Genomic DNA, 206,000 nt, shown 5'->3' with positions numbered 1-206,000 from the left:
AACAGGCATCTCCCACCCAGCAAAATCAACCATCTTGCCACCCAACTCAACATGCAATGAGTACAACGGCGTGCGCTTAATATCGGTCATGGGTCCAACCTTTCTTAGGTCATAATCTTTGAATGCCGCAACTGCCCGTTCTGCGCCAAGGCTATTTGCTGCCCAACTTCCCACGACTGTGTCGCAAGTCAACAGTCATGGAACTTTGATCTGTGTCAGAGCAGTCCCCTTGCGAGCCGGTAAAGAGTATACGCCCGTATGCTGCACCCGTGTTTCTGTTAGGAAACTTTTCCCCCTTAAGCAACACCAAAATGACAATCACCGACAGCTCATCCAAGCATGCGCCACAAGCCGCTGAGATTTTTGCCGGATGCCCACGCAACACCACTGGTCCCTGCCTACAACCTGCCCTAAGACTCCGCCCGAGAGGGACCGCCATGTCACATATAACACTGGTTCGCCACGGCCAGGCCAACACCGTTGCGCGCGATGAAAAGAGCTATGACAAGCTCAGCGATCTGGGTCACCAGCAGGCGCGCTGGCTGGGTGATCATCTGCAATTCACGCGGACCAACTATACGCGGGTCTATTGCGGCACCCTGACCCGGCACATCGAGACCGCCGCCAGCATGGGACTGACCGAACCCGTCCGTGACCCCCGGCTGAACGAGATCGAATACTTCACCATAGCCAGGCTGTTCGAAGAGCAGCACGGCGTGGTGATCCCGACGGACCGGGAAGGGTTTGTAGATCATCTGCCTCGCACCTTCGCCGCCTGGGCGAACGGGGAAATCAAAGATGCGCCCGAAACATTCGACGCGTTCGAGGCCCGCGTCTCAGGCGCTCTGCGTGAAATCGGCACTGAGGGTGGCCCGGCGATTGTGGTAACCTCCGGCGGGTTGATCTCGATGGTGGTGCGGCAGGCCATGGGGCTGGACATTCCGTCCATGGCGCGCGTGGCCCTTGCCATCATGAACACGTCAATGCATCGTCTGCACCCGATTGGCTCGCAGCTGAGCCCGGTCCTGTTCAACGCTGTTCCGCATCTGGAAGCGCCGGATCGGCAATACGCCCAGACCCATCTGTAACCCCGGAGGTCCCTGATGCAGCTTTACTATGCCCCCCGGACGATCTCGGTCGCCGTTGCCATCGCCTTGGAAGAGGCCGGACTGGAGTACGAAGCGATCCGGCTGGACTTTGCCGAAGGTGAGCAAACAAAACCGGCCTACAAGCAGATCAACCCCAAGGGCCGCGTCCCGGCGTTGGTCGTAGAGGGCGGCATCCTGACCGAAACCGGGGCTCTGCTGGAATATATCGCAGCGAAGGCCCCCGAGGCCGGGCTGGTGCCCGCTGATCCGGTCTTGGCTGCCCGCATGCGTGAAGTGATGTTTTACCTCGCCTCGACCATGCATGTGAACCACGCGCACAAGCTGCGTGGGCCGCGTTGGGCCGACAAGAAATCCAGCTGGAAGGACATGAAAGACAAAGTTCCCCAAACGATGACCGCGTCGTGTGGCTATATCTCGTCCAACGGGTTGCGCGGGCCGTTTGTGCTGGGCGGTGCGATCTCGCTGGCCGATGCCTATCTGTACGTGGTCTGCAGTTGGCTGGAAGGTGACGGCGTTGACGTATCGGCCTTTCCAAAGATTCTCGCCTTCCGTGAGGCGATGGAGGCCCGGCCTTCGGTTCAGGCGGTGCGCGCCGCGGGAATGCTCTGACAAAAGGAAATACGATGACACATCTCTGGGTCCGGGCAGAACAGCGCCCGAACGAGGAACGGGTCGGGCTGACCCCCGAAGGTGCCGCCGCGCTAATCGCTGCGGGCATCCGCGTGACGGTCGAGGAAAGCTCGGTCCGTGCGATCCCGATTGACGGCTACAAGGACGCCGGTTGCGAGATCGCGGCTGAGAATTCGTGGCCCGAAGCCCCACAGGACGCGATCATCTTCGGGCTCAAGGAGCTGCCCGAGGACGGCACGCCCCTGCCCCACCGCCACATCATGTTCGGACACGCCTATAAGGGCCAGCATTCCGGCCGGGCACTGCTGGAACGGTTCAAGGCAGGAGGCGGCACGCTCTATGATCTGGAATATCTGGTCGATGAAGACGGTCGCCGGGTCGCCGCCTTTGGCTATTGGGCCGGGTACGCGGGCGCTGCCGTGACGCTCAAGACCTGGGCCGCGCAGCAACGGGGGCAGGAATGCCCGCCGGTTGGTGTCTATCCCAGCAAGGACGCGCTGAATGCCGAATTGCTGGCTGAGCTGGACGCCACCGGTACCGACCGTCCCCGCGCCATCGTTATCGGGGCCTTGGGTCGTGTCGGCACCGGCGCCGCAGACCTGTGCGAAGCGATGGGCGTCAGCGTCACCAAATGGGACATGGCCGAAACCGCCAGCGGCGGTCCGTTCCCCGAAATCCTCGACCACGACCTGTTCCTGAACTGCATCTTTGCCCGCCCCGGCACCCCGGTCTTTGTTCCGCAAGAGGCGTTGACCGCCCCGCGCAACCTGACCGCCATCGGTGATGTCGCCTGTGACCCGGACAGCGATTACAATCCCGTACCGGTCTATGACCGCGCCACAACATGGGACGCCCCCGCCCTGCGGGTTGCGACCGACCCGTTTATGGACGTCATGGCAATAGACAACCTGCCTTCGATGCTACCGGTCGAAAGCTCCGAAGATTATGCCGCGCAACTGCTGCCCTCACTGCTGACCCTGACCGATTTGGACAACGGCGTCTGGGGCCGGGCGTCGGCAACTTACAAAACTCATATGAGAGGGATCTGAACGATGACGATTCACTGGTGTGGCACCGGCCTGTCGGCCATACCCGGCCTGCGCCGCCTGATCGAAGGCGGACGCAAGGTCACCATCTGGAACCGCACCATCGACAAGGCCAAGGCCGAGGTCGGAGACCTGACCGACGACATCCGCGCCTTTGACATCGACGCATTAGGCGCGGTGCTGGAAAAGGGCGACGTGATCGTCTCGATGCTGCCGGGCGACTGGCACGTGCCGCTGGCGGAGCTGGCCATTTCGAAAGAGGCCAATTTTGTCTCTTCCTCCTACATCGCGCCCGAGATGCGCGCGCTGGACGACAAGGCGCGTGAGGCCGGCGTCGCGCTGGTCAACGAGGTCGGGCTGGACCCGGGCATCGACCACCTGATGGCCCACGCGCTGGTCGCCGACTACCGCGCCTCGGGCGCATTCGATGCGCAGAATCACCTGAGCTTTATTTCGTATTGCGGCGGCATCCCCAAGAACCCGAACCCGTTCCGCTACAAATTCAGCTGGTCGCCTTTGGGTGTGCTCAAGGCGCTGCGGTCGCCATCGAAATCGATCCGCGATTACGCTCCGCTGGATGTCACCCGCCCCTGGGATGCGATCACCAGCTATATCGCGCCGCTGCCGACGCCCGAGAGTTTCGAGGTCTATCCGAACCGCGACTCGATCCCCTTCATGGCCGAGTACCAGTTCGAGAAACACTGGCCTGTCAAGGAATTCGTCCGCGGCACCCTGCGGCTGAACGGCTGGGCCGATGCATGGTCAGACGTGTTCACCGAGATCGAGACACTTTCAGGCCCCGAAGGTGATGCGCGACTGAAAGAGATGTCGGATCAGTTCTGGGCCGAGAACGCCTATGACGAGGGCGAGCCGGACCGCGTGGTTCTGTGCGTGGGCCTGAAGGCGGAAAAGGACGGCGTCCCGGTCTGGAACAAGACCTATGTGATGGACGCCTGGGGCGACGCGCGCGGCACGGCAATGGCGCGTCTGGTGTCGGTTCCGGTCTCGCTGGCTGTCGAGGCGGTTCTGAACCGCGCCATCCCAGCCGGTGTCCACGCCGCCCCCAGCGACCCGAAACTGGTGCAGGGCTGGATGGGTGAGATCGATAAACTGGCCCAGCACCTGCAGGTGGTGGATCACTTGAGTTGAACGATTGGCACCGGCCTGACTGAGGCAGGGCGGTGCCTTCAATTCATAGTATCATACGCCAGATCAACAAAATTGCGACGTACTTGCGGGCTGTAGAGGTGCTCATTTACGTATATCCAGCCCGCTTCGTTTTGCTCTTTAAACCCTTCGTAATACTCAACCTTGCCGTCGTTCACGCATTCGAAAGCGCGGTGAAGGATAAGGTACCGAGCCGCGCTTTCCGTAGATTGGTCCGGCGAGAGTGCCCCCATATAGGCCGACTGAAACTCTCGTCTGGATTTCCAATTCCCCAGCTGAACTAGGTCAGTGAGAGTATAAACGCCTGTGTCTTGCAAAGCCCTATCGAGTCGTTCCGGGTTCAACTCTACCCACTCTTTCAACGCCTCATCACAGGTCAACACCGGATAGCCTGACCGACGTTCGGGAAATAAGGGTGGGCAGTCAGGTCCTGCAAGAGCACATGCTTCAAAGAAACCTTCCGCCGTCTTTCCGTGCGTCAAATCCAACCGATACGCTTCCTTGAATGCTTCAGCAGCTGGCCCGTACTGCTTTAACTCAAGCCGCATATGCCCAAGTTCGCGCGGCATCCACAGCAAGCGCTCATCTTCCGCAGTCGGGTATTTCTTCATCAACCGAACATAATATGCGTCGGCCTCTTCGTACCGCTCCAGCTTCTTCAAAAGGAGAAAACGCTGTTGCATCGTGTAGGTATTCGCGGGGCCCAGACGATGTGCCTTTTCGATTGCATCAAATGCAATCTCATCCTCACCCAATTTGCCCAGAACATAACTGACCCACTGCCAAGCCTGGTGTTCATTTGCATTAAAAGCCGCAGCATCCTCGAAGTCCTGCAAAGCACGCTGCAGGTCCTCCTGTTTCACATATGCCCGGCCGCGATAGATGTGGAGGACCGCCAGTTCCTCAGGCGTGTATTTTGCGGTTGCCAATAGCCTGCTGCAGCCCTGAACAGCCACCTCTGGTGCAGTTTCCGGGTTATGGCAACCCTCCGCAAACATATCTGCAGCCAGATCATTTCGCTGATTCTGTTGATACAAAACAAACGCGGCTGCCAGAATCAGGCACGCCGCCGCCAGCCTCACAAATCGGAAATTCAAAAAAACCTGCCCCTGCAACACGTCAATCAACTTAAACGCGTTCTTTCTGGCATGACTTCTTGCGAATGACCATCTGCGTCTTCGGATATCGGCCGAAATAAAGCCACCCCGATTTATCGGAGTGGCTTTATCTCGAACCGCTACCGGTCAGATATAGCGCTCAATCACGTCTTCGATATTACTGCGATTGATGCCAATCTCTGCCAGATCCTGATCGGACAACCGGTTCAGCTCCTGCGCGGCACACACGATATCCGATCTGATCCCCTGCAGCCGCATCGCCCGGTCAAAAAGCAACACAGAACTGGCACTTACCGGGGGTTTGCAGTTGGGTTTGAAATCCAGCATTCTCTCCTCCATGTTTGATGCCCGACAGGGCGCCTGAATCACTGCGCGGGGCGGTGATAGGGCTGCTTGTGGTAGATGCTTTCATAGGCGCGCCGATTGATGTCACTGCGTGGGATGCCGATGTCTTCCAATTGCCGGTCAGTCAGCTTTTCCAGTGACCGGACGGTTTTGGCGTAAATCCCGCGGCGGAAATGTTCGACCCGGGCTTCGGCGTAATTCGAGAACAGACCGAAGAAGAGCCCCTTCTGCGGGGTAACTGTTTGTGCGTATCCCATGACTTTCTCCTTTAACTCTGAATTGCATGTTTTGTTGCTGAAACAGATAAAAGAAGCCCGCGTTAACGCAGCCAGAGGATTGGATTAAGACTGGTTAATGTGTTGGGTCAGGGCGCGCTGTCGGGTTCTTTCAGGTAAAAATGCGCCAGATCGACAAGGTTTCTGCGCAGTTCGGGGGCGTAGAAATGTGCATTTACCATCGTGGCGTCATCGCCTTGAGGGCCGACATATCGGAGGGGATAGATGTACTTTTCGGGGAAGACACAGTCGAACACGGCACTAACCAAGATAAAGCGTTCCGCCGCTCTTGAAGTATCTCCACCCGTTAATGCTATGGATTGGCCTGCGTATATCGCTCGAATCTGGTATTTGCTCCATCTGATCTCTTGCGCAAAAAGATCATTCACGGTCTGCACCTCGAACTCCCGAAGGTTTTCGCTAAAGTCGAGGTCCTCGCCCAACTGCGCAATCGCATCAGGGCACGTTAACTCGGGATAGGTTTTCCGTCGTTCGGTAAAAAGTGGCGGGCAGTGAGGCCCAAGACCAAGACATGCCACGTAGTAATAGCCAATGAGGCCGTTGTTCTGCGGATCGCGTTTGATCCCTTCGACCGTCATATCGAGCAGTTGATCGTAGAGCTTGTCCTCAATTAGGTGACTTCCCCACGTCTTTTTAATCCATCTGCGGTCGGGGTAAGTCTTTTCTAGATTCGCGAAATAGGCATGCAGTTGGTCGTCCGCACCCATCGCGCGAAGCAATTTCCCTTTCATTTCTAGCGAGTAGTCACTAGCAGGTGCGCGTTCCAACACCGTCTCAATAGTCACCAATGCGTCGGCGTAGTCCTTGGTGCGCATCAACACTAGTGCTTTCCACTGCAGCGGCACCTCGCTTTCGGGGTCGGCTGCAATCGCCAGATCGGCCTCACGTTTTGCGGCCTCCCAATCCTTCACCCCCATGTAAAGCCGCATTTTGTTGCGATACGCCAAAGATCGCTCAGACGGGTCGAAGACGGCCCAGTCCAACAGCAGATCGCAAGCGTCGAGGGTAGTCTGCAGGTCGCCCTTGTCAGAACTGCAGATATCAACCAACGCGTCGTGTTTTTTGCGCAAAATCGGCAGAGCCACGATGCACAGCACGACCAGAACAATGGCCACGCGGACAAAGGTCAGTTTGCGTTTCGGGGGATCAACAGGAGTATCAGCGTTCATTCAATCAACCAAAAGTATATCCGGCTGGACTGAATCAAACCTGTACGGATTTGTAAATTGCCTTGAAAACAATGCCCGCAAAAAGTGCGGGCATTCTGTCTACATCAGATCGTTTTCCACGTCCTCGGCTGAAATCCCCAGCGCATCCAGGCCGTTCTCAAGGTGATCCGACAGGTGCGGCGTGCCGATCAGATAGTCGGCACAAGGGGTCGAGGCCTCGGATTTGGCGGTTGCTATCGCCTCGGCCAGATCCTCGGCGAAAAAGCTCTCGCGCCCGATCCACATGACAGCGACCAGTTCGGCCTGCTCATCTTCGCCCATACGGTCGATAAAGGCGCGCAACTCACCCTCGGCGCGGTTCAGTTCGCGCCCCATCATGGCGACCTGAGCGATTTTTCTTGCCGAGATTTCCAACATGACCCAACTCCTCGTGTTCGCGGTTTCCATCCTAGCACAACCACTCGGTGGCTGCTGAGTCTTTGATCTTACGCAAACAAAGTGACCTTATGGCTCGCGAATGCGGGAAACCGGGTGATCGGGAACAGGGGCGCTGCGAAACGGGCGGAACCGGGCTTTTTTGACCCACAGTTTCAAGGCCTGCCACAGGATCAGGACAAATGCGCGACGGGCACCGAACGGGCGACGCAGCAGCGACCACAGGATTTTGCCATCACTCAGCGGTGCACGCGGCCCGGTCAGCGTTGCAATCAGCCCGCCGCCCTCGCGCCCGTAGTCGATCCAGACACCCACCCGGTCGGGGCGATAGTCGAACCGGAACGTATAGGTCCCTTCGATCTTCTGAAACGGCGAGACATGCATCAACTTGTCCGCCATGATCCGATCCGAAGGCTGGATCGGCGCAAAATTAGGGTTGTGGCACAAGTAACTGTGGCGCGTGCCGTAGGTGTTGGTGACCTCGGCCACCACCGCATAAAGCTGTTCCTCACCGTCGAAGCAAAACCAGAAGCTGACCGGGTTGAACACATGGCCGAACACGCGCGGCTGGGTCAGCAGAGTGATATGTGCAGGTTGGGTGACACCCATCTGGTCGAACTGCTTGCGCAGCCAGATGGCACCGTGCCCTTGCCCTGGCTCTCCGCCGTGATCGCGATCCCGCCAGTTGGTGACATTGACCCGGTTCATGGAAAACAGCAGCGGAGTAACCGGGTGACCTTCGGGATCCAGCAGAATGTAGTCGACGGAATAGCGAAAGGCGTTCTGAACGGCGCCCTTCCGCCCGTGAAAGGTATGGCCTGCGATATGGTCAATCCTGTTCACGTCGAATTCCTCGTTCCGCCTGCAAACCGTTCAAACGGCATTCTTTTCCTAATCTGTTTGTATCAGATACTACGGAAGTTAGCCCGACACGGATCAAAAACCGCAAACAAAGTGATCCGCCTTGGGCTGCCCCGCGTAATGTGGTTATGTTTACCGAGATCGATACCGTGACCTTGGATGAACCGGTGGCCGAGGGGCCAGCACTCAGGCCTTGGCGCGCGAAGAAACGCATCAGGGGCAAGCCGGTGAACAAAGCGGATGGCAGTTGCGACACCAGAGCTGAGTGGGTGAGCCACGTCAGACGCATTCGAGATGCTCAGGATCAGGCAGCTTTTGCCGAGCTGTTCCAGCATTTCGCACCGCGGATCAAGGCGTTCCTGATCAAGTCGGGATCAGACGCGACGCTGGCCGAGGAATGCGCGCAAGAGGTGATGGCGACCTTGTGGCACAAGGCCCATCTATTCGATCCGACCCGCGCGACCGTTGCCACCTGGGTATTTACGATCGCGAGGAACAAGCGCATCGACGTCCTGCGCAAACAACGCCGCCCCGAGCCCGAAGATCTGGGATGGGGTCCCGAGGCGGAACCGGAGCAGGACGACGTGATCGCGCTGCAACAGGAAACCGCGCAACTGCGGGGCGCCATGGCGGCGTTGCCCGAGGCGCAACGAGAACTGATCGAAAAGGCCTATTTCGGCGATCTGAGCCACCGCGAGATTGCATCGCAGACCGGATTGCCGCTGGGCACGATCAAATCACGCATACGACTGGCGCTGGACCGCTTGCGCCACGCGATGAACTGAGATGATGACGATGAGCAACGAGATCAAACATCACCTGACAGACGACCTTCTGATGGCCTATGCAGCGGGATCCTTGCCCGAGGCCTTCGACCTGATGGTCGCCACGCATCTGTCCCTGTGCGACCACTGCCGCGCCCGGGCGGAAAGCTATGACGCCGTTGGCGGCTGTGTCCTGCAGGATCAGGGCAGCCCGGCCAGCATGAGCGATGGTGCTTTGGCCGCGACCATGGCGCTGATTGCCCAGGGCGCGCCTATTGCGAAACCAGCCCGTCCGGGGTGTTCGGTTCTGCCCGCACCTCTGCAGGATTACGTGGGCGGTGATGTGAACGCCATCAAATGGCGCTCTATCGGCATGGGTGTGAAACAGGCGATCCTTCCGACCACACGCGAGGCCAGCGCGCGCCTGCTGTTCATTCCCGCTGGTGCAGCCGTGCCGGACCACAGCCACAATGGCATCGAACTGACGATGGTACTGCAGGGCGCGTTTTCGGACGAGATCGACCATTTCGGTCGTGGGGATGTCGAGATTGCTGACGAAAGCCTGCACCACACGCCGACCGCTGATATCTCAGAGGACTGCATCTGCCTGGCCGTTACCGACGCGCCTTTGAAGTTTACTAAGTTGATGCCGCGTCTGTTCCAACCATTCTTGCGTATCTGAAGCGCTGGGCGGCTCTTGCACACTGACCTTTCATTCGGTTCGGGAGACATTTCATGAAACATCCATTGATTATGGCTGGATTGATCGCGAGCCTTGCCAGCGCGGCCTGGGCGCAGCGCGCGGCGGAGGTGAAATTCGAACCCGGCAATTTCGGTACAATGGTAAACGGGACGATCACCGGCAATGAGTATTTCGATTACAAGCTGGGCGCGCAGGCGGGTCAGGAAATGTTCGCTGATCTCAAGGTCAGCGATACCAATGGCAATGGCGTGATTTACTTCAACATTCTGCCACCCGGAAGCGATGGCGAGGCAATCTATAACGGCTCGATCGATGGCAACACCGCCCGTATCAACCTGCCCGAGGACGGAGATTATACGATCCGCGTCTACCTGATGGGCAATGATCGCGATACAGACAAGACAGTCGGCTATAACCTCGACCTGTCGATCCAGTAAAGTTCAGCCTTCGGATTTGCCCAGCGGCACCACATTGTTGTGATCATCCGGGGCAAGTTCTTCGAAATCGAAGTTGTCCAATCGCTGAGCCCGGCGCCCGGCTTTTTCGGCGCTGATTTTGATGTCGGATATGTCCTTGGCCGCCTGCCCGAAATGGCGGTCCAGATTTGACACACGGTCCCCCAGCCGCTCGACATCCTTGTGAAGCAAACCCAGTTCCTTGCGGATCGCGCCCGCCTGCTCGCGCATCCGTGCGTCCTTGAGAATTGCGCGCATGGTGTTCAGCGTCGCCATGCAGGTGGTCGGCGAGACAATCCAGACACGTTTCGAAAAACTCTCCTGTACCAGTTCGGGGAACTTGGCGTGTAGTTCCGCATAAACCGCCTCGGACGGAAGGAACATCAGCGCGCCGTCAGCGGTTTCACCGTCCAGAATGTACTTCTCGGAAATGTCGTTGATATGTTTCCGCACCGTGCTGCGAAACATCTGAACGGCGGCTTTCAACTCAGCATCATTGGTGGAGCCAATCAGCGCCTCATAGGCCTCAAGCGGGAATTTGCTGTCGATCACGATCGGCCCTGGCGGGTTCGGCAGGTGGATCAGGCAATCCGCCCGACGCCCGTTTGACAGGGTCGCCTGCAGTTGGAAACTGTCCGACGGCAGTGCCTTGGAGACGATATCGTTCAGTTGGATTTCCCCAAACGCGCCGCGGGTCTGCTTGTTGGACAGGATATCCTGCAGCGACAGCACATCGCCAGACAGTTTGGTGATATTGTCCTGCGCCTTGTCGATGGCGGCCAGGCGCTCCTGCAGTTGCGTCAGTGAGGTCGCGGTCTGCTTGGATGAGCCATGCAGAGATTCCTTCATCCGCTCCTGCATCTCGGCCAGCGCGCGCGCTGATTTCATCGCGTTGTCCGCCAGCCGGTCATTCATCTGCTGCTGCACCGAGGAAAGGCGCGATTCAACTGTCTGGATCACCTGAACCTGCGCATTGGCCTGCGTGTCCGAGACATGTTGCAACCCGCCCCGTAACTGCTCCTGCCCCTGTCCCAGTTGCTGCACGTTCTGGCCCAGATGGGCCATCTGCCGCGCCAATGGTTCTGCCAACCGGGCAGACCGCTGCGCCGCCCGCATGGACATCAACAGCAGCAACAGGATCAGCGCCACCACTCCGCCGCCGATCAGGATCACGGGGTCGTTCAATGCAACTTGGGTGCCAGCAATCTCGATCATGTCGCCTCGGATGTTCTTGTTTTATTCTTCATAACCCGGCAACGCTGCCGGATCAACTGCGGCCGAACAGACGCTCGATATCGCTCAGCTTCAGCTCCACATATGTCGGCCGCCCGTGGTTGCACTGACCAGAATGCGGCGTCGCTTCCATCTCGCGCAGCAGGGCGTTCATCTCTTCGGCCCGCATCCGGCGGCCCGACCGGACCGAGCCATGACAGGCCACCCGGCTGAGGATCGCTTCGATCCGCGCCTGCACCGTCTGGCTTTCGCCCTGATCGGCCAGTTCATCGAGAATATCCAGGATCATCGCGCGGGCGTCGACCTCGCCCAGAATGGCAGGCGTTTCGCGCACGGCGATGGCGCCGCCGCCAAAGGGTTCCAGCGTCAGCCCAAGGCGCGACAGGTCAGCCGCAACCGCCATCAAACGCGCGCAGTCGCCTTCGGACAGTTCGACGATTTCGGGGATCAGCAACGCCTGCGCGGCGACGCCATTCTCAGCCATCTGGGTTTTCAGCTTTTCATAAACCAGCCGTTCATGCGCCGCGTGTTGGTCGACGATCACCATGCCATCGGCGGTCTGGGCGATGATGTAGTTCTCATGCACCTGCCCCCGCGCCGCGCCCAAAGGCAGGTCGGCCACTGGCGTTTCTTCAGAAACGGGCGAAACAGACGTCGGTTCTACAACATTGCCACTATAGTCCTGCGATAGTTCCGCAAAGCCCGGAGCTTGCGCCCTGTAGGCAGCCTGACGCGCTGCGGGCGATGGCCGGTCCATCTGATACACGCGTGCAGGTGCAGGTTGAGCAGGGAGCGCCGGTTCGGGCCGCATCGCCCCCAATGTGGCATTGGCAACGGTGGTCGAAGCCCGGTGCCCCGCCTCGGCCAGTGCATGCCGTAGGGCTGAGACGATCAGCCCGCGCGCAACGCCCGGATCGCGGAACCGCACCTCGGACTTGGCGGGATGGACGTTCACATCCACCAGCGTCGGATCGCAGTCGATGAACAGCGCCGCCGCTGGGTGCCGGTCACGGCTGAGGAAATCGAAGTAAGCTGCCCGCAGCGCGCCGGTCAGCATCTTGTCACGCACCGGTCGGCCGTTGACGAACAGGTACTGTGCCACCGCCGCGCCGCGGGAATAGGTCGGCAAGGCGGCGTAACCGTACAGCCGGATACCTTCGCGCGTCGCGTCGATCTGCAGGGCGTTCTCGGCAAACTCTCTCCCGATCACGCGGGCCAGACGGGCGTGCAGCGCGTCGAACAGGTCGCCATTCTCGCGGTCGGCCCGGAAGGTCACACGACCCTCACCCCCGCCCGAGACATCACGCAGGGTGAAAGTGATGGCGGGCTCAGCCATGGCAAGGCGTTTGACCGTGTCATTTATCGCCTGCGCCTCGGCCCGATCGGTACGCATGAACTTCAACCGGGCGGGTGTGGCAAAGAACAGGTCGCGCAGTTCGACCACTGTACCGGCACGCAGGGCGGCAGGTTTGACCGCTTCCATCTTGCCACCAGATACATGGATTTGCGCCGCGTCGCCCCCCGGCACCCGGCTGGTTATGGTCAGCCGCCCGACGGCACCAAGTGAGGGCAACGCCTCACCGCGAAACCCGAACGTTTGGATGTTCAGAAGATCCGAGCCGTCAATCTTCGAAGTCGCATGGCGCGACAGCGCCAGCGGCAGGTCGCGCGTCGAAATCCCACAGCCATCATCGGTGACGCGAATCAACGTCTTGCCGCCATCAGCGATATCAATGGCGATCCGTGCCGCACCGGCATCGATGGCGTTTTCCACCAGCTCCTTGACCGCCGAAGCAGGACGTTCCACCACCTCGCCCGCAGCAATACGGTTGATGGCGGCATCATCAAGCTGCCGGATAATGGGGGGCGTTTCGCTGATATTGGGGTGTGTCTGCGCCATACCACCAGACCTAGCACAGACGCGCACGATTCTGCCACCGGTTTGGAAGCTTGAGTTTTGGGGAGGGGGCGTTCGAACAATCGCGCCCTATCTGTTTCAACAAACGGCAAACTGGGTCGCGATTGTCCGAACGATCCTAAGTGAGTGGTGGTCATTCAGAAAAATTCTGGATCGGGCTTAGCACGAATGACGCGTTGCAAATCATTAACTCTGCATGCCCTTGCAGTCTGAGCAGATTTCAGCCGACCGGTCGCAGACAGAGGTGGCAGGAACACGCCGTGTCAAGAGGCCTGGGGCGCTCCGGCGCGGGTACGGCATGGTCCCCACAATGCGGCAGAGGCCAAGATCAGGCCCGACATGGTGGCAATCATGCCCGCCGCGCTGACAGCGTCTGCTCTGCCCAGCCACAGCGGCCCGTAGCCCGCCAGTACATAGCCCGAAACCGCCGAGACACTGGCGAAGACAACGCTCCACGCAATCTGGGTTTCCAGCCGGTTGGTCATCATGCGCGCAGCAGCTGGCGGGCAGATGAACATGGCGATCACGATGATCGACCCCACTGCGTCAAAGGCCGCCACGGCAGATATCGCCGCAACGATCACCAGCGCCATGCCCAGTGCGCCGGTGCGAATTCCGATGGTGCGGGCAAAACCTTCGTCAAATGTGGAAATCTTCAGCGGTCGCCAGAACAACCAGATGAACAAGATGACGCCCACCAACGTCAGCGCGATGCGCGGCAGTTCCGGCGGCAACCCGGCCAAAGCCGTCAGATCAAGCAGCGACGACCAGCCCACCGCATCCAGCCAGATCAGGCTTTCCAGATTGCCATAGAGCGCATGTTCCACATCCAGATGCACGGTCGAGGTGTCGGTTTGCTCCAGCAACAGAACACCGCCCGCGAACATGGTTGTGAACACAACGCCCATCGCGGCACCAGGCTCGATCTGGCCCAGTCGCCGGATCGCCTCGATCATCACCACGGCCACAATCGAAGCCCCCGCCGCGCCCAGCATCATCGGCCAGGTCGAGATCGCCCCGGTCAGGATAAACGCCACCACGATTCCTGGCAGCACCACATGGCTGATCGCGTCCCCGATCAGGGCCTGCTTGCGCAACACCAGAAAGTTGCCGGGCAGCGCGCAGGCAATCGCAGCGAAGGTGCCAATCAGAAGAGGTGTCAACGACAGGGGGACGAACTCTTCACCGCTCATGAGGGCACTCCTTGCGGGCCGCCGATCTGGCGGTCGATCTCGGTGATCTGGTCGCGTGTCAACACCGTCTCGATATCGCGCAGCCCGTCATAAAGCGCCGCCGTCGCCTCGTGTGCCTGATCGGTGCGGACTAACTCCCAGCGTTTTTCGTCGCGCAGGGCTTTTGCCGCGCGGGCCTTGCCGGCTTCGGTGGCGACACCATCGGCACGGGCCAGCCCGGCGCGTTTCAACAGGCGCAGGGTGAGTGGCTCATAGATTTTCTGATCCTGCGCCAGCGCCAGCAGACCCTGCCGGATATGTACCCTGCGTTGAAATCGCATGTGTTTCAGTACCGCCGCCAGGACACCCCGGACCGGCGCCAACAGCAGGGACAGCGCAAAGAAAGCAAAGCTGACCAGAACGATAATCGGACCCGTTGGCAGGTTCGGGGCCGAGGCCGAAAGCGCCGCGCCCAGATACCCGGCCAGACCACCCGCGAGACCGGCCAGCAGCACCACGCGATCCGAGCGTTCGGTCCAGAACCGTGCCGTAACGGCCGGGATAATCAGCAGTGCCACGATCAGGATCAGCCCGACGATTTTTAGGCCGACTACGGTGACGGCCATCACCAGACCCATCATCGCCAGATCGATGCGATGCACTGGCAAGCCCCGCGCCGCGGCGTATTCCGGATCGAAGGCCACCATCGTCATTGGGCGCCGGATGATCATCACCAGCGCCAATGTCGCCGCCCCGCCAATCGCGATGATCAGCGCATCGGCCCACAGCATCCCGGCGGTCGAGCCCAGCAGGAACCCCTCCAGCCCGGCCTGCCGCCCGACGCCCATGGTCTGAATGACGGTCAGCAACACGACACCAAAGCCAAAAAACACCGATAGCACCGCCCCAATGGCTGCATCCTCGGCCAGGCGCGTCCGGCGGGTCAGCCAGTTCATGCAGAGCAGACCCACCCAGGCCGAGATCGCCGATCCGGCCAGCAGGCCGATCAGATTGCGCCCATCACCGCCAAAGGCGACCAGCACCATGAAAGCCAGACACACACCCGGCAGGGTCGCATGGCTGATCGCATCGCTGACCAATGCCCGTTTGCGCAGAAACAGAAACGTACCGGTGACCCCGGCGGACACACCCAGCAAGGTCGCACCAATGGCGACCAGCGTGGCATTATAGCCAAGCTGCAGAGTCAGAGCTTCCCAAAGCATGGATTACCCCAGCGCGCGTGAAATCTGGTCGATCTGGGCGGTGGCCAGACGGCCCCCGTAAGCCGATTGCAGGGTTTCGGCGGTGAAGGCCTCGGCCACCGGACCCTCGACCACTTTGCGGGTGTTGATCAGGAAGACATGGTCGAAGTATTCGGTGACGGTGGCCAGATCGTGATGCACGACGACAACGGTCTTGCCCGCCTCTCTCAGCGATTTCAGAACCGCAATGATGGCCTTTTCCGTCGCCGCATCAACCCCGGCAAAGGGTTCGTCCAGCAGGTAAAGGTCAGCCTCTTGCGCCAATGCGCGGGCCAGAAACACGCGCTGCTGCTGGCCGCCGGAAAGCTGGCCAATCTGACGATCCGCGAAATCGCGCATGCCGACCCTGCTCAGGCAATCCATGGCACGTGACATGTGCCGGGCACGAATACGGCCAAGCAGACCGAGCTGCCGCGACAGCCCCATCAGCACCACGTCGATCACGCGGGTCGGGAAATCCCAATCCACACTGGCGCGCTGCGGCACATAGGCGATGCGGGCGCGTTGCTGTTCCAGCGGTTTTCCATAGACAGTGACCTGCCCAGACAAGGGCGACACAATCCCCAAAGCAGCCTTTAGCAGGGTCGACTTCCCCGCGCCATTAGGTCCGATGATCGCTGTCATCGCGCCGGGCTGCACGGTCATGTCCACCGAGAACACCGCAGGTTTCTGGCCGTAGGAAACCGTCAGGCCGCGAATGGCCAGAGGGCTATCGCCCAGGCCGTGCTCTGCAACCGAAACACCCTGATTTGTGGCCAGCTCCAGCATGACTTAAAACCCCGCGGACAGTTTGCCGTACATGCCGCGATCGGGCACATCCGCACCCAGCGCGCCTGCGATGACGGTGATGTTATGGTCCAGCATGCCGATATAAGTGCCCTCATAGGTCCCCGGTTCGCCCATGGCGTCGGAATACAGCTCACCGCCCACACTCACATCATGACCTTTGGCCGCAGCGCCTTCGATCAGCGCGCGCATCGACCGGTCAGACACCGAGCTTTCCACGAACACCGCTTTCAGCTGCTTGTCGACCAGCGTGTCCACCAGTTCTCCGATCCGGTTCAGACCAGCTTCGGACTGGGTCGAGATGCCCTGGATGCCCATCACCTCGTAGCCGTATTCAGCCCCGAAATAGCCAAAAGCATCATGCGCCGTGACCAGTACGCGGTTGGTTTCGGGGACAGACGCAAGCGCCCGACCGGCATAGGTCTCCAACTGGTCGATCTCGGCCAGATGCGCCTGCGCATTTGCGGCAAAGATGTCGGCCGCGTCGGGGCGCGCTTCGGTCAGTGCTTTCTGCACTTCGACGACCACATCACGCCATAACGCTGGGCTCATCCACACATGCGGGTCGTATTTATCCGCATAATCATCATGCGCACGCAGTTTCGACGTGTCGATCCCTTCGGCCACGGCAACCACGTTACGCTTGCGGCCCAGGTCGTGAAAGAAATCCTCCATCTGCGCCTCAAGATACAGGCCGTGCCACAGGATCAGGTCGGCACGGGTCATGGCAACGATGTCGCTGCGGGTCTGGCGATAGGCGTGCGGATCCACGCCGGGACCCATCAGGCCCTTCACCTCGACCTGATTGCCACCCACTTGACGCGCGGCGTCGGCAATCATGCCTGTGGTGGCAACCACCTTCAGCGGCACCTCGGCCCAGGCCGTCAATGGCAATGCAGCGGCAAATACTAAGGCTGCAAGAAAGCTGCGACGAATCATGTCGGACCCCGATTTGGAACTCAGTTGCAAATGAATATGCGAACCATTCGCAAGTAAGTCAACGCCATTGCGAATTATTCGCAAGAAAATGCCAATTTTGTCCATTTGGTCAAAAATATACCATTCCCGCTCCTGTATGCCTTTCATTTATCCGCAACCCGTGCGATTTTGGCGCAAACCTCCCAAAGGATGTGAAGATGGATACGCAGAGCTCAGAAAGCCCCGTGCGCACAGCGCATCTGCCGCAAGTGACCGAGCCCAGAAACCCCGGTATGGATCTTGATCTTGACTGGGTGCGCGCCGTGCAGGCCAACACCTCGGCGATTGAGCGCCGTGCGGCGACCTTGTCCGGTCGTCGGTCGGTTAAAAAAGAGTATCAGGCCGCATGGCTTCTGAAGGCGATCACCATGATCGACCTGACCACATTGTCCGGCGATGACACCGTGGGCCGCGTGCGCCGCCTATGCGCCAAGGCGCGTCAGCCAGTGGCACCTTCTGTACTGCAGGCGCTGGACATGCCGCCGATCACCACCGGCGCGGTTTGTGTCTATCACGACATGATCGAAACGGCAGTTGAGGCATTGAAAGGCACCGGCATCCCCGTCGCGGCCGTGTCGACCGGCTTCCCGGCTGGCCTGTCTCCGTTCCACCTGCGCGTGGCAGAGATCGAAGAAAGCGTGAAGGCCGGAGCCGAAGAGATCGACATCGTGATCTCACGCCGCCACGTGCTGTCGGGCGATTGGCAAGCGCTGTATGACGAAATGAAAGCCTTCCGCGTGGCCTGCGGCGATGCCCATGTCAAAGCCATTCTGGCAACCGGAGAGCTGGGCAGCCTGCGCAACGTCGCCCGCGCCTCGCTGGTCTGCATGATGGCAGGCGCCGATTTCATCAAAACCTCGACCGGGAAGGAAAGCGTCAACGCCACCCTGCCCGTGTCGCTGGTGATGATCCGCGCGATCCGCGACTACTATGACCGCACCGGGTACCGGGTCGGGTACAAACCTGCGGGCGGCATCTCCAAGGCCAAGGACGCACTGGTCTACCTGTCGCTGATCAAGGATGAGCTGGGCGACCGCTGGCTGGAGCCGCACCTGTTCCGCTTTGGCGCGTCGTCGCTGCTGGGCGATATTGAACGGCAGTTGGAACACTATGTAACGGGCGCGTACTCCGCCGGCTACCGTCACTCCATGGGCTGAGGACAAGAACAATGACAGTCAAAGAAATCTTCGAGACCATGGAATACGGCCCTGCCCCCGAAAGCGCCGCCGAGGCGCTGGCCTGGCTGGTCGATCAGGGCGACAAGTTCGGCCACTATATCGACGGGGCCTTCACCAAACCCGGCAAAGGGTTCGACAGCCGCAACCCCGCAACGGGTGAGGTTCTGGCCAAGCTGACACAGGCGAAACAGGCCGATGTGGATGCCGCCGTCGCCGCAGCTCGTAAGGCCCAGCCGAAATGGGAGAAGCTGGGCGGCGCAGGCCGCGCACGGTATCTCTATGCCATTGCGCGACTGCTGCAGAAACACGCGCGGCTGTTTGCGGTGCTGGAAAGCCTCGACAACGGCAAACCGATCCGGGAATCGCGCGATATCGATATCCCGCTGGCGCAGCGGCATTTTTACTATCACGCGGGTATGGCCCAGCTGATGGAGAGTGAACTGCCCGACGCTGAGGCGCTGGGTGTTTGCGGCCAGATCATCCCGTGGAACTTCCCGCTGCTGATGTTGGCGTGGAAAATCGCGCCGGCGCTGGCAATGGGCAATACTGTGGTTCTGAAACCGGCCGAGTACACTTCGCTGACCGCGCTGCTGTTTGCCGATATCTGCTCGCAGGCCGGTCTGCCCAAGGGCGTGGTCAACATCGTCACCGGCGATGGCGCAGTGGGCGAGATGATCGTGAACGCGGACGTGGACAAGATCGCCTTTACCGGGTCGACCGTTGTCGGTCGTCGTATCCGCGAGGCGACCGCAGGATCGGGCAAGGAACTGACCTTGGAACTGGGTGGCAAATCCGCCTACATCGTGTTCGACGACGCCGATATCGACAGCGCTATTGAAGGGCTGGTCGATGCGATCTGGTTCAATCAGGGTCAGGTCTGCTGTGCAGGCTCTCGCCTGCTGGTGCAGGAGGGCATCGCGGACCGCTTCCACGAGAAGCTGCGCGCGCGGATGGACAAGCTGCGCGTCGGTGATCCGCTGGACAAATGCATCGACGTGGGCGCGGTTGTGGACCCGGTCCAGTTGCAAACCATCAAAGGCATGGTCGAAAGCAACACCGCAGGTCATATCCATCAGGCCGCATGCGAGCTGCCTGAAAACGGCTGCTACTACCCGCCGACTCTGATCTCGGGCCTCGAAACCTCCGACCCGCTGATGCAGGAGGAGATTTTCGGCCCGGTTCTTGTGTCTTCGACCTTCCGTACCCCGGAAGAGGCGGTGGAACTGGCCAACAATACCCGATACGGGCTGGCCGCGACGGTCTGGACCGAGAATGTGAACCTTGCGCTGGATATTGCACCCAAACTGGTTGCAGGCGTGGTCTGGGTGAACGCCACCAACCTGTTCGATGCCGCTGCCGGGTTCGGCGGCGTGCGCGAAAGCGGTTTTGGCCGTGAAGGCGGCTGGGAAGGGCTGAGCGCCTACACAAAACCCAAAGGCAAGGCCAAGCCGCTGACCAAGGTCGAGGCGACCATGGGCGAGGGCGCTCCGGTCGATCCCATTGACCGCACCGCCAAGATGTATGTCGGCGGCAAGCAGGCACGACCCGACAGCGGTTATTCGAAACCTGTTTGGGGCAAGCCCGGCCTGCTGGGCCATGTAGGGATTGCCAACCGCAAGGACGTGCGCAACGCGGTTGAGGCTGCGGCGGGCGCCAAGGGCTGGTTCAAGACCACCGGTCACCTGCGGGCGCAGATTCTGTATTACATCGGCGAGAACCTTTCGGCCCGTGCGGACGAATTCGCTGCGCGCATTGACGCCATGACCGGTGGGAAAACCGGCGCGAAAGAGGTAGACGCCTCAATCCAGCGCCTGTTCACCGCCGCCGCCTGGGCTGACAAGTATGACGGTCAGGTTCACGGCGTGCCGATCCGGGGCGTTGCCATTGCGATGAAGGAACCGGTGGGCGTAATCGGCGCGCTCTGCGCGGATGAGGTGCCGCTTCTGGGTCTGGTCTCGGTCATGGCACCGGCAATTGCGATGGGCAACCGGGTTGTGCTGGCGGCAAGCGAGCCCTATCCGCTGGCAGCGACGGATTTCTACCAGATCCTCGAGACGTCCGACGTTCCTGCAGGCGTGGTCAACATCCTGACCGGCAGCCATGCAGAGCTGGCGAAACCTCTGGCTTCACACCTGAACGTGGATGCGGTCTGGTCGTTCTCGTCCACCGATCTGTCGAAAGAGATCGAGGCCGTCTCGGCCGGAAACCTGAAACGGACCTGGGTCAATAACGCGACGGCATTTGATTGGGGCGTGGACCATTCGCGCCGCTTCCTGCAGGCTGCGACCGAAGTAAAAAACATCTGGGTGCCCTACGGCGAGTAGGGCTCCCGCCAAGGGAGGCCTAAATGGATTTTTCAGGACAAACCGTCATCGTCATAGGTGGCACCAGCGGTATCAATCGCGGCATTGCCGAGGCCTTTGCGGCCTCGGGTGCCAAACTGGCCGTCGCCAGCCGTTCCCAGGAAAAGGTGGATGAAACGGTCGCCGCGCTGAGGGCTACGGGCGCGGCTGACGCCATTGGTGCTGCCTTTGATGTGCGCGACCCCGAGGCGGTGGCAGCGGGCCTGAAACAGTTCCACGACGCGTTCGGTGATTTCGACGTGCTGGTTTCCGGTGCGGCGGGCAACTTCCCCGCACTTGCGGCCGAGATGTCGGTCAATGCGTTCAAGACCGTGATCGATATCGACCTGATGGGCACGGTCCACGTGATGAAAGGGGCCTACCCCTATCTCAAACGCCCCGGCGCCAGCATCATCAACATCTCGGCCCCGCAGTCCTATCTGCCGTACGAGGGCCAGGCCCATGTCTGCGCCGCCAAGGCAGGCGTTGATCAAATAACCCGCACCCTGTCGATGGAATGGGGCGTTGAAGGCATCCGGGTGAACTCGGTTGTTCCGGGCTTCATCGAAGGGACCGAAGGCGCAAAACGTCTGGCACCCACCGAAAACGCCCATGAAGAACTGCGCCGCGATGTGCCTCTGGGCCGTTGGGGTCAGCCGCAGGATGTGGCCAATGCCTGCCTGTTCCTCAGCTCCGATCTGGCCAGCTATATCAGCGGCACGGTACTGGCCGTGGACGGGGCGCTGTATCAGCGCGGCTCGGGCAAATTTGGTCAGATGATGGGGCAGATGCTGCGCAGCGCGGCAGGGAAAAAGGGCTGAGGCGTACTCAGCCCCCTTTTCATCAATTCGTGGTTTCCAGCCCTTCGGGCTTACCGACGACTGTAAAGTGCAGTCCTTCGGGGTCCAGCAACTCGCGGGCCATGCGGTTTACCTCGTCCAGAGTAACAGCGTTCACCTTGTCGTTGCGGGTGGCGATGTAATCGATGGGCAAGTTCTCCATCTGCATCCCGACCATGATCCCGGCGATCCGGCCATTGCCATCGAACCGCAGCGGATAGGCACCAGTCAGATAGGTCTTGGCCTCGTCCAGTTCGGTCTGGGTCACACCCTCAGTCGCAGCGCGCGCCCATTCGTCGCGGATCACCTCGACCGCTTCGGCGATGCGGTCATTGCCCGAGGACACGGACCCCATATAGACCGAGGCCAAATCCTTGGGTACCAGATAGGTCGCCACGCCATAGGTCAGGCCGCGTTTTTCGCGCACTTCCTGCATCAGGCGGCTTTCGAACCCACCACCACCCAGAATGTGGTTCATGATATAGGCGGCAAAGAAATCGGGATCGTCGCGGTCGATACCCGCATGGCCGAACAAGGCCACCGATTGCGGGGTGTCAAACTCAACCACGCTGATCCCGCCGGGGATGCTCACATCGGCACGGTCCGGAATCGGCTTGCCGGTTTCAGGCAGATCAGCCAGCAACTTGTCCAGCAACACACCCAGTTCGTCAGGGGTGATGTCACCCACGGCACCGACATAAAGCCGATCCTTGGCAAAGACATTGTCATAGGCGGTCACGACATCGGCGCGGGTCAGCGCGCTGACGCTTTCAATCGTGCCCTTGCCCTCGGTGCCATAGGGGTGATCGCCATAGGCCACCTGCGCGAAATTACGGCTGGCTATATCGTTGGGATCGGTCTGATCGGACCGCAGGCCGGACAGAACCTGCGCCTTCACCCGCTCTACTGCATCCTCGTCAAAACGCGGCTCGTGAATGGTGGTACGCAGCAGGTCGGTCACTTCATCGCGGTTCTCGGTCAGAAATTGTGCCGAGATCGAGACCGAGTCATCAGACGCATTGTAACTGAACGAGGCCGCCAGCGATTCCAGTTCGCGCGCATAAGTACGGGCATCCATGTCACCTGCGCCTTCCTCGATCAGCCCGCTCATCAAGTATATGGCGCCACGTTTTCCGGGCTCGTCCAGCGAGGTGCCGCCGCGAAAGCGCATCTCCAGAGCGGTGAAAGGGATCGAGTGATCCTCGACCAACCAGGCTTTGATACCACCGGGCGAGGTGACCTCTTCGATCTTGATCTCGGCCCATGCGGGCAACGCGATGACAAAGGCGATCAGGGTTGCGAAAATCCGTTTCATTGCGTCACCTCATCGTCGCGCATCAGCCAGCCCGTGACCGATGCTTCGGATTGCAGTACCTCGCGGGCCGCGGCGATGATCTCATCCCCCGTCACGGCCTGCAGAACATCGGGCCAGGCCTTCACATCCTCGACCGTTAGACCGCTGGTCAGGGCGCGGCCATATCGGTTGCCGATCCCGTCCACATTGTCGCGCGCAAAAGTTTGGGCCGCACGCAGTTGCATCTTGATGCGGTCGAGATCTTCTTCGTTGACACCATCGGCGATAAAATCAGCCACAGCCTGGTCCATCGCGTCCTCGGCTTCTTGCAGGGACACGCCCTGCGCCGGAACAACCAGCAGATCGAAGGTTGTGTCGTCCAACGACACACCTCGGTAAAAGGCCCCGGCATAAACGACCATTTGCTGTTCAAATTGCAGCTTTTCGTTCAGATATGACGTGGTACTGCCGCCCAGCAACTCGGCCAGCAGGAACAACGCCGCGGCTTTCTCCTGCTCACCCGGATCACGCTCGGGCGCCAGATAGCTGCGCTGCACATAGGGCTGCGACACCCGCGCATCCTTGAAGGTCAGGCGACGTTCGGAAGTCTGCGGCGGCTCTTGCGAGCGGAATCGTTCGGGCAGGTCAGGATTGGCTGGGATGACACCATAATACTGCTCGGCCAACGCTTTGACCGCATCGGGCTCCACATCGCCGGTCACCACCAGAATGGCGTTATTGGGCGCATAATGGGTCTGGTAGAAGGATAACGCATCCTCCATGTCCAGTGTCTCCATCTCGTGCCGCCAGCCAATAATCGGCACACCATAGCGATGGTTGAGGTACTGCGCCGCGCTCATCTGCTCGCCGAACAGAGCGCGCGGACTGTTGTCGGTGCGCTGATTGCGTTCCTCGAGTATCACGTCGCGCTCGGTGACGATGTCCTCTTCACTGAGGCGCAGGTTGCGCATCCGATCCGCCTCCATCCGCATCATCAATTCCAGCCGGTCTGCGGCGACGCGTTGGTAATAAGCGGTGTAATCATAAGACGTAAACGCATTGTCATTACCGCCATTGGCTGCAACGGTAGCCGAGAACTCACCCGGCGCCAGCGTATCGGTGCCTTTGAACAGAAGGTGTTCCAGGAAATGCGCCACACCGGACGAGCCGACCGGCTCATCCGCAGATCCGGCACGATACCAGACCATGTGCTGTACGATGGGCGCACGGTGATCTTCGACCACGACGACATCCATGCCGTTGTCCAGCGTGAAGGTTGTGACCGCCTCGTGCCCCTCTTTGGCAATCAAAGGGGTGGCGGCGAAAAGGGCGGCAGACAAGGCCAGAGCCCGAACCATGGGGCGTCCTCCGTTTCGTTTAATGATGTTCAAACTACGGTGGTGCGGCGCAGGTTCAAGGCCGATGACGGAAAGTTAAGGTTTATTCATCAGCCGGGGGTGCAGAAGGGGTCTCGATCCCCGCACGGCGCGCCGCTTCGTTTTGCGCGTCGGCATCGAGTGCCTGACGCTGGTAGACCTGCGTATAGCGGTCCACCTTGAACAGGCGCAGGCGGGTCAGGCGGCCCTGCTTTCTGCGGAATTCGGCATCTTCGGTATCGACAACCTGCCGCGTGTTGGACGGAACACCATAGCGGCTAGAGGCCGTCACCAGCGCTGCATCGGTGGACGGGATGGCGGCATTGGCATTCAATGCTGCCTCGCTGCCGCCCAGTGCCACGACTGCGTCCGCCTTCGGGTTCGGGTCGGTCAGGTTTGTCCCACCCGGCGTGGGCGCAGGCAGGAACTTGTGGTCCTTGGGCTGGGTCAGCGGTTCCACCGGCATGACCGAGAATTCATCCGGCCCCTGTCCCGGTGCCTCAAGATGGCGCAAACCGATATCGGCACATCCCGCTACCGCAAGAATCAGTGTCACAGCAAAAATGGATCGCGACAACCGCATCAGAGTCTCCAGCCAGTTTCAGGCGCTTTTATCGCATATCACCCGGCGCGTCACGAGGGCTTTTTGCCCTCGAACAACACAAGCCCGATGGCACCTGCAAAGATGAACACATCGGCCAGATTGAACACGAACGGGTTGTTGATGCCGCAGCAGGACATGTTCAGGAAATCCAGAACATAGCCATAGATCACCCGGTCCAGCACATTCGCCAGCGCCCCGCCGATCAGCAACCCGCCACAGAACAGCATCAGTTTCGACGGGGTCGTGCGCATCAGCCAGATCAGCACACCGACCGAGATGACCAGCGAGACGCCGATCAACACCCAGCGGGCAGTGTCGGTATCACCTTGGAAAAGGCCAAAGTTGATGCCCCGATTCTCGCCGTATTTGAATACCAGCAAAGGTGGTAGCACGTCGATATTACCCTCGGCCACGCGCATAACGTGAACGACCAGATACTTGCTGACCTGGTCGATCAGAAACGCGGCCAGCGCGGCCCAGAACAGAAGGCGATAGCGCATCAGTGACGGAAATGGCGCATGCCGGTAAAGACCATGGCCAGACCGGCCTCGTCCGCAGCTGCGATCACCTCATCGTCGCGCATCGAGCCGCCGGGTTGGATGACGCAGGTGGCACCCGCCTCGGCGGCCTCCATCAGACCGTCAGGGAAGGGGAAGAACGCGTCCGAGGCCACAGCTGAGCCAATGGTCAGCGGCTGCGGCAGGCCCAGCGCGTCGGCCATGCGTTCGGCTTTCTTTGCGGCAATCATAGCCGAGTCCAGGCGGCTCATCTGTCCTGCACCTACGCCCACGGTCGCGCCGTCCTTGACGTAAACGATGGCATTGGACTTGACGTGTTTGGCGACCTTCCAGGCAAACAGCAGGTCACGCATCTGCTCATCGGTCGGGACCTTTTTGGTGACCACCTTCAGGTCGTCCATGCCGACAAAACCGTTATCCTTGTCCTGCACCAGCAGGCCACCGGCCACTTGACGCACGGTTTTGCCGCCTGCGGTCACATCCGGCAAACCTTCGGTGGTCAGCAGGCGCAGGTTCTTCTTGGCGGCAAAGATCGCTTTGGCCTCGTCCGATGCGCCCGGAGCAATCACAACCTCGGTGAAAATCCCGGTGATTTCCTGCGCGGTTTCGGCGTCAAGCGGCTGGTTAAGTGCCACGATCCCGCCAAAGGCCGATGTGCGGTCGCAATCGAAGGCCGACTTATAAGCATCCAGCAAGGTCGCACCTGTGGCTACACCACAAGGGTTGGCGTGTTTGATAATGGCACAGGCTGCGCCTTGTGCCGGGTCGAACTCGGCCACCAGCTCAAATGCCGCATCGGTGTCGTTGATGTTGTTGTAGCTCAGTTCCTTGCCCTGATGCTGCACGGCTGTCGCAACGCCGGGACGGTTAGTGCCATCAGTATAGAAAGCCGCCTGCTGGTGGCTGTTCTCGCCATAGCGCAGAGTCTGTTTCAGCTCACCGGCAAAGGCACGGCGTTTGGGGGCTTCAAGCTCCAGCGCGTCGGCCAGCCAGTTGGACACGGCAGTGTCATAGGCGGCGGTACGGGCATAGGCCTTTTGCGCCAGCTTGCGGCGGAATTTCGGGCAGGTCGCGCCACTGTGCTGATCCATGTCGCCCAGCAGTTTTTCATAATCCTCGACGTCTACTACAACGTTGACGAAAGCATGGTTCTTGGCCGCCGCACGGATCATCGCAGGGCCGCCAATGTCGATATTCTCGACACATTCATCGTAGTCGGCGCCTTTGGCGACAGTGGCTTCAAACGGATAGAGGTTAACCACCAGCAGATCGATCGCGCCGATGCCGTGTTCGTTCATCGCGGCCACGTGAGTGTCATTGTCCCGCAGGGCCAGCAGGCCGCCATGCACCATCGGGTGCAGGGTTTTCACGCGGCCATCCATCATCTCGGGGAAACCGGTGACCTCGCTCACATCCTTCACTGCAAGCCCCGCATCGCGCAGCGCCTTTGCGGTGCCGCCGGTCGACAGCAGCTCGACCCCGCGCTCGGACAGCGCCTGTCCCAGTTCGATCAATCCGGTCTTATCGGATACGGAAAGCAACGCGCGGCGCACGGGGTGAAGGTCGGTCATGGGTCCAAAGGTCCTTTTGGCGTCAGTCAAACTCGGGCTCGTCCCGGTGCAGGTCGCGCACGGCATAGGCTGTATCCTGCGCCTTGCTCAACGTCCACTGGATGCGGGTCGCATACTCCATTGCGCGCCCGGATAGAACGATCTGTTTTGTCGCGCGTGGCTTTAATCGACCTTTTTCAAGATAAACGCTTGGTTCGACGGCTAATTTTGCAACACCGTCATGGCGGAAAACCCAGATCTCACCGCTTTTGAGCGCCATCGACACCGCCGCGCCGCCCAAATCGATGGCCGCGTCCACATCCGGATGCAGGTGAAACCGGACGTCATAGCGAACGCCCTTGAGGCCCGAGGCATCCATCGCCTTGTCGAACTGCCGCTTGGCCTTGTCGGTGGCAGTCAGCAGAATATCCTCGCCGGTCAATTGGCGCCCGTCAAACCGCAGCTCAAAAGTACGGGCATGGGTCAGGCCGAAGGTTTTGGTGTAGCCATCATGTCCGACCATAAAGCGCGTGCCTTCGAATGCCTCTTCAGCATCCACCGGTACCTCTTGCGGCGCATCGATCAGCGCCTCGCTCTCGTCGCCATTCCCCGCAGGAGCCAGCCGGGCGCTGGAATAACCATCCAGACACAGGGTTGAATGCGACGGTGTCGCACGCCCGGCCCGCCGCCATTCAGACCCGAAGCTTCCGCCCGAGCCGCAATTCACAATCAGAGGCCGCCGCCCCGAGGTCAGTTCGAACGCAAGGGTCGAAGCATGGGCATTCAAGGATGCGGCCCCCTTGGGCGGCGCGCTGGCATCTACGATCACGCTGGTCCGAGCTGCATAGAGACGGGCAAACCCCATTGCCAAACCACGCGCGTGCTGCGGTCGAACCCCGCTTTGGGCCAGCGCCTGATCCAGACGGCCTTCAACCCCGCGCCCGCCGCCGTGAAACCGGGCCAGCGCACCATCGGAATGGCGCAGGCTGCGCAACGTGGGCGCCATCCGCTTAATCGCATCGGCCTGAGCGGCAGGCGTCCCCCGCCCCAGATCACCCAGCGCGGCCGAAGTCCACGACAGCAGGGTGAAGACATCCAACAGTTCTTCGGGATTGCGGGTTGGAATGCCGCCCTTTGCATCGATCTGTTTTTCGCATTCCTTCGCCAATGCGCGCAGGGCCGGATCGGCCATCTGTTCAAGCCCCTTCAACGCCAGTCCAGCCTGAACAAGCCCGGCCAATGCTTCGAACCGAGGAAGCCCCGGCGTGGCGGCCTGCCAGCGTTTGGATAGGAACCATGTCTGCTGCGCCAGCGCGTGGAAGAAAAGTTTGACCTGTTTCTCATCCATACCCCGCAACAGGAACACTGCATGGTTGATCCACCGCGTCACCCGCCGTCCGGTCAATTCGGGTGCCCATCCGTACCCCTGCCCGCGCCCGTGCGTCTCGATCCAGCCCCAGACCCAGCGCTGCGCCTTATCCCGCGCCCGCATGTCCCCGACAGCGGCCAGATCATCCAACCAGGAAAAGCCGTGGCGCTCATCGTCGAAACCAGTGCTTGGGGCGGTGACGTCCCACAGGTTGGTATCCTGTGCCTCAACCAGAAAACCGGCAAACAGCAGATTACCTGCAACCAGCTGCCGCCCACGCGCAAACGATCCCACAGTGCGCGGCTCAGGCTCGGACACAAACCCGGTGACCGCCTTGCGCCGCTGGCTCAACCGCGCATAGAGACGGTTCTGAAACCGTGCCCACCGGTTGGTCATGGTATCTGAGTTCGACATGACGCTCGTTACTCTGCCCCTTGCGCTCTGCTGGCGCTTGAGACCCAACGATAGACCGCACGGATCGTCAAGTCACCGAAAAGCGTCGCGTCAGGCGGATTTGTTCAGACAGGCGATATAGAACCCGTCCATCCCGCCGCGATCCGCCCAATAATCGGGTCGCAGGCGCAGGCCGCCCTCTTCGGTGATCCAGCCCGGCTCGATCCCGGCGATGTTCAACGCATCGCGATCCACCGCCATGTCCGGATACTGTTCCAGGGCCTCTTCGACCTGAACCTCGCCCTCATCCGGCAGCAGGGAGCAGGTGCAATAGACCAGCCGTCCGCCGGGTTTCAGCAGGGTCCAGGCATGGACCAGCATCTGAGCCTGCAACTCGATCAGCCCACCAAATTCCGAGCCGTCCTTGGCAAAAGGCAAATCCGGGTGCCGGCGAATGGTGCCTGTGGCCGAACAGGGGGCGTCCAGCAGGATGGCATCGTACTGGCCCTGATGCTCCAGTGCATCGCCCGCGATGACGTTGGCTTTCAGGCCGATGCGTTTGAGGTTTTCGCGCACCCGCTCCAGCCGCGAGTCCGAGATATCCAGCGCAGTGACCTTGGCCCCGGCTGCGGCCAGTTGCAGCGTCTTGCCCCCCGGCGCGGCGCAGAGGTCCAGCACGGTTTCACCGGTTTTGGGTGCCAGCACCTGCACCGGCAACGCCGCCGCCGCGTCCTGCACCCACCAGTCGCCTGCGTTGAACCCCGGCAGGGTCGAGACCTGCCCCGCATCCTGCACCCGCAGTGACCCGGTCGGCAGCGTGTCTCCGGGGCCGGTTGCGCCCGGCTTTAAGGTAATATCCAGCGGTGCACCGGTAAAATGGGCATGCTCCATGCCTGCGACGGCCTCGGCGCCCCAAGCCATGATCAAAGGCTCGCGCAGCCATTCGGGCAAGCGCGGCACCCGCATCTTGGGCCATGCATCGGGCCCTTCGGCGGCCACTTTACGCAGAACCGCGTTGGCCAGGCCTTTGAGGCGGCCATGCTTGCGCGACCGTCCCACGATCTCGACCATGGAATTGACCACACCATGAGCGGCCTCTCCGTGGCACAGCTCGACCGCGCCGAGGCGCAGCGCGTTGTGGACCGTCAGCGCAGGCGTCCGGTTCAGGTGGTTGTCCAGCAGACGGTCGGCGCGTTCGAGCCCGCGCAGGGTTTCCAACGTCAGGCGTTGCGCCCGCGCGCGATCTTCCGGTTCCAGCCGATCCAACGCGCCTGCTGCCACACACTCGGACAGCAACCGGCCTTCCCCCAGAATCTGATCCAGCAGATAGATCGCGCTGCGTCGCGCCGCTGTAGCGTTGTCGGACATGGAACCGCCTCTGATGTGACCCTCGCCCGCATTGCCAAACGCGGACGGGGGCGTATATCAAGACCCTGCACGGAAAGGAACCCGATGTCATGAGCGACGACCGCAAAGACCTGCCCCCTGCCGCCCAGCGCGCGCTGGCCGAGGCCGAGGAGCGCCGCAAAAAGGCCGAGGCTGAGGCAAAAGAGATGCCCAAGGAACTGGGTGGGCGCGATGGTCCCGACCCGGCCCGTTACGGCGATTGGGAAAAGAAAGGCATCGCGATCGACTTCTGATCGCTCAGCCCCGCAGCGCCTGCAGAAAATCGTCAATCAACGCGCGCTGCTTCTTCGACCGCACCCGATCCTCGGGCCAGGTCAGCCAATAGCCTTCGCGCGTTTCCAGCTTCGGCAGCTCCAGCCTGCACAATTGCCCGCTGCGCAATTGTCCCGACGCCAACGGCACCGAGCCCAGAACCACCCCCATCCCCTGCCGGGCCGCCGCAATCGCGTGACCCATTGAATCGAAGCTGGCCCGAGCGTGTGGTAAATCATCCATTCCCGCAACCGTAGCCCACTCGCGCCAGCCTGGTCGCTCGCCGCGCTGATCGACCAGCGGCGCTCCCCACGCGACTCCAGGCGCGGCCATCGGCACCAGAACCTCCTGCGCGATCAGGGCGGCCTCGCGCCCCGGCCACGCGCCACGACCATAGCGGATTTGCAGCCATGTCTTTTCCTCATCCAGCGAAGATCGGCGCGCCACGGAATCCGTCAGGACCTGCACCTTGGGCCGCATCTCAAGGAACTCGGGAAGGCACGGCAGAACCAGCGCATCAATATGGGAGGACAGGCCCGCGACGCGCAGCTCACGCGGGGACTTGCCAAAAAGATCCTCGGTGTTGCGCTCCAACGCCTGCAAACTATCCTGAACAAGTGGCAGATAGCTTTCGCCTTCAACCGTCAGCGACACACCCCGCGCCTCGCGCACGAACAGCGTCCGACCCAGCCACGCTTCAAGATTTGCGATCCTCTGGCTGACGGCTGCCTGAGTCAGCCCGAACTCTTTGGCGGCGGCGGAAAACCCACCCAATCGACCGGCCGCTTCGAACACGCGCAACCAGTCCAAAGGCGGCAATCCGATCTTTTTCTTAGCCATAAGTTTTTCCAAGCCTCAGCAGCAATAAGGATTAATTGTCGTAATGCCATGGGGCGCGTATTTCCTCAAGCAAAGCCGCGCCGAACAGGAGACCCCCATGCTGCGCACCGCCACCCATGATGCCTCGGTCGTGACCGTCGAGTTTGACACCGGCACCCAGGCCCGTTTCCACGCCATCTGGCTGCGCGACAACGCGCTGGACCCCGAGACCCGCGCACCGGGCAACGGCCAACGTCTGATCACAATCGGCGACATTCCTGCCGATACCGCGATCAGCGTTGCCGAGGTTCTGAACGGCGATCTGAGCGTCACCTTCCAGCCGGAAGACAAAACCGTGACCTTCCCCGCCGCTTGGTTGGTCGATCACATCTATGACCGTGACGCGGTGCAAGACACTGGCCGAATCGCCCCCGGTGTCACCACATGGGAACGTGGCATCGATGCGCCCAGCGCGGGTTGGGACGCGGTGCATACCAGCCCCACCGCCAAGCGGGACTGGCTGGCCGCCGTGGCAGAATTCGGCTTTGCCAAGCTGACCAACGGCCCAACCGAACCGGAATCGCTGCTGAAAGTGGCCGATCTGTTCGGCTATGTCCGTCAGACCAATTACGGCCCCTATTTCGAGGTCCGGACCGAGGTGAACCCGACCAACCTCGCCTATACCGGGCTGGGCTTGCAGGCCCATACCGACAACCCCTATCGCGACCCGGTGCCGACGCTGCAGATCCTGTATTGTCTGGAAAACAGCGCCGAGGGCGGCGACTCGATCGTGGTCGACGGTTTCCGCGCCTCCGAGAAACTGCGCGCGCAGAACCCCGAGGGCTTTGCCCTACTGGCGGGCTACCCGGCGCGGTTCGAATACAAGGGCTCGGATGGCGTTTGCCTGCGCTCGCGCCGCCCGATGATCGAGTTGTCGCCGGACGGAGAACTGATCGGCATTCGCTTCAACAACCGCTCGACCGCGCCGCTGGTCGATATCCCGTTTGACCGGATGGAGGCCTATTACGCCGCCTACCGTCAACTGGGCGAGATCATCGATGACCCGGCCATGGGCGTGTCGTTCAAGCTGGAACCGGGTGAGAGCTTCATCGTCGACAACACCCGCGTTCTGCATGCGCGGTTGGGCTATTCCGGCGCAGGCTCACGTTGGTTGCAAGGCTGCTACGCTGACAAGGACGGGCTGCTGTCGACACTGGCGGCAATGGATATGGCCCAACCGGAGGCAGCGGAATGAAACCGGATTTTTCGACCCTGCACCGGGACAATATCGTCGATTTCATCGGAGACATCTTCACCCGCCGCGGCAGCGAGGAATATCTGGGCGAGCCCGTCACCATGGCCGAACACATGCTGCAAGGCGCCACCATCGCCGAGCAGAACGGGATGCCCGAGGAAATCATCGTCGGCGCGTTGCTGCATGATATCGGCCATTTCACCTCCGAGTTCGGCACCTATCACCCCGACGACACCGAAGACCGCCATCACGAGGATGCGGGGGCCGAGGTGCTGGAGCAGTTCTTCCCCTCGGTCATCACCGATTGCTGCCGCTATCACGTGGCGGCCAAACGCTATCTCTGCGCCACCAAGCCCGAGTATTTCAACCGCCTCTCCGCCGCCTCGGTCCATACGCTGGAATTGCAGGGCGGCCCGATGAGCGCCGAGGAAGTCGCCGCATTCGAGGCCAACCCGAACCTGAAGGAAATCATTCAGGTCCGCTATCTGGACGAAGCGGGCAAGCGCCCGGACATGGAAACCCCCGACTTTGGCCATTTCGCACCGATGGTGCAACGCATGGTCGACAAACATTTGGTTACGTCATGAACGCGCCGGAATACATCTTTGAGGCCAGCACCAAACCCTCGCTGCCGTGGCACGAGGTTCCGCTGATCCGCGCCACCGACGAGTCGGTCAAAGGCTATGGCTGTCTGGTCGATGACCCCGAAGGGTTCGAGATCGAGATCACCCGCTGGCCGCAGCAAGGCTGGCGCCCCATCGACGAGGGCACCGGTGACGAAGGCGGCTGGGTCGAGGGCACGTTCCACGGTGAATGGAAGGGCGATGTGCTCTATGGCCGGAACGAAGCGGTGAACGGTCACTATGTGCTGGGCTGGTCGACAGATCCGCAGCAGGCGCAGGCGGAACGCCAAACCGCGCCGCGCGATCAGGTGTTGCTGTGGCACATGAATTACCACCCCGATGGCGGACAGATGTTCTGGCCGCTGGACAACAAGCCTTTCATCATCCCCGCCGCTTTGCCCGGAGACAACCTGACGCCCGACAAGGTGGTGGCCTTCTGGTGCGACGGCTCGCGCGGGCTCTATATCCATCCCGGCATTTGGCATGAGGGGATTTTCCCCGCTGAGGACAACCAACGTTTCCTTGACAGACAAGGCGCGGTTCACGCACGGGTCAGCGCGGATATCGGCAAGGAATTCGGCGTCTACCTCGCCTGCCCGTTGCGTGCGGACCAGGTTCGGGATCTCTAAAAAATCGCTTTCTGAAACCCTTAACCCTTGCCACCAACATCTGTGATACGCTCGCCCCACGTCCAACGGGCATGGGAGGCATCAAATGGGACTGAACAGACGTAGGGTCGTCCAGTTGGGAACCGCGGCAACAGTCGGAACGCTGCTGCCGCATGTAACGCTTGCTGCAGCCGACAAAAATGAGGCGTTTGAACAGGGCTTCAGCCATACGCTCACGCGCCTGAAAACGTTATTCGCAGAGCTTGGCTTCGCCGAGTCCGATCCGCTTTCGATTGTATCCGGGGACGCGGATTATAACGGTGGCTTGCGGCACGATTTTGATCAGTCCGCACTGCCGTCCAACGCCTTTGTCATTCAACCCTTGGCACGGGTGGCGGATGTAGACGAGAAACACCGCCCAGACGTGCTGCCCCTGTTCCATGAGGTCGGCTGTCACCCTAAGGACGCCGATGGTCAGGCTGCGACCCGCCTGATGATGCGCCTATTGACCGAGGGGTTCGGTCTCGACCCGTCCCGCATCGCCTTTGTCAGCGTGCCGCAATCCGAAGACATGCGCCCGGTGCTGGACGAGATGGGCCTGCCTTTTGCGGAAAAAGTCCTGCTGCGTGACGAGGCCGAAGCCCTGGCAGCACGCGATGCCTCGGGCTTTTTCTTCCCCGATCCGTTTGGCGAAGACTACATCGTAACCATGGGCGTTTATTACCGCGTGGGGGAAACGGATGAACCCGCCCCCGGCACCTATCCGCCATCGGCCAACTGGACCGAAATCGGTGAGATCGTCATCAGCGGAGAGGCCGCGCCGCTGGGGATCTCCATCGGAGCCGAGCGCCTGACCTATGCGGTCACTGGCCAGTTCCCAACCTGGGATCAGCGGCTGGGCGCCTTGTTCGCACAGGTCGAACTGGACGGCACCGAGCCGCCCGGACTGACCTCGTTTCGCTAATTTGAGCTGCGTGATTGCGAGGGTTTAGGGTTGCTGACTTTGATTCTCATTTTAGTCGGGTACGTGGTCGTCATCGTTCTTACATCATGGGGCGCAATGATTTTTCTCACGTCGGCCTTCCCAATTTTCAAGTTTCGGGAAGAGTTTGTTGAGTTCTGGATCAGAACACGGGGCTTTCCGCCGACACGCAAACAATTGCTTCTGAATGCCCACGGGGCATGCAATAAAACGATCTGAACGTACCCAATGGGATTCGGATCGTCCCGAATAGCAATTACTTTCACTTTGCCATGCTACAGTTCGCATCGCTTTTTGTTGCAGTGTTGTTTTGGATTCTAGCGTTCTTTGTTTTTGTTGTCGTGAGCGCGTATTATTAATTTACAACCCCAGCACATCCACCATGTCATATTGACCGGGCGCTTTACCTTGCCCCCACAGCGCTGCCTTCAGCGCGCCGCGGGCAAAGATGGCGCGGTCGGTGGCCAGATGGCGCAGGACGATACGTTCACCGGGGGCAGCGAACAGGACATCGTGTTCGCCGACGATGTCTCCGCCGCGAATGGCGTGAAAACCGATATTGCCGCGTTGACGCGCACCGGTGATGCCGTCGCGACCCCGGTCGGACACGTCCACCAGATTGACCCCGCGCCCCTCGGCCGCGGCCTCGCCCAGCATCAAGGCGGTACCAGAGGGCGCGTCGACCTTGTGGTGGTGGTGGCCTTCGATCACCTCGATATCGAAATCCTCATCCAGCGCAGCGGCGACCTTTTTGGTCAGTTGCACCAGCAGATTGACACCGAGGCTCATGTTCCCGGCCCGCACGATCACCGCATGGCGCGCTGCCGGTTCCAGCGCCGCGATCTGATCATCGCTCATGCCGGTGGTGCCGATCACATGGACGCATCGCGCCTGCGCGGCCAGGGCGGCAAATTCCAGCGTTGCCTCGGGCGCGGTGAAATCGATTACTGCCTGCGCCTGCGCAAACGCCTCCAGAGGGTCGTCGGTCACGATGACGCCCTGCGCCTGTCCGCCCATCGCCGTGCCTACGTCCTGACCGATCCAGTCGTGACCTGCGCGTTCGACCACACCGACCAGACGCGCCTGATCGCTGTCGGTCACGGTCTTGATCAGCATCTGCCCCATACGGCCCGAAGCCCCTGTGATGACGATACCCGGAATATGGGTCATTTCGCTGGTCCCTTTCATAAAGTCGGCTCAAAGCCTCCTACCCCGTTCGCGCCCGCTTGGCAAAGCCCCGCTTTGCGCTTAGATCGGGGTGTATGGCAAAGAACAAATTCCACGATGGCCCCGGCCCGTCCCAACGACAGCTGCGCGTCGGCGAACTGATCCGCCGCACCCTGTCCGAGGTTCTGGCGCGCGGAGATGTCCACGACCCCGACCTGAACCGAATGTCGATCACCGTAGGCGAGGTGCGAACCTCGCCCGATCTGAAGATCGCCACCGCTTATGTGCTGCCGCTGGGCGGCAAGGGCCAAGAGGACGTGATCGACCTGCTTGCCCGCAACAAGGGTGAGCTGCGGCGCATGGTTGGGAAGAAGGTTGGTCTGAAGTTTTCACCCGATCTGCGGTTCCGTCTGGATGACACGTTCGACCGTCTGGACGACACCCGCCGGATGTTCGAACAGGACGCGGTACGCCGCGATCTGGACGAGTGATCCGCAGTCTGGTCACTTTGGGCGCAGTCCTCTGGGCGGCGCAGGCCTCTGCGGTCACCTGTGAAAAGCTGACCCACGAGGACAAGCGGTACACCATCTGCGAAGTGGATGCCGCATCCGAAGACCTTCGCCTGTTTCTGAACGATGAAGACGGCGATCTACTGGGGCATTTCTCATCGGTGAACGAGGCGCTGGCCCCCAGCGGCAAACGGCTGGCCTTTGCGATGAACGCGGGCATGTATCACGACGACCGCTCGCCGGTCGGCCATTATGTCGAAGAGGGTCAGGAGCAAATGCGCGTGATCCCCAATGCCGGCCCCGGCAATTTCGGCCTGCTGCCCAACGGCGTGTTCTGCATCCGTGACGGTCGCGCCGATGTGTTCGAAACGCTGGACTATCTGGACCAGACGCCCGGGTGCCGTTTTGCCACCCAATCCGGCCCAATGCTGGTGATTGACGGCGAGTTGCACCCGCGTTTCCTGTCCGATTCGACCTCGCGCTACGTGCGCAACGGGGTCGGCACTAGCACCGATGGTACGCGCGCGGTGTTTGCGATCTCGGAAGACTACGTCACCTTCCACGAATTCGGCAGCCTGTTTCGGGATGTGTTGAAAACACCGAATGCGCTGTTCCTGGATGGCAATATCTCGCGGATGTATGAACGGGTTGGCAACCGGTCTGATGTCGGCTTCTCACTGGGGCCGATCGTGGGTGTGGTCGAAGACGTCCCCACAAATTGACAGCGACAGAGTGATCCGCTAACCCGCGCGCCTCAGCAAGATTCTAGGTGAAGCATGGGACGCAAACGCAAGGGCCGCGACATTTCCGGTTGGCTGGTGGTGGACAAGCCTGCGGGCATGACCTCGACCGCAGTGGTCAACAAGGTACGTTGGGCGATGGACGCCAAGAAAGCGGGCCATGCGGGCACGCTGGACCCGGAGGCAACCGGCGTATTGGCCGTGGCCTTGGGTGAGGCAACCAAGACCGTTCCCTATATCACCGACGCTTTGAAGGCTTACACCTTCACCGTTCGTCTGGGTCAGGCCACCAATACGGACGATGCCGAGGGCGAGGTGATCGCGGAAAGCGATGCGCGCCCCTCGGATGATGCTATCAAACAGGCGCTGGCCCCGTTTCTGGGTGACATCATGCAGGTGCCGCCCAAGTTCTCGGCCGTGAAAATCGACGGGCAGCGCGCCTATAAATTGGCTCGCGATGGCGAGGATGTTGAACTGAACGCCCGGCCACTGTGGGTTGAGGAACTGATTCTGGTCGACCGCCCCGACGAAGATCACATCGTTTTGGAAATGACCTGTGGCAAGGGCGGTTACGTCCGCTCGATCGCGCGCGATCTGGGCGAGGCACTGGGCTGCCACGGCCACGTCAGGGAACTACGCCGAATCTGGTCCGGCCCGTTCGAAGTTGAAGACGGCTTGAGCATCGAACAGATTGACGAAATGGCCAAAACCACGGCGCTGGACGACCACCTGCACCCGCTGGAAATCGGCCTTTCAGACCTGCCCGAGTTGAAATGCACCCCCGAAGGCGCCACGCGCCTGCGCAATGGAAACCCGGGTCTGGTACTGGCTTCGGACGTGGAATACGGCGACGAGGCCTGGGCCTCGCTGGACGGCAAAGCTGTAGCGGTAGGCATTTTCAAATCCGGTGAATTGCACCCAAGCCGGGTGTTCATTTGACCGATCTGATAAAACGAGAGCAAACGCCTATAAGTCTCTTGAGCTTTGCACGACCGAATCAAGGAACAGGGCTGTATCGGGCGAAATTGGACGAAAAGCCTAAATTTTGATATGCTCAGCATTATCGCCTGGATTTTTCGGAGTTTGGTTATGTTGAGTTTCTCAAGTGACAATTTGTTCAAAGCAATTGCTGTTTCACTGACGTCGGCCCTTTTTGCCGTTCCGGCGGCAACCGCCATGACGCTGCAATACCAAATCGAAATCGACGGTGCGATTGGCTCGTTTGAAGCCCCGGATACCGGTGGTCTTCTTTTGAGTTTTGAGATCACCATTGATGGCGTTACTTTTGACACCCTTGGCGTCGGAAACGCCGCGCCTGTATACGATGCGGTGGCTAATGACATCCGCGGAAATCCGGGTACGGAAGGGTTTATTTCGAATTCCGTGGCCGGCGGAACTTGTCTGGCAATGGAGTGCATCTTGTCGCTGGAGGATTCGGGCAATCCGGGGGTTGAACCGCCTCTTTTTGCAATCTTCCCCCTCGTTGGCGGATTTCCAGATACTGTAACAAACTCAGGCGAGTACTCGATATCACAGGGACCGCCGATGAGTCCCGTTCCGCTGCCTGCGCCTTTCGCTCTGTTGGCCGCGACACTTATGTTCTTCTTTGCGCTTGGCAGAAGGGTTCGGCGCCCCCAACCATGTCATTGAGGTAATCTGGTCAAGTTGGCCGGTAAATTACTCAGGACTGACATATCGGGTTTTTTCGCACATAGGCGTTGGCCGTGGTTGATCTAGCGTGTTAGGCCAGCGGGATGATCACCCGAACGCACACCAAGGGCGATGCGCCCTCGACCGCCATCTACTCCGATTGCGAGAAATACCGTTACAGCCTAACCCGCGTTTGGGACGCGGGCGGACGCAAGGCGCTGTTTGTGATGCTGAACCCCTCAACCGCGACCGAGGTGCAGAACGACCCCACGGTAGAGCGCTGCGAACGGCGCGCGCGTGCTTTGGGGTTCGGAGCGTTTCAGGTCACCAATATCTTTGCGTGGCGCGACACCGACCCGCGCAAGATGCGCGCCGCCACCGATCCGGTGGGCCCCGAGAATGACACGGCGATTCTGGACGGCGTGAATTGGGCTGATCAGGTGATTGCCGCCTGGGGTACCCACGGCGCGCATCTGGCGCGTGGCCCGGCGGTCGAAACCCTGCTACGCGGGACCGGACAGCCGCTGTTCCATCTGGGGCTGACCAAGGACGGACACCCGAAACATCCGCTCTATATCGCCTATACGCAGCAGCCCGAAGCGTGGTGACAAAAGGTTAACCACAAGGTCAGTCTAGCTTTGACCAAGTGACTGATCACATGAGACATTTACCCTCGGACCAGCGCGTTCACGGAGGGTTCTCATGTTTTTGGTCGGATTGCTTGGACTGGCCGCCGTCGGTGGCGCTGCCTACGCCATGAGCGACGCTTTCATGCCCGAAGATGAGCCCGAAGAGGACGACATCACGGAAGATCAGGTCGACGAAGTGACCGAAGGCAATTTCCTCGAGATTGATGACAGCGTTGAAGGCGCCTCGCCCCCTGATGAAATCGGTGAAGTGGACGAAACCGCCAAGCCCGAAGAGCCCGACCCGTCGACCGGCACCATCATCTCGGAATTCCAGGGCGATCTGATCATTGCCGGGACCGAAGATGCTGATGTCCTGACCGGGCAGGACGGCGTCGATCAGATTAACGGTTTCGGCGCGGATGACGTGATCTACGGCGGTGCCGGCAATGACGTACTGTACGGGGGTGAAGGTGCGGACAACATCTCAGGCGGAGACGATGACGACATTCTCCACGGTGAGGGCGGCGATGACCTGCTGAACGGGGATGAGGGGGACGACCAACTCTATGGCCATTTCGGCGCCGACCAGTTGGAGGGCGGTGAGGGCGACGATACTCTGCATGGCGGTCAGGACGATGACACGCTGGACGGTGGCGAAGGCGATGACGCGCTGCATGGCGGCTATGGCAACGACACGCTGCACGGAGGCGCGGGTGAGGATGTTCTGTTCGGCGGGGACGGTGATGACATCCTGACCGGCGACGATGCTGAGGGCGAACAGGCCACTGACTTTCTGAATGGCGGCGCCGGAGAGGACACGATCCTGGCCGATAGCGGGGATATCGTCACCGGCGGCGAGGATGCCGATGACATCATCCTTACCCCCGAACCCGAAGATGAAGCCGTGACTGTGATGGATTTCCAACCCGGTCAGGACAAGTTGTTTGTGTCATGGAATGGCGTGGACGATCCTGACGTCCAGATCGAGCAGGACGCCGAGAACGAAAACCTGACCCATGTGCTGATCGACGGTCAGGATGTGGCGCAACTGCTGGGGGCCAAGGGGATGACGGCGGATGACATCCAGCTGATCACCGAGGCCGAGTTGGCGCAGCTGACCGCGCTGGGCTGACCCGTCAGAATCCCTTTGCCATTTGCCGAAAATGCGCTTATACGCGCGCATCCGCATCGGAATCGGTGCGGTTTTCTCCATGGGCCTGTGCTGGACGACATCCCGGCCTGCGCCATTAACTCTAACCTTCAAAGGAGACCCCGATGTCGATTACTGCCGCTGAAAAAGCACGAGTCATGAAAGAATTTGGCACCAAAGAAGGCGACACCGGTTCGCCTGAAGTACAGGTTGCCATCCTGACCTCGCGCATCACCACCCTGACCGAGCACTTCAAGACCCACAAGAAAGACAACCACGGTCGTCGCGGTCTGCTGAAAATGGTCGCCCAGCGCCGTAAGCTGTTGGACTACCTGAAAGGCAAGGAAGAAGCGCGCTATCAGGACCTGATCAAAAAGCTGGGTATCCGCCGCTAAGCACAGTGTGTATGGGCGTCAAACCCGGTTTATCTGAATTCAACGCCCGCCATTTTGGCGGGCGTTTTTTTTGGTCCTCCGCTAACCGGCTACTACCGGCCAAATCTGCAGTGAAGGCCGAAATGCGGTCCTTCTTTTTACGCGCAAGACTTTTCGGCCGCCAAGTGTTTCTGACGGCAGTAGCAGGACGCGCGCACCGGCACTTCTGCGCGCGCGGCGGCTTTGTCGAGTTGCAGCTTGATATGTGCGGCCTCTACGCTTTCACCCCGGCGGGTCAGACATTCGTGCAATCCGTGCAGGCTCCAGACATTTCCCGGGTGTTGGCAGGCACGGCTCAGCGTTGCATCAAGCCCCAGATCGGCGCGATAGACGGCCTCGGCCTCTTCGACCTGCCCCTGTTCAAGCAACAGGGCACCCAAGGCGTGGCGGGTCGGCTGCATCCAGCCCCAAGGCTCATCATAAGGAAGGTTATCGTCAATTTCGACCGACTTCCTCAGATGTACGAACGCAACCTCATACTGGTTTTTGTGATACGCCAGTTCGCCCAGCATCATTTGTTCAGCCACTTTCAGGATATCGCAGCATGTGTTGTTGAACAGCATGCGGCTTTCAGGAACCTTCTCATAGGCCTGATAGAACAGGTCACGCTCGGCTTCGGCCTCGGCAATCCGCTGCTGATTGGCCAGCGCTACTGTGCGGGCATAGCGCATCATTGCCAGTGTGACGCAGTACAGGTCCTCATCTGCGGGCAATGCCTGATCAAGGATATCCTGCCAACGCCCAAACCGGATCAGAACATGCTGCTTCATCGGAATGAAGCCTTCGAACCAATCCGCCATTGGCCGCAGGGTTTCCGTAGGCAAGGTCGCGTTCAATTCTTCAGCAGCCTCCAGCGCAGCAGTCGGCTGCCCCAGGAACATCGCGCCATAGATTTTGAAATGAAAATTGTGACAACGATAGACCGAGTAGAAATTGTCCGGTCCCTCACGGTCCAGAAATTTCCGATCCGCGACAATAGCAGTGTGGTTGCGCAGAACCACATTCATGTAATCGCCGCACAGAACGTCGATATGGGTTGGCATATGCAACAGATGCCCGGCTTCGGGGACCAGTGTGCTAAGCGCGTCACCCTGACGCAGCGCCCTTTCGGGGTGCGGCGACATTTCCATGAGGTGAATATACATGTGCAACAGCCCCGCGTGCTGCCATGCCCCGGGCAGGCTGTCAAAAGCCGTATCGAGGACCGAGATGGCCTCGAGCGTGTCCGCGCCTTCCGCCGGCTCGCCGGTTGGCAAATCCCAAAGCTGCCATGGCGTGCGGTTCATCAGAGACTCGGCAAACAGGGCGCAAACATCAAGATCGTCGCTAAAAGCCGCATGCACCTTGCGCATAGCGTCGGCAAAAGCATCATTCCACGGGCTGAAATCCTCGACATCCGAAGAGGTGGGATAGCGCGATGGTAACGCGTCGATCAGCGCACGCTCGACCGCCGATAGCTGATCCCGCAGTCGGCTAGCTGCGTCGATTGAGGCCTTTGCCAGCGCAACGCAGTCCGGCTTTTCCTCATCTTCGAAGGTTTCCCAAGGCTTGTTGTAATTGGGGCCGATGCAATATGCGATGCCCCAATGGGCCATGGCGCAATTCGGATCGGCTGCCAGCGTTTTCCGAAAACACTCGATCGCTTCTTCGTGGTTATAGGCATAGGTCCACGCCAAGCCGCGATCGAACCATAGCTGTGCGTCTTTGGAAGATGTTGAGATCGGTCGCGAATAAGTTCCCAGATCAAAATAGCTCATTACCTTAGACCCCCCTTGCTTCCAGAAAACCCCTTCACAGGTTTGGAACCGCTATCGGCCATATGAAAACGCCCGCCTAAGCGGCGGGCGTTTCGCGTTTCTTAACGTCCCTACATCTTTGCCCGTTCGGATTTCAGTGCCAGCCACAGGCAGTAGCACATTATCAGAACCACCAGCGTAAACGGAATTCCGGTCGAGACCGCGGCGCCTTGCAGGGCCGACAGGCCGCCTCCGAGCAGCAGGGCGATAGCGACCAGACCTTCAAGCGTGCACCAGAACACGCGCTGGATCACCGGTGCGTCCATCTTGCCGCCTGCGGTGATCGTGTCGATCACCAGCGAGCCCGAATCCGACGAGGTGACAAAGAACACCACGATCAGGATCAGCGCGATGGGGGCGATGATACCGTAAAGCGGCAGCTCTTTCAGGAAACCGAACAGCGCGCCTTCGGGGGCATAGCTGTCGATAACCGTGGCACGAACACCTTCGGCTCCGCCCGCGTTCAGCATGTCAATGGCAGCACCGCCAAAGGTCGACATCCAAAGAGCGCAAACCGCCGTAGGCGCCAGCAGGGCGCAGATCACGAATTCACGCACCGTGCGGCCTTTCGAGATGCGAGCGATGAACATGCCCACAAACGGCGACCATGCAATCCACCATGCCCAGTAGAAGGTTGTCCAGCCGTGGAAATAACTGGTGTCTTCTCGCCCGAACGGGTTCGACAATGCGGGCAGGTGGAACACATAATCCACCATCACGTTGAAATACCGCGCAATGGCTGTGCCGACACCCGTCACCACGATCACAAAAATGAACAGGCCCACGGCCATGATCATGTTGATCTCACTCAGCCGTTTGACACCCGCATCCATACCCAGCAGGACCGAGCCCAGGGCGATCATGGTGATACCAATGATCAACAAAACAACGACGGTCGGGCTGGGTTCTATGCCGAACACCTCGTTCAATCCTGCCGCCACTTGCTGTGCGCCAAGGCCCAGCGAAGTGGTCAGACCGAACAATGTGGCAAAGACCGCCAGAGTATCGATGATATGACCCCACCAACCCCAGACACGTTCGCCCAGAATCGGGTAAAACGCAGATCTGAGCGTCAGCGGCAGACCCAGATTGTAACTGAAAATCGCCAAGGCCAGGCCGACGGCGGCATAAACTGCCCAACCTTCCAGACCCCAGTGGTGGATGGTACCCACGATACCGGCATATTCATTGCCGGGTACCGCGATATCTATGCCAAGCGGGACCGCGTTACCGTCCTCAGCAAAGTTGTAGTAGACGGGTTCCATTACACCAAAGAACAGCAGCCCGATACCGATACCGGCGGCGAACATCATCGCGATCCAACCGGCATAGGAATAGTCGGGCTTGGCATCCTTGCCACCAATCCGAACCTTGCCGACGGGCAGGACGATCAGCACCAGACAGAACAGGGTGATTGCATCAACCGACAAAACCAGGAACCAGTCAAACGTGCTGGTCAGCCAAGGCCGGAGCCAGCCGAAAAACGTTGCCGCAGCTTCCTGATTTGCCAATGCGATCAGAACGAAGGCAAAAATCAGGATACTGGATATCAGGAAGACCGGATTGTGGATGTCCAGACCGAACGGGCGGACGTTATCCTGCCCCAGTTCGTACTCTGTTTCGAAATCATAGATCCGTGGATCCGGATCCAGCATTTTCTTGCTTTGAGCCATTCGATGCCCCTCTGTTCGCAGATGCAAACGCCAAGGTATTCGGGCGGCCGACGGAAATGAGTGTTCTATCCCCTGGCGAGTTTCCGTCCTTTCGACCGCGGGTTCAGTGGTAACAGCCTACACTGCAACCACTTTTTCACAAAACGCATTCACATGCCGGAATATAAGCGACGGAATTAGCCATTTCCGCGAGGTGTGGACCGTAGCTTTATTGGTACGCTTGACTGATAGGTAAACCGACCCTGGACCCCATATCCCGGGTTCGCGCCTTTGGTTACTGATACCCGGAAACTCATTCATCGCGTGCCCCTTTTTCTCTTGCAAGCAACTCAACTTTGGGTAGTTCTCTGCTCCATAGTCATTCGTTGTTAGTGGCGTTTGCACGACGGAAATGCCCCGCCAGAAACCTCCTCGAACGCCCCAGAACAACCGGATTTACAGTTCGCACCCATGATGCTCATCCTCAACTCTCTTCTGCTTTCGTTCCGCGTAACACTGCGCATGATCGTCCCCGTACTTTTGATCAGCCTTGCATCAACGCTTGTCTGGACTGTTCTGGGGATCTTCACCCTCGGGATGGCCGGGTATATCAGCGAGCCGGTCACAACTGCCTTTTTCACCCTGTTCGGGATACGTACAGCCCTGGAACTGAAAGGGAAGAAACGACACACGGATTACCGAGCCATGGCCCTGTATTCGGTGTTGTATGGGTTGTTCTGTGCTGCGGTAATTACTGTACTGGCCGTTTTGGTCAAACTATCCGCAATGGCTTTTGCCATGTGGCAAGTGGGAGAGCCTCTCTCATGGACCGCCCTTCAGGATGCCGCGGAATCCACACAGATTGCATTTGCATTCCTCTCCGTAGGTAGCAGTCTGATCGTGATGTCCTTCGTACTGGCCGCGTTCTACGCGGCCATGGCCGTGCCTATGGCCAGCGCTGCACATTCCGCTGGTCACCGTGCTCCAAGTCACGCGTTTTTCAACGGGTTCGGACGCAGCTTTGTTCCACTGTTCTGCGTGTTTTTTGCCTCGCTCTTCTTGCAGCTCTATTTCGGTTTTTTCACGGCGTTATACGCCCTGTTGCCGATCCTTGTGTCGGTTGTCTCGATCGTTACGGCGCAGAGTTTGCCAAATTTCGACCTTGAGATCATTCTACGAGGGGTCGCCGCAAGCGGGGCGTTGCTGTGGCTGTATTCCTGGCTCTGGTCGATCTCGGCACTGGCGTTTCTGAAGTACGAGGACTTCGACGCGGAAAACCCGGCACAAACGCCAGACGCAGAACCCGCGCAAGACATCCGTGCGTTGCGTAAATCGCGGGAGCGGTCTCTTTAAGGCACGAACGCGCCGTTCCGAGGCTTATCGGCGTTATATGCCACGCGGTTTCCCTTTCCTTTGACCGCAATCTCATGTATGCGCGCGGTATCTGAGACGTTGTGCCCTGATCCCGGCACTCAGACGAAAGTAAAATGGGGTCGGCGGCAATGGGGCCGCCAAGCAAACGGGAGACCCGCAGGGGCGGGAGTGCTCCCATCTAGGATACGCACATGTTTGATGTAACGAAGAAATCTATGCAGTGGGGCGAAGAGACGCTCACACTGGAAACCGGCAAGGTTGCCCGTCAGGCCGACGGCAGCGTGATCGCGACACTGGGCGAAACCAGCGTCATGGCGAACGTGACCTTTGCACGGCAGCAAAAACCGGGTCAGGACTTTTTCCCGCTGACCGTCCACTATCAGGAAAAATACTATGCCGCCGGTAAGGTGCCGGGTGGCTTCTTCAAGCGCGAGGCGCGCCCGACCGAAAAAGAGACTCTGACCGCGCGTCTGATCGACCGTCCGATCCGCCCGCTGTTCGTTGACGGCTTCAAGAACGAAGTTCTGGTGATGTGCACCGTATTGAGCCACGATCTGGTCAACGACCCCGACATCGTTGCGATGATCGCTGCTTCGGCCGCTTTGACCATATCCGGCGCGCCGTTCATGGGTCCGATCGCCGGTGCCCGCGTTGGTTTCGAAGACGGTGAATACGTTCTGAACCCGACCGTCGACGACATGCAGGACCTGCGCCTGAACCCTGAACAGCGTTTGGATCTGGTTGTCGCCGGCACCAAAGACGCCGTGATGATGGTGGAATCGGAGGCTTATGAGCTGTCCGAGGCGGAAATGCTGGGCGCTGTGAATTTTGCCCACGAGCAGATCCAGCCGGTCATCGACCTGATCATCTCGCTGGCCGAAGACGCCGCGAAAGAGCCGTTTGAATTCGAAGCGCCGGATTACTCGGATCTGTATGCTGCTGTTAAGGCTGCAGGTGAAGAGCAGATGCGCGCCGCCTTCGCGATCACCGACAAGCAAGAACGCACCGCCGCTGTTGCCGCTGCCCGTGAAGCGATCAAAGAAGCGCTGACAGAAGAGCAGCTGGAAGACGGCAACCTCGGTTCCGCGATGAAGAAGCTGGAAGCTGGCATTCTGCGCGGCGACGTCGTTAAGGGCGGCAAGCGGATCGACGGTCGCTCGACTACCGATATCCGTTCGATCGTTGCAGAAACCTCGATGCTGCCCCGGACCCATGGCTCCGCCCTGTTCACCCGTGGTGAAACGCAGGCGCTGGCTGTGACCACGCTGGGCACCGGTGACGATGAACAGTTCATCGACGCGCTGCATGGCAACTTCAAATCGAACTTCCTGCTGCACTACAACTTCCCTCCGTATTCGGTTGGTGAAGTTGGCCGCGTTGGTGGCCCGGGCCGTCGTGAGATTGGCCACGGCAAGCTGGCATGGCGCGCCCTGCAGGCGGTTCTGCCTGCGGCGACCGACTTCCCCTACACGATCCGTATCGTGTCGGAGATCACGGAATCCAACGGCTCCAGCTCGATGGCATCGGTTTGCGGTGGTTCGCTGTCGATGATGGATGCGGGCGTCCCGCTGAAAGCGCCGGTTGCCGGTGTGGCCATGGGCCTGATCCTGGAAGATGACGGTAACTATGCCATCCTGTCGGACATTCTGGGTGACGAAGACCACCTGGGCGACATGGACTTCAAAGTGGCTGGCACCGAAAACGGCATCACCTCGCTGCAGATGGACATCAAGGTTGCGGGCATCACGCCCGAGATCATGGAGAAAGCCCTGGCGCAAGCCAAGGACGGCCGGATGCACATCCTGGGTGAGATGGGCAAAGCCCTGTCCGAGACCAACGAATTCTCGGTCCACGCCCCGCGCATCGAAACCATGAACATCCCGACCGACAAGATCCGTGAAGTCATCGGTTCGGGCGGTAAGGTCATCCGCGAAATCGTCGAGGTTTCGGGCGCCAAGGTCGACATCAATGACGACGGCGTCATCAAGATCGCCTCGCCTGACGGTGAATCGATCAAGAAGGCCTATGAGATGATCCACTCGATCGTTGCTGAGCCGGAAGAAGGCCAGATCTACACCGGTAAAGTGGTCAAGATCGTCGACTTCGGCGCCTTCGTGAACTTCTTTGGCAAGCGCGACGGTCTGGTCCACGTGTCCCAGATCGAAAACCGCCGCCTGAACCATCCTTCGGACGTTCTGAAAGAAGGTCAGGAAGTAAAGGTCAAGCTGCTGGGCTTCGACGATCGCGGCAAGGTGCGCCTGTCGATGAAAGTCGTCGATCAGGAATCCGGCGAAGAGATCGTTCCCGAGAAGAAAGAGAAGAAAGAGGAAAGCGCAGAGTAATCTGCCCTTTCATCGCAAACACGAAAGACCCCGGTGAAAACGCCGGGGTCTTTTTTTGTGGCACGGTACCCTAGCCGGGAGGACTTCGCCAAAGCCTGATTTCCCGCATAAACCTTTGTTCAAATCCCGCCATTTCAACCAAAAGCCAATCGCAACACTGTCGCATCACCCCCAGCTCACTCGCATCGCCACAACGTAAAAAAGGAGATGCGATATGGAAACGTTGAAACTGCTGACTCTAACCGGATTGATCGCAACCGCGCCCGTTCTTGCACTTGCCAATGTCGGGCTGGGTGACAAACTGGGCACCACCGAGGCTGACATCCGCACGGCCCTTGAGGCACAGGGATACCAGATCGAAGAAATCGAGTTCGAAGACGGCGAGATCGAGGTTGAACTTCTCAAAGATGGCGTGGAAACTGAACTGGTCCTGTCCAAGACCGACGGCGTGGTTACTGCCATCGAACTCGAAAAGGACGATGACTGATCGGGTGATTTCACAGGGGCCGCATGAAGCCAACTCAAACGTCATTGCTTTGGCTCCTTCTGGTGGTGCAGGCTGTCTGCGCCGCCTTTTTCATGACCGACGCGATACTGGACTGGACCGGAGGGGAAAGCGCGGGCTTTCGTCACCTGCACAGTTTTGAGCTGGTTTTGGCACTGGCCCTGATAGGAGGCCTAGCCGCGACCATTGCACTGATCCGATCCCAGAACAGGCGTGTGCGCCAGATGCAACGGCAGTTGAGCATAGCGCAGGGCGCGTTGGCACAGATCATCGATACCCAATTCAGCGACTGGAACCTCAGCGACGCAGAACGCGACGTAGCCTTGCTGTCGATCAAGGGGCTTTCAATCGCGGAAATCGCCCAATTGCGGCAGACCAAAGAGGGCACGATCAAGGCCCAAAGCGCCGCTGTTTATCGCAAGGCGGGCGTCGCCGGGCGCCTGCAATTGCTCAGCTTTTTCATCGATGAGTTGCTGTCCGAACCTTTGGTCAAACAGGGGGCTGACCGGTCAAATTCAGCACACTGACCTGTTCATCCAACGCTCCGCTCAAGGGGCGCATTTATTCACTCACACAGTCCCAAAATCCTGTGAATCGAAGTGATGGCCGCGCGCCTTTCCTTCCCACCTGCTTCGCCCACATGTGCGCCATACCAAACTCGGATCAAAGGACATGGTTATGGTTACGCGTCTCATTTTGGCCTCGGCAGCCCTGACGATCAGCGCATCGGGACTGACCGCGCAGAGCTTGTCTGAGGGCCTGTATATTCAGGGCTTTGCCGGCTACAGCCAGCTGCAGGACAGCGACTTCAGCGGCACCGTCAACGGGTCGTCGCAATCTGTGGACACGGATTTCGACGCCGGCTACGGGCTGGGTGTCGCGATTGGCACCGAAATTCCACGATGGTCCAGCGATACAATTGGTACAAGGATCGAACTGGAACTGTCTTACCGTGACGGCGACGTGGATGGCGTGGGCTTTTCGGGCAATGGGCCGGGTGCCGAAGGCAACATCTCTGGCGATGTCACGCAGACCTCGTTGTTTGCCAATGTTCTGGTTGATTTCAAACAGGCAGGCGCTTTCACCCCCTATGTCGGGCTGGGTCTGGGCGCCACCTATTCCGATGTGGATTTCGTCTATGGTCCGGGCGTGGCACTGGATGACAGTGATACGACCTTTGCGGCACAAGTCATTGCCGGTGTCGCCTATGAGATCAATTCAACCACGGCTCTGACACTGGACACCCGCTATTCCCGCGCGTTCGACGTGTCATCCGAGCGGCTGGCCCCCAATGGTGCCTCCACCGGCACGGTCGAAGACGATATCGACGCCTTCAGCGTCAATGTCGGCCTGCGCTACAGCTTCTGAGCGCTAAGGGGCAGAGTTTCTCTCCGGTTTCTCTTCCCCCCCATGGTCCCGTGTTCTATGCACGGGATCATGCGATCGTTTGTCATCCATATGTCCTCCAGCACGGCCCGTCGGCTCAATGCCGACCAGCTATGCGCCGACCTGCCCAATGCCGAACTGTTCGAAGCCGTGAACGGCCGCGACCCGGACCAGATCGCCGGGATCCAACCGCATCCGGGCAACCTGCACCGCCCCCACTACCCCTTTACTCTGCGCCCGGCCGAGATCGGCGTCTTCGAAAGCCACCGTCGCATCTGGCGCAAACTGGTCGAGGAAAAGATCGACTTGGCCGTCATCACCGAGGATGACCTGCGCATCGACCCGGGCCGCATGGCTAAGGCGTTGGACCTGCTGGCCTCGATCGCCACGCCAGATCACTATATCCGCATCCCGGTGAAGCAACGCGAGGTGCCCGCCCAAACCCTGGCCGAGCAGAACGGGTTGCGCCTGATCCTGCCCAAGGTGATCGGCCTGCAATGTGTGTGTCAGCTGGTGGGACGGCGCGCCGCCGAACGCCTGCTGGCCGCCACCAACCAGATCGACCGGCCTGTGGACACATTCCTGCAGATGCACTGGCTGACCGGCCAGCCGATCCATGCCCTGCAAGGCAGCGGTAATCAGGAGGTTGCGGGCGAAATCGGCGGCTCGACCATCCAGACCAAACCGCCGCTGTCAGACAAGCTGACCCGCGAAGTCAAACGCGCGATTTATCGGGCGCAGCTCCACCTGCACCCGCAGCGCCCGCCTGCATTATCTGACTGAAAACACCTTCGGGGAAATCGCGCGCCATGGCGCGATGGGGGGCAGACAGCCCCCCTGACCCGGCTGCGTCTTACGACGGCGCCTTGGTCTTGCGCAGGTAGGGGAAGATCGTCTCGAACTCGCCGAACTTCTCTTTCGCTTCGTCGTTCGATACCGCAGGTGGGATGATTACATCCTCACCCGGCATCCAGTTGGCAGGAGTCGCCACGCCTTTGGCCGACATCTGCAGCCCGTCCAGCGCGCGCAGGATCTCGGCAAAGTTCCGCCCCACGGTCATCGGATAGGTCATCGACAACTTCAGCTGCTTGTCCGGCCCGATGATAAAGACCGACCGCACTGTGGCGCTGTCCGCAGGAGTACGGCCATCGGGCAGGTAAGCCTCGGCGGGCAGCATGTCGAAGGCCTTGGACACGGCCAGCCCGTCATCAGCGATGATCGGGAAGCCCGGATTGACCTTGCCGTATTCTTCGATGTCTTTCTTCCACTTCTTGTGGTCCTCGACATTGTCCACCGATACACCAATCACCTTGGTGCCCCGTGCCGCCCATTCGTCGTTCAGCTGCGCCACAGCCGAGAATTCGGTGGTGCAGACAGGGGTAAAATCCTTGGGGTGAGAGAACAGGATGGCCCAGCTGTCACCGATCCAGTCATGGAACTGAATGGTGCCCTGATCCGTTTCTGCGGTGAAATTCGGAACCGTGTCGTTGATGCGCAAACCCATGGTAGATCTCCTCTCCTGTGAAAAACCCGAGTCGGTTGCCGTCAACCTAAACACTTTGTGCGATTGTTAAACCGTTTTGGGTTGGGAAATAATTTGATCAAATTGCTGCTTGCCGTACCCCGGCCCGGGTGCAAGAGTGGCCGCGAAACCCGGCTGCGGGCTATTGGCACAGGAGGATGCGCCATGATCGAAAAACGCGATTTCTATATCAACGGTCAGTGGGTCGCCCCATCGGCGACCAATGACTTTCACGTGATCAACCCCTCGACCGAGGAGCCCTGTGCAGTGATTTCACTGGGTGCGCAGGCAGACACGGATGCCGCTGTCGCCGCCGCCAAGGCCGCCCTGCCCGGCTGGATGGCGAAACCGGTCGCGGACCGGCTCGCGCTGGTCGAGAAGCTGGTCGAGGTTTACCAGACCCGTTCCGAGGATCTGGCGCAGGCGATGTCGCTTGAGATGGGCGCGCCACTGGACCTGTCGCGCAGCGCGCAGTCGGGCGCCGGGATGTATCATCTGAAGAACTTCATCCGCGCCGCCAAAGCGTTTCAGTTCGACCGCCCGCTGGGCGACCACACCCCCAATGACCGTATCATCTATGAGGCCGTCGGCGTTGCCGCGCTGATCACGCCCTGGAACTGGCCGATGAACCAGATCACGCTCAAGGTCGGAGCGGCGGCGATTGCAGGTTGCACCATGGTCCTGAAACCGTCGGAACAAAGCCCGCTGAATGCGATGATCTTTGCCGAGATGATGGACGAGGCCGGCTTCCCGCCCGGTGTTTTCAATCTGGTCAATGGCGATGGTGTCGGCGTCGGATCGCAACTGTCGGCGCACCTGGATGTGGATATGGTCAGTTTTACCGGCTCGACCCGCGCGGGTACGGCGATTTCCAAGGCGGCTGCGGATACGCTCAAGAAGGTGCATCTGGAACTTGGCGGCAAGGGCGCGAATGTGATCTTTGCGGATGCGGATGAAAAGGCCGTCAAACGCGGCGTACTGCACATGATGCAGAACACCGGCCAAAGCTGTAACGCCCCCAGCCGGATGCTGGTGCAGCGGCCGATCTATGATCAGGCGGTGGAAACCGCAGCCGAGGTGGCAAACATGGTCAAGGTCGGATCGGCACTGGAAGAAGGTCGCCATATCGGACCAGTGGTCAATGAGGTCCAGTGGACCAAGATTCAGGACCTGATCCAGATGGGTATCGATGAAGGCGCCCGTCTGGTCGCAGGCGGCACCGGCCGGCCCGAGGGGTTGAACAAGGGATACTACGTGCGGCCTACGGTTTTTGCCGATGCCAACAACCAGATGACCATCGCGCGCGAGGAGATCTTTGGCCCGGTCCTGACCATGATCCCCTTCGACACCGAAGAAGAGGCGATCGAGATCGCCAATGACACGCCCTATGGCCTGACCAACTATGTCCAGACTCAGGACGGTGCGCGGGCCAACCGCATGGCCCGCGTGTTGCGGTCCGGTATGGTGGAAATGAACGGTCAGTCGCGCAGCGCGGGCTCTCCGTTTGGGGGGATGAAACAGTCCGGGAACGGGCGCGAAGGCGGCGTCTGGGGGTTGGAAGATTTTCTGGAAGTCAAAGCTGTCGGCGGCTGGGCAGCGGAGTAGGCCAAACCCAAATTTCTGAAAAATCGGGCGAGGCCTTGTGCCTCGCCCTTTCTTACTCCGGACGCACCACAAGTTGCGGTTCGCCGTCCGATGTTTTCCGTGCAGATCGGCCATCCCAACCTACTTCACCCGTCACTCGCTGCCGAAAAGACGAAAAACTGTCGAACCGGACAACATCAACCGGTTCGTCAAATTGCAGCGTTAGACGGCGGTGGGAACCATCGCTCAATATAGTCATCCCACGGATTTCGGCAGAAAAAGACTGACCCAGGTAACGACCGGAAACGCGATCACCGACGCGCATATCCATCCGGTTCCCAACCTGCGCATGAAGGGTATTCCAGTCGCGTGCACCATATTGATGTGCGATCAGTTCCAGAGCTTTGCTGTGGGATATCTGGACGCCTTCACCCAAAAGCTTTTGGCGCAAGCGTTTAGCCTGCGCTTTAAGCTCCTGCAGCGGAGCAATTGTAGTAGGTTCATTCATCATCTGCCTCGTTTCCTTTAACGGGCGCGAGAAATGGACGGGGTTCGCATTGCCATCCGCGCGCCGTGAAAGGGCAACAGATGGTTTTGACAGGGTTTCACCAAAGCCTTTGGCCGCGAACGGCAGGGGACCCAAACCTGTCGCGATCTTTGGCACCGGCCAAGCCATCTGTCAATCAGGCATCCGCCTGCGCAGCCTCAAAAGCCAGCATCGCTCGTTTGACCGGCAGACCCCAATGATAGCCACCCAATCCACCGGATTTGCGCAGCGCGCGGTGGCACGGGATCAACCAGCTGACCGGGTTGCGCCCGACCGCCGTACCCACGGCCCGCACCGCCTGCGGCGAGCCCACCCGTTCCGCGATCTCAGAATAGGTCGTGACCAGGCCGGAGGGGATATGCATCAGCGCTTCCCACACTTTGATCTGCAGGGGTGAGCCGATCAGGTACAGCGGCGTCGGTTCCAACCGGTCGCTGACCGAACCAAAGGCGCTCAGCACCCAAGGACGCAGGCGCATCGGGTCCTCGACAAACTCCGCCTGCGGCCAGCGACCGAGCATGTCCTCCATCGCCTCCTCCTCACCGGTTTCGGCGCTGAAAGCCATGCCGCAGATGCCCTTGTCGGTGCCCATGACCAGCGCCGGGCCAAAGGGGCTTTCGAACCAGCCCCAATAGATCGTCAGGCCCGCGCCCTTGCGAGCGTATTCGCCGGGGCTCATGGATTCCCATTTCAGGAACAGATCGTGCAAACGACCACTGCCGGAAAGCCCCACGTTATGGGCGGTTTCCAATGTGGTGAACCGTTCGCGCAGCAGCGCCTTGGCATGGCCCAATGTCAGATATTGCTGATACCGTTTCGGCGACACGCCGGTCCAGCGTGAGAACAGGCGTTGGAAATGCGCCGGGCTCATGTCCATCTGGCGGGCCAGTTCCTCAAGGCTCAAGCCCTCGCCGCCCTGATCAATCAAATCGATCGCGCGCCGCATGACGTTGTAGTGATAGCCGCTTTCGGGGGTCTGGACATTCATGTCTCTCACCTCATTGTCTGGGATAAAGCATAGCGCGCGGGACATGCCCTCGCGACCCGGAACATGCGCATTGGCTTTGGGCTTGTGTCAAACGCCCCTGATCGGCATTAAGGGCCGGATGGCAAAACAACTCGGATATCACAAGATCCGCGAGATCTTTACCCGCTTTCACGAGGCTGACCCCGAACCCAAGGGAGAGCTGGACCATGTAAACGTCTATACGCTGGTCGTGGCCGTGGCGCTGTCGGCGCAGGCGACCGATGCGGGGGTGAACAAGGCCACCAAAGAACTGTTCAAGATCGCCGACACGCCACAAAAGATGTTGGACCTGGGCGAAGAGGGTCTGATCGAGCATATCAAGACAATCGGGCTGTTTCGGCAGAAAGCCAAGAATGTCATCAAGCTCAGCCGCATTCTGGTCGAAGATTACGATGGTGAAGTGCCCAATTCCCGCGCCGCGCTGCAATCGCTGCCAGGCGTCGGGCGCAAGACGGCCAACGTGGTGCTGAACATGTGGTGGCGGTACCCGGCGCAGGCGGTGGATACGCATATCTTCCGCGTCGGCAACCGTACCGGCATTTGCCCCGGCAAGCATGTGGACGCGGTCGAACGCGCCATCGAGGACAATATCCCGACCGATTTCCAGCTCCATGCACATCACTGGCTGATTTTGCACGGCCGCTATCACTGCAAAGCCCGCAAACCCATGTGCGGGACCTGTATCATCCGCGATCTCTGCGAATTTGAGGAAAAAAATCTATGAAAACCTACCAGCTTGTTGGCATCGGCAATGCCGTTGTGGACGTGATTTCCCAGGCCGATGACAGTTTCCTAGAACTTATGGGCATCGAAAAAGGCATTATGCAGCTGATCGAGCAGGAACGCGGCGAAGTTCTGTATGCCTCGATGGAAGGCCGGGTGCAGACGCCAGGTGGGTCCGTGGCCAACACCATCGCCGGAGCCGGTGCGCTGGGTCTGGATGCGGCGTTCATCGGCCGGGTACATGACGACGCCCTGGGCCGGTTCTATGCGGATGCGATGAACGAGGATGGCGTGGACTTCGTGAACCCTCCGGTCCCGGGCGGGGAACTGCCGACCTCGCGTTCGATGATCTTTGTCTCACCCGATGGCGAGCGGTCGATGAACACCTATCTGGGGATTTCGTCCGAGCTATCCTCGGCAGACGTCTCCAGTGACGTGGCGGGCAAAAGCCAGATCATGTTCCTTGAGGGTTATCTGTTTGACAAGGAAAAGGGCAAAGCGGCATTTCTTGAGGCCGCGCGCGATTGCCATAAGGGCGGCGGCAAGACCGGCATCGCCATTTCGGACCCGTTCTGTGTTGAACGCCACCGGGTCGATTTCCTGCTGCTGATCGAGAATGAATTGGATTTCGTAATCGGTAACGAGGCCGAGATCAAATCGCTGTTCGAAACCGACGATCTGGAGGAGGCGTTGGCGAAAACAGCCGAGATTTGCCCTCTGGTTGTCTGCACGCGCTCGGGCGATGGCGTAACGGTTCTGCATGACGGTCAGCGCATCGATGTGCCGGTGCAAAAAGTGGTGCCGGTAGACGCAACCGGTGCAGGCGATCAATTTGCTGCCGGATTCCTGTTCGGCATGGCCACGGGCCGCGATTACGAGACCTGCGCGAAGATCGGCAATGTCTGCGCCCGCGAGGTGATCAGCCATATCGGCCCGCGCCCCGAGGCAAACATGCAGGAACTGCTGCGCGCCGAAGAGTTGCTGTAAGTTCGCAGAAACCAAGATGGACCTCGGGTACAAGACCCTTCGCAACTTGCCACTTAAAAAATAAGGAAACGTGTTAGCCCAACCGGTTGGTTGGGCTGAATTTTGAGCATCACGTCAAGACCGTTCGGAGGGAACAGATCGCCCTTAGAACTTGCCTTCCAAAAATGAAACGAGCGGCTCACAGTTAATGGTGAACCGCTGCGTAGGTTGTTAAGGTGTGAAAAATCACGCGGGTGAGGCAGATGACCTCTTCCGGCGCATGCGCACTAAACCAAGTCCGCCGATACCACCTAAAAGCAGCAGAAATGGCGCTGGCAGCGGAACCGGTGAGACTTCCAAAGTCACGTCCGCATAGATTGTTTTGGATTTGCCCAACACAAATCCGATGCCCTCTTCGAGCGCGACGCTGTACAAACCTCCGTTTCCAAAGGCAACATTAAACGCGCTCTGCGTCCAATCCAAACTGCCGAGAGTAATGAAGCCAAAAAAGCTAATAAAATCGGCATCACCCGAACTACTGATTGATCCACCCGGGATATCAAATGCTAAGGTGGTATCCACCTCAAACTCACCGCCCGAGAAAAGGCCAGCGTCGCTCAAAAGGACATCAAACAAAGCCACACGCTCTGTTTCCCCTACGCCGAGCGAGAATGCCGTACCAACCAACGATGCGTTTGGAGTTATGGTCAAATTACAATTGGTACAACTTGACGTGGAAGTTGTGCCTGATCCCGCACCAACCAAGAAATTAACGGTTGAGGCATAAGCGGATCCAGCCGTTAAACAGACTGCTACCGTGGCAACCTTACATAGTCCCAGAAAACTCACTACGTTTCCCCCGTTTCAAAACATCATACGAAAACAAAGTACACCTCAGCGCACCGTGCCACATTTTGGACACTTTTGCAGTAAAAATTTTGTGTTTAGAGGACTTTAACGTTTTTTAAGCTGATAAAGCAGCCTTCAGTAACCACTTCTGAAGCCTGCTGCACCTCATTTGCGGACTCTGTTCGTGTATTTCTGGGCCAACGCGCATCGAAAAAATCTCTTCAAGAATCGCTTCGAATCACTGTTATTCCGTGAAAGTTGCGTCGTTTAGCGCCCAATTGTACTCATATGCAGCCACGCGCGAAGTTTCATTTAGCCGTGCCTGCAGGTTCAAATCTGCCGCTTCTGTGATATTGGCGATCACTGCGCGTTCATCGCGTCCGAAATCCTCTCTGAACCAGATGTAGATCTTCGACAGGATCAGTCCTCCGCGTTCGTCAAACCGGACCCCGCGCGGATCGTTGATATAGGCGCGCTCGGCAGCGACAAAGTCACGCTCCAGCGTCTCGGCCTGCCAGGGGCGGTCCATCAGGTTTGGGCACCCTACAGCGGCGCAGTTCAATGCGTAGTGAATGCGCGGCTCATTGAAAGTGGGCCGGATGATACGGTGCTCGATATCGTTCAGGCTCAGGGTCTGCCCCGCAACCTGCACCAGCGGGCGGTTCCAGGGGCCGATGGAAAGGGGGCCATCCTTGATGACGCGGATTGAGGCGACGGGGTAGTTCTCAAGGATCACGTCCACCGTCACCGCATTATACAGGTTGATCCAATATGCCAGTTGCTGATCACGGGTCAGCCGTGTTGGGTCCACGGCTTGCAGTTCTGTCAGATACTCGTCCAGCCGTGCCCGATCCGCCAGGGTTACTTGCCCATAGGCCACTCGATTCACACCCATCGCATCCGGGGCGACATAGCGGGCCAGAAAGGCGCTCCAGTCCCGGTGGTCGAGCCGCTGACCCGGCGCAGAGGCAAAACGGGTCAGCGTTTGCCCCGGAAGCACCTCGGGTGCCGGCAATGCCAAACGTTCGACGCTGGCGCAGGCGGCCAACAGGGGCAGCAACATCACGATCAGCAGCTTTTTCATGAGGCGTCCTTCCGGGCCTGGCGCAAGGCCCGCATCTGGCCCTTCAACTGTTTGAGCGGCGCCGATCCCGGATCGCTCAGATCGGGCAAGTCCGAACGCGCAGACAAACCGGGCACAGCCGCGTTCCACCAGCTTGGGCCGGTGGGTCCGTCGATCTGGTCCGGGCTGGCCAGATGGTGATCGCGTTGGGCATTATGCACGCACATCGACAAGGGGCCATTCGCTGTCGCTACCATGAACACGCACGAGGCACAGCGGTCGTCATCCAACGCATCCGCCGCCATGAAGTTGTGAATGAACACCGCCTGCCGCCGTACCGGACCGCGAAACAACCCCGGCCCCAGACGGGCCACGCTAACTGCCAAGTGTGCCAGAGCACGCAACGCCAGCAAAGGGTGACGCCGGATCGCGCGCAGCAGTTTGGGACGAATACGCATATGGGCATCCTGCTGGTCGTCCGCTCCTTCCAATGCAGCGATCACCCGATGCACCAGACGCCTGTTCGACAACAACGACTCCGCGCGGCCTCCGGCGGTGACGACACTGGCATAGCGGTTGCATTTGGAATGCCCTACCGCAGCTGTGCCGAAATGCAGCGGCGCCTCATAACCCGCCTCGACCGCACGTGCGACGCTGTCCTGTGTGATCGCATCAGGTCGCGCACGCAGGACGCCGCGCCCGGTGTCGGCTTGCATCTGGAACGAGACAAAGGCAACCTCGGGACGATCCCGCAGGAACCGCGCCAGGGCCGTGAGGTCATCGAAATTGCCGCTGAAAACGGTCGTATTGAAAAGAATCCGCAATCCCAGCCCGCGTGCCCGGCGGATGTAAGCGCGGCGGACGGTGTTCAGCTCAACCTCGTTGCGGAACCCTTTGCGTTCCTGCGTCATGTCCACGTGAAAGGCCACATCGTCCAGCCCCGCTGCTGCCAGCCGCGTCAGAAACGCCCGGCTGGCACGGATACCGTTGGTCATCAGACAGGACCGCATCCCCAACCGCCGGATTTCGCGGCACAGCGTTGCAAGGTCCTCGACCTTTCGCAGGGTCGGGTCACCCCCGGTCAGCTGCACCGAAACCCCGGCGCCGTAGTGGCTTCGGATCGTTGCCAGCCGCGCAAACAGGACCGCGAGCGGCGGATCATAGGTCAACTCGGCCCGGTCCGAGAGGTAACACAGCGTACAATCCAGATTGCAGCGCTGCGTGACCTCAAGTGCGACGCATGCGATCGGATAAAACCGCCCCGCCGTCTGGCCCGAACCGTATTCACCGCAGCTTTGCAGCCTACGGCGCAATGGTGCGCGCTGGTCCGTGCCGTTAAATGTCCGCCCGGCGGGATCGGTGACGGGTTGGGGGTGGGCAGTGTCTTTCATGCCCTCCAAGCTAGAGATGTGCCGCAACCCGAACCACGCCCCTTCACGGCAAGTTGTCGCGGGGTGATCAGCAGGATGTGATGCCGCCCTTAGCCCAGATAGCTGTCAAACGCGTCCACCACTTGCGCGTACACTTCGCGCTTGAACGGCACGATCTCATCAATCAGCTTGCTGGGTTCCTGCCATTTCCAGCGGGTGAATTCCGGGTGATCGGTTTCGATATTGATCTGATCGTCGCTGCCGGTGAAGCGCAGCAGAAACCATTTCTGTTCCTGCCCGCGATAGCGACCTTTCCATATCTTTGGCACAATGTCGTGAGGCAAATCGTAGGGCAGCCAACCGTCGGTCTCGGCCACGACCTCGACCAGAGCAGCGGTGACGCCGGTTTCTTCCCACAACTCGCGCAGGGCCGCATCGCGGGGGGCCTCGCCCTTGTCCACGCCACCCTGAGGCATTTGCCATGCATCCACGTGGCGGTCATTGCGCTGGCCGACGAAGATCTTACCCTCGGCATTCATCAGCATCAGCCCGACGCAGGGGCGATAGGGCAGTTTGGCGATCTCTTCTGGGGTCATGCGCGGCCTCGTACATTGGTCTGGCAACTCTGTATCAAGCGCTTCAGGAACAGCAAAGGGTGTGACGTTAGGTTCTGCGTGACAAAGGTGACGTGAACGTCAATCTATCGCAGAAGAATCGGGAGGGAGAGTTCGCCATGACTGCGTACCCAAACATGCTGGCCCCGCTGGATCTGGGCTTTACCACGTTGAAGAACCGCGTCTTGATGGGCTCGATGCACACGGGATTGGAAGAGACCGGCGACTGGAACCGAGTGGCCGAGTTTTATGCCGACCGGGCCCGTGGCGGCGTTGGACTGATGGTGACGGGTGGAATTGGCCCGAACCTCGAAGGCTCGGTTCTGCCCGGCGCGTCGATGATGACCAACGACAAAGAGGTGGCGAACCACTCGATCATCACGCGGCGAGTGCATGAGGCGGGCGGCAAGATCGCCATGCAGATCCTGCATGCGGGGCGCTATGCCTATGGTCCCAAATGCGTGGCACCCAGCCCGGTGAAGTCTCCGATCTCGCCCTTCCCGCCGAATGAACTGGACGAGGAAGGCATCGAGAAACAGATCAGCGACATCGTGAACGCCGCCGTTCTGGCCCAGAAGGCCGGATATGACGGTGCCGAGATCATGGGGTCCGAGGGGTACTTCCTGAACCAGTTCCTTGTGACCCACACCAACAAGCGTGAGGATCGCTGGGGTGGGTCCTATGAGAACCGGATGCGCCTGCCCATCGAAGTGGTGCGCCGCACGCGTGAGGCCGTAGGCACCGATTTCATCATCATCTACCGCTTGTCGATGATTGACCTGATCCCCAATGGCTCGACCCATGAAGAGGTGGTGGAACTGGCCCAGCGGATCGAGCAGGCCGGGGCCACGATCATCAACACCGGCATCGGCTGGCACGAGGCGCGGATTCCCACCATCGCGACCAGCGTTCCGCGCGCGGCCTTTGCCTGGGTGACCAAAAAGCTGATGGGCAAGGTCGGTATCCCGGTGATTACTTCGAACCGGATCAACACACCTGAAGTGGCCGAAGAGGTTCTGTCCACCGGCTGCGCCGACATGGTGTCACTGGCGCGCCCGATGCTGGCGGATGCTGAGTTCGTGAACAAGGCGATGGCCGGTCAGTCCGCCCAGATCGCGCCCTGTATCGCCTGCAACCAGGCCTGTCTGGATCACACCTTCAGCGGCAAGCTGACCTCGTGCCTGGTCAACCCGCGCGCCTGCCACGAAACTGAGCTGGAGATTGGCCAGGCCGAGACGCCGAAGACCGTTGCGATCGTCGGTGCCGGTCCGGCCGGGCTGTCCACCGCCATGACCGCCGCCCAGCGCGGCCATGACGTGACCCTGTTCGACCGCGCTGCCGAGATCGGCGGTCAGCTGAACATGGCCAAACAGGTGCCGGGCAAGGAAGAATTCTGGGGGCTGGTCGATTGGTACCGCACCATGATGGCAGATTTGGACGTCAAGGTGGAGCTGAACCGTGAGGTCGGCGCCGACGACCTGACCGGCTTTGACGAGGTAATCATCGCCACCGGCGTCACGCCGCGCGACCCTCAAATTCCAGGGCAGGACCGTGACAACGTCGTCAACTATATCGACGTGCTGCGCGACAAGGCCGAGGTTGGAAAATCCGTCGCCGTGATCGGCGCAGGCGGTATCGGGTTCGACGTGTCGGAATTCCTGCTGGAGAACGGCCACAGCATCACCACCGATCTGCCCGCCTGGATGAAGGAATGGGGCGTGACCGACCCGGAACAGCACCGCTCGGGGCTGGCGCCGGAAGGCCCGCAACCCGAAGCCCCTGCGCGCGACGTCACTCTGCTGCAACGCAAGAAACAGGCGCATGGCAAAGGGCTGGGCAAGACGACCGGCTGGATTCACCGCGCAACGCTGAAGATGAAGGACGTCGATTTCGTCGGCGGCGTAAATTACGAGCGCATTGACGCGGATGGCCTGCATATCAGTTTTGGCGAAGAACGCGCCGACCCCAACGTGATTGCGGCGGATACAATTGTCCTGTGCTCTGGGCAGGTGTCCGAGCGCAGCCTTGCAGATGCGCTGATCGACCGCGGCATCACCCCGCATGTGATTGGCGGTGCGGATGTCGCGGCAGAGCTGGACGCCAAACGGGCGATCAATCAGGGAACACGGCTGGCTGCGGCTCTCTGATTACTCAGAGAGCGCCAGCTTGACGCCCAACGCACCGAACGCTGTCGCGAAACACCGTTTGATCCAGGCCATCACGGATGGTTTGCGAATGACGTAATCCCGTGCAAGGGCAGCGCAGGCACCGTATCCGACAAAGACCACAAAGGTCATCGCCATAAAGGCGGTGGCCAGCTTGGCCAGTTCCATACCGGCATTCGCCGTGCCGGCTGGCAGAAACTGAGGCAGGAAGGCCAGAAAAAACAGGGACAGTTTGGGATTAAGTACGTTGATCAACGTCCCGGTCACCGCGATCTTGAGGTGACCTGCCGAGGATTTCTCGGCATTTACCTCCATTGCTCCGCCTTCTTTGACGATACCCCAAGCCATATAAAACAGGTAGAGGACACCCAGATACTTGATGATCTGAAAGGCCAGCGCGCTGGTATGCAAAAGGGCCGCAAGCCCGATGATACTGGCCAGAGCTGCCGGTACGATGCCTATCGTGCATCCCGCCGCCGCCGCAAGGCTGGCGCGAAACCCACGCCCAAGGCCAACAGCCAGCGTGTAAATCACTCCGGTTCCGGGCAACAACACCACAATCAAGGATGTCAGAAAGAACTCCAGCGACATTTAGGCCTCCTGTTTTGGCCGACAGAGTTTCCGACATCCAGATTATTGTAAACCGGGTTCATGGCCGATCCCGGTAATTATTCCACCGTAATCGTAATCACCTCGGACACAATCGGCGTGGCGTGCGGCACGTGACCCGCATCGCCCAGCACCAGTTGCAGCGTGTGCTCACCTGGGGCGAGGTCCAATGTCACCTCAGTCTGGCCGCCGCCGAAATGCAGGTGGTTGTCGTCCGAGGGCAGACCGTTGGCCAGTTCATCCGCGCCGTCTTCGCCCTCACCCAGCGGTGGGCGGTCGATCAGCAGGTGATGATGGCCGGTGTTTTCCTTCTCGGTCCCGGCGGGGGCCACGCCCATGCCGCTGAGGCCAAAGACCACAGTTACCGGGGATTGAACGGTGTCCCCATCGGCCAGATTCACGAAATAGACTTTAGCTTCGGGGTTGGATGCGGTTTCCCCTCCGGCCGTCGCAAGGGTTGCGAACAGGCACAAGGCAGCTGGGGCAAGCAAGGCTTTCATGATCTCCTCCGTGGTCACAAATTTGCCATTCTCATCTTAACACATTCGGACATAAACGCCGAAAATCCTTGTCTTGCAGGCTCTGTAGCGGCACCGGAAACCATTGTTTCCGCGTTTCCCATCTGCAAACGATCTGATTCAAATCCCTGATATTATCCCATGTCTGCCCTGTTTCCGCCCAGATTGAAGGCGACAGTCAGGCAAAGATTTTGCACCCGGGGAACGAGAATGGATCGACTTACCGAAATGGAAGCCTTTGCCAATGTGGTGGACCAGGGTGGCTTCACCGATGCGGCCAAGAAGATGGGCATCTCCAAATCGGCAGTGTCAAAGCACGTGTCCAGCCTTGAGGCCCGACTGGGCGCACGGCTGCTCAACCGTACGACACGCCGCGTGTCCCCCACCGAGATCGGGCTGGCCTATTACGACCGTGCCCGCCGCGTGCTGAACGACGCGGGCGAGGCGGATGCGCTGGTGACCTCGATGCAGTCGGCCCCCTCGGGCCTGCTAAGGATCAGCGTGGCGACGGATTTCGGCGTGAATCACCTGTCGCCGGTTCTTTCGGATTTCCTCGCAGCCTATCCGGATATCACCGTGAACATGGTGCTGAACAACCGCTATGTGGAGCTGATCTCGGAAGGGTTCGACGTTGCCGTGCGCATTGGTGAGCTGGAAGACAGCACTCTGCGCGCCCGCAAGCTGACGGAAACTGTCAAACGGATGGTCGCCGCGCCCAGCTATATCGAGAAATTCGGGCGTCCGCAGAAGATCGACGACCTGAACGAACACAAGTTGCTGCACTACTCCAGCCAATCCTCAGGCAATGTGTGGAAACTGACGGCACCTTCGGGTGAAAAACGGCAGGTGCGCACCGCAGGCTGGCTGAGCGTCAATGACGGGCAATCGCTGTTGAATGCGGCCATCTCCGGGCTGGGGATCGCATACCTGCCCAGCTACCTGTACGCGGACGCGCTGAAATCCGGTGCGGTTCTGGATGCGATGCCGTCGTTGCCCGACGAAGTGCAGGGCGTCTATGCCGTCTACCCGCCCGGCCGCTTTACCCAGCCAAAGGTGCGGGCATTTATTGATTTTCTTGTCGAGTCCTTCAACGAAAAGGGCCCGATGGACTGGTAATATCTCCCCCGGTGAACCTCGACGGCCCGTGCATCTGCGCGGGCCTTTTTTTGTCCGCTCAGAACCGTTCAACCCACGGGCGCAGGGTCAACTCATCGCTCCAGGCCGAGCGGTCCTGATGGATCAGATGCATGTATTCCCGTGCGATGGCATCCGGGTCCAGCATCGAGTCGGGCGTGTCAGCCCCTGCAACCCGGTCCGGATTGCGGATACCGCCGTCGATATTGACCCAGGCAACATGGATGCCTCGGGGGTGCAGTTCGCGTGCCATGGACTGCGCCAGCCCCCGTTGCGCAAACTTGCCCATGGCAAAAGGTGCCGAAAGCGGGAAACCTTTGACCCCTGCCGAGGCGCCGGTGAACAGGATCGTGCCACGTCGGTTGTCGCGCATCGGCTGATCCAACATCCGGCGGGCGGCGGCCTGACCCAGCAGAAACGCCCCATGTGCGGTGACTTCTACCGCCTTGCGTACCGTTTCCGGATCAAGCTCGGTGATCGGGCCACGCTGCCGGGCCGAAGGGTTATAACACGCAACCCGCAGCTCTCCCGGCAGACCGGCAACCAGTGCCGCCACGCCTTGGGCATCCGTGCCATCCAACTGATGCAGCCTCGCCCCTGTCTCGGTGGCCAAGGGTGCCAGATCGGACACGTCGCGGGCCGTCAGATGCACGGCATATCCGCCCTGTGCCAATGCCCGCGCGAACGAGGCCGACAGACCGGTCCCCGCGCCAATGATCAATGCCTGCGGCGTTGGTGTCTGGTCAGTCATGTGGGCTCCTTTCGTATTCGATCGGCTCGCCTGTCAGACCTGTGTCACCGGGGTCAATTGACCAGCAGAACCGCCTCGACCCGGCGGTTCAGGTCGCGGCCTTCGGGCGTGGCATTCGAGGTCAGGGGGGCCAGATATCCAATGCCACGGGCTTCAACCCGGTCGGCAGCAACCCCATGCGACTCGATCAGGCGAGCCCGGACCGCCTGCGCCCGACCCGTGCTGACCGAGATATTGGCATCCAGCGCGCCGGTATCGTCCGTGTGACCGACCAGCGCCAGCCGCGTACCGGGGTTGTCGGCCAGATAGGCCGCGATCCGGTTTAGTGAGGCAAATGGGCCATCGCCCAGCGTGATCTCTCCGGTGCGGAAATGCAGATCGTCCAGAATCACATGCCCGTTCTGTTCCAACGCGGCCAGTAACCCGCCGGATACATCGGCCGTTTCCTCGATCACCAGAGGTGGTGGGGTCTCGGCGTCAACCGGAGAGACCCGGATCAACTGAACGTACCCGCTGGGCGGGTTACGACTGACCAGCAGGCTTAGCACATCGTCGTAGCGCGTGGCCGACAGAAAGCGGTAATCCTGTATCGCCACATACATGTCCGGGGTCGGAACAACCTCGGTTCCGAAGCGGAAATCGAACCCACCACAGGTGCGGGCCTCGCATTCGAACAGCACGTCATAGCCCTGCGCGACGATCTGATCGCGCAGCGGGGCCAGCAATTGCAGCGTCGTACTGGAGCCCGATTGCAAGCGCCATGTGATCCGTTCAACCCGCCCCTCAACCTGCCGCGTCGGCAAGGTGCCATCGGCAAACGGGCCGGTTGGCAGGTCATAGCTGTCAAGCGGGCTGATCCGGTCGCTGATCTGGCGTGCGCCCGAAGGCAGCGTCAGGTCCTGCGCGATACCCGGCCCGACCAACAGCAACAGGATCAGTGAGGCAAAGCGGATCATCGGGTCTGCGCGTGGTATTGGTCGTTCGGAGTCATCGCCGTGGCACTGGCAACCCGGTTCGACATGTTGAAAAAGCCGGTTACGTTGGCGATGTCCCAGATGTCGCGATCCGTGAACCCCACGTCCCGCAGGCGCTGGCGGTCGGGTTCCTCGACCTCGGTGCTTGCCGAGGTCATCTTGGCGGCAAAGTCCAGCATCGCCCGTTGGCGCGTGTCCAGAGGCGCGACACGGTAATTCATCACCAGCATTTCGCCCAACTGCGGATCACCCGACAATTGCCGCACCGCCGCGCCATGCGCCACAAGGCAGTAGAAGCACTTGTTGATCGCCGATACGACCACCGCGATCATCTCACGTTCCAGCTTGCTGAGGCCGCTATCGCCCAGCATCAGGTCGTTATACATCGCGGTGAAGGCGTTCAGCTTGTCGATGTCAAACGCATAGGCCCGCAGCACGTTCGGCACAAAGCCCAGCTTATCCACGCAGATATCAAAGTATTTCTGCGTCTCGGGTGGCAGCGGGTCCACCATCGGCAGGTCCAGCGCAGTAGGAGCGGTTTGGTCGGTCACGTCGGGCTTTCTCCTCAAATAAGCTGACGGTAGTGGTATTCGCCGGCAATCTCCATCCCGAGCGCGTGATAAAGCCCGTTTGCCCCGGCGTTTGCCCTGGTGCAGATCACGCTGAGCGTATCTGACCCATTTTCCCGTGCCCAATAGGCGGCGGCGCGCATGGCCCAGCCGCCAAGGCCCTGACGGCGATGATCGGGTAGGATTTCCAGCGCGTGAACCATCGCGACCCCGCCGTGAACAGCAACAAAACCGGTCCCGGCAGGATGATCACTGTGGCGCAGAAGCAGGCTGGTTTTCGGACCCTGCGCGCGTTCCATCACGGCAAGCCTCTCGGGACCGATGCAGCCCTTCGCCCAGATTTCGCGCATGATCGCCAGCGGCTCGGGCGTGAGGAACACCGTGACACGGGGGATCGGCGTACCCGTCAGGTGATCGGTCGGGCAGGCATAGATGTTGACCGGATCCAGAACCTGATACCCGCGCGCGGCCAGTTGGTTATCCAGCGCCTCATCCCCCGGGCGCAGGCAGAAGATGCGCTTTTGCCCCATCGCCTGCATCGCAGCCTCGGCGGCATCGATATCAGCCTCGCTTGCCGGACCCAGCGCATTGGCTGCAGATACGCGCGACCCACCGCCTTGCCCCTGACGCAGTTGAAACGGCCCCAGCCGATCATACCGCGCAGCAGGCCATGTGCCATCGACGATGTCCGCCCAGTTGACGTTCACAATTCAAGCTCTTTCGCAAGCCGGGTCGTGGCGGCATCGATGCGCGCGCCATCGGTGCCACGCAACACCACGTTCGCCCCGAAAACACCGTTGATCTGGAACGGATAACACCCGATGGACAGGTCTGAAAACTCCTCGGCCAGCGCGGAAAGAGTGGCCGCAATATCACCTTCGCCCCTGTTCACACGCAGAGTCTGGGAAAACAACGGGCTGCCCCCGGTCAGGCCGGGCAACACACTGGCCACCATCGCCTGAAACACCGACGGCACCCCTGCCATCACATGCACGTTGCCGATAGTGAACCCCGGCGCAGTCGAGACCGGATTGTCGATCAATTCCGCTCCGTCCGGGATGCGTGCCATGCGCAGGCGGGCCTCGTTAAACTCCAATCCCGACTTGTCATAATGCGCCTGCAACAGGGCGCGCGCATCGTCGCGAATGTCGATATGCACCCCGAAGGCGCGGGCGATACAATCGGCGGTAATGTCGTCATGGGTCGGGCCAATCCCGCCACTGGTGAAAACATGGTCGTGGCCGTCGGACAAAGCCTTGACCGCCGCCTCGATCGCAGGGGCATCGTCGCTGACGATCCGCACCTCTTTGAGGTCGATGCCATGTTTGGTCAGTTCCCCAGCGAGATAGTGCATATTCGCATCGCGGGTCCGGCCCGAGAGTATCTCATCCCCGATCACCAGCATTGCGGCGGTTGGATTGGCCATGGTGCGTGCCCCCCTCTTGATCGACCGTTAGGGCAGGTATAGGCCCTGAGACATGCGATTTGAAACCCCCCTTGTCCCCGCCCGCCTGATCTGCCGCTACAAACGCTTTCTGGCGGATTGCACATTGGAGGACGGGCGCGAGGTCACCGCCCACTGCGCCAATCCGGGTTCAATGATGGGGCTGGCCGAGCCGGGTGAGAAAATCTGGCTGGAGCCCAATGACGACCCGAAGAAAAAGCTGAAATACGGCTGGCGGCTGGTCGATCATGAAAATGGCCATTTCACCGGGGTCGACACGTCGGTCCCGAACAAGGCCCTGCGCGCCGCGTTGGAGGCACGTGAAATCCCCGAACTGGCCGCTTATGAAACTGTCCGCCCCGAGGTGAAGTACGGTGAAAACAGCCGCATCGACTTTCTGCTGACCCAGCCGGGCCTGCCGGACGCTTACGTCGAAGTCAAAAGCGTCACCCTGTCGCGCCAGCCGGGTCTGGCCGAGTTCCCCGACAGCGTCACCGCCCGCGGCACAAAACATCTGGGTGAGCTGGCGGCGATGGTGGCACCGGGACACCGGGCGACCATGCTGTATCTGGTGCAGCGCACCGATTGCGACCGTCTGGCGCTGGCCACAGATATCGACCCGGCCTATGCGGCAGCGTTCGAGGTCGCACAGGCACAGGGGGTGGAGCGGTTGGTTTATGGGACTGAGATTTCGCCAGAAGGTGTTTGGGTCGGAAACCGCATAGGATAGCTTGCAATTAACGTATTGATGAAATTCTACGCAATTACCGCACTTTGAGGAAGCAGTGGCACATAAGAAAGTTTGGGAATCCCTCCTTCTGTACGGCACCCGCAATGTCCAGCCCGTCGAGGTCCATCTGGATGCTCCACGACCGTCCGGGTATGTGGCGTTTCGAAAAAGATACGAAGATGCGCAGGACATAGATGTGTCCGAGTATCCGGACTACATTTATTTCGAATTTCGCGATCTCCCCAAGAAAAAGAAGGAAAATCTGCCGGATATTTTTACGGGCCATTTGGGTTTGATTTTTGTGTCGGAGTCGATGCGTGATCTGCTGAAGCAGTTTGGGCTCGGCCGAACCCGGTTTCATGAGGTAGAGTTGCGCGAATACGACCAAGAAACGCCCTATCCTGGGCGGCGATGGTTTTTCATGCATATTTTGGAGAACCGAAAAACACTCGTCCCGGATCAATCTATTGGGCTTAGACCGGTTGGAACCAAGGGATTAGCGTGGAGGTCAATCCCTGAAGACAAAAACAAGCTTGCGGTCGACCCGTCGTCCGCCTGTGATCTAGACTTCTGGATGGATCGCAGCATCAGAAGCCGCGTATTTTTCTCGGATCGTTTGAAAGTTGCGATCAAGGACTCAGGGCTCAGCGCCCGTTGGCTTGGATTCCCACCGTGTAAAGCTCTTGTATTAGACTAAGCTTTAGATTGCCGATCAAAAACCTGCGGCCACAGATCCGTGTCCAAACCTTGCACAAACGGCTCCAACTGATCCGCCACCGCTTGCCAGCCTCCGACAGAGGCTGTGTTAACCGGCTGCCGGGCCTGCAAGTTACTGGCCGTTTTGATCGCATTCGCGGATTGGTCCGGCGTCAGCATGGCGTCCTCGAAAGGCAGATCACAAATCCGCGCCAGTTCTTCGGCTGTGCCCTTTAGGTTGCCCACCAAAGTCTCATACCGGATATCGTGGATGCGGCCCGGCATAAGCTGATGCCAGTGGCGCATGTAACGCTGATACCGGTTGGCCTCGGCCGCCATCCAGTTCAGGTCATGGGTGTAGTACAGCCCACCCGCTCCGAAATTCGCGCGCCACATGGACAGGGCGACATCGCGCGGATCGCGCAACACGTTGAGGATCACGGCGTTGGGGAACGCCTGCGCGATCTCACCCAGAAAGGCATAGTTGCCGGGGGCTTTATCCACAAAGGCCTTGGCATTCCCGGACAGCGCGGGCAGCTTTGCCATGTAGTGATCTGTCAGCCCATTGATTTCACGCCATTCCGGCGGCTGCGCTTCGGCCTGCCGGGCCCATTGATGGACCGAGGGCAGCTCTCCGAGACCCTGAACGGTGGAATGGCGGGCAAGAATACGCTCGACCAGCGTGGTGCCGGACCGGGGCAGGCCGACCACGAAAATCGGCCGGGGGATGCCTGCGGATGGTTCAGACCCGGCAGCGGGCAAAGGGGCGGCCAGCCGTTTGGCGCAGTCTTTGGCGCTGCGTTCTTCCCAGGCTTCGAACCCGTTGCGCTGCAGTTTGTGGGCCTCAGCCAGGTGCTGCATTTCCTGCGCAGTGTTCTTTTGCCGGCGCGCCAGATTGGCCGCAGCAAAACGCAGTTTCACCTCGTCCTCAGGGTTGGCTGCCAGGCCGCGTTCCAGCGTATTGGAAATCCGGGCCTGCAGCGTGGCTATGTCGTCAAAAGTGAGGTTCGGCAGTCCGGCCATCATTTCCAGCGCGTCCGGATGTTCTGGCGCCAAAGCAAGGGTTGCGCGGGTATTTTTCAGAACGTCGCCCAATTGACCCAGGCCCAGTTGCGATCTGGCCAGCCGCAGCAAGCCGGGAAAGAATCTCGGCTGTTTTTTGACCAGCGCCGTCAGCACCTCGACAGCGTCGCCCCAGCGGTGCATCGAATCCAGAATGTCCGCCTTCAGGATCTGTGCGTTCGGATTGGCAGGCTCGCGACTCAAGACCTGCTCGACATCGGCCAGCGCCTGTTCCGGCTGCTGCTCTTGCAGCAGGGCCAGCGCGCGGGTGAACTGCAGGGCAGGGCTTAGAGGGCCGCGCGCAGCGACCTTATCCAGAAACGTCAGCGCATCGGCGGGATCGCCCCCCTGAACCAGGCTGAGCGCATAGTTCTGGGTCAACTCGGCGTTTTCGGGATCCAGTCGCCAGGCCTGATGGAAATGGGTCTGGGCCAGTTTGGGTTTTTGCTGCTGCACCGCGCTGATGCCCGCAAGTCTTGGCAAGGCCGCAGCTTTTGGCCATTTCTTGGCAGCCTTGGTGGCCCGCTTGAACGCGCGATCCGGTCGCCCGGCCTTGAGAAGCTCACTGATGCTGGCAATCTCGGCCCTCAACTGGTCAGCTTTTCTTTGCATCGGCCTGCCCTTCTCTGTTTCGTGTGCCCGCCCGGACTTGCCTTGTGCTAGTTCATTATTACCTGATGGTCTACATGCGATCGGGCGGGTGGTTCTGACATTGCGTCCCGACACCCTCTGGTACTTTCTGCACAAGCAGCGTAAAAGAAATGCCGCGCGAAACATTTGGAGCCTCGCATCCATGAAGGAACATCGTGGCCGTCTGACCAAAGACGGTATCCGCATCTATGAACAGGGTGACTTTGCCGGCATGCACGCGGCAGGAGCCCTGGCCGCGCGGATTCTGGATGACATTGCCGAGCACGTCTTTCCCGGCCAGACCACCGGCGTGATCGACGGTCTGATCACGCAAATGGTCGAGGACGCGGGAGCAACCTCGGCCACCATCGGCTACAAGGGCTATCAGCACGCCAGCTGCATCAGTGTGAATCACGTGGTTTGTCACGGAATTCCTGGCGACAAGCGGCTGAAGGATGGTGATATCCTGAATATCGACGTCACGGTCATCGTTGACGGCTGGTTCGGCGATACGTCCCGCATGTATGTGGCGGGCAAATTGCCGCGCAAGGCCGAGCGCCTGATCCAGGTGACCCATGACGCCCTGTTCAAGGGGATAGAGATGGTCAAGCCGGGCAATACGTTCGGTGATATCGGCCACGCCATTCAGGCTTATGTCGAGGCGCACCGGATGAGCGTTGTGCGCGATTTCTGCGGTCACGGGCTGGGCCGGGTATTCCACGCACCACCCAACGTGCTGCACTATGGCCGTCCGGGCACCGGTGCCGTTCTGGAAGAGGGCATGTTCTTCACCATCGAACCAATGGTGAATCTGGGCCGCCCCGAGACCAAGACGCTGGCCGACGACTGGACCGCGGTGACCAGAGACAAGTCGCTGTCGGCGCAGTTCGAACATTCGGTGGGCGTGACGGCAGATGGGGTTGATATCTTTACCCTGTCACCGGGCGACAAATTTCACCCGACCTACTCCTCCTGATCGGCGGCCTGATCGCGCATCAGTTTCAGCAACAGGGTTTCCTGCCCCCATGGCGTCACCGCGTCGTGGATGAACACCGGCGCGCGGGTGGGTTTCCGCTCGGGTCCGGTGGTTGCGTCGGTTTCCTGCGGAACAGTCCAGATCGGAGGTGTCAGGGCGCGGTCCATGCTTGAATTCTAGCACGTCCCGGTCAAATCCCCAAAAGCACCGGAACCTCGGCCATATCGGTGATCACTTCAGCGCCGAGCCTGGCCAACTTTTCACCGCCCCCCTGCGGTGCATAGGCCAGACAGCGCATATTGGCGCGGATTGCGGCGGTCACACCGCTGGCGCTGTCTTCGATGACCACCGGCCGCAAGGCGCCGAACTGTTCCGCCGCAGTCAGGAACATTGTCGGGTCGGGTTTCGCCGTGCCCAACACATGTGCCGAGAACATCACGCCCTGAAAACGATCCCACAGTCCGTTCTGCCCCAGCGTGATTTTCATCTTGTCCGGGCTGCCGTTTGAGGCAACACAATAGGGGACGCCGCATGAGTCCAGCGTGGTCAGCAAATCCGAAACACCCGGCATCAAGCCCACGCCCTGCTGTAGGCGGTCATAGGTTTCGGCATAGACCTCATCGACCCAGTCATCCGGCAAATCCGCGCCCAGCTCCCGGGCCTTGTCCCGAACACCGATCATGGTGCCACCAACAAAAAAACCTACGCTGTCCTCAAGGGTCAGATCAAGACCATAGCGCCCGAGATTGTCGACCAGCACCTGATTAGACAGCGGCTCACTATCGACCAGAACGCCGTCGCAGTCGAAAATGACCAGATCATGCATTCGGGGTATCGCTCCACATCAGAGTGATATGCGTGTCACCGTATTTTCGGCTGTCTTGCAGGGCGAACCCCTCGGGCGGTTGCATCGGGGCGTTTTCCTCCCACACGATCAGGGCATCGTCGGCAATCCACCCCTGCGACAGGGCAGCGAAAGCCTTCTGCCCCATGGACTTGCCGTAAGGTGGGTCCAGAAAGACCAGATCATAGGGCGCGCCGGGGTTTTGGCCCAGCCGCGTGACATCCCGGCGGATCAGATCGGTGCGGTCGGCGCTGCGGGTCAGGTCGATATTCTTGCGGATCAGGCCCTGCGCCACGCGCCCATCATCTACAAATGTCACATGCGCCGCGCCACGTGACAGAGCCTCGAGCCCCAGCGCGCCAGTGCCCGCAAACAGGTCCAGCACGCGCAGCCCGTCAAAGTCGATCTGGTGGCTAAGCACGTTAAACAGGCTCTCGCGCACGCGATCGGTGGTCGGGCGCAGATGTGCGCCCGCATCCCCTTTGCCAACCGAGGCCAAGGCGCGGCCCCGGAACTCTCCGGCGATGATCCTCACGCCTTGAGCAGCGGCTTCAGGTCCGCGCTCGCGTCGGCCACGATAGCAGGATCGGCGGTCTTGCCCGATTCAATCAGACGTTTGCCGACCATATAGGCGCGTGGATCATTCATCGCGTCCACGGCAATAAGCTGGTCGCCCTTGTAATACCAGAAGGAGACGGTCTGGCCGTTTCCCTGCCGCGTCACCACGCGGTCATATCCGGTGTTCAGGCCAGCGATCTGCAGCTTGACGTCATACTGATCCGACCAGAACCACGGCGTTGCAACGTAGTCCTTGGTCGCGCCCAGCATGTTCTGAGCCACGATTTCGGCCTGATCGATCGCGTTTGGGACGCTTTCCAGACGGATACGGGCACCGCCATGCGGGAATGAGGCACAATCGCCCGCCGCCCAGATCGACGGGTCGGACGTGCGGCCATGGGCGTCGGTCTTGATACCGTTGTCCAGTTCCAGCCCAGCCATCTCGGCCAGCTGGGTCGAGGGGGCAATGCCAACGCCGACGACGACAAAATCGACCTGCAACTCAGTGCCATCTGTCAGAACCGCGCCCACCACCTTGCCGTTTTCACCGAGCAGACGCTCCAACCCGACGCCTTCGCGGATATCGGCGCCGTATTCGGTATGCAGCGCGCGGAAATAATCGCTGGTCTCGGGCGCGGCCACCCGTTGCAGAATACGGTCGGCCATCTCAACCAAGGTCACCTTGACCCCGCGCTTGGCACAGACCGCTGCGGCCTCGAGCCCGATATAGCCGCCACCGACAATCAGTGCACGCGCACCGTCGGTCACGCGGGGCTCCATCTCGTCGATATGGGCCAGATCGCGCACCACGTGGACACCCTCTAGATCGCCGCCAATCGCGGCCGGCAGGTAACGCGGGTCCGACCCGGTGGTCAACGCTAGGTCGTCGTAAGAGATGACCTCATCCCCTACGGTCACAGTCTTGGCCTGCGGGTCAATCGCGGTGACACGCTGGCCCAGACGCAGGGTGATATTGTTCTCGACGTAAAAACTCTCGGGACGCAGGAACAGGCGTTCCAGTTCCATCTCGCCCAGCAGATAGGCCTTGGACAGCGGCGGGCGCTGATAGGGCAAATGCGGCTCGGCTCCGATCAGGGTGATGTCCCCGTCAAACCCGTCCTTGCGCAGCCTGGCGACAAGCGAAGACCCCGCCTGCCCCGCACCGATCACGACAATATGGCTCATGTTCCTCCCGCCCTGTCGAATTCACGTGGTCTCATCCACACGACCACCTATATTGCGGCTGAGCCCGACTCTGCAAATCCAAACGACAGGAGCTTAAAATGATTTCAACAGGTGACATGCTGCCCGACGCCACGCTGACCCAACTGGGCGCGGACGGCCCCGAAGAGGTGCGGATTTCAGACAAGACCAAAGGGCGCAAAGTTGTGATCTTTGCGGTGCCCGGCGCCTTTACGCCGACCTGCCATTCGGCCCATGTGCCCAGCTTCATGCGCACCAAGGACCAGTTCGATGCCAAGGGCGTGGACGAGATCATCTGCGTCTCGGTCAACGACCCCTTCGTGATGAAAGCCTGGGGTGAGGCCACCGGCGCCACCGAGGCCGGTCTGACAATGCTGGGCGACGCAGCTTCCGAGTTCACCAAGGCCATCGGCATGGATTTCGACGCCCCGCCCGCCGGGCTGATCGCCCGGTCCAAGCGCTATGCCATGCTGGTCGAGGACGGCAAGGTGGTGGCGTTGAATGTAGAAGAGAACCCCGGTGCCTGCGAAATTTCGGCGGGCGAGGGTCTGCTGGACGTCATCTGATACCAGTTGGCCCCGGGGGCACCCGGGGCCATGACTGCCATTTAACTTGATGCAACGCCCTGATCTGCCAATATTCGAACAATACAATCAGGGAGTTTTTCGATGAAGCTGAAAATCATTACACTCTTGCTCGGTTCTGCGGGGGCGCTGGCCGCCTGCGGTCCAGCCCCGACCCCGCAACAACAGGCGGCGCGCCAGCACGAAATCGCTTGTCTGAGCGGCTCGCTGGGCGGTGCGCTGATTGGCGGCGCCATCGGCAACCAGTTCGGCGGCGGATCAGGCAAATCCATCCTGACAGCGGCAGGTGCTGCCGCCGGTGCCATTGAAGGCAACAGATACGCATGTTGAGGAGAACCGGAATGACACGTGGATTTATCATCGCCGCGGCCGTTTTGCTGGCCGGTGCCGCCTCGGCAGAAACCGTGAGCGAGTTGCATGAAAACGAGTTGAAAGCCATCGACGCGAACAATGACGGGTTCCTGTCCCGGGACGAGTTCGACGCCTTTTCCGATTATGCATTCCAGGAGATGGATGAGGACAAGAACGGTTCGTTGGGATTGCAGGAGGCCAAACCGTTTCTGGACATCAAACAGTTTCAGGAGGTTGACCGGAACAACGATGACTTTATCTCAAGGGCGGAATACGACGCGCAGATGAACGATGATTTCCTGTCGGCTGACAAGAACCAGAACGGCCAGCTGGATTAAACTGGATGACCTCGCGCTCAGCGAGGTCATCCACACGAGGGCGTATCATGCAAAAATGGCGACTTCTCGGCTTTCTGAGCCTGTTGGCGGCCTGTGACGTTCCACAGGCGCCGGTGGTAACCGGGCCGGACGGGCAGACGCGCATTCAGATCAATACGTCCGGGCTGACCTGCTACAACAATCGCTGTCTGGATATCAATCCGGCCGCACGCAGCGTGCGCCAGATCGGCAACCGGACAACGCGTATTCCGGGCGACATCGATGTCAGCAACGGCACCGTTACCCCTGCTGAATTCGGCCAAATGGGTGTGACCGCCGCATTGGCGGGTGGCGTCGGTGAGGGTAACCGCTAGCAGAGACTGTCCATTTTGCGCGCCAGCTTTGCGTCTAACGCGGAAAGACCGCCCACGTCATGAGTGGCCAACGTCACCTCGACCGTGCGGTAGACATTGGACCATTCAGGATGGTGGTTCCATTTCTCGGCAAATATCGCCACCTGCGTCATCCAGCCGAAGGCGTGTACAAAATCCTCGAAGATAAAGGTCTTGGTGATCGCATCCCGGCCTTCGACCATGGTCCAGCCATTCTTGAACAGCGGGTCCAGCAGCGGCCCGCGGGTCTCGATCGACAATAGTTCGGTCATTGCTGTTCCTCCGGGTTCAATTTCCTGAACGGGCCGTATTCCGTCAGGATCTCGATCTCTTCTCCCACTGCTGCGGCCTCGGCGTCCAGATATTTTCGGATCGCATCGGCAAAACCGGGGTCACCGACCCAATGCAAGCTATGCGTGCGCGCGGGCATATAGCCTCGTGCCAGCTTGTGTTCACCCTGCGCCCCGGCTTCAACCCGGGCCAGACCATGGGCAATGGCAAAATCAATCGCCCTATAGTAGCACAATTCGAAATGCAGGCAGGGGTGATGTTCGACGCAGCCCCAATAGCGGCCAAAGAGCGTTTCGCGCCCGATGAAATTCAGCGCCCCGGCAATCGGATAGCCGTCGCGCTCCGCCAGCACCAAGGCTATGTCATCCGCCATGGTTTCATGCACTATATCAAAGAATTGACGGGTCAGGTACGGTGCGCCCCATTTGCGTGATCCGGTGTCCTGATAGAAGCGCCAGAAGGCATCCCAATGTTCCGGTCGCAGCTCATCGCCGGTCAAAGTGCGAATCTGACCTCCGAACCCACAGGCTTGCGTCCGTTCCTTGCGGATATTCTTGCGTTTGCGCGAGGACAACGCCCGCAGAAACCCGTCGAAATCCGCAAATGCATCGTTGAGCCAGTGGAACTGCTGCGAAGTGCGCAGCATCAGACCCATCTGCTCACCGGCAATGGCCTCATCCTCGGTGCAGAATGTGGCGTGCAGTGACGACACCCGATTGTCGGCGGCCAGTTGCACCGCGCCTTGCACCAGCGCCGACATTCCCACCACCTCGTATCCCGGCCGTACCAGAAAGCGCCGCCCGGTTGCTGGGGTGAAGGGCACGGCAATCTGCAGCTTGGGGTAATACCGACCACCTGCGTTTTCGTAGGCATGCGCCCAGTTGTGATCGAAGATATATTCGCCCTGGCTGTGCGATTTGGCATACATCGGGGCCGCGCCAATCATTATCCCGTCCAGATAGGCAGTCAGGTATTGCGGTTGCCAGCCGGTACCACGCCCAACCGACCCGCTGTTTTCCAACGCCAAGAGAAACCGGTGGGTGGTAAACGGGTCCAGCGGTCGCCCGCCATCGGCAGCCTCGGGACAGGCGCAACTGTCCCAATCCTCAGCAGAAATCTGCGACAGCGATCCCAGAACCTGAACTTCGATTTGCGCCTGATCCATGTGCCCTCCGCGTCTGACCTTTATCTGTGACGGTGGGGGAAGGGTTCAACCCGGATGCGGGGCCAGATACCCTTCGAAGGTCACATTGTCGGCAACCTCGCGCGCCTGTGCCTCTTGTTCAGGCGACCGGACCGTCCAGCACAGAATCGGCACACCCCGCGCTTTCAGCTCGGCCACGCGGGGACGGGACAGGTCTGCGACCTCGTGGCTGATGAAACTGGCGCCAACCCGGTCGAAATCGGGAATGTCACGCAGGTGATCGCAGACCTTCTGCGGCAACAGTTCGATTTTGGGCTGATACGAGCCCGTCACGATGCCGCGCGGAAGATGCGGGGCAATACGCGCCAGCTCGGCCACGGAGTTGGGATTGAAAGACATCAGCGCCACCGGTCCGTCATAGCCTTGCAACGCCCGAACGGCGTCTGCCTCAAGCGGTCCGACATCAGTTCCCATCGCGCCGTCCTGATCCTTGAATTCGATCAGCAGCGGTACCGTGCCGCCCACCATCTGAAGCACCTCGTCCAGCGTGGGGATGCCGTCATCGGCATGCAGCAGCCGCGTGGCCTGCGCCTGTGCTGCCGAGATCTGCTGAATCGGACCCGACTGTCCGGTCAGACGCGTCATGTCATAGTCATGAAACACCATCGCCCGGTTGTCCGAGGTCCGTTGCAGATCAATCTCGATCCCATATCCGGCCTCTATCGCGGCCTGAATGGCCGCCCGGCTGTTTTCCGGGCGGTTGTCCGATTTGTCATGCAGCGCCCGATGCGCGATCGGGGTCTGCAGGAACACGGAAGGCAGGGACGGTGTCATTGGACCTCAAAGATACCTTCGATTTCAACGGCCACGCCCAGTGGCAACGCGGCAGCACTGACGGCGGAACGGGAATGACGACCGGCATCGCCCAGCGCCTCGACCAGGAAATCAGATGCACCGTTGATCACCTGCGGCTGCGCGGTGAAATCTGCGGTCGAGTTCACGAAACCGGTCAACTTGATCACGCGCACCAGCTTGTCAATATCGCCGCCGCAGGCCGCCTTGACCTGCGCCAACAGGTTGATGGCACAGACCTTTGCCGCCGCCGCACCGGCCTCGACCCCCATATCATCGCCCAGCTTGCCGGTTATCAGATCATCATCTTTGGAAATCTGGCCCGATACATAAACAATATTGCCGACCCGTACGAACGGCACGTAGTTTGCCGCCGGTGCCGGTGCATCCGGCAGGGTGACGCCGAGGCTTTCCAGTTTCGCTGCGATGCTCATGAGGTTTCCTCCATATCCTGAGTCGCGGCGAAGCTAACCGGGAAGGTCAGGTTCGGAAAGACTGAAAACGGGGATGGACGTGCCCGAAAGGTGGGCGTAACTCTTCTTATTCCGGACAGTTGAAGCGGTGTCGCTTTACCTCGGCCCATCGGGCAGGTTAAACGCTATCTGTTTCATACTTGTATTGGAACGTATATGTTAACTCGGATTGGGTCGCGCTATGTGGCCATAGGCAGTATTGATTGATAATTCGGGCCAATGACCCCGAATGGTTTGGAGTGGCTAAGACCGTGTTGAGCAGATCCCGCCTGAAGCACCTGATCGTACTGTCCCTGATGACAGTCCTGAGCGCCTGCGCCACGCGGCCGCCAGAGGGTACGCCTCCGAATGAAGTGTTCGATCCCTACGAAAATACCAACCGGGGCATTCACAAATTCAATCTTGGCGTGGACAGGTTCCTGTTCCGGCCCGCCTCGAAAGGCTACGTGAAAATCGTGCCTGATCCGATGGTGACCAGCTTCAACCATTTTGCTGAAAACCTGACGATGCCCGGTCAGGCGCTGGACTACCTGCTGCAAGGCAATATCAAGCAATCCGGCAATGCGCTGCTGCGATTCGTGATCAACACCACGGTGGGGGGCGCAGGTCTGTCTGACCCAGCCGCCGAGCTGAACCTGCCGCCGGTGGATACCGATTTCGGCGAAACCCTGCACGTTTGGGGCGTCGGCGAAGGCGCCTATGTCGAGTTGCCGTTCTACGGCCCCTCAACGCAGCGGGATTCTATTGGCGTCATCGTCAACCTGTTCTCGAACCCAATCAATTTCTCTCCGGTCCGGCCAGTCGATAACATTGGCGTCTATGCCGAGGTTGTACGCCGGATGGGCGACCGGGGGCGGTTCTCGGACACCATCGATTCGATCCTGTATGAAAGCGCCGACAGCTACGCGCAGGCACAGACAATTTATATTCAAAACCGTCGCTTCGAACTGGCACGGGATGATGAGGAAGCCTATCTGGGTCTGTATGACGACCCCTATGCAGATACCGGAACCGACCCTGTCAGGGACCCCTATCTAGACCCTTACGAGGACCCATATGCCGAATAACCATCTTAACAGACGCGGTTTTATCGCCACCGGCCTTGCTGGTGCTATGCTGACCGCTTTTCCCGCTTTTGCCCAGACCGAAGCCAGCGCCAAAGCACTGGTTGTCAGTGTCGTGGATGATATCAACCGCGTGATCGCCTCGGGCAAATCCGAAAAAGCGATGATCCGCGATTTCGAGAAGATTTTCGTGCAATATGCCGATGTGCCGATCATGGCGCGCTATGTGCTGGGGGCGGACGGCCGCTCGGCCAGCCCATCGCAGCTGAAGCAATTTACCAAGGCATTTCAAGGCTATATCTCAAGCAAATACGGCCGTCGCTTCCGCGAATTCATTGGCGGTCAGGTGACCGTGCGCAATGCCCGCAAGATCAAGGCAGGCTATGAGGTGCGCACCTCGGTCAAGCTGCAGGGCTCGTCACCGTTCGAGGTGACCTTCCTTGTGTCGGACAAATCGGGCCGTGACAAGTTCTTCAATATGTTCATCGAAGGTGTGAATATGCTGCTGACCGAACGGACCGAAATCGGGGCGATGCTGGATGCAAGGGGCGGAGACCTGAATCGTCTGATCAAGGACATGAACCAGAACAAGGTCGGCTAACCTGGTTTGCAGTTTGAAAAAGCGCCGCGCGATCGGGTTCGCGCGGCGCTTTTTTTGTTAGTTTAGGCGCTCGCCGGTTTCCTTGGCAAAGTAGGACACTTTGCTCATGTCAAAGGCGAGGTTCAGCATCTTGCCTGCCTGCGCGCTGGTTTCCGCGTGCAGACGCGCGGTGACCTGCTTGCCGCCCAGTTCCGAGACCACATAGGTGTCGGCCCCGGCTGGTTCGACCATATCGACTAGGCATTCAGCCTCTTGCACGCCAGCCCCGGCGCGGAACCCGGCCTCGGCAATATCTTCAGGGCGCAGACCAAGAATCACGTCCTTGGGCAACGACAGATCACGCGTATCTTTAAGCACCAGAGTCTCGCCCGTATCACGCGCGATGGCGACCTCTGTGCCCGAGCCATTCTTGGTTGCCTGCGCCGGTATCAGGTTCATCGCGGGTGAGCCCATGAAATCGGCGACAAACAGGTTGGCCGGGTTGTTGTAGATCTCGGCCGGAGTGCCGATCTGCTGCACGACTCCGCCTTTCAGAACCACGATCTTGGTCGCCAGCGTCATCGCCTCGATCTGGTCGTGGGTCACATAGACGATGGACGCATCCAGTGTCTGATGCAGCTTCTTGATCTCGGTCCGCATCTCGACCCGCAGCTTGGCGTCGAGGTTCGACAGCGGCTCATCGAACAGGAACAGCTTGGGATCGCGCACCAGCGCCCGGCCCATCGCCACACGCTGACGCTGACCACCCGACAATTGGCTGGGGCGGCGGTTCAGCAGCGGTTCGATCTGCAGCAGTGAGGCGACCTCCTTCAGTTTCGCGTCTTGCGTGGCCTGATCGACGCCGCGGACCTTCATGCCAAAGGTGATGTTCTTGGCCACCGACATGGTCGGATAGAGCGCATAGGACTGGAACACCATCGCGATGTCGCGGTCCTTGGGGCTGACATGGGTCATGTCATTTCCACCAATGGACAGCGTGCCCCCGGTGACCTCCTCCAGCCCCGCGATGCAGTTCAACAGGGTGGATTTGCCGCAACCCGAGGGGCCGACCAGGACCAGGAAATCGCCCGGTTCGATCGAAATGTTGATGTCCTTCAGAATCTCGGTCGCGCCGTAGTTCTTGTAGAGTTTGTTGATATCAAGGATGGGTGCCATGGGTCTTATCCCTTCACAGAGCCAGCGGTCAGGCCGCGGATGAAATACTTACCGGCAACGACATAGACGAGCAGCGTCGGCAGCCCCGCGATAATCGCGGCGGCCATGTCGACATTGTATTCTTTGACACCGGTGGTGGAGTTTACGATGTTGTTGAGCGCCACGGTCACGGGCTGCGTGCCCGCCTGGCTGAACGACACGCCGAACAGGAAGTCGTTCCAGATCTGCGTGAACTGCCAGATCACGGTCACCACGATGATCGGCAGCGACAGCGGCAGGAAGATCGACCAGAAGATCCGCAGGAACCCTGCGCCATCAACCCGGGCGGCCTTGGTCAGCTCGGCCGGAATGGTGACATAGTAGTTGCGGAAGAACAGCGTGGTGAAACCCAGCCCGTAGATCACATGGACAAAGATCAGGCCCGGAATGGTCCCGGCAATCCCCATCATGCCCAGCAGACGTGCCATAGGTAGCAGCACGACTTGGAACGGGATAAAGCAGCCAAACAGCATCAGCGAGAAGATGATATTGGCCCCTTTGAACCGCCACTGCGCCACGACATAGCCATTCAGTGCGCCCAGCAGGGTCGAGATTGCCACCGCAGGCACTGCGATCAGGACCGAGTTCCAGAAGTAAGGCCGCAGGCCTTCACATTGGATACCGGTGCAAGCGCTGGACCAGGCGGTTTTCCAGGCGTCAAAGCTCACTTCGCGGGGTAGCGAAATCAGACTGCCGGTGCGGATCTCCTCGAGGCTTTTCAGAGATGTGGTCAGCATCACAAAGAGCGGCATCAGGTAATACAGCGCGAACAGGCCCAGCAGGACGTAAAGCAGCCAACGCAGGGCAATCTTGCCGGTGGCGCTTTGGGTGCGGGTTTCGGTATGGGGCATCGACAAATCAGTCATTTTTCGCCCTCAGCTCTGAGTAAAGATAGGGAACCACGATGGCGAAGACGACCAGCATCATGATCATCGCGGACGAGGCCGCCTGACCAATGTCGCCGCGCGAAAACGCCATGGCATACATGTAAGTGGCTGGCAGATCGGTTGCGTAGCCCGGTCCGCCACCCGTCAGGGCGATGACAAGGTCAAAGCTTTTGATTGCAAGGTGCGCCAGCACGATGAAGGCAGACAGGAAGATCGGCGCCATCGAGGGGATGATGATCGCCGTGTAGATGCGCCATGTGGGGATGCCATCGACCTGCGCGGCCTTGATGATCTCTCCGTCCACTGAACGAAGCCCGGCGAGGAACAGCGCCATGACGAAGCCCGAGCTTTGCCAGATCGCGGCCATCACAATGGTGTAGATGGCGTAATCGGGGTTCACCAGCCAGTCGAATTCAAAGTTTGTAAAGCCCCAGCCCTGCACCATGGATTCGATGCCCAGTCCGGGGTTCAAAATCCACTTCCAAGCAGTGCCGGTTACGATCATCGACAGCGCCATGGGATACAGGTAAATGGTGCGGATTGCCCCTTCGACGCGGATTTTCTGATCCAGCAGGATGGCCAGCAACAGGCCCAATACCATCGCGATCACTATGAACAGCGCGCCAAAGATATACAGGTTGTTGATTGCCGTATCCCAGCGGGGCGAGTCGAACAGGCGTTCATACTGGATGAATCCCTTGATCTCGTATTTCGGCAATAGTTTCGATCGGGTCAGTGACACCCAGGCCGTCCATCCGATAAAGCCGTAGACAAAGATCAATACGGCGATGAACGACGGTGCCAGCACCACCTTGGGCAGGTGGTTTTCCAGCCATTCGGACATTTTTTCCTCCGGGAGAAAAGAGGTTCCGCCCCGCAGTATAGGGGCAGAACCGGTTCGGATCAGTAGCTGTTTGCCACTGCGTCCGACAGTTGCTGAACCGCGTCAGCCGAGGACATATCCGAGTTGAAATGCGCGGTCACAGCATCCGTAATCGCTCCGGCCTGCGCACCGCGCAGCGCCATGCCATGGGCATAGGACGGCAGCAGCGAGCCCGCGGCCGAGGTCGACCCCATGTCTTCTGCCGACAGGTTGGCGCAAATGTCAAAGTCATCCAGCGCCACGTCGGTCCGCGCTGGGATCGACCCTTTGTTCAGGTTGAACACCTTCTGAAAACTTGGTCCCACTATCAGCTTGGCCAGAAGGTCCTGACCGGCACGATTGTCGTCGCCTTCCACGTTGAACATGGCAAAGCTGTCGACGTTGTACAGATAGCCGTCGCCGGGGGTCGAGGCGCACAGGAAATCTTCGCCGGGTTTCTTACCTGCTGCCAGAAACTCACCTTTGGCCCAGTCGCCCATGATCTGGAACGCGGCCTCGCCATTCATCACCATGGCGGTGGCAAGGTTCCAGTCGCGGCCCGAGAAGTTTTCGTCCACGTAACCGCGCAGCGTGCGCATCTGATCAAAGACCTGCACCATGGTGTCCGATGTCAGCGCTTCGGGATCCAGATCGACCAGTGCTTTCTGATAGAATTCGGGCCCGCCGAGACCCAGCACCACCGCTTCGAACACGGTGGCGTCCTGCCAGGACTGACCGCCATGGGCCAGCGGGATCACTCCGGCATCCATCAGCTTGACGGCAGCTGCATTGAATTCGTCCCAGGTGGTCGGCATTTCAATGCCATTGGCCGCCAGGACATCCGCGTTGGCCCAGATCCAGTCCACTCGGTGCACGTTCACAGGAGCTGCGCACCATTTGCCTTCACACATCATGTGACCCGCGATCGACGCAGGCAGCACATCGGCCCAGCCTTCGGCTTCGGCCACGGACGAGATATCGGCCAGAACGCCCTCTTCATACCATTCCTGAATCGCGGGGCCTTTCAACTGCACGGCAGTTGGCGGGTTTCCGGACAAAACCCGTGCGCGCAGCGCGGTCATCGCCGCATCCCCTGCACCACCAGCAACCGGCATGTCGGTCCAGGTGCCGCCGTTCGAGGCGAACTCTTCCTGCAATACGGCCACCGACTTGGCCTCACCACCCGACGTCCACCAGTGCAGAACTTCCGCCTGTGGCTCGGCCACAACGGACGACGCGACCGCGATGGCCAGTGTCGATACGGTGGCAAATGCAAAACGATTCATTTTAGTGTCTCCTCCCTGAGAACTTTGTGGCTGCCGAAGCAGCGATGCCCGCCATACTGAGAGCCTGTCATCGTCTGGCAACGCAGAATCCGCGCTAAACCTCCCCCACCGCCCAAATTTTCACCGCTTTTGTTACAGCGTGTTACGTTGACATTGAATCTGTTTCCGTTCGTTACAATGCATGGTGTCGGAGGAGCAGAAATTGGGAGGACAAGCCGCGTGAGCATTCCGCGACTTTTGGTGGTGGATGACGACCCCGAGATGCGGTCGATGATGACTCAGTTCCTGCAAAAGAACGGGTTCATTGCCCTGCCTGCCAGTTCGGAAAACGAAATCCGATCGCACCTGACCGCAGGCCGGATCGACCTGATCCTGCTGGATGTGATGCTGGGGGATGAGAACGGGGTCGAGATCTGCGCTCGCCTGCGGGCCGAGCAGGATGTGCCGATCATTCTGGTCTCGGCCCTGTCGGCTGATCATCAGCGGATGGCAGGATATGAGGTCGGCGCCGATGACTATATCGCCAAACCGTTCAATCCGCAGCTGTTGCTGGCGCGGGTTCGCGCTGTGATGCAGCGCGCGCGCCGCACGCCCTCACTGGCCTATCGCCGCCGCACGCAAAGCTTTCGCTTCAATGACTGGACTTACGACGGCAAGCGGGATGAGGTGCATTCGCCCGAGGGCTATCTGGTGCCCCTGTCGCAACGGGAAACCGCGCTTCTCAAAGTCCTGTTGGCCAACCCGCATATCCCCCTGACCCGGGATGAGATCGCCGCTGCGCTGGACGTCACCGGCAGTACGGACAAACCCGAGGCGCAGGGCCGCGCCATCGACGTGTTGGTCGGGCGGTTGCGGTCAAAGATCGAGACCAACCCGAAAGACCCGCAATTGCTGCGGACCGAACGCGGCGTCGGCTATGTTTTCGCCGCCGAAGTGTCGGTGGAAGAGGAGGCATGACAGCGCGCGCGCCGCGCCTGCGCAGCCTGGGCTGGATATGGACCGGGGCGGCTTTTGCCTCGGGCTTGTTGTCCGCAGGGTTGTGGTTTTCCTCGGCCCGCGCCTGGGATGAGTTTCTGACCCGCGCCTATGTTTCAGGCTTTGCCGTCTACGAAGAGTTACGAGTCGGAATAACTCCTCCGCCCGGAGTCACGGTTACAGCCTTGTCGCCCGAAGCGGCGCAACTGGCCGATGCAGGCCAGTTCGAGCAATTGCCCGGCCTGTCGGACCGCAGCTTTGTCACCAACCTTTCGCTCCTGACCGATAATAATACCCCTTTGGCCGGCCGCGAATTGACGCTGGCGGTGATGTCGGATCGGCTGGTCTATCCGGTCTCAGATATCCTCTCACGCATTGATCAGACCGGGGCCGAGAAGATGGGCAACCTGACCCGCCTGCTGGCCACCTATTGCAGCGAACCTATCCTGATCGCCCGGTTCGGACGCAATGACTGGCGGCAGGTGGATGGCACCGATGTCTGGGGCTGCAAGGCCGCCCCCGCCGACCTGCGCCTGCCTGCCATTCTGGCTGCGGTCGTTGCGCTGGCGGTCATCCTGACTTCGGTCGGCAATGTCTCGGATACCTTCACCCGGTTTGCAGGCGCTCTGCGCGATCGCAAGCGCCTGGGTGGACCGAACAGCTATGACGCCGATGGTCCGGCGGAACTGCGCGAGATCGTTTCGGCGGTCAACGACCATCTGGACGCCGAGCGGGCGCAGCTGGAAAAGCGCGCCACCGTTCTATCTGGCGTCAGTCACGATCTGGGTACGCCCGCCACCCGGGTTCGCCTGCGGGCAGCACTGATCCCCGATGACGAACTGCGCGAAAAGCTAGAGGCGGATGTAGACCAGATGACCGGCATGATCGAAAGCGTGCTGACGTACACCCGATCAGAACTAAGCGTTGAAGAACCGCGTCAGATTTCACTGACCGCGCTGGTCGAGTCTCTGGTTGCCGACTACCAGGACATGAACCTGCCGGTGTCATTGAGGAAAACTGCCCCGGTCGCCGTCGAGGGCGCGCCGTCGCTTTTCATGTCGCGACGCGGGCGCGGGTCGCTGCCGGAAACGCGAAGGATGCTGGTCATGGGGCGGCCGATCTCGCTGAAACGCGCATTGACCAACCTGATCGACAACGCTCTGAAATATGGCCGCCATGCGGAGGTGCAACTGGAAACAGATTCCCGCACAGCCACCATCACAGTCGAGGACAAGGGGGCCGATCTCTCCGTTTCAGATATCGAGGCGCTGATGGCCCCGTTTCGCCGCGGGTCCAATATCGGGTCCTCGGACGGGTTCGGCCTTGGCCTGACCATCGTGGCTACGATTGCCGAACAGCATGGCGGCTCTCTCAGATTCGAGACCGGGGATCAGGGCCTGCGTGCGCGGCTGCAGATCACCCGGCAATGACCGCTCTAGGTCATGTAACTGCGCACCAGTGCTCCGGCGATCAGCGACCAGCCATCCGCGATGACGAAAAACGCCAGTTTGAACGGCAGCGATACGGTCGCGGGTGGCACCATCATCATCCCCATCGACATCAGGACCGCCGCCACCACAAGATCAATGATCAAAAAAGGCAGGAAGATCAGAAATCCAATCTGAAAGGCGCGGGCAATCTCGGACAACATGAAGGACGGCATCAGGATCGACAGCGGTGCCTCGGGTGACAGCGCGATGGCGTCGCCGCCGGGGCGCAGGGCCGCCATGGAAAAAAACGTATCGGGGTCCAGCCGCGCAGCCATGAAAGCGCGGAACGGCTGGATTGCAATTTCAAGCGCCGGCTCAACCTCCATCGTTTCTTCGACCATGGGCCGGATGCCAGTGGTCCACGCCTCGGTAAACACCGGCTCCATGATGAAATAAGTCAGGAACATCGCCAGGCTGACAATCAGCATGTTGGGCGGTGATTGCTGTAACCCAATGCCCTGTCGCAGGATCGCCAGAACCGTGATCAGAAACGGAAAGCAGGTGATCATGATCGCCAACCCCGGCGCGAGACTGAGCACCGTGATCAACAGGATCAACTGGATGGTCCGCGCCGAGATCGAGCCGCCTTCGCCCAGTGACAGCGACAACTCCTGTGCCACAGCCAAGGATGGGGACAGGGTCGCAAGCGCGACAACCAGCCAAAGCAGAACCCGCATCAACCGATTCCGTTTTGCAAGTCCGCGATCTCGATCAGGCGCACCGCCAATTGCCCGGCCTGATCGCCCTCCATCTCTTCCAGCAGGCCACGGGCGACCAGTTGATCGCCGACATAGAGGTCAACCGGGTCCTCGATCCGCTTGTCCAGCGTCAGCACGGCATTCTCACCCATGTTCAACAGGTCGCGGATCAAGGGCCGCGCGCGCCCGACCGAGACTGTGACCTCGATCGGAACGGCTTCGAACGGGTTGGCTTTCTCGGGTTTCGGGGTCTGGGACTCACTCATCGTTCACTGCCTCTTTTGCCTCAAATACATATGCGTCGAATGCCCCGGCGACCGAGGCCAGCAGACCGCTGCAATCCACTTCGCGTTGAGAGGTGCCGACCTGCAATCGGGCTTGCCCGGGCTCCAATGACGGGTCCTCAATCACGCGGGTGGGCGACGACAGATCCTGCGGTAACAGGGCCTCAACCTCTGTCCCGCAACCTGTGGGCACTAAAATCTGCATCGGCTGACCGACCTGTTCGCGCGCCATGTCCGCCAGCTGTTCCACCAGCCGCGCGGCAAAGCCGCGATCCAAGGTTTCGGGCAGAACAACCTGTACCAGGCTTTGAAACATCGGCTCCAGCGACAGGGTCATCCGGGTAGCGGCCTCGTGATAGGTGAAGGACATATCCTCAAGCGATTTGGCCAATTCGGCCGAAACCTGCCCCCGGCTCTGTTCCTGCGCCTGAACCGCGTCTTCCCAACCGGCGCTGTAGCCTTGTTCAAACGCGGCCAGCCTTTGTTCTTCCAGCGCGTCCTCGTCCAAAAGGTGCAGCTCGCCACCACCGGCCTGCAGGGTGAAATCTTCAAGAAGATGGGCAATCGACATCAGACACGCTCCTCCCCTTCTTCGAGCCAGCTGCGCAGAATCTCGACAGTTTCTTCCTGTTTGTCGCCAATCATCGCGCGCAAACGGTCCACCGGATCAGCGCCCTGCTGAGCGGCCAACGCCGGAACGTCGCCAGCAGGTATCTGGCCCGGCAGCGAGGTGAATTGACCGTTCTCGTCGGTTGCAATTTCACCGGTCAGATAGGCCTCGGGCTCAGGAGTGGTCCCTGCAGGCAGCAGCGCGGGTGCCATCGCCGGTTTCGTGAGGATCGGACGGATCACGAACAGGCCGAGCACCAGCGAGACAATCGCCAGAACCGCCATCTGGATCACCGACATCACGTCGAAATGCACCTTTTGCCAGATCGAGGCCGAGGCCATCGTGCCCTGCGGCTCAACCAGCGGCAGGTCCAGCGATTTCAGGGTAATGACATCCCCGCGCGCCTCGTCGAACCCTACGGCCGAAGCCACCAGCTCTTTCAACGCGTCCATCTCGGCCTCGGGCATCGGCTCAAAGTTCTCGATCCCGGCGGCATCGACGCTTCGCGCGCCATTGACCAGAACCGCCACGGTCAGTCGCTTGATTGCACCCGGCGCATTGTGCACCTCCAACTCGGTCTCAGAGACCTCGTAATTCACCCGTTCACGGGTCTGCGTTGCGTTGGAGTTCGATTCGTCGCCTCCGGCACCGTCCCCATCCGGCAAGTTCGACGCCACGGTTACATCAGCAGACTGGTTGCGGGCACTGTCGGACCGCTCCTCGATATCGGTGCTGATGGCGACACGGCCATTGGGGTCAAAGCGGCGTTCTCGAATGGACTCGGTCTTGGTCACCGTATCGACACTGACCTCAACCACCGCATTCCCGGCACCAACGCGCGCCTCAACCAACCGCATCACCCGTTCACGCAGCTGTCTTGCCTTGTCATCTGCTGTATCAGCGGCCACGGCTGTCTCCTGTGCCCCGATCACCGCTCCGTTCGAATCGACAACGGTGACATTCTCGGGCACCAAGCCGCTGACCGCAGAAGCCACCAGAAACCGGATTGCCTTGGCCTGGTCGGAAGTTACCTGGGCACCCGACGGCACCAGATAAACCGAGGCCGTCGGCGCCACGCTGCGCTGGAACGGGTTGGTCGACCCGTTGGCAATATGAACGCGCGCCTGGCTGACATGGGGGCTGCCGACAATGGTCCGGGCCAGCTCACCTTCTTTTGCCCGCCAATAGGCGGCATCGAACATCTGCGACGTGGTACCAAAGCCGCTGAGCGAATCCAGCAGTTCATATCCCTGATTGCCATTCGCTGGCAGGCCCTCGCTGGCCAGAGTCATGCGCAGCTCATCCCGCTGCGACCCGGGCACATAGATCGAGCCGCCGCGAACTTCATACGGAACCCCGCGCTGTTCCAGCGAGCGGACGATATCCCCTGCGGCGCCACTTTCCAGCCCCGCATAGAGCAAGGTCATCGATGGCGCCGTCACCAGACGTGACATCGCAAGGACCCCAAGAAACACCAGCACAACCGCACCGGCAACGATGATTTGCTTACGCCTGTCCAAACTTGCCCAGACAGTTCCGATCTGCTGCACGCTCACCTCCGACTCGCCGACATTCTGCCCGGCTCACCTCCTGTTTGGACGATTGCCCTTAACAATCGGTTAGTCCCTGCCGGGTTATGACAATTGCAGAACGGACAAATGAGGACGTCATGACTGACGCGACTGCAGAACAGGCAGAACCCCCTGAAAAATCAGGCAAAAAAAGTCTTCTTATCGGAGTGATTCTGGCCGTGGCCGGGGCGGCAGGCGGGTATTTCCTGACCACGTCCGGAATGCTGCCTTTCGGCGGCAAACCCACGGTGGAAGAGGCCAAGGAAATGGATAAGGGCAAACCGGTCAAGGCGTTGCCACAGGTGGGTTTCATCGATCTGCCGCCGGTCATCGTTTCGGTGAACGCAGGCGATTCGCGGCACCTGAAGTTTCACGCTCAGCTTGAGGTGAACGGCGAATACGCCGCCGATGTCGAGAAGATGAAACCGCGAATCATGGACATCCTGAACGGCTATCTGCGCGCGGTCGAAGTGTCGGATCTTGAGGATTCGCTGGCCCTGATCCGCATCCGCGGACATCTGTTGCGGCGCATTGAAATTGTCGTCGGCGAGGGACGCGTGCGCGACGTCCTCGTGATGGAATTCGTATTGAACTAGGAGGCGAAATTGGAGCTGATTGCAGATATTTTGCTGGTCGCCGGCGCGCTGGGTGCGGGTCTTTATTGTTTTGTACTGTCCCGGCGGCTCAAGCGGTTCACCGATCTGGAAAAGGGCGTTGGCGGTGCGGTTGCCGTGCTGTCGACCCAAGCCGATGAACTGAAAAAGTCGCTTGGTGCGGCGCGTGAGGCGTCGGACCAGTCCGGTGAGGTTCTGAAAGAGCTGACGCAGCGGGCCGAATCGGTTGCCCAGCGCCTCGAGCTGATGATGGCATCGATGCATGACGTCGTTCCGCCCGAGGACAAGGCCGCAAATCAAGCGGAAAAGGAATCTGTCACCCCTCCGGAGGAAACAAGCGCAAAACCCGATACGGATGCTGAAGCAGTTGCGGCAGAACCGGAAGACACTACTGAGTTGAGCGAAGAGCCTGCACAGCCGGAAGACATAGTTGAGGCGGGCGATCAGCCTGCAGAGCAGGAAACCGAAACACCTGCCACAACTCCTGCCAAGCGGCCCGATGGCTTGATGTTCTTCCGACACGACCGTTCCCGGGATGAGGTCGCGACATGACCCGCAAGCCAACCGAAAGACGCCCAAAGAGCGGCGTGCTGGCAGTCATCTCGTTGCTGATGATCGGATCCGCCGCGATTCGCATTGGGTTGGAGGCTGGTCCCGCGCTGGCGAAAGGCGTCGAGCCGTCAATGCCCGAAGCCAAGCAGGCGCGGGCCGAGTTGCCGGGGGCGCAGGTTTTGCTGACTGAATTGCTGCGCCGGGAAGAGGCGCTGGAACAGCGCGAGGCAGCAGTCCTGAACAAGGAAAAGGCGCTGGCCATTGCCGATCAGGCGATCGAGACCCGCCTGGTTGCGCTGCAAGAGGCCGAAGAAGCCCTGCGCGAAACGCTCTCCATCGCCGAAAAGGCCGCCGAGACCGACCTGACGCGCCTGACGGATGTTTATCAGAACATGAAACCCAAAGACGCCGCCGCCCTGTTTGAGACGATGGATCCGAGTTTTGCCGCCGGCTTTCTGTCACGGATGCCGCCGGACGCGGCGGCGGGCGTTCTGGCCGGGCTGAGCCCTGAAGCCGCTTATACAATCAGCGTCATCATGGCTGGCCGTAACGCCGCGGCGCCGCAGGAATAGCATTTCAACCCGCACAGGACTTTGCTGGAGACCACCCATGATCGGATTAATCGGAATTGTCGTCATTTTCGCCATGGTGTTCGGCGGCTATCTGGCTGCGGGCGGCAAGATGGCCATCATCATGAAGTCGCTGCCGTTTGAGATGATGATGATCGGCGGCGCGGCTGTTGGGGCCTTTATGATCAGCAACGACATGAGCGCCGTCAAACACACGGTCAAGGACATGGGAAAAGTGTTCAAAGGCCCAAAATGGAAGCCCGAGGATTATCGCGACCTGCTGTGCCTGCTGTTTTCGCTGATCCGCATCGCCAAGGCCAACCCGGTCGAGGTTGAACAACATATCGAAGACCCAGATAACTCGACGCTGTTTTTGACCTATCCCAAGATTCAAGCCGACAAAGAAGCGGTTGATCTGATCTGCGACACGATGCGGTCCGCATCAATGAATTACGACGACCCGCATCAGGTGGAAGAAGTGCTGGAAAAGCGGATGGAGGCAAATTTTCACCACGCCATGCATTCCAGCCACGCCCTGCAGACGGTTGCCGATGGCCTGCCCGCCCTGGGCATCGTGGCAGCGGTTCTGGGGGTGATCAAGACGATGGGCTCGATCGACCAACCGCCTGAGGTATTAGGCAAACTGATCGGCGGTGCGCTGGTGGGGACCTTTCTGGGCGTGTTTCTGGCCTATGGTCTGGTCGGCCCCTTCGCGGGCAAGCTGAAAGCAGTAGTGGAGGAGGACAACCATTTCTACCAATTGATCAAAGAGGTTCTGGTCGCCAACCTGCACAACCACAATGCCGCCATGTGTATCGAGGTCGGGCGTCAGAACACACCGACCCATAACCGCCCGGACTTCACCGAGCTTGAAGAAGCGCTGAAAGAACTCAAGCAGGCAGCCGCATGACCCGGATTGTGCTGATTGTTTCCGCGCTGATGGCAGCAGCCACCGGCGCCACCGCGCGGGATGTGACCGTGCGCTCGGGCGAACATGACGGGTATACCAGACTGGTTGTCCAGGTTCCGCAAAACACCGACTGGGTCTTGAAGCAGACGAAGAACGGCGCGCGCCTAAACGTTGCGCTGGAGGATGTGGCGTTTCAGACAGGCGCGGTGTTTCAACGCCTGACCCAGAACCGCCTGGCTGCCCTTTCACAGGCTGAACCCGGTGCCCCCCTTGAGCTGGAGTTTGGCTGTGACTGTGTTGCTTCGGCCTTTCTGTTCAAAAACACGATGATTGTGGTGGACATCGCGCCGGGTACCTACCTGCCGCCGCCTACCAGCGACATTCCAACCCTGACCCTGCCCAAGGCACCCGAGGACGGCAAAACACCAGTTCGGGATCAGACTATTTCTGCGTTGGAATTGCCTTTGTTGAACCTGAACGCGAGCGGCTTCGAAGACCAGCTTGCAGCGCGTCTTTTGCAGGGTGCTGACCGCGGCATTGTCGATTTGAACATTGCTCCTGTGGGGCCACGGGCCTCTATTGGCAACCAAAGTCTGCTCATGACATCTGATGTGGAACTGAACGTTCAGGTGACCTCAATTCTGGGCGATCTGAACGGGCTTTTGGGTCCGGATGTGCCACAGCTGGAACGTCGCCCCCCCTGCGTGTCCAGCGCCGAGCTTGCCTTTGACGACTGGTCCGATGAACGCCCGTTTGCCGAACAAGCTGCGCAGCTGAGGGCGGATCTGTTTCAGGAATTCGATACCGTCGACGAGACCCGCGCGCTGAAACTGGCCAAGTTATATGCCTATTCCGGGTTCGGTTCTGAAGCCATCAGGGCGCTGGAATTGCTGGGCGAGCAGTCATTGGAAACCAAACGTATCGCCACCATTGCCCGCGTTCTGGACAATAGGCCGCTGAATGAAACGAATCCTTTTGCCGGGCTTCAGCGTTGTGCCAGCGATGCCGCCATGTGGGCGGCTCTGACCGAGGGCAACCTGCACGAAGACGCAAATCTGGCGGCAATCGAGCAGACCTTTGCGCAGCTCCCGGATCACCTGCGCCGCTTTGTCGGACCGATGCTGTCGGACATTCTGGTGGACGGGCAGAAATTGGAAGCCGCCCGGCGCGTCTTGCGCTCGGTGGACCGTGTTGAGACTCGGACCAGCGCCGACACCACGCAGGTAAAGGCAAAAGTCGCAGCGGCCGAGCAGGATACCCCCCGGGCCAAAGCCTTGCTGACCGAAGTGCTTGCGGCCCCGGACGCCACGCTTGAAGCCCCGTTTGCGCTGGCTCAGCTGGTCGACAAACGCTGGCTGGAACGCGGCGCAGTTTCACCGCAAGAGCTGGATCTGGCGGAGTCCTATACGGTCGAGTTTCGCCGATCAGATATCGGTCCGATGATGCAACAAACGCACGCGGTTGCCCTGAGCCTGGGACAAGAATTCGACGCGGCGCTGGACGTGGTGGCAGAACTGACAGAGGGTGACGCCTCCACAGAAACGCTCAACCGCGTGGTGTTTGTGCTGACTGAACGGGCCGACGATGCAACCTTTCTGCGTCGCGCCCTGAGCCTGTCGCACGTCCAGATAAAGGAGCTGACAACCAATGCGGCAATCGTCGTTGCGGACCGGCTGGCCAGGCTGGGTTTCGCCCGACAGGCGCAGGCCCTGGCGAAACGTCCTCAGGACAGGCTCAAGCGTGGGGAACGGGCCCGGTTGCGGGCGAAGGCGGCACTGCTGGCCCGGCGCCCGCATCAGGCAATGCTGGAACTGGCCGAAGATTCCACCGAAGCGGCTGTTTCACTGCGGGCCGCTGCCCTGCAAGCTGCGGGTGATTTCGCGGCGGCTGGCGAGTTGATGCGCGCCTCGGGTCACACGGATGAAGCGAACCGGTTGTTCTGGCTGGCCGATCTGACGGAGGAGGCAGAGCGGGATAGCGGGACGAGGTTCAGTCGAGTTGCGAATACAACTCGGGGCCTTTTAGCCTTACCGGCACGTATTCCAGAAAAACCATTGGCCGATGCGGAGGCCCTATTGCAGGACAGCGCGGAAACTCGACAGAGGATTACCGATCTCTTCGCGACTTTGAAGGAAGAGTGACACAGGCTCTAACACGGAAAGAAATAGGCATCAGGACATGTGCCACACGGATCTTTGGTCGGAAAGGCAAGCGTCAGGGACCAAAAACATATGGTGACAATTCGGAATATTGGGAGTTCGGGGCGACCCAGCCCAGAATGACCTTGCGGATCGCCTCGGCGCGCGACGCTCCGATAACCGGGGCCGCGAATTCCATATATTTGGCGATAACCTCATCCCGGCTGATCGGTGCCTCGGGACCGCCACGGGCGTTAATGTCTCCGGATTTCCAAACCCGCCCGTCGGTGGTTGTGATGCTGACATCCGCCCAGCGACCTTCGGGGAAACGGGCGTTGTGGCGCTTGTTCTCTGTCACTTGGATGCGCGCCATCAAATCCGCCACTTCCGGATCAGTCAGACCAGTTCCGGATATGTGTTCTACACCGATCCGTCCGTGAATGGCCTGCACAGCTACGGCAAAGGGCAGAGAATACTGAGCCTGGGACGTCGTGCCCGGCATCCCGGCATATAGGCAGGCCGCCTGATGGAAACTGTTGATCTGAATGGATTGAATCTGACCGGAGGACAGGCTGTTGTCCCGCATCACCGCCCGGACGCCATCAATCGCCGCATGCGCCCAGCGGCAGATGGGATAGGGTTTCACATATTGATGCTCGATTTGCCAGAACTGTCCCAGATCAGCCCAATGGGGGGCGGCGGCCTCGGCTTCGATTGTGATGGCGGGCGCCCCGGTAAATCCGCGCTCGGCCAGAATGGCGGCGGACATGCCAACCAGAGCGCCCCAGCCCGAACCGTCATGCAACATCGTTGGATTGGCTATCTCGCGCATCATCTGGCTGCGTGGGCCGTGGTATTCGGCAATCCCCAACGCCTGCCGCATCTGTTCGGGTGTAAAACCGCGCAACCGGGCGACCATCGCCACAACGCCTAGCGCGTTCCAAGCGCCCGAGGTGTGGTAGTCGCTGACCGAAGCGTGCAACGACAACCCGGCGCGACCGGCAATTTCATAGCCGGTGATGACGACGGCCAAAGCTTCGGGTCCGGTCAGGTCGTGGCGATGTTCGGCCAGGGCGATCAATGCAGGCAAAACCACAACCCCGATATGCCCTTTGGTGGGGTTGTACCCGTCATGCCCGTCAAGATTGTCGGTCTGGGTTGCGGCTGCATAGGCTGCTCCTGCCAAGCTGACCGGGCGACCATCGAACATCATCCGCGCGCTAAAGGCCGGATCGGAACTGGCATAAAGCAGCGCCGCCGTGTCGCGCGCGATCACCCCGGCCTCCATCGGGCCCGACGCGATCAGGATACCCATCGTGTCCAGCATCATCAGCGCCGCCGCCTCTTTGGCGCTATCAGGCATCTGGTCGGCCGGGCGGTTAAGGATAAAATCGGCAACGCGCGTGAAGGTATCGGTCACGAGGCCGCCTCCATCACCGGTTGGATGTCGCGCAACCTGTATCCTTTGGGGTCGAAGGGCGGTTCCGCAAGGATTCTGGCCCTGTGCGGCTTGCCAAGGATGAAAATCTCGACCGTATCGCCCGGACCAGCCACCTTGGGGTCTGCATATCCGATGGCCAAGGACTTATCCACAGAATAGCCGAATGCACCCGAGGTCACGCGGCCAACGGGGGTGCCGTCGGGGGTAAAGACCGGCTCACCACCTGAGGCATCCGCCAGATCGGCGTCAACCTCGAAGATCGACAGTACTTCGCGCGGCGGATTGTCCTTGATGGCCAGATAGGCTTCCTTGTGCAGGAACTCCTTGTCCAGCTTGATCAGTCCTGCCAGCCCGACCTCTTGCGGCCAGTATTCCTGAGAATACTCGCGACCCCAAGACCCGTAACCCTTTTCGATGCGCAGCGATCCCAGCGCGCGGCCGCCTACGGGGCCGCCGTTCAACGTCTTTGCAGCCTCCAAAAGCGCGGAATAGAGTCTAATTTGATCGGATTCAGCGCAGTGCAATTCCCATCCTAGATCGCCGGTAAAGCTGACGCGGATGGCCAAACAGGTGACCCCGGCGACTTCGATCGTACGGGATCGCATAAACCGGAAGCCCTCGTTGCTCAGGTCCGCATTTGTCAGTCGCTGCAACAGATCACGCGCCTTTGGCCCGGCCACGTTGAAGCCTGCAATGCGGTTGGTGACGACTTCGACAGTGGTGCCCTCCGGCAGATCGACCATGTTGAAGAAGCGCTGATGATAGCGCTCGGCCATGCCCGAGCCGATCATCATGTATTCGTCATCTGCAACCTTGGTGATGGTAAAATCACCGGCCACCCCCCCGCGGACTGAAATCAGCGGAGTCAGGCAGGACCGCCCAACCTCGGTCGGCACCCGGTTGGCGACCAGGCGGTCCAGCCAATCGTAAGCCCCCGGCCCCTTGATCTCGTAGTTGGCGAAGTTCGAGATATCGATGACGCCCACATGATCGCGCAACATCTGCACCTCGCGCCCCACCGGTTCCCACCAGTTCTGACGGGTGAAACCGTTAGTTTCCACCGCGCCGGGCTGTTCGGCGAACCACAGCGGATGCTCCCAGCCGCAGTTCAGACCAAAGACGCAGCCCATGTCTTTTTGCATCTTGTAGGCCGGGCGCACGCGGGCCGGTCGACCGGCACTGCGTTCTTCGTTCGGAAAGTGGATGGCGAAGCGGTGGGTATAGACGTCTTCGACCCGCGCCTTGGTGAAAGCCTTGTCGGCCCAGTCGCCGAACCGCGCCAGATCCCAGGCAAACATATCGTATTGCGGCTCGCCCTCGATCATCCATTGCGCTGACAACAGCCCGAGACCGCCCGATTGCGAAAAGCCGGGGATGATACCGGTGCAGCAGAAGTAGTTTTTCAACTCCGGCACCGGTCCCCAGATCGCGTTGGAATCCGGAGACCAGATCATCGGCCCGTTAATCACCCGCTTGACACCAGCGGTCGCAGCCACCGGCACGCGTTCGGTGGCGCGGATGACGTTCTCCATGATGCGATCCAGATCGTCGGGGAACAAGTCGTGGGCAAAATCCAGTGGAGTGCCGTTTTCAGCCCAGAAACGCATGTCCTTCTCATAGGCGCCAATCAGCAGACCGTTGCCTTCCTGCCTGAAGTAATACTCGCCATCCCGGTCGGCGATCGAGGGCAGACGCCGGCCCAGATTGGCGACCTCATCAATTGCTTCGGTAACAAAATACTGGTGTTCGGTCGGTTGCAATGGCAGTTCGATCCCGGCCATCGCCGCAACCTCACGCCCCCACAGGCCCCCGGCATTGACCACCCATTGCGTGTGGATATCGCCCTTTTCGGTGCGCACAAGCCACGAGCCATCGGGTTGATGTTCAGTCCCTATTACAGGGCAAAACCGCTCAATCGTTGCCCCCATTGCCCGCGCACCGGCGGCATATGCGTGGGTCACACCCGAAGGATCGACATTGCCGCCATCGGGTTCGAACATGATGCAGCGGATGTCGTCGAACTGCGCCAGCGGGTGCAATTCCATCGCCTGCTCACGGCTGACCTCATAGAAATTCAGACCGTAGAACTGCGCCTTGGCCGCTTGCAGGCGCAGCTGGTGTTCGCGATCCTCGGTCTGCGCCAGATAGAGTGAACCGGACTGGAACACGCCACAACCCTGCCCGGTTTCCTTCTCCAGCTCTTTATACAGGTTCATCGTGTAATGCTGGATGCGCGTGATGTTGTTGTTGTCGTGCAGACCGTGGATATTGGCCGCCGCGTGCCAGGTCGAGCCCGAGGTCAGTTCATCACGTTCCAGCAGAACCACGTCGGTCCAGCCGAGCTTGGCCAGATGGTATAGGATCGAGCAACCGACAAGGCCGCCTCCGATCACAACGGCCTGAGCGTGGGTTTTCATGGGCTGACCTCCTGCTTGCGGACTAAGCGCTTGTTGGAAATTCAGCCACAGGTCAGGAACAGCTTATGCTCTGTTCCCGACGCGAAATGTCGGGAACAGAGCGCAGCTCGCCGGTTTTGATCAGTAGGGTGCCTCGACATCGTTCATCGAGACGTAAACCGTCTTCATCTCGCTGAAGTGGTTTATTGCCAGTTTCGAGTTCTCGCGCCCGACGCCCGACATTTTCGACCCGCCGAACGGAGCCTCAACCGGGGCGAGGTTGTAAGTGTTGATATAGCAGGTGCCCGCCTCGAACCCGGCCACGATGCGGTGGGCGCGGGTCAGGTCGTTGGTAAAGACGCCTGCGGCCAAGCCGAATTCGGTGTTATTGGCACGGGCCATGACCTCTCCTTCGGTGTCGAAATCCAGCACCGACATGACGGGGCCAAAGATTTCTTCGCGCGCGATGGTCATGTCGTCGGTCACATCGGCAAAGACAGTGGGCTGCATGTAGAAGCCATCACCGTCGATCCGCTCGCCGCCATAAACCAGACGTGCGCCTTCGGACTTGCCCTTCTCGACATAACCCAGCGCGATGTTCATCTGGTTTTCGCTGACCATGGGGCCAAAGTTGACCTCTTCATCCAGCGGGTCGCCGATTTTCGCGGTTGCCAGACGTTCGGACAGGCGTGAAAGGAACGCCTCTTTGATGCCTTTTTGAACGAACACGCGGGTGCCGTTGGAGCACACCTGACCCGAGGAATAGAAGTTGCCCAGAATCGCGCCCGAGACGGCGTTTTCGATATCGGCGTCGTCGAACACGATCATCGGGGATTTGCCGCCCAGCTCCATCGTCACGTGCTTCATACCATCCGCCGCGGCGGCATAGACCTTGCGGCCCGTTGGCACAGACCCGGTCAGCGAAACCTTGGCCACGCGCGGGTCGGTCACCAGCGATGCGCCAACGTCGCCATAACCTTGCACGACGTTATAGACGCCCTTGGGCGCCCCGGCCTCGATCAGGATTTCCGCCACTTGCAGCGCGGACAGAGGCGTCGTTTCCGACGGTTTGAAGATCATTGTATTGCCGCAGGCCAGCGCAGGCGCGCCCTTCCAACAGGCGATCTGGGTCGGATAGTTCCACGCACCGATACCGACGCAGACGCCCAGCGCCTCGCGGATCGTGTACACGAAGTCGCCACCGCCCAGCGGGATGTGCTCGCCGGTCAGTGAGGCCGCCAGACCGCCGAAATACTCCAGCGCGTCCGCGCCGCTGGTCGCATCGGCCACCAGCGTTTCCTGAAGGGGTTTGCCGGTGTCGTGGGTTTCCAGAACCGACAGCTCGCGATTGCGCGCGCGCATGATGTCGGCGGCGCGACGCAGAACGCGGCCGCGCTCGGTTCCCGACATTGCGGCCCACTCGGCCTGAGCGGCTTTTGCGCTGTTTAGAGCCTGATTCACGATCTCAGGCGTCGCGGAATGCAGCCGCGCGATGACCTCGCCGGTGGCCGGGTAGATGACGTCGATCGGGGCGCCATTGGTGTCTTCGACATATTCGCCATTGATGAAATGGCTGGCCTTGGGCTGAAACTTCATGCCGCGTCCTTTTCTGTTCGGATGTTCCCTTGGGGGAAGGGAATAGAGTGCGTTACGCACGGATTTAGCTTTTATTGATTCATCAGTCAATAAAAGCAGGAACTGGCGGCATCTTGCCGAGTCAAAATGGTCAGATCTTGAAATGAACGGTTAATGTTCTATTTATGTTCTACACAGTCGGAGGATCACCCGATGACCCGGAACATGCAAAATTCCGCCCTGAGCGGCCCGTCGAACGACTATCACCTTTTACCCGTCACCGACCGGCAAATGCGCTATGCCCGCGCCATCGCGGAACAGACTGCGCTGGACATTCCAGTCGAGGCGCAACGCGACCGGCGGTCGATGTCAGACTGGATTTCAGCACACAAGCCACACGATCCGTCCCCCTTTGCCAGCTATCCTACGGGCAAGCAGGTCGCCTATGCCGAGCGCATCTCGCGTATAAAACGCCGACCGATCCCGTCCGAGTGCTTCCGGGACAAACAGATGATGTCGCGCTGGATCGATCAGAACAAATAGGCTGAAAACGGGTTCAATGCGGTTGGTGGTAGCGGGAATAGATGCTGACCGCTGCCGCTACGAACATCCCCAACAATACGTAACCCGTGACTGCCTCAGCCGCTGCCAGCGCGCGACACAACCCGACAGGTGCCATGTCGCCATATCCTACCGTAGTGAAGGTGACGTATGAGAAATACAGCACGTCCGCCGGCCCTTTGGCACCAATCACACAGAGGTCATAATACCCAAAAGCCCCATAGGCCGCGGCGAACAGGAAGGGCACCACCTGTATGAAGGACACCCCCATCAGGAATACCAGTCGGCGAGGAGACTTTACCTGCGTCATGTAATACCAGGACTGCGAAACGATCCAGATCACCAACCCGACCGATGTGATCGTGCCGATCGTATCCCCGGCCGCCGCCTCGCTGAGACGAGACAACCCATACCAGGCCAGGAAACTGGCCACGATCAGCCCTAAAGCTGCGACCAGAGTCGACTTCCACTCTGCCAGGGTTGTTGGTTCACGACGCATGACGCCTCCGATATCGTGTGTCCGGAAAGATGATCCGCTTTCCGGGGCGCGCCCGCAACCTTGTTTATCAGAGAGTTAGTCGGAGCCCAGATGCTCTTGACCGCGCTGGCGCGCCAGTTGGATCTGTTTCTGCCGCTCGCGGAACCGCATCTTGTCGGCCTCAGAGGTCTCGTTGATACACTGATGGCAGGACACGCCATGTTCGTATTCGGGGCGCTTCATATCCTCGGGCAGGATCGGGCGGCGGCAGCCGTGACACAGGTTATGTGGCCCTTCGACCAGCCCATGCCCCACGGACACGCGGTTATCGAACACAAAACATTCACCCTGCCAGGTGCTGTCCTCGGCGGGCATCTCCTCAAGATAGCGCAATATACCACCCTTCAGGTGATAGACATCCTCGACCCCCTGCCCCAGCAGGAAATTGGTGGATTTCTCACAGCGGATGCCGCCGGTGCAGAACATCGCCACGCGTTTATTGTGAAAGCGGTCCTTGTTTTCCTCCCACCACGCCGGGAATTCGCGGAAACTGGCCGTTTCAGGGTCTATTGCGCCCTCGAACGTGCCAATCGCCACCTCGTAGTCGTTGCGGGTGTCGATCACCACCACGTCTTCCGAGCGGATCAGGTCATTCCAGTCCTCGGGCTCCACATAGTTGCCGACGCGGGCGCACGGATCGATATCCGGCTGGCCCATTGTCACGATCTCTTTTTTCAGGCGCACTTTCATCTTGCCAAAGGGAGGGTGGTCGGCGGTGGCCTCTTTCCAGTCCAGATCCGTACAGCCCGGCAGCGCACGAATATGCGCCAGCACAGCATCAATCCCGGCGCGCGGGCCCGCGATGGTGCCGTTGATCCCCTCTTGCGCCAGCAAAAGCGTGCCTTTGACCGATTGCGCGCGGCACAGCGCCAGCAAAGGCTCGCGCAGCGCGGCAGGATCGGCGAAACGGGTGAAATGATAAAGGGCAGCGATTGTGTACATGCGCGTGATCTAAACCTGCTGGGTCAGTGCCGCAAGGCATCAGGCTGTAGCCCGGCGCAAGATTGACGATTCCGCCCGCACCCCGTACCGATAGAAAACCCCAAGGAGATACCGTGATGACCCACGCCCTGCTTGTTATCGACGTCCAGAATGACTTCTGCCCCGGCGGTGCGCTGGCCGTACCCGGAGCGGACGAGATCGTCGCCCCGATCAATGCGATGATGGATGATTTCGAAGCCGTGATCCTGACGCAGGATTGGCATCCGGCAGGCCATTCCTCATTCGCCAATTCGCACGCGGGCAAAATCCCCTATGACATGACCGAAATGCCCTATGGTCCACAGGTACTGTGGCCGGATCATTGCGTTCAGGGCACGTCAGGCGCTGCGTTTCATGCCGATCTGCGCAGCGATGGTGATCTGATCCTCCGCAAAGGGTTTCGCAGCGCCATAGACAGCTATTCAGCGTTTTTCGAAAACGATCAGACCACTCCAACCGGTCTGGAGGGCTATTTGAGAACACGCGGCATCGACACACTGACTCTTGTCGGTCTGGCGGCGGATTTCTGCGTCCATTTCTCTGCAGTAGACGCCGCACGGCTGGGGTTTGATGTAACCGTCCGGATGGAAGCCTGCAGGGCCATCGATCTGGACGGGTCCCTGGCCTCTGCCAAAACCGCGATGCGCGCGGCTGGCGTCACTTTGGCCTAAGGTGTGGCTCCCGCAGCTGCCAGATATCTGAGCACGGCAATCACGACCACCGCCAACGCAAGAGCTAACCCGATGCGCCCCTGAACCGAGCGCCGTTTGGGTGTGGACCCGCCCGATTGTTGCGGCTTCTCTATCCTGTTCTGACTTTCGGGCGGCACGTCGTCCTGTGGCCGGGCTGATTTTACGTCGTTCAGAAACTGACGGATATCGAATTCGCCACAATACTCGCCCTTAACACCCACTGCCCTGATATTGGCAAACAATGCGTGAAGGATACGATCCCGCTCAACCGTGTCCTGTAAGCGATAATAGCCATGTGCAAGATTGCTGTTGGTGGATTCCAGTCCAAACCCGGCCTCTTCAAAGACCAGTCGGATTTTGGGAGAAGTTGCCCGAAGAGCTGCTGCCGTTTCGGCACGGCGAAAGAACGCTCGCGCCGCCATGCCGCCGGGCGCTGCGGTCTTCGCTGATCCGGAATTCGTATCGTCAGCGTCAATCGTTACAATATCAAAGTCGTACTCGAGAACCATTCACCGACTTAACCTTGCCCTTCCATCCCCTTCTTCCACTAACCAACGAAAAGATCACACAATATGCTCGTTTTGTGTTCTGACCTTGTCATTGTCCTCAATCTAGCGACTCTTGCCAATTCACGCACCTATTGATCTAACAACGGAAATCGCAGGAGTTCCCCATGGTCGATATTGCGACACGCGTGTACAATCATAAATGGAAGATTGACCCGATTGTCCGGTCTTTGATCGACACGGATTTCTACAAACTGCTGATGTGCCAGTCAGTGTTTCGAAATAAGCCCCAAACAGATGTGGCTTTTTCGCTGATCAACCGGTCGAATCACATTCCTTTGGCTGAACTGATCGACGAAGGCGAGTTGCGCGAACAGCTGGACCACATCCGCTCGCTCAGCCTCAGCCGGGGCGAAAGCACCTGGCTGCGCGGCAATATGTTCTATGGCAAACGGCAGATGTTCCGCTCGGACTTTATGGAGTGGTTCGAGAATATGCGCCTGCCGCCCTACCACCTTGAGCGTAAGGGCGATCAGTACGAACTGACCTTCGAGGGAAAATGGCACGAGGTCATGCTGTGGGAAATTCCGGCTTTGGCGGTGCTGATGGAACTGCGATCCCGCGCGGTTCTGAACGACATGCGCCGGTTCGAGCTGCAGGTGCTCTATGCCCGCGCTATGACACGTGTTTGGGAAAAGATCGAACAGCTGCGCGGAATTGACGGGCTTGGCATCGCCGATTTCGGCACCCGCAGGCGGCATTCCTTTTTGTGGCAGGACTGGTGCGTGCAGGCGATGATCGAGGGGTTGGGCGCGGCGTTTTCCGGCACCTCGAACTGTCTGATCGCCATGCGGCGCGAGGTCGAAGCCATTGGCACCAACGCACACGAACTGCCCATGGTCTATTCCGCGCTGGCCGAAACCGATGAGGCGCTGGCACAGGCCCCCTACGACGTTCTCAGCGACTGGCACGACGAACATGACGGCAACCTGCGCATTATCCTGCCCGACACCTATGGCACGCAGGGATTTCTGGACCGTGCCCCCGATTGGCTGGCAGGCTGGACCGGTATCCGCGTCGACAGCGGCGATCCGGCGACCGGGGCCGAGATTGCCATCAACTGGTGGAAATCTCGTGGCGAAGACCCGAGGCAGAAACGGGTGATCTTCTCCGACGGGCTGGACGTGGACAAGATCCGCGAATTGCACAGTCAGTTTGCCTACCGCACCAAGGTGTCCTTTGGTTGGGGCACTTTGCTGACCAATGATTTCCGCGGGCTGGTGCCAGATGACGCGCTGGCGCCGTTCTCGTTGGTCTGCAAGGCAGTGTCGGCCAATGGCCGCCCGACGGTGAAGCTGTCGGACAACCCGGAAAAGGCAATGGGTCCGCAGGACGAGATTGCACGCTACAAACGTGTGTTCGGCGTCGGCGCTCAGGATCCGATCGAGGTGATCGTTTAGACCCTAACCATGGCGTGCTGCCACAGTTTTTAGCTGCGAGAACCCGTAAAGGGCCTCGAACCCTTTCTCACGGCCATGGCCTGACTTACCCACTCCACCGAACGGCAATTCGACGCCTCCGCCGGCGCCGTAGTTGTTGATGAACACCTGACCCGAGCGCAGACGTTTCGCCAACCGCATCTGCCGTGCACCATCGCGGGTCCAGATGCTGGCGACCAGTCCGTAATCGGTGTTGTTGGCAATCCCAACCGCTTCTTCCTCGGTATCGAAGGGGATCAGAACCTGCACCGGGCCGAAAATCTCGTCGCGTGCCAGCACGTGGTCCGGGGGAACATCCGCAAAGAGCGTCGGCTGCACATAAGCACCTTCGGCCGGGGCATGGTCAACGATCTGCCCCAGCCCCGCGATGCTCAGATCAGAGCCCTGGATCAGAAATCCGGTCACGATCTCTTTCTGCCGGGTCGAGATCAGCGGACCAACCCGCAAATCCTCTTGCGCCGGGCCAATGGTCAGGTCGGCATAGGCCGCCGCCATTCGGGCCTTGACCTGCTCATACACGCCGCGCTGCACCAGAATGCGGGACGAGGCAGAACAGGTCTGCCCCGCGTTCTGAATGCCTGCATTCACCAGAAACGGCAGCGCGGCGTCCAGATCGGCATCGTCAAACACCAGTTGCGGGGATTTCCCGCCCAGTTCCAGCGTCACCGGCACCACATTGCGCCCCGCCGCCTGTTGCACCAGCGCCCCCGTCGCGACCGAGCCGGTGAACGAGATGTGGTTAACGCCCGGATGTTCGGACAGCGCCGCCCCGGCCTCGGCCCCCAAACCGGGCACCACGTTCAACGCGCCCGCAGGCAAGCCGGCCTCCTGCGCCAGATGGGCAAAGGCCAGCGCGGTCAGGCAGGCCTCTTCTGCGGGTTTCAGCACGCAGGCATTGCCCATTGCCAGCGCCGCCCCGACCGAGCGGCCAATGATCTGCATCGGGTAGTTCCACGGGACGATATGGCCGGTCACCCCATGCGGCTCGCGCAGGGTATAGACGGTGTAGCCATCCAGATAGGGGATGGTATCGCCCATCACCTTGTCCGCGGCCCCACCATAGAACTCGCAATACCGCGCCAAAGCGACTGCATCGGCGCGCGCCTGCGTTAGTGGTTTGCCCACATCCATTGCCTCGATCTGCGCCAGATCTTCCACTCTTTCAAGCACCAATTGGCCCAGTCGGGTCAGGATGCGCCCCCGCTCCAACGCTGATTTGCGCCCCCAATCGCCATCCAAAGCGGATTGCGCGGCCTGCACAGCGGCGTCGATATCCGCCGCGTCTCCGCGCGCAATCCGGCAAATCTCGGACCCGTCAGACGGGTTGATCAACGAAATGTCTGCCTGCGACTGGGGGCTGACCCACCTACCACCGATCAGACACAGGCCGGGATTGAACCAGATGGGGTTGGGCATTTGGGCCTCCTTTCAGGCTCTATTGAAAGGCTTTATGCGACAATCCTGCCGATTTCCGGCAAGCTGGGCGCAGCTTCGATCAGGGTTTGGGTATAGGCGTGTTGCGGATCGGCAAAGACCTGTTCCGTTTCGCCCTGTTCAACGATCTTTCCGGCCTGCATCACCATCACTCGGTCGGTAATCGTGCGCACAACGCTCAGGTCATGACTGATGAACAGATAGGTTAGGTCATAGGTCGCGCAAAGCTCGGCCAGCAGGTCGAGGATCTGCGCCCGGACCGAGACGTCCAGCGCCGAAACCGCCTCATCAAACAGGATCAGTTCGGGGCGGATGATCAGGGCGCGGGCAATGGCGATGCGCTGCCGTTGCCCGCCCGAGAATTCGTGGATGTACTTACCCGCGTCGTCGGGACTGAGCCCCACGGCCGTCAGCATCTCGGCGATGCGGTCCTGACGTTCGGACCCGGTGGGCGGCGTCTCCAGCAGGTGAATGGGTTCGGTGATCAGACGGGCCACATGGTGACGCGGGTTGAAGCTGCCATAGGGGTCCTGAAAAACCACCTGCATCTTGCGGCGCACGACCGGGTTCAGCCTGTGTCCAGAGAATACCGGCTGCCCGTCCAAGCGGATTTCGCCGCTCTGCACCTCTTCCAACCCCAAAATGGCCCGTGTTAGGGTCGATTTTCCACAGCCGGATTCACCCACCAAGCCCAGACGCTCCCCTTTGTTGAGAGTAAAGCTGACCCCGTCCACCGCGCGGTGATGCCCCGATGTGCCAAACAGGCCCCTGCGGGGCAGACGGTAGTCGCGGATGACCTGTGTCACCTCAAGCAGAGGGTGTTGATTTGCGGTATCGGGCAGCGTCACCTGATGGCCCGAGGCTTCGAACAGCATCCGCGTATAAGGGTGCTGCATATTGCGCAGCAGGTCGGCGGTTGCGCCGCTTTCAACCACTTCTCCGCGGTGCATCACTACAATCCGATCAGCCATATCGGCAACCACCGCGAGATCATGCGTGATCATCAGCAAACCCATGCCATATTCGCGCACCAACCCTGTGAGCAGGTCGAGGATCTGCGCCTGTGTGGTCACGTCCAGAGCCGTTGTCGGCTCATCCGCGATCAACAGTTTGGGGCGCAAGGCGATGGCCATTGCGATCACCACGCGCTGGCGCTGACCTCCAGACAACTCATGCGGAAAGCGGGACAGCGGAAAGCGGTCAGGCGGCAGGCCGACGCGGGTCAGAACCTCTTGCGCGCGCAACAGCGCCTGGGCGCGCGGCATTGCCTTGTGGATCAGGATCGTCTCCATCACCTGATCTCCGATGGTCTTGACCGGGTTCAGCGCGGTCATCGGCTCTTGGAAGACCATCCCGATCGACGCCCCGCGCAGGGCGCACATCTCGGCCTCGGGACGGTTCAGCAGGTCCTGTCCCTCCAGTCGGATCGCGCCCTGTGTTTCCGCTCCGTTCGGTAACAATTTCATCACGGCAAAGGCGGTCATCGATTTGCCCGAGCCGCTTTCCCCGGTCACGGCCAAAATCTGACCAGCGTCGATGGACAGGCTGACCTGTTTCAGGATTTCCGCGCCATGGATCGTCAGCGAGAGGGTATCTATCTGCAGCAAACTCATGCCCGCGCCACCCGTATCCGAGGGTCCAGCCAGTCGCGCAGCCCGTCGCCCAAAAGGTTCAACCCCAACACCGTGACAATGATCGCCAATCCCGGAATCAGAGCCAAATGCGGGGCAAAACTGACCATTGTCTGCGCATCGGCCAGCATTCGGCCCCAGCTGGGTGTGGGCGGTTGCGCGCCAAGGCCGACATAGGACAGCCCGGCCTCGGCCAATATCCCCAGCGAGAATTGAATGGTCCCCTGAACGATCAGCAGGTTCGCCACATTGGGCAGGATATGCTCGGCCGATATCCGCGCTGCCCCTTTGCCCGAGACACGGGCGGCGAGGATGAATTCCCGCTCCCACAATGACAGTGCAGCGCCGCGGGTGATGCGGGCGAAAACGGGGATGTTAAAGATGCCGATGGCGATGATGGCGTTGATCGCTCCGGCGCCGAAGACGGCGGTGATCAGGATGGCAATGACCAGTGAGGGGAAGGCAAAGACCAGATCATTGCCGCGCATGATCACCTCGTCCAGCCACGACCCCTTGCGCGCCGCAGCGGTCAGACCCAGAGGCACGCCTAAGCCGATGCCAATGCCCACCGCCACCAGCGCCACCGCAATCGACGTGCGCGCACCGACCATGATCATCGAAAACATGTCGCGCCCGAAATGGTCCGTGCCGAACCAGTGCTGCGCATTGGGCGGTTGCAGTTTATTGGGGATATCCAATGCCGCGTAGTCATAGGGCGTCCAGACAAAGGACACCAAGGCCGCCAGCAGAACCAGCGAGGACAACACCGTGCCAAGGATCAGGTTGCGGCTCATGTCCGGCTCCTTAGCCTTGGATCGACGGCGGCATAAGCCAGATCGACCAGAAAATTCACCGTGATGACAGCAAAGACCAGCAGCATGACGACCGATTCCACCACGATCAGGTCGCGCGCGGAAATGGCCTGAAACACCAGCCGCCCGAGGCCGGGCAGGTAGAACACCTGCTCGATGATAATCGAACCCGCCAGCAGGAACGAAAACTGCAGTCCAATAATGGTCAGCACCGGGATCAGAGCGTTGCGCACGCCGTGACGCCACAGCGCCTGACGGCGCGACAGCCCCTTGGCGCGGGCGGTGCGCATGAAATCCTCACCCAGAATGTCCAACAGCGAAGACCGCATGACCCGTGCCAGTATCGCCGCTTGCGGCAAGGCCAAAGCGATGGCGGGCAGGGTCAGCGAGTGCAGACCGCGCCAGACGCCCTGATTCCAGCCCGCGAACCCCCCTGCATTGAACCAACGCAGGTTGATGGCAAAAACCAGCACCAGCATCATCGCAAACCAGAAATTCGGCACGGCAATGCCCAGCTGAGTCGCCCCCATCACCGTCAGGTCGCCGGGCTTGCCCCGGCGCGCGGCGGCGTAAATCCCGGCGGGAAAGGCGATCAGGGTGGACATTGTCAGCGCATACAGCGCCAGCGGCAAAGACACCCACAGCCGATCCGCGATCATCTGCGACACCGGCGAGCGATAGGTATACGAGGTGCCAAAATCTCCGACCAGCATCCCGCCGACCCAGTTGAAATACCGCTGCGCCTTTGAGACGTCCAACCCAAGTTCAGACCGCAACGCGGCCAGAGTATCTTCCTGAGCATTCACCCCTAACATGAAAGAGGCCGGATCACCCGGCGCAACCTCGATCACCGTAAAGATGACGACCGAAGCGACGATAAGGCTGATCAGCAGTGAAATCAGGCGTTTGAGGGCATAGCGCAACATCGAGGCAACGTTAGGCACACATTCCGCGCGGGTCCAGCGCCTATGGCACCAGCAGATAGATGAAAACCGCGTATGCGACGATGGCGGCGTAGCCCAGCGGGTAAATCCACTTGATCGCGTAATTGTCCAGCTTTCTGGCCCCGTCCTCGCGCCCGGATACCTTCAGTTTACGCAAGGCCACGTTGAACACGATCAGCGCCCCGGTCATCAGGAACATGCATTGCAGGATGAAATCCAGAAAGGTCAGGTAGCCCAGCTTGGGCAGATCGGCAGAGATCGCCCAGTTGAAGGCCACGAAGACCAGCAGATTGCCCCCGGCGATCTCGATCCGGCGGCGGTATTCGTCAAGGAAAAACAGCGCCCAGCCGACGGTGATCAGAACCAGCATCGGCAGGAAGACCCGGATCACGTAGTAGGTCAGATGCCGCTTGCCCTCGAAGGCCAGCGCGACCTGATCACTGTCCCGACCAGACAGGCCGATCACTGTCGAATGTTCGACCCGGGCGTTGTCCAGTATCCACTCTTCCTCGCCCAGCAAATCGCCAAGGCCCGAGTACTCCTCGAGTGGGTAAAAGGTCACGTATTCGGACGGAAAGACCGAAACAATCTCGAAATAGAAGTCCTGCGTGTCAAACGGGTATTTGCGGAAATCGAAATGCGGCGCTTGCAAGGTCAACGAGGATTTCTCGACATAGACCACATGCCCATCATGGCGCAGTGAGGCCGCGGATTCGTGGATCCATTTGTTGGATTGCTGGTTGTGGATGACAAACGCAGGCACAACCGCGCCAAGACCCCGCGCATGGTCAGCCAAGGCCGGTGGGTTGAAGACCTGAATCTCGCGCCCGACCTCATCGCGATCAAAAGCCAAAGCGGGGTCAGTCCATTCAGCCCGCAGAACAACGACGGCGCCATAGTTCTCGGCCTTCTGATCGACGCTTGTGACCTGATCGATGCGAATGCCGATCCCCACCTGCAGCGGGTTTTCCGGCGTACCGACCAGCGGTCCCACCCCTCCTTCCAGCCCGTATTGCGCCTGCACCTTACCACCCGATGCAAGGAGGCAGGCAACAGCAACAACACTCAGGATACGGACCAGGTTCATCGTCAAACTTATTCTAGATCGGAACGCCAGGGCCGATCGCGGCCCCGGCACGGTTTATTCTGACCAGCTGATCTGGGTCAGATCGATCGCGGCGGTCGGCGCGTTCTCCCACAAGCCCTGAACACCTGCCTTGGCGATCCCCAGCTTGGGCAGTTGGAACAGATAACCGTTGACGAAATCAGTCGAGATCAGCCGCTGCATGTCACCCAGCAGCTTCTTGCGCTCCTCCGGGTCGGTGGTGGCGTTCAGCGTCTCCATCAACGTCTGAGCATCAAGGCTGTCATACTGGAAGTAATAATCCGGACGCGCATAGATACCGATATCCATCGGCTCGGTATGGCTGATGACGGTCAGGCCGTAATCCTTGCCTTTGAACACCGATTCCAGCCACTGCGCCCATTCCACGTTGATGATCTCGGCCTTGATGCCGACCTCGGCCAGTTGAGCGGCGATGACTTCGCCACCGCGGCGGGCATAAGAGGGCGGCGGCAAGTGCAACGTGGTCTCGAACCCCTCTGCATATCCCGCGTCAGCCAGCAGTTCGGCCGCCTTTTTCGGGTCATGGGCCGAGGTTCCGGTCATATCGACATAAGCCGGATTGTGCGGTGCGAAATGAGTACCGATCGGGGTGCCGTATCCAAACATCGCACCGTCAATGATCGCCTGCCGGTCGATGGCATGAGCCAGCGCCTGCCGCACCCGGATGTCATCAAAAGGAGGCTGCTTGTTGTTGGTCGACAGGATTGTTTCACCCTCGGTCGAACCAACCAGCACCTGAAAGCGCGGATCAGCCTCGAACTGAGGCAGGTTTTCCGGCGCCGGGAAGTTGTCGAATACGTCCACATCCTCGGCCATCATGGCGGCGAAGGCGGCGGTCGGGTCTGAGATGAATTTGAACGTCGCAGTCTCTAATGCAGGCTGTTCACCCCAATAATCCGGGTTTTGGATCAGCGTGATACTGTCGCCCTGCACCCAGTTGCCAAAGGTGAAGGCACCGGTTCCTACGGGGTTGGTCTTGATGTTCTCGATGCTTTCGGGGGACACGATCACCGCATCGCCCCAAGCCATATTGAACAGGAAATTACCGTTCGGCTCGGACAGGGTGACCTTGACGGTCAGCGGATCGACCACCTCGACGCTTTCGATTCCGGCAAACAGCGCCTTTTGCGCGTTGGCGCTGTCTTCGGCACTGGCGCGATCGAGGCTGAACTTGACATCCTCGGCATCCATGGCGGCGCCATCATGGAAGGTCACGCCGTCGCGCAGCTTGAAGGTATAAACTGTTCCGTCCTCGGAAATCTCCCAGCTTTCGGCCAGCCCGGGAACGACCGAGCCATCGCCCATGAACCGGGTCAGCCCTTCGAAGATATTGGTGTACACCACCGAATCGATGGCCTGTGCCGCGGCGCTGGTCGGGTCCAGATGCGGCGGCTCCAACTGCAGCGCAATTGTGATATCCGATTTGGCCCAAGCCTGGCCAGCAATCAGGCTGGCGCCCACTGCCAGCGCCGAGACAAAGGTCCGAAACGTCTGCTTTGTCATAAAAATATCTCCCCGTTTCAAATGGGTGACCCGGCGTTTTTTCGGGCCGTTCTACGGGTAATGTCCCTTTAAACCTAAGGTCATTCAAGGAAATGTTCGCGCAACCGGGGTTTCTATAACCTTGTTCAATCTGCTATGCCGCGCTGCAACATGAACCCCGGAGGAGCGAGCATGAGCGCGACCGCCCATAAAAAGGCCCCAAACGCCGAGGACATCCGTGCCCGAAAAGGGGGCACGCCTCTGGTCAGCCTGACCGCCTATACCACGCCGATGGCGCGGCTGATGGATACGCATTGCGACTTTGTTCTGGTGGGTGACAGTGTGGGCATGGTTTTGCACGGGCTGGAGTCGACGCTTGGCGTGACGATGGAGATGATGGTGATGCACGGCCAGGCCGTTTCGCGTGGCTTGGACAAGGCGATGATGGTCATCGACATGCCCTTTGGCAGTTATGAACACTCTCCGGCAGGCGCGTTCCGCAATGCCGCGCGCCTGATGGCGGAAACCGGCGCAGGCGCGGTCAAGCTGGAGGGCGGCGTTGAGATGGCCGAGACCATCCGCTTTCTGGTCAAGCGCGGCATCCCGGTCATGGCGCATATCGGCCTGACACCGCAGTCGATCAACACGCTGGGCGGCTACAAGGTGCAGGGCCGGGACGAACAGGCACAGACCGTGCTGTCCGACGCCCGCGCCGTGGCCGAGGCTGGCGCGTTTTCCGTTGTGCTTGAGAAGGTGCCGCAGGGTCTGGCCGACCGGATCACGTCAGAGGTCGCGATTCCGACCATCGGCATCGGGGCCTCTGCTGGCTGCGACGGGCAGATTCTGGTGGTTGACGACATGGTGGGCTTTTTCACCGCCTTCAAACCGAAATTCGTCAAACGCTATGCCGAGCTGGGCCCGCAGGCCGAGGCCGCCATCGCCGAATACGCCGCCGAAGTGCGCGCCCGCGCCTTTCCGGCCGACGAACATGTGTTCGCGGATCAGGCGCCCTCCAAAGGGCCCAAGACATGACTGCCCCTATCCTGCGTCGCCTTGCCGATCTGCGCGCGCTGACAACTGAATGGCACCGCGACGGTGAAACCATCGGCGTTGTCCCCACCATGGGCGCTCTGCATCAGGGGCACCTGTCTCTGGTCGAGGCCGCAAAGGCCGGTACTGGCCGTGTCATCGTGACGATCTTTGTGAACCCCAAACAGTTCAACAACCCTGAAGATCTGGCCAAATACCCACGTACCGAGAATGAAGACGCGCAGAAACTGACCCCTTTCGGTGTCGACGCGATCTATGTACCCGAGCCCGAAGAGATTTATCCGCGGGGTTTTGCCACCAATGTGTCCGTCGCAGGCCTGACCGATGTGATGGAGGGTGAATTCCGCCCCGGTCACTTTGACGGCGTCGCCACCGTGGTCGCCAAACTGTTTCTGCAAACGCAAGCGGACAGAGCCTATTTCGGGGAAAAAGACTTTCAGCAATTGATGATCGTCCGCCGTATGGCGCGCGACTTGGATATTCCCGTCGAGGTGATCGGCTGCCCCACCGTTCGCGAGCCCTCGGGTCTGGCGATGTCGTCGCGCAACCTGCTTCTGTCGCCCGAAGGGCTGGCGATTGCCGCCAATAAGCACCGGATCATGCAAGGTCTGGTTCAGTCGTTGAAAGCCGGTGCTGCATTTGACGCATTGGCCGCGCGGGCCGAGACCGATTTGCTGGCCGCAGGTTTCGCGCAGGTTGAGTATATCAACCTGCGTTGCGCGGAAACGCTAGAGCCTTTGACCCATGCCGATCGTCCCGCGCGACTGTTCGCGGCGGCTTGGGCGGATGGGGTCCGGCTGATCGACAACATTCCTGTCTGAACGCTCTGGCCCCCGCGCCGATGTTTGCGCTAAAGTCCCGCAAAACCAAACGGGAGGGGCGCGAGGGATGACCTATATTCTCGCCATTGATCAGGGCACCACATCATCACGGGCCATTTTGTTCGACGCTGACATGCAGCGCGCAAGCACCGCACAGCACGAGTTTACCCAGTATTTCCCGCAGGAGGGCTGGGTCGAGCACGATGCCGAGGAAATCTGGGAAAGTGTCCTGCGCGTCTGCCGCGAGGTGATCGAGAGTACCGGCGTCACCCCCGATCAGATCGCGGGCATTGGCATCACCAACCAGCGTGAAACCACCGTCGTCTGGGACCGCGCCACCGGCACGCCGATCTACAACGCTATCGTCTGGCAGGACCGCCGCACCGCCGAGATATGCGCGCGCTACAAGCAGGCGGGGTGTGAGGATGACGTGACCGCCCAGACCGGCCTGCTGCTGGACCCCTATTTCTCGGGCACCAAGGTGAAATGGCTGCTGGACAATGTGCCGGGCGCCCGCGACCGCGCCGAGGCCGGAGAGCTGATGTTCGGCACCATCGACTGTTTCCTGATCTGGCGCCTGACCGAGGGGCGCAGCCACGCCACCGACGCCACCAACGCCGCCCGCACCCTGCTGTTCGACATTCACAAGGGTGAATGGAGCGCCGAGATCTGTGACCTGTTGGACGTACCGATGAACATGCTGCCTGAGGTGCACGATTGCGCATCGGATTTCGGAAATACGACCCTAATAGGAGGCAACATCCCTATTCTGGGCGTGGCCGGGGACCAACAGGCCGCCACCATCGGTCAGGCCTGTTTCCAACCGGGAATGATGAAATCCACCTATGGCACCGGCTGTTTTGCCCTGCTGAACACCGGGGACGAGCCGGTTGAATCGAAAAACCGCCTGCTGACCACAATTGCCTATCAGCTGGACGGCAAGCGCACCTATGCACTGGAAGGATCAATCTTTGTGGCCGGGGCTGCCGTGCAGTGGCTGCGCGATGCGTTGCAGATCATCGATTCGGCTCCCGAAAGCGGTGAACTGGCGCAACAGGCCGATCCGAACCAGCATGTGGTGCTGGTGCCCGCCTTTACCGGCCTCGGTGCGCCTTATTGGAAGCCTGACTGCCGGGGTGCGGTGTTTGGCCTGACCCGCAATTCGGGTCGTGCGGAATTCGCCAAGGCCACGTTAGAGAGCATCGCCTACCAGACCCGCGACCTGTGGCACGCCATGCAGGGCGACTGGGGCGCCGAAACCGGCGTGACCCTACGCGTCGATGGCGGCGCCAGCGCTTCGGACTGGGCAATGCAAGGTTTGTCGGACTATCTCGGCGCCGAGGTCGACCGCCCCGTTATGCAGGAAACCACTGCATTGGGCGCGGCGTGGCTGGCAGGGATGCGCGCAGGCGTTTACCCGGATCAAAAGGGATTTGCAGAAACCTGGGCGCTGGATCGTCGGTTTGAACCGGAACTATCTGCCGAGCAACGTGATGCCGCCTATGACCGCTGGAAACGCGCCGTTTCGGCGGCGATGGCGTTCTGAAACCGGCGAAGGATCAGCTGTGATCCTTCATAAGCCGCTGTTTCTGACGTGACCAGTCGCGTTTGGCCTGCGTCTCTCGCTTGTCGTGCAGCTTCTTACCCTTGGCGATGCCGATCTTCAGCTTTGCCCGGCCCTTGTGATTGAAATACAGAACCAGCGGCACCAGCGTCATGCCCTTGCGCTGGGTCGCGTTCCACAGGTTGGCCAGTTCCTTGCGCGACACCAGCAGCTTGCGGCGGCGGCGTTCTTCATGCTTGAACACCTTCGCCTGCTCATACGGCGCAATATAGCTGTTGATCAGCCACAGCTCACCGTCATCGACCGAGGCATAGCTTTCGGCAATGTTCGACCCGCCGGCGCGCAGGGATTTGACCTCGGACCCTTCCAGTACAATACCGCACTCGATATCGTCCTCGATCGCGTAATCGAAGCGCGCTCGCCGGTTTTCGGCGATGACTTTGTAATTCGGGTCTGAGTTCTGCTTTTGCTTGGCCATGACGCGTTGATTTAGGCGGCTTGGGCGGCCCTTGCAAGCCGTAGCGATCAGGTCTTGGCCGAGATGATCAGATCGGGACCGAAAATCGTGTCCGCATGGTTGTGCAAATAGATCTTCAGCCACGGCGTAAACCGCGTCGGATGACGCTGCACTTCGGCCAGCAGATCGTGATAGTCGATCCAGCGGATATCCATCACTTCGTCCGGATTAGGCTCGATTTCCAGCGGGCCACGCACATGGGCAAGGAATACATCGACCACCTCATGCTCGACCATGTTGTTGCCAACATCGGCGTGATATTCCAGCCGGTGACGATACTCGGGATAAAGCCCAGTGATGCCCAGTTCCTCACGCAAGCGACGCACCGCGCATTCCGAGGGCGTCTCGCCCCAATCGGGATGGGTGCAGCAGGTATTCGCCCACAGGCCCGGCGTGTGATATTTGCCCATCGCCCGGCGCTGCAACAGAATCTCGGTGCCGCGGACAACGAAGACAGACACAGCCTTGTGTCTGAGGCCCTTTTCATGCGCCTCAAGCTTGTCCACGGGGGTCAATTCGCCATCAACCCAGGCCGGGATCATAATTCCCATCTGTCGTCTCCTGCTGCCGATCTGTCTGAAGGGCCAAACGTTCGAAAGTAACTAAGGCCGGATCGGCTTGGCTTTGCGCGATCATGCGGGCAGGGCATGACGGGTCGCGCATACCCAAGGTGACGCTGATCTTTCCTGTTATCAAGCGCACGAAAGGCCGCAGGGGCTGCGGCCTTTTGTAACTTTAAGCGATGCGTGTCGTCAGGCGTTATTCGCCTGAAACGCTGACGATATAGGCATAGACGTCTTCGCCGCCGGACTTCAGCTTGAAGGTCATCTTGGACTTGGCGGCAGTGTCATCCAGATAGGTTTTCAGGAACGTCTTGGGGTCCTGCGCATATTCGACAAAGGTGGTTTCGTCCCAAACCAGACCGTTTTCACCGGCCGCAACGATGCTGTCACCGTATTTGAAGCCTTCGACCGTGCCTGCGGTACGGCCTGCGATACCGTAAAGATTCGGGCCGGTCTTGCCGCCTTTGACGATTGCCTCGCCATCGGGGCTGGCGATTTGGTGACAGGACTTGCATTTGTTGAAGGTTTTCTTGCCGGCTTCGGCGTCACCTTCAGCATATACGGGTACGGCCAACAGGCCGACGATTGCGGTAGCGAGGATGCGATTCATAGCTTTTGCTCCGATACAAATTGGCTGCGCCGAATGGACCTTCGGTGCGGAAAAGAGTCAACGCGCAGATTGCCGCGCGAGTGCACTGTGCCACTGCGGCATAGTGGCAGTCCTTAACTTATGTCATGTGGCGCGGACCAACAGGGCAAAATATCGCCGATCTCCGGGGTCGCCAGGTAGATCGCCCGCGCGATGGCCCGCGCAAGGCAGACCGAGGCCGCATGACCGATCAGCCCCAAATCCGATTCAACCGCGACCGGGTGCGCGCCTGTGCTGACCCCGAACACCAGATCACCATCGCCCGGCGTGTGGGCGGGCAGGATCGCCCGGGCAATACCATCATGCGCCGCCACCGCCAGCCGCTGGCATTGCGGTTTCGACAGTGCCGCATCGGTCGCCACAATGGCGATGGTCGTGTTCGCCTTGTCTGGGTCGGCCAGTCCCATGGCTTGTGCCTTGCGACTGGGAGCAGGCAAGCCCAGACCTGCGCCGGGATCTGGCCCTAATCCGCCAAACTCCTCGCCAAATTCAAAGGGCGCAGCCCAGAAATGGCGGTCGCCGGGCGTGGTGACGCTGCCCAGCGGGTTGGCGGCGACCAATGCGCCAACGGTGATCCCACTGTCCAGCACCAACGAGGCAGAGCCCAGACCGCCCTTGTGCCTGGAGGCCAAAGCTCCGGTACCCGCGCCTGCCGTGCCCAGCGCAAAGTCGGCAGCGGCGGTTTCAACAGCGGTCCGGCCAAGGGCACGATAAGGGTTTTCGGTCCAATCCTTGTCACCGCCATTCAGCAGATCGAACAGAATCGCACCGGGTACGATTGGCACCACGGTGTCGCCAACCGGATACCCCCGGCCTTGCGCGCGCAATGCATCCGACACTCCGGAACAGGCATCCAGCCCAAAGGCCGACCCGCCGGACAAGGTTATCGCGTCAACTCGTGCGACCGTCTTGTCCGGTGCCAGCAGATCGGTTTCCCGCGTCCCGGGTGCGCCGCCCATGACATGAACCGAGGCGACAAAGGCCTGATCTGACGTCAGGACGGTTGTCCCGGATTTCAACACATCGTCCTGGGCATTCCCGACCAACAGACCGGCGACGTCGGTGATCAGGTTCCGGGATCCGGGGGTCATGGGCGTACCTCAGATACAGCGGCCACCGTCGACCTCCAATGCCGCGCCGGTTATCATACTGGCCTCGTCCGAGCACAGGAAACAGGCGGCGTTGGCCATGTCTTCGGGGGTGGAAAACCGGCCCAGCGGGATGGTCGCCAGGAATTTGGCGCGCATCTCGGGGGTGTCTTCGCCCATGAAGGATGTCAATAGCGGTGTTTCCCCGGCCACTGGGCAGATCGCGTTTACACGCACGCCCGAGGGGGCCAGTTCCACAGCCATGGTCTTGGTTGCGGTGATCATCCAGCCTTTGGAGGCGTTGTACCAGTTCAGGTTGGGGCGCGGCGACAGGCCGGCGGTCGAAGCCACATTCAGGATCGCCCCAGCCCCGCGCGCCTTCATCGCAGGCACCAAGGCCCGCGCGGTCAGGTAGACGGACTTCATATTCACATTGAAGACGCGGTCGAAGTCGTCCTCGGTAACCTCTTCCAGCGGCATCGGCAGGTGCGTGACCCCTGCATTGTTCACCAGAATGTCCAGATGCCCAAACCGGTCCCGCACAATGTCCGCCATCGCCTGCACCGAGGCTGCATCCGCGACATCCACCAACTGGGCAATCGCATTCGGGCCGAGTTGCCTGGCCTGTACCTCGGCAGCGTCGCCGTTGATATCTGCAATCATGACCCGGGCGCCTTCGGACAGGAATTTCTGCGCAATCCCGGCACCAAAACCCGACGCGCCGCCGGTCACAATCGCGGTTTTTCCCTCTAACCTCATGATCTTGCTCTCCCTTGCGGGGCCAGACTAGCAAGGCGCGGCGAAACTACCAGATCAATCTTCCGCGATCTTGCCGCGCAGCGCCTTCACGTCCGAGCGCGCCTTTTTCGCTGCCAGCCGCCGCTTGACCGAGCCGTACGTGGGTTTGGTTGCAATCCGCCTCTTGGGTTTGACCAGCGCGCGGGTGATCAGCTCGGCCAAACGGGTGCGGGCAATCTCGCGGTTGCGGGCCTGACTGCGGGTTTCCTCGCATTGAATGATAATCGCACCATCCTTGGTCCAGCGTCGCCCTGCCAGCCGTTTCAGCCGCGATTTGACGGGATCGGGCAACGACGGAGAACGCGCCGCCTCGAATCGCAGTTCTACTGCCGTCGAGACCTTGTTCACGTTCTGCCCACCGGGACCGGAGGATCGCACAAAGCTCTCGGTCATCTCCCAGTCTTGCAGGGTAATATCGTCGGTAATGTGCAACATAGGCCGGACTTTACAACCCGCATGCAAAAACAAAAAGGGCCGCCCCGGCGGGACGGCCCTTCGAAAGTACAGGAGGTTGGGTCGGTTAGATCAATCGACCAGCCGGAGCGAGCGCTCCGCCAAGGGCTGCCCTAACGGGCGATCCCCCCGGTTGTTCCGACACCTCTCTCCAATCTCTTTCTCGACACTGGATCACCTCCTTTTCTATCTGTTGCGGTTAACATTGAGCCTGACACAAGATGCGCCATTCTCAAAGCACTTTTTTATGCAGGCTGAGCGCTCAACCGCGCAACGATAACTTTGAACGGGATCAGCGCGATCAGCGCCAGCGACAATTTCACCAGCCAGTCAGCGAATGCCAGCGTCACCCAAAGCGGCGCCATCGGGCCGGACAGCATGAAGGGCACGGGCTCCCACGCCCAGTTGATCGCGGCGTCTGCATTGGCGCCGAAGACCGTGACCGAGGCCGAAAACGCGATGGTGAAAAACAGCGCGGTGTCCAGCGCCGAGCCGATCAGGGTCGAGACCAGCGGCGCGCGCCACCAGCGACCGCCGCGCATCGCGTTGAACACGGTTACATCGGTCAGCTGTGCGATCAGGAAAGCAGTACCCGAGGCCACGGCAATCCGCAGCGGTACCGCGGCATAGGTAAACCCGTCACCCTGCAGCATGATCTGGCTGCCGATCAACGAGCAGATGACGCCAGTGATGAACCCGGCGAACACCACCTTACGGGCGGTGGCCACTCCGTAGACGCGGTTCATGATGTCTGTGACCAGGAAGGCCAGCGGATATGTAAAGGCACCCCATGTCAGCAGCCCGTCAAAGATCAGGAACTGGACCAGGATGTTCGAGGCCACAACGATAGAGGCCATGGCAATGATGCCGGGAATAAAGCTGCGTTGCATGTACAGATGCCCGTTTTAACAAGGTAGCGGCGACTTGGCTTCGGGCTCATCCCGAGGCAAGCCGTGCGTTTAGACCTTTGTCCGCCTCGAGTCAATCGGGCAGCAGGTATTCCACCAGTTCTGTCCGTTGCAGGGCCAGAAAGTTGTCATCCGAGATCATCGTGGCGCGCAGCCGCCCCTGATCATCCCGCCAGATCGAAAGCCCCTCGAGGTTGTCATGCGCTCCGGTCCCGGTTTCGAACAGGATTTCTTCGGCTTGAAGCAAATCCTCGGTGATCTGCCATCGTCTGAGGCGCGATCGAAACCCAATCGCAGACACGGCACGTTCCAGAACATAGAGCCTGCCACCTGGTCCGAAATCAGCGGCGACAGGCAGGAACTTACCACGCGGCGGCAGCACAAATGGCAAAGACCATCCGCGGCCATCCCAACGATAGACGGGGATATCGCCACGAACTGTGCGGCTCTTTTCGGTCAGGGTATAAAGCTGCCCATTGGTGTCAATCGCCAGCGCTTCGAACGATCCATTAGGTTGTAAAGCCCTAAAGTCCCTTGGTATCGGCAGAACCTGCGCTTTGGTTCCGGGCGCAGGATAGTAGGCAACGCGATGAATGCCTTCAAACGAGATGTAGAAACCACCATCCGGCGCAATGGCGAATCCCTCGGAATCTCCGGCGGTGCCAGTCATGCGTCGACCCTTGCTGGAAAGAACTGGCCAATGACCCAGAATCTCGACATCCATGATTTGGCCAGCGTCACGCTTGATCCGAGCAGACACCAACGTAGCCCGGTCACTAAGAGCGATCATGCGGTGTCCGTCATCGGAAATATGGATCGCCGAAAACCCGCCGAACCAGTCCGCAGTGTGCCGCCAGGCAAAGCTGTTCACGTGCGTGGCCGTTTTGACCTCGACCGCCCAGACCGAACCGGCCAGCAGAACCGCAATCAGTTGGATTGCAAGACGGCTGCACATTGCTGGGGCAAATCAGCCAGAACATATTCCCGGCGTTTCTTGGGCGGCGGCGCGTTCGGATCAGGCGGCGGTGGGTTGAGGATATTGTTCACCCATTCCTGGGCCTGCGCGCAGCCATCTCCCTTGGGCGGCGGGTCCTGGTTGACACAGCCGCGCGAACCCTTGGGGCATTTCAAGCGCACATGGAAATGGTAGTGATGCCCCCACCATGGGCGGATCTTGCGCAGATAGGCTCGATTGCCTTTCTCATCTTTGCACATCTGCACTTTGGCACCGGGAAATACGAAAATCCGCGCCACGCGCTTGTCCTGGGCGGCTTCGCGCAGCACGGCATGGTGCTGCTTTGTCCAGTTGCCGTTCACAAAAGCCCCGTTGGCGCGGCGCAGGGAAATCGACGAGATGTTCTCGCGCGCCTTGCGAGAAAGCCGCATGTTGTCGCCGGGCAGCATCCAGATATCGATGTCCAATCCCAATTGATGAGAACGGTGGCCGGATGTCATCGGCCCGCCGCGTGGCTGGCTGATATCCCCGACATAGAGACCATTCCACCCCGGTTGCCGGGCTGCGAACTTACTCAGGTCCTGCACATAATCGATCGCTTGCGGGTGCCCCCAGTTGCGGTTGCGCGACAGGCGCATGGCCTGCCATGTCGGCCCGGTTTCGGGCAGTTGCACTGACCCGGCGGCACATCCGCGCGAATAACTGCCGAACGCGGCCGGTTTTTGCTGTGAACTTTGTTTTTGCGCCCCGAACAATTGCTTGGCCAAGGGTTGCGCCCCCGCCATTCCTGCCCAAGTGATCGCGGCGAATATCGCCAAAAAACGTAGTAATATCATCTGCTCTGATCCCCTTCCGGCTTGACCCAGCGCATCAGGAATAAACCCAGAATAAACAACAGAATGATCGGTGACACCCCCAAGCGTGCACTGCCGGTGGTAGTTGTGGCAATCCCGATCAGCAAGGGCGCGGCAAAGGCGGTGGCGCGGCCCGACAAGCCATACAGGCCAAAGCTCTCGACCGGGGCCTTCGGATCGGTATGACGCACCATCAGGGAGCGGCTGGCCGATTGCAGAATACCGCCCATACCGCCGATCAGCACCCCACAGCCGAAAAACACCATATCCGGCAGGCCCGATCCTTCGGGCAGCGCAATGCCGTAAATCTGTGTCCGATCCATCGACACGACGGTGATGCAGACGAAGATCAACACCCAGATTGCCACAAGAATGACCGGTTTAGGGCCGTATTTCTTATCCATCTTGCCGCCAATCCAGGCAAAGATGGCCGAGGCCAGAACGCTGACGATCCCGAACACACCGATCTTGATCAGGCCCCATTCCAGAACCAGCCGCGCATAAACGCCGCCAAAGCTGTAAAGTCCGTTCAGCGCATCGCGATAGAACATGGACGAGCCCAAATAGGTCGCCAGACTGACCCGATGGCGCAGGTCCGAGATGGATTTGCCAAGCAGGCGCAACGCCTCACCAAAGCTGCCCGTCTTATTGCTGTCCGGGTCATCGCGCACCCACAGGAAATACGGCACCATGAACAAGGCGAACCAACCGGCAGTGAAAGGACCGACGAACCGCGTGCCCTCTTGCATGGCCGCATCCAGCCCGAACATCGGGTTCATTCCGATCAGCGTCTTGCCGTTGGGCTGTTCGACAAACAGGGCCAGCATGATCGCCAGCGAGATCAGCCCGCCGAAATAGCCAAAGGCAAAGCCCGAGCCCGAGATCTCTCCGACCTCGTTGTCATCGCCCAGATCGGGCAGCTGCGAGTTGATGAAGATCAGCGCATATTCCGCGCCCACAAAGCCCAACCCAAAGGCCGACAGCATCAGCCACATGTTTGATCCATCGGGCATCGTGAACCACAGGGCGGCCGAGCCGACCGCATACATCACCGAAAAGGCAAATATCCACGGGATGCGCCGCCCCGACACATCCGCCATCGCGCCCAGCAAAGGCGCCCCGAAAGCGATGATCAGCCCGGTGATCGTCAGGCAGTTGGCCCAAACCGTCTGCGCCCGCGCCGCCGCGGCCTGAGGCCCAAGCCCGGTGCCCGAGAAGTACCCCGCCGCTACACCGGCGAAATAGGGGCCGAAAACAAAGGTGACCAAAAGGGTGTGATACGGTTGACTGGCCCAGTCGAAAAACCACCAGCCCCAAATGCGCCTGCGCTTGGAAATCTCTGCCATGACCGCCCCTGATTATCGTTGCGTTCATAAGACGGGGCTTTGCCCCGTTTCGCAAGCGTTCTGTTGGCGCGGGCTTGCTCTTTGATGCGGGGGCGCTTAGGTCTCGTCAGACGAGTATTCTGGAGGCCCCATGCTGTCGCTGATCCAAATTCTGCTGCTGATCCTGGACATTGTCTGGTTCATCATCCTGGCCCATGTGATCATGAGCTGGCTGATCAACTTTCAGGTGCTCAACCTGCATCAACAGCTGGTCGCGCAAATCTGGTACGGCCTCAACCGGATATTAGAGCCTATATATGGCCCGATCCGCCGCTTTCTGCCCGCGATGGGCGGGCTGGACCTGACGCCTCTGGTGGTGCTGGTTGGCGTTTACGCGCTGCGGATCATTCTGATCAACAATATGGTCTATTTCGTCTGACCTCTTGTTCACCGAATCTTAGTATGTGATTGTCCTGTCTTAAGAGCAGATAAACCTTAAAACAGGGCAACCCCGCACATGTTCGACGCCGCACCAATGCTGCGAGATGTCTTTGGATTCGACGATTTCCGACCCGGTCAGGAAGAGATTGTCGACGCCGTGACCGCAGGCGAAAACGTGCTGGCGATCATGCCGACCGGCGGTGGTAAATCCCTGTGTTATCAGTTACCTGCCCTGTTGCGCGACGGGGTGACCGTAGTGATCTCACCGCTGATCGCCTTGATGCGCGATCAGGTGCGAGGGTTGCAGGAAGCTGGCGTTGAGGCCGGGGCGCTGACCTCGGGCAATACTCCCGAAGAGACCGATGCGGTGTGGGAGGCGTTGGAGGCCGGGCGGCTGAAACTCCTCTACATGGCCCCCGAACGTCTGGCCGCCGGGTCAGCGCTGGGGATGCTGCGCCGGATCAATGTCAGCCTGATCGCCGTGGACGAAGCCCATTGCGTCAGCCAATGGGGCCATGATTTCCGCCCTGATTATTTGCGGATCGGAGAGTTGCGGCGGGCGCTGAGTGTACCTCTGGCCGCTTTCACTGCAACGGCGGATGCGGAAACGCAGGATGAGATCGTCGAAAAGCTGTTCGACGGCACTGCGCCACGCAAGTTTCTGCGCGGATTCGACCGGCCAAACATCCATCTGGCCTTTGCCGCAAAGGATGGTCCACGCAAGCAGATTCTCGACTTCGCCGCCGCCCGCAAAGGGCAATCGGGCATCGTCTATTGCGGCACCCGCAACAAGACCGAGGTGCTGGCCCAGGCCCTGCGCGCCGAAGGCCACGTGACATGTCACTATCACGGTGGGATGGATCCCGAAGACCGCCGTATCGTTGAGGCCCGTTTCGCTCGCGAGGACGGGTTGATCGTCGTAGCCACTGTGGCGTTCGGCATGGGCATCGACAAACCCGATATCCGTTGGGTTGCCCACGCGGACCTGCCCAAATCCATCGAAGCTTACTATCAGGAAATCGGCCGTGCTGGGCGCGACGGCGGACCCGCCGAAACCCTCACCCTGTTCGGCCCCGATGACATCCGCCTGCGCCGGTCGCAAATCGACGAGGGGCTCGCCCCGCCCGAACGCCGCATGGCCGACCACGCAAGGCTGAACGCTCTGCTGGGATTGGCTGAGGCGTTGGAATGCCGCCGTCAGACTCTGTTGGGCTATTTCGGTGAACAGGCCGAACCCTGCGGAAAATGCGATCTGTGTGACACCCCTCCTGAAGTGTTCGACGGCACCACCCCGGTCCGCATGGCCCTGTCCGCGATCCTGCGGACCGAGGAATGGTTCGGCGCAGGCCATCTGATCGACATTCTGTCGGGTAATGAAACCGACAAGATCCGCGCGCGCCGTCATGACAGCCTGTCCACCTGGGGCATCGGCAAGGACTGGTCGCGCCCGCAATGGCAGGCGATCTTCCGGCAGATGATGGGTCACGATCTGGTGCGCCCGGACCCCGAACGCCACGGTGCCCTGCGCATGACCGAGGCCGCCAAGCCGATCCTGAAAGGCGAAGCCCAGATCAACCTGCGCAAGGACACAATCCGAAAGGCCACCCGCCGACCTGCCGTTAAAATGATGGTGTCCGAAGAAGACGCGCCGCTGCTGAGCGCGCTCAAGGCCAAACGCCGCGCGTTGGCAGAAAGCGCGCGCGTGCCGGCCTATGTCATTTTCCCTGACCGCACCCTGATCGAAATGGCAGAAAACCGGCCCGTAACGCTGGATGATATGGCCCGCATCGGTGGCGTCGGCGCGAAAAAGCTGGAACGCTATGGCGATACCTTCCTTGAAGTGGTCGCCGGTGCCGTCGAGGCCGTGCACCCCGCCCGCCGCAAGCTGGCCGGGCGCGATCAGGGCGAGATTTACGACCGGCTGCTTGAGGTTCAATCGCAACTGTCGCGCGGCCCCGACGGGATCGACAAACCGCTGACCTGCTCGGCTTCGCAACTGGCCAAGGTCGCGCAGTTGCGGCCCGACGATCCACGCGGGTTGGAACAGGTTCTGGGCGACCGCCGTCACGAAAGGTTCGGCGCCGCGTTTCTGGACGTGTTGCAACAGGCGAGCTAGATACCGCGGGACAGGCAAGAAACGAGGGCGGATATGCTGGTAGTGATTTCCCCGGCCAAACGGCTGGACTGGGCAGAGCAGGACGTCGAGGTCACGCAGCCCGACTTTCAAGACGACGCGATCCGGCTGTCCAAAACCGCCCGCAACCTGACGCTGGCTGATCTGAAGAAACTGATGGACCTGAGCGATGATTTGGCGCGCCTGAACCGCGACCGGTACCGCGCTTTTTCCGATACCCCTGAAGCGTATGTGACCCGTCCCGCCGCGCTGGCCTTTGCGGGCGATACCTATCAGGGGTTGGAAGCGGCGTCACTGGACGCGGATGAAATGGCCTGGGCACAGGATCACCTTCGTATTCTGTCCGGCCTATACGGCGTACTGCGCCCGCTGGACGCGATACAGGCGTATCGGCTTGAAATGGGCAGCAGGCTGAAAACCCGGCGCGGCAAGAACCTGTACGAATACTGGCGCGATCAACTGAGCAAGGCGCTGAACGCGCAAGGGGCCGTGGTCAACTCGGATGTTCTGGTGAACTGCGCCAGTCAGGAGTATTTCGGCGCGGTCGATGCGAAGGCACTGAAACTGCGGGTGATCACGCCGGTCTTCATGGAAGACAAGGCAGGCACCCCCAAGATCGTCAGCTTCTTTGCCAAGAAGGCGCGCGGTGCCATGGCGCGCCACATCATCCAACACCGCCTGACCGATCCCAAGAGCCTGCTGGATTTCGACACCGGAGGATATGAATATCGCCCCGAGCTGTCGGAAGACGACAAACCCGTCTTCGTACGCCCCTATCAGGCCTGATCCAGCATCGACGGGTCAAAGGCGACCAATTCGACCGTATTGCCCTCGGGGTCTTCAGTGAAAATGCCGCGCCATCCGATCCAGCCAAACTGTTCGACGCGGTAAGGTTGGCCGATCTTGTCATACCAGCGCATCACAGCCGCTTGCTCATCGAAAGGCAGGGAAAGCGCGATGTGATGCAGCGACGATCCGGCACCGGTCGTGGGCTTGTCTGCACCGGTGGGGTGCAGCCCGGGCCGCGGGGCGGCCATGTGATGGAATAGGGCCAGCACTTGCGTGTGCCCGCCAAACCCTTCGGCGATGCGAAAAAAGGTGATGGCGCTGTTGTGGTCACCGGTCAGGCGCTCCAACCCGATCACGTTTTCATAAAACTCAACCATTACGCCCATATCCGCGCAACGAATGGCAATCTCGCCCAAAGCACGGGGGTGAAATCCACGGTCTGACATGGCATCAGGCTAGCTGGCCGTTGCGTCTTCGGCAATGATGGGTAAGGCTTCCTCGGGCTGATGATCCAGGATCATCCGATGGATTTTCAGTTTCTGCAGCGGTTTGGTCAGATAATGATCCAGCCCCGCCGCCAGGATACCCTGATCATCCCCGGCCATGGCATGAGCGGTCAGAGCCACTATCGGCACATGCCGCCCTGTTGCGATCTCACGCCGCCGGATTTCTGCCGTGGCCTGTTTGCCATCCATCCTGGGCATCGAGATATCCATGAATATCAGGTCCGGATCGAAATCCTGATGCCTGTCCAACGCCTCGACCCCGTTGCCCGCGAATTGCAGGTTGATGTTCAGATCCTTGACCATCTTTTGCAAGATCAGCTGATTGGTCCGGTTGTCCTCTGCCGCCAGAACGCGCATCTGCCGTTGACGTTCGCCGGGCTGCGCAGGCGGGGTCTTAGGTACCTCCGGCCCCAAGTCCGGCAAAGCAGAGGCCCGTCCCAGCATGGCCAGGCGCGAATACAGTTCGGCCCGGGGGATGGGTTTCTGCAACACCCCCTCGATCAAATGACGCACCGGGTTTGCGTGGATGACCCCCGGATTGGCCGACATCACCACCACCGGCAAATCGCCCCATCCCCTGCCCTTGAGCGTGGCCGCCAGTTCCAGCCCGTCCATATCCGGCAGATCGTGATCGCACAGCAGCAGATCCACACTTCCATCGACGGCGGCCAGCGCTTCACTGCCTGAAGCGCAGACGGTGACCCGCGACCCCAACCGCCCCAGCTGCTTTGACAGAATGGCCCGGTTCACCGCCAGATCCTCGACCACGATCACATGGCGCAAACGGCCCGCAAGGTCGGGTGGTGTGGGCTGAGGCCCCTCGACTGTGGGCAAGGAGATACGGAAGCCGAAACACGATCCCTGCCCCGGGTCGCTTTCGACCCAGACCGTGCCCCCCATCAGCGCGACCAGACGTTTGGTGATGGCCAGCCCCAGCCCGGTGCCCTCAAATTCGCGGTTTTTCGCGTCTTCGACCTGATTGAATTCACCAAAGATGTGCCCGATCTTGTCGGCCTCGATACCGATACCGGTATCTTCGATCGCCACGTGGATATCGCAGGTATTCATGTCTGCATTCGGCACCCCGGTCACACGGATCAACACGTGCCCCTCGGAGGTGAACTTGACCGCGTTGCCCACCAGATTGGTCAGCACCTGCCGAACGCGGCCTGGATCGCCCACAAACAGGGTCGGCAAGAACAGGTCATAGTCGACCAGCAGCGACATCCCCTTGTCGCGCACGCTGGGTTGCAACAGCATCACGACTTCAAGAATGCAGCGTTCGAAATCGAACTGCTCGGGGTGCAGGATCAGCTTGTCGGCCTCGATCTTCGAGTAATCCAGCACGTCGTTGATGATCACCAGCAGCGCCTCGCCCGAATTGCGGATGGTGTTGAGATACTGGCGCTGCTCCTCGTCCAGCGGGGTTTCCGACATCAGCTCGGTCATTCCGACAATGCCGTTCATCGGCGTTCTGATTTCGTGGCTCATATTGGCCAGAAAGGCGGATTTGGCCCGGTTTGCGGCCTCGGCCCGTTTGCGCGCGGCGTTCAGTTCAGCCTCGTGCCGGACCGAGGCGGTGATGTTCAGGCCCAGGCTGACCACATCGCCGCCGTTGCCGCGCTGGTCGATCATCTTGAAATACTCACCATTCCACAGCTTGACCACCACCGAATCCGGTTGCGGCTGCGCCCAACGGTCCAGCATTCTGGCCTGCCAATCCGCCGCCGTCTCAGCGCCGGTGTCGATCAACCCTTCATCGGTCAGTATCTCAAGAATGCGCCCATAGGATATCCCCGGCTCCACTTCATCCAGCCCGTCAAACAGGCTGAAGTATGTCGCGTTGGCCCCGATCAGGCGGTTTTCATGGTCAAAGAAGGCAAAACCGTCCTGAATGGTCTGCATCGAATGCCACAGGCGGCGCTCGGCTACCTCGATCTTGGCGTTGGCTTCTGTCAGGTCGGATTTGACCTTTTCATTCTCATCCCGGACAGTTTCAACCTCGGCCTGGGTTTCGTCGATGCGTTTGGTCAGCGCCATTGCGTGCAGGCCCAGTTGGCGATTGGCTGCCGAAAGCTCGGCCTGTTTCATCGCCAGCAGACGTTCGGCCGCCAATCGCGCGCGCCGTTCCTGTGCCAGTTTGTTTGCAAGACTCATCTTTGGTGATCCCGGACCATTGCGCGACCAGCATCCGCGCAGAGCGTGAAAAAGTGTTTAAGCAGTTGCCCGATCCGCGCGCCCCATGTCAGAGTTTTGAAAACCGGAGGTTCCTATGCGTTTTGTTCTTTCTACTGCAGCAGCTTGCGCACTTACCTGTTTTGCATCGTCAGCAGCGGGTAATTGCGCCACGGATGCTCAGGTGGATCAGTATGTGCAGGACTATCTGGCCAATACGCCCACGTCTGCCCTGTCCGTCGGTGGCAGTATGGAGGACGCGCTGTGCACCCAGATCAAACTTGTGTCCGCGTTAGAGCCACATATGGGTCCGGTCATCGGCTACAAGGCAGGCCTGACCAGCGCCCCGGCACAAGAACGGTTCGGCGCCGCCGAACCGGTTCAGGGCGTCCTGTTCCGCGATATGATGCTGGAGGACGGGGCAACGGTACCGATCACATGGGGCGCCCGTCCGGTGTTCGAGGCCGATCTGATTCTGGTCGTCGGGGACGCGGGCATCAATCAGGCCACCACACCCGCCGAGGTCATGCAGAACATCTCGGCGATCCGCCCCTTCATCGAGCTGCCTGACCTGACGCTGGCCGAGGGCGAACCGATCACCCCGGTGACCCTGACCGCCATCGCGGTTGCGCCAAAACTGGGCGTGGTAGGGTCTGAAATCCCGGTTTCTGACCCTGCAGCGATGACGCAGGCGCTGGCGGACATGGCCGTCACGCTCAGCGCTGCGGATGGAGAGGTTCTGGCACAAGCCTCCGGCGCAGCAGTTCTGGGCCATCCGGCGAATGCCGCTCTGTGGCTGATGTCGAAAGGTATCGAGTTTCAGCCCGGAGATCTTATATCGGTCGGGTCTTTCGGGCCGCTTGTGCCCCCGGCAAAGGGCAAGGGCGGGGCATCGGCCACCTATACCGGATTGCCCGGCAATCCCACAATCAGCGTGGTGTTTGAGTAATCAGCGCCGCCCCTCGCGCAGCCAGCCAGCCAGCAGGAACCCTCCGGCCAGGACCAGGACCAGCCACGGCGGCAGCAGCCCGGCCTGCGTGACGTCACGCGTCTCATAGGCGTTGCGCGGGGTCAGGCCGATCCAACCGCGACCCGAGGCCGGACGCCCGGCGCGCACATTGCGGATCGCGGGCAACCCGTCCTCCAACCGCATCGCACCGCCGCGCAGCTCATCCAGCACGGGCTCCAGTATCTCTGCAGTGGCAATGGTGCGTTCAAATTCCTTCGGCGCGGCGGGGCCCAACCCGATTACCGCCATCTGTTCGCCCTCCTGCAGACGGTAAAGGCCTATCTCGGGCCCATAATATAGCGCCTCGAACCGGCCCGGAGACACTTCGTCCAGTATGACCTCAAGCGTTTCACCGTTGGGGCGAGTGATGGTCACTGGCCCGACCTCGTCTTCCAACGTCTGGCGGATGATGCGCATGACCTGCCCGTTGGCCTCGGCCCACAGGGCTTCTTCCTCCAGCTCGGGTTCTTTCATCATCCAATGGGCCAGACGACGCAGCAATTCCAACTGCGGCCCGCCACCTTCGAACCCCCGGCTCCATAGCCAGGCATGGTCCGAAGCCAGCAGCGCTACGCGCCCTTCGCCCACACGGTCCAACACCAGCAAGGGGCGTTCGTCCACGCCGGTCATCAACAGCTCACCGGTCCGGTGGTTCACGTCGATCTGACGCAGCCATGCGCCCCAATCCTCGGAATCGCCCAGATTGGTTGTCACCGGATGGCGGTGCCCCAGATCAGTGACCATGGGCACAAAGCGTTCCTCGATCACCCGCGCCGTGGGCTGTGCGGGCAATATTGGCGCCAGAGGTGAGCGGAAGATACTGTCAGCGCTGGCGAAATCCGGCCCGGCAGCAATCAGCACCGCGCCGCCTTCGTTGATGTAGTTGGTGACGTTGTCCAGATAGATCGCAGGCAGGATGCCGCGCCGCTTGTAGCGGTCAAAAATGATCAGGTCGAAATCGTTGATCTTTTCCAGAAACAGCTCGCGCGTGGGGAAGGCGATCAGCGACAGTTCGTCCACCGGCACGCCGTCCTGTTTTTCGGGCGGGCGCAGAATGGTGAAATGCACCAGATCGACCGAGCTGTCGGATTTCAGCAGGTTGCGCCATGTCCGCCCGCCAGGGTGCGGCTCACCCGAGACCAGCAGCACCCGCAGCCGGTCGCGCACGCCGTTCATCTGGATCAGCGCGGTGTTGTTGCGGTCGGTCAGTTCCCCCTCGGCCTGCGGCACGGTGAACTGGATGACGTTGCGGCCGCCATGGGGCAGCGTGATGGGCAGTTCGACATCAATGCCGATGGGGATATTCAACTGCTCGGGCTCGGCCCCGTCGACCGACAGCTCAAGCGGCGCGGTCACTGCACCCGCAGGCGCGGCCCCGCTGTCCTCGACACGCAGGGTCAGGGTCACAGGTTCGCCGATGATGGCAAAGGCAGGTGCGTTGCGAACGATCAGGCGGCGGTCCCAGTCGCTGTCGCGCCCGGTTTGCAGCAAGTGCAGCGGCGCGGGCAACTCAGGCGCCTGATCGACGTCATGCACGATGCCGTCTGACACCACCAGAATACCCGCGATCCGGGCGCGCGGCTCCTCGGCCAGCGCCTCGTTCAGCGCGGCCATGACCTGCGTACCTTCGTCGCCGTTGCCGTCACCCACCTTGATCCGGCGCAATTCGGTGTTGTCGCGGGAGTCGATCTCGGCAGCCAGATCCTCGGCTGCCTGCGCCGTCTGCTCGGCCCGGTCCGAGAGCGTCTGGCTGGCGCTTTCATCCTCGATCATCAGCACGATGTCGGTCAGCGGTGCGCGGTCTTCGACCTGATAAACCGGCCCCGCCAGCGCTGCGATAACAATCAACGCCGCCAGCCCGCGCAAGGCCCAGCCGGACAGGCCGCGCCACAGTGCCAACAGAACGCCAGCGATCGCAATCGCGGCAACGGTGACCAGAATTGGCCAAGGGATCAGCGGATCGAATATGACGGTTCCGGTCATTGTCCCAACCTGTCCAAAAGCGCAGGCACGTGGACCTGATCGGATTTGTAGTTCCCGGTCAGCACATGCATCACCAGATTGACGCCAAAGCGATTGGCCAGCTCGCGCTGACGCTCGCCAGCATAGCCGCGCCCCACCGGCAGCAGAGCCTGCCCGTTGCGGTCCACCGCCCAGGCCGAGGCCCAGTCGTTGCCGCCGATCACCACCGGGGTCACGTTGTCATTGAGGTTGCGGAAGGGCATCCCTTCGATCTGTTCCGCATCCATCGGCGCAGCTTCGACCCACACGTCGGTGCCTGCATAACGTCCCGGAAAATCTTGCAGCAGATAGAATGCGCGGGTTAGCACATGGTCGCGCGGGATGGGTTCTAGAGAAGGAATATTCAACGGTCCGGCCAGTTGTTGCAGCTTGCGCCCATTGGGGCTGGCGGCGCCGAACCGCGCCACATCCGCATCCCGCGTGTCGAACAGAATCATACCGCCCGAGCGCAGATAGGCATTGAGTTTGGCATAGGCCTCGGCCGAGGGCTGCGGCTGGTCCGGTGTAATCGGCCAGTAAAGCAGCGGGAAAAACGCCAGCTCATCGCGTTCCAGATCGACCCCGATGGGTTCGATTGGCTCCACCGAAGTACGATAGAAAAGCGTTTGCGACAGGCCCCGCATCCCCGCGCGTGCCACGTCGTCGACCTGCGCATTGCCCGTCAGCACATGGGCCAGCACCAGTTCCTGCGTAGCGTTCAGGGCAAACTCGGTCTCTTCCGGCGTCTGCGCCTGCGCCTCGGGCACCAGCAGTACCGCACTTAGCGCAACAGCCGCTGCTTTGGCCAGACCAAGGCGGCCCGACAAGGCCAGCGAGGCAATCACGTCCACGGTCAGCAGCAGCAGCGCAAGGCTAAGCAGCATACCCCCGATGGGTGTCTCATTGGTCACCTCCTGCCCCTTGATCGGCACATCCGAGGGCCAGGTCAGCGGGTTCAGCACCGCATCCTCTGACAGGACATTCAACGCCAGCTTCTGTTTGCCGCTTTCGTACAAGCCGGGCTGCAAATCCGGGCCGATTGCGCCCGCGAGCAATTCGGTCCCTTCCACCCCGGCAAGGTTACCTGCATCCGACAAGGTGCCGAACCCGTCCATGACTTGTATCGGCTCCCACGTGGTGCCCTGCAGTTGGGCCTCCTGCCGGGATTTGGCCGCCGAAGCCACGGCCAGACGATCCAACATTTCAACGAACAGGCCAGACAGCGGCAGGCTGGACCATTCCGCATCTGCGGTCACGTGGAACAGCACCACCTGACCCAGACCCAGCGCCTTGCGTGTGACCAGAGGCGTGCCGTCCGACAGCGACGCAATGACACGATCCGCCAGATTAGGGTCTGGTTGTGCCATGACCTGCGTGGTGACCGTGACATCGTCGGGCACCTGCAAACCGTAGAAAGGCGAGTTTTCCGGGAAAGGTGCCAGCCCCTTGGCCTCGCCCCAACTCATCGCGCCGCCGACCGAGCGGCCACCGCTGCGCAGGCGGACAGGCAGCAAGGTATCCTCGGCGTCTCGGCCCATATCGCTGGCGGCCATGCGCGGCCCGGCAAAGCGCAGCAGCAACCCGCCCTGTTCCACCCATTCAACTAGGGCGGCCTGTTCACCATCGGACAGTTTCGCCACATCGGCCAGAACGATCACATCCGGGTTGGCGGGCAGAACCTCGAGCAACCCGCCTTCGACGAAATCCGCCGTGGGTTTCAGAACCTGCGTCAGGTAATGCAATGGAGAGAGAAGCTCCAGCCCCTCGCGGTTCAGGGCTCCGGCGATCAGGGCGACCTCGCGCCGACGCAAGCTGTCATCAGTCAGCGTCACCGCTCCGGCCGAACGCTGGCCTTGGATCTCGAACCGGGTGATCCGGGCGCGCAGTTCGGATGGCAGCGCCAGATCCACCCGCGCCAGTGTTTCTCCGCCGGGGAATTCCATCTCGGTCGACTGCAGAACACGCATCGCACCCGCCGGATCACGGCCCTGCGCCAGCACGGTGATACTGTCGGCCAGCCCCGGCGCCGCACGTTGTGCGGTCAGTTGAATCACTCCATCCTGATAAGCGGCAGGCAATATCGCAACCACCGGTGCCGCGGATTGATACACGGTCACCGCGCCCCGCTCTTGCAACGCCGCCAGAATCCGACCGTGGCCCTCATAAGCCACACGGTCGCTGAACCAATGGGTATCAAACCCTCCGTCCAACTGATCCAGCACGGCCAGAGCCTGATCGATCTGTGTTTCGGTGGGTTGCCACGGGGTCGGCGTCAGGCCCGGCAGACGCCCGCGCCATGCCTCAGCCGCCTGAAACACCGGCGTTTCGGGTTCGGTCAGGCGCAGGATGGCTACGGTACGCCCCGACCGCCCGGCCTCGGTCAGTTGCACGTCAACCTGATCCAGCGTTGACGACCACCGCGTTGCCCCCGCCCAGCTGGCGTCCAGCACCAGCAGCAAAGGCCCCGTCCCGGTTTCATCCCGCGAGGGGTTCAGGACCGGTCCGGCCAGCCCGATGATGATCGCCGCCGCCGCCAGCATCCGCAGCAGCATCAGCCACCACGGGGTGCGGTCCGAAACGCTTTCGTCATCCTTAAGCCCCAGCAGCAGCGTCACCGCCGGGAAAAGGCGGCGGATCGGTGCGGGCGGCACGGCGCGCAGGATCAGCCACAGGATCGGCAGGGTCAGTAAACCCAGCAGCACCCATGGGGCGGTAAAGCCGATGCCCGCCAGAACCGTCATCGCGTGCCCCCGTCCAAGGCCCGATAGAGCCACAACAATGCCGCTTGTGCGCTGTCACCGGTATGGTGCAGACCCAGCTGCCAACCGGTTGCGCGGCACAGCTGCGTCAGCGCATCCTTGCGTTTGGCGAGGCGCTCCAGATAGCGGACGCGCAGGTCTCCGGCCTTGAGGGTTTCATGCCGGACCGAACCGCCAACGCTTTCAAAGATCGTTCGGCCACGATAGGGAAAGGTCTCTTCGCCCGGATCGAGAACCTGCAGCAGCACGCCCCGGACACCCCGGTCGGCGGCTTTGGTCAGGGCCAGTTCGACCTCATCCAAGGGGCCGAGGAAATCGGATATGAACACGGCGCGGGCATGCGGGATCATGGCGCGGTGTTCGGGTGGGGTATAGTCGGTGTCGGAATCCTCGGACCAGGCCTGCGCCAGTCGGATGACCTGCGCATTGCCGCGCCGGGGCGGCAGGGTGGTGCCGGTTAGGCCGACCCGCTCGCCGCCACGCACCAGCAGGATGGCCGTGGACAGGCCCAGTAGCCGCGCGCGGTCAGCCTTGGTGGGCAGTGACTTATCAGAGGCAAACCGCATCGACGCGCCCTGATCGACCCACAGCATCACCGATTGCGCAATCTGCCATTCCCGTTCGCGCACAAATTGCTGATCCCCGCGGGCCGAACGCCTGTGATCGATCATCCGGCGGCTGTCACCGATCTGTGCCGGGCGGTATTGCCAGAAATCATCACCAAGCCCCGAACGTCTACGCCCGTGGTCGCCCAGCAACACCGTTCCGGCCAGATGTTCAGCCCGCGCCAACAGGGGCGGCAGCCGGGACGCCTCGGCCTCGGATCTTTCGCGAAGGGTCAGCGCGGCATTCACGCCGCGGCCTCGGTGCGGATTAGCCCGGTAGCGGTAGAATCGATCAGATCGGCCAGGCTGTCACCGCGCGCGCGCGCCGCGAAGTTGAGCGCCATCCGGTGGCTGAGCACCGGACGCGCCATGTCCAGCACATCCTCGGCATTCGGGGCCAGTCGCCCCTGCAACATTGCCCGCGCTCGCACCGTCATCATCAGCGCCTGCGCCGCACGGGGGCCGGGGCCCCAGGCAACAGTCTCGGCCACACGTTCGGACGCGCCCGCCTCTTCGGGGCGGAAGGCGCGGACCAGATCAAGGATCAGCTCCACAACCGACTCTCCCACCGGCATCCGGCGCAACAACACCTGTGCGGCCAACAGTTCCTCTTTGGTGAAAATCTCGTGCGCTTCTTCCTCTTCGACGCCCGTGGTCGCCAACAGGATATCGCGTTCGGTCTGGCGATCCGGGTAGTCCACATCGATTTGCACCAGAAACCGGTCCAGCTGCGCCTCGGGCAGCGGATAGGTGCCCTCCTGTTCGATCGGGTTCTGCGTGGCCAGCACGTGGAAAGGTTCACCCAGCGAGCGATCTTCACCCGCTACGGTCACGGTGCGTTCCTGCATCGCCTGCAGAAGCGCCGACTGGGTACGGGGGCTGGCACGGTTGATCTCGTCCGCCATCAGCAGTTGACAGAAGATCGGGCCGGAGATGAACCGGAAATGGCGACTGCCGTCTTCGGCGGTGTCCAAAACCTCGGACCCCAGAATATCGGCAGGCATCAGGTCGGGCGTGAACTGAATGCGATTTCCGTGCAGCCCCATCACAGTTGACAGGGTTTCGACCAGCCGCGTCTTGCCCAGACCCGGCAGACCGATCAACAAAGCGTGACCACCACAAAGCAATGCGGCCAGGGTCAGCTCCACGACCCTTTCCTGCCCGATAAAGCGTCGGGTGATCGAGGCCTTGGCCTCTTGCAACTTGTTTTCCAGCGCTTCGATCTCGGACACGAGGTCGGCAGGTTCGGTCATGACTTTCCCTTCCGTGGACTATTATGATTGAAGTGTATCGCGCTGAGAGGAAATGGCAAAAGCAATGAGCGGACAAAAACCTGTGACACCTTCACCTGATGGCCTTGCCGCATCAGTCAAAGCGGCCAAAACCAGGGGATTGCCCCCCGTTCACCTGTGGAATCCTCCGTTTTGCGGCGATCTGGACATCCGGATCGCAAAAGATGGTACTTGGAGTTATCTAGGCTCGCCCATCAACCGGTTCGAGCTTGTGAAGCTTTTTTCTTCAATTCTTAAGAAAGAAGATGGGAAATACTATCTGGTGACTCCGGTCGAAAAGGTGGGAATCACGGTCGAGGATGCCCCCTTTGTGGCCGTTGATTTCGACATCGAGGGCGAAGGTGAGGCCCAAAACCTGCGCTTTTCCACCCATGTCGGTGACACGGCGGTGGCCGGACCGGATCACCCAATCCGTATTGTCATCGACCCCGAAACAGATGAGCCTTCACCCTACATATTGGTTCGCGCAAACCTGGAGGCGCGGATCGACCGCAAGAGTTTCTATCGTCTCGTGGACATCGCCGAACACAGTGGCGATTGGTTCGGCGTGCGGTCCGGCGGGCAGTTTTATCCCCTCATCAAGTCCGATGACCTGCCGGATTAAGCGGGGTTTGCAACCTTGCGATCCTGCGCCAGCACAACCGCCACCGCAACGATCCCGGCGCCCAGCGCGCGGGTCCAGTTCCAATCGTCCCCCAGCACCAGCATGATCACCATCACGTAAAACGGCGCGATGTTGATATGGAACGAGGCCAGCGCCACCCCCAACCGTCCGACCGATGAGATGAACAGAACCTGGCTCACGCCCATCGCCACGAGCGCGTAGATCCCCAACATACCGATCTGCTGGACGTCAATCGGAGCGCTCGGCATGACCTCCAGCCCCAATTGACCGGCCCCGAAAAACAGCAGCAACGCAACCACCAGTCCACCCGCAAAGGTAATGGTGCTGCGCCCTGTCTGACTGAGTTCGGGAAAGTCCCGCGCGGTCGCCATACAGGCCCAACAGAACAACCCGGTGGACACGATGGCACAGGCCGCTCCTAACCCCAATTGCGCCGGTGCCACTGCACTGGTAGCGATCAGACCGCCAACAATCGAAACGATCACGCCGAAGGCAAAGTTCCACCGCAACCGCCGTGTTCCCGTCGCCAGCTCGATGAGCGTCGCAAACAGCGGCGCGCACGAGGCAATGATGGCCACGGTCACCGGATCGGTCATCTTTTGCGCCAGAATGATCAGGAACATGCCCGCGCCCAGCATTCCGCCAACAAATAACGCATGTCCCCAGCGCGCCCGCAAGACACGGTCCGACCCGTCGATAATGAACCAGATCGGCAGCATGACCGCCACCGCCAGCGCCAGCCGTGCGGCAAACAACGCGATCGGAGGCCAACTCTGCAGCAGCACTTCGGCCGCCGGGAACCCTGCTGCCCATGTCAACATCGAGGCGACGGCCAAACCATTGCCGGACAAAGCGGAATTGCCTCCAGCAGACACAGGGAGAGTGTTCCCGCGCACGGGGTCAGGACTCATTGCCATGGGGTTCTTACCTTCTGTTGGCACGGCGTCGTTGAAATGATTCGCCGTATAATTCGGAACGTCTCTGATTTGCGCTGGTCGTTCTGGTCGATTTTCGACAATCTGTCGTTTTTGATCCTCTTTCGCCCAAATCACCCCCCGGCTAAGTTCTGGCCAGCAACAACCCGAGACCGCCCATGCCCAGATTTGCCGCCAATATTTCCCTGCTCTTTGCCGAGCTTCCCTATCTTGAGCGCTTTCAGGCGGCAGCCGAGGCCGGGTTCAATGCGGTCGAAATCCTGTTTCCCTACGAACTGGCCGCCAAGGAAACCCGCCGCGCCCTGCTGGCCAATGGGCTCGAACTGGTGCTGATCAATGCCCCGCCGCCCAACTACACTGGCGGCGAGCCCGGCTATGCCGCCGTTCCGGGCGGCGAGGCGCGGTTCCAGTCCGATGTCCGCCGCGTGCTGCGCTATGCCGATAAGCTGAAGCCCGGGCTGATCCACATCATGGCGGGCTATGCATCCGGGCCGGATGCGCAGGAAAGCTTCGTGCGCAACCTGCAATTGGCCGCCGATTTCGCCCCGCAGCAGCAATTCTCGATCGAGCCACTGAATCCGGTGACGCAGCCCGGCTATTTCCTGAACGACTACGATCTGGCAGCGCAGGTGCTGGACTCCGTAAACCGCCCGAATGTCGGGCTGCAATTTGACAGTTTCCACGCCCATATGATCCACGGCGATGCGCAGGCGATTTGGGATCGCTTTCACCCTCGGGTCGTCCATGCCCAGATCGGAGCTGCCCCGGACCGATGTGAACCGGGGCGCGGGCCAACGGATTTTGGCCGTCTGTTTACCGCTATGGATGCCGCGGGCTATTCCGGCTGGGTCAGTGCCGAATACACACCCTCAACACCCCGAACCCCCGACAGTCTTGGCTGGTTGCAGGTCTAGCTCTGGCCTTTTGACGGAAAATACAGCACATCAGGAACATCACGACCCTCAGGATGCCCTAAATGATTTCTGCCCGCTATTCCCGCGCCTTGTTCAGTCTGATCATGTCCGGCCTGATGTCCTGCATCGTGACCGGCATCGCGACCGTGAAAGCCATTGGACTTGGCCCCAACACCGTCAGCGACTGGATGGCGTCCTGGGCCTTCAGCTGGCCCATCGCCTTCACCGTCATCCTGCTGTTTGGCCCTTCAGTACAACGGCTGGTGAACCGCATGGTCAGTCCACAGGACTGACCCGCTGCAAAGAGGGCCCGTCGTGCCTGATGAGCAGCGCCCCCTAGTGCGCCTCAGCCCAGTTCGCGCCCCTCCCGGCATCGACGCTCAGCTTCACATCTAGCTTCACCGCGGGATCTGACGCGCCTTCCATGACGTCGCGCGCTACGTCAATCACCTGATCCACCGCGCCTTCGGCCACTTCGAACAGCAATTCGTCATGCACCTGCAGCAGCATCTTTGCCGGAAGCCCGTTGATCGCGTCCGGCATCCGCACCATCGCGCGCCGGATCACGTCCGCCGCCGTGCCCTGGATCGGAGCATTGATAGCCGCCCGGCGCGAAAAGCCAGCATGCGGTCCCTTGGCATTGATCTCGGGCGTGTGGATTTTCCGCCCGAACAGGGTCTGCACATAGCCATGCTCCTTGGCGAAGGCGACAGTGTCATCCATGTATTTCCGGATGCCTGGGAAGCGTTCGAAATATCGGTCGATGAAGCCTTGTGCCTCGGCCCGTGGAATACGCAGGTTGCGCGCCAGACCAAAGCCCGAGATGCCGTAGATCACGCCAAAATTGATTGCCTTGGCCTGACGGCGGATGTCCGGTGTCATCTCGTCCAGCGGCACATCGAACATCTCGGACGCGGTCATTGCGTGAATGTCCAGTCCATCCGCAAAAGCCTGTTTCAGCGCCGGAATATCGGCGATATGCGCCAGAATACGCAGCTCGATCTGGCTGTAGTCGAGACTGACCAGCACATTACCCGGCTCGGCAATGAAGGCCTCGCGAATGCGGCGGCCCTCTTCGGTGCGCACCGGAATGTTCTGCAGGTTCGGATCGGTCGAGGCCAGACGCCCCGTGTTCGCCCCCGTAATCGAATAAGACGTATGCACCCGGCCCGTATCCGGGTTGATATGGGTCTGCAGAGCGTCGGTGTAGGTCGATTTCAGTTTGGACAGCTGCCGCCAATCCAACACCCGGCGCGGCAACTCGTGCTCGGTCGCGAGATCTTCCAGAATATCCGCGCCGGTCGAGTATTTCCCGGTCTTGCCCTTCTTGCCGCCCTCCAGCCCCATCTTGTCGAAAAGGATCTCACCCAGCTGTGCAGGCGAGCCGACGTTGAAACTCTCACCGGCCAGTTCGTGAATTTCAACCTCTAATCCGGCCATTTTCTGCGCAAAGGCGTTCGACATCCGGCTGAGAACATCGCGGTCGACTTTAATGCCGTGCATCTCCATCTCGGCCAGAACCGGCACCAAGGGGCGTTCAAGTGTTTCATACACCGTCGTCACCTGCACCTGATGAAGTTGCGGCTTGAACAGTTTCCACAGGCGCAGGGTGATATCCGCATCTTCGGCGGCATATGCGGTCGCCTCATCAATCGGCACCTTGTCAAAGGTGATGGCCGACTTGCCCGAGCCCAGCAGCGGTTTGATCGGGATCGGCGTGTGGCTCAGATAACGTTCGGACAACGTATCCATGCCGTGCCCGTGCTCACCGCCATGCATGGCGTAGGACATCAGCATCGTGTCATCGATCGGGGCCACATCAACGCCATATCGCTTAAAGATCTTGGCATCGTATTTCATGTTCTGCCCGATCTTCAGGATCGACGGGTCCTCAAGCATCGGTTTCAGCAAGGTTAGAGCCTCATCCAGCGGCATCTGCCCCTCGGCCAGCGCATCCGAGCCGAACAGGTCATCCACCGCTCCATCGCGGTGGGTCAGCGGGATGTAACAGGCTTCCCCGGCCTCAACACACAACGAAATCCCCACCAGATCGGCGATCATCTCGTTCAGGCCAGTGGTTTCAGTGTCCACGGCCACCCAGCCGCGCTCATAGGTCTGATCGATCCATTTCTGCAGCGCGCCAGCATCGCGGACACATTCGTATTTCGACGTATCGAATGGCAGCGCTTCGGCCTCTTCGACCTCGGCAACAGGGGCGGGTGCATCAGCAATCACCGGAGCCTCGGCCCCAAGCTTGTCAGCGATGCGCTTGGTCAGGGTGCGGAACTCCATCTCGGCCAGAAAACCCAGCAGGGTGTCTGGCTCGGGGTCTTTTACCTCCAGATCGTCCAGGGTGAAATCCAGCGGCGTCTGCTCATCCAACTGCACCAGCTTCTTCGACAGCTCGATCTGGTCGCGTTTTTCGATCAGGGTCTGGCGCCGCTTGGGTTGCTTGATCTCTTCGGCGCGATCCAGCAGCGTTTCCAAGTCGCCATACTCGTTGATCAGCAGGGCCGCCGTCTTGACTCCGATCCCCGGAGCCCCTGGCACATTGTCGACCGAGTCCCCGGCCAGGGCCTGCACGTCGACCACCCGTTCCGGCCCGACACCGAATTTCTCGAACACGCCGTCCCGGTCAATGCGCTTGTTCTTCATCGCGTCCAGCATTTCCACGCCATCGCCGACCAGCTGCATCAAATCCTTGTCGGAACTGACAATGGTCACCCGGCCCCCCGCCTCACGCGCCTGCACGGCCAGAGTGGCGATAATGTCGTCGGCCTCATAGCCCTCAAGCTCTTTGCAGGCGATGTTGAAGGCGCGCGTCGCCTCGCGGGTCAGCGGCATCTGCGGGCGCAGGTCCTCGGGCATCGCCTCGCGGTTTGCCTTGTAGAGGTCATAGAGATCATTTCGGAACGTGTGCGAGCCTTTGTCAAAGATCACCGCCACATGGGTCGGCGCATCCGGCCCCGCATTCCCTTCGACATATTTCTGCAGCATGTTACAGAACCCGGACACGGCTCCGATCGGCAACCCGTCGGATTTCCGCGTCAGAGGCGGCAGCGCATGATAAGCTCTGAAAATAAAGGCCGATCCGTCGATAAGATGCAGGTGACAGCCTTTTCCAAACCCACTCATGCCCGTGCTCCTGTCTTTTAGGTATGTCCGTCCTGCCATGGAACGCAGGCGGATACCAGTAGGAGATCTTGCGGGTCAGGCCTCAGTCGGCCTTGATCCGGGCTCAGGGATAGAACTCGCACCACCCGGTATGTATCCAGCCCCGAAATTGAGATTCGACGTTGTTGATCGCACCGTTTTCAACGTAACACCATTTCCCGTCGCAGGCACGAACATAGGCCGCGTCACCATTCCTGAGGCTACCGATCTGTTGGTATGACGTACCTGGCCCGGTCCTCAGTGCCAGAAATCCGTCTCCATTCGGGTTTAGACCTTTGACCAGGCACCCGGTATCAGTGATGGCTGGCCCGGTTGGTTGCACAATCTGTTGCGAATAGGCTGTTGTCGAAAATAACACGCAAAACGCTGCGCTCAAAAAACGCCTCATCTCAATAAACTCCAACTTGACTGTCAAAAAATAGTCGTAAAACTCTAACCCAAGCCCCGTCATCCGTCTATGAAACGGTTCGGGGCACTTGCGCCTTTCGGATCTTACGCTCGGCGCCGCGCAGTCTCTGGGCGCGCGCAGTTCAGGCCTTGCTGAATACCTGCAGCGTCTTGTCCCAATGCAAATCGGTGCGCTCGGCGATCTGTTGCATCTGCTTGTTCAGCGAACGGTCGTTCAACCGGCGGCTCAGCGATCGCAGCGGGATGAGGTTGCGCTCTCCGTACCCGTCGATCAGGAGGAACATCCGGGCCCCGTTGCGAACACCGTAGACAATGTTCTGTTCGTGAATGTCCCGGCCCACGATCTGAAACTCGAACAGCTTCTGCACAAAACTGTTGAGGTCGGCCAGGGTCTCGTCGTTCAGCAAGTGATGCTTGCTCATCCACAACAGGTGATGCGCAAGTTCCCCGTCCTCGGATTGTATCCGTTCAACCACAACCCCCGGCCCGACATCCGTCTGCACCACGCCAAAAGACCGCGCCAAGGGCAGATGGGCGATATCACCACCGCTTTTCAGCGCCGCCTTCATTTCGCATTCAAGCTCTTTCAGCGCGTTTCGAAAGGCCGAATCCGGCAGGATGCGCCGTATCAACCGCTTGGAGAAGGAACGATTCGGGCGCGTGCGCGGCCGTGTCACCTTGATCAAAAGCTCTGGCTGGCCCGGGCAGGCATACACGTTTCTGTGGCCGCCTTTTGCCAGAAGGTCCTGATCGGATAACTGCAAGAGCTGCAGTGAAAAGAGCATCCAGCCTCCGCGCCGTCCTGAATCACAAAACACCTGCGGGCTTTGACGGATCACAATCCAGCAGGCAACATGTCACTGTATCAGACTTCGGCCTCGGTCCCAGCCAGCACGTATTTGCAATCGCAATAGGGGCACTCGACCCAGCCGGTATCCTCGGGGATCTGCAACCAGACGCGCGGATGGCCCAATGCGCCTTCGCCGCCATCACAGGCAACACGGGCGGTTTCGACGATCTTTGTTTCCGGCGCTTCGATTGTCACGGCTTGCGATCCTTCTTCGGTTGTCGGCCTCGCGGGCATGTAATAGGTGCGTTTATGAGCGATGAGCAAACCGGGGGCAAGGGTCACATGCGTGATGCGGCAATCAGGATCGACGGGCTGCGCAAGACCTATCGGGGCGGCAAAGGCCAACCCGAGAAACACGCGCTGAAAGGCATTGACCTGACCGTTCCGCGTGGCTCGGTGTTTGGCCTGCTGGGGCCGAACGGGGCCGGGAAGTCGACCCTGATCAATATTCTGGCCGGGCTGGTGGTGAAATCTGCGGGCAAGGTGTCAATCTGGGGTTTCGATCAGGATCAGAACCCGCGCCAGTCCCGCGCTGCAATCGGCGTCATGCCACAAGAGCTGAACCTTGACCCGTTCTTCACTCCTCGTGGCGCGCTGGAGGTTCAGGCCGGCCTGTATGGCGTTCCCAAGGCTCAGCGCCGCAGCGATGAGATTCTCGCACTGGTCGGCCTCAGCGACAAGGCCGAGGCTTATGCCCGGACCCTGTCCGGGGGCATGCGACGGCGGTTGCTGCTAGCCAAGGCGCTGGTGCATCACCCGCGGATCCTTGTGCTGGACGAACCCACGGCGGGCGTGGATATCGAGTTGCGTCAGATGCTCTGGACCAATGTGCGCAAGCTGAACGAACAGGGCATGACCATCATCCTGACCACCCATTATCTGGAGGAAGCGCAGGAGATGTGTGACGAGATCGCAATCATCAACCATGGCGAAAAGATCGCACAGGACAGCACTGCCAACCTGCTGGGCCGCATGGACAGCCGCACCATGGTGATCGCCCCGGACAGCCCGATCACCGATCTGCCCGTAACCGAGGGCGTCGAAGCCACCCTGCGTGATGATGGCAGTCTGGTGCTGCAATACCGCAGCGCCCAGACCAGCGCCGAGCAGGTGCTGCAATCCGTTCGCACCGCAAATATCCGTATCCGCGACGTCCGTACCGAGGAAGCAGACCTTGAGGACGTGTTCCTTGCGCTGACCTCTGCCCGCGCTGAGGATGCCCCGGCGGATGATCAGGACCAGCCGCGCCGGGGAATGCATAGGGTCAAGTTATGACGCTCACATCCCGTTGCTGAGATCATCAGCGCGGATTGCAATCAGGCGAGTTCCGTCTTGATCCTTGCAACGATCTTGTCGATTAAATCATCCTCGTTGAAACTTGCGAAAACCGGCTTGGTCGCATTGAATTTTCTGTTTTGAGCGCTGGAAATACCTTCGCGCAGAAAATCGCCGACTTCCACGACATCTCCGGGCTTGGCCATGTGAGGCAGCCACATGATATCCCACTTGTCCTGTGGCACACCCAATGTGACATCAACCTCTTCATGCGAAAGAACATGACGGCGATCTATCGGGATGTCGTAGGTTTCCGCGTACTCGGCAACCATGTCGATGAACACACCCAACTGGGTTTCCGTCATCGGGTATTTCCCTTTCTTGAAGGGCCTTTCCTTTGCACCCTGCATACAACACATTGCCAAACCGATTGACCCTGTGTTCTTGGCCCTGACATGCGCGGCATAATCTCCGTCATTCACATTGTTGTTGGCTTCCGGTCTGCGCTTGCACAGCCTGCGCGTTCCATCACCCTCAACAACTTCGTGGTACTTGTCATAATCGCTACCGGACATTTCATACTTCCCTGCTGTCCAGTGCATAACGATTCGCTGTGGCTTAGATACGGCCATAATGAATTCCTTCCAAAATCGTCCTGTAAAATTGAGGGGCGTATTATAGCACAGTTTTCGCCTTCTTTCCTGGCAGCCGCTGTCTGGGTTAAGCGGCCCCTAAGAACGCCAGCGTACACGCGTTGCAATTGAAGGTTTTTCGGTCGGTAGCCACCATTTGGGGAATGGGACTTCCCCTCAATTTCAGCAAAGGACTCGAAAAAGAACAAAACGTGAATATAATAGGGAATCGCCATGTATGCCGAGCTGTCGATTACGTCGAACTTCACTTTCCTCACCGGGGCCTCGCACCCCGAGGAGTATATGGAGCGTGCCGTCACTCTGGGCCTGCCCGCCATTGCGATTGCCGATGACAACTCGGTTGCCGGGATCGTCCGCGCCCACACCCAGGGGCGCGAGATCGCCCGCAAGGTCCGCGAGCGGCTGGAGTGGGAGGCGCAGAATACCGCGATCGGCCCACCCTGCCCCGATCACATCCCCAAACCGCCCTCGTACCCCATCCACGCGGTACCCCGCCTGATCCCGGCGGCGCGGCTGATCTTCACCGATGCGCCTGCCGTCACCGCCCTGCCCCTGAACCGGCAGGGCTGGGGCAACCTGTGCCGCATCCTCTCCAAAGGTCGCCTGCGCGCCGAGAAAGGCGACTGCATCCTGCACCTGTCGGACCTGCTGGAATTCTCCGACGGCCTTCACCTGCTGCTCTGGCCACAAGCGACCCGGTCTCCGGGCGGCGCGAGCGTGTGGCGGACACAGGCGCAACAGCTGACGCGCCGCTTTGCCGGGCGGATGCATCTGCTGATGCACCCTCGGTATGATGGCGCAGATAGCGCATATTTCTCTTTATTAGAGACGGAATCACATCAACTCGGCATCCTCACCCTCGCCAGCGCCACGCCGATGATGCATCACGGGAGCCGCCGCAGGTTGGCCGACGTCCTGACCGCCATCCGCCTGCGCCGCAAGGTCGACGACCTGGGCCGCGAGGCGCTGGCCAATGGCGAGCAACGCCTGCGATCCGAGGCCGAGATGTTGCGCATCTTCAAAGGTCATGAGGGCGCCGTTGCCCGCGCGCATGAGCTCAGCGAACAGCTCACCTTTTCGCTTGATGAACTGCGCTATGAATATCCCAGCGAGGGCAGCGAGCAGGAAACCCCGACCGAACGCCTGCATCGGCTGGCGCAGGAAGGGCTGAAATGGCGCTATCCCGCCGGGGCGTCCGAGAAAGCAAAAAAGATGCTGGCGCATGAGCTCACCCTGATCGGCAAGCTGAAATACGAGCCTTACTTCCTGACTGTCCGCGACATCGTCCATTTCGCCCGCTCGCGCGGCATCCTCTGCCAAGGTCGCGGCTCGGCGGCGAACTCTGTCGTCTGTTTCTGCCTCGGCATCACCGAGGTCAGCCCTGAGATGGGCACCATGGTCTTCGAACGCTTCGTCTCTGAGGCGCGCGATGAACCACCCGATATCGACGTCGATTTCGAACATGAACGCCGCGAGGAAGTCATCCAGCACATCTATGACCGCTATGGCCGCGAACGCGCGGGCCTGTGCGCCACGGTCGTACATTATCGCGGCAAGCGCGCCATTCGCGAGGTTGGCCGCGCAATGGGCCTGACCGAGGACACGATTTCGGCGTTGTCCTCGCAGCTCTGGGGCTTCTTTTCCGCCTCTGGGCTTGAAGCGCAGCGCATGCGTGAAATCGGCCTCGACCCCGAGGATCGACGGCTGAAACAGACTCTAATGCTGGTCTATGAGATCGACGGCTTCCCCCGACATCTGTCTCAGCACGTCGGCGGATTCATTATTACCGAGGGGCGCTTGGACGAACTCGTCCCCATCGAAAACGCCACGATGGAGGACCGTACGGTCATCTGCTGGGACAAGGATGACATCGACAGTCTGGGCATTCTCAAGGTTGATGTGCTCAGCCTTGGGATGTTGACTTGTATCCGCAAGGCGTTTGACCTGATCGGTCAGCACCACCAGACCAGCTATACGCTGGCCACTCTGCCGCCCGAGGACCCGGTGGTCTATGACATGCTCTGCAAGGCGGACTCGGTGGGTGTGTTTCAGGTGGAAAGCCGGGCGCAAATGAACTTCCTGCCACGGATGCGACCGCGCAATTTCTATGATCTGGTGATCGAGGTCGCCATCATCCGCCCCGGCCCCATTCAGGGCGACATGGTCCACCCCTATATCCGCCGCCGGAATGGGGAGGAGGAGGTCAGCTTCCCCTCGGACGAGCTGGGCGAGGTGCTGGGCAAAACGCTGGGCGTGCCGCTGTTTCAGGAACAGGCGATGCAGATCGCCATCGTCGGCGCGGGATTTACCCCGGAACAGGCGGACCGGTTGCGACGGTCACTGGCGACGTTCAAGAAGCACGGCAATGTCAGCGAGTTCCGCGCCCTGTTCCTGCGCGGCATGAAGCGCAACGGGTATGAGGATGACTTTGCCGAACGTTGTTTCTCGCAGATCGAAGGGTTCGGGTCGTACGGCTTCCCCGAAAGCCACGCGGCCAGCTTTGCGCTGCTGGTCTATGCCAGCGCCTGGATCAAATGCCACCATCCGGGCATCTTCGCCTGCGCCCTGCTGAACTCACAGCCGATGGGGTTCTATGCGCCCGCCCAGATCGTGCGCGATGCGCGCGAACATGGGGTTCAGGTGCGCCCGGTCTGCATCAATGCCAGTTTCTGGGACAATGTGATGGAACCCGACGGCCAAGGCGGGCTGGCCCTGCGGCTGGGCTTTCGTCAGATCAAGGGGCTGAGCGAAGACGACGCCAGTTGGCTGACCGCCGCGCGGGGTAACGGCTACCATCAGGTCGACGATGTCTGGCGCCGTGCGGGCCTTGGCCCTTCGGTGATCGAACGGCTGGCTGAGGCCGACGCCTTTGCCGCCTGTGACCTGACCCGGCGCGAGGCGTTATGGCAGGCCAAGGCGATTGCCACCGCCAAACCGCTGCCGCTGTTTTCGCAAGATCTGGAGGGCGAGGCGCTGGACGAGCCCGAAGCCTACCTGCCGCAGATGACCTTGGGCGAACAGGTGGTCGAGGATTACGTCGCCACCCGCCTCAGCCTGAAGGCGCATCCGGTGGCCCTGCTGCGACATCTGCTGACGCCGGACCCGCGCGACAAAACCACGCCTGTCGCTTGACCCCTCAACCAGATATTGGCTCAGAACAGAGTCGAATTCGGTACCTACATGACCAGACCCATCCTGCCTCCACGCTTTCCGGCCACGCCGGACCAGATCAACGCACAGGTCCGCGCCTTTTACGCTCGTGTGCGCGCGGACGCCGTGCTGGGACCGGTCTTCAACAACCACGTCACCGACTGGCCCGCGCATGAGGAAAAGATCGCCGCTTTCTGGCGCAACGCCATCCTGTATGAACGCGGCTATGACGGCAATCCGCAGCGTGTTCATATCGAACGGCCCGACGTGAAACCCGAACTCTTCGCCCATTGGCTGGACCTGTTTGAAGAGGTCGCCACCCGGACACTGCCGCCGGAAACGGCAACCCCGTGGGTCGCACTGGCTCGGCGCATCGGAGTGGGAATGAAGGCGGGCGTGCAATCGGCGCGCCAACCCAAGGACGCGCCGCCGGTTCTGCGTTGATCTCACAACATGGCAGCTTTGCGATGTTAGCGATAAATTAGGGGCTATGCGGGCTGGTGAAATGCGTTTACTCAGGGGCAAGACAGCCCCTTTGCGCTGCGACGGCATAGTGCCACCACACCGACATATCACCCGAGGCCACAGCGATGAGCACTCAGAACACCACCCTCCGGGGCCTTGGCTATGCGTTTGCGGGCTTTGCGGTCTTTGCCAGCCATGACGCGCTGATCAAGGTGCTGGGTGGCACTTACTCGGTGATGCAAATCATCTTTTTCGCCACGCTGTTTTCCTTTGTGCCGATGGCGGTGACAATCCTGACCGACCGCACAACCGGGAACTTCCTGCCGCGTCACCCGTGGCTGGTTCTGCTGCGCTCGGCCCTGATGGTAACATCCATGGTCTGCGCCTTCTATGCGTTTTCGGTCCTGCCGCTGGCCGAGGTCTATTCACTGCTTTTCTCTTTTCCGTTGATCGTCACGGTGCTGTCGATCCCGATTCTGGGCGAGGTCGTCCGCGCCCAGCGTTGGGCGGCGGTCGGCGTGGGCCTGATCGGTGTCCTGATTGTTCTGCGCCCAGGGGCAACGGATATCACGCTGGGTCATCTGGCTGCTCTCACAGCCGCCTTCTGCAGCGCCTTCGCATCCGTGTTGGTGCGCAAGATCGGCAATGAGGAACGCTCGGCCGTGCTGATCCTGTACCCCATGCTGCTGGCCATTGCTGTGATGAGCCTGGCCCAACCGGTGGTGTATCAACCTCCGTCCCTGCTGCATCTGGCGATGATGGCGCTGGTCGGCGTGTTCTCGGTCATCGCCCAGCACCTGATCATTCTGGCTTATCGTGCGGCACCCGCCGGCGTTATTGCCCCCAGCCAATACAGCCAGATCATATGGGCCACGATTTTTGGCATGGTTTTCTTTGGCGAACGCCCGGACATTTGGGTGGCGGTGGGCGCAAGCGTCATCATCGCATCCGGCGTCTATGTGGTCTGGCGCGAGAGCAGGACCAACACCACTTCGGCCAACACCCCAGTTCTGCGGGTGCGGTCGCCGCGGTCGGACACCGGGGCGTCTCGGCCGGGGGAGTAAGAAACGGCGCGCCTTTCAGCCCGCCGTAATCGGAGTTTCCGTTGGTTAAAAGCTTCAGTAAACAACCACCGATCGGATGCTTTCACCCTTATGCATCAGGTCAAACCCATGGTTGATGTCGTCCAGGCCCATGGTGTGGGTGATCATTGGATCGATCTCGATCTTGCCGTCCATGTACCAATCGACGATCTTGGGCACGTCGGTCCGGCCTCGCGCACCGCCGAATGCAGTCCCGCGCCACGAGCGACCGGTGACCAGCTGGAACGGACGGGTCGAGATTTCGGCCCCTGCAGGTGCCACGCCGATGATAATCGATTCACCCCAGCCCTTATGCGCCGATTCCAGCGCATCGCGCATCACGCCGACATTGCCGGTGGCGTCAAAGGTATAATCCGCGCCGCCCTTTGTCAGGTTGACCAGATATGGAACCAGATCGCCCTCGACTTCTTTGGGGTTCACGAAATCGGTCATCCCAAACTTGGTGGCCATCTCGACCTTTGACGGGTTGAGATCCACGCCGACAATCTGATCCGCCCCGGCCAGACGCAGGCCCTGAATAACGTTCAGACCGATACCGCCCAGACCGAACACGATAGCCCGGCTGCCGATTTCCACCTTGGCGGTGTTGATAACTGCGCCGATACCGGTGGTCACGCCGCAGCCGATATAGCAAATCTTGTCGAACGGCGCGTCCTCGCGCACCTTGGCCAGCGCAATTTCGGGCAGGACCGTGTGGTTCGAGAAGGTCGAGCAGCCCATGTAATGCAGGATCGGATCGCCATCCAGCGTCGAGAACCGGGACGTTCCGTCGGGCATCAGACCCTTGCCTTGGGTTTCGCGGATCGCCTGACACAGGTTGGTTTTGGGATGTAGACAGTATTCACACTCGCGGCATTCCGGGGTGTAGAGCGGGATCACATGGTCGCCCGGCTTCAGGCTGGTCACGCCCGGGCCGACCTCGACCACAACACCCGCGCCCTCATGGCCCAGAATGGCCGGAAACAGACCTTCGGGGTCGGCGCCCGACAGGGTGAATTCATCGGTGTGGCAGATGCCGGTGGCCTTGATTTCCACCAGAACCTCACCCGCCTTGGGGCCTTCGAGGTTCACATCCATCACTTCCAAAGGTTTGCCCGCCTGAACGGCGACGGCGGCACGGGTACGCATATCGTTGTCTCCCTGTCTTATTTGACCCGACCCTGCGTCAATCGCAGGGTGTTTTCAACTGCGCTTTGGTGACAGATTGGCTAATGTTTTGATATTGCAGAAACGACATTGCCGCAAAGAGGAACGCCAATGCGCCGTTTTATTCCAATTCTGATCCTGCTGGCCGCCTGTGCCGAGACACCGCCCCCGCCTGAAGACGTCCGCCTTTCCCCCGAAGCAGCACCGGTTGATCTGGCCTTTTGCCAGGGCGAAGCTTTTGCGGATTCTATTGGTCAGCCGGTTTCGATCATTCAGGCCCAACTGCCCGAACGGTCGCGCGTTCTGGGTCCGGATGACATCGCCACGCAGGATTATCGCATCGACCGCCTTAATGTTTTTGTGAACGGAGCCGGAAACATTCAGCGCCTGACCTGCGGGTAAGCGTAGACTCAGGGCATGATTCTGCGATAAGAACAAAATGGGAACATTTTGATGTCTGCCAATGCCCAAACGCCGAATACTCTCACTGTGGTTCCCCCGTCTGGGGGCTGAACGGCTGGTCCGCGCCGCGCGGGGCCTGCAGGATGGGCCTTTGGCAGTGGTGGCCGAGCAGTCGAACATGCAGGTCATCACCTCGCTGAACGCGGATGCGCAAGCCGCGGGTCTGCGCGTGGGTCAGCCGGTGCGCGACGCTCATGCCATGTGCGCAAACCTTGTAACGCGCCCTCGCAATGCCCCGGCCGAGGTCGCGTTTCTGACCGCCTTACGCCGCTGGGCGGGCAAGTTCAGCCCATGGGTGGCCGAGGAATCGCCGGACGGGCTGATCGTCGACCTGTCTGGCTGCGCCCATCTGTTCGGTGGAGAAGAGGCGTTGCTGAGCGTCCTTGAGATTGACTGCGCCGATATGGGCCTGAGCGTGCAGATGGGCATCGCTGATACGCTGGGCGCGGCCTGGGCACTGGCGCGGTACGCAGGGCAAGAGGCCACGTCCGACCGCAATGGCGACGCCATCAGCCAAGAGGCCCGCGCCACCCGTGCCCGGGCAGGCAAACGGCGGCACTGGACCAGAGGTGGGGCCGCGCCACAGGTGATGGCCCTGGGCGGCGGCGCACGGATTGCAGCCCCGGGACAGTCCTATGGCGCACTCAGCCCTCTGCCCATCGCGGCGCTGCGGCTGGAGGATCAGGCGGTCGCGCAGTTGAACCGGCTGGGTCTGCGACGGATCGGCGATCTGTTGGGCCAGCCGCGTGCCAGTTTGGCGCGACGGTTCGGGCGCGGGCTGGTGCTGCGGCTGGATCAGGCCATGGGCAGCGCGCCCGAGCCGGTCTCACCCGCCCGTCCGCCGCATCACTTTGCGGTGCGGATAACCCTGCCCAACCCGATCGGGCTGGTTGAAGACGTGATGGCCGCCATTGACCGGGTCCTACCAACGCTCTGCACCAAGCTGGAAGAGAAAGGGCGCGGCGTCCGCACCCTGCGGCTTGAGGCGCACCGCGCCGATCAGGCGGCTGAGATCATCGAGGTCGGCCTGGCCCGTCCGACCCATGACAGACACCGTATTCGCCCTTTGTTAGAGATGAAAATCGATAAGATCGATGCAGGTTATGGCATCGACATGTTGCGGCTTGAGGCGATCCAGTCTGAGCCCATCCACGCCCGCACGGTGGCTGGTCATGCCGAGGCTCGCCGCGTGGCCCGCGAACGTTTGGAGGGTAACACCGCCGTGGACGACCTGATCGGCAAGCTGGGCGCAAGAGTGGGGCTGGACGCGATCACCCGACGCCACCCGGCAGCCTCGCATATCCCCGAGAAAACCGCGCAGACGCTGGCCGCCGCATGGTCCGAACCCGCGCGCGACTGGCTCGCCCCACCGCGCCCGCGCCCCTTGCAGATGTGGCAGCCCGAACCGGTGATGGCCCCGGAAACCCCGGACGTGCCCAGTGCCTTTCGCTGGCGCGGGCGTGATTGGCAACTGGCGCAGGCCACTGGCCCGGAACGGATCGCGCCGGAATGGTGGCTGGATGACCCCAACTGGCGCAGCGGTGTACGGGATTACTGGGTTGTTGTGACCGAACAGGGAGAGCGGCTGTGGCTGTTCTACGGTCATGGCGACACCATGTCGGCGGGCTGGTTCTGCCAAGGGCAGTTTGGTTAGAAATGCCTTTATTAGGATCTATTTTCCACGATAGACCAGCCAGTCCGGAAGGTAATCCAGCAACCGTATCACCCAGGAAAACGGCGCCGGAAAATCGGTGCGGAAGCGGCGGCGCGACATTGCTTTGACCACCCGCCCTGCCGCGTCTTCGGGGGTCATCAGCATCGGCATTTTGAAACTGTTCTTCTCGGTGAGGCGCGTCTTGATGAAACCCGGATTGACGATCCTGACCGTCACCCCGGTGCCCGCCAGATCGAACCGCATCGTTTCCGCCAGCGAGACCAAAGCCGCCTTGCTGGCAGCATATCCCACCGCAGCCGGCAGACCGCGATAGCCGGACAGAGACCCGATCAGCGTGATATCCCCCCGGCCCTCGCGCACAAACCGCGGCACTGTTTCTCCCAGAACCCGCAGCGCGCCGGTATAGTTCACTTCGGTCATCGCCAAAACGGCCTCGGTATCCCAATCGCCCGAGCGCATCGGCTCATAGGCCCCGGCATTGTAGACCAGCCCGTCCACCTTTCCGGCCTCAACCGCCGCACGGCGCACGGTGTCCAGATCGGTCACATCACAGGGCACGGCCCGCGCATTGGGAAGCGCTCCGCAAATCTCGGCCAGACGGTCGGCATTGCGCGCGGACAGGATCAGATGTGCACCCTCGCGGCTCATAGCTTGGGCCAGCGCCCGTCCCAGCCCTTCGCTGGCGCCGACGATCCAATAGGTTTTTCCGTCAAAACTGCTCATGCCTTCGCCGTATCTGTTGTAGTGCAAGTTCTACGGCTGAGCAAAACGGCTGGATCACCTCACTTAGCCTCACGACATAGTGCATCTGAGAAAAACTTCTAAACTGATTGATCCACCCCCGCACATGCTGCGTATCCTATTGTAAAATGTCGCACAAAGAGGATGGCATGTTCGACGAAACCCGCGGCGCGCGCAAGAAAATCGCAATAGTAGGTGCAGGAATCTCAGGTCTGTCGGCTGCTTACTATCTTTCCGAAACCAACGACGTGACAGTGTTTGAGGCCGAGCCCCGACTAGGCGGGCACGCGCGCACTGTGATGGCCGGCAAGAACGGGGATCAGCCCGTTGATACCGGGTTCATCGTGTTCAACTATGCCACCTACCCCTATCTGACGCGGTTGTTCGACGAGTTGAACGTGCCGGTCACGAAATCCGAGATGAGCTTTGGCGCAACCATCGACGATGGCCGCATCGAATACGGGCTGAACAACCTGCGCACGCTGACGGCGCAGAAACGCAACCTCGCGCGCCCGGCTTATTACAAGATGATCGCTGACATCCTGCGCTTCAGCAAAGAGGCGCCCGAGGCTGCACAGGATGACGACACGACAATCGGAGAGCTGGTAGACCAGTTGCGCCTGGGCTATTGGTTCCGCCACAACTACCTGATGCCGATGTGCGGTGCGATCTGGTCCACCCCGGTGGAGTTCGTGGATCAGTTCCCGGCGCGTTCGCTGGTGCAGTTTTTCAAAAACCACGCCCTGCTGGCCAGTGGTCGGGTCAAACAGCATCAGTGGTACACGGTCAAAGGCGGAAGCATTGAATATGTCCGCCGCATCGACGCCGCCCTGCGCGCCCGTGGCAGCGAAATCCGGCTGGCGTCTCCTGTCGACCGAATCCAGCGCGATGAAACCGGTGTGACCGTGCACAGCCAGGGCCAGGCCGATCTGTTTGATGAGATCATCCTCGCCACCCATTCCGACCAGTCGCTGGCCATTCTGGGTGAGGCGGCAACCGATGCAGAAAAGGCTGCATTAGGGTCTATTCGTTATCAACCCAACACTGCCATCCTTCATTGCGATCCAAGCCAGATGCCCCGCCGTCGGGCGTGTTGGTCCAGTTGGACCTACCGCTCGCAAGCAGGGAATGTCGGGGTTACCTATTGGATGAACCGCTTGCAGAACATTCCGGACAGCGATCCGCTGTTCGTAACGCTGAACGCGTCGTCAGAGATTCGCGCGGATAAAATCTATGATCAGGTCGAATTTGCCCATCCGGTGTTCGACAAAGCCGCCCTCAGAGCACAAGGGCAAATCCGCGAGATGCAGGGACAGAACCGAACCTGGTTTGCCGGTGCGTATAACCGGCATGGCTTTCACGAAGACGGGATTGCCAGCGCGATGCATGTCGTCGAGCGCATGAACGGCACCCCGCAGACACTCGGAGCTGACAATGGAATTCTTGCAAAAGGTCCGGCCATCCCTGCCTCGGCCGGGATATAATACTCTTCGCGCGGCATTTCTGTCGCTTGCCGTGCTGACCCCGGTCGGGTTGGAAGCGTCTTCCGGGCTGAACGCTTTGGACGACGCCCAGCTGCGTGGCACCGCGACGTTCCGGTACCTGGGCTTCCCGCTGTACGACGCGCAACTGTTCACTCCGGGCGGTGCCGCGTTTAACTGGACTGAGGATTTCGGGCTGGAGCTGAAATACCGCAGAAACTTGACCCAAAAGGCGTTGATCGATTCAACCTTGGACGAAATGGCGCGCATTGGCCGCCCGGCCCCGGTGCGTGATCAGCTTCAGGCCTGCTTCAAAGCCGTCAACAAGGGTGATCGTTACCTAGCGGTCTCAGACGGACCGGACGCTGTCTCGTTTTGGCTGAACGGGCGCAAGACCTGCACGATGACCTATCCGGGCATCAAACGCAGCTTCATGTCCGTCTTCCTGGGCGAGAACACCCGATCAGCTGCGTTTACGCAAAAACTGCGCGGGCAGTGATGCTGTATCCGAGGGTCAGTCTCTATGCGCTGATGCTGGCTGCGGCGGGTATCCCGCTGTATATCCACCTGCCACGCTTTGCCGTCGTCAATCTGGGCATAGGGTTGGGAGTTGTCGGTACCCTTCTGCTGGTGATCCGACTTGTCGATCTGGTGCAGGACCCACTGATTGGCTGGGCTATCGACCGTTGGCCAAACGCCCAGGTGCTGTTTGCAGCCGCCGCTGCAATTGGCCTGGCGATCGGGTTTCCCTTGTTGTTTGGCTTGCCCGAGGGGGCCAGTGTTGCTTTGTTAGTGTCTATTTTGGTACTTTTGTTCTCGGCCTATAGCCTTGGCACCATCCTGCTTTATGGTCGCAGCGCGACGCTGGCCAAGCGCCCTGACCCCAAAGAGCTGATGACGCTGGCCGCATGGCGCGAAGGTGGGCAACTGACCGGCGTTATCCTCGCCGCAAGCGCCCCGGCCCTGTTCGTTGCTTTCGGGGCCAGCGCGCAAGGTTATCCGGCGTTCGGCCTGTTTTTGGGGCTGCTCGCCATCCTGACGCTGACCGTGACATTGCCAATGTGGCGTCGCGCGCCGATCACCGGTGAAAGCCTGTCCTTTGCCGGTCTCGGGCAGGCCGGCGCGTTGCGGCTTCTCTTACTGGCGCTGGTCAACAGCCTGCCGGTTGCGATCACCTCGACTTTGTTCCTGTTCTTTGTCGAAGACCGGCTGCAACTGCCCGGAAAAGCCGGGCCGTTGCTGATCCTGTTCTTCCTCAGCGCCGGGGCAAGCGTGCCGCTCTGGGCCAAACTCAGCAACCGAATTGGCCCGAAACAGACTCTGATGATCGCCATGCCGCTGTCGATAGCGGGTTTCATCGGCGCCGCCCTGCTGTCCACCGGAAACCTGACCGGGTTTGCGCTGATATGCCTGACCTCGGGCGCGGCGTTGGGCGCGGATATGGTGGTGCTGCCCGCCATGTTCTCGGTGGTGCTGACACGCGCGGGGCTGAACGCCTCGGCCGCTTTCGGCATCTGGTCCTTCGCGGGCAAGCTTGGCCTTGCGCTGGCTGCTTTTTTCACTCTGCCGCTGCTGGAGCGCAGCGGGTTCACGCCCGGGCAGGCGAATTCGACGGAAGCGTTGAGGACACTCACCCTCGCCTATGCCGTACTGCCCTGTATCCTGAAACTCGGCGCGTTCGGGCTGGTTCTGACGCTGCCTACGGAGGTCTCAGCCAAATGACTGTCGTTGCCATCCTTCTGCTCGCCATCCTCGCCCTGATCATCGCCCAGCGCCGGTTTCTGAGTTTCCGGTCGCAAGCGCCATCGGACTACACGGGCACCGGGCCTGCTTTCCAAATGAAGGAGAACCTGAATGGTGAGATCCTCTCCGAAGGGCTGATCTATGGGCCCAACGGCAAGATGTCGAACAGCTTTGTCGCCCGCATGGTTGGCGAATGGAATGGCAATACCGGCACGCTGGCCGAGTATTTCACCTATTCCAACGGCAAGACAATGACCCGTAAGTGGTACCTGACTCTGGGCACCGGAAACACGTTTATCGCCACGGCAGACGATATCGTGGGGGAAGGCCACGGCACCATTTCCGGTTCCACCGTCAAACTGACCTACAAAATCACCCTGCCAAAGGATGCAGGCGGGCACACGCTGGATGTCACCGATTGGATGTATCTGACCGAAAACGGCGTGATCATGAACCGGTCCGAGATGCGGAAGTTCGGTATCAAGGTCGCCGAGTTGGTTGCCACCATGCGCCCGGCGCCCGAGGCAAAGTCCGCCCATGTCAGCGGATCGAACGGCTATGACGCCAAGGCGGAATCGAGGACGTTGCAATGACCTCGCGCCGGTTTCTGATAGCAGCTCTTGCCGTCATTGGGCTGGCCGCGCTGACCGCCTGTTCGGCAAAGCCGCGCGTGCCCAAGACCTTCCTGTCCGACCGACAACTGAACCTTGAGGAGTTTTTTGAGGGCAAAACCGTCGCCTATGGTCAGTTTCAGGATGTGTTAGGCAATGTACCCCGCCGCTTTATGGTCCAAATCGACGGCACATGGGATGGGGAAACCCTGACGCTGGTTGAAGATTTCGTCTATGACGATGGCGCGACCGAACAACGTATCTGGACCCTGACCAAAACCGGCGAGGATAGCTGGACCGGCACCGCTCCGGGTGTGTTGGGGACCGCCAGCGGGATCGAGCGCGGGGATACGTTTAACTGGACATACAAGATCGACCTGCCGGTGAAAGACGGCACTATGCGGGTAAATTTCGACGATTGGATGTGGTTGCTGAGTGATGATCGGCTGCTGAACCGCGCCTATGTTTCGCGCTATGGCGTACGGCTGGGTGAGGTCATTCTGTATTTCGAGAAACTGTAAGTCACCGGCGGCTCATTTGCTGGAATAGACAAATGACAGCGATCGGCTAACGCCCCCGGGTGGTCTCGGAAAAGGAGAAGCCGCTTGGACCTGCGCCTTGGCCGCCCGTTCAAGATCTGGTGAGCCATTGGTATCCACGACTTCGACATAGGCCAGGGTTCCGTCCGGGTTGATCACGAAAAACACCCGCGCAAAGCCTCGCGCCGCTGTGTAGACGATCGGAGCGCGGTTCAGATGCACCAGAACTTTCCCGGCATAGTTGGTTCTGTCCGAGTTTCCGGGACCCCGCCCACCCGAACGAGTGCCGCTGCTGCCCGAAGTGAACAAATCCTTGCCCTGGCGCCGATAGGTGGTCAGGGGCGATTCAACCTCTTGCGTCGGATATCGCAGGTCACTGAAATCCCGTGCCCCGCGCAGCGTGGCCGGAGGATCTGGCTGCGCAAGCCGGTCCGGCAGGCGTGGTCGGATCGAAGACGTCAGCGCCTGCTCCGGTTCCTCGTTGCTTTCGTCAGCGTCGGGCACTGGCTCGGCCGGTGTGGCGGGGATATCGGCCTCAAGCGTTTCACTTTCAGAAGGCACGACCGGCGCAACCGAGGGCACGGGGTTTTCTGCTGGCTCCGGCAGGGCCGCGATCTGCTCGGCCTCGGTGGGTTCAGGTGCCGCCGGGGTTTCCTCTGCCGGTTCCGTGGCCTCGGGGCGGCCTTCGGGCGCTTCGGCAACCTCCGCTTCCTCGACCGGTGGGGTCTCCTCCACATCATCGCTGGCAGATTTGTCGCCATCCGCGGTGTCCTGAGTTTCGGGAGCCTCGGCCTCGACCGGCTCGGGCGCGACAGGCTGCAGGATTTCGGACGTGCCAGTGTCGGGGGAAAAAGTTTTCTGCGGGTCGTCCGAGGCCACATGCACCTCGGTGGTCGGAATCTCAGCAGGTTCGGGCGCGGGTTCCGGGGGGTCCTCCACAGCGGGCTCGGGGGCCTCGGGCGGTTCGGGTTCAACCGGTTCGGCGATGGTGTCCACAAGGTCTTCGAAACTGTTGCTCAGCTCGACTGAATCCCTTCGACCATCGTCAGCCGACTGTTGCGTCAATCTGGGTGCGGTCAGGCTCAGCCCCATCAGGTGCAAAAACAGAGAGAGCAGCGCGGCAAGGGCCGCGATGACGACCGACCCCCGGATCATTCCAGCGCCTTCTCGGTCACGACAAAGACGGATGCCGCACCCAAACGGCGCAGCTCTCCGGTCACTTCGATCAGCCGCGCGCCAGAGGCTTCGCGATCCGGCACGATCCGCACCGGCCCGGGGTCGCGCCCGGCCATATATGTTGTCGGCTCTATCGGCGCTCCGCGAAAGCTGAGCGTGCCGTCCTGGTGCAGCACCAACGCGTCCGGCGGCTCGCGCCCGTCCAATTCAGAGGTGTCGACCAAATTCAGATCGGGGTCCAGCGGTGTGGCCACCGTGCCCGCGATCAGAAAGAAGATCAGCATCAAAAACACGACATTGATCAGCGCAATGGTCGAGTCGCGTTTGCGGCGGGGGCGGCTATAGCGGATCATTCCAGCATCAGCACGCTCAGGCCCTCGCGCCCGCGCAACAGAACTAGAAGATCCACCAGCCGTTGCGCCGTGGTGTCAGGATCGAGGCTGACAAGCACCTGCCCGGTGGTTACCTGCGCCGTCAATTCCTCCAGCGTGACAGGTATGCCGTTTAGAACCAGCCGATCTGCGCCCAGTTGGACAAAGGCGCGGTCTTGTGGTGCGTCCGTCGATGCGCCCCCCGTCGTGGCGTTGCTGAGCTCGATCTCACCGTATTTCGAAAAGGTCGAAGTCAGCATGAAGAACAGCAACAGCAGAAAGATCACGTCGATGAGCGGTGTCATCGCCATGGGTCGTCTGACAAAGGGTGCGGGGTTACGCATGTCCGGGCGTGGCCGCCATGGGTTGCGCATCTTCGGCCAGCGGAATCGCCCGCCCCGGTACGAGAACCGTGCGCAGGGCTTTGTCGGCGAACACCCGTTCGCGCGCGGTGCGACTTTCGAACCAAGACAGCACCATCGAGGTCGGCATCGCCACCGCCAGACCCACAGCCGTTGTCACCAGTGCCACCCAGATGCCGCCCGCCAACAGCGACGGGTCAACCGAAGACCCAGCGGATTGCAGGCTGCGAAACGCTTCGATCATGCCCAGAACAGTACCGAACAGACCCAGCAAAGGCGCCAGTTGCGCCACCGTATCCAGCAAGCGGAAACCGCGTTCCAGCCCGGCCAGCGCCAGCCCGGCCTCGGCATCCAGCCGTTGATCCAGGCCGGGCGCATCCGGCGCGTCCATCGCAACCCCGACCAGCGGCGCAAGATAGCTGTGGCTTTTGGCCAGACGCGCGCGGGCGGTCTGGTGATCACCGGCATCCCACGCTGCCAGCGCCTGCGACAACACACGGTGCCGTCCTACACCCGAAGCGGCAAATTGCCAGAGCTTGTAAAGCGTCACCGCAAGCGTCACCACGGACATGGCGATCAGGATGGCGACAACCGGCCCGCCAAGGGCCAGGATTTCGCGCAGGGCGTCAAGAAAACTCATCCCAAAAGCTCCACTTCTGTTCGGCTGTGCAAGGTTGGTGTCTGGTCGCAGATATCGCTGTCAGCACCTCCGACGGTGCAGCTGCTTACGCCATTGATCAGAACACGCCCGAGGTTTTCGCAGGTGATGCCTCGGATATCAAACTGACGCACCCGCGGGCGTTCTGCCGGCAGGTCCCGAAACCCGAAAAGAGTGATCCGTTCGAAAACACCCGCGGCATCGAATATAACCACCTGATAACTGGCACTGTCTATCGACGTTGTGGTTTGGTTTTCGACCAGAAAGGTCAGGCGGCAGGCGCTTTCGACCTCTTCCACCGCATTCAGCTCGACCATCAGGCCCGGCTCGACTTGCGTGGTTTCGGCCAGTGCCGCAACAGGCAGCGCACAGAGAATGGCGGCAAGGGCCGGACGGCGATACTTCATAGATGCGCTCCTGATCGTTCTACGCAGGCAGGACTTTGGCGGCGTTCCACCCGTCATATCCAAGACCACTGGGGCTCGAAAGGGTTGCCGACACCTTTGTGATAAAGGGCGATTTACAGCCCGTTCAACCCTGCCGTTTCATGACTTCCATCGCAAGTGCATGATATTGCGAAGGCTCCGGGTCGGGCTGATAGGCTATCGCACAGGCCACCAGCCACTCCATCGCGTTCGACTTGACCCGGTGTTCGGTGAAGATCGCGATGTTTCGGCGTTCGAATATCTGCGCATAGATGGGCCAATCGCCCTGTACAGCCGGGAATAGCGCACCAGCGGCATGCGCTGTTCGCCGCCCGCGAGGTCAACCTCTGCAAGGTTAATGGGTGTCATCAATACATCCAGCACCTCTGAAGAGGCTCAAATCGTCGTCACTTGTACACCTAAAAAGAAATCTCAGCGCACCCTGAGATTAAGGTTTTTCAAATCCCAAAGACGATCGGTTCTGTTCAGGAGGAAATCGGCAAGGCAGCCTGGGGGGCGATCCGGTGATCCCGTCACTCAGACGCCTTCTCCGCGCCGGTTTTGCTGTTGCCTGCAGCACGGAAGCGTTCGGCCGAGCTCTGCGTCCACTTCAGTCCGCCGCCCTGTGTTTCCAGGGTTTCGACACTGTCGGCCTCCAGCTGGAACGTCGCGCGCATGGGCATCAGCCCATCCACCACCATTGTGTTTTGTTCTGACGGATCGATGGTCAGCTTTCCGGTCAAACGAACCAGCTCGTGGACGTAACCGGGCTCCCAGTCGCCGTTCAGCCGTACCCGGATCATCTGATTGGGCGGCGGCGGCGGCAAGTGGCTGCACATCCCGGGCTGAGGCACCAGATAAGCGATGGGGTGCCCATCCGCATCGGGCGGCGCCGGAATGGCAAACCCCGCCAGCGTCACCGTTTGACCGTCGAATTCAGGGTTTCCGGCCGCACCGGCACGATCCCGGCGCTGGGCGACGACAAGTCGCTGGTCCAGCAGCCAGTCGATATCGATGCCGTCCGCAGCCAGGGCTTCCTCGGTTTCGACCAGAAGCTCCTGCCACTTCCGCCGCTCATCGGGGCTGCCCACTTCCTGACGCAGCCTGCCGCGCAGGCGCACGACGAAAATCAGATCGTCGAACTGCTCCGGGCTGAGATCGCGGTAGGGGTCTTCGAAGACCTGAACGGACGGGTCAGGCAATTCGGACCATTCCAGTTCAGCCCCCGGTGCCGCCAGCGCAGAAGAACCGCACAGGCTCAATGCCAGAATCGTTGCAAGGTGAAACCAATATCGCATGATCTGAGTCTATCTTCCTGCCGAGATCATTCCAGCCAGTTTTTGCGAACAACGTCCTTAACTGGCCACCCTTATGCCTCAGAGCTGGCCGGTAACGAACGAACAGGATGAAACTTTCATATTGACGCACTGGGCGATCTCGGGCAGTCAATCTGATGATGGTTCCCCCAATTGGGGATGAAAAGGGAATACGGTGAGGTCCGCTAACCGGCGCCAACTCCGTGACTGCCCCCGCAACTGTAAGCGGTGAGCGACGCCATAAATCCACTGGCCCACAGGCCGGGAAGGATGGCCAAGCCAAGACCCGCAAGTCAGGAGACCTGCCATCATGTTTTCAACCAACCCGGGGCGGGGCGTCCCGGAAGGAGGCAAAGTGACGAACGCGTTACGCTATTACATTGCCGCCACCTCGCTTCGGCAATAAGCGGAGTGGGCAATGGCAAACGATCCCCAACACTTCCTGCTGATTTGCGAGACCTGCAACGGCACGGACGCCGCGCATGCGATCGGAAAGGCGCTGACGCACCGGCTACCTTCCGGGTTTTCCATACGCATGGTTTCCTGCATGGCTGGTTGTGACCGACCGACAACCGTAGGCTTTCAGGCTGTTGGCAAAGCGCAATACCTGTTTGGTGACGTCAAATCCTCGCAGGACATTGATGCTCTGGCCCAGTTTGCGCGGCAATTCCAAGACAGTGGGGACGGCTGGACCAATGCTTCTGACCGTCCGCGTGCATTGTTCAACAAAACCTTGGCTCGTATGCCCCGTCTGAACGTGGAGGTGCACCCGTGACAAACTCAGCGTTTCTGATCGCGCGTGGCCTAGAATACTACGCACTCAACGGCGACGTCCTACTACAGGGAGCATCCTTCGAACTGGACAGGGGTGCGGTTTTGGCCATAGCCGGACCAAACGGGGCCGGGAAAACAACGCTTCTGAACCTTTTATGCGGTGCAGCTGAGATGGTTCTGGGGGACGTCCTTGTCGATGGGCGCAGCCTGAAACAGATGTCGTCCAAAGACCGTGCACGCATGATCGCCGTTGTCAGCCAGCAGGAGTTCCCGGACGGTCGGCTGCTGCTGCGAGACTATGTAGCGCTGGGTCAGATTCCGATCCGCTCAGACCGATCCGCCGAAGACCACGCGGTCGAGCTTGATCGGATACTGGACCTGACCGGGCTGGGCCCACTGGCGGACAAGCGGATGGCCCTGCTGTCCGGCGGTGAACGCCAGCGCGCGCATATCGCCCGCGCCCTGGCGCAAAACCCGTCTCTGTTGTTTCTGGATGAACCCACCAACCATTTGGACCCGGACGCCAAGGGGAGAATGCTGTCGCTGGTGGCCGAACTGGGCATCACGGTGGTCATGATCGTGCACGATCTGGTCATGATCCCCGAGTTTGCCACCCACGTGGCGCTGATGAAATCCACGCGTCTGACCAGTTTCGGCCCCGTGGCCGAAGTGCTGACGCCCGCGCATGTGCGCGACACGTTTGGCGTCGATTATCTGTGTTTCCAGCATGAAGGCCGAGTGATCCCGGCACTGGATATCCGAAGAACCCCAGTTTCAAATTAACTTAAGGAAACTCTCCCCAATGAAACATATCTGGTCTGCGGCCCTGATCACCGCCATGGCAGGCAGCGCCTCCGCGCATGAGGTAACGATTGACAATTGCGGTGAACCGCTGGTTTTCGAATCTCAACCCGAAAGGCTGGTCGTTCATGACATGAACATGACCGACATGGCCTTTGCCCTTGGCCTGCAGGACAAGATCGTGGGCCTGACCGGCATCACCGGCTGGTACAAGACCAGCCCCGAATTCGACACCCTGCGCGGTAACATCCCCGAACTTGCGCCGAAATACCCGACCGTTGAAAATCTGGTTGCGGCTGAACCCGACCTGTTCTTCGCCGGTTGGTATTACGGCATGAAACCTGGCGGCGACGTGACACCCGACACTCTGGAGCCTTTTGGCATCAAGACCATGATCCTGACCGAAAGCTGCGTGCATCTGGACAAGGATCGCCCCGAAGCCAGCATGAATCTGTTGTTCGACGATGTGCTGCGTCTGGGCAAGGTCATGCATGTCGACGACAAGGCGGAAGCACTGGTCGGCGGCTGGAAAGAAGAACTGGCCGCGATCGAAGCACAGACCGCCGATCTGGCCAAACCGCGTGTCTTCCTGCTGGATGGCCCGGCAGACGCGCCCTTCACCGCCGGTAAATTCGCCATTCCCGATGCGATGATCGCGGCCGCCGGCGGCGAGAACGTCACCCATGACATGGACACCAGCTGGGGTCGCACCTCATGGGAGGCTGTTGCCGCATCCAACCCGGAATTCCTGGTGTTGCTGGACTACCAGACCGGCAATGGCGCGGGAGATACATTCAAGTTCCTGCAGGAGCATCCGGTAATGTCACAAACCGACGCCGTGAAGAACGAGCGCTGGATCGGCCTGCGGTACGAGGAACTAACCCCTGGACCGGCAAATATCGAGGCGATCTCGAAAATGGCCAACGCCATGCACCCGGGCCTCAACTGATATGAACCGATTGAGCCTTGTGCTCGTGCTGGGGGCGGTCGTTCTGACCGTCCTTTTGCTGATTTCGACCGTCTACGGAACCACACCCATTCCAGCGACAGACGCATTCAACGCTGTCCTGTTGGGCACCGGGATGATCGACGGAGAGATGTCGGCGCTGCACCGGATCGTGTTTGACCTGCGCCTGCCCCGCGCATTGTTCGCGGCCGTCGTTGGTGCCGGGCTGGGGATTGTCGGCGTGGTTCTGCAGACCACCACGCGCAACGATCTGGCCGACCCCTTCCTGTTTGGTCTATCCTCGGGCGCGGCAGCAGGAGCCGTGTTCGTCATCACCGTGACCGGCGATATTCTGGGTTTCTGGACCTTGCCGCTGGCGGCGTTTTGCGGCGGTCTTGTGGCGTCGGGCATCGTGCTTGCGCTGGTGCACGCCATGCGCACAAGCGCACCGGAAAAACTGATCCTTGCCGGACTGGCGGTTTCCTTCCTGTTCTCGGCCATCACCAATTATCTGATCTTCGCGGGCGACAGCCGCGCGGCGCATACGGTCATCTTCTGGATGCTGGGCGGGCTGGGTCTGGCACGTTGGGAAACCTTCCCACTGGTCTGCGTCGGACTGCTGCTGATCCTGTCCTATTCGCTGTATCGCAGCCGCTGGCTGGACGCCCTGCTGACCGGAGACTTGACCGCCGCCACGCTGGGCGTACCGGTCCAGGGCCTGAGGTTCAGCATGTTCTTCACTGCGGCCCTTGCCACCGCCGTATTCGTCTCGGTCGCAGGTGTGATCGGCTTTGTCGGCCTGATGGTGCCTCATATCGCCCGCGGTATCGCCGGACCGCTGCACAACCGGCTTCTACCCACGGCGGCGATTGTGGGTGCGGCCTTGCTGACGGGATCCGACATTCTCAGCAGGCTTCTTCTGGCGCCACAGGAGTTGCCGGTGGGGATCGTGACAACCTCGATCGGTTCAGTGTTTGTTTTTCTGCTGCTGTTCAGGACCGCAAGGGCTCAGCACTAGAGCCAGGTATCACTCCTGCTTCGGCCCATTGATTTGCCACCGGCGCGGATACTCCCAACAGATCGATCGCGCGGGCGGCAATCTGGACGACGATATCCGACACGCATTGCGGTTTCAGATAGAAGGCCGGTACAGGCGGCAGGACAATCGCGCCCATTTCGGTGGCGGTTGTCATGTTCCGAAGATGTACCAATGTCAGCGGCGCTTCGCGGGTCAGCAGGACCAGACGCCTGCGTTCCTTCAGTTGGACGCTGGCGGCGCGGGTCAGTAGGTTGTCATCCAGACCATGCGCGATTGCCGCCAGTGACCGCATCGAACAGGGTGCCACGATCATCCCCGTCACCGGGACCGATCCTGACGCAATGCTAGCGCCAATGTTGTCGATGGAATGGTGGCGGGTTGCCAATCCCTTGAGGGTTTCAAACGCATCACCTCCACACTCTTCAAGAAGCGTACGTTTGGCTGCGTTGCTGGTGACAAGGTCGATTTCGACGTCCAAGCCGGACAATTGCCGCGCAACCGACATCCCGAGTGCCGCACCCGAGGCTCCGGCCACGCCCAGGATCACACGGTGTTGGCTCATGACGCCGCTCCTTTCATCAGGCGGGAAACAAGATCGGCGGCAAAGTCCGCGTCTTTGTTCGCCGTTTTCATCACGGTTCCCCATTCCCGGCTGGTTTCGCTTTCGATCTTGGTCGTGGCGTCGATGCCCATTTTCCCGGCTAGCCCCGGTTGCGGAGAGGCGAAGTCCAGGTAGTCCATCGGTGTGTTCTCCAGCGTCATCACATCCCGACCCGGGTCCATTCGCGTGGCAAGCGCCCAGGCGATGTCATCCCAGTTTGCGGGGTCGATGTCGTCATCGACTACCACGATCATCTTGGTATAGCTGAATTGCGGCAGCATCCCCCACAACGCCATCATCACCCGGCGCGCCTGACCGGGATAGCGTTTGTCGATACTGACAACGGCCATGCGGTACGAGCACGCGGCGGGCGGCAGCCAAAGGTCGCGGACCTCAGGAATCTGGGCGCGTATAGTGGGCAGCGCGAGGCGGTTGAAAACCTCGCCAATGATCGCGGGCTCGTCTGGCGGGCGGCCGGTATAAGTGGACAGGTACAGCGGGTCCTGCCGATGGGTCACGGCAGTGACCTGCATGACCGGGAAAGGCTCGGCCCGGTTGTAATACCCGGTGTGATCTCCGAACGGCCCCTCGGGCGCGGTTTCGGTAGGCGACACCCAACCTTCAAGGATGATCTCGGCCTCGGCCGGAACCATCAAGGGCACCGACTTGGCGGCCACCATACGGGGGCGGGCGCCGTTGAGCGCGCCTGCAAAAGTCATTTCGGACACGGTCTCGGGAAGAGGCAACGCGGCAGACAACAACGTGGCCGGATCCGCCCCCAGAACAATGGCAACCGGAGTCTTTTCACCCCGCTTCGCCCAACTCCGGTGATGGGCCGCGCCGCCGCGATGGGGCAACCACCGCATGATCAGCTTATCCCGGTCCAACACCTGTGCGCGGTAGATGCCCGCATTATACGACGTGACATTGCCCGCCTCGGAACCGTGCGGTCGGGTGATGACCACCGGCCAGGTCACAAGCGGCGCCGCATCGCCCGGCCAATGGGTCTGCACCGGGATGGAGGCCAGATCAATATCCGACCCTTCCAGTACAACCTGCTGGCTAGGGCCAGACTTGGTGATCTTGGGTCGCGTCGCCAGAGCGGCCTTCAACATCGGCCAGCGCGACAGGGCGTCCCGCACCCCGTCCGGCGGCGTCGGAGTTTTGAGCGCGGCTAGAAACGCGCCCATCTCGTCCAGTTCCTCCGGTTTGATCCCAAGCCCGGCGCATACACGTTCGGCGGTTCCGAACAGGTTCGCGACAACCGGCATTTTTGAAGGGATACCAGCACCCATCACCGGAAAATCGAACCGCAACACCGGACCTGCCCGTTCCAGAACGTTGCGGTGAACTGCTGTCATTTGGTGGCGAACCGAGACGGGCTCGAACACGGTCAGTAGCTGATTGGCGTCCCCGCACCAGTCAAGGAAACTGCGCAAGCTGGGGAAGGAGGGCAAAGATCGCACGGGAGATCCTGTTCATGAGAGCCCGGCCTGCCTATCAGCGAAATTCCGCAGCGAAATTGACAATGATCAACTTGGGAACGCGCACAAACATTTATCAGTGCCCGGCAAGAGACGTGTCGACCGTGCCAAAGGAGCCCTGCTTGTCCCAATCGCCCGCTCAGATTCCGCGCTTTCCGCAGATGGCCACCTATCCGTTGCGCATTTTGCCTTTCGCCCCCTTGTCGGCCATCCTGTCCACCTTTTCCCGCAAGATTGCTCAAAAGCACCCGGGCATGTTCCGCAGGCTTGGAGAGCATGATCACACCCGGTTCATCCTTGATCCGACCGACCTGCCTTTTGTGATTTGCCTTGATCCGAACGGTGGAAGCCCGCGCGTGACGGTCATGCGCGGCCCGGCAGAAGGTGCCGCAAGGATCGCCGGGCCGCTGGCTGCCCTGTTGGGCCTTGTTCACGGCGCCTATGACGGGGACGCGCTGTTCTTTTCCCGCGATCTGGTGATCGAAGGCGATACGGCCGCCGCGCTGGCCCTGCGCAACGCCGTCGACGATGCCGAACTGGACTTCGCGCAGGAACTCTCGGACCTGTCCGGCCCATTGGCGCACTCCATGCAGAGGGTTCTCGCACTGATCGAGCGAAGAACCGGCGTTAACCTGAGCAGACCTGAAGAGGCAGAACTATGGTAATGGAAATTGTCTGCCCCGCCGGCACCCCCGCCGCGTTGCGTGCGGCAGTAAAAGCGGGCGCACACACGGTTTACTGCGGCTTTGCCGATGAAACCAACGCCCGGAACTTTCCCGGCCTGAACTTCGACCGCGCGGAAATGCGCGAGGGCGTGGCCTTTGCCCACCAGCATGGTGCCAAGGTTCTGGTCGCCATCAACACTTTTCCGCGCGCCGGGCACGAGGCCATCTGGCACAGCGCCGTGGCCGATGCCGAAGCTTGCGGCGCCGATGCGGTGATCCTGGCCGATGCCGGCCTTCTGGCCCACACCGCGCGCCATCATCCGGGCCTGCGCCGTCATCTCTCGGTACAGGCCGCCGCCGCCAATGCGGATGTCATCAACTACTATGCCGAGACCTTTGGCGTGAAACGTGTGGTGCTGCCGCGCGTGCTCTCGGTGCCGGAGATCGCCGCGATTAACGCAGAAACCGAGGTTGAGACCGAGGTGTTCGTCTTTGGTGGTCTTTGTGTGATGGCCGAGGGCCGCTGTTCGCTGTCGTCCTACGCCACCGGCAAATCGCCCAACATGAACGGTGTCTGCTCTCCGGCAAGTCATGTGGAATACCATGACGAAAACGGGGTGCTGGATGCGCGTTTGGGCGGTTACATCATTCACCGCGTCAACAAAGGCGAAGCCGCCCCCTATCCGACCCTGTGCAAAGGATGCTTCAGCGCAGGTGAGAAAACCGGCCACCTGTTTGAAGACCCGGTCAGCCTGAACGCCGAGAAGCTGATCCCGCAGCTGCAAAATGCGGGCGTCACCGCACTCAAGATCGAAGGCCGCCAACGGTCACGTTCTTATGTGGCGCAGGTGGTGCGCAACTTCCGCGCCGCCGTGGATGCGCTGGATGCAGGCCACCCGCTGCCCGAGGGCATGTTGGCCCGTCTGTCCGAGGGTCAGGCCATGACCACCGGCGCCTATAAGAAAACCTGGAGATAAGCCATGGATCTCACCGCTGGGCCGACCCAGTTCTTCTGGTCCAAAGACCGTTGGCTGGAGTTTCACACCGCTTTGGCCGACACCCCCGTTGCCCGTGTCGTATTGGGCGAACTGGTCTGTTCCAAACGTTTGCCGTTTTATCAGGAGCACATCGCTGAAGCGATCGACACGCTGCAAAACACAGGCAAAGAGGTGGCCCTGACCAGCCTTGCGCTGGTCACGCTGAAACGCGAACGCAAGCTGACCGCTGATCTTTTCGAAATGGGCCTGCCGGTTGAGGTCAACGACTTGTCTGCCTTGCCGCATATTCCGAAAGGCACACCGTTCTGGGTTGGTCCGCTGGTCAATGTCTACAACGAAGGCACGCTGACATGGCTTGCCTCGCTGGGTGCCACACGGGTGTGCCTGCCGCCCGAACTGCCGTTGGAAAGCGTTGAGGTGCTGGCCAAAACCGCCGCGGATCTAGGTGTCGCCATTGAGGTCTGGGGCCATGGCCGCCTGCCCTTGGCGATCTCGGGCCGCTGCTATCACGCGCGCCTGCACGGACGCACCAAAGACAACTGCCAATTTGCCTGCGAAGACGATCCGGACGGGCTGGAGGTGAAAACGCTGGAAGGTCAGCCGTTCATGACTATGAACGGTGTGCAGACCCTGTCAGACACGCACGCCGCTGCGGTCTACCAGACCGAGACACTGGGGCGCTCAGGTGTCGCTGCCCTTCGCCTTTCTCCGCAATCACAGGGTTTCCCTGCCATTTGCACCGCCTATCACGCCCTACTGCAAGGAGATGCCACGGCACAAACAACGGCCGCAAAGCTTCAATCCCTCACGCCGGACGCCCGCTTTTCCGATGGGTTCCTGCAAGGTGCATGTGGCGCCGACTGGTCCGCCGACCGGGCCGTCCCGGCAGAGTGACCTCAAGATCGTTCTGGGCCGCGCCCTATCGCCCCATGTTCAGCGGCGCGGCACTCTGGGCACTTGTCTGCGTCGGATGGTGGCCGCTGAGCGTGCGCCTGGGCCTGCCCGCCCCAGCGTTTGAGCCAAATGTTCTGTGGCATGTGCATGAGCTGCTGTTCGGCTTTGCCGCGTTGGCTGTGGGCGGCTACCTCCTGACTGCCCTGCCCAACTGGGTGGCCAAGCCCCCCGAACAGGGCACAGTATTGAAGCTTTTGATGGGGTTCTGGGCTTTGGGCCGCGTTACAACGGCCTTGGCTGACCGCCTCCCTCTCAGCCTGATCCTGTTCTGCAATGGTCTGTACTACATCGCTTTGTTTGGCCTTCTGACATGGCGCATCGCAGCCGCGGGCGCCTATGTCAAAATTCCGTTTGCTATCGCTGCACTGGCTCTGGGCCTGGTCGAAGCCATTTACATGACCATCAGTAAATCCGGTGATGTCGCGGCCAGCCTGTCCCTTGTGCGCGCGGTTTTGATCGGCTTCGCCATGCTGATCACCGCCATCGGCATTCGTGCCGTCCCCGCCTTCACCACCACTTGGCGTCAACATCAAGGCTTGCCTGCGCTAGACATACCCTACAACGAAGGGCTGCGCTTGATCACCCTGGCGTTGCTGGCCTGTAGCGTGCTTGCTCTGTTGTACGACGTTCCCGGTTTTGCAAATGCCTTGCTGATCATCGCCGCCGTTTCCGTGCTTGCCGCGATGTGGCTGTGGCGCAGTTTCGACACATGGCACAACCCGCTGCTCTTCGGGCTACACGCGGCATTTCTCTGCCTCCCTCTTGGACTGCTGCTTATCGGCTCTGTGTGGTTTCTTCCGGCAGCCTATCCTACGGGCGATGCCCTGCACGCCCTCACCATTGGGGCGATCTCTGGCATGGTCATGGCCTTCACTGGCCGCGCCGCATCCCATACTTCAGAGGGTTCACTACGCGCACCACGAAGTCTGACCTGTGCCATGGTGTTGCTGTGGTGCGCCATCGTAACCCGCCTTGCCGCACCGTTAACTGTTTCTGGCAAGCTTCTGGAAAACACCGCCGCCCTGTTCTGGTGCTTCAGTTGGTTGTGTTACCTGATCGCCCTGCGCCGCGCACTCGTGGGTCCTGCGGTCCGACCTGTGCTCAGCGGCAGAATCTCCAAGATCCAGATCATGCCAACAGATGGGGCAAAAGGAAAAAAATAGGGTCTATTGCGCAAAAAAATGAGCAAGGGCTCCTTTGATCGAGTGGAAATCCTCTTGGTATTCAACCGATCATAGAAGTTCGTTATGTTGATGTAGGGCAGCTCGGTTTTTTGATGGTACCGCCAAGATATCCGAACTGATAGTTCCAGGCATCCCGCGGCCGGGGCATCCCACGGTTCAAGTTCCGTCCACCCGCGGCCTCGATAGCAACATGACAACCCCACCCTCACCTGTTTTTCGAATGTGATCGTTCAGAACTTGGTTCTTCTGAGCGGACGACATGTCGGCGATCAATTTGGCATGCGAAGAGAGTTTGCTGTCCGTCATGGAAAGCTCCTGCGCTATACGAGGTTTTTGATTGTTGTGATGGTGATCAGCCTCGCTTGGGTGGTCCAATTTGATTGTTAGTGCATGACCGGCCTTTGGCCCATCTGAACGATGGTTTCCGGAGCCGGTGGTGTATATCCCAGAGCATTGTGCGGGCGGTGCTAGGTGGTTGCTGTAGGCGTGAGAAATTCTCGCCTATTCTTGCTAAACCCTAAGAAAAAAGTGGTGAGCCGTGCAGGATTCGAACCTGCGACCCACTGATTAAAAGTCAGAAGCACCCATACTCTGCGTCACTATCTACACTTGTCCGCCGTCGTCTGAGGGTGTGCAGAATATGCTATATTTTGCTTGCAGTTCAGGCGCAATTCGTATTGTCCCCCAAGTAAATAGTGTCTACAATTGTCCATGATCGTCTATCAGAATCCAACCCATTTTGTCCCCTATGAGTCCCCTAGAGGCCACCACGTGAAGAAAGAGCTTACCAACGCGCTCCTGATGAAGCTCAAACCCCCGGCTGCTGGGCGGGATGAGATATCCGACACGAAACGCACCGGCCTGCGGTTGAGGGTTTACCCAGCCCGTGCGGTCTGGATGTACGAAAAGCGCGTCAAGGGCGGCGCAAAGCGCAAGCACACTTTTGGGACTTATTGCACATGGTCCCCGACCGGAAAGCGCGAAGATGGTGCGATTGGGCTGGCTGAGGCCCGTGCATTGGCTCTTGAGATAGAAGCTGAGGCCGCGCGGGGGTTTGACCGTGTACTAGAAGCCAAGCAGACCCGCAGGGATCAGGAGCGCGCCGCTGCGACAGCCCAAACCCTTCAGGACGTTTTGAACGTATATGACGAACTGCACCTCTCCACACTGAAAAGGCAGGAAGAGAGAAAGCGGCAACTTGAGGATGCTCTACGTAAACACCTTGCCCAGCCTATTGGTGACCTGACTCGTGCCAGCCTTCAAAAGCCGATTGATGACAAGGCCAAAGAAGGCAAGATGTTCATGGCTAACCGGACAAGGGCGGCTTTGAAGCACTTCACGCGCTGGGCGTGGCGGCGTGAATATTTGGCTGAGGACGTGGGCGACCGGCTCGAACGCGCCACCAAAGAGCAAATCAGGGATCGTGTTCTTAGCCTGGATGAGATTCGCGCAATCTGGAAACAGACCTATGAGCTTGGCGACCTATGGGGACCGCCTGTGCGTGTCCTGCTGTTAACTGTCCAGCGCCGCACTTCAATCAATAACTTGTGTAAGAGCGAACTAGAGCTTTCAAAGTTCCGGTTCAAAAAAGCCATATCGCAGGAAAAGAACGACCGGGGGCACATCACCCACCTATCGGCCCCGGCGCTGGCTGAGATTGAACAGGTTCTAGCTCGCCAAGAGCAAGCCAAGGCAGAGGCCAGCAAAAGTAAAAAAACCGGCAAGGTCCCTGCTACATCAGACTTCCTATTCACCACGACGGGCCGCACCCCGATATCTGGGTGGAGCAAAATGAAAACCCGGCTTGATAAGTTGCTTGGCGATGAGTTTGAGCCGTGGCGGCTACATGATTTCCGAACAGCGTTTGCAACTCACATGGCGGAACGCGGGATATCTGAATCTGTGGTTGACCGGGTATTGAACCACGCGGCCACTGCATCAAAGGCTAGCGCGGTTGCCAGAGTTTACAATCAGGCCGAACTGCTGGCAGAGCGCGCCGTGGCGCTGGACAAATGGGCTGAACTGGTGACGCAGGAAAGCGCGGATGTGGTTGAGATTGGCGGGCGGTCATGAGCGAAAAACCCGCCACGTCGATAGCTGAGGCTGAACTTGATTTTCTCGTCAGCCTCTTTCCTGACACGGACATTGAAGAAGTTCGAGGCAGGTTCAGTGATATATTCGGCGGCAAACCTGTCGGAAATGACCAGAGCATTCAAGCCCGCGAGAATCAGAATGAGTCAGTTGAGGTGGCAATAGCGGCGCTTCAAGTGCTGGTATCGAAATCTGGTGGAGAAGAAATCAGCGGGTTTGAGTTCCGCAGGGCATGCAAGGACATCCCATGCCAGTATAGAGAATACGCCAGTATTGATGAGGGCGGATACTCTCCGGCATCTGACCGGCTTTCACCGGAGAAGGTGAGGGCCGCAATTGATTCTTTTGCGGAGCGCTTATCCATGTCGCGAGTCTGGGACGCGCACAACCCTAGACCGGGCGGGAAAGACAATCACGCATACGGTTTGGCGGAAGCGATTGCCGATGTGTTCGAGGAATTGGGCGAACCGATACTCTCTGGAACTGCGCCGGTAAGGAATGGCAAGGCACGACCGAGTACAAAGTTTGGCAAAGTCGTTCAGCGGGCTTTTAAGTATCACAGCATTGATAGTAACTGGATTGCCCCGCATCGTGCCGTCTCTGCGGCCCGCCGTAAGCGGGCGAAGGCATCGAGCTAATACCAATTCACCCGACGGCCCAAATTTCCATTGGTATTAGCTAATATGCTGTTTTTAATACGTTTTTATGCCGTTTGGTTTGCTGCAACCTGATCCATTCGGGTAGCCTCCTGTGTATCGACACAGACTAGGAGAGCAAACCATGGACACCAAAGGAGTTAACGCCGTAAGGCCGCGTTACGGGACCGTACCCGAAGCGGCTGACTACTTGCGCCTTTCTCGCGCCCAACTATACGCGGAGAAGAAAGCCGGACGGATCAAGTTCACCAAATTCGGTAACGCTACTCGCGTCGAATATGATGAGTGCGACCGCTACGCTGATGAGGTCGGCAAACCCGCCCCCGCATAAACGAAACCCGCGCTCCATGGGTCAACATGGGCACGGGGCATTTCGTTTAACAGTCTGTGGCAGGACTTTCTGAAATGTAACGTGTTCTGACCTAAAGCGCAAGCTTGAGGACATGAGCATGAGCTTAAAATATCTCTCAAACGACAAACACAGCGACCCAGAAAACCTGTTTGGTGCCGCGCCGGTGTTCACCCCCGACAACGACAACAACCCGCCGCGTGACCTGCTGCGTGACTGCCCAATTGTGGCCCTGCACTGGTACGGCCTGAACGTGGAGGCAGCGCAATGAGTAGTCTGAAGCCTCCCCAAAACACTCTATGGGTCACGTCTTGGCGTGACCTCCCCGCCCGGATCGGCATGGCAAAATTTGCTGTCACGGATCAATCGGGTGAAACGCGCACGTTCTACGTCCGCAAGAACAAGCGGCGCATTTTGGAAACCTTGATGCGACGTCCGATGTTTTGCGCCAGCCCTTGCAGGCTGTCCCATTTCATAATGGGCCTGCGTGATGAGCAGGGCCTGAACATCGAAACCGAGTGGTTCGACAACGATCCCAAAACCGGACGCGAACGCTACGGCATCTACAAGTTGTTGGACAAGGTGACCCGGATCGACGGGCAGGAAAATGGTGCGTCATGAACGGGCAAGACCTGACTTACAAACTCGGTGGTGTCTGGCGCAATGGGAAGGGGCAAGCGCCCTGCCCTGTCTGCCAGACGGAGCGCCGCAAGGATCAGAACGCACTTTCCGTATCGGAATCGGGCGGCAAGTTGTTGTTGCATTGCTTCAAGGCCAATTGCGATTTTCGAACCATTGCGGACGCGGCCAACATTCCGGCCAGTTCTGCGCAGGTTGATCCGCAGGCCCAGCGGGAGGCGGATCAGAAGCGCCGGGAATACGAAGAAAACAAACTTCGGCAGGCACGCGGGATCTGGGAAGCATCCCGGCCCATCGAACGAACCAAGGCTGAGGCGTATCTACGGGGGCGGGGTATCACCTGCCCCCTGCCGCCGTCCTTGCGGTTTGCACCAGACCTGTTCCACGGCCCTTCCACGTCGTGGTGCATGGCAATGGTCGCGGATGTGACCACCGGAGGCATTCACCGGACGTTTTTCGATAAGCGGGGCAACCGCCTGCCGAAGAATGCCAAGATGATGCTAGGGCCGTGTGCTGGCGGCGCTGTGGTGCTGTCTGAGGCCGTGGGGCCGTTGGTGGTGTGTGAGGGCATCGAGACCGGCCTGTCTCTGTTATCGGGGCTGCTGGACGGCCCTGCGACGGTTTGGGCCACGCTCAGCACATCGGGGATGAAGGCCCTGCGCCTGCCGGATCGACCAAGGGATTTGGTTGTTGCCACTGATGGTGACGACGCCGGGCGAGAGGCTGGCCATTCACTTGCAAAGCGAGCCAGCGCTCAAGGGTGGCAGGTTTCCATGCTGAACGCGCCAGTCGGCAAAGACTTCAACGACATTCTGAAAGAAGGGGGCGCGATATGACAGTGATCCAGCCCAAACCATTTATTGAAGAAGGCCCGCAACCTCTACTGCGGGAAATCCCGCGCGGCGATGAATACCCGGTGGATGCGCTGGGGCCGCTCAAGGGGGCCGTAATGGCAATCCAGCAGGCCACACAGGCCCCGATAGCGATTGCGGCGCAGTCGGCGCTATCTGTGGCGTCTCTGGCCGTGCAGGCGCATGCCGATGTTGAAACCCTGGCTGGGTATTCACCTACGTCGCTATTCTGCCTGACCGTCGCACAATCCGGCGAACGGAAAAGCGGTTGCGACAAGCTGGTCATGAATGGTCTGCGAGAATTCGAACGTGAACAAACAGCCCAATACAAAGAGGACATGGCGGACTGGCAGCTTTCCCAAAAGCTGTGGACCGCCAAGCGTGACCGCCTTTTGAAAGAGGCATCCAGCAGCAAGCCAGACAAGGCATTAGCAGCCGAGGCTGATTTGAAGGCCATGGGTTCAGAACCTGCGCAACCCTTGTCGCCTAAACTGACGGCATCAGAGCCGACGATTGAGGGGTTGGTAAAACTCTACCTTGTCGGTCAGCCCAGCTTGGGTCTGTTCTCGGATGAGGGCGGCGGGTTTCTCGGTGGTCACGCCATGAACTCAGATAACCGCATGAAAACCGTCGCGGGTCTGTCCAAACTTTGGGACGGCGAACCGCCAGACCGAGTGCGCGCGGGTGACGGAGCAGTGACCCTCTACGGACGCAGACTTGCAATGCACTTGATGGTGCAGCCGGTCGCGGCACGGCCCCTGCTTTCAGATCCGATTGCGTCCGGCCAGGGCTTCTTGGCCCGGTTCCTGATAACTGAACCTGTCAGCAATATCGGTGCGCGCTTGAATCGGCCAAGTGCCGAAGTAGCGGATGTAGCGAAAGTAGCGATGGCCGGACGCCTGAACGCACTTTTGAGCCACCCCAAGCCGGTGGATGAAGATAAGCCTCAAGAACTCAAGCCAAGGACGCTGCACCTGTCCAGCGCGGCCAAAGACCTGCTGTTTGATTACTACCGGGCAACAGAACTGTCACAGGGAAATGGCGGCGATTTCGAACACGTCAAATCCTTTGCGTCTAAATCCGCTGAACAGGCTGCTCGGATCGCCGGGGTTCTTACGCTCTGGCATGATGTGAACGCCGGTGAGGTATCAGTTGAAGCAATGGCCGATGCTATCAACCTAGCACAGTTCTACCTAGGCGAAGCCAAGCGACTGGCCGAAGCTGCGATGATAACGGAACGGGTCGAACAGGCCGAGCGCCTACGCAAGTGGATTGTTGACGGCTGGCCGGAGCAGGCGCTGAAGCTGGGTAGAGACGCGAACACAATCCTGCCCCGCGACGTTGTACTGTACGGCCCCAATTCAATGCGAGAAACGGCGCAGGTTAAATCGCTGCTGTCGGTTCTATCGTCTCACGGCTGGCTTCACCAATTAGACGCCGGAACCGTGATTGACGGGGCTAGTCGCAACCTTGCCTTTCGTATCGTCAGGGGGTGAGTCATGGCTGCTTTTTTCGATACCCGCGCCGCATTGGCAAAAATCAAAAATCAGCAGGCTACCCCTGCTACATCCGCTACATCCGCTACACAGGGAGGTAAATCGGGGTCTCATGTAGCGGATGTAGCGGATGTAGCGACCCCCATCGGTCAAAACTCAAAAAATCAGGTGGGCCAACTGTTCCCACCTGAGACGCAGCCGAATAACGCGAAAAGTTTGCGCGAAAATCAGGATCGGAGGTCGGTGCCTGACAAGGTCGGTGTGGGCGGCAGGCCTGTCACGTGGACCGGCAAAGTAGTCAGCCTGGATGAATGGCGAAACCTGCCTGAATGGGAACGGCACGGCCCGAACGGTAGAGTGTGGGACGGGAACAAGCGGGCATGGGTTACAGATGGCGCATGAGGTCATACACCTCTGCAGGTTTTTTACAGACGGTCTATGTCTGTTTTGTAGGTGCATTTCCGGTCGGTTTGTACGCGTGCGACAAGGGGTCATAGCGGGCGAATGAATGACCTATCGGCATAGGCACTCAGACCTTTGTTCACCCAACGCGAGACGACGAAATCTTTACAGGTCTACGGGTGTCTATAATCTGTTGCGAGACAGCATCTTTGCATTTGGATCGAAGTTTATGGATTTTGACGCCTACATTTTGGAAATTAGGGGCAGAGCGAAAGCTTATGCCAGACGCGCAAAGCAAGATACTTTGCTGACAATTGGAGCAATATTTGCTTGCATCTTGGTCTTTGTTAGCTCGGATTTTATAGCCGAAAGCATCGATGACCTGAACAAATCGGACCTAGAACAACTATCGGAAGAAGTTGCGACAGATGCCGTCCGAATAGTTAGGGATAGATTTTTACCAAACCTAGGTCAGGAGGAAAAAGTTGCTCCGCCGTTAGTTGAGCCATTGATTGGGGTAGATGAGAATTCGCCGCTTGGAAAACCGCAGCAGCCGCTTCGAGAAACTATGGGACTTTTCGACCCTCTCCCCGACTACAATGCCGAGATACCCGACCAACTTTACGTTGCAAAGATTGATGCAATAAAAGCATTTGAAATTGCTAAGTTAGAAAACCAACTTCGCTCTGAGATTGAACGAGAGGAAGTTGAAAACCAGTTCCTATCAAATTACGACAAATTCAGCCTCAATTGGTTTGTTGCGGAAAACGACTACAATCTTGGTTTGGAAACGATACAAGCCGAGCTAAATGCCAAAGTTGAGCAAACCAGACAAAAGGAGGCGCTTTTCCAAACAGTCATTTCAATGACAACAAAAATCGGTTCGCTTTTGCTGCTTCTCTGGTTGGTTAGGATTTTCAATTCCAGCCGTCAAAGAAACGAAAATGCATCGCAATTCTACACCGCTCTTGGTGACGCCGCTATCCTGTCGAAGGATGACCCTGACATGTCGTTGATAGATGCTTTGCGTTCGCTCCTTCCACCCGATGCACGAACCGTGGTTAGTAGCACAGCGCCCGCTGAGGATGTCATTGCCATCGCTTCGAAGATTCTAAAGTCGAACTCCTAGTGCGTTTCGTGTTCAATTTTCTAGTTACGAGTTGAGCTAAGACCAGCTACCTCATGATGGTCTCCTTGAAATTTCAGGGATCAAAGTTTTTGATGATGCTTCAAAGCCAAATGCACGAGTTTGGAGTGATGGCACGACGCGCCGAACTCGTACCCCCTCGTTGAAATCGCTAACCCCCATCAGGCGCGCCGCGCTCTTTTGGTACCCGCTGGCTCTGTCTGAATTGTGTCTGAAAGAATAATTCCACCACATACGGGGAACCCCCAATATCGCGGACACGCATAGTTCGTTAGTTTTGAGTTAACGGAGCAATCACACACAGCTCCGAGACCCCCAGAGCTTGAGGGGCTGGCTTTACCCCCTCGTCCAGCCCCTCGCTCCACCTTACACATTCAACCATTTGTGAGACGGTGGTTTCTCCCCCAACCACCTTGGGTGAGAAGCCCTACTAGTATAGCACACATCCAGTGTCGTGACTTTCCACTATATCAGGGGAAGGTTTGACGTTGGTCGGCCCACGACAGTCTGCTGACATTCCCGATGTTTGACGGAAGCTGCCGGATGTCTGCTGTGGAGCCCAAAGTTCTCCACCTACGCACTGCAGTGAACTTCGGCTTACGAAGGGGATTGACGAGCCAGCGTTCTTAATGCTCGCTTGACCTACTATGATTGAGCACATTGTCGAAACCGTTTCAGGCGCGTCTCCGATTACCGTGGGGTTGATGTGCGGTGGTTTCTTACTATCCATTGCAGCCTGGGCTGAAAAGGAAGCTAACGACGAGATAAAAGCACACCTAATCGAACGAATTGAAAGATTCGTTTCATATTCGACCATCTCAGACATACGGGATATTGTCACCTCAGGCTTCGATGTGATCTTTGGGCGGCACCCCTTTACAATTCGCTTCATCGTTTCATCAACGCTCTTTACGACAGCTTGGCTGGTGTTGATTAGCCTTTTTGTCGCTGCTTACTGGCACACGACCGATAACCTAAGTGAAAGCGAGACTCTACTTTACATAATCAAGGACATTTTGAGCTTCAATTCAGATGCACAATACTGGGTGTTAGTGCCGATTTTGGTGGTGAACTACATCGGAGACTTTCTTTCGATCATTGTAACGCGAATACTTGTTTCCCGTGTCCAAGGCCTCATAAGTCTGCTTGGATTGTTAGTGGTCGATGTCGCCTCCAGCCTCCTAATATACCTCGTAAGCTTCAACAGCGTCATGACGGCATTTGGAGCAAGAACTGTATGGGGGTTCGAAGAGGTGCTTGGAGTCATCTTGTTGAGGGACTCGGATGCTGGTCCGGAGCTACTGCTATCAACGTTTAGCACAACATTCTGGTTTCTTTCTATCGCGCTTGGGCTATTGATCTTACAGTTAGCCAAGCGGTTCTTTAAGTTTCAAAACTACAAAAAGCGGCCCTTTTTTTTCATAGGGTACTTATCGACGATACCCGCTTTTTTATTTGGCACATTTGTTGCTATGGCCTTTTGATTTGTGTGCGTTTGCTCTTGGTTCGGCGTACACCGCCTGAGCGAGGGTTTCGTTGATTAAATCAAAGCGCCAGAGAGGTTTTCTTCGGACCCGTATAAAAGCCGACATTGGAGCAACCGCAGCGAAGTTCCGGTTTGTCCCGCACAACTGCCGTTGGTCCCGTTGGGACAGGCCGCAAGACAGACAGAAGTCGGCGGATGGCTGCTCTGAGCCCAAATTGAAGGGTACTGCATACGGCGCTAATGTCTGCTATCGGGTTTGTAGGCCGATTTGAGTGACGGGGGTGGTTCACATGAAGGTTTCGAAGGTTGTTGTATTCTTCCTTTTTGCACTCCTGTCTTTGAGACCGGACACAGCCAGCGCTTGGACGTGTTCTTTTCTTGACCGGTTGTTTCATCTGAACAGTCAAATTTCTCAAACTGAAGCAGAGATATTGCGTGGTAAATCCCTCCTGTTTGCTGAGCACCTAAGTACTCGACGCGATGGTGAGTTTTTGGTGTTCGGCCGTTTATTTAAGAAAGCCTCTAGCCCATTCCTCCATGAAGAACAGCTTGAGGGAATTCGAGCGCTTTATTGGCCACCTTCCGAGACAGTTCAGATGCCCAACCGGATAGAGTACACGTATCATGACGCCTATCGCTTTGAAGGGCATCAGCTTTTGGGCGGGTTACTCATTCCCTTCATGGCGGAGGATATCGACGCGCGTGTGTCAATATCGTCAGAGTATGAGGGTATTGTCGACTTGATGCCACCTGCAGATAGCCACGTTGTCGGGATTTTGCGTCGATACCAGAATGGCAAAAGGGTAGAGTTGACGACTTCGCCGTGCCCGACATTCTTTTCAATATCGCCTTTAGAGCAGGCTGACCTCCTAAAGTGCTTGGCCGAAGGAGCTTGTGAACAAAGCTGACGTTAGACGAGCTCTGTTTTGGGTCCGCTTTGTCCGCACAGCAGACATCGGTGCGCCTACTGGCTCAGGTCACCGACGAGGTCAACCTTGGCTTCTATATAGTCTTTCAACTCTTTTACTGCGTGGACCGCGCCACCCAGCACTGGATTTGCAGCCGCTATTGCGGACTGCAACGAACCCAGAATTGAGTTAATCAGTTTTAAAAGGTACTTGAGAACTTTCCGCACTGGACGCATGAGAAGGCCAGTGAGTTCTTCGCGCTCTGACGCTCTGACAATCTGCTGTGACGATGATGAAAGTGTATTGATTTTGTAGGTGAGGTTTTGACCGCTCAGTCCGTGATTGACTAAAAGGTCTTCGCTGATTTCACTTATTCCTACCTTTATGTCCCCAAAGGCGTTTCGTTCTACCAGTTCGTTGAATGCCGGTCGCAATAATTCGGCGTCATCGTCAAGGATGCCGCCAAAGAAGTTGGGCATCAGTTCGCCGTTCACCAAACCACTCATGAACGTTTCTAACTGATTGCTAAAATCGATCAGGTAATTCCGAGATTTAATAGTGTCTGGTGTGCCTTCAATTTGAATATCAAAAAGCATCTAACCTTCTCCCTTATTTGCAATAACTCGCCCTTCTCAATCTGGACCGAGCAGAAGCTACCTCTAGGTGCCGATATCGCCCACCCGAGTATCGGGCGCAGTCCAGTGCGTGGCCTGCAGCGATTACAGCCGCGCCAATGTCCTGTCCGTCAGCGTAACACACCCCTACCCAGCGGTCATAGGTTCGCTCGCCGCTCAGGTCGCAGGATATCGACTTACCGCGAAGGAAATTGACCACCCAGCGCTTAGCGTCCTGCCCGGATATTGAATCGAGTTCGGGTGCATCAACCCCGTTCAATCTAACCGGCGTCCCATCAACAACAATGGTGTCAGCGTCACGGACATGGAGGGAACCTGCTGCGGCAGACGTGGCAAGTGAAAGGACAGCGGCAGCAAGACAGTACTTCATCAATCAGGGGATCACTCAAAAAAGAAAGGCTTGCTATCGAGGTATTCGGCTAAACACCCGTTAGCAACCCATGTGCACTGAAAGAGTATTCTTCTTTCTTCCCAATAATAACGTGGTCATGGATCTGAATGCCCATAGTGTTGCAGGCATCCTGTATACGTTCGGTCATGAGAATGTCGGAGTTACTGGGGGTCGGATCACCTGACGGGTGATTGTGAACCAGGATCAACGAGCTTGCGTTCAGTTCCAGGGCGCGTTTCACAACCTCACGGGGGTAAACTGGCACGTGGTCAACCGTTCCCTTGGATTGTTCCTCATCGGCAATCAGGACATTCTTGCGGTCGAGATACAGAACACGGAATTGCTCGATTTCACGATGCGCCATTGCGGTACGGCAAAAGGTCACGAGGGCTTCCCACGATGACACCACATCCCGCTTAATCACTTGAGCCTGCGCCATTCTGTGCCCAAAGGCTTCGACAACCCGCAAATGGTAGTAGACCCAATCGTTAGCCCCCTCCACTTTCAGAATCCGGTGCTTTGAGGCCGCAATTACTCCATTCAGGTCACCGAACTCCGCAAGCAGGCGTTTGGCCAGCGGTTTGACGTCAATCCTCGGAATTGCGTTGAACAGCAAAAGTTCCAGCAACTCGTATTCGGGCATCGGGTCATGGCCACCCTTCAGAAACCGTTGCCGCAATCGCTCACGGTGACCCCAATAGTGTGGCCGCTTTGCGCCGTCGTCTCCTTTTACCAAACCACCACCAGCAGTATTCTTGGGTGAAAGGCGGTCACGGTTCACATAGCCTGGAGAATATGCAGGTTCGACGATTGCATCCGGTGGTGGCGTACGTGCTTCCAGATCCTCAAGACCCTTTAAAGCGTCCTCTGAAAAGCCGTTCTGCCCATCGAATTTGACCAACTTGCCGAACCTCTTTTTGTCCCGGCCAATAACCTCTTTCAGTTGGTCTAATATCTGACTTTTCATTGCCGCTTCCACCACTCCAATCCTTCCGTTGAGATTGGCCGTAAGGTGGTTAACGAGCGGTAAATACTAGTGAGGACTGCACCGACAAAACAGAGTGCAAGGTGATCCTGAGTTGCGGAGTAATCCTCACTGCCTTCGAATGGTAGGAGCCAAAAATTTGACAGACTTTGGTTGTGAAGTAGAATGATACGCAACCAATAGGTTGAAATTGTCTTGAACTAAAGCACGCATTTTGGAGTGATACTCAACTAAAGTTTTCCAAGGTAAGAAGTTAATGTTCCGCAAGTTTTTATTTTTCGCATTTGTCTTTCTGGCTGGTTGCTCGGATTATTTTTTGAGCAGCAAGGAGCGAGAGTTGTATGGCGATCCCTCTAGTCACAACACACTTAAACCAGAAAACGCAGGGAGTTTGGTCGAAGCGGCTCGAGAAGCAAACATGCTTGCAGAAGCCTATTTTCGCGCTGGAAGAAGTTCGCAAAAGGCTCAGGATGTTGTCAGCGGTGCTGTAATACTCACGGCTGCGTCAGTCGTAGCGGGAGGGGTAAAAGGTGCGTCTGACACTGCCCTTGCCAATCGTGGACTGGCGGCAGTTGGATTGCAGCAAACTGCCGCCAGAGGTTTGAACAAAACCTCTATCGAGAGCATTTATGACGGCGCGCAAACATTAAACTGTGTTGGTGGTGTAGCAACAATCTACTCAAAAAACTCAAAATATGCTGATTCCAAAGTTGCCGCAGAAGTTACACTTGCCGTCATCCGCGAAGTTCGCATAACAGTATACCGTGGCTTGACACGTGAACTGGCGGACTATTCCACGTTTATCAATGCATTCAAAGCATCCTTGCCGGGTGAACAAGGAGTAGCGGGCACGCGTCAGAGGTTCTCGGTAAGAGATTCCACAGCAACGCCAGAAGATTTGCTTGAATACCTAGGCAAATTGAAAGGTTGCGTGACTCACCAAAAACTTAGCTCCGCCAACGATCCCAAGGAATAGCTGCACACAAAGCACAAGACTGAATTGTGTGTTCAAGGCTCCCCCTCGATGACTAGCCAGGCATCGTCAATTCTTTCGCCTGCATCAGTTGGGAAACCGGGCAGATTGGTTTTCATATACCTAATCAATTCATCAAGATGAATGTAACTGTTCGTCCCGCTTATGTCGTCGTCAGGGCCAGCAATGCTCTTGGTCAAATTTATGCAGCCAATAGTTGCTTTGAAGCCAACCCCTCTGTGGATTAGGATTGCAGTGCGTTTTCCTGTATCGTGGACATAGACTCCTGGTCTAGGTCGACCATCACTCTTGTAGTCAATTGTGTGATATTTCGAAGTTGAAAACCCATGAGTACCTAGCTGGTATGTGCCTTCTTGTATTCTTCTGGAATTCGAAACGCCTGAGCTACTGTTGTCCCCAGGGCCTCGCGGCTCCACGGACGCCCCTGTCATATTTGGCGATGTAATTGGAATACCATCCAGAAAGCACTTGTACTCTCCGACGGTTCGATACCTACGCCCTGGACCTGAACCTTTAGATTGAGTTCGTTTTCTTTCAATCAGTATTACGAAACCACTTTGCGGAATAGTCATTTATCACCCCTAAACAGCTCTATAGTAGATCAAATCAAAATAACTCCGAATATCGTGGTCTAGTTTACTGCGTGGGTCAAACAATAGGTTGTTCTGTCCACAGTGATGGAAAAAACCTGTTTAATCAGCGGGCAACCCTACTGAAGCAATGGAAAGTCGGCCCTAAAATCTAAGGAAATCTCCTAGTTTTACAGTGATGTTTTGGCACCGCACAGTTACCATACGTTCACGACTTGTTCTTGCTTTGTATGGGGTAATATGATACCGTTAAATCAGGTAATAACGGGGGCTTGCGATGCAGGCGGCGCAGGAAGAAAAGCAGGATATTCGGGCAAAGGCCGAACGCATATCGCTCGCGCGTGAATTCGGCCAGGACAAGTTCGAAGAACTGGCCGGTGACGCCGCAGAACTGATCTGCAGCGGGTTGGTCCAGTACTGGCGTCTGGACGGCACTATTGGCATTTTCACTCTGAGCCATATCCAGAACGTTTGGCATGTGGAGGCACACTTTTCGGGCGATACCTGCGAATGCCCCGATGAAGACCTGAAAGCCATCGTCAACGCCTTCTGGGACGAAGAAAAACCCGAGTACATCACGGCGGTTAGCCCCACTGACTGGCCCAATATCTGGCTACATCAGCAAGTGGGTTTTCAGCAAACAGGTGTGCTGCCCCTTTCGGATGGCCCTGCAATCATGTGGGGGTGGCGCAAATGTCATTGACGGAATCACGGATCTGCGGCGCAAAACTGCGCGACGACACCCGTTGCATGAATGAACCCATGCCAGGGAAGACCCGTTGTCGCCTGCACGGAGGCGCATCAACAGGAGCAAGGACTGCGGCGGGCCGCAAACGGCAATCAGAGGGTGCAAAAGCTCGCTGGGCAGAAATCAACAAAGCACTGGCCCTGATGGAAACCATGGGCCAGGAATCGAATGAGGTAAGGCAATGACGGGCACCAACAAGCAGCCGGGTTTCGTCTTCGGGGGCGATACTGGCGTATCGTATGATGATTTGCAGCGGAACCGTCAGGTTGTGAACGCCCTTATGGCGAACTCAAACCGGATGCCGCAAAACCTTGGCGAAGGGTTACACGCTATCGGCAACGCCCTAATGGTGCGCGGACTGAGCAAGCAGATTGAGCGCAGCCAGGCACAGGGCCGTGAGAAAGCTACAGGTCTCATTGCTGCAGCCCTTTCTGGGCGACAGCCATCTAACCCCACTTTCGGCGTCTTCGATTCATCGAACCCCGGCGCGGGCGCTTCTTTCGCACGGCCACGTTCCGAAGCGCAGGAAATCGGTGACGCGACTATGGCCGCCCTTGGCAAGCCCGACGCCATGTCGATGCAGGGTGTGTTCGAAAGTTTGGAACAGCAGCACGGCCTGCCTGCCGGGTATCTAACCCGTACGGCGCAAATTGAAAGCGGCGGGAACCCACATGCTCAGAACCCGAAATCGAGCGCTGGCGGAATGTTCCAGTTCATCGACAGCACGGCACAACAGTACGGATTGGCGGATAAGACAGACCCACACGCATCGGCACGGGCTGCGGCGCAACTGGCAGCAGACAATGCGGCCCATCTGCGCGAAGTCTTGGGGCGCGACCCCAGCGCGGGTGAGCTATACCTTGCCCACCAGCAAGGCGCGGGTGGTGCGGCTAAGTTGCTATCCAATCCCAACGCAAGCGCTGCAAGCATTGTGGGGGATCAGGCCGTCGCCCTAAATGCCGGTGGTGCAGGTGTTACCGCTGGCGACTTCGCAAATCAGTGGGTCAACAAGTTTGGCGGCGGTTCTCCGCAACCCGCACAACCTCATCAGCAAGACTACAGCGCCTTCTATGAGGCGCTTTCAAGCCCATGGATCAATCAGGGTCAGCGGGCCATGTTGATGGCGGAACTAGAGGACCGCAGGGCGGCGGATAGCAAAGCCTATGACCAGTGGGCGCAGGCAAATGACCCGCTGCGTCAGATGCAGCTAAAACGCGCTCAGATTGAGCTTGAGCAGATGCAGAACCCGCAGCCAGACAAGACTACGCTAATGCAGAACTATGACGCTGCTGTTGCTGGTGGCTATGAGGGCGATATCGTTCAGTATCAGACGGATATCAAAAAGGCTGGTGCAGCTCAGAGCAATATCACCGTTGGTGGTGGAAACGCGCCGATTCCTGCATATCCAAAAGCCCCGAACGGGTTCATGTACGTACGCGACCCGGCCACGGGGCAAGTTGTCCTGAATGAGCAGGGTATCGCGACAATGGCCCCGATTGTTGGCGGACCAGAGGATACAAGCGCAGCAGATGCCAAAGCCGCGCAGGCAGCGGCGCAGGCAGAAGCCAATCGAAGCAGTGTAGTGGTGGAAACCTCGCAGGAAATCCGAAAGATGCTAAGGAGTGGCGGCTTTTTCGACCTTCCCGAAGTCGGGGTCATTGGCAGCAAGTTGAGGCATATCAACCAGGAATCGGCAGACATGGCCGGGATGCTCGAAACCCTTAAGGGCATGGTGGTGTTCGACCGGCTGGAAAAGCTCAAGCAAGCCAGTGCAACCGGCGCAAGCGGACTTGGACAGGTGACCGAAAAGGAAATCGACCTCTTAGGAGCCCAACTCGGTGCACTGAAACAGGACATGTCCGAGGAGCGCCTTCTCAGCACGCTAGATACCGTTGAGAGTGTATTCGGCAAGCTGTCCACGGAGGCAGAGGCGTACCTTATGGGCCGGTCTGCGGACTTGCCGACTGGAAACACGCAGCGCCTTCCTTCGAAGCAAGCGGCGGGGGATTTCAACTTTACCACCATGGAAGTTGGGGACCTGAACAATATCGACATAGACAGTTTGACGCCTGCCCAGCAACAAGCCCTGTCCCTTCGCTATCAGGAGTTAGGATTTTGAGTAACGACCCAATCGCAGCCCTCAAGCTGCGTCAGTTGAAAGCGCGGCAGGCAGCAGCCCGACAGGCGGCGCAAAACCCGGATATTCCGTCAGGGGACGGCTCTACTGTCGCCCCTTATGACCCGTCTTTGTTTGAACGGGCCATGACCGCCCTGCGGCAAAGCGGGATGGTGCCCCGTGCCAATATCCGCGACTTCGAAAGCATCGGCGCAGGTGTCCGCAGCGCGGCAGATACAGCCCTGTTCGGGTTCGGTGATGAGGTAAGGGCCTTGGGGGAAACTCTGGGTCCGGTGGCATATGGGATGCCGCCCGGTGTCATCCCACACGCGACCGACAGCTTTAGTGAAAACCTTGCCGAAGAACAGGCTCGTTCCCAGGCGGCACGGGCTCACCATCCGACCGCTTCAACCGTTGGCGACGTGGCGGGCATTGCAACCGGCGCTGCCGGAATCGGCAAAGCTGGGCTGAGTCTGGCGGCTAAGGCTTCGACGCCGGGTAAGGCGGTTGCGGGTTCTATGGCTGATGGATTCGGATATGGTTTGTTGGCTGGCGCTGGTCACACCGATGGCGACCTGACGGAACGCGCAGAAGGTGCCGCCTTAAGCGCAGGCATCGGCGCGGCCACCGGCGGTGCTGCTGCAGGTGCCCTTTCTGCCGCCCCTGCCGTCAGTGGATACATCGCTCGCAGAGCTGGTAAGCCAGTTTCTCAGGCACAGGCCCGTATCGCACAAGCTCTGACACCGGAGACGGCGGCAATACTGGATGACCTCGGCCCCGAGGGGATGTTGATCGACGCCATGGGCGAACGTGGGCGCGCTCTGGGACGTGCAGCGGCCAATGCTAACCCCGAAGCCCGCGAAATGCTGGAAAGCGCCTCAGCGGCCCGTATGGCGGGTCAGAGCGACCGCTTGACTGATAGCCTTCTGAAGGCATCGCGGATGGATGCGCCGCAGTCGGTTGATGATTTGGCTCACGGCATCCGCCAAAAGACCAAACCAGGAATTGACGCAGCCTATAACGAGGCCCGCTCTTTGGGCCACGATATCGACCTGAACGCCTTTGATAGCTTAGCCAGATCCGGTATGGGCCGTACTGCCTTTGAGCGGGGGCAGAGCCTTGCCCGTGACCGCATGGTGGCTGAAGGCATTCCCGGCGATCCGTCCAACTTGGCGATACTGGATGGAGCTAAGAAAGCCTTGGATGACATGGCCCGCCCCTCTCTTGGGCAAGGTCCGACAAACGAACAGGCGATTGCTGGGATGCTGTCAAGGCAGGTTCGCGAACGGATTGATGACCTGATGCCAGAGTACGGGGGCGCAAGGCAATTAGCAGCCAGTGCCAGAACCCGAGAGAATGCCGTTAATATCGGCGCAGAGGGTGCAAAGCCGCGTGTGTCGGCAGACTATGCCCGCCGTGCAGAAAAGGCAGCAGTTGCACACCCTGACGAAGTTGCACAGGGCTACGCATCGGGCAAGATAGACCAGCTACAGAACCGCAGGGACACCCCCGGCGTTGTAGACAGCCTGTTTGGCCCACGTCGCCAGCAGGACGCCATGCAAGCCGCTTTGGGGCCGGAGGGGGCCGCTAAGGTTCAGAAGCAGATTGCCAATGAACGCACCTTTGGCAACACGCACCGGGCTTTGACGGGTAATTCCACCACGGCCCGCCAACTCATTGAGCAAGGTCTGTTGAGTGGCGTCGGCGGTGGTGCGGGACTTGCCACAACTGGTGACATTCAAGGTGCTGGTGCCGGTGCTGCGGCTATGCTGGCTGCACGTCACGGTGGCGGGGCATTTCTCAGGAAGGCCACAGCGGGCCGAGAGGCGCGTGTTGCCCCTGAGATTGTCAAAGCGCTTATGGGGTCGGGTTTGCCTGCCAACCTGCAAAAGGTAGCGGCTCAGGCCCCCAGCAAGGTCAGGGACATGATTGTCCGCGCCCTGATGCTGAACGGAGTCGGGCCTCAGCTAAGTCCAGAGTAAAGTATCCAGGCCCCGTATAGCGCGGGGCCTACAATCCCTCCCATCGCACCAAGCGCAATGAATCCATACCCCAGCCAAGACAGTTGATTTTCGGTGTCACGCAGAACGGTCAAGAACGCCCAGCAACCCAGCACAAGAATGGACGCGGATGCCATTGCAACGCAATACAGTTCGAAAATGGAAAGGTCAGCAACTGTCATGCACTCAAGATGGTCCTTGGCAGATGGCCTGTAAAGCCCGCAGGGGGAGTTAGCTCCAAATTACCCAGCAATTTCAATGGCAGTTCCCGGAAAAGGTACAGAATGACAGACCGAGAGTATGCATCAATCTGGATCGAAGAACTGAACCCGCCTTACGTGCGGGTGAACTTCACGTCCTATCCTTGGCAGAACGCGCACCGGATTGCACGGCGGGCAAACAAGCTGGCACAAAACTATTCCCGAGGCTGGCACTGCGCCTACTGCGGGGGCCTCATGCCCGAGTGGAAGCGGATCGACGCCAAGTATTGCAAGGAAGGCTGTCGCAAGATGGCAGCACGAAAACGAAAGGAATATCACCAGTGAAGATAGACGCAATAGGCGGGAAATGGATTGTACTTCCCGAAAGCAGCGATGAGGAAGCGAGGATCAAGTATATGATCCTTCATGGTCGCAGCGGAAAGCTCGAATTCAACATTCCTAAGAAGTTGTCCGGAAACAACTCCGAGACCGAAGCCAGCCCAGACTAGAACCGCTCATCAATCCATGTTTTTGTCCCTTTAAAACCCCTGGTCCATGCTGGCTCCTTGTCGAATTCGACAACCATCAACTTATCATCGTCTTCAAGGTGCTGAGCTAGGTGTGTTTTTACCTGATGCGCCGTGTTCCGGATATCAAGCAACCAAACTGACGCTTGGGTGCGAACTGCTTCTAGCCTTTCCAATTCCTTGATTATCTCATCGTAGCTGTTGCCCTCAACAACATCGTAGGTCACCAGGAAGTAAGCCATAATAAATCTCCAAGTTGAATGGAGTTGAAGCTACGCGTCTCAGTCACGATTCTGCTAGTGGTGCAAATTGGCGCAGGCCAACAGCGTCTACAGTAGAGCGAAATAGATAGCTTAAAATAGGCTGATTTAGGCAACCGTCACCGCTTTTTCCGAGGCGGTCTATGCGGGAAAGGATACGCCCTCCCCTTTCCGTTAAGCAGGAAAGCCAGAGCGCACGGAGGGTTCGCCCCATCGGGCGCAATTCATGCCTGAAAGCAGGCATCAGCACGGCGTGATTGTTCACCCCCCAATGGGGGACGTACCCTAGATTTGACCGAGGGGTGCCGGAAAAGCGCACCATGCGACGGTGGGGATAATTGCATTGCGCTTCGAAGGTTTCTAACGATGGTTGTGCTAAGTAATTTAGGGTAAAAATGCTTCATCGTTTCTGTTCTTTTCTAGCCCTAGGGGCCATTCTATTCGGCGTAAGCGCGTGTGCATCGAAAGAAGAAAGACGTATCGCCAGAATTAGCGAACCGAATGTTGTTGTTCCAAAGGCGGAGTTTACTTCCCAGCAGGTTACGAAACTATTCCTGGATGTCTGCGTGGAACATGTAGACGATCCAAGTTTTGTTCGGAAGAAAGGGAGAGAACTTGGACTAAAAAGATACGAGCGGCCATCACCTGACTTTTATTTTGCTTCGCGCAACACTGATGACGGAGGGCGTGTCAAACTGAATTTTGGAGATAGCACCATACTTTGGCACTCTTCTAATGATGCTGGCAGCTTTGATGTTTTTCACTGTAGCTTTGCGGCGAATGTCAGCGATGCACTCGCTCCACTTTCCGACCAACTATTTAAGGCCCTGTCGGAGGAACCAACATTTTTCGCCGATGATGCGAGATGGAAAAAATCGAGAACTATGGAAGCAACCTCATTGGGCAGAAAGGGCATACTTCGGGTCCGACTTCCCTCGCCGATTATAGGTAGTTCAAGTCTCTGCAAAGGTATTCCTGATTGCAGTTTTGTCGGCGCTCTGAGTTTAGAGTTAGAGGTCCGAAGGTAACGCAATTGGGTTCACCCCACGTTTCGCCTCAGAGGCCCCAAATTGCCCGTCAGGCACATGCACGGCTCTGTGGTCCGCATATCAGGTCTGGCGGGGAACGAAACGCTACCCCTGCAATTCCGGTACGGGTTTCTTGGTTTCTTCGTACCGATCCACCGCAGCTAGGTACTCGTCCAGTTTGCGGCCTTCCTCGGTATCAGGCTCAGATCCCCACAGATACTCTATTTCCCGGAGTGCGGCGCGGTATTCGGTCGGGGTGCGGACAATGGTCATAGCAAAACCTCAACGAAGATAGGAATGCTGGGGGCCTACTTCTTAGCCTAGCTCATAGTGGCCATTTTATGAGCAACCCCTCTCAAGACCAATTCGGGAATCCCCGTAGCGGGCTTTTTCTCAGTCATAAGGGGGCTAGGCCATGTAGCGAATGTAGCGGATGTAGCAGGCCCTAGGCGCTGATTTCGTTTTTCTATGCGCATAGAAGGTTTGTGGGCTTCATGGTTTACAGCGCCGCGCGGGATAGGTAACCCTCACTTTATAGTTTGGGAAGTTTCAGCATTGAAGAAAGCCTTGATAGTCGCTGCCTTGTTCGTTGTGGCCGTACTCACCGCCATTCTTGTACGCAGTGAATTTAAGGCAGATGAAGCGACACGCGAGGCAAACGAAGCTGCCCAGATTACGCAGCTCGCTAAGGAAAACTACGTCAAACACCTCTCCCTTGAGGGCTTGAAGGAACAACAAAACGAAGTTTTGGCGGATTGCATGATTGAGAAACTTACTCCCTTTGGACGGAGACCTATGACATTGGCAACGTCCGAGAGGGACGCAAAAGTTGCCATGCTTGCAGGTGGCCGTAACCTAGTCGATGACGATTGCTTATCCCGGGCGATCAACGAAACAGATTGAATTTCTTTTGGGGAGGAACCCTTTTCCAGCTTAAAGCCAAGGTCGCCGGTTTCATCTATGATACGAACAACTGCACAGCTTCTTAAAGTTACTCATCCTTGGCATGGGAACGCCTCAACATAGGCCTGCCAAACCAGTAAACGGGCAGTTTCGTGCCTAATGGATGGGTTCTTGCTGAGGTACTCAACTGCTACGTCTCGAAGCTGCTCGTTTGAGGCTGTATCTGGGATGCAGTGGCCGAGGAAGTGATTGATAAGGCCGTTTGCATCTTCCGTATTTTCGCTGGAATCCAATTGAGCCAAGACCTGAAAAGCACCGATACTGCGCCCCTCAATAACGCCGATTAGATAGCCAATGCAAAACCCTGCCATTACAGAGTTTTCGCTTCTACAAGCCTCATAGAGTGAGTTACCACTGATTTGCTGAGCTTGTGCCCCAGCCGACACTAAACCGTCGCCGGTTACGAGAGCCGTTAACAGCGCGAGATTGCGGACCAATTTTTGAACTTTTTTCACTGGCCACCCTTTCTCACCAAAACCACGCCCGGCCCATAAGCCGTATCTCCCTCATCCAGGAACTGAACGCCTTGGGCTTCTAGTGCGGCACGGATGGCGTCTATCGCGTTTGTTGACGCAGATATTCTGCCCGCACCTTCAGCTCGTTTGACGGTCGGAACCGAAACGTTCGCTGCTTCTGCCACCTGAACCTGAGACCATCCGATAAGCGCTCTCGCCGCTTGCAGTTGGTTGCCTGTCATTTTACCTCTTGATCCCTTCGGATCAGTGTTTATATTGATCCCTAAGGATCATAACACAATCGGAGGAAACAGCAATGCAAGAACAACGCGCCTGCGCGAATGGGGGAGATATGCCCGGATTAAAGCAACCACCCAGCCGCGTCAGTGAGTATGAAAACCATATAAACGGCGGTTTGCCCCGCTGCGGGGATTCCGTTTACCGGGACAAGATAAAGAAAATTGACTCGCTACGGCAGCAGGACGCGGAGTATTTCGCATCCCTGCCAAGTGATCCCAGAGAGGCGAGAAAGAAGGCTCTGAATCTGCTTGCTGAGATTACCGACACTGACGAAATGTTGGATCAGACCGAGGCGCTGTTAATGGGGATCAGGGGCATTGCCCGCGATGCAATGGACGACAGCTTCTATGAAATGCAAGCTATCCTGACCATTGTTCGGGTGTGCGAAGAACAGGTTTCTAAATCAAAAGCTAACGCTGATTTGGCCCATCGTTTGATTAGAAAATTGGAGGTTTAGAAATCACATTGAGGCCCCAACTGGACAAATCATCAACATTAAACACGGGGCGCAGCATTATCTGCGCCCTTTTCCTTAGTGAGAATTGATATGAGTTATTACAGCGTCAACCGGCACTGGTCGGACCAGTTCTTGCCCGAGATAAAGAGCATCATCGGCAATCACATTATACAAGCTGCACCAGATCCGCTGGACCATTCTCAGGCCACGGATTTGTTGATGCTAGACGCCAAAGACATGCGGATTGCAGCCAGGGTCAGACGTCACGGCTACGCATCAAGATACCCGCACCAGTTCACCATCAGGGCAAAGTTACCTACTGGTGCTGAGACGGAGCTATCCAAGATAGTGAACGGCTATGGCGACTGGATGTTCTACGGCCATGCGGGGCCAGACGGACAATCGATTGTAAGATGGTGGCTGATTGACCTGCGGGCGTTCAGGGCGGCGCTGATACGACACAGGACGGCAGGTTCATTCCTGCACATGGGTGACAAGCGCAACGCAGATGGAACGTGTTTCAAGTGGTTTGATATTCGGTCGTTCCCTAAGGAACCGCCGTTGGTGGTCGCGAGCTCTGAACTGGCCAAGGTGTCTCTGTAAGACAGCAATTCCTGATACAATACGAAAAACAAACGTAGAGCAGGATCGTCACAGATCGTACTCAACTGGGCGTCGAAAAATCTCGTTACCATGCTCGTCTGTCGCGGTCTCAGGCAAGAGATTTCGGAGCATGTGCTCTTCTTGAATCTTGCCTCTTTTGTCAGCCGCAGCCCACAACTCTTTACTATGTGGTCTGAATGGCGGCGCGATTACTTTGATCTTTTTATTGTCGAAAGTATTCCGCAAAAGCCTCACTGGCCCAAGTAAGTCAGAATCATTTGTTACCAAGAAAGCTTGATCAAACAAGTTCAGGTGCGCGTCATTAATCAGATGCATCGCGATGTTAACATCAGATTCTTTCTCTTCGCGTCCTTTGTATTCCGTTTTGCAGTTTTTACAGAAACTTGTCTTAGGCTTAAATTGCCCCTCAATTATGGTAACCCCGACGTATTCCAAAGCATCGGCATAGTTCTTGTGCCTTTTATGCTTCTGAGGATTCCATGTCGGGTATGCGGTAAAGAACTTAACTGCGCCCACTTTGTGAACCGATGGATCGATGAACTCTTCCATCAATGACCAGAGATTTAGCCACTTTAAGTGTGAGCGCGCACCTCGTACCGCACGATTTGCATCCTCGATTGCATGGTAAACATTGAACCCGTCAATATAGGCAATGACCTTCGTCAACTAGACCTCCAGAAATGCGAATGCCGTGAGCATTTTCACGCCCACGGCTTGCGACAGATAAATCTGCCGGGATGCAATAATCCCTATATGAGTCAGGAGAGACTCGCTGTCAAGGAAACTAGTGTCGCAGTTTCTGTTTTTTTATACTGCGTTGGCAACCACTAGGGGCTGACTAACAATGCGGTCGGTCCTCTTTTCAATGAAAACACACGAAAGACGAAATTCGCAGTTTTTGTCCCCTATATGTCCCCCAGAACAACAAGTATACGCCTCCGTCGCTCAACTAAGTGACGCAAGGCATTGCATAAGGTTTTGATATATATTGATAAAAAGTGGTGAGCCGTGCAGGATTCGAACCTGCGACCCACTGATTAAAAGTCAGTTGCTCTACCAACTGAGCTAACGGCCCACTCTTTTGTCTGGATCTTGTTGATCCGTGGCGCTCTCTAAGGCATTTTCCCGACCGGGTTCAAGCCTTTATTTTGCGCCTCGTTTCGCCTTCACTTAACTTGTTTCCGGCGACCCGATAGGCGGCCTAATTAGGCAGGTGGCGCGGGGGGGTCAACCCCTTTTTTCAGGAATCTTCACCGCAGGGTGGATTCCTTTCAAGCGCAGGGTTATATGCGCGCCATGCAACGAATACTGACCTCCGGTTTGCCCTTCATGAAGATGCACGGACTAGGCAATGACTTTGTTATTGTCGATGCGCGCGCGCAAAGCGTTGAGATTACGCCGGCTCTGGCGCGGGGAATCGGGCATCGGCAGTTTGGTGTCGGATTCGACCAGCTGGCGGTGATTGAAAACGGCGAATCGGATGCGCACCTGGTGTTCTACAACGCCGACGGATCGACCTCGGCCGCCTGTGGGAATGCCACGCGCTGTATTGCGCGTTTCCTGATGGAGGAAACCGGCAAACCCGAACTGACACTGACAACCGAACGCGGCACCCTGTACGCACGCGATGCAGGCGAAGGGCTGACCTCGGTCAACATGGGGCCGCCGCAGTTGGACTGGCACGAGATTCCGCTGGCCGAAGAAGTCGAAACGCTGGAGCTGCCGATCGAGGGTGGGCCAACCGCCACCGGAATGGGCAATCCGCACTGTACCTTCTTTGTCGAGGACGCCGAGGCCATCCCTCTGACCGAGTTCGGGGCGCGGTACGAATACCACCCCCTCTACCCCGAGCGCACGAACGTGCAGGTGGCGCAGGTCATCGGCCCAGATCATATCCGCATGCGCGTGTGGGAACGAGGCGTGGGCATCACGCTGGCCTCGGGCTCGTCTTCTTGCGCAACTGCCGTTGCCGCCGCACGGCGCGGCCTCACCGGGCGTAAGGTGCAGATCGACCTGGACGGTGGTACCATCTGGATCGACTGGCGCGAGGATGGCGTCTGGATGACCGGACCCACCTGCCACGTGTTCTCGGGCACTCTGACTCCGGACTTTCTGAGGTCACTGGGATGAGCGCGCCCAAATTCGCTACACTGGGCTGCCGCCTGAACGCCTATGAGACCGAGGCGATGCGGGAACTGTCGCAACAGGCCGGCCTGACCGATGCGGTGGTGGTGAACACCTGCGCCGTGACCGCCGAGGCGGTGCGCAAGGCTCGGCAGGAAATTCGCAAGCTGCGCCGCGAAAATCCCAACGCGCGGCTGATCGTGACCGGCTGTGCCGCGCAAACCGAACCCGAAACCTTTGCCGGAATGGAAGAGGTCGACGCCGTCATCGGCAACACCGAAAAGATGCAGCCCGGCACCTGGAAAGGTATGGCCGCGGATTTCATCGGCCAAACCGAGGCCGTGCAGGTCGACGACATCATGTCGGTCACCGAAACGGCGGGCCACCTGATCGACGGGTTTGGCACCCGCTCGCGCGCTTATGTGCAGGTCCAGAATGGCTGTGACCACCGCTGCACCTTCTGCATCATCCCCTACGGTCGCGGCAACTCGCGCAGCGTTCCTGCGGGCGTGGTGGTGGACCAGATCAAGCGGCTGGTGGATCGCGGTTATAACGAAGTTGTTCTGACCGGGGTCGACCTGACCTCATGGGGCGCCGACCTGCCTGCACAGCCCAAGCTGGGCGATCTGGTGATGCGCATCCTGAAACTGGTGCCGGACCTGCCGCGCCTGCGGATCAGCTCGATCGACTCAATCGAGGTGGATGAGAACCTGATGCAGGCCATCGCCACCGAGCCGCGCCTGATGCCGCATCTGCACCTGTCGCTGCAGCACGGGGATGATCTGATCCTGAAACGAATGAAACGCCGTCATCTGCGCGACGACGCCATCCGTTTCACCGAAGAAGCCCGCAAGCTGCGCCCCGAGATGACCTTTGGCGCTGACATCATCGCGGGCTTTCCGACCGAATCCGAGGCGCATTTCGAAAACTCACTGAAGCTTGTCACCGACTGCGATCTGACCTGGCTGCACGTCTTCCCCTATTCCAAGCGCGACGGCACTCCAGCGGCCCGCATACCGCAGCAGATTAACGGCACCATCATCAAGGACCGGGCCGCCCGGCTCCGCACGGCGGGTGGCGCTCAGGTGGCCAAGCACCTGACCGAGCAGATCGGCAGGACCCATCATATCCTGATGGAAAACCCCAATATGGGCCGCACCGAACAATTCACCGAGGTGTCATTCGGAACCCCTCAGACAGAAGGGCAGATCGTGACCGCCACAATCACTGGCGCCACCAAAACCCAACTCACTGCCTGATTCGCTCTTCATCTGGCCCAAAATACCTCGGAGTTGAATTGGCCGCAGGCCAAGAAGGGGCTGGCCCCTCCCCCCCCAAATAAAAAACCCCCGCAGCCAGTGGCGCGGGGGTTCTTAATTCTAAGGAAGATCAGCGCTTAGTGCTTCTTCTTGCCCTTTACAGCGGCCCACAGGCGCTTGTTGACCAGGTACAGCAGGACCGACAGCAGCGACAGGAAGATCACGCCGACGAAGCCGGAATATTTGCGCTCCATCATCTTCGGTTCGGCCGTCCACATCAGGAAGGCGGCGATGTCCTCGGACATGGCTTCAACCGTGGCCGGGTGACCATCGGTGAACTCGACCTGATCATCCGCCAGCGGGGGTGCCATCGAAATCCAACCACCTGGGAAGGCAGTGTTTTCGTACAGGACCGTGCCGGCCTCTTCCTTTTCGTGACCGGTGTACCCGTCCAGCAGCGAGGCGATGTACTCCGCACCACCCATGCCTTTGATCAGCTGGTTGATACCCAGACCGTAGGGGCCATGGAAACCGGCGCGGGCCTTGGCCATCAGGCTCAGGTCCGGTGCGCCAACGCCGTCATTGGCCGGGAAGTGGTCGGTCGGGATGGCCGGGCGGAAATCGTCCAGCTCAGGATCGAACACTTCGAAGTTGGCCGCCGAATACGCAATAACTTCTTCTTCCGAATAGCCCAGCGCCTCAAGGTCGCGCAGGGGCACGTATCTCAGGCCGTGGCAGGCTGCGCAGACCTCGGTATAAATCTGAAGACCGCGCTGCAGTTGGTTCTGATCCCAAGTTCCGAATGGCCCCTCGAACGAGAAGTGGAAGTCCTCGATATGCTGCTCGCCACCGCCTGCCGCGTAGGACGCAGCAGGAGCAAGGGCCAGAGCAAACGCGGCACCGATTGCAAGTTTCTTGAACATGTTTCCGGTCCCTTTTCTTACTCGGCCGGCGTGGCGTCGGCGTCAGCCTTGCCATAATGCGCGTTGAAGTCTTCTTCGATGGTCTCGGGCTGTGCCAGAGGCTTCTCGATCACACCGAGGATCGGAAGGATCACGAAGAAATAGGCGAACCAGTAGGCGGACGCGATCAGCGAGAAGGTCGCATAGGGCTCTTCCGCGGGCATCGCTCCCAGCCACATCAGGGCAAAGAAGTCGATGATCAGCAGGTAGAACCACCACTTGAACATCGGACGGTACTTGCCCGAACGCACGCTCGAGGTGTCCAGCCAGGGCGCCAGGGCCATGGCCAGGATCGCACCGAACATCGCGATCACACCAAAGAACTTGGCGTCGACGATGCCGCCGGTGATGAAGCTGGCGAACTGAACAACCCAGACCTCACCGGTGAAGGCACGCAGGATCGCGTAGAACGGCAGGAAGTACCACTCAGGCACGATGTGCGCAGGTGTGACCAGCGGGTTGGCTTCGATGTAGTTGTCCGGGTGGCCCAGGTAGTTCGGCATGAAGCCGACAATCGCCCAGAACACGACCAGGATCACGGCCAGCGCGAACAGGTCCTTGATCACGAAGTAGGGCCAGAACGGCAGCGTGTCTTTCTCGGCCTCGGCTTTCGAGCCACGGCGCACTTCAACACCCGTCGGGTTGTTGTTGCCGGTGGTGTGGAAAGCCCAGATGTGCACGATCACCAGCGCCGCGATTACGAACGGCAGCAGGTAGTGCAGCGAGAAGAAGCGGTTCAGCGTGGCGTTATCCACCGCGGGCCCGCCCAGCAGCCAGGTCTGGATCGCGTCGCCCACAAACGGGATCGCGCCAAACAGGCCGGTGATCACGGTCGCACCCCAGAAGGACATCTGACCCCAGGGCAGAACGTAGCCCATGAAGGCGGTGCCCATCATCATCAGGTAGATCAGCATCCCGATGATCCACGTGATTTCACGCGGGGCTTTGTACGAGCCGTAGAACAGGCCGCGGAAGATGTGGATGTAGACCGCAACAAAGAACAGCGACGCGCCATTCATGTGCAGGTAGCGCAGCATATAGCCGCCATTCACGTTGCGCATGATGTGCTCGATGCTGGCGAAGGCCAGATCAACATGCGGGGTGTAGTGCATCACCAGAACGATACCGGTGACGATCTGCAGCGCCAGGCAGAACGCCAGGACGATGCCCCAGATCCACCACCAGTTCAGGTTCTTGGGGGTGGGGATCATGATGGTGTCGTAGATCAGGCCGACGATAGGCAGTCGGCTGTTCAGCCACTTCTCACCGTTTGTCTTCGGCTCGTAATGATCGTGGGGAATTCCGGACATCTGGGTCTCCCTTAGCCGAGCTTGATGGTTGTCGCGTCCACCCATTCAACGGGCGGAACGGGCAGGTTTTCAGGCGCGGGGCCTTTGCGGATACGACCGGCAAGGTCATAGTGCGAACCGTGGCAGGGGCAGAACCAGCCACCGAAATCACCAGCATCGCCCAGAGGTACACAGCCCAGGTGCGTGCAAACGCCCATCTGAACAATCCATGCGCCGGGCGCTTCGCCTTCTGGCGACGGCATCACGCGGTTGGCATCGGTTGCAGGGGCATCGGCGGGCAGGTTGAAGTTGCGCGCCAACGGATCAGGCAGTGCGTCTACGCCTTCAGCGTCCTGCTCCTGAGCCTCTTGAATCTCAGCGCCGGTACGGTGACGGATGAATACAGGCTTGCCCAGCCATTTCACAGTCAGCTGCGTGCCCGGCTCGACACCGCTGACATCCTGGCGAATCGAGGACAGCGCCTGAACGTCTGCCGATGGGTTCATTTGGTTGATCAGGGGCCATACGGCTGCACCCGTCGCAACGACACCTGCGCCGCCAGCGACGTAGTAGAGGAAATCTCTGCGGGTGCCTTCGTTGTCTTCTGCGTGGGACACGAGGTTTTCTCCGATTCCGGCGCCCGCGGTTGCGGGCAAACATGCATCAACACCGCATCAAAGCGGCGTCTCATCGCGGCTATCTAGCCGGGAGAAATCGGTTCGTCCAGCGGTCATAGGCGCGCACTACGCCGCATCTGGGCATTCATGTCACAACGAAGGGGTGAATTTTCAAGTTCTAGGCAGGCTTAAGCGGGGGAATCCGCCAATAATGAGAATTTTCTGTCTATGTGATTCGGTTCAGGTACATCCCGACAGGAACAGACCATCAGGATCAGCTATCCTCCCGTCACAAGCCGCATGACTTGCAAGATTCTGACCTATTTTCGCCATGCAATTTTCCACTTTCGGGAAATTCGTGACCGGGAAAAAACTGAGTTGAAAATAGATATTTTATAGAGCCTTACGCTGGTTTGATTTCGATTGCACTTTTAACGGGAATCTAGGAAGGCCCGATTAATTCCCAACCTCAGCAGGACGCCTTCAATGCAAAAACTCATTCCAACAGTGTTGACCCTTATGATTGCCCTTACGTCACAAGCCTTGGCGGCTGGTGATCCGTCCAAGGGCGAAAAACTCTATAACCGCTGCTCTTCCTGCCATGCGATCATCAAAGATGGTGAGGTTCTGGTCAAAGGCGGCATCACCGGACCGAATCTCTACGGTGTGGTCGGCCGCGTCGCCGGAGCCGAAAATGACTACCGCTATGGCAGCGAGCGCCTGCCTGTCGGAATGTTCACCGATGATATGATCCGCGCCGGCGAAGAGGGTCTGGTCTGGACTGAAGAAACTATCTCTGCCTATTCGCAGGACCCGATCGGGTTCATTCAGGAATATCTGGATGACGAGACCGCGCGCCCGAACATGAGTGTGAAACTGAAAAAAGGCGCCGACGACATCGCCGCCTATCTTGCCACGTTCAGCGCGCCCTGATCGACCATGCGCTGGCCCTTCCTGTCATGGCCAGCGCAGCTGAAACCGGGCTCAACCTTCCGGGCGGGTCGCTACCATGCTGGGCCGTTCGTTGAAGGCGGCAAACCATTCGCTAAGCGCATCATTGCCTTTGCGCCAATTCCGGGCATCGTGGCGCAAATCCAGATAGCCCAGCGCGCAAGCCACGGCCACCTGCCCCATATCCAGCGGGCCTGACAGATGCGCCATCCAGCGTTGGTTCAGCGCGGCACAGGCCCGTTCGATCTTACCCCATTGCGCATCCAACCACGTATCCCACTGCTTGTCCTCGGGACGCAAGCGCGCTTCGTAGGCCATCCCCACAGCCGAATCCAGAATGCCGTCAGCCATCGCTTCCAGCGTCAGCACATCCCAGCGCCCGGTCCCGTCAGGATACATCCCCACCTTGGCGCGCGTGTCCAAAAAGGCACAGATCACCCGACTGTCGAACAGTGTCGGGCCATCGGGGCGCTCCAGCGCGGGAATGCGCTGCAGCGGCACTTTACCCTGCAACTCATCGGCCGGAGTCAGCGGGGTGGTGGCAATGGTCATCACCTCGACATCCTCAAGCTGGCCGGTTTCGTGCAGCAAAACCATCACCTTGCGGACATAGGGCGAGGTTGGACTGTGATAAAGTTTCATTCGCGCTCTCCTTGGTTGCAGCGACCTTACAGGACGACCATGGAAACAAAACCCGTCAATTGCCCGGACGCGAACCCTCTTGCAGAAGTGAACGCGTCTTGCCAAATTCCACCTCGTTCTCAGGGCGGGGTGGAATCCCCCACCGGCGGTATGCGGGCCACGACCCGTAAGCCCGCGAGCGGCCCCGGTGCCGGGGTGACAAGCAGATCTGGTGAGAGGCCAGAGCCGACGGTTACAGTCCGGATGAAAGAGA

216 protein-coding genes, 1 tRNA gene, 1 pseudogene and 2 riboswitches (1 of these 220 only partly in view) are annotated in these 206,000 nt (G+C 59.4%); of the genes and pseudogenes, 105 read left to right on the top strand and 113 right to left on the bottom strand.

The window, feature by feature from the left end; all coding sequences use genetic code 11:
• Positions 1-437: 437 nt before the first annotated feature.
• Genes ACR0IM_RS12560 through ACR0IM_RS12545 form a run of 4 tightly spaced genes read left to right on the top strand, consistent with a single transcriptional unit; the run spans position 438 to position 3,934 of the window.
• Positions 438-1,088: a histidine phosphatase family protein gene (locus ACR0IM_RS12560; RefSeq protein WP_480641151.1), complete on the top strand. Its 651-nt coding sequence runs from the start codon at positions 438-440 to the stop codon at positions 1,086-1,088.
• Between the two features lie 15 nt (positions 1,089-1,103).
• Positions 1,104-1,718, top strand: coding sequence for a glutathione S-transferase family protein (locus ACR0IM_RS12555; protein WP_480682111.1), 615 nt, complete (start codon positions 1,104-1,106; stop codon positions 1,716-1,718).
• Positions 1,719-1,732: 14 nt separating this feature from the next.
• Positions 1,733-2,788, top strand: a complete 1,056-nt coding sequence (locus tag ACR0IM_RS12550; RefSeq protein WP_480682109.1) for a saccharopine dehydrogenase — start codon at positions 1,733-1,735, stop codon at positions 2,786-2,788.
• Positions 2,789-2,791: 3 nt separating this feature from the next.
• Positions 2,792-3,934: a saccharopine dehydrogenase family protein gene (locus ACR0IM_RS12545; protein WP_480682108.1), complete on the top strand. Its 1,143-nt coding sequence runs from the start codon at positions 2,792-2,794 to the stop codon at positions 3,932-3,934.
• 38 nt (positions 3,935-3,972) lie between these two features.
• On the opposite strand, the gene ACR0IM_RS12540 is transcribed toward ACR0IM_RS12545, so the two are convergent.
• The 6 genes from ACR0IM_RS12540 to ACR0IM_RS12515 all read right to left on the bottom strand — a co-directional run bounded on the left by ACR0IM_RS12540 (position 3,973) and on the right by ACR0IM_RS12515 (position 8,158).
• The gene (locus tag ACR0IM_RS12540) at positions 3,973-5,079 is read right to left on the bottom strand and encodes a tetratricopeptide repeat protein (RefSeq protein ID WP_480682106.1); all 1,107 of its coding nucleotides are present in this window, start codon (positions 5,077-5,079) and stop codon (positions 3,973-3,975) included.
• A 117-nt stretch (positions 5,080-5,196) separates the two neighbouring features.
• The gene (locus ACR0IM_RS12535) at positions 5,197-5,397 is read right to left on the bottom strand and encodes a DUF1127 domain-containing protein (RefSeq protein ID WP_480592553.1); all 201 of its coding nucleotides are present in this window, start codon (positions 5,395-5,397) and stop codon (positions 5,197-5,199) included.
• A 38-nt stretch (positions 5,398-5,435) separates the two neighbouring features.
• Positions 5,436-5,672: a DUF1127 domain-containing protein gene (locus ACR0IM_RS12530; RefSeq protein WP_480592551.1), complete on the bottom strand. Its 237-nt coding sequence runs from the start codon at positions 5,670-5,672 to the stop codon at positions 5,436-5,438.
• Between the two features lie 107 nt (positions 5,673-5,779).
• Positions 5,780-6,880 carry a tetratricopeptide repeat protein gene (locus ACR0IM_RS12525; protein ID WP_480682104.1) on the bottom strand — a complete coding sequence of 367 codons (1,101 nt, stop codon included), beginning with the start codon at positions 6,878-6,880 and terminating at the stop codon, positions 5,780-5,782.
• A 99-nt stretch (positions 6,881-6,979) separates the two neighbouring features.
• A complete protein-coding gene (locus tag ACR0IM_RS12520) occupies positions 6,980-7,297 on the bottom strand; it encodes a DUF3775 domain-containing protein (RefSeq protein WP_170326413.1) in 318 nt (105 codons plus the stop codon).
• 87 nt (positions 7,298-7,384) lie between these two features.
• On the bottom strand, positions 7,385-8,158 hold the full coding sequence (locus ACR0IM_RS12515; protein WP_480682103.1) for a DUF1365 domain-containing protein: 774 nt from the start codon (positions 8,156-8,158) through the stop codon (positions 7,385-7,387).
• A 146-nt stretch (positions 8,159-8,304) separates the two neighbouring features.
• Here ACR0IM_RS12515 and ACR0IM_RS12510 point away from each other — a divergent pair, with 146 nt between their 5' ends.
• Genes ACR0IM_RS12510 through ACR0IM_RS12500 form a run of 3 tightly spaced genes read left to right on the top strand, consistent with a single transcriptional unit; the run spans position 8,305 to position 10,080 of the window.
• On the top strand, positions 8,305-8,961 hold the full coding sequence (locus tag ACR0IM_RS12510; protein WP_480641159.1) for a sigma-70 family RNA polymerase sigma factor: 657 nt from the start codon (positions 8,305-8,307) through the stop codon (positions 8,959-8,961).
• Positions 8,962-8,971: 10 nt separating this feature from the next.
• Positions 8,972-9,622 (top strand): ChrR family anti-sigma-E factor, encoded by a 651-nt coding sequence (locus tag ACR0IM_RS12505; RefSeq protein WP_480682102.1) that lies wholly within the window; start codon positions 8,972-8,974, stop codon positions 9,620-9,622.
• A 53-nt stretch (positions 9,623-9,675) separates the two neighbouring features.
• A complete protein-coding gene (locus tag ACR0IM_RS12500) occupies positions 9,676-10,080 on the top strand; it encodes a hypothetical protein (RefSeq protein ID WP_480682101.1) in 405 nt (134 codons plus the stop codon).
• Between the two features lie 3 nt (positions 10,081-10,083).
• Here the strand turns inward: ACR0IM_RS12500 and ACR0IM_RS12495 are convergent, their stop codons facing one another.
• The 6 genes from ACR0IM_RS12495 to ACR0IM_RS12470 form a co-directional block, all read right to left on the bottom strand.
• Positions 10,084-11,313 carry a DNA recombination protein RmuC gene (locus ACR0IM_RS12495; RefSeq protein ID WP_480682100.1) on the bottom strand — a complete coding sequence of 410 codons (1,230 nt, stop codon included), beginning with the start codon at positions 11,311-11,313 and terminating at the stop codon, positions 10,084-10,086.
• 52 nt (positions 11,314-11,365) lie between these two features.
• Positions 11,366-13,231 (bottom strand): DNA mismatch repair endonuclease MutL, encoded by a 1,866-nt coding sequence (gene mutL / locus ACR0IM_RS12490; protein ID WP_480682099.1) that lies wholly within the window; start codon positions 13,229-13,231, stop codon positions 11,366-11,368.
• Positions 13,232-13,512: 281 nt separating this feature from the next.
• Entirely contained in the window at positions 13,513-14,442 is a 930-nt protein-coding gene (locus tag ACR0IM_RS12485; RefSeq protein ID WP_480592538.1) for a metal ABC transporter permease, read from the bottom strand.
• The gene (locus tag ACR0IM_RS12480; RefSeq protein WP_480682098.1) at positions 14,439-15,644 is read right to left on the bottom strand and encodes a metal ABC transporter permease; all 1,206 of its coding nucleotides are present in this window, start codon (positions 15,642-15,644) and stop codon (positions 14,439-14,441) included. The genes ACR0IM_RS12485 and ACR0IM_RS12480 overlap by 4 nt, the downstream gene beginning before the upstream one ends.
• A gap of 3 nt (positions 15,645-15,647) precedes the next feature.
• Positions 15,648-16,451 carry a metal ABC transporter ATP-binding protein gene (locus ACR0IM_RS12475; protein ID WP_480682097.1) on the bottom strand — a complete coding sequence of 268 codons (804 nt, stop codon included), beginning with the start codon at positions 16,449-16,451 and terminating at the stop codon, positions 15,648-15,650.
• Positions 16,452-16,454: 3 nt separating this feature from the next.
• Positions 16,455-17,408: a metal ABC transporter solute-binding protein, Zn/Mn family gene (locus tag ACR0IM_RS12470; protein WP_480682096.1), complete on the bottom strand. Its 954-nt coding sequence runs from the start codon at positions 17,406-17,408 to the stop codon at positions 16,455-16,457.
• Positions 17,409-17,605: 197 nt separating this feature from the next.
• Between ACR0IM_RS12470 and deoC the strand changes: the two genes are divergently transcribed.
• The 3 genes from deoC to ACR0IM_RS12455 are packed head-to-tail and all read left to right on the top strand — an operon-like array spanning position 17,606 to position 21,788.
• A complete protein-coding gene (gene deoC, locus ACR0IM_RS12465) occupies positions 17,606-18,604 on the top strand; it encodes a deoxyribose-phosphate aldolase (RefSeq protein ID WP_480641166.1) in 999 nt (332 codons plus the stop codon).
• Between the two features lie 11 nt (positions 18,605-18,615).
• Entirely contained in the window at positions 18,616-20,949 is a 2,334-nt protein-coding gene (locus ACR0IM_RS12460; RefSeq protein WP_480641167.1) for an aldehyde dehydrogenase family protein, read from the top strand.
• Between the two features lie 23 nt (positions 20,950-20,972).
• Positions 20,973-21,788, top strand: coding sequence for an SDR family oxidoreductase (locus tag ACR0IM_RS12455; protein ID WP_480682095.1), 816 nt, complete (start codon positions 20,973-20,975; stop codon positions 21,786-21,788).
• 22 nt (positions 21,789-21,810) lie between these two features.
• On the opposite strand, the gene ACR0IM_RS12450 is transcribed toward ACR0IM_RS12455, so the two are convergent.
• The 7 genes from ACR0IM_RS12450 to ACR0IM_RS12420 form a co-directional block, all read right to left on the bottom strand.
• Positions 21,811-23,121: a M16 family metallopeptidase gene (locus tag ACR0IM_RS12450; protein WP_480682094.1), complete on the bottom strand. Its 1,311-nt coding sequence runs from the start codon at positions 23,119-23,121 to the stop codon at positions 21,811-21,813.
• On the bottom strand, positions 23,118-24,458 hold the full coding sequence (locus tag ACR0IM_RS12445) for a M16 family metallopeptidase (protein ID WP_480682093.1): 1,341 nt from the start codon (positions 24,456-24,458) through the stop codon (positions 23,118-23,120). Before ACR0IM_RS12445 ends, ACR0IM_RS12450 begins: the two co-directional genes overlap by 4 nt.
• 82 nt (positions 24,459-24,540) lie before the next feature.
• Positions 24,541-25,059: a DUF3035 domain-containing protein gene (locus ACR0IM_RS12440; protein WP_480682092.1), complete on the bottom strand. Its 519-nt coding sequence runs from the start codon at positions 25,057-25,059 to the stop codon at positions 24,541-24,543.
• A 50-nt stretch (positions 25,060-25,109) separates the two neighbouring features.
• Positions 25,110-25,580, bottom strand: coding sequence for a signal peptidase II (lspA, locus tag ACR0IM_RS12435; RefSeq protein WP_480682091.1), 471 nt, complete (start codon positions 25,578-25,580; stop codon positions 25,110-25,112).
• Positions 25,580-27,169: a bifunctional phosphoribosylaminoimidazolecarboxamide formyltransferase/IMP cyclohydrolase gene (purH, locus tag ACR0IM_RS12430; protein ID WP_480682090.1), complete on the bottom strand. Its 1,590-nt coding sequence runs from the start codon at positions 27,167-27,169 to the stop codon at positions 25,580-25,582. Before purH ends, lspA begins: the two co-directional genes overlap by 1 nt.
• Before the next feature lie 22 nt (positions 27,170-27,191).
• Positions 27,192-28,931 (bottom strand): heparinase II/III family protein, encoded by a 1,740-nt coding sequence (locus ACR0IM_RS12425; RefSeq protein ID WP_480682088.1) that lies wholly within the window; start codon positions 28,929-28,931, stop codon positions 27,192-27,194.
• 90 nt (positions 28,932-29,021) lie between these two features.
• Positions 29,022-30,278, bottom strand: a complete 1,257-nt coding sequence (locus ACR0IM_RS12420; RefSeq protein ID WP_480641175.1) for an RsmB/NOP family class I SAM-dependent RNA methyltransferase — start codon at positions 30,276-30,278, stop codon at positions 29,022-29,024.
• Positions 30,279-30,367: 89 nt separating this feature from the next.
• On the opposite strand from ACR0IM_RS12420, the gene ACR0IM_RS12415 reads away from it, so the two are divergent.
• Positions 30,368-30,550, top strand: coding sequence for a DUF1674 domain-containing protein (locus ACR0IM_RS12415; RefSeq protein WP_170326393.1), 183 nt, complete (start codon positions 30,368-30,370; stop codon positions 30,548-30,550).
• Positions 30,551-30,554: 4 nt separating this feature from the next.
• Here the strand turns inward: ACR0IM_RS12415 and ACR0IM_RS12410 are convergent, their stop codons facing one another.
• On the bottom strand, positions 30,555-31,409 hold the full coding sequence (locus ACR0IM_RS12410) for a LysR family transcriptional regulator (RefSeq protein ID WP_480682087.1): 855 nt from the start codon (positions 31,407-31,409) through the stop codon (positions 30,555-30,557).
• Between the two features lie 97 nt (positions 31,410-31,506).
• Between ACR0IM_RS12410 and tmpA the strand changes: the two genes are divergently transcribed.
• The 4 genes from tmpA (at position 31,507) to ACR0IM_RS12390 (ending at position 34,838) form a co-directional block, all read left to right on the top strand.
• On the top strand, positions 31,507-32,643 hold the full coding sequence (gene tmpA, locus ACR0IM_RS12405; protein ID WP_480682086.1) for a 2-trimethylaminoethylphosphonate dioxygenase: 1,137 nt from the start codon (positions 31,507-31,509) through the stop codon (positions 32,641-32,643).
• The gene (tmpB, locus tag ACR0IM_RS12400) at positions 32,640-33,230 is read left to right on the top strand and encodes a (R)-1-hydroxy-2-trimethylaminoethylphosphonate oxygenase (protein ID WP_480682085.1); all 591 of its coding nucleotides are present in this window, start codon (positions 32,640-32,642) and stop codon (positions 33,228-33,230) included. The genes tmpA and tmpB overlap by 4 nt, the downstream gene beginning before the upstream one ends.
• Positions 33,227-33,895: an ureidoglycolate lyase gene (locus tag ACR0IM_RS12395; protein ID WP_480682083.1), complete on the top strand. Its 669-nt coding sequence runs from the start codon at positions 33,227-33,229 to the stop codon at positions 33,893-33,895. The genes tmpB and ACR0IM_RS12395 overlap by 4 nt, the downstream gene beginning before the upstream one ends.
• Before the next feature lie 85 nt (positions 33,896-33,980).
• Positions 33,981-34,838 carry a hypothetical protein gene (locus ACR0IM_RS12390; RefSeq protein WP_480682082.1) on the top strand — a complete coding sequence of 286 codons (858 nt, stop codon included), beginning with the start codon at positions 33,981-33,983 and terminating at the stop codon, positions 34,836-34,838.
• Positions 34,839-35,216: 378 nt separating this feature from the next.
• Here the strand turns inward: ACR0IM_RS12390 and dapB are convergent, their stop codons facing one another.
• Positions 35,217-36,026 carry a 4-hydroxy-tetrahydrodipicolinate reductase gene (gene dapB / locus ACR0IM_RS12385; RefSeq protein WP_480641181.1) on the bottom strand — a complete coding sequence of 270 codons (810 nt, stop codon included), beginning with the start codon at positions 36,024-36,026 and terminating at the stop codon, positions 35,217-35,219.
• Between the two features lie 92 nt (positions 36,027-36,118).
• On the opposite strand from dapB, the gene rbfA reads away from it, so the two are divergent.
• The 7 genes from rbfA to rpsO all read left to right on the top strand — a co-directional run bounded on the left by rbfA (position 36,119) and on the right by rpsO (position 41,096).
• A complete protein-coding gene (gene rbfA, locus ACR0IM_RS12380) occupies positions 36,119-36,514 on the top strand; it encodes a 30S ribosome-binding factor RbfA (protein WP_480592501.1) in 396 nt (131 codons plus the stop codon).
• The gene (locus ACR0IM_RS12375) at positions 36,511-37,254 is read left to right on the top strand and encodes a phosphodiester glycosidase family protein (protein WP_480682081.1); all 744 of its coding nucleotides are present in this window, start codon (positions 36,511-36,513) and stop codon (positions 37,252-37,254) included. The genes rbfA and ACR0IM_RS12375 overlap by 4 nt, the downstream gene beginning before the upstream one ends.
• Positions 37,255-37,308: 54 nt before the next feature.
• Complete coding sequence (truB, locus tag ACR0IM_RS12370) at positions 37,309-38,211, top strand: tRNA pseudouridine(55) synthase TruB (RefSeq protein WP_480592497.1); 903 nt, start codon at positions 37,309-37,311, stop codon at positions 38,209-38,211.
• A gap of 45 nt (positions 38,212-38,256) precedes the next feature.
• The gene (locus tag ACR0IM_RS12365) at positions 38,257-38,922 is read left to right on the top strand and encodes a hypothetical protein (RefSeq protein WP_480682079.1); all 666 of its coding nucleotides are present in this window, start codon (positions 38,257-38,259) and stop codon (positions 38,920-38,922) included.
• Positions 38,923-39,026: 104 nt separating this feature from the next.
• Positions 39,027-39,530, top strand: a complete 504-nt coding sequence (locus ACR0IM_RS12360; protein ID WP_480641187.1) for a DUF1643 domain-containing protein — start codon at positions 39,027-39,029, stop codon at positions 39,528-39,530.
• A 94-nt stretch (positions 39,531-39,624) separates the two neighbouring features.
• A complete protein-coding gene (locus ACR0IM_RS12355) occupies positions 39,625-40,683 on the top strand; it encodes a calcium-binding protein (RefSeq protein ID WP_480682078.1) in 1,059 nt (352 codons plus the stop codon).
• 143 nt (positions 40,684-40,826) lie between these two features.
• Complete coding sequence (rpsO, locus tag ACR0IM_RS12350; protein ID WP_170379357.1) at positions 40,827-41,096, top strand: 30S ribosomal protein S15; 270 nt, start codon at positions 40,827-40,829, stop codon at positions 41,094-41,096.
• Between the two features lie 137 nt (positions 41,097-41,233).
• On the opposite strand, the gene ACR0IM_RS12345 is transcribed toward rpsO, so the two are convergent.
• Together ACR0IM_RS12345 and ACR0IM_RS12340 are read right to left on the bottom strand one after the other, a co-directional pair.
• Positions 41,234-42,892: a hypothetical protein gene (locus ACR0IM_RS12345; RefSeq protein WP_480682077.1), complete on the bottom strand. Its 1,659-nt coding sequence runs from the start codon at positions 42,890-42,892 to the stop codon at positions 41,234-41,236.
• Positions 42,893-43,002: 110 nt separating this feature from the next.
• Positions 43,003-44,604, bottom strand: a complete 1,602-nt coding sequence (locus ACR0IM_RS12340) for a BCCT family transporter (RefSeq protein ID WP_480592488.1) — start codon at positions 44,602-44,604, stop codon at positions 43,003-43,005.
• A gap of 450 nt (positions 44,605-45,054) precedes the next feature.
• On the opposite strand from ACR0IM_RS12340, the gene ACR0IM_RS12335 reads away from it, so the two are divergent.
• The 6 genes and pseudogenes from ACR0IM_RS12335 to ACR0IM_RS12310 all read left to right on the top strand — a co-directional run.
• Positions 45,055-45,936, top strand: a complete 882-nt coding sequence (locus ACR0IM_RS12335; protein ID WP_480682075.1) for a hypothetical protein — start codon at positions 45,055-45,057, stop codon at positions 45,934-45,936.
• Positions 45,937-46,148: 212 nt separating this feature from the next.
• Positions 46,149-48,299 carry a polyribonucleotide nucleotidyltransferase gene (pnp, locus tag ACR0IM_RS12330; protein ID WP_480682074.1) on the top strand — a complete coding sequence of 717 codons (2,151 nt, stop codon included), beginning with the start codon at positions 46,149-46,151 and terminating at the stop codon, positions 48,297-48,299.
• Positions 48,300-48,513: 214 nt separating this feature from the next.
• Positions 48,514-48,786 (top strand): PepSY domain-containing protein, encoded by a 273-nt coding sequence (locus tag ACR0IM_RS12325; protein ID WP_480592481.1) that lies wholly within the window; start codon positions 48,514-48,516, stop codon positions 48,784-48,786.
• Positions 48,787-48,809: 23 nt separating this feature from the next.
• Complete coding sequence (locus ACR0IM_RS12320) at positions 48,810-49,331, top strand: helix-turn-helix transcriptional regulator (protein WP_480592479.1); 522 nt, start codon at positions 48,810-48,812, stop codon at positions 49,329-49,331.
• Between the two features lie 151 nt (positions 49,332-49,482).
• The gene (locus ACR0IM_RS12315; protein WP_480641190.1) at positions 49,483-50,172 is read left to right on the top strand and encodes an outer membrane protein; all 690 of its coding nucleotides are present in this window, start codon (positions 49,483-49,485) and stop codon (positions 50,170-50,172) included.
• A 42-nt stretch (positions 50,173-50,214) separates the two neighbouring features.
• Positions 50,215-50,562, top strand: a pseudogene (locus tag ACR0IM_RS12310) (glycosyltransferase family 25 protein); the annotation flags it as partial.
• Positions 50,563-51,043: 481 nt separating this feature from the next.
• Here the strand turns inward: ACR0IM_RS12310 and ACR0IM_RS12305 are convergent.
• Positions 51,044-51,694 (bottom strand): peroxiredoxin, encoded by a 651-nt coding sequence (locus ACR0IM_RS12305; protein ID WP_480641191.1) that lies wholly within the window; start codon positions 51,692-51,694, stop codon positions 51,044-51,046.
• Positions 51,695-51,877: 183 nt separating this feature from the next.
• On the opposite strand from ACR0IM_RS12305, the gene ACR0IM_RS12300 reads away from it, so the two are divergent.
• On the top strand, positions 51,878-53,317 hold the full coding sequence (locus ACR0IM_RS12300; protein ID WP_480641192.1) for an aldehyde dehydrogenase family protein: 1,440 nt from the start codon (positions 51,878-51,880) through the stop codon (positions 53,315-53,317).
• 52 nt (positions 53,318-53,369) lie between these two features.
• On the opposite strand, the gene ACR0IM_RS12295 is transcribed toward ACR0IM_RS12300, so the two are convergent.
• Both ACR0IM_RS12295 and ACR0IM_RS12290 read right to left on the bottom strand, forming a co-directional pair.
• Complete coding sequence (locus ACR0IM_RS12295) at positions 53,370-53,960, bottom strand: glyoxalase superfamily protein (RefSeq protein ID WP_480682073.1); 591 nt, start codon at positions 53,958-53,960, stop codon at positions 53,370-53,372.
• Positions 53,961-53,979: 19 nt separating this feature from the next.
• Positions 53,980-54,831: a methylated-DNA--[protein]-cysteine S-methyltransferase gene (locus ACR0IM_RS12290; protein WP_480682071.1), complete on the bottom strand. Its 852-nt coding sequence runs from the start codon at positions 54,829-54,831 to the stop codon at positions 53,980-53,982.
• Positions 54,832-54,949: 118 nt separating this feature from the next.
• Here ACR0IM_RS12290 and nth point away from each other — a divergent pair, with 118 nt between their 5' ends.
• Positions 54,950-55,594: an endonuclease III gene (gene nth, locus ACR0IM_RS12285; protein ID WP_480592470.1), complete on the top strand. Its 645-nt coding sequence runs from the start codon at positions 54,950-54,952 to the stop codon at positions 55,592-55,594.
• Positions 55,591-56,580 carry an adenosine kinase gene (locus ACR0IM_RS12280; RefSeq protein ID WP_480592469.1) on the top strand — a complete coding sequence of 330 codons (990 nt, stop codon included), beginning with the start codon at positions 55,591-55,593 and terminating at the stop codon, positions 56,578-56,580. The genes nth and ACR0IM_RS12280 overlap by 4 nt, the downstream gene beginning before the upstream one ends.
• A 225-nt stretch (positions 56,581-56,805) precedes the next feature.
• Here the strand turns inward: ACR0IM_RS12280 and ACR0IM_RS12275 are convergent, their stop codons facing one another.
• The 4 genes from ACR0IM_RS12275 to ACR0IM_RS12260 form a co-directional block, all read right to left on the bottom strand.
• A complete protein-coding gene (locus ACR0IM_RS12275; protein WP_480592466.1) occupies positions 56,806-57,201 on the bottom strand; it encodes a VPLPA-CTERM sorting domain-containing protein in 396 nt (131 codons plus the stop codon).
• A 451-nt stretch (positions 57,202-57,652) separates the two neighbouring features.
• The gene (locus ACR0IM_RS12270; RefSeq protein ID WP_480682070.1) at positions 57,653-58,492 is read right to left on the bottom strand and encodes a DUF547 domain-containing protein; all 840 of its coding nucleotides are present in this window, start codon (positions 58,490-58,492) and stop codon (positions 57,653-57,655) included.
• Positions 58,489-59,862 carry a radical SAM protein gene (locus tag ACR0IM_RS12265; protein ID WP_480682068.1) on the bottom strand — a complete coding sequence of 458 codons (1,374 nt, stop codon included), beginning with the start codon at positions 59,860-59,862 and terminating at the stop codon, positions 58,489-58,491. Before ACR0IM_RS12265 ends, ACR0IM_RS12270 begins: the two co-directional genes overlap by 4 nt.
• An 89-nt stretch (positions 59,863-59,951) precedes the next feature.
• Positions 59,952-60,437 (bottom strand): RNA pyrophosphohydrolase, encoded by a 486-nt coding sequence (locus ACR0IM_RS12260; protein WP_480592460.1) that lies wholly within the window; start codon positions 60,435-60,437, stop codon positions 59,952-59,954.
• A 137-nt stretch (positions 60,438-60,574) separates the two neighbouring features.
• Here ACR0IM_RS12260 and ACR0IM_RS12255 point away from each other — a divergent pair, with 137 nt between their 5' ends.
• Positions 60,575-62,602: an FAD-dependent oxidoreductase gene (locus tag ACR0IM_RS12255; protein ID WP_480682067.1), complete on the top strand. Its 2,028-nt coding sequence runs from the start codon at positions 60,575-60,577 to the stop codon at positions 62,600-62,602.
• Here ACR0IM_RS12255 and ACR0IM_RS12250 read toward each other — a convergent pair whose 3' ends face one another.
• The gene (locus ACR0IM_RS12250) at positions 62,603-63,211 is read right to left on the bottom strand and encodes a LysE family translocator (RefSeq protein ID WP_480592456.1); all 609 of its coding nucleotides are present in this window, start codon (positions 63,209-63,211) and stop codon (positions 62,603-62,605) included. It abuts the gene before it with no gap.
• Positions 63,212-63,288: 77 nt separating this feature from the next.
• A complete protein-coding gene (locus tag ACR0IM_RS12245) occupies positions 63,289-63,729 on the bottom strand; it encodes a DUF4399 domain-containing protein (RefSeq protein WP_480592454.1) in 441 nt (146 codons plus the stop codon).
• 228 nt (positions 63,730-63,957) lie between these two features.
• Between ACR0IM_RS12245 and ACR0IM_RS12240 the strand changes: the two genes are divergently transcribed.
• On the top strand, positions 63,958-64,863 hold the full coding sequence (locus ACR0IM_RS12240; RefSeq protein ID WP_480592452.1) for a LysR family transcriptional regulator: 906 nt from the start codon (positions 63,958-63,960) through the stop codon (positions 64,861-64,863).
• A gap of 58 nt (positions 64,864-64,921) precedes the next feature.
• On the opposite strand, the gene ACR0IM_RS12235 is transcribed toward ACR0IM_RS12240, so the two are convergent.
• Genes ACR0IM_RS12235 through ACR0IM_RS12215 form a run of 5 tightly spaced genes read right to left on the bottom strand, consistent with a single transcriptional unit; the run spans position 64,922 to position 68,601 of the window.
• Positions 64,922-65,632 carry an SDR family NAD(P)-dependent oxidoreductase gene (locus ACR0IM_RS12235; RefSeq protein WP_480682065.1) on the bottom strand — a complete coding sequence of 237 codons (711 nt, stop codon included), beginning with the start codon at positions 65,630-65,632 and terminating at the stop codon, positions 64,922-64,924.
• Between the two features lie 53 nt (positions 65,633-65,685).
• Positions 65,686-66,588, bottom strand: a complete 903-nt coding sequence (locus ACR0IM_RS12230) for an OmpA family protein (protein ID WP_480682064.1) — start codon at positions 66,586-66,588, stop codon at positions 65,686-65,688.
• Entirely contained in the window at positions 66,585-67,157 is a 573-nt protein-coding gene (locus tag ACR0IM_RS12225; RefSeq protein WP_480682063.1) for a peroxidase-related enzyme, read from the bottom strand. Before ACR0IM_RS12225 ends, ACR0IM_RS12230 begins: the two co-directional genes overlap by 4 nt.
• Before the next feature lie 14 nt (positions 67,158-67,171).
• Positions 67,172-67,882, bottom strand: a complete 711-nt coding sequence (locus tag ACR0IM_RS12220) for a GNAT family N-acetyltransferase (protein WP_480682062.1) — start codon at positions 67,880-67,882, stop codon at positions 67,172-67,174.
• A complete protein-coding gene (locus ACR0IM_RS12215; protein ID WP_480592442.1) occupies positions 67,879-68,601 on the bottom strand; it encodes a competence/damage-inducible protein A in 723 nt (240 codons plus the stop codon). The genes ACR0IM_RS12220 and ACR0IM_RS12215 overlap by 4 nt, the downstream gene beginning before the upstream one ends.
• A gap of 52 nt (positions 68,602-68,653) precedes the next feature.
• Here ACR0IM_RS12215 and sfsA point away from each other — a divergent pair, with 52 nt between their 5' ends.
• Both sfsA and ACR0IM_RS12205 read left to right on the top strand, forming a co-directional pair.
• On the top strand, positions 68,654-69,349 hold the full coding sequence (gene sfsA / locus ACR0IM_RS12210) for a DNA/RNA nuclease SfsA (protein WP_480641200.1): 696 nt from the start codon (positions 68,654-68,656) through the stop codon (positions 69,347-69,349).
• Between the two features lie 55 nt (positions 69,350-69,404).
• A complete protein-coding gene (locus ACR0IM_RS12205) occupies positions 69,405-70,046 on the top strand; it encodes an imm11 family protein (RefSeq protein ID WP_480641201.1) in 642 nt (213 codons plus the stop codon).
• Here ACR0IM_RS12205 and ACR0IM_RS12200 read toward each other — a convergent pair.
• Complete coding sequence (locus ACR0IM_RS12200; RefSeq protein ID WP_480682061.1) at positions 70,043-71,719, bottom strand: tetratricopeptide repeat-containing sulfotransferase family protein; 1,677 nt, start codon at positions 71,717-71,719, stop codon at positions 70,043-70,045. The two genes, ACR0IM_RS12205 and ACR0IM_RS12200, sit on opposite strands and share 4 nt — an antisense overlap.
• A gap of 181 nt (positions 71,720-71,900) precedes the next feature.
• On the opposite strand from ACR0IM_RS12200, the gene map reads away from it, so the two are divergent.
• The gene (map, locus tag ACR0IM_RS12195; RefSeq protein WP_480592435.1) at positions 71,901-72,713 is read left to right on the top strand and encodes a type I methionyl aminopeptidase; all 813 of its coding nucleotides are present in this window, start codon (positions 71,901-71,903) and stop codon (positions 72,711-72,713) included.
• Here map and ACR0IM_RS12190 read toward each other — a convergent pair.
• Genes ACR0IM_RS12190 through ACR0IM_RS12175 form a run of 4 tightly spaced genes read right to left on the bottom strand, consistent with a single transcriptional unit; the run spans position 72,701 to position 75,300 of the window.
• Positions 72,701-72,880 (bottom strand): hypothetical protein, encoded by a 180-nt coding sequence (locus ACR0IM_RS12190; protein ID WP_480592433.1) that lies wholly within the window; start codon positions 72,878-72,880, stop codon positions 72,701-72,703. The genes map and ACR0IM_RS12190 overlap by 13 nt on opposite strands.
• A gap of 23 nt (positions 72,881-72,903) precedes the next feature.
• A complete protein-coding gene (locus ACR0IM_RS12185) occupies positions 72,904-73,539 on the bottom strand; it encodes an HAD family hydrolase (RefSeq protein ID WP_480592431.1) in 636 nt (211 codons plus the stop codon).
• Positions 73,532-74,092 (bottom strand): 16S rRNA (guanine(966)-N(2))-methyltransferase RsmD, encoded by a 561-nt coding sequence (rsmD, locus tag ACR0IM_RS12180; protein ID WP_480592429.1) that lies wholly within the window; start codon positions 74,090-74,092, stop codon positions 73,532-73,534. The genes ACR0IM_RS12185 and rsmD overlap by 8 nt, the downstream gene beginning before the upstream one ends.
• Positions 74,089-75,300 (bottom strand): NAD(P)/FAD-dependent oxidoreductase, encoded by a 1,212-nt coding sequence (locus ACR0IM_RS12175; RefSeq protein ID WP_480592427.1) that lies wholly within the window; start codon positions 75,298-75,300, stop codon positions 74,089-74,091. The genes rsmD and ACR0IM_RS12175 overlap by 4 nt, the downstream gene beginning before the upstream one ends.
• A gap of 98 nt (positions 75,301-75,398) precedes the next feature.
• On the opposite strand from ACR0IM_RS12175, the gene ACR0IM_RS12170 reads away from it, so the two are divergent.
• The 4 genes from ACR0IM_RS12170 (at position 75,399) to ACR0IM_RS12155 (ending at position 76,944) form a co-directional block, all read left to right on the top strand.
• On the top strand, positions 75,399-75,884 hold the full coding sequence (locus tag ACR0IM_RS12170; protein ID WP_480592425.1) for a redoxin family protein: 486 nt from the start codon (positions 75,399-75,401) through the stop codon (positions 75,882-75,884).
• A 102-nt stretch (positions 75,885-75,986) separates the two neighbouring features.
• Positions 75,987-76,232 (top strand): glycine zipper 2TM domain-containing protein, encoded by a 246-nt coding sequence (locus ACR0IM_RS12165; RefSeq protein WP_480592423.1) that lies wholly within the window; start codon positions 75,987-75,989, stop codon positions 76,230-76,232.
• Between the two features lie 11 nt (positions 76,233-76,243).
• Positions 76,244-76,591, top strand: a complete 348-nt coding sequence (locus ACR0IM_RS12160; RefSeq protein WP_480682060.1) for an EF-hand domain-containing protein — start codon at positions 76,244-76,246, stop codon at positions 76,589-76,591.
• A gap of 47 nt (positions 76,592-76,638) precedes the next feature.
• Positions 76,639-76,944 (top strand): hypothetical protein, encoded by a 306-nt coding sequence (locus tag ACR0IM_RS12155; protein WP_480592419.1) that lies wholly within the window; start codon positions 76,639-76,641, stop codon positions 76,942-76,944.
• On the opposite strand, the gene ACR0IM_RS12150 is transcribed toward ACR0IM_RS12155, so the two are convergent.
• Genes ACR0IM_RS12150 through ACR0IM_RS12135 form a run of 4 tightly spaced genes read right to left on the bottom strand, consistent with a single transcriptional unit; the run spans position 76,941 to position 79,683 of the window.
• A complete protein-coding gene (locus ACR0IM_RS12150; protein WP_480592417.1) occupies positions 76,941-77,234 on the bottom strand; it encodes a 4a-hydroxytetrahydrobiopterin dehydratase in 294 nt (97 codons plus the stop codon). The two genes, ACR0IM_RS12155 and ACR0IM_RS12150, sit on opposite strands and share 4 nt — an antisense overlap.
• On the bottom strand, positions 77,231-78,418 hold the full coding sequence (locus ACR0IM_RS12145; protein ID WP_480682059.1) for a GNAT family N-acetyltransferase: 1,188 nt from the start codon (positions 78,416-78,418) through the stop codon (positions 77,231-77,233). The genes ACR0IM_RS12150 and ACR0IM_RS12145 overlap by 4 nt, the downstream gene beginning before the upstream one ends.
• 45 nt (positions 78,419-78,463) lie before the next feature.
• Positions 78,464-79,231 carry a glycerophosphodiester phosphodiesterase family protein gene (locus tag ACR0IM_RS12140; RefSeq protein ID WP_480682058.1) on the bottom strand — a complete coding sequence of 256 codons (768 nt, stop codon included), beginning with the start codon at positions 79,229-79,231 and terminating at the stop codon, positions 78,464-78,466.
• Complete coding sequence (locus ACR0IM_RS12135; RefSeq protein WP_480592412.1) at positions 79,228-79,683, bottom strand: RidA family protein; 456 nt, start codon at positions 79,681-79,683, stop codon at positions 79,228-79,230. Before ACR0IM_RS12135 ends, ACR0IM_RS12140 begins: the two co-directional genes overlap by 4 nt.
• A gap of 335 nt (positions 79,684-80,018) precedes the next feature.
• Between ACR0IM_RS12135 and ACR0IM_RS12130 the strand changes: the two genes are divergently transcribed.
• Positions 80,019-80,789, top strand: coding sequence for an MlaA family lipoprotein (locus tag ACR0IM_RS12130; RefSeq protein ID WP_480592568.1), 771 nt, complete (start codon positions 80,019-80,021; stop codon positions 80,787-80,789).
• Positions 80,779-81,387 (top strand): MlaC/ttg2D family ABC transporter substrate-binding protein, encoded by a 609-nt coding sequence (locus ACR0IM_RS12125; protein ID WP_480592410.1) that lies wholly within the window; start codon positions 80,779-80,781, stop codon positions 81,385-81,387. Before ACR0IM_RS12130 ends, ACR0IM_RS12125 begins: the two co-directional genes overlap by 11 nt.
• A gap of 57 nt (positions 81,388-81,444) precedes the next feature.
• Here ACR0IM_RS12125 and ACR0IM_RS12120 read toward each other — a convergent pair whose 3' ends face one another.
• From ACR0IM_RS12120 to ACR0IM_RS12105, 4 genes are read right to left on the bottom strand one after another with little or no spacing between them, the layout of a single operon-like run.
• Positions 81,445-82,542: an ABC transporter ATP-binding protein gene (locus ACR0IM_RS12120; protein WP_480592408.1), complete on the bottom strand. Its 1,098-nt coding sequence runs from the start codon at positions 82,540-82,542 to the stop codon at positions 81,445-81,447.
• 5 nt (positions 82,543-82,547) lie between these two features.
• The gene (locus ACR0IM_RS12115) at positions 82,548-83,447 is read right to left on the bottom strand and encodes a carbohydrate ABC transporter permease (protein ID WP_480641206.1); all 900 of its coding nucleotides are present in this window, start codon (positions 83,445-83,447) and stop codon (positions 82,548-82,550) included.
• Positions 83,440-84,312, bottom strand: a complete 873-nt coding sequence (locus ACR0IM_RS12110; RefSeq protein WP_170387762.1) for a carbohydrate ABC transporter permease — start codon at positions 84,310-84,312, stop codon at positions 83,440-83,442. The genes ACR0IM_RS12115 and ACR0IM_RS12110 overlap by 8 nt, the downstream gene beginning before the upstream one ends.
• Before the next feature lie 59 nt (positions 84,313-84,371).
• Positions 84,372-85,616, bottom strand: coding sequence for an ABC transporter substrate-binding protein (locus ACR0IM_RS12105; RefSeq protein WP_480682057.1), 1,245 nt, complete (start codon positions 85,614-85,616; stop codon positions 84,372-84,374).
• A gap of 219 nt (positions 85,617-85,835) precedes the next feature.
• On the opposite strand from ACR0IM_RS12105, the gene ACR0IM_RS12100 reads away from it, so the two are divergent.
• On the top strand, positions 85,836-86,573 hold the full coding sequence (locus ACR0IM_RS12100; protein WP_480682056.1) for a response regulator transcription factor: 738 nt from the start codon (positions 85,836-85,838) through the stop codon (positions 86,571-86,573).
• Entirely contained in the window at positions 86,570-88,021 is a 1,452-nt protein-coding gene (locus ACR0IM_RS12095) for a sensor histidine kinase (protein WP_480682055.1), read from the top strand. The genes ACR0IM_RS12100 and ACR0IM_RS12095 overlap by 4 nt, the downstream gene beginning before the upstream one ends.
• A gap of 5 nt (positions 88,022-88,026) precedes the next feature.
• On the opposite strand, the gene fliP is transcribed toward ACR0IM_RS12095, so the two are convergent.
• From fliP to fliF, 4 genes are read right to left on the bottom strand one after another with little or no spacing between them, the layout of a single operon-like run.
• A complete protein-coding gene (gene fliP / locus ACR0IM_RS12090; protein WP_480641207.1) occupies positions 88,027-88,758 on the bottom strand; it encodes a flagellar type III secretion system pore protein FliP in 732 nt (243 codons plus the stop codon).
• Positions 88,758-89,045 (bottom strand): FliM/FliN family flagellar motor switch protein, encoded by a 288-nt coding sequence (locus ACR0IM_RS12085; protein ID WP_480592397.1) that lies wholly within the window; start codon positions 89,043-89,045, stop codon positions 88,758-88,760. The genes fliP and ACR0IM_RS12085 overlap by 1 nt, the downstream gene beginning before the upstream one ends.
• Positions 89,038-89,634, bottom strand: a complete 597-nt coding sequence (locus tag ACR0IM_RS12080) for a FliH/SctL family protein (protein WP_480682054.1) — start codon at positions 89,632-89,634, stop codon at positions 89,038-89,040. The genes ACR0IM_RS12085 and ACR0IM_RS12080 overlap by 8 nt, the downstream gene beginning before the upstream one ends.
• Positions 89,634-91,223 (bottom strand): flagellar basal-body MS-ring/collar protein FliF, encoded by a 1,590-nt coding sequence (fliF, locus tag ACR0IM_RS12075; protein ID WP_480682053.1) that lies wholly within the window; start codon positions 91,221-91,223, stop codon positions 89,634-89,636. The genes ACR0IM_RS12080 and fliF overlap by 1 nt, the downstream gene beginning before the upstream one ends.
• 119 nt (positions 91,224-91,342) lie before the next feature.
• On the opposite strand from fliF, the gene ACR0IM_RS12070 reads away from it, so the two are divergent.
• Genes ACR0IM_RS12070 through ACR0IM_RS12050 form a run of 5 tightly spaced genes read left to right on the top strand, consistent with a single transcriptional unit; the run spans position 91,343 to position 96,030 of the window.
• Entirely contained in the window at positions 91,343-91,840 is a 498-nt protein-coding gene (locus ACR0IM_RS12070; RefSeq protein ID WP_480682052.1) for a flagellar basal body-associated FliL family protein, read from the top strand.
• Positions 91,841-91,849: 9 nt separating this feature from the next.
• Entirely contained in the window at positions 91,850-92,410 is a 561-nt protein-coding gene (locus tag ACR0IM_RS12065; protein WP_480682051.1) for a hypothetical protein, read from the top strand.
• Positions 92,407-92,982, top strand: a complete 576-nt coding sequence (locus ACR0IM_RS12060) for a MotE family protein (protein WP_480641211.1) — start codon at positions 92,407-92,409, stop codon at positions 92,980-92,982. The genes ACR0IM_RS12065 and ACR0IM_RS12060 overlap by 4 nt, the downstream gene beginning before the upstream one ends.
• A 37-nt stretch (positions 92,983-93,019) precedes the next feature.
• Entirely contained in the window at positions 93,020-93,889 is an 870-nt protein-coding gene (gene motA, locus ACR0IM_RS12055) for a flagellar motor stator protein MotA (protein WP_480592385.1), read from the top strand.
• The gene (locus ACR0IM_RS12050) at positions 93,886-96,030 is read left to right on the top strand and encodes a hypothetical protein (RefSeq protein WP_480682050.1); all 2,145 of its coding nucleotides are present in this window, start codon (positions 93,886-93,888) and stop codon (positions 96,028-96,030) included. Before motA ends, ACR0IM_RS12050 begins: the two co-directional genes overlap by 4 nt.
• Before the next feature lie 73 nt (positions 96,031-96,103).
• On the opposite strand, the gene ACR0IM_RS12045 is transcribed toward ACR0IM_RS12050, so the two are convergent.
• The 3 genes from ACR0IM_RS12045 to betB form a co-directional block, all read right to left on the bottom strand.
• The gene (locus tag ACR0IM_RS12045; protein WP_480682048.1) at positions 96,104-97,447 is read right to left on the bottom strand and encodes an MmgE/PrpD family protein; all 1,344 of its coding nucleotides are present in this window, start codon (positions 97,445-97,447) and stop codon (positions 96,104-96,106) included.
• The gene (locus tag ACR0IM_RS12040) at positions 97,444-99,885 is read right to left on the bottom strand and encodes a GcvT family protein (protein WP_480682047.1); all 2,442 of its coding nucleotides are present in this window, start codon (positions 99,883-99,885) and stop codon (positions 97,444-97,446) included. Before ACR0IM_RS12040 ends, ACR0IM_RS12045 begins: the two co-directional genes overlap by 4 nt.
• A 120-nt stretch (positions 99,886-100,005) precedes the next feature.
• Positions 100,006-101,460 carry a betaine-aldehyde dehydrogenase gene (gene betB, locus ACR0IM_RS12035; RefSeq protein WP_480682046.1) on the bottom strand — a complete coding sequence of 485 codons (1,455 nt, stop codon included), beginning with the start codon at positions 101,458-101,460 and terminating at the stop codon, positions 100,006-100,008.
• A 192-nt stretch (positions 101,461-101,652) separates the two neighbouring features.
• Between betB and ACR0IM_RS12030 the strand changes: the two genes are divergently transcribed.
• Entirely contained in the window at positions 101,653-101,982 is a 330-nt protein-coding gene (locus tag ACR0IM_RS12030; protein ID WP_480682045.1) for a hypothetical protein, read from the top strand.
• A gap of 13 nt (positions 101,983-101,995) precedes the next feature.
• On the opposite strand, the gene ACR0IM_RS12025 is transcribed toward ACR0IM_RS12030, so the two are convergent.
• On the bottom strand, positions 101,996-102,499 hold the full coding sequence (locus ACR0IM_RS12025) for a potassium channel family protein (protein ID WP_480682043.1): 504 nt from the start codon (positions 102,497-102,499) through the stop codon (positions 101,996-101,998).
• 75 nt (positions 102,500-102,574) lie between these two features.
• A complete protein-coding gene (gene trhO / locus ACR0IM_RS12020; protein ID WP_480682041.1) occupies positions 102,575-103,480 on the bottom strand; it encodes an oxygen-dependent tRNA uridine(34) hydroxylase TrhO in 906 nt (301 codons plus the stop codon).
• A gap of 116 nt (positions 103,481-103,596) precedes the next feature.
• On the opposite strand from trhO, the gene pncA reads away from it, so the two are divergent.
• Positions 103,597-104,190 (top strand): bifunctional nicotinamidase/pyrazinamidase, encoded by a 594-nt coding sequence (gene pncA / locus ACR0IM_RS12015; RefSeq protein WP_480682040.1) that lies wholly within the window; start codon positions 103,597-103,599, stop codon positions 104,188-104,190.
• Here the strand turns inward: pncA and ACR0IM_RS12010 are convergent.
• A complete protein-coding gene (locus tag ACR0IM_RS12010) occupies positions 104,187-104,720 on the bottom strand; it encodes a hypothetical protein (RefSeq protein WP_480682038.1) in 534 nt (177 codons plus the stop codon). The genes pncA and ACR0IM_RS12010 overlap by 4 nt on opposite strands.
• A 164-nt stretch (positions 104,721-104,884) precedes the next feature.
• Here ACR0IM_RS12010 and pncB point away from each other — a divergent pair, with 164 nt between their 5' ends.
• Entirely contained in the window at positions 104,885-106,177 is a 1,293-nt protein-coding gene (pncB, locus tag ACR0IM_RS12005) for a nicotinate phosphoribosyltransferase (RefSeq protein WP_480682037.1), read from the top strand.
• Positions 106,178-106,180: 3 nt separating this feature from the next.
• On the opposite strand, the gene ACR0IM_RS12000 is transcribed toward pncB, so the two are convergent.
• The 6 genes from ACR0IM_RS12000 to ACR0IM_RS11975 are packed head-to-tail and all read right to left on the bottom strand — an operon-like array spanning position 106,181 to position 113,666.
• A complete protein-coding gene (locus ACR0IM_RS12000; RefSeq protein ID WP_480682035.1) occupies positions 106,181-107,632 on the bottom strand; it encodes an aldehyde dehydrogenase family protein in 1,452 nt (483 codons plus the stop codon).
• Positions 107,633-107,664: 32 nt separating this feature from the next.
• The gene (locus ACR0IM_RS11995) at positions 107,665-109,263 is read right to left on the bottom strand and encodes an ABC transporter ATP-binding protein (RefSeq protein WP_480682034.1); all 1,599 of its coding nucleotides are present in this window, start codon (positions 109,261-109,263) and stop codon (positions 107,665-107,667) included.
• On the bottom strand, positions 109,260-110,075 hold the full coding sequence (locus ACR0IM_RS11990) for an ABC transporter permease (RefSeq protein WP_480641222.1): 816 nt from the start codon (positions 110,073-110,075) through the stop codon (positions 109,260-109,262). The genes ACR0IM_RS11995 and ACR0IM_RS11990 overlap by 4 nt, the downstream gene beginning before the upstream one ends.
• Positions 110,072-111,019 carry an ABC transporter permease gene (locus ACR0IM_RS11985; protein WP_480641223.1) on the bottom strand — a complete coding sequence of 316 codons (948 nt, stop codon included), beginning with the start codon at positions 111,017-111,019 and terminating at the stop codon, positions 110,072-110,074. Before ACR0IM_RS11985 ends, ACR0IM_RS11990 begins: the two co-directional genes overlap by 4 nt.
• A 40-nt stretch (positions 111,020-111,059) precedes the next feature.
• On the bottom strand, positions 111,060-112,124 hold the full coding sequence (locus ACR0IM_RS11980) for a ligand-gated ion channel (RefSeq protein ID WP_480641224.1): 1,065 nt from the start codon (positions 112,122-112,124) through the stop codon (positions 111,060-111,062).
• Between the two features lie 54 nt (positions 112,125-112,178).
• Positions 112,179-113,666, bottom strand: coding sequence for an ABC transporter substrate-binding protein (locus tag ACR0IM_RS11975; protein ID WP_480682032.1), 1,488 nt, complete (start codon positions 113,664-113,666; stop codon positions 112,179-112,181).
• A gap of 171 nt (positions 113,667-113,837) precedes the next feature.
• On the opposite strand from ACR0IM_RS11975, the gene panB reads away from it, so the two are divergent.
• The 3 genes from panB (at position 113,838) to glpK (ending at position 117,062) form a co-directional block, all read left to right on the top strand.
• Entirely contained in the window at positions 113,838-114,677 is an 840-nt protein-coding gene (gene panB / locus ACR0IM_RS11970) for a 3-methyl-2-oxobutanoate hydroxymethyltransferase (protein WP_480682031.1), read from the top strand.
• Positions 114,674-115,516 carry a pantoate--beta-alanine ligase gene (panC, locus tag ACR0IM_RS11965; protein WP_480682029.1) on the top strand — a complete coding sequence of 281 codons (843 nt, stop codon included), beginning with the start codon at positions 114,674-114,676 and terminating at the stop codon, positions 115,514-115,516. The genes panB and panC overlap by 4 nt, the downstream gene beginning before the upstream one ends.
• A gap of 67 nt (positions 115,517-115,583) precedes the next feature.
• Positions 115,584-117,062: a glycerol kinase GlpK gene (gene glpK, locus ACR0IM_RS11960; RefSeq protein WP_480641226.1), complete on the top strand. Its 1,479-nt coding sequence runs from the start codon at positions 115,584-115,586 to the stop codon at positions 117,060-117,062.
• A 13-nt stretch (positions 117,063-117,075) separates the two neighbouring features.
• Here glpK and smpB read toward each other — a convergent pair whose 3' ends face one another.
• The 10 genes from smpB to ACR0IM_RS11910 form a co-directional block, all read right to left on the bottom strand.
• Positions 117,076-117,558 carry an SsrA-binding protein SmpB gene (gene smpB / locus ACR0IM_RS11955; RefSeq protein ID WP_170326303.1) on the bottom strand — a complete coding sequence of 161 codons (483 nt, stop codon included), beginning with the start codon at positions 117,556-117,558 and terminating at the stop codon, positions 117,076-117,078.
• 47 nt (positions 117,559-117,605) lie between these two features.
• Positions 117,606-118,148, bottom strand: coding sequence for an isopentenyl-diphosphate Delta-isomerase (gene idi, locus ACR0IM_RS11950; RefSeq protein WP_480641228.1), 543 nt, complete (start codon positions 118,146-118,148; stop codon positions 117,606-117,608).
• A gap of 208 nt (positions 118,149-118,356) precedes the next feature.
• Positions 118,357-118,770, bottom strand: coding sequence for a c-type cytochrome (locus tag ACR0IM_RS11945; protein WP_480592344.1), 414 nt, complete (start codon positions 118,768-118,770; stop codon positions 118,357-118,359).
• Positions 118,771-118,883: 113 nt separating this feature from the next.
• Positions 118,884-119,900 (bottom strand): P1 family peptidase, encoded by a 1,017-nt coding sequence (locus ACR0IM_RS11940; protein ID WP_480682028.1) that lies wholly within the window; start codon positions 119,898-119,900, stop codon positions 118,884-118,886.
• A gap of 9 nt (positions 119,901-119,909) precedes the next feature.
• Positions 119,910-120,656: an SDR family oxidoreductase gene (locus tag ACR0IM_RS11935; RefSeq protein ID WP_480592340.1), complete on the bottom strand. Its 747-nt coding sequence runs from the start codon at positions 120,654-120,656 to the stop codon at positions 119,910-119,912.
• A gap of 54 nt (positions 120,657-120,710) precedes the next feature.
• Positions 120,711-121,130, bottom strand: coding sequence for an alternative ribosome rescue aminoacyl-tRNA hydrolase ArfB (arfB, locus tag ACR0IM_RS11930; protein WP_480641232.1), 420 nt, complete (start codon positions 121,128-121,130; stop codon positions 120,711-120,713).
• A gap of 263 nt (positions 121,131-121,393) precedes the next feature.
• On the bottom strand, positions 121,394-122,038 hold the full coding sequence (locus ACR0IM_RS11925; RefSeq protein ID WP_480682026.1) for a queuosine precursor transporter: 645 nt from the start codon (positions 122,036-122,038) through the stop codon (positions 121,394-121,396).
• A 91-nt stretch (positions 122,039-122,129) separates the two neighbouring features.
• Positions 122,130-123,011 carry an esterase-like activity of phytase family protein gene (locus ACR0IM_RS11920; protein WP_480682025.1) on the bottom strand — a complete coding sequence of 294 codons (882 nt, stop codon included), beginning with the start codon at positions 123,009-123,011 and terminating at the stop codon, positions 122,130-122,132.
• Entirely contained in the window at positions 122,984-123,847 is an 864-nt protein-coding gene (mepA, locus tag ACR0IM_RS11915) for a penicillin-insensitive murein endopeptidase (protein ID WP_480592332.1), read from the bottom strand. The genes ACR0IM_RS11920 and mepA overlap by 28 nt, the downstream gene beginning before the upstream one ends.
• Positions 123,844-125,211: an MFS transporter gene (locus ACR0IM_RS11910; protein ID WP_480682024.1), complete on the bottom strand. Its 1,368-nt coding sequence runs from the start codon at positions 125,209-125,211 to the stop codon at positions 123,844-123,846. The genes mepA and ACR0IM_RS11910 overlap by 4 nt, the downstream gene beginning before the upstream one ends.
• Positions 125,212-125,341: 130 nt before the next feature.
• Between ACR0IM_RS11910 and ACR0IM_RS11905 the strand changes: the two genes are divergently transcribed.
• The 3 genes from ACR0IM_RS11905 (at position 125,342) to yaaA (ending at position 128,551) form a co-directional block, all read left to right on the top strand.
• Complete coding sequence (locus tag ACR0IM_RS11905) at positions 125,342-125,629, top strand: YggT family protein (protein ID WP_170329719.1); 288 nt, start codon at positions 125,342-125,344, stop codon at positions 125,627-125,629.
• 78 nt (positions 125,630-125,707) lie between these two features.
• Positions 125,708-127,747 carry a DNA helicase RecQ gene (recQ, locus tag ACR0IM_RS11900; protein WP_480682023.1) on the top strand — a complete coding sequence of 680 codons (2,040 nt, stop codon included), beginning with the start codon at positions 125,708-125,710 and terminating at the stop codon, positions 127,745-127,747.
• A gap of 33 nt (positions 127,748-127,780) precedes the next feature.
• The gene (gene yaaA / locus ACR0IM_RS11895; RefSeq protein ID WP_480641240.1) at positions 127,781-128,551 is read left to right on the top strand and encodes a peroxide stress protein YaaA; all 771 of its coding nucleotides are present in this window, start codon (positions 127,781-127,783) and stop codon (positions 128,549-128,551) included.
• Here the strand turns inward: yaaA and ACR0IM_RS11890 are convergent.
• Positions 128,542-129,000, bottom strand: a complete 459-nt coding sequence (locus ACR0IM_RS11890) for a VOC family protein (RefSeq protein ID WP_480682022.1) — start codon at positions 128,998-129,000, stop codon at positions 128,542-128,544. The two genes, yaaA and ACR0IM_RS11890, sit on opposite strands and share 10 nt — an antisense overlap.
• A gap of 9 nt (positions 129,001-129,009) precedes the next feature.
• Positions 129,010-131,217, bottom strand: coding sequence for a response regulator (locus tag ACR0IM_RS11885; RefSeq protein ID WP_480682021.1), 2,208 nt, complete (start codon positions 131,215-131,217; stop codon positions 129,010-129,012).
• A 115-nt stretch (positions 131,218-131,332) separates the two neighbouring features.
• Between ACR0IM_RS11885 and ACR0IM_RS11880 the strand changes: the two genes are divergently transcribed.
• Entirely contained in the window at positions 131,333-132,184 is an 852-nt protein-coding gene (locus ACR0IM_RS11880) for a 2-keto-4-pentenoate hydratase (protein ID WP_480641243.1), read from the top strand.
• Here the strand turns inward: ACR0IM_RS11880 and ACR0IM_RS11875 are convergent, their stop codons facing one another.
• From ACR0IM_RS11875 to ACR0IM_RS11860, 4 genes are read right to left on the bottom strand one after another with little or no spacing between them, the layout of a single operon-like run.
• Positions 132,185-134,227 carry a hypothetical protein gene (locus ACR0IM_RS11875; RefSeq protein ID WP_480682020.1) on the bottom strand — a complete coding sequence of 681 codons (2,043 nt, stop codon included), beginning with the start codon at positions 134,225-134,227 and terminating at the stop codon, positions 132,185-132,187. It lies immediately after the preceding gene.
• Entirely contained in the window at positions 134,224-136,986 is a 2,763-nt protein-coding gene (locus tag ACR0IM_RS11870; protein ID WP_480682019.1) for a DUF4159 domain-containing protein, read from the bottom strand. The genes ACR0IM_RS11875 and ACR0IM_RS11870 overlap by 4 nt, the downstream gene beginning before the upstream one ends.
• On the bottom strand, positions 136,983-137,858 hold the full coding sequence (locus ACR0IM_RS11865) for a DUF58 domain-containing protein (RefSeq protein ID WP_480641246.1): 876 nt from the start codon (positions 137,856-137,858) through the stop codon (positions 136,983-136,985). Before ACR0IM_RS11865 ends, ACR0IM_RS11870 begins: the two co-directional genes overlap by 4 nt.
• Complete coding sequence (locus ACR0IM_RS11860) at positions 137,855-138,862, bottom strand: AAA family ATPase (RefSeq protein WP_480682018.1); 1,008 nt, start codon at positions 138,860-138,862, stop codon at positions 137,855-137,857. The genes ACR0IM_RS11865 and ACR0IM_RS11860 overlap by 4 nt, the downstream gene beginning before the upstream one ends.
• A gap of 64 nt (positions 138,863-138,926) precedes the next feature.
• Between ACR0IM_RS11860 and ACR0IM_RS11855 the strand changes: the two genes are divergently transcribed.
• Positions 138,927-139,505 (top strand): DUF1285 domain-containing protein, encoded by a 579-nt coding sequence (locus ACR0IM_RS11855; RefSeq protein WP_480592310.1) that lies wholly within the window; start codon positions 138,927-138,929, stop codon positions 139,503-139,505.
• Here the strand turns inward: ACR0IM_RS11855 and ACR0IM_RS11850 are convergent.
• Complete coding sequence (locus ACR0IM_RS11850) at positions 139,502-140,443, bottom strand: DMT family transporter (RefSeq protein ID WP_480592307.1); 942 nt, start codon at positions 140,441-140,443, stop codon at positions 139,502-139,504. The two genes, ACR0IM_RS11855 and ACR0IM_RS11850, sit on opposite strands and share 4 nt — an antisense overlap.
• A 176-nt stretch (positions 140,444-140,619) precedes the next feature.
• Here ACR0IM_RS11850 and ACR0IM_RS11845 point away from each other — a divergent pair, with 176 nt between their 5' ends.
• Both ACR0IM_RS11845 and ACR0IM_RS11840 read left to right on the top strand, forming a co-directional pair.
• Positions 140,620-141,375 carry a hydroxypyruvate isomerase family protein gene (locus ACR0IM_RS11845; RefSeq protein WP_480682016.1) on the top strand — a complete coding sequence of 252 codons (756 nt, stop codon included), beginning with the start codon at positions 140,620-140,622 and terminating at the stop codon, positions 141,373-141,375.
• A gap of 62 nt (positions 141,376-141,437) precedes the next feature.
• The gene (locus ACR0IM_RS11840; protein ID WP_480641251.1) at positions 141,438-141,668 is read left to right on the top strand and encodes a DUF2798 domain-containing protein; all 231 of its coding nucleotides are present in this window, start codon (positions 141,438-141,440) and stop codon (positions 141,666-141,668) included.
• Between the two features lie 43 nt (positions 141,669-141,711).
• Here ACR0IM_RS11840 and polA read toward each other — a convergent pair whose 3' ends face one another.
• The 4 genes from polA to ACR0IM_RS11820 form a co-directional block, all read right to left on the bottom strand.
• Positions 141,712-144,510, bottom strand: coding sequence for a DNA polymerase I (gene polA / locus ACR0IM_RS11835; protein ID WP_480682015.1), 2,799 nt, complete (start codon positions 144,508-144,510; stop codon positions 141,712-141,714).
• A 103-nt stretch (positions 144,511-144,613) separates the two neighbouring features.
• Entirely contained in the window at positions 144,614-144,937 is a 324-nt protein-coding gene (locus ACR0IM_RS11830) for an SH3 domain-containing protein (RefSeq protein WP_480682014.1), read from the bottom strand.
• Between the two features lie 142 nt (positions 144,938-145,079).
• A complete protein-coding gene (locus tag ACR0IM_RS11825) occupies positions 145,080-145,742 on the bottom strand; it encodes a YrbL family protein (RefSeq protein ID WP_480592297.1) in 663 nt (220 codons plus the stop codon).
• An 80-nt stretch (positions 145,743-145,822) separates the two neighbouring features.
• Positions 145,823-146,002, bottom strand: coding sequence for a zinc-finger domain-containing protein (locus ACR0IM_RS11820; RefSeq protein ID WP_480592295.1), 180 nt, complete (start codon positions 146,000-146,002; stop codon positions 145,823-145,825).
• An 87-nt stretch (positions 146,003-146,089) separates the two neighbouring features.
• On the opposite strand from ACR0IM_RS11820, the gene ACR0IM_RS11815 reads away from it, so the two are divergent.
• Complete coding sequence (locus ACR0IM_RS11815; protein WP_480592566.1) at positions 146,090-147,082, top strand: ABC transporter ATP-binding protein; 993 nt, start codon at positions 146,090-146,092, stop codon at positions 147,080-147,082.
• 41 nt (positions 147,083-147,123) lie between these two features.
• Here ACR0IM_RS11815 and ACR0IM_RS11810 read toward each other — a convergent pair whose 3' ends face one another.
• Positions 147,124-147,714, bottom strand: coding sequence for a peptidoglycan recognition protein family protein (locus ACR0IM_RS11810; RefSeq protein ID WP_480641254.1), 591 nt, complete (start codon positions 147,712-147,714; stop codon positions 147,124-147,126).
• Positions 147,715-147,948: 234 nt separating this feature from the next.
• Between ACR0IM_RS11810 and ACR0IM_RS11805 the strand changes: the two genes are divergently transcribed.
• The 3 genes from ACR0IM_RS11805 (at position 147,949) to ACR0IM_RS11795 (ending at position 152,414) form a co-directional block, all read left to right on the top strand.
• Positions 147,949-150,867: an error-prone DNA polymerase gene (locus ACR0IM_RS11805; protein ID WP_480641255.1), complete on the top strand. Its 2,919-nt coding sequence runs from the start codon at positions 147,949-147,951 to the stop codon at positions 150,865-150,867.
• Between the two features lie 48 nt (positions 150,868-150,915).
• Entirely contained in the window at positions 150,916-151,329 is a 414-nt protein-coding gene (locus tag ACR0IM_RS11800) for a group III truncated hemoglobin (RefSeq protein ID WP_480682013.1), read from the top strand.
• A gap of 146 nt (positions 151,330-151,475) precedes the next feature.
• The gene (locus ACR0IM_RS11795; protein ID WP_480592289.1) at positions 151,476-152,414 is read left to right on the top strand and encodes a DMT family transporter; all 939 of its coding nucleotides are present in this window, start codon (positions 151,476-151,478) and stop codon (positions 152,412-152,414) included.
• A 54-nt stretch (positions 152,415-152,468) separates the two neighbouring features.
• Here ACR0IM_RS11795 and ACR0IM_RS11790 read toward each other — a convergent pair whose 3' ends face one another.
• Positions 152,469-153,581: an S-(hydroxymethyl)glutathione dehydrogenase/class III alcohol dehydrogenase gene (locus ACR0IM_RS11790; protein ID WP_480592287.1), complete on the bottom strand. Its 1,113-nt coding sequence runs from the start codon at positions 153,579-153,581 to the stop codon at positions 152,469-152,471.
• A 129-nt stretch (positions 153,582-153,710) separates the two neighbouring features.
• Here ACR0IM_RS11790 and ACR0IM_RS11785 point away from each other — a divergent pair, with 129 nt between their 5' ends.
• Positions 153,711-154,001: an I78 family peptidase inhibitor gene (locus ACR0IM_RS11785; protein WP_480682012.1), complete on the top strand. Its 291-nt coding sequence runs from the start codon at positions 153,711-153,713 to the stop codon at positions 153,999-154,001.
• A 61-nt stretch (positions 154,002-154,062) separates the two neighbouring features.
• Positions 154,063-155,715, top strand: a complete 1,653-nt coding sequence (locus ACR0IM_RS11780; RefSeq protein WP_480682011.1) for a DUF6504 family protein — start codon at positions 154,063-154,065, stop codon at positions 155,713-155,715.
• An 18-nt stretch (positions 155,716-155,733) separates the two neighbouring features.
• On the opposite strand, the gene ACR0IM_RS11775 is transcribed toward ACR0IM_RS11780, so the two are convergent.
• A complete protein-coding gene (locus ACR0IM_RS11775) occupies positions 155,734-156,459 on the bottom strand; it encodes an SDR family NAD(P)-dependent oxidoreductase (protein ID WP_480682010.1) in 726 nt (241 codons plus the stop codon).
• A 167-nt stretch (positions 156,460-156,626) separates the two neighbouring features.
• Between ACR0IM_RS11775 and ACR0IM_RS11770 the strand changes: the two genes are divergently transcribed.
• Genes ACR0IM_RS11770 through ACR0IM_RS11750 form a run of 5 tightly spaced genes read left to right on the top strand, consistent with a single transcriptional unit; the run spans position 156,627 to position 160,833 of the window.
• The gene (locus ACR0IM_RS11770; protein ID WP_480682009.1) at positions 156,627-157,961 is read left to right on the top strand and encodes an NAD(P)/FAD-dependent oxidoreductase; all 1,335 of its coding nucleotides are present in this window, start codon (positions 156,627-156,629) and stop codon (positions 157,959-157,961) included.
• On the top strand, positions 157,912-158,457 hold the full coding sequence (locus tag ACR0IM_RS11765; RefSeq protein ID WP_480682008.1) for a hypothetical protein: 546 nt from the start codon (positions 157,912-157,914) through the stop codon (positions 158,455-158,457). Before ACR0IM_RS11770 ends, ACR0IM_RS11765 begins: the two co-directional genes overlap by 50 nt.
• Positions 158,457-159,680: an MFS transporter gene (locus ACR0IM_RS11760; protein WP_480682007.1), complete on the top strand. Its 1,224-nt coding sequence runs from the start codon at positions 158,457-158,459 to the stop codon at positions 159,678-159,680. Before ACR0IM_RS11765 ends, ACR0IM_RS11760 begins: the two co-directional genes overlap by 1 nt.
• Positions 159,677-160,294 carry a DUF3833 domain-containing protein gene (locus tag ACR0IM_RS11755; RefSeq protein ID WP_480682006.1) on the top strand — a complete coding sequence of 206 codons (618 nt, stop codon included), beginning with the start codon at positions 159,677-159,679 and terminating at the stop codon, positions 160,292-160,294. The genes ACR0IM_RS11760 and ACR0IM_RS11755 overlap by 4 nt, the downstream gene beginning before the upstream one ends.
• Positions 160,291-160,833 carry a DUF3833 domain-containing protein gene (locus ACR0IM_RS11750; RefSeq protein WP_480682005.1) on the top strand — a complete coding sequence of 181 codons (543 nt, stop codon included), beginning with the start codon at positions 160,291-160,293 and terminating at the stop codon, positions 160,831-160,833. The genes ACR0IM_RS11755 and ACR0IM_RS11750 overlap by 4 nt, the downstream gene beginning before the upstream one ends.
• Positions 160,834-160,845: 12 nt before the next feature.
• Here the strand turns inward: ACR0IM_RS11750 and ACR0IM_RS11745 are convergent, their stop codons facing one another.
• From ACR0IM_RS11745 to ACR0IM_RS11720, 6 genes are all read right to left on the bottom strand, one after another.
• Complete coding sequence (locus ACR0IM_RS11745) at positions 160,846-162,006, bottom strand: energy transducer TonB family protein (RefSeq protein ID WP_480682004.1); 1,161 nt, start codon at positions 162,004-162,006, stop codon at positions 160,846-160,848.
• Positions 162,003-162,380 carry an ExbD/TolR family protein gene (locus ACR0IM_RS11740; protein WP_480592264.1) on the bottom strand — a complete coding sequence of 126 codons (378 nt, stop codon included), beginning with the start codon at positions 162,378-162,380 and terminating at the stop codon, positions 162,003-162,005. Before ACR0IM_RS11740 ends, ACR0IM_RS11745 begins: the two co-directional genes overlap by 4 nt.
• Positions 162,377-162,703 (bottom strand): biopolymer transporter ExbD, encoded by a 327-nt coding sequence (locus ACR0IM_RS11735; RefSeq protein ID WP_480682003.1) that lies wholly within the window; start codon positions 162,701-162,703, stop codon positions 162,377-162,379. Before ACR0IM_RS11735 ends, ACR0IM_RS11740 begins: the two co-directional genes overlap by 4 nt.
• A gap of 31 nt (positions 162,704-162,734) precedes the next feature.
• Positions 162,735-163,400 carry a MotA/TolQ/ExbB proton channel family protein gene (locus tag ACR0IM_RS11730; RefSeq protein ID WP_480592258.1) on the bottom strand — a complete coding sequence of 222 codons (666 nt, stop codon included), beginning with the start codon at positions 163,398-163,400 and terminating at the stop codon, positions 162,735-162,737.
• Positions 163,397-163,825, bottom strand: a complete 429-nt coding sequence (locus ACR0IM_RS11725) for a hypothetical protein (RefSeq protein ID WP_480592256.1) — start codon at positions 163,823-163,825, stop codon at positions 163,397-163,399. Before ACR0IM_RS11725 ends, ACR0IM_RS11730 begins: the two co-directional genes overlap by 4 nt.
• A gap of 551 nt (positions 163,826-164,376) precedes the next feature.
• Positions 164,377-165,141: a DUF3299 domain-containing protein gene (locus ACR0IM_RS11720; RefSeq protein WP_480682002.1), complete on the bottom strand. Its 765-nt coding sequence runs from the start codon at positions 165,139-165,141 to the stop codon at positions 164,377-164,379.
• Between the two features lie 142 nt (positions 165,142-165,283).
• Positions 165,284-165,483: riboswitch (cobalamin riboswitch) on the top strand.
• A 94-nt stretch (positions 165,484-165,577) separates the two neighbouring features.
• Here ACR0IM_RS11720 and ACR0IM_RS11715 point away from each other — a divergent pair.
• Genes ACR0IM_RS11715 through ACR0IM_RS11700 form a run of 4 tightly spaced genes read left to right on the top strand, consistent with a single transcriptional unit; the run spans position 165,578 to position 168,698 of the window.
• Complete coding sequence (locus tag ACR0IM_RS11715; protein ID WP_480641270.1) at positions 165,578-165,934, top strand: DUF1636 family protein; 357 nt, start codon at positions 165,578-165,580, stop codon at positions 165,932-165,934.
• Complete coding sequence (locus ACR0IM_RS11710; protein ID WP_480682001.1) at positions 165,931-166,716, top strand: ABC transporter ATP-binding protein; 786 nt, start codon at positions 165,931-165,933, stop codon at positions 166,714-166,716. The genes ACR0IM_RS11715 and ACR0IM_RS11710 overlap by 4 nt, the downstream gene beginning before the upstream one ends.
• Before the next feature lie 19 nt (positions 166,717-166,735).
• Positions 166,736-167,683: an ABC transporter substrate-binding protein gene (locus ACR0IM_RS11705; RefSeq protein WP_480592248.1), complete on the top strand. Its 948-nt coding sequence runs from the start codon at positions 166,736-166,738 to the stop codon at positions 167,681-167,683.
• A gap of 1 nt (position 167,684) precedes the next feature.
• On the top strand, positions 167,685-168,698 hold the full coding sequence (locus tag ACR0IM_RS11700; RefSeq protein WP_480682000.1) for a FecCD family ABC transporter permease: 1,014 nt from the start codon (positions 167,685-167,687) through the stop codon (positions 168,696-168,698).
• Here the strand turns inward: ACR0IM_RS11700 and ACR0IM_RS11695 are convergent.
• Both ACR0IM_RS11695 and ACR0IM_RS11690 read right to left on the bottom strand, forming a co-directional pair.
• Complete coding sequence (locus ACR0IM_RS11695) at positions 168,673-169,281, bottom strand: UbiX family flavin prenyltransferase (protein WP_480681999.1); 609 nt, start codon at positions 169,279-169,281, stop codon at positions 168,673-168,675. The two genes, ACR0IM_RS11700 and ACR0IM_RS11695, sit on opposite strands and share 26 nt — an antisense overlap.
• Positions 169,278-170,786 carry a UbiD family decarboxylase gene (locus tag ACR0IM_RS11690; protein WP_480681998.1) on the bottom strand — a complete coding sequence of 503 codons (1,509 nt, stop codon included), beginning with the start codon at positions 170,784-170,786 and terminating at the stop codon, positions 169,278-169,280. Before ACR0IM_RS11690 ends, ACR0IM_RS11695 begins: the two co-directional genes overlap by 4 nt.
• A 140-nt stretch (positions 170,787-170,926) precedes the next feature.
• On the opposite strand from ACR0IM_RS11690, the gene ubiT reads away from it, so the two are divergent.
• From ubiT to ACR0IM_RS11670, 4 genes are read left to right on the top strand one after another with little or no spacing between them, the layout of a single operon-like run.
• Entirely contained in the window at positions 170,927-171,469 is a 543-nt protein-coding gene (gene ubiT, locus ACR0IM_RS11685; RefSeq protein WP_480641274.1) for a ubiquinone anaerobic biosynthesis accessory factor UbiT, read from the top strand.
• Positions 171,469-172,446: a ubiquinone anaerobic biosynthesis protein UbiU gene (gene ubiU, locus ACR0IM_RS11680; protein ID WP_480682117.1), complete on the top strand. Its 978-nt coding sequence runs from the start codon at positions 171,469-171,471 to the stop codon at positions 172,444-172,446. The genes ubiT and ubiU overlap by 1 nt, the downstream gene beginning before the upstream one ends.
• A gap of 3 nt (positions 172,447-172,449) precedes the next feature.
• Entirely contained in the window at positions 172,450-173,361 is a 912-nt protein-coding gene (gene ubiV, locus ACR0IM_RS11675; protein WP_480681997.1) for a ubiquinone anaerobic biosynthesis protein UbiV, read from the top strand.
• Complete coding sequence (locus ACR0IM_RS11670) at positions 173,358-174,584, top strand: NnrS family protein (protein ID WP_480641276.1); 1,227 nt, start codon at positions 173,358-173,360, stop codon at positions 174,582-174,584. Before ubiV ends, ACR0IM_RS11670 begins: the two co-directional genes overlap by 4 nt.
• 177 nt (positions 174,585-174,761) lie before the next feature.
• Here ACR0IM_RS11670 and ACR0IM_RS11665 read toward each other — a convergent pair whose 3' ends face one another.
• Complete coding sequence (locus ACR0IM_RS11665) at positions 174,762-174,911, bottom strand: hypothetical protein (RefSeq protein ID WP_480592231.1); 150 nt, start codon at positions 174,909-174,911, stop codon at positions 174,762-174,764.
• Positions 174,912-175,376: 465 nt separating this feature from the next.
• Between ACR0IM_RS11665 and ACR0IM_RS11660 the strand changes: the two genes are divergently transcribed.
• From ACR0IM_RS11660 to ACR0IM_RS11610, 11 genes are all read left to right on the top strand, one after another.
• The gene (locus ACR0IM_RS11660) at positions 175,377-176,678 is read left to right on the top strand and encodes a tyrosine-type recombinase/integrase (RefSeq protein ID WP_480641302.1); all 1,302 of its coding nucleotides are present in this window, start codon (positions 175,377-175,379) and stop codon (positions 176,676-176,678) included.
• The gene (locus tag ACR0IM_RS11655) at positions 176,675-177,334 is read left to right on the top strand and encodes a hypothetical protein (protein ID WP_480641303.1); all 660 of its coding nucleotides are present in this window, start codon (positions 176,675-176,677) and stop codon (positions 177,332-177,334) included. Before ACR0IM_RS11660 ends, ACR0IM_RS11655 begins: the two co-directional genes overlap by 4 nt.
• Positions 177,335-177,476: 142 nt before the next feature.
• Complete coding sequence (locus ACR0IM_RS11650; protein WP_480641304.1) at positions 177,477-177,683, top strand: helix-turn-helix domain-containing protein; 207 nt, start codon at positions 177,477-177,479, stop codon at positions 177,681-177,683.
• Positions 177,684-177,801: 118 nt separating this feature from the next.
• Positions 177,802-177,972 carry a hypothetical protein gene (locus ACR0IM_RS11645; protein WP_480641305.1) on the top strand — a complete coding sequence of 57 codons (171 nt, stop codon included), beginning with the start codon at positions 177,802-177,804 and terminating at the stop codon, positions 177,970-177,972.
• Positions 177,969-178,322 (top strand): hypothetical protein, encoded by a 354-nt coding sequence (locus ACR0IM_RS11640; protein ID WP_480641306.1) that lies wholly within the window; start codon positions 177,969-177,971, stop codon positions 178,320-178,322. The genes ACR0IM_RS11645 and ACR0IM_RS11640 overlap by 4 nt, the downstream gene beginning before the upstream one ends.
• The gene (locus tag ACR0IM_RS11635) at positions 178,319-179,176 is read left to right on the top strand and encodes a DUF7146 domain-containing protein (protein ID WP_480641307.1); all 858 of its coding nucleotides are present in this window, start codon (positions 178,319-178,321) and stop codon (positions 179,174-179,176) included. Before ACR0IM_RS11640 ends, ACR0IM_RS11635 begins: the two co-directional genes overlap by 4 nt.
• On the top strand, positions 179,173-180,687 hold the full coding sequence (locus ACR0IM_RS11630; RefSeq protein ID WP_480641308.1) for a YfjI family protein: 1,515 nt from the start codon (positions 179,173-179,175) through the stop codon (positions 180,685-180,687). The genes ACR0IM_RS11635 and ACR0IM_RS11630 overlap by 4 nt, the downstream gene beginning before the upstream one ends.
• Before the next feature lie 3 nt (positions 180,688-180,690).
• Entirely contained in the window at positions 180,691-181,089 is a 399-nt protein-coding gene (locus ACR0IM_RS11625) for a hypothetical protein (protein WP_480681996.1), read from the top strand.
• Between the two features lie 229 nt (positions 181,090-181,318).
• Positions 181,319-182,218: a hypothetical protein gene (locus ACR0IM_RS11620; RefSeq protein WP_480641310.1), complete on the top strand. Its 900-nt coding sequence runs from the start codon at positions 181,319-181,321 to the stop codon at positions 182,216-182,218.
• Between the two features lie 665 nt (positions 182,219-182,883).
• Positions 182,884-183,720 (top strand): hypothetical protein, encoded by an 837-nt coding sequence (locus ACR0IM_RS11615; RefSeq protein ID WP_480641311.1) that lies wholly within the window; start codon positions 182,884-182,886, stop codon positions 183,718-183,720.
• A gap of 292 nt (positions 183,721-184,012) precedes the next feature.
• On the top strand, positions 184,013-184,630 hold the full coding sequence (locus tag ACR0IM_RS11610; protein ID WP_480681994.1) for a hypothetical protein: 618 nt from the start codon (positions 184,013-184,015) through the stop codon (positions 184,628-184,630).
• Between the two features lie 56 nt (positions 184,631-184,686).
• Here ACR0IM_RS11610 and ACR0IM_RS11605 read toward each other — a convergent pair whose 3' ends face one another.
• Genes ACR0IM_RS11605 through radC form a run of 3 tightly spaced genes read right to left on the bottom strand, consistent with a single transcriptional unit; the run spans position 184,687 to position 186,623 of the window.
• Entirely contained in the window at positions 184,687-185,226 is a 540-nt protein-coding gene (locus ACR0IM_RS11605) for a hypothetical protein (RefSeq protein WP_480641313.1), read from the bottom strand.
• Positions 185,227-185,239: 13 nt separating this feature from the next.
• Positions 185,240-185,635, bottom strand: coding sequence for a thermonuclease family protein (locus ACR0IM_RS11600; RefSeq protein ID WP_480641314.1), 396 nt, complete (start codon positions 185,633-185,635; stop codon positions 185,240-185,242).
• Between the two features lie 49 nt (positions 185,636-185,684).
• Entirely contained in the window at positions 185,685-186,623 is a 939-nt protein-coding gene (gene radC / locus ACR0IM_RS11595; RefSeq protein WP_480641315.1) for a RadC family protein, read from the bottom strand.
• 274 nt (positions 186,624-186,897) lie between these two features.
• On the opposite strand from radC, the gene ACR0IM_RS11590 reads away from it, so the two are divergent.
• Positions 186,898-187,617: a hypothetical protein gene (locus ACR0IM_RS11590; RefSeq protein ID WP_480681993.1), complete on the top strand. Its 720-nt coding sequence runs from the start codon at positions 186,898-186,900 to the stop codon at positions 187,615-187,617.
• Between the two features lie 32 nt (positions 187,618-187,649).
• Here ACR0IM_RS11590 and ACR0IM_RS11585 read toward each other — a convergent pair whose 3' ends face one another.
• Positions 187,650-188,066, bottom strand: a complete 417-nt coding sequence (locus tag ACR0IM_RS11585; protein WP_480682116.1) for a DUF5675 family protein — start codon at positions 188,064-188,066, stop codon at positions 187,650-187,652.
• 436 nt (positions 188,067-188,502) lie between these two features.
• On the opposite strand from ACR0IM_RS11585, the gene ACR0IM_RS11580 reads away from it, so the two are divergent.
• The 5 genes from ACR0IM_RS11580 (at position 188,503) to ACR0IM_RS11560 (ending at position 193,634) form a co-directional block, all read left to right on the top strand.
• Entirely contained in the window at positions 188,503-188,928 is a 426-nt protein-coding gene (locus tag ACR0IM_RS11580; RefSeq protein ID WP_480641318.1) for a hypothetical protein, read from the top strand.
• The gene (locus ACR0IM_RS11575) at positions 188,919-189,158 is read left to right on the top strand and encodes an HGGxSTG domain-containing protein (RefSeq protein WP_480641319.1); all 240 of its coding nucleotides are present in this window, start codon (positions 188,919-188,921) and stop codon (positions 189,156-189,158) included. The genes ACR0IM_RS11580 and ACR0IM_RS11575 overlap by 10 nt, the downstream gene beginning before the upstream one ends.
• Positions 189,155-191,092, top strand: a complete 1,938-nt coding sequence (locus ACR0IM_RS11570) for a transglycosylase SLT domain-containing protein (protein WP_480641320.1) — start codon at positions 189,155-189,157, stop codon at positions 191,090-191,092. The genes ACR0IM_RS11575 and ACR0IM_RS11570 overlap by 4 nt, the downstream gene beginning before the upstream one ends.
• A complete protein-coding gene (locus ACR0IM_RS11565; RefSeq protein WP_480641321.1) occupies positions 191,089-193,071 on the top strand; it encodes a hypothetical protein in 1,983 nt (660 codons plus the stop codon). Before ACR0IM_RS11570 ends, ACR0IM_RS11565 begins: the two co-directional genes overlap by 4 nt.
• 302 nt (positions 193,072-193,373) lie before the next feature.
• Positions 193,374-193,634: a hypothetical protein gene (locus ACR0IM_RS11560; protein WP_480641322.1), complete on the top strand. Its 261-nt coding sequence runs from the start codon at positions 193,374-193,376 to the stop codon at positions 193,632-193,634.
• A gap of 160 nt (positions 193,635-193,794) precedes the next feature.
• Here ACR0IM_RS11560 and ACR0IM_RS11555 read toward each other — a convergent pair whose 3' ends face one another.
• On the bottom strand, positions 193,795-194,058 hold the full coding sequence (locus ACR0IM_RS11555; RefSeq protein ID WP_480641323.1) for a hypothetical protein: 264 nt from the start codon (positions 194,056-194,058) through the stop codon (positions 193,795-193,797).
• Between the two features lie 413 nt (positions 194,059-194,471).
• Between ACR0IM_RS11555 and ACR0IM_RS11550 the strand changes: the two genes are divergently transcribed.
• On the top strand, positions 194,472-195,104 hold the full coding sequence (locus ACR0IM_RS11550; protein ID WP_480641324.1) for a hypothetical protein: 633 nt from the start codon (positions 194,472-194,474) through the stop codon (positions 195,102-195,104).
• 105 nt (positions 195,105-195,209) lie between these two features.
• Here the strand turns inward: ACR0IM_RS11550 and ACR0IM_RS11545 are convergent, their stop codons facing one another.
• Positions 195,210-195,377 (bottom strand): hypothetical protein, encoded by a 168-nt coding sequence (locus ACR0IM_RS11545; protein ID WP_480641325.1) that lies wholly within the window; start codon positions 195,375-195,377, stop codon positions 195,210-195,212.
• 282 nt (positions 195,378-195,659) lie between these two features.
• On the opposite strand from ACR0IM_RS11545, the gene ACR0IM_RS11540 reads away from it, so the two are divergent.
• Entirely contained in the window at positions 195,660-196,007 is a 348-nt protein-coding gene (locus tag ACR0IM_RS11540; protein WP_480641326.1) for a hypothetical protein, read from the top strand.
• 92 nt (positions 196,008-196,099) lie between these two features.
• Here ACR0IM_RS11540 and ACR0IM_RS11535 read toward each other — a convergent pair whose 3' ends face one another.
• Both ACR0IM_RS11535 and ACR0IM_RS11530 read right to left on the bottom strand, forming a co-directional pair.
• Positions 196,100-196,522, bottom strand: coding sequence for a Rap1a/Tai family immunity protein (locus ACR0IM_RS11535; protein WP_480641327.1), 423 nt, complete (start codon positions 196,520-196,522; stop codon positions 196,100-196,102).
• Positions 196,519-196,764: a helix-turn-helix domain-containing protein gene (locus ACR0IM_RS11530; protein WP_480641328.1), complete on the bottom strand. Its 246-nt coding sequence runs from the start codon at positions 196,762-196,764 to the stop codon at positions 196,519-196,521. Before ACR0IM_RS11530 ends, ACR0IM_RS11535 begins: the two co-directional genes overlap by 4 nt.
• A gap of 74 nt (positions 196,765-196,838) precedes the next feature.
• Here ACR0IM_RS11530 and ACR0IM_RS11525 point away from each other — a divergent pair, with 74 nt between their 5' ends.
• Positions 196,839-197,279, top strand: coding sequence for a hypothetical protein (locus tag ACR0IM_RS11525; RefSeq protein ID WP_480641329.1), 441 nt, complete (start codon positions 196,839-196,841; stop codon positions 197,277-197,279).
• A gap of 90 nt (positions 197,280-197,369) precedes the next feature.
• Positions 197,370-197,882, top strand: a complete 513-nt coding sequence (locus tag ACR0IM_RS11520) for a hypothetical protein (RefSeq protein WP_480641330.1) — start codon at positions 197,370-197,372, stop codon at positions 197,880-197,882.
• Positions 197,883-197,930: 48 nt separating this feature from the next.
• Here the strand turns inward: ACR0IM_RS11520 and ACR0IM_RS11515 are convergent, their stop codons facing one another.
• Positions 197,931-198,569: an NYN domain-containing protein gene (locus ACR0IM_RS11515; RefSeq protein WP_480641331.1), complete on the bottom strand. Its 639-nt coding sequence runs from the start codon at positions 198,567-198,569 to the stop codon at positions 197,931-197,933.
• Positions 198,570-198,902: 333 nt separating this feature from the next.
• Positions 198,903-198,978 (bottom strand) — tRNA-Lys (locus ACR0IM_RS11510).
• Positions 198,979-199,190: 212 nt separating this feature from the next.
• Between ACR0IM_RS11510 and dapF the strand changes: the two genes are divergently transcribed.
• Both dapF and mtaB read left to right on the top strand, forming a co-directional pair.
• A complete protein-coding gene (gene dapF / locus ACR0IM_RS11505) occupies positions 199,191-200,033 on the top strand; it encodes a diaminopimelate epimerase (RefSeq protein ID WP_480681991.1) in 843 nt (280 codons plus the stop codon).
• Positions 200,030-201,286, top strand: a complete 1,257-nt coding sequence (mtaB, locus tag ACR0IM_RS11500; protein ID WP_480681990.1) for a tRNA (N(6)-L-threonylcarbamoyladenosine(37)-C(2))-methylthiotransferase MtaB — start codon at positions 200,030-200,032, stop codon at positions 201,284-201,286. The genes dapF and mtaB overlap by 4 nt, the downstream gene beginning before the upstream one ends.
• 137 nt (positions 201,287-201,423) lie before the next feature.
• Here the strand turns inward: mtaB and ACR0IM_RS11495 are convergent, their stop codons facing one another.
• The 3 genes from ACR0IM_RS11495 to petA are packed head-to-tail and all read right to left on the bottom strand — an operon-like array spanning position 201,424 to position 204,154.
• Positions 201,424-202,209, bottom strand: coding sequence for a cytochrome c1 (locus ACR0IM_RS11495; RefSeq protein WP_480592203.1), 786 nt, complete (start codon positions 202,207-202,209; stop codon positions 201,424-201,426).
• 17 nt (positions 202,210-202,226) lie between these two features.
• Positions 202,227-203,558 (bottom strand): cytochrome b, encoded by a 1,332-nt coding sequence (gene petB / locus ACR0IM_RS11490; RefSeq protein WP_170405072.1) that lies wholly within the window; start codon positions 203,556-203,558, stop codon positions 202,227-202,229.
• Positions 203,559-203,569: 11 nt separating this feature from the next.
• Positions 203,570-204,154, bottom strand: a complete 585-nt coding sequence (gene petA / locus ACR0IM_RS11485) for a ubiquinol-cytochrome c reductase iron-sulfur subunit (RefSeq protein WP_170405069.1) — start codon at positions 204,152-204,154, stop codon at positions 203,570-203,572.
• Between the two features lie 486 nt (positions 204,155-204,640).
• Between petA and ACR0IM_RS11480 the strand changes: the two genes are divergently transcribed.
• Positions 204,641-205,087, top strand: a complete 447-nt coding sequence (locus ACR0IM_RS11480; RefSeq protein ID WP_480681989.1) for a c-type cytochrome — start codon at positions 204,641-204,643, stop codon at positions 205,085-205,087.
• A gap of 51 nt (positions 205,088-205,138) precedes the next feature.
• Here ACR0IM_RS11480 and ACR0IM_RS11475 read toward each other — a convergent pair whose 3' ends face one another.
• On the bottom strand, positions 205,139-205,747 hold the full coding sequence (locus ACR0IM_RS11475; RefSeq protein WP_480681987.1) for a glutathione S-transferase: 609 nt from the start codon (positions 205,745-205,747) through the stop codon (positions 205,139-205,141).
• Between the two features lie 111 nt (positions 205,748-205,858).
• Positions 205,859-206,000, top strand: a riboswitch (FMN riboswitch); it runs 6 nt beyond the window's last position.

Source organism: Ruegeria sp. BF6 (assembly GCF_056538665.1).
The sequence above is the reverse complement of the archived record's forward strand: the minus strand, read 5'-3'. Positions and strand labels throughout refer to the sequence as shown.

Bases quoted from the DNA above. Each gene is read 5' to 3' on its own strand.
- ACR0IM_RS11725 (WP_480592256.1), bottom strand. From the start codon at position 163,825: ATGAAGTATCGCCGTCCGGCCCTTGCCGCCATTCTCTGTGCGCTGCCT.
- ACR0IM_RS12395 (WP_480682083.1), top strand. From the start codon at position 33,227: ATGAACGCGCCGGAATACATCTTTGAGGCCAGCACCAAACCCTCGCTG.
- ACR0IM_RS12500 (WP_480682101.1), top strand. From the start codon at position 9,676: ATGAAACATCCATTGATTATGGCTGGATTGATCGCGAGCCTTGCCAGC.
- pnp (WP_480682074.1), top strand. From the start codon at position 46,149: ATGTTTGATGTAACGAAGAAATCTATGCAGTGGGGCGAAGAGACGCTC.
- ACR0IM_RS11870 (WP_480682019.1), bottom strand. From the start codon at position 136,986: ATGACGGTTCTGGCGGGCATCGGCTTTACCGCCCCATGGGTGCTGCTG.
- ACR0IM_RS12010 (WP_480682038.1), bottom strand. From the start codon at position 104,720: ATGGTTCTCGAGTACGACTTTGATATTGTAACGATTGACGCTGACGAT.
- ACR0IM_RS11545 (WP_480641325.1), bottom strand. From the start codon at position 195,377: ATGACCATTGTCCGCACCCCGACCGAATACCGCGCCGCACTCCGGGAA.
- motA (WP_480592385.1), top strand. From the start codon at position 93,020: ATGATCGGATTAATCGGAATTGTCGTCATTTTCGCCATGGTGTTCGGC.
- ACR0IM_RS12415 (WP_170326393.1), top strand. From the start codon at position 30,368: ATGAGCGACGACCGCAAAGACCTGCCCCCTGCCGCCCAGCGCGCGCTG.
- ACR0IM_RS11810 (WP_480641254.1), bottom strand. From the start codon at position 147,714: ATGGCCGTATCTAAGCCACAGCGAATCGTTATGCACTGGACAGCAGGG.
- ACR0IM_RS11585 (WP_480682116.1), bottom strand. From the start codon at position 188,066: ATGACAGGGGCGTCCGTGGAGCCGCGAGGCCCTGGGGACAACAGTAGC.
- lspA (WP_480682091.1), bottom strand. From the start codon at position 25,580: ATGCGCTATCGCCTTCTGTTCTGGGCCGCGCTGGCCGCGTTTCTGATC.
- ACR0IM_RS11580 (WP_480641318.1), top strand. From the start codon at position 188,503: ATGCAGGCGGCGCAGGAAGAAAAGCAGGATATTCGGGCAAAGGCCGAA.
- ACR0IM_RS11755 (WP_480682006.1), top strand. From the start codon at position 159,677: ATGACTGTCGTTGCCATCCTTCTGCTCGCCATCCTCGCCCTGATCATC.
- panC (WP_480682029.1), top strand. From the start codon at position 114,674: ATGACTGCCCCTATCCTGCGTCGCCTTGCCGATCTGCGCGCGCTGACA.
- ACR0IM_RS12110 (WP_170387762.1), bottom strand. From the start codon at position 84,312: ATGTCCGAATGGCTGGAAAACCACCTGCCCAAGGTGGTGCTGGCACCG.
- ACR0IM_RS12505 (WP_480682102.1), top strand. From the start codon at position 8,972: ATGAGCAACGAGATCAAACATCACCTGACAGACGACCTTCTGATGGCC.
- map (WP_480592435.1), top strand. From the start codon at position 71,901: ATGAAGGAACATCGTGGCCGTCTGACCAAAGACGGTATCCGCATCTAT.
- ACR0IM_RS11705 (WP_480592248.1), top strand. From the start codon at position 166,736: ATGAAACATATCTGGTCTGCGGCCCTGATCACCGCCATGGCAGGCAGC.
- ACR0IM_RS12160 (WP_480682060.1), top strand. From the start codon at position 76,244: ATGACACGTGGATTTATCATCGCCGCGGCCGTTTTGCTGGCCGGTGCC.
- ACR0IM_RS12060 (WP_480641211.1), top strand. From the start codon at position 92,407: ATGACCCGCAAGCCAACCGAAAGACGCCCAAAGAGCGGCGTGCTGGCA.
- yaaA (WP_480641240.1), top strand. From the start codon at position 127,781: ATGCTGGTAGTGATTTCCCCGGCCAAACGGCTGGACTGGGCAGAGCAG.
- ACR0IM_RS12480 (WP_480682098.1), bottom strand. From the start codon at position 15,644: ATGCTTTGGGAAGCTCTGACTCTGCAGCTTGGCTATAATGCCACGCTG.
- arfB (WP_480641232.1), bottom strand. From the start codon at position 121,130: ATGTTGCACATTACCGACGATATTACCCTGCAAGACTGGGAGATGACC.
- ACR0IM_RS12240 (WP_480592452.1), top strand. From the start codon at position 63,958: ATGGATCGACTTACCGAAATGGAAGCCTTTGCCAATGTGGTGGACCAG.
- rbfA (WP_480592501.1), top strand. From the start codon at position 36,119: ATGGCAAAGAACAAATTCCACGATGGCCCCGGCCCGTCCCAACGACAG.
- ACR0IM_RS12050 (WP_480682050.1), top strand. From the start codon at position 93,886: ATGACCCGGATTGTGCTGATTGTTTCCGCGCTGATGGCAGCAGCCACC.
- ACR0IM_RS12535 (WP_480592553.1), bottom strand. From the start codon at position 5,397: ATGCTGGATTTCAAACCCAACTGCAAACCCCCGGTAAGTGCCAGTTCT.
- ACR0IM_RS11805 (WP_480641255.1), top strand. From the start codon at position 147,949: ATGTATGCCGAGCTGTCGATTACGTCGAACTTCACTTTCCTCACCGGG.
- ACR0IM_RS12260 (WP_480592460.1), bottom strand. From the start codon at position 60,437: ATGACCCCAGAAGAGATCGCCAAACTGCCCTATCGCCCCTGCGTCGGG.
- ACR0IM_RS11995 (WP_480682034.1), bottom strand. From the start codon at position 109,263: ATGAGTTTGCTGCAGATAGATACCCTCTCGCTGACGATCCATGGCGCG.
- ACR0IM_RS12245 (WP_480592454.1), bottom strand. From the start codon at position 63,729: ATGAAAGCCTTGCTTGCCCCAGCTGCCTTGTGCCTGTTCGCAACCCTT.
- ACR0IM_RS12235 (WP_480682065.1), bottom strand. From the start codon at position 65,632: ATGACTGACCAGACACCAACGCCGCAGGCATTGATCATTGGCGCGGGG.
- ACR0IM_RS12420 (WP_480641175.1), bottom strand. From the start codon at position 30,278: ATGTCCGACAACGCTACAGCGGCGCGACGCAGCGCGATCTATCTGCTG.
- ACR0IM_RS12440 (WP_480682092.1), bottom strand. From the start codon at position 25,059: ATGCGGTTGTCGCGATCCATTTTTGCTGTGACACTGATTCTTGCGGTA.
- ACR0IM_RS11745 (WP_480682004.1), bottom strand. From the start codon at position 162,006: ATGATCCGGGGGTCGGTCGTCATCGCGGCCCTTGCCGCGCTGCTCTCT.
- recQ (WP_480682023.1), top strand. From the start codon at position 125,708: ATGTTCGACGCCGCACCAATGCTGCGAGATGTCTTTGGATTCGACGAT.
- ubiU (WP_480682117.1), top strand. From the start codon at position 171,469: ATGGAAATTGTCTGCCCCGCCGGCACCCCCGCCGCGTTGCGTGCGGCA.
- ACR0IM_RS11655 (WP_480641303.1), top strand. From the start codon at position 176,675: ATGAGCGAAAAACCCGCCACGTCGATAGCTGAGGCTGAACTTGATTTT.
- ACR0IM_RS12525 (WP_480682104.1), bottom strand. From the start codon at position 6,880: ATGAACGCTGATACTCCTGTTGATCCCCCGAAACGCAAACTGACCTTT.
- ACR0IM_RS12550 (WP_480682109.1), top strand. From the start codon at position 1,733: ATGACACATCTCTGGGTCCGGGCAGAACAGCGCCCGAACGAGGAACGG.
- ACR0IM_RS12025 (WP_480682043.1), bottom strand. From the start codon at position 102,499: ATGCGTCGTGAACCAACAACCCTGGCAGAGTGGAAGTCGACTCTGGTC.
- ACR0IM_RS12120 (WP_480592408.1), bottom strand. From the start codon at position 82,542: ATGGCACCCATCCTTGATATCAACAAACTCTACAAGAACTACGGCGCG.
- ACR0IM_RS11980 (WP_480641224.1), bottom strand. From the start codon at position 112,124: ATGAACCTGGTCCGTATCCTGAGTGTTGTTGCTGTTGCCTGCCTCCTT.
- radC (WP_480641315.1), bottom strand. From the start codon at position 186,623: ATGAAAAGTCAGATATTAGACCAACTGAAAGAGGTTATTGGCCGGGAC.
- ACR0IM_RS11880 (WP_480641243.1), top strand. From the start codon at position 131,333: ATGCGTTTTGTTCTTTCTACTGCAGCAGCTTGCGCACTTACCTGTTTT.
- ACR0IM_RS11830 (WP_480682014.1), bottom strand. From the start codon at position 144,937: ATGAGGCGTTTTTTGAGCGCAGCGTTTTGCGTGTTATTTTCGACAACA.
- ACR0IM_RS11650 (WP_480641304.1), top strand. From the start codon at position 177,477: ATGGACACCAAAGGAGTTAACGCCGTAAGGCCGCGTTACGGGACCGTA.
- ACR0IM_RS11495 (WP_480592203.1), bottom strand. From the start codon at position 202,209: ATGTTCAAGAAACTTGCAATCGGTGCCGCGTTTGCTCTGGCCCTTGCT.
- glpK (WP_480641226.1), top strand. From the start codon at position 115,584: ATGACCTATATTCTCGCCATTGATCAGGGCACCACATCATCACGGGCC.
- ACR0IM_RS11910 (WP_480682024.1), bottom strand. From the start codon at position 125,211: ATGGCAGAGATTTCCAAGCGCAGGCGCATTTGGGGCTGGTGGTTTTTC.
- ACR0IM_RS12255 (WP_480682067.1), top strand. From the start codon at position 60,575: ATGACTGCGTACCCAAACATGCTGGCCCCGCTGGATCTGGGCTTTACC.
- ACR0IM_RS12530 (WP_480592551.1), bottom strand. From the start codon at position 5,672: ATGGGATACGCACAAACAGTTACCCCGCAGAAGGGGCTCTTCTTCGGT.
- rpsO (WP_170379357.1), top strand. From the start codon at position 40,827: ATGTCGATTACTGCCGCTGAAAAAGCACGAGTCATGAAAGAATTTGGC.
- trhO (WP_480682041.1), bottom strand. From the start codon at position 103,480: ATGTACACAATCGCTGCCCTTTATCATTTCACCCGTTTCGCCGATCCT.
- ACR0IM_RS12485 (WP_480592538.1), bottom strand. From the start codon at position 14,442: ATGAGCGGTGAAGAGTTCGTCCCCCTGTCGTTGACACCTCTTCTGATT.
- ACR0IM_RS11780 (WP_480682011.1), top strand. From the start codon at position 154,063: ATGCCCAAACGCCGAATACTCTCACTGTGGTTCCCCCGTCTGGGGGCT.
- ACR0IM_RS12185 (WP_480592431.1), bottom strand. From the start codon at position 73,539: ATGCATGATCTGGTCATTTTCGACTGCGACGGCGTTCTGGTCGATAGT.
- ACR0IM_RS12105 (WP_480682057.1), bottom strand. From the start codon at position 85,616: ATGAATCGTTTTGCATTTGCCACCGTATCGACACTGGCCATCGCGGTC.
- ACR0IM_RS11525 (WP_480641329.1), top strand. From the start codon at position 196,839: ATGCAAGAACAACGCGCCTGCGCGAATGGGGGAGATATGCCCGGATTA.
- panB (WP_480682031.1), top strand. From the start codon at position 113,838: ATGAGCGCGACCGCCCATAAAAAGGCCCCAAACGCCGAGGACATCCGT.
- tmpB (WP_480682085.1), top strand. From the start codon at position 32,640: ATGAAACCGGATTTTTCGACCCTGCACCGGGACAATATCGTCGATTTC.
- ACR0IM_RS12455 (WP_480682095.1), top strand. From the start codon at position 20,973: ATGGATTTTTCAGGACAAACCGTCATCGTCATAGGTGGCACCAGCGGT.
- ACR0IM_RS12125 (WP_480592410.1), top strand. From the start codon at position 80,779: ATGCCGAATAACCATCTTAACAGACGCGGTTTTATCGCCACCGGCCTT.
- ACR0IM_RS11990 (WP_480641222.1), bottom strand. From the start codon at position 110,075: ATGAGCCGCAACCTGATCCTTGGCACGGTGTTGTCCTCGCTGGTTCTG.
- ACR0IM_RS12325 (WP_480592481.1), top strand. From the start codon at position 48,514: ATGGAAACGTTGAAACTGCTGACTCTAACCGGATTGATCGCAACCGCG.
- mtaB (WP_480681990.1), top strand. From the start codon at position 200,030: ATGAGCGCGCCCAAATTCGCTACACTGGGCTGCCGCCTGAACGCCTAT.
- ACR0IM_RS12340 (WP_480592488.1), bottom strand. From the start codon at position 44,604: ATGGCTCAAAGCAAGAAAATGCTGGATCCGGATCCACGGATCTATGAT.
- deoC (WP_480641166.1), top strand. From the start codon at position 17,606: ATGGATACGCAGAGCTCAGAAAGCCCCGTGCGCACAGCGCATCTGCCG.
- fliP (WP_480641207.1), bottom strand. From the start codon at position 88,758: ATGCGGGTTCTGCTTTGGCTGGTTGTCGCGCTTGCGACCCTGTCCCCA.
- mepA (WP_480592332.1), bottom strand. From the start codon at position 123,847: ATGATATTACTACGTTTTTTGGCGATATTCGCCGCGATCACTTGGGCA.
- ACR0IM_RS11875 (WP_480682020.1), bottom strand. From the start codon at position 134,227: ATGACCGGAACCGTCATATTCGATCCGCTGATCCCTTGGCCAATTCTG.
- ACR0IM_RS12280 (WP_480592469.1), top strand. From the start codon at position 55,591: ATGAAAACCTACCAGCTTGTTGGCATCGGCAATGCCGTTGTGGACGTG.
- ACR0IM_RS12265 (WP_480682068.1), bottom strand. From the start codon at position 59,862: ATGAAAGACACTGCCCACCCCCAACCCGTCACCGATCCCGCCGGGCGG.
- ACR0IM_RS11605 (WP_480641313.1), bottom strand. From the start codon at position 185,226: ATGCTTTTTGATATTCAAATTGAAGGCACACCAGACACTATTAAATCT.
- ACR0IM_RS11840 (WP_480641251.1), top strand. From the start codon at position 141,438: ATGATTTCTGCCCGCTATTCCCGCGCCTTGTTCAGTCTGATCATGTCC.
- petB (WP_170405072.1), bottom strand. From the start codon at position 203,558: ATGTCCGGAATTCCCCACGATCATTACGAGCCGAAGACAAACGGTGAG.
- ACR0IM_RS11985 (WP_480641223.1), bottom strand. From the start codon at position 111,019: ATGTTGCGCTATGCCCTCAAACGCCTGATTTCACTGCTGATCAGCCTT.
- ACR0IM_RS11635 (WP_480641307.1), top strand. From the start codon at position 178,319: ATGAACGGGCAAGACCTGACTTACAAACTCGGTGGTGTCTGGCGCAAT.
- ACR0IM_RS11855 (WP_480592310.1), top strand. From the start codon at position 138,927: ATGAGCGGACAAAAACCTGTGACACCTTCACCTGATGGCCTTGCCGCA.
- ACR0IM_RS11550 (WP_480641324.1), top strand. From the start codon at position 194,472: ATGCTTCATCGTTTCTGTTCTTTTCTAGCCCTAGGGGCCATTCTATTC.
- ACR0IM_RS12545 (WP_480682108.1), top strand. From the start codon at position 2,792: ATGACGATTCACTGGTGTGGCACCGGCCTGTCGGCCATACCCGGCCTG.
- ACR0IM_RS12170 (WP_480592425.1), top strand. From the start codon at position 75,399: ATGATTTCAACAGGTGACATGCTGCCCGACGCCACGCTGACCCAACTG.
- pncA (WP_480682040.1), top strand. From the start codon at position 103,597: ATGACCCACGCCCTGCTTGTTATCGACGTCCAGAATGACTTCTGCCCC.
- ACR0IM_RS11750 (WP_480682005.1), top strand. From the start codon at position 160,291: ATGACCTCGCGCCGGTTTCTGATAGCAGCTCTTGCCGTCATTGGGCTG.
- ACR0IM_RS11730 (WP_480592258.1), bottom strand. From the start codon at position 163,400: ATGAGTTTTCTTGACGCCCTGCGCGAAATCCTGGCCCTTGGCGGGCCG.
- ACR0IM_RS12175 (WP_480592427.1), bottom strand. From the start codon at position 75,300: ATGAGCCATATTGTCGTGATCGGTGCGGGGCAGGCGGGGTCTTCGCTT.
- ACR0IM_RS11925 (WP_480682026.1), bottom strand. From the start codon at position 122,038: ATGCAACGCAGCTTTATTCCCGGCATCATTGCCATGGCCTCTATCGTT.
- ACR0IM_RS12335 (WP_480682075.1), top strand. From the start codon at position 45,055: ATGATGCTCATCCTCAACTCTCTTCTGCTTTCGTTCCGCGTAACACTG.
- ACR0IM_RS11785 (WP_480682012.1), top strand. From the start codon at position 153,711: ATGCGCCGTTTTATTCCAATTCTGATCCTGCTGGCCGCCTGTGCCGAG.
- dapF (WP_480681991.1), top strand. From the start codon at position 199,191: ATGCGCGCCATGCAACGAATACTGACCTCCGGTTTGCCCTTCATGAAG.
- ACR0IM_RS11790 (WP_480592287.1), bottom strand. From the start codon at position 153,581: ATGCGTACCCGTGCCGCCGTCGCCGTTCAGGCGGGCAAACCTTTGGAA.
- idi (WP_480641228.1), bottom strand. From the start codon at position 118,148: ATGGGAATTATGATCCCGGCCTGGGTTGATGGCGAATTGACCCCCGTG.
- ACR0IM_RS12190 (WP_480592433.1), bottom strand. From the start codon at position 72,880: ATGGACCGCGCCCTGACACCTCCGATCTGGACTGTTCCGCAGGAAACC.
- ACR0IM_RS11735 (WP_480682003.1), bottom strand. From the start codon at position 162,703: ATGACACCGCTCATCGACGTGATCTTTCTGCTGTTGCTGTTCTTCATG.
- ACR0IM_RS11815 (WP_480592566.1), top strand. From the start codon at position 146,090: ATGCGTGATGCGGCAATCAGGATCGACGGGCTGCGCAAGACCTATCGG.
- ACR0IM_RS12270 (WP_480682070.1), bottom strand. From the start codon at position 58,492: ATGAAAAAGCTGCTGATCGTGATGTTGCTGCCCCTGTTGGCCGCCTGC.
- ACR0IM_RS11590 (WP_480681993.1), top strand. From the start codon at position 186,898: ATGTTCCGCAAGTTTTTATTTTTCGCATTTGTCTTTCTGGCTGGTTGC.
- ACR0IM_RS11845 (WP_480682016.1), top strand. From the start codon at position 140,620: ATGCCCAGATTTGCCGCCAATATTTCCCTGCTCTTTGCCGAGCTTCCC.
- ACR0IM_RS12215 (WP_480592442.1), bottom strand. From the start codon at position 68,601: ATGGCCAATCCAACCGCCGCAATGCTGGTGATCGGGGATGAGATACTC.
- ACR0IM_RS12250 (WP_480592456.1), bottom strand. From the start codon at position 63,211: ATGTCGCTGGAGTTCTTTCTGACATCCTTGATTGTGGTGTTGTTGCCC.
- ACR0IM_RS12560 (WP_480641151.1), top strand. From the start codon at position 438: ATGTCACATATAACACTGGTTCGCCACGGCCAGGCCAACACCGTTGCG.
- ACR0IM_RS12450 (WP_480682094.1), bottom strand. From the start codon at position 23,121: ATGAAACGGATTTTCGCAACCCTGATCGCCTTTGTCATCGCGTTGCCC.
- ACR0IM_RS11610 (WP_480681994.1), top strand. From the start codon at position 184,013: ATGAAGGTTTCGAAGGTTGTTGTATTCTTCCTTTTTGCACTCCTGTCT.
- ACR0IM_RS12230 (WP_480682064.1), bottom strand. From the start codon at position 66,588: ATGATCCGCTTTGCCTCACTGATCCTGTTGCTGTTGGTCGGGCCGGGT.
- ACR0IM_RS11945 (WP_480592344.1), bottom strand. From the start codon at position 118,770: ATGAATCGCATCCTCGCTACCGCAATCGTCGGCCTGTTGGCCGTACCC.
- ACR0IM_RS12320 (WP_480592479.1), top strand. From the start codon at position 48,810: ATGAAGCCAACTCAAACGTCATTGCTTTGGCTCCTTCTGGTGGTGCAG.
- purH (WP_480682090.1), bottom strand. From the start codon at position 27,169: ATGACCGACCTTCACCCCGTGCGCCGCGCGTTGCTTTCCGTATCCGAT.
- ACR0IM_RS12290 (WP_480682071.1), bottom strand. From the start codon at position 54,831: ATGAATGTCCAGACCCCCGAAAGCGGCTATCACTACAACGTCATGCGG.
- ACR0IM_RS12460 (WP_480641167.1), top strand. From the start codon at position 18,616: ATGACAGTCAAAGAAATCTTCGAGACCATGGAATACGGCCCTGCCCCC.
- ACR0IM_RS11570 (WP_480641320.1), top strand. From the start codon at position 189,155: ATGACGGGCACCAACAAGCAGCCGGGTTTCGTCTTCGGGGGCGATACT.
- ACR0IM_RS12165 (WP_480592423.1), top strand. From the start codon at position 75,987: ATGAAGCTGAAAATCATTACACTCTTGCTCGGTTCTGCGGGGGCGCTG.
- ACR0IM_RS12040 (WP_480682047.1), bottom strand. From the start codon at position 99,885: ATGAAAACCCACGCTCAGGCCGTTGTGATCGGAGGCGGCCTTGTCGGT.
- ACR0IM_RS12345 (WP_480682077.1), bottom strand. From the start codon at position 42,892: ATGAGCTATTTTGATCTGGGAACTTATTCGCGACCGATCTCAACATCT.
- ACR0IM_RS12135 (WP_480592412.1), bottom strand. From the start codon at position 79,683: ATGAGCATCGCAGCGAAACTGGAAAGCCTCGGCGTCACCCTGCCGGAT.
- ACR0IM_RS11770 (WP_480682009.1), top strand. From the start codon at position 156,627: ATGTTCGACGAAACCCGCGGCGCGCGCAAGAAAATCGCAATAGTAGGT.
- ACR0IM_RS12000 (WP_480682035.1), bottom strand. From the start codon at position 107,632: ATGCCCAACCCCATCTGGTTCAATCCCGGCCTGTGTCTGATCGGTGGT.
- ACR0IM_RS11940 (WP_480682028.1), bottom strand. From the start codon at position 119,900: ATGACCCCCGGATCCCGGAACCTGATCACCGACGTCGCCGGTCTGTTG.
- ACR0IM_RS11975 (WP_480682032.1), bottom strand. From the start codon at position 113,666: ATGACAAAGCAGACGTTTCGGACCTTTGTCTCGGCGCTGGCAGTGGGC.
- ACR0IM_RS11890 (WP_480682022.1), bottom strand. From the start codon at position 129,000: ATGTCAGACCGTGGATTTCACCCCCGTGCTTTGGGCGAGATTGCCATT.
- ACR0IM_RS11520 (WP_480641330.1), top strand. From the start codon at position 197,370: ATGAGTTATTACAGCGTCAACCGGCACTGGTCGGACCAGTTCTTGCCC.
- ACR0IM_RS12085 (WP_480592397.1), bottom strand. From the start codon at position 89,045: ATGAGTGAGTCCCAGACCCCGAAACCCGAGAAAGCCAACCCGTTCGAA.
- ACR0IM_RS11615 (WP_480641311.1), top strand. From the start codon at position 182,884: ATGATTGAGCACATTGTCGAAACCGTTTCAGGCGCGTCTCCGATTACC.
- ACR0IM_RS11720 (WP_480682002.1), bottom strand. From the start codon at position 165,141: ATGCGATATTGGTTTCACCTTGCAACGATTCTGGCATTGAGCCTGTGC.
- ACR0IM_RS12315 (WP_480641190.1), top strand. From the start codon at position 49,483: ATGGTTACGCGTCTCATTTTGGCCTCGGCAGCCCTGACGATCAGCGCA.
- ACR0IM_RS12495 (WP_480682100.1), bottom strand. From the start codon at position 11,313: ATGATCGAGATTGCTGGCACCCAAGTTGCATTGAACGACCCCGTGATC.
- ACR0IM_RS12115 (WP_480641206.1), bottom strand. From the start codon at position 83,447: ATGACTGATTTGTCGATGCCCCATACCGAAACCCGCACCCAAAGCGCC.
- ACR0IM_RS11630 (WP_480641308.1), top strand. From the start codon at position 179,173: ATGACAGTGATCCAGCCCAAACCATTTATTGAAGAAGGCCCGCAACCT.
- ACR0IM_RS11740 (WP_480592264.1), bottom strand. From the start codon at position 162,380: ATGATCCGCTATAGCCGCCCCCGCCGCAAACGCGACTCGACCATTGCG.
- ACR0IM_RS11760 (WP_480682007.1), top strand. From the start codon at position 158,457: ATGCTGTATCCGAGGGTCAGTCTCTATGCGCTGATGCTGGCTGCGGCG.
- sfsA (WP_480641200.1), top strand. From the start codon at position 68,654: ATGCGATTTGAAACCCCCCTTGTCCCCGCCCGCCTGATCTGCCGCTAC.
- ACR0IM_RS11935 (WP_480592340.1), bottom strand. From the start codon at position 120,656: ATGAGGTTAGAGGGAAAAACCGCGATTGTGACCGGCGGCGCGTCGGGT.
- ACR0IM_RS11560 (WP_480641322.1), top strand. From the start codon at position 193,374: ATGACAGACCGAGAGTATGCATCAATCTGGATCGAAGAACTGAACCCG.
- ACR0IM_RS11575 (WP_480641319.1), top strand. From the start codon at position 188,919: ATGTCATTGACGGAATCACGGATCTGCGGCGCAAAACTGCGCGACGAC.
- ACR0IM_RS11795 (WP_480592289.1), top strand. From the start codon at position 151,476: ATGAGCACTCAGAACACCACCCTCCGGGGCCTTGGCTATGCGTTTGCG.
- truB (WP_480592497.1), top strand. From the start codon at position 37,309: ATGGGACGCAAACGCAAGGGCCGCGACATTTCCGGTTGGCTGGTGGTG.
- ACR0IM_RS12300 (WP_480641192.1), top strand. From the start codon at position 51,878: ATGATCGAAAAACGCGATTTCTATATCAACGGTCAGTGGGTCGCCCCA.
- ACR0IM_RS11645 (WP_480641305.1), top strand. From the start codon at position 177,802: ATGAGCTTAAAATATCTCTCAAACGACAAACACAGCGACCCAGAAAAC.
- ACR0IM_RS12030 (WP_480682045.1), top strand. From the start codon at position 101,653: ATGACCCGGAACATGCAAAATTCCGCCCTGAGCGGCCCGTCGAACGAC.
- dapB (WP_480641181.1), bottom strand. From the start codon at position 36,026: ATGACCCATATTCCGGGTATCGTCATCACAGGGGCTTCGGGCCGTATG.
- ACR0IM_RS11530 (WP_480641328.1), bottom strand. From the start codon at position 196,764: ATGACAGGCAACCAACTGCAAGCGGCGAGAGCGCTTATCGGATGGTCT.
- ACR0IM_RS12555 (WP_480682111.1), top strand. From the start codon at position 1,104: ATGCAGCTTTACTATGCCCCCCGGACGATCTCGGTCGCCGTTGCCATC.
- ACR0IM_RS11775 (WP_480682010.1), bottom strand. From the start codon at position 156,459: ATGAGCAGTTTTGACGGAAAAACCTATTGGATCGTCGGCGCCAGCGAA.
- ACR0IM_RS12070 (WP_480682052.1), top strand. From the start codon at position 91,343: ATGACTGACGCGACTGCAGAACAGGCAGAACCCCCTGAAAAATCAGGC.
- ACR0IM_RS12510 (WP_480641159.1), top strand. From the start codon at position 8,305: ATGTTTACCGAGATCGATACCGTGACCTTGGATGAACCGGTGGCCGAG.
- ACR0IM_RS12360 (WP_480641187.1), top strand. From the start codon at position 39,027: ATGATCACCCGAACGCACACCAAGGGCGATGCGCCCTCGACCGCCATC.
- ACR0IM_RS12200 (WP_480682061.1), bottom strand. From the start codon at position 71,719: ATGCAAAGAAAAGCTGACCAGTTGAGGGCCGAGATTGCCAGCATCAGT.
- ACR0IM_RS11850 (WP_480592307.1), bottom strand. From the start codon at position 140,443: ATGGCAATGAGTCCTGACCCCGTGCGCGGGAACACTCTCCCTGTGTCT.
- ACR0IM_RS12390 (WP_480682082.1), top strand. From the start codon at position 33,981: ATGGGACTGAACAGACGTAGGGTCGTCCAGTTGGGAACCGCGGCAACA.
- smpB (WP_170326303.1), bottom strand. From the start codon at position 117,558: ATGGCCAAGCAAAAGCAGAACTCAGACCCGAATTACAAAGTCATCGCC.
- polA (WP_480682015.1), bottom strand. From the start codon at position 144,510: ATGAGTGGGTTTGGAAAAGGCTGTCACCTGCATCTTATCGACGGATCG.
- ACR0IM_RS11665 (WP_480592231.1), bottom strand. From the start codon at position 174,911: ATGACGGACAGCAAACTCTCTTCGCATGCCAAATTGATCGCCGACATG.
- nth (WP_480592470.1), top strand. From the start codon at position 54,950: ATGGCAAAACAACTCGGATATCACAAGATCCGCGAGATCTTTACCCGC.
- ACR0IM_RS11480 (WP_480681989.1), top strand. From the start codon at position 204,641: ATGCAAAAACTCATTCCAACAGTGTTGACCCTTATGATTGCCCTTACG.
- ubiV (WP_480681997.1), top strand. From the start codon at position 172,450: ATGGATCTCACCGCTGGGCCGACCCAGTTCTTCTGGTCCAAAGACCGT.
- ACR0IM_RS12145 (WP_480682059.1), bottom strand. From the start codon at position 78,418: ATGGATCAGGCGCAAATCGAAGTTCAGGTTCTGGGATCGCTGTCGCAG.
- ACR0IM_RS12095 (WP_480682055.1), top strand. From the start codon at position 86,570: ATGACAGCGCGCGCGCCGCGCCTGCGCAGCCTGGGCTGGATATGGACC.
- ACR0IM_RS11640 (WP_480641306.1), top strand. From the start codon at position 177,969: ATGAGTAGTCTGAAGCCTCCCCAAAACACTCTATGGGTCACGTCTTGG.
- ACR0IM_RS12520 (WP_170326413.1), bottom strand. From the start codon at position 7,297: ATGTTGGAAATCTCGGCAAGAAAAATCGCTCAGGTCGCCATGATGGGG.
- ACR0IM_RS11620 (WP_480641310.1), top strand. From the start codon at position 181,319: ATGGATTTTGACGCCTACATTTTGGAAATTAGGGGCAGAGCGAAAGCT.
- tmpA (WP_480682086.1), top strand. From the start codon at position 31,507: ATGCTGCGCACCGCCACCCATGATGCCTCGGTCGTGACCGTCGAGTTT.
- ACR0IM_RS11885 (WP_480682021.1), bottom strand. From the start codon at position 131,217: ATGAGTCTTGCAAACAAACTGGCACAGGAACGGCGCGCGCGATTGGCG.
- ACR0IM_RS11625 (WP_480681996.1), top strand. From the start codon at position 180,691: ATGGCTGCTTTTTTCGATACCCGCGCCGCATTGGCAAAAATCAAAAAT.
- pncB (WP_480682037.1), top strand. From the start codon at position 104,885: ATGGTCGATATTGCGACACGCGTGTACAATCATAAATGGAAGATTGAC.
- ACR0IM_RS11475 (WP_480681987.1), bottom strand. From the start codon at position 205,747: ATGAAACTTTATCACAGTCCAACCTCGCCCTATGTCCGCAAGGTGATG.
- ACR0IM_RS11920 (WP_480682025.1), bottom strand. From the start codon at position 123,011: ATGTGCAGCCGTCTTGCAATCCAACTGATTGCGGTTCTGCTGGCCGGT.
- ACR0IM_RS11700 (WP_480682000.1), top strand. From the start codon at position 167,685: ATGAACCGATTGAGCCTTGTGCTCGTGCTGGGGGCGGTCGTTCTGACC.
- ACR0IM_RS11695 (WP_480681999.1), bottom strand. From the start codon at position 169,281: ATGAGCCAACACCGTGTGATCCTGGGCGTGGCCGGAGCCTCGGGTGCG.
- ACR0IM_RS12140 (WP_480682058.1), bottom strand. From the start codon at position 79,231: ATGACACCGTCCCTGCCTTCCGTGTTCCTGCAGACCCCGATCGCGCAT.
- ACR0IM_RS11860 (WP_480682018.1), bottom strand. From the start codon at position 138,862: ATGACCGAACCTGCCGACCTCGTGTCCGAGATCGAAGCGCTGGAAAAC.
- ACR0IM_RS11825 (WP_480592297.1), bottom strand. From the start codon at position 145,742: ATGCTCTTTTCACTGCAGCTCTTGCAGTTATCCGATCAGGACCTTCTG.
- ACR0IM_RS12425 (WP_480682088.1), bottom strand. From the start codon at position 28,931: ATGTCGAACTCAGATACCATGACCAACCGGTGGGCACGGTTTCAGAAC.
- ACR0IM_RS12130 (WP_480592568.1), top strand. From the start codon at position 80,019: ATGACAGTCCTGAGCGCCTGCGCCACGCGGCCGCCAGAGGGTACGCCT.
- ACR0IM_RS12475 (WP_480682097.1), bottom strand. From the start codon at position 16,451: ATGCTGGAGCTGGCCACAAATCAGGGTGTTTCGGTTGCAGAGCACGGC.
- ACR0IM_RS11600 (WP_480641314.1), bottom strand. From the start codon at position 185,635: ATGAAGTACTGTCTTGCTGCCGCTGTCCTTTCACTTGCCACGTCTGCC.
- ACR0IM_RS12410 (WP_480682087.1), bottom strand. From the start codon at position 31,409: ATGGCTAAGAAAAAGATCGGATTGCCGCCTTTGGACTGGTTGCGCGTG.
- mutL (WP_480682099.1), bottom strand. From the start codon at position 13,231: ATGGCGCAGACACACCCCAATATCAGCGAAACGCCCCCCATTATCCGG.
- ACR0IM_RS11905 (WP_170329719.1), top strand. From the start codon at position 125,342: ATGCTGTCGCTGATCCAAATTCTGCTGCTGATCCTGGACATTGTCTGG.
- ACR0IM_RS12080 (WP_480682054.1), bottom strand. From the start codon at position 89,634: ATGTCGATTGCCCATCTTCTTGAAGATTTCACCCTGCAGGCCGGTGGT.
- ACR0IM_RS11715 (WP_480641270.1), top strand. From the start codon at position 165,578: ATGGCAAACGATCCCCAACACTTCCTGCTGATTTGCGAGACCTGCAAC.
- ACR0IM_RS12155 (WP_480592419.1), top strand. From the start codon at position 76,639: ATGCAAAAATGGCGACTTCTCGGCTTTCTGAGCCTGTTGGCGGCCTGT.
- ACR0IM_RS12150 (WP_480592417.1), bottom strand. From the start codon at position 77,234: ATGACCGAACTATTGTCGATCGAGACCCGCGGGCCGCTGCTGGACCCG.
- ACR0IM_RS11555 (WP_480641323.1), bottom strand. From the start codon at position 194,058: ATGGCTTACTTCCTGGTGACCTACGATGTTGTTGAGGGCAACAGCTAC.
- ACR0IM_RS11765 (WP_480682008.1), top strand. From the start codon at position 157,912: ATGGAATTCTTGCAAAAGGTCCGGCCATCCCTGCCTCGGCCGGGATAT.
- betB (WP_480682046.1), bottom strand. From the start codon at position 101,460: ATGAAGTTTCAGCCCAAGGCCAGCCATTTCATCAATGGCGAATATGTC.
- ACR0IM_RS12305 (WP_480641191.1), bottom strand. From the start codon at position 51,694: ATGGGTTTGCGCATCAACGACACGGTTCCGAATTTCACCGCAGAAACG.
- ACR0IM_RS11800 (WP_480682013.1), top strand. From the start codon at position 150,916: ATGACCAGACCCATCCTGCCTCCACGCTTTCCGGCCACGCCGGACCAG.
- ACR0IM_RS12355 (WP_480682078.1), top strand. From the start codon at position 39,625: ATGTTTTTGGTCGGATTGCTTGGACTGGCCGCCGTCGGTGGCGCTGCC.
- ACR0IM_RS12470 (WP_480682096.1), bottom strand. From the start codon at position 17,408: ATGATTCGTCGCAGCTTTCTTGCAGCCTTAGTATTTGCCGCTGCATTG.
- ACR0IM_RS12445 (WP_480682093.1), bottom strand. From the start codon at position 24,458: ATGGTTCGGGCTCTGGCCTTGTCTGCCGCCCTTTTCGCCGCCACCCCT.